The following is a 230,686-nucleotide window of genomic DNA, read 5'->3' on the forward strand; positions in this document are numbered from 1 at the left end:
GCTTGGTGATAATAGCGTTCTGGACCCACCTGACCCCATGCCGAACTCAGAAGTGAAACGGAACTGCGCCGATGATAGTGTGGGTTCGCCCATGTGAAAGTAGGTCATCACCAGGCTCCTAATTAGAAAGACCCGTTGCAGAAGTGCAGCGGGTTTTTTTATGCCTGTAGGCAAGGCTTTAGCCTTGCATCAATCAGCTAGTCAGGATGAATCCCGACCTACAACACAGCTAAACATTCATCACCATATCTGTAGGCAAGGCTTCAGCCTTGCAACATCTAGTTAGGGTAAACCCTGACCTACAACACCGCACATCCCCACTCATCGCATCTGTAGGCAAGGCTTTAGCTTTGCATCACCCTAGTCAGGGTAAGACCCCGACCCACAACACAGGGATACATCAATCATTGTTAACCGCCTATATTCAGGCTCTCTTCATAGCCGTTGTTAATCTTAGCGAACCTTTTGCTTTGTTTTAGTCTTTGCTTTAGGATCAGGGCATTATGATTGAGGTATGAAGCAACGTGATCCGTAATTTATTCCTGCTATGTGCAATGTTTATCGCCTTCTCAACTCAGGCGATAGAAGTAAAGGGGCTGTACCAGTATCAACAGCCAGTAGATGATAAAACTCGTGCCAGCCGGGTCACGGCAAGTCAGAACGCATTATTAAATGTAGTGATCAAGGTCACGGGCGAGCCTGATGCAACGAACAACCAGGTGGTGCGGGGCGCATTATCTGATATCTCCGATTATATGACTAAATTTGAATACGGCGATAACGAAGGGCAATCATACTTAAACGTGCAATTTGACAGCAACAAGGTCAATACCTTAGTCAGAGAAGCCGGTTTGCCACTGTGGGGCAATCGCCGTCCTTTGGTGGTCATTTGGTTGGCGATTGAAGATGGCTGGCGACGGGAGCTGCTCACTGCTGATACCCACCCGCAAGTCGAGGAGTTACTGTCGGATCTTGCCTCTCGTCGCGGCCTCCCCATTGTTACTCCTTTACTCGACCTTGAAGACAGACAACATGTCGAAGTCACCGACGTATGGGGAAATTTCAGTGACTCGCTGGACATCGCTTCGCAGCGCTATATGGCAGAACGCGTTGTGTCAGCGAGACTCTATCAAGATGAACGCTCCGGAGCGTGGGAGCTCGATTGGCGCTTCACCAATGAAGATCAGTTCGAGGCCACCCGACACAAGGGCGACAAGCAACAGGTTATTCTTGATATGGTCGACGCGCTAGCCAGTGCCCTTGCCAGTGAGTATGCAATTGATGCGGCTTCTGGCTATGATGCGCAGCAGCAAATGCTTAAGCTGTATAACACCACCAGTTTTGTTGATATCGAGTATGCCTTGCGGCGCTTACGTAGTCTAAGTGTGGTCACTGATGCCAACGTCAGTCATGTTGCTAAAAAGTTTATTGAAATAAATGTCAGTCATACTGGCAGTGTTGATGACTTGCGCAAAGCACTGACGCTTGATTCCTACTTTAGTGATTATCGCGACCCAGATAAGTTTTATTACTCCACTAGCAATGACGATCTTGAGTATGCGTGGCAATAACTGATGATGCAGCATTCGCAACTGGCATTGCCTGTTACTTTACCTGATGATGAAACCTACGCCAGTTACTTTGGTGGCGAAGACTCGTTAGAGGTTAATCACTTAAAAGCGGCCTTTGAACACCTGACACAGCAATTTCAGTACACCTATTTATGTGGGTTAGGGGACTCGGGCAAGTCGCATTTACTTTATGCTACCTGTATCCATGCCCAAGAGCAGGGCTTGTCCAGTATGCTGCTGTCGTTAAGTGAAGTGCAGCAGTTTGGCGCTCAGGTGTTAGAGGGGCTCGATACCCTCGATGTGGTATGTATCGACGATTTGCACTTAGTCGCCGGTGATGAGGCCTGGGAAAAAGCCTTATTCAACTTTTTTAACCGTTTTAACGAGCCGGGCAAGCTGTTGTTGATTTCCGCCGATTTATTGCCGGATATGCTTAATATTACGCTGCCGGATTTAGAATCGCGTCTGAAATGGGGCACTACCTTACAAATCCGCTCCATGAGTGATGATGATAAGGCTCAAGCATTAACAAATAGAGCGAAAATGCGCGGCTTAGAACTCTCTGATGATTGTGCGCGTTTTTTATTGACGCGCTTAAGCCGTGACATGCGTGCATTACTCGATGTATTGGACACACTCGATCATGCCTCTATGGCAGCGCAGCGAAAGCTTACCATTCCGTTTATAAAAGCCACTTTAAAGCTATAGAAAGCGCCGCTCAGGGCTAGAATCAGAGCGGCCCTTTGGTTATCATAAGTGGTTAAATAAACACTTTAAATTATCACCCTAGTCAGGTATCCGATGAACTTAGAAGCGATTTTGGCTGACGCCTTAAAGGCGGTTGATTCAGCCAGCGAAATCGCGCACCTAGAAGATGTGCGCGTAAACTACCTTGGAAAGAAAGGTGAAATTACCGGGTTACTGAAAACGCTTGGTAAAATGGCGCCAGAAGAGCGTAAGAGCGCCGGCCAAGTGATTAACCAAGCCAAGCAGCAAGTGACTGAAGCGATCAATGAAAAGCGTGAAGCGCTGAACGCAAAAGCATTAGAGCAAAAGCTGGCAGCAGAAACCATTGATGTCACCTTACCTGGGCGCAATATGGCCAGCGGCGGCATTCATCCCGTTACCCGGACCATTGAACGCATCGAGTCTTTCTTCGGTGAGTTGGGTTTTGCGGTGAAGCAAGGGCCAGAGGTGGAAGATGACTTCCACAACTTTGATGCCTTGAACATTCCTGCACATCACCCGGCACGCGCGGATCACGATACCTTCTACTTCAACCCCAAGTTGGTATTACGTACGCAAACCAGTGGTGTACAAATACGTACCATGGAAACTGAGCAACCGCCTTTGCGTATTATCTCGCCAGGTCGTGTGTATCGTAACGATTACGATCAAACGCATACACCGATGTTCCATCAGGTTGAAGGTTTGATGGTGGATACAGACGTTAGCTTCACTGAACTCAAGGGCATTTTGCACGATTTTCTTCGTAACTTTTTTGAAGAAGATATGGAAATTCGTTTCCGCCCCTCTTACTTCCCATTCACTGAGCCATCGGCAGAGGTTGATGTGAAAGGTAAAGACGGCAAATGGTTAGAGGTTCTTGGTTGCGGTATGGTGCACCCGAATGTGTTGCGTTCAGTTAATATCGACCCTGAAAAATACACTGGTTTTGCCTTTGGTATGGGGGTAGAGCGCCTTACCATGTTGCGCTATGGCGTTAATGACTTACGCGCATTTTTCGAAAATGATTTGAAATTCCTAAACCAGTTCCGTTAAGAGGTCGTGATAAATGAAATTCAGTGAAAAGTGGTTACGTGAATGGGTGAATCCGGCCATCGATAGCGACGCACTTGCGGAGCAGCTGTCAATGGCGGGACTGGAAGTGGATGCATTAGAACCAGCTGCAGGTCAGTTTAGTGGTGTGGTTGTCGGCGAAGTTGTCGAGTGTGGTCAGCACCCCGATGCCGATAAACTACGTGTGACGAAAGTAAACGTCGGTGATGATGAGTTACTTGATATTGTGTGCGGCGCACCTAACTGTCGTCAAGGTATCATAGTGGCAGTGGCGAAAGTCGGCGCGGTATTACCCGGCGATTTTAAAATCAAAAAGGCCAAGCTGCGTGGTCAACCGTCGCATGGCATGTTATGCGCATTCGTAGAGCTAGGTATCAGTGAAGAGGGCGATGGCATTATGGAATTGCCAGCCGATGCGCCCATTGGCACCGATTTACGTGAGTACCTAAGCCTTGATGACCATATTATCGATGTTGATTTAACGCCGAACCGCAGCGATTGCCTGGGTATTAAAGGCTTGGCTCGCGAAGTGGGGGTGCTAAACAACCTGGACGTGAATGAACTGACGATTGCGCCAGTAGAGCCCACCATTGATGATAAAGTCAGCATTGAGCTAGTTAACGAGCAAGGTTGCCCTCGTTACCTTGGTCGCGTAATTAAGGGCATCAATCTTGATGCGCAAACGCCGCTGTGGATGGTTGAGAAATTGCGCCGCAGTGGTATTCGCTCTATTGACCCTGTGGTTGATGTCACCAACTATGTGTTGATTGAGCTGGGCCACCCGATGCATGCGTTTGACTTAGCCGCCATTGAAGGTGGTATTAAGGTACGCAGTGCCAATGGCGGTGAAGAACTGGTTTTGCTTGATGGCAACACTGCGAAACTCAATGAATCGACGCTAGTGATCGCCGATCATAATAAAGCCTTAGCCATGGCGGGTATCTTTGGTGGTGAGGGCTCTGGGGTCACCGAGAAAACCAGCGATATTTTACTTGAAAGTGCCTTCTTTAACCCTGTCGCTATTGCCGGTCAGGCACGAAGCTATGGGCTGCACACCGATGCCTCGCACCGTTATGAGCGCGGAGTTGATTTTGCGCTACAACGTGACGCTATGGAACGTGCTACGGCATTGTTACTTGATATAGTCGGAGGTCAAGCTGGCCCTGTTGTTGAGGCTGTTGCTACAGAGCAGTTACCAAAGGTCACAGCGGTTACTTTACGTCGTGAACGTTTAGACCGTGTGATTGGCTATCATATCGATGATGAAACCGTGACCAATATCCTGCGTCGGTTAGGCCTAGACGTCCAATTCACAAACGGTACTTGGCAGGCCGATGTGCCCAGTTATCGCTTTGATATTCGCATCGAGGAAGACTTAATCGAAGAAGTCGCTCGGGTCTATGGCTACAACAATATTCCTAATGTTGCGCCAATGGCGAAACTTAACATGACAGCTCACAACGAAGCGTCAGTGCCGGTTAAGCGTTTGCGCGATACCTTAGTGACGCGCGGTTATCAAGAAGCCATTACTTATAGCTTTGTTGATCCTAAGGTCCAGGCTGCTATCCACGGCGATGAACAAGCATTGCATTTACCGCACCCTATTTCGGCGGACATGTCGGTCATGCGTCTGTCGTTGATGCCGGGGTTACTGAATGCGTTGGTGTACAACCAAAATCGTCAGCAACCACGCGTGCGCTTGTTTGAGCATGGACTAAAGTTCATTGCTGATGAACAAGCTGAAAATGGCGTGCGTCAGCAGGCCGTGTTTGGTGGCATTGTCTCGGGCACAAGTTATGGCGAGCATTGGAATGTACCAAGCCGCGCGGTCGACTTCTATGATGTCAAAGGGGACGTGGAAGCGTTACTGGCGCTATGCAATGACAGTGCGCGCTTTAGTTTCAAAGCACAGCAATGTGATGGTTTGCACCCAGGCCAAAGTGCCGCTATCTTTGTTGATGGGCAGCAGGTCGGTTTTGTTGGTGCTGTGCATCCACAGTTGCAAAAGCAGCTTGGTATTAACGGTGCAGCCTATGTCTTTGAAATTGAAGTAGCCGCAGTGGCTACCCGTGTTCTTCCAGAAGCTGTGGGAATATCCAAGTTTCCATCGAACCGCCGAGACATCGCGATTTTGGTGGAAGATAAGGTTCATGCTGGTGATGTTTTAGCCACTATAGAAAAAGTTGGCGGAAATCAATTGGTTGACCTAAACTTATTCGATGTGTATAAGGGCAAAGGTATCGAGCCAAATTATAAGAGTTTGGCAATTGCTCTGACACTGCAGGCGGTTGATAGAACGCTCGAAGAGAAAGATATCAACTTAGTTGTCGACAACGTCGTGGCCGCATTGGCCAAAGAGTTTAACGCATCGTTGAGGGACTAGATATGGCGCTTACCAAAGCCGACATAGCTGAACACCTATTTGAGAAGTTGGGGATCAATAAAAAGGATGCCAAAGAACTAGTTGAAGCGTTTTTTGAAGAAATCCGCTCAGCTTTAGAAAATGGGGAGCAAATTAAGCTTTCCGGCTTTGGCAACTTCGATCTTCGTGATAAGAAAGAGCGACCAGGTCGTAACCCCAAAACCGGAGAAGATATTCCTATCTCGGCGCGCCGAGTGGTCACTTTTAGACCCGGACAAAAGCTAAAAACCCGTGTTGAAGTGGGCACTAGCAAATTAAAGTAATAAAAAAGCAGCCTGAAGGCTGCTTTTTACTTTTTATGGAATTTACTTATGAGCGGGGCGAGCGGAATTGTCCGCTCATGATTTGCTCGTAAGTAGTTTGTGCTAAGGTATCTAGGCGCTCGAGATCATGCCCGTCATCTAAGGCTCTTGCGCGCAAAGGCGCAAAGTCAATGTTTTCCACGCCGGCCTGCTTGGCCACCACCGCAAAGGTATACGCTAAATTATACTGTTCTTGCTGATAGAAAATATTGACCAGTGAAGTAAGCACTTCAGGGTGAGGCTGTTGTTCAGCACCATTAAGCTCAAGACTACGGTATAAGTGATCCAAGGTCTTTTCGGTGTCTACCTTCATGTAATAGCTAGCGAGGTAAAACTGTGCATCTCGGCTGTTTTTTACTTTTGTGTCTTCTTGCATCGACAGCAGTTTTTGCAGTGCACTATTATCGTTGTTACGCGACCAGTGAAAATACAGCAGCCCTGGGTGATTACTACCACGGGTTTCATAAAGTAAGCGATTAATTTCTTTTTGTGCCGTGTGATAGCCCTTATAGCGTGAGGCGGTCTTTTCTTTAAGCTTTATGTGTTCAATTTTTGAAGCGAGATTGACACATTGGCTGTAACGTTCAAAGTCTTTTAATAATTGGTATTTTCGCTCTAAAGTCGGCTTTTCATACTCATGAAAGCGACTAATGATCACTTCTGCGCGTTCATGTCGGCAGTGACTGTCTGTGTTTAAGTCATTACACATGGCCGGAGTTTGCTCACAGACTTCCCGTACTGTCAGGCTTGAGTCACAGCCGCTCAACGTTGTAACTAAGGCCAAGCCGATAATAAGTCGCATGGTTATTCCTTTTCTTTGTATTAGTGCGCTCACACCATCATGTTATGCGCTGAAATTGACGTTACTTTTCGTCAATGGGTGTAAAGCCGCTTTAGTCATTGATTTTATTGTAGCTCAAAGCGTTATAGGGAGACACCTTGTACCCAAGAGTAATGTAGAGGTGGTTATTGCTCGCGCTTTGCATTAGAATATGCCCGCCTGCTAGGAGGTATATTGTCCTCGATCACGCTCTCACTTTGTGATGACACATTCCCTCCTCGGGCTATATCCGTTCAAAACAAATTTCAAAGGCAGAAACAATGACCTCATCTCACGAGCAAGAGTACTTGAACAGCTGGCAAGAACGCCAAGACTACGCTGAAAGTATGCAACCCATCATTGGTAAACTGTATCGCAACCGTGGTATCGAAATTGCCGTTTATGGCCGCCCTCTGGTCAACGCCAGCACCATCGATATTATCAAAGCGCACAAAACCGTGGCGCAATTTGAAGACTCTAAACTACGTCTGCGCGAAAGCTACCCGGTGTTAGAAGCGATCAGCAACATGGAACTTAGCTCTGGCCGTATCGATATTGGTAAATTGGCTTACAGCTTCCTATATAAAGATGCGGCCAAAGGTCGCTCGTTAGAAGAGTTTTTAAAAGACGAGCTTGCAGAAATCACTAATCCAGGTGAGCCAAAAGCACCGCGTGATGTGGTTTTATATGGTTTTGGCCGTATTGGTCGCTTGTTAGCGCGCTTGTTAATCGAAAAGTCAGGCCCGTATGCCGACTTACGTTTACGCGCCATTGTGGTACGTGGTGGTAAAGATGGGGATCTTGAAAAACGAGCTAGCCTATTGCGTCGTGATTCAATTCATGGTCCATTCAATGGCTCTATCACCGTTGATAATGAGCGTAATGCCATTAAAGCTAACGGCAGTTACATCCAAGTGATTTATGCCAACTCGCCAAGTGAAGTTGATTACACTGCATATGGTATTGAGGATGCGTTAGTTGTTGATAACACTGGTATTTGGAAAGATGAAGCAGGCCTAGGCCAACACCTAGAATCAAAAGGCGCTTCGAAAGTATTATTAACAGCACCAGCAAAAGGCGATATCAAGAACATTGTTTACGGTGTTAACAACCAAGATATTAAACCTGAAGATAAAATTGTGTGTGCTGCAAGCTGTACCACTAACGCCATTACGCCGACGCTAAAAGCCTTAAATGACAAGTTTGGTATTAAAAATGGTCACGTTGAGACCGTACACTCATACACTAACGACCAAAACTTAATTGATAATTACCACAAAGCTGAGCGCCGTGGTCGCGCTGCTGCGCTCAACATGGTTATTACCTCTACTGGTGCGGCGAAAGCTGTATCCAAAGCCTTGCCTGAACTTGAAGGTAAGCTAACCGGTAATGCTATTCGTGTGCCGACACCGAATGTATCAATGGCTATCCTTAACCTTAACTTGGAAAAGGGGACCAGTGTTGAAGAGCTGAATGCCTTCTTACGCGAGACCGCGTTACACTCAGAGCTACGCGATCAAATCGATTACACCGCTTCAACAGAAATCGTCTCTACAGACCTCGTTGGTAGCCGTTACGCCGGTGTGGTGGACTCCCAAGCAACTATTGTTGATGGTGAGCGCGTTGTGCTTTACGTTTGGTATGATAATGAGTTTGGTTACAGCTGTCAGGTTGTGCGTTGTATGCAAGACATGGCTGAAATTGCCCACCCAAGTCTGCCGCGCTAATAAAAACCAAGTTAGTTCACAGCCGGTCGCTTTTTAGCGCACCGGCTTTTTTGTTGTTAATTGTTGCTCTGCAGGGGCTGTGCTAGTCTGCGAGCATCACTACTTCTCATGTCTGAAAGGATAAAGTATGAACATCACCAGTAATTTCGATAGTGGTAATATCAAGGTTATCGCCTGTGAATCGCCACTGGATATCCAACTTGAGATTAATAAAGACAATCAGTCCGCGTTTTTTCAATGGTTTCACTTTCGTCTAGAAACCACACCTTTCGTTGAACACTGCTTGCATATTAATAATTTAAAAGAGTCGGCATACCCAGAGGGCTGGGATGGCTACCAAGCCGTTGCGTCCTATGATCGACAAACATGGTTCCGTGTGCCTACGCGTTATGACAACGGCACTTTGATTATCGACTTTGAACCAGAGTGTTCTCAGGTGTTCTTTGCTTATTTTGCCCCTTACAGTTATGAGCGTCATCTTGATTTAATTTATTGGGCGCAAAGTCATGCTATCTGTGATGCTGAAAACCTCGGTACCACCTTGGATGGTCGCGATATGACGGTGCTGCGTATTGGCGAGCCAAGCGATGATAAGAAGGCGATTTGGATCACCGCTCGTCAACACCCGGGTGAAACCATGGCCGAGTGGTTTGTTGAGGGGTTATTGCATAAATTACTCGACGACGAGGACCCTCATGCGGCGAAGCTGCTATCTAAAGCGGTATTCTACATCGTTCCTAATATGAACCCTGATGGCAGTGTGCGTGGTCATCTGCGCACCAATGCTGCTGGTGTTAACTTGAATCGTGAATGGGCTACCCCGAGCATGGACCAGAGCCCAGAAGTTTACCTAGTACTAAACAAAATGCGCGAAGTTGGATTGGATATGTATCTCGATATCCACGGTGACGAAGCACTGCCTTATAACTTTGTTGCTGGCGGCGAGGGGATCCCAAGCTATGACGCTCGCCTCGAGGATTTAGAAAACACCTTTAAAGATGCACTTTTGACTATTACACCAGAATTCCAAGATGAATTCGGCTATGACAAGGATGCTCCTGGCGAGGCCAACCTAACAGTGGCTTCTTGCGCCGTTGGTGAGGAGTTTAAAGCCTTGGCTTACACCGTAGAGATGCCATTTAAAGACAACGCTAACTTGCCAGATATAGACTACGGCTGGTCAGACAGACGGTCCTATCAGTTTGGGCAAGACACGTTAGCCGCCATTATCGCGGTGGTTGATAAGCTAAGATAACAAAAAGGCGCGTTTAAGCGCCTTTTTTATGCTTCATTTTAATAACAAATGCTTTAACATATTCGCAACCTTGTGAGATGCTGTCATAGTTCGCAGTTAGACATAATAATAAAAGAGGAAATATACCCGTGGATGCCCTAGGAAACTTCTTTGATACCCTCGACTCCATGCTTGGTGGTTCCGTTTGGTTCCCCTATGTATTGCTTGGTGTGGGTTTATTTTTTACGATTTATCTAAAATTCCCTCAGGTTCGCTACTTCAAACATGCCGTGCGCATCGTTTCTGGTAAATATGATAAAAAATCGCACCAGGGTGATACCACGCACTTCCAAGCTCTTTCTACTGCGCTGTCCGGAACAGTGGGCACTGGTAACATCGGTGGTGTTGCTTTGGCCATCTCCATCGGTGGCCCCGCAGCACTGTTTTGGATGTGGATGACGGCATTTTTCGGCATGACCACAAAGTTTGTGGAAGTAACGCTATCGCACAAATATCGCGAGAAAACCGAAGATGGCACCATGGCAGGGGGTCCCATGTATTACATGGACAAACGCCTAAACATGAAGTGGTTAGCTATTTTATTTGCCATTGCCACAGTTATTAGCTCCTTTGGTACCGGTAGTCTGCCGCAAATTAATAATATTGCCCAGGGTATGGAAGCCACTTTTGGTTTTGAACCTATGGCCACAGGGGCCGTTCTATCTATCTTATTAGCCTTAGTGATCCTTGGCGGCATTAAACGCATCGCCGCGATTACCTCGAAAATCGTACCGCTAATGGCCGCTGTCTATGTAATTGGTGCGCTCCTGGTCATTTTCTATAACATTGAGAATATAGGCCCTTCGTTTGCTTCGGTATTTACCGAGGCCTTCACAGGCTCAGCCGCCGCCGGTGGTTTCTTGGGTGCCAGCTTTGCTTATGCCTTTAACCGAGGTGTTAACCGAGGTCTGTTTTCAAATGAAGCCGGTCAGGGCTCGGCACCTATCGCTCACGCGTCAGCCAAAGCCGATGAGCCTGTATCCGAAGGCATGGTGTCAATTTTAGAGCCGTTTATCGACACTATTATCATTTGTACGTTAACCGGTTTAGTGATCTTGTCATCAGGGGTATGGAACGAAAAATTTGATACCCACTTTGAGCGCAGTTCAATGACCGTGCTGCAAGGAAACTACTCAGACCAAAGTGATGAAGACCGCACCGATCTCTACAATTACCTTAACGGTAACGGCAGTGACGTTGCGCCTTACAACGGCACTATCAACGTAATTAACGGCAAAGCTATAAATAAAGATTTCACCATTTTACATTCACGTTCAGTGGCTGAAGACCTGCGCTTTGGCATTACTGAGCGTCACGTCTACACCGGTGAAGTGGAAGTGAAAAATGGCCAGATAGTCGACGACAGTATCAGTGTGATGGGTAAATCTCTGGTGCACTCCGCCGAGCTGACCACGAAAGCCTTTACGCGCGGCTTCTTGGGTGACAATGGTAAATATATCGTGTCTATAGGCTTATTGCTGTTTGCCTTCTCCACGGCGATAGCGTGGTCTTACTACGGGGATAGGGCGATGACCTATTTATTGGGTTCGCGCTCGGTGATGCCGTATCGCGTATTTTATGTGGCCGGTTTCTTTTGGGCGTCATTTGCCGACACCACGTTGGTATGGAAGCTCGCCGCCGTAGCCATCGTGGTGATGACCTTGCCGAACTTGTTTGGCATCATGTTACTGCGTAAAGAAATGAAAGACTCAGTAAAAGACTACTGGCAGAAATTGGAAAAAGACAAGAGCAATTAAAACCAGTACAATGAGGCGCCAGAAGGCGCCTTTTTTTATGGGCGCGTAGTTGCAAATAGGAGTAAGCATGGCCATCATTTCATGTCCGCAGTGCCAAAAGTCGATTTCCGACAAACACCAGTCCTGTCCCCATTGCAATATCGCTCTAGAACAAATGAACGAGCAAGACCAGCGCCGTTTAGCCGCGCGAACTAAACTGCAAAAGCAACAGGGGTTGATGAATCAATCTTTCATTGCTTTGATCTTTTTCCTTGGTGGCTTCTTAGTGTTGTATTGGCAGCAGCCTGAGCCTGGCTCATGGCAGCAAAATGCCTGTTACGGCGCCATCGTTCTCGGGTTTATCTGGTATCTAATTAATCGCGTTCGTTTGGTATTTTTGAAAAGAAAGAAGTTATGAATATTGAGCAGTTAGTCCAAGCAATTACTCCGCAAACCTTTGAGCGCCTGCAGTATGGTGCCGCCACTGGTAAATGGCCGGATGGGACACCCCTAAGTGACGAACAAAAACAACAAACAGTGCAGTTGGTCATGTTGTATCAAGCCAAAGTACTTAAAAGCGACGAGCAGTTCACCGTTGGTGAAAATGGTGAGCTAGTACAAAAATCCAAACAAGAACTTAAGAAGCAGTTCAAAGCAGACAATGAGATAGCCAGGTTTAGTGAAAATGATCTTTAAGCAGTTATTCAAACCAAAGTGGAAGCACCCTAATGAGAGCACGCGCCTAGGGGCATTGTCTCAGCTCGATAACCAACAACACCATGCTATATTGCAGCAATTAGCCAGCCAAGACCCGAGCAGTAAAGTGCGCTCGGCAGCACTAAAAAAACTCAATGACATCGATTTGTGGTGGCAGGCTTGCCAAAGTGACGCCGAGCCGGGTATCAAGCGCTTGGCCAATCAAAAAGTGGCAGAAGTGCTAATGCATTCACCTCAGGCTTTGTCGAGTGCAGATAAAGAGCGATATTTAGAGCGTTTCGCCAATGAGAAAACGTTAGAGCAACTAGCATTAGCAGAGAAAACCACAGCAACGAAAGTTAAATTAATTCATCGCCTTAATAAACCGCAGCTTACCGAACAGGTGTTCAGAGGTGCAGACGAAGCCTTGCAGCTGCAGTTGTGTCAGTTAGTGATTAATGCCCAGTTAGCAGATAAGCTAGTCAAGCATGCTCAAGGCGAAGCGAAAACACGGTTGGCACAGGCCATTGAAGAGCAGCAATTAGCAGCACACATGCCCCAACAGGTAGCGCAGCAGAGTAAACTCTTGTTGGCGCAGCTGAACGCTTTGCGCGATAAAAACGACTACCAACTGGTCACGACTCAATACACTCAGTTCAGCCATCAGTTCGCTCAACTAGAGACGCATTGGCTTGATGAAGAATTGCGAACGCAAAACGATGACAAATTTGCCGTTTTGAAAAACAAGCTTGAGCGTCATATCGCTATTCTTGGCGAACAATATGAGCGTCAACAGGCGCAACAACAAGCGCAGCAACGCAGTGTGTTGGCATTGGCCAATTTAAGCGCGCTAGCGGAAGAGATCAGCAATGCTATGGCGCTACGTTTCGATGGAAATGAGCAAATTCAAACCGATTGGCTACATGCCAAAGTAGCGCAAGCTGAAGATATGCTGCAAAGCCCCGATTTGCAGCCTGGAGCTGAGCTGACTAGTCAGCGCCAAGAGCTCAAGCGTTTATTTAAGCAAGTTGAACAACTTAGTGCCTATGAGCAAGATGTGGAGCAGTTGCGGGAGCGACTAAAGGAATATCAAGCTATGGCTGTTGCTGAAACCTCAGCTCAGCTTGATGCAGCGCTTACGCGTGAGACTGAGCTTGCGAAAGAGATTCAACAGAGTTTGTCGGCCTTACCTAAAGAGCTTGCTGGCGTATGGCGCCAATCATACCAGCAAGCCAAAAAGGCATGGTTTGCGCAGATGCAGCCACTATTAGATGCGCAGCAGCAAACCCTTAACCAAGCGCGCAAAAAGACAAAAGACTTGCGTCGTTTAATTAATCAAGGGCGCTACCGCGTTGCTTTCGGCGTGTTTAATGGGTTAGATACGCTGTATCAAGAGCTCATCGAGCACTACCGCCAACAAGTCAGCCGAGAATATGAAAGCTTGGAGACAACCTTGAGCGAGGCTGAAGATTGGCATCAGTATGCTGGGCAATCACAGCAAACGCAGTTGCTCGAGGCCGCGCTCGAGCTCGCGCAAACACCTTGTGAAGATGCCAATGAGCGTTTAGCCGCAGTGAAAAAGTTACGTAAAAGCTGGCAACTATTGGGCCCGCGCGTAGAGGCGCAAGCCAAGCAAGAGTTTGAACAACAAATCGAAACCGCGTTTGCGCCCTGTCGCGACTATTTTGCTGAGCAGCAGGCACAAAAGGAACAGGCGGTGGCTGAGCGCGAGGCGTTGATTGCACAGATGCAAACCCTCGATGCTCAAGCACAGCAAGCGGATCATGATATTGTGTCTTTAGAAGCCCAATTTAATCAGCTACTAAAGCAGTGGCGCGGCGCTAAACGGTTAGAAAGCAAGCTTTATCATAAGCTCAACAAAGCTTTCAACGAAGCACAAACGGCGATTGCTGAGCGCGTACAAGATTATTACCAGCATAATGCCAGTGCCAAAGAGGCTCTGCTAGAGCAGGCTCATCAGGCGCAGCAGCAAGATGTGTTTGCCGCCACCCATACATTGAAAGACTTGCAACAACAATGGCAGCAAGTGGGCTTCGCGGGTAAGAGTAAAGAACGTAAATTATGGTTAGCGTTTAGACGTATAAACGATGCCGTTTTTGCCCAGCGTGATGAGGCCAAAGAACAGCGCCAGCAGGTACATAATGATTTGCTCAATGAGCAACAAACACAGTTAGCGCAACTGCAACAACAACTGAGTGCATGTAAGGAAGCTGGGGATTACCAAGAAGTGGTGCATACTGTATCGGCGCTCAACGTAGAGCGGCCGTTGCAGGATATGAAAAAGCAACTACTGGCACAGGCCCAACAGTCGCTAAATACACTTCAGGCGGCACAGCGCCATGCGCACTATCGACAGCTACGCAGTGCACTGTCGCAAGGACAGGCGCTTGATAAGCGTTGGTTAAGCGACAGCAAGCTAGCATTAGCCGCTGAACAATTACTTGTTCGCCTAGAAGTGACAGCTAATATTGACAGTCCATCCAGTGACGCCAGTTTGCGTATGCAAGAGCAAGTGACCATGCTTGATGAAAAGCACCAAGGTGTGGCTTATAGCCTGGATGATTTGCTTATTGCCTGGCTTAACGCCGTTGGGGTTAATGAGCAACACCAATGTCTAGGGGAACAACAACAGCTTAATCGTATTGTTAGCGTGCTCGAAGCCGTGGAGAGTCAATGAAAAAATTTTTAATCGTCGCCGTTTGGTTACTTAGCTTGGCGGGGTGTGCGTCGCACGCCCCTGTGTCGGTTTATTCGCTCAGTGCAACGCAATTGGAGCAGAACTTGCTATCTAATAGTGAGCGTTTACAAGGTGAGGTCGAGCTTATGGGCATGCCTATGCGCATGCAAGTGAACGATGTTGGCGTTGATATTGGCCCTAAGCAACACCCCGACAGTGTGCAACTCAGTGTTGATAACACTGTATTTGTCCAAGCTTTGGCATTAAAAGTTCCTGTGCGTGTACGCTTGAGTATTGCCGCAAAGCCAGTGTTCAACAATGATGACGACGCGGTTTATCTGCAAGACTTCACTATTATTAATGCCGATGTTGATGCCATGGGATACCGAGGCAAGCTAGCACCGCTGTCGCAACAGGTGCAAGACATCGTCACGCAAGCACTACGTCAATACCCGGTCTATACCCTCAATAGCCAAGATCCGAAGCAAGCTTTGTTATCGCGCTTTGACCTTGCTCTGGCTGTCAAACCCGGTGAAATTACCCTAACCAGCGGATTATAGTCAGCCGCCTCTGTTTATCTCCTTGCCAAGCGAGTATAGTAACGATATGTCGTTACCTCGCTTGGAATGAGTAATGGACCAATCACTCAAACACTTTCTTCATGACCCTAGGCTACTGCTTGATGCTGCAGGAGAGGGGATTTATGGCTTTGATCGCGATGGTAATGCGGTCTTTATCAATCCCGCAGCAGAGCGTATGACCGGCTGGCAAGCCAGTGAGCTCCTTGGTCAGCAGATCCACCGTTTTCACCACCATAGCCATGCTGATGGCAGTGACTACCCAGCCTGTGAGTGTCCAATCTATCGCACTGTGGTCGACGGCCAACCACGGACGATCAGCAACGAGGTGTTTTGGCGTAAAGATGGCAGTCAATTCCCAGTGGAATATACCTCCACACCTATTTATAAAGATCAACAGCTTATTGGTGCTGTGGCGATATTTCGTGACGTATCACAGCAGCGCAGTACTGAGCAGGCGTTACGCGAAGCACTCTCACGAGTGAATGAGCTTAGCGAACAGTTGCAGGCAGAAAATCGCTACTTGCTAGAAGAGATCAATGCGCAGTGGCAAGACAGTGATTTAGTGGGTCAATCGGTCATTTTTCAACAAATGATGCAACAGATTGAGCTGGTGGCTAAAACTGACAGTACGGTACTGATCCTCGGTGAAAATGGCACTGGTAAAGAGTTGATTGCGCGACAGCTACACAATCGCTCCCAGCGTTGCAATGCACCCTTGGTTAAGGTGAACTGTGCGGCTTTTAGTGCGAGCTTGATTGAGTCCGAGTTATTTGGTCATGAGAAAGGCGCGTTTACCGGCGCTCAGCAGCGGCGCAAAGGGCGCTTTGAATTGGCGCACAAAGGCACGTTATTTTTAGATGAGGTCGCAGAGCTGCCGTTAGAGGCGCAAAGCAAGCTGCTGCGAGTATTACAAGAACAAGAGTTTGAACGGGTCGGGGGACAGCAAACCCTGAAAGTAGATATTCGCCTTATCGCCGCCACCAACCGTGATTTATGGGCCATGGTTGAACAAGGCAGCTTCCGCATGGACTTGTATTACCGCCTCAATGTCTTTCCGCTACGGGTGCCAGCGCTGCGCGAGCGCATTGAAGATTTAGAGTTATTGGTGGCGCAGTTACTCAGTAAGCTATCACAGAAGCTGGCCAAGCAATTCACTGGTATCAGTGCGCGCAGTCTTAATCGTCTTAAGTCCTACCACTGGCCGGGCAATGTGCGTGAGCTGCAAAACATTCTCGAACGAGCCGCTATTCTCACGCAAGGCCCAGTTGTGCATATCGATGACATGCAATTATCGGAGGCGGCGCGCCTAGAAGGCACAGAGATAAGAACTCTTGATAGTGAGCAAAAGCGCTATATCGAATATGTGTTATCTATGTGCGGCGGGCGCATCAATGGTGAAGGTGGAGCCGCGCAACGGCTCGGTTTGGCACCGAGTACACTGCGCTCAAAAATGCAAAAATTGGGCGTCAACCGCGAGTAAAAAATAGGCAGGGTGTCGATATATCGATAAAAGTGTCGATATATCGTTATTTTGCGTCCAAACTATTTTTTAACTCACTGAAATTTATAGCTTTTAATACCTATTGTTATGGCACAAGACTTGCGAATACCCGCTTGTTCTCAAGCAATGACAAGCAAGTATTATGAAGTTCGATATTAAAGAAGAAGATCTCATCATTAAGCCCTATAAGCAGTCTGGGCCTATTTATGTTCGTGAACAAAAAGGCCGTTACCAACGCATTCGTAGGGTTATGAGTTGGGCATTGATGATTGCCTTTATTGCCCTTCCTTGGATTTCTTACCAAGGCCAGCAGGCGGTGTTGCTGGATGTGGCGCAACAACAATTCCGGATATTCTCTATTACGTTCTTTCCCCAAGATTTTATGATCCTAGCTTGGGTATTTATGGCTGGCGCCTTCGCCTTATTTTTTGTGACTAATTGGCTGGGGCGCGTATGGTGCGGCTATATGTGTCCACAAACGGTGTGGATGTTACTGTTTACCTGGGTCGAGCATCGCATCGAGGGGACCCGTAATCAACGTATAAAGCTCGATAAACAGCCTTGGGGCTTTAACAAAGTGATGAAAAAAGCAGCCAAACATGCAGCTTGGCTTGGCATTGCATTTTTCACCGCAACCACCTTTATGAGCTACTTTATTCCCGCCAAGGAGCTTTATTCACAGATGCTAGCCTTTACTTGGGGTGGGTTAACCAGCTTTTGGGTGTTTTTATTTGCTTTGTGCACCTATGGTAATGCCGGTTGGCTGCGCGAGAAAATGTGTATTTATATGTGCCCTTATTCGCGGTTCCAATCGGTAATGTTCGATAAAGACACCCTGATCGTCAGTTACGACAGTGAACGCGGTGAAACCCGAGGACCACGCAAGCGTAAAGTTGCACGTGAAGAGCTCGCACTGGGGGATTGTGTTGATTGTAAGCTGTGTGTCGAGGTGTGTCCGGCTGGCATCGATATTCGCAATGGTCTTCAATATGAGTGTATTAACTGTGGTTTATGTATTGATGCCTGCGATCAAACCATGGATAAATTTAACTATCCTCGGGGTCTTATCAGTTACACCAGTGAGCGCCAACAGGAGGGAGGTAAAACCTCTATACTGCGGCTGAAGCTATTGGGCTATGCAGCGATGACGGTGCTGGTATTTGTGGTTATGGCGTGGTGGTTGAGCAGTCGCACACCATTGGAGGTGTACGTTAGTCGTGATAGGGGCGAGTTGTCGCGTACAGATTATCGAGGCTGGGTTGAGAATCCCTACCGTATCTCGGTGGTCAATAAAACCCAACAGCAGCAAGCGTATCAAATCAGTATTGCTGGCTTAGAAGGGGCGAAGCTGGCGGTGCATGGCGGCCTTTCTTTAGCTCCGGGAGAGCAAAAAGAGATCCCCGTGACAGTCAGTATTGATGGCTACGAACTGGCCAAAAAAGTGAGCACTTTGACGTTTGTTGTTGAGCAAGCGAGCGATCCGAGTACGCAGCAGCGCAAAGAAACACGCTTTTACAAATAAGCAGTGTGAGCTACCACGCTACAAAGGTAAAGAGACAAAAAAGGGTCACTGGATGTGACCCTTTTTTACGCCAAGTGCCTAATTATAATGCGGCAACAAAGGCAATGGCGCTATTGGCCGCCGCCACTTGGGCATCGATGCAGTTTTGCTCAGTTGCCTGCGGGCTATCTGGGTACACCTCCGTAGTCGTGACGTAAGGCGCTGGCGTTAAGCCCATGCACAAACCTAATTTACGTCCAGCGTATTCAATGACACCAGGTTGCACCAAATCAGCGCCGATAAGCTGATTATTCTCATCGGCAGGGGCGATATGCGTGACCTTGCCCACGGCATCGATAATAGCGCGCTGAAATGACGCTTGCGGACGCTCGCTGTCGGCGACAAGGTAAAAGCCATCGGGGATATTCCAATTATGGTTTACGATTCCTTCGCGTGCTGCAAGTGCTGGACGGAACTCGGAATTATCGCTATCAGTGGTTTCGTGCAAATCAATATGCAGCAGAATATCGCTACTAAAAGGAGCGATAAAGTCTAACAACAACTGCGCTTCAGGCACAGGAGAGCCTTCAAAGAATGAGCGGTTCGGATCATTGGCATCGGGGTTCCAGCGGTTGATCGTCTCGTAACCCCAAGGGCTGATGCAGGGCACAACGAGAATATTGAAGTTAGCGCTTTGCGCATGCTCAACCTGCTTGGCAAAGGCGAGAGCGCCGTGAATACCACTACTTTCATAGCCGTGCACGCCACCGGTCACTAAGGCGATAGGGCGGCCTTTTTGCCACTGCTTATGCTTCAGTGCGTACAAGGGGTAACTTTGCTCATAGGGCAGTTGCCCATACTCAATGATATCCCAGTTGTCGGCTAGTGCCTTAACTTTCGTTACCACTTCATCGGCGTAGCTGCGCTGCACAGTTTGCTGTGCTTGCCATTGTTGACGGTGTTCGCTCGACCATGGTTGCCCAGCGATACCAATTGGATATGTGTGTTGCTCGCTCATAACCCTTCCTTAAACTCTATGGTGATGAGCGCAGCTTAGAGAGGTGTACGTGAAAGTCAACTCTGGCGAGCTGACTTTCACATTCATGTTAACTGCCCAGCACCAAGGGATTAAGCTGCTGTTTTACATATCGCAGAGCTTCATCATAACAGCTAAAGATGATATCGCGGGTGTTGCCTTCTAAATGCAACGATTGACGTACCTTGTCTAGTTGGCTAATGGCAATCGCCGAGTCAATCACAAAGGCCGAAGCTTGACACCCATGAGCACGCATGTGCTTAGCCAGTGCAATCATCTTTTGCTGTGCATCTGGGGTCGCGGCGCTTAAACGCTGCGAGTTGCTAATGTAACCCCAATGGGTCAACGCGCTGTCGTTGATGATTGATTGCAATTGCGATGCGAATGATTCGAGCATGCGGCCATTAATCGCGCCGACAAAAGACGCCGTGACGATTTGTTCTTGCAAGCTAAGCTGATACGAACCATTTGTACCGTTGTAGTTAAACATTCACACTCCTTTTTGAAGAGGCGAGATTTTAATCAATTTACTAGTGATGTAAAGAGGAAAAACGACTATTTTGTCTAAAATTAATACGATTTCTTTGTGGTTTACTCAGGGTTAACATTCACACTTGCGCTACACCCCATAAATGCTGATAATTTCAGAAAATACAGAAAGTAAGGCAGCGCGCATGGAATTGACTGAAAAGATGCAAGCATTCGTCATGCATTGCGGAGAGATGGGAAGCCGCTGGGGGTTTAATCGCACAATAGGGCAAATGTACGCGCTATTGTTACTCAGCGAACAGCCACTCAGTGCGAATGAACTTTCGCAGACGCTTCATATTTCCCGTGGTAACGTTAGTATGGGCATTAAAGAGCTCAATTCGTGGCAGTTGATCGCCACCAAACATAAGCCAGGGGATCGTAAAGAGTACTATCAACCAGCAGGGACGATTTGGCAAATGGCTAATCGCGTATTTGAGCAGCGCCAAAAACGCGAAATTGACCCAACCTTAAGCCTGTTGCGCGATAACCTTCTTGATGAACCTAATAACCAGGCAGAGCAATACGCCCAGCAGCGTATGCTGGAAATTCATGATTTGTTGGAAATGATCACCCAGTGGGCCGGTGAACTGCAACGGTTAAGCCCTGAAAAACTCTCAACGTTGATGAAACTGGGAGCGGGGGTTACCAAAATGCTTGATATGCGTGACAAGTTCACTGGTAAATCAACTCCTGAAAGTTAGCTTGATCGAGTCAGCAGAGGGCAAGGCCGACGTACAGGATGATTATTCAAAATTACTCAACGATATAATTAAATGTCGCTATATAACGAAAAAGTTGAGCAAAAAAGCCAGTTTTGAGTTAATAATAAGTTAACAGGCATGCAACCAGCCAGATAGCCAACCTGAATACTCAGGTTGGTTTTCTTTTTTATAGGGCTTTTAAACGCGAAACTGTCTCGCTTCGCTGGACAATAGACAGCTAGAGCGCTAATTTAACTTCGATTCTAACAACAAAATACGAAAAAATTATGCTTAAAAAATCTCTCGCAGTTGCGGTATGCATTGCCCTAACAGGATGCAGCGAAAAGCCTGCTTCACAACAGCAAAATGAACAACTAGAACAGCCTGAAAAACAGGTCGCCCAGATAAACTACCCGGATACTCGCAAAGGCGACGTAGTCGATAGTTATTTTGGCGAGCAAGTTGCTGATCCCTATCGTTGGTTAGAAGACGATATGAGCGAAGAGACCGCTAAATGGGTTGAGGCACAGAACCAAGTCACTTTTGACTACCTCGAGCAAATTCCTTACCGAGACGAGCTAAAAGAGCGCCTTAAGACGCTAATGGATTACGAAAAAGTCAGCGCACCCTTTAAAGAAGGTGACTACACCTACTTTTACAAAAATGACGGCTTGCAAAACCAATATGTACTTTATCGTCAAAAAGGAGAGGGTGAGGCAGAAATTTTCCTAGACCCTAACACCTTTAGTGAAGATGGCACGACGTCGCTCGCTGGCATTAGCTTTAGTGAGGATGGCTCTTTAGCAGCGTATCAAATCTCAGAGGGCGGCAGTGATTGGCGTAAAGTGATTGTGCTTGATACCGAGAGCAAAAAGCAGCTGGGTGAAACCTTAGTGGATGTTAAGTTCAGCGGTATTTCTTGGTTAGGCAACGACGGCTTTTATTATTCAAGCTATGACAAGCCAGAGGGCAGTGAACTGTCAGCAAAAACAGACCAGCATAAACTGTATTACCACAAGCTAGGTACGGCGCAAAAAGACGATCAACTTATCTTTGGTGGCACTGAGGCGCAAAAGCATCGCTATGTTGGCGCAGCGGTGACTTCGGACGAGCGTTTCTTGGTTATTTCCGCAGCTGTATCTACATCAGGTAATAAGCTCTTTATTAAAGATTTGACAGATGAAAACAGTGAACTGGTCACGGTGATTGATGATATTACCTATGACACCAGTGTCATTGACAACGAAGGTGACACACTGTTTTTAGTGACCAACAAAGATGCGCCAAACAAGCGTGTGGTTACGGTGGATGCGAAGGACCCAGCTCCTGAAAATTGGCAAGACTTGATCCCTGAAACAGACAATGTACTCAACCTATCAAAGGGCGGCGGTTATTTCTTTGCCCGCTATATGGTCGATGCCATTTCACAAGTTAAACAGTTTGATAAAAGCGGTAAGCTAGTGCGAGAAATCGCGTTACCGGGTGTCGGCACGGCCTCTGGCTTTGGCGGTAAACAAGAGCAACAGACCTTGTATTACACCTTCACTAACTATAAGACTCCGGGCACTATTTTTAGCTTTGATGTACAAAGCGGAGAATCTCAGGTTTATAGAGAGTCAGGTGCTAAATTTGACCCCTCACAGTACGAGTCTAAACAGGTATTCTACACCTCTAAAGACGGCACTAAAGTACCCATGATCATCACCTATAAAAAAGGCACTAAGCTCAACGGTGAGGCGCCTACTATTTTATACGGGTATGGTGGCTTTAATATTAGCTTGACGCCGCGCTTTAGCGCCACAACGGCTGCATGGCTTGAGCAGGGCGGAGTATACGCGGTAGCTAATTTACGCGGTGGCGGCGAATACGGTAAAAAATGGCATAAAGCGGGCACCCAGTTAGAAAAACAAAATGTGTTTGATGACTTTATTGCTGCCGCAGAATTCCTTATCGATAACGACTACACCTCCAGTGAGCGCCTTGCTGTACGTGGCGGTTCAAATGGTGGCTTGTTAGTGGGGGCGGTAATGACCCAGCGCCCTGATTTATTCAAAGTAGCACTCCCAGCGGTCGGTGTTCTTGATATGCTGCGCTACCATACTTTCACCGCAGGTGCGGGATGGGCGTACGACTATGGTACGGCGCAAGATAGCAAAGAAATGTTTAATTACCTAAAAGGGTACTCACCGGTTCATAATGTAAAACCAGGTGTGCACTATCCTGCAACTTTAATTACCACAGGCGATCACGATGATCGTGTGGTTCCAGCGCACTCATACAAGTTCGCAGCAGAGCTTCAAGATAAGCACCAAGGTGAGAATCCAGTGATGATCCGCATTGAAACCAATGCCGGGCATGGTGCTGGCACACCAACCAGTAAAACCATTGAGCAATACGCTGATATTTATGGCTTTACTCTCTACAACATGGGTATTAAAAAGCTTTAATAATTTATCGCGTTATACACGTATCGAAGCCGAGCCTAGCGCTCGGCTTTTTTGGAGCACTAGAGCATGTCATTAATGGATTTTCACTCGCCTCGATTACAACATCAGCCATTGCGAGCAGCACATTGGCCAGTGTTTTATGCCTTACATCAACACCCCGAGGTGATGCGCTATGTGGCGGATATAGGGGATATTGATGAGGTGCAAGAACGCTTTCAACAACGTTTAAACCCTACGAGTATGCAGCCTTGTTGGTATACGTGGGCCATTGCAAAGCGAAGCGGTGAGCTTATCGGGGTCACGGGGTTTTATCGTCACAGTGAGCACCTAGCAGAGTTGGGATTTATGCTCCTACCACAATACCAAGGGCAAGGGTTGGGGAGTGAGTCTCTGCATGCGTTGCTTGAGCATGGGCACAGTCAGTTTAGTCTGCGCGAATATACAGCCACAGTTACAGCCGGCAATGAGGCGTCACGAGCGCTTTTATTAAAGCAGGGTTTCACTGAGCACTGCCAAGGCTATAACGGCTATTATATCAATGGCGAAGAAGTGGAGGATTGGCTATTTAAGCGCACTTTCAGCGATGGTGAATAAAGTTTTGTGCATATATGCACACTTAGCATTGCGCCAGCGCCATGTTTTTTTCTCAACGGCTGATTTAAGCTATTAGCAGTTCTTAAGGAGAATGAGCGATGTTAAAAAATACTCAATATGGCTATGGATGGATAGCTATATTTCTGCACTGGTTAGTGGCTATAGCTGTGTTTGGGCTGTTTGGATTGGGCTTGTACATGGTTGATTTGAGTTACTACGACAGCTGGTACAAAGGCTCATTGGATTTGCATAAAAGTATCGGTATTACGCTAGCACTGGTGTTTGCGCTGCGCTTAGTGTGGCGCATTACCCAGGTGACTCCGCGCGCCGCTGATCCGACCTTGGTATGGCAAAACCGCCTAGCACACATCGCCCATGGGCTACTCTATGTGTTGTTAGCTGTATTACTGATGACCGGGTATTTAATCTCAACTGCAGATGGGCGCGGTATCGAGGTGTTCTCATTATTCACTGTCCCTTCAATGGGCGAATTCATTGATAACCAAGAGGATATCGCTGGATTGATCCATGAGTATGTGGCTTGGAGCTTAATTATTTTTGCTGCGTTACACGCCCTAGCGGCATTAAAACATCACTTTATTAATCGAGATCGTACTTTGACGCGTATGCTCAAAGCGACAAAAGGAGATAATCATGAATAAATCACTTACTAAACTTGCACTTGGTGCCGCTTTACTCACATCTAGTTCAGCCGCACTTGCTGCTGATTATGTGATCGATACCAAAGGGGCGCATGCCTTTGTTAATTTTAAAATTCAGCACTTAGGTTATAGTTGGTTATATGGCCGCTTTAATACTTTCTCTGGCGACTTCAGCTATGACGCTGATAAACCTAACGAGTCAAAGATCAATGTCGTGATAGACACCAGCAGTATTGACTCTAACCATGCTGAGCGTGATAAGCACTTGCGTGGTGACGATTTCTTAAATGTTGGTGAGCACCCTAAAGCGACCTTCAAAAGCACCGATATCAGCTTTAGCGATGATACTAATGGTAAAGTAACGGGCGAATTTACCCTCAATGGTGTAACCAAAACCATTAGCTTCGATATAGAAAAAATTGGTGAAGGTGATGATCCATGGGGTGGCTACCGTGTCGGATTTTTAGGGCATACCCAGCTAGCGCTTAAAGACTACGATATTGATTATAACCTCGGACCAGCATCGACTCATGTTGACATCGAGCTATCGATAGAAGGTGTACGTAAGTAATATTTTCGACTTACTGTGCTTTTAGCCGCGTTTGCAACTGTTGTTGTAAGCGTGGCTTCAATCGTGGTGGCAGCCAGCGCATCATTACTTGCTGGTAGCTATCGGTTGTTGCTATTTTCTCTAACGCGCTGTCGATAATATCAATATGTTCGGATCCCAAGGCGGTATTGCTGCACCCCACGTAGCCGTGACTAATGGGCGCGACCTCGGCGATAGGAAAAATAGCCATTTGCTCTTTCACTCCCATTTTTGATGCCAAGTAGTAATGCTCGCTCGGGTAACCAACGAGCATATCGAGCCGTTCTTTGATCAACATATAAGTCAGGCTGGCGAGTACGTCTTTGCCCGGACGAGTGACTAGGCTGCCGCGTGGACTGTGGTTGATGATGTGGTCAAGCTCTTTGCCATAAGAGCGGTTCATCGGTAACCCTAACCGCAGGCCTTGCTCAGCGAGCAATTGGCTCAGCGATACCGGCTCACCTTCTACCAACCCTAACGTATTAGCAAGCTCCTTACGCATCACCAATGCAGGAGAAAGTCCCACAGTTGAAGCGTTATTAGTAAACAGCAGCTTGTCTAGGCGACGCTGGGTTTTGTACAAGGATAAGATGCAGTAGGTATTTTGTGGGTTGCTGAGCTCATGGATAGCACGACTGCCTGGGATATGCACATAGTCGAACCGGTAATTAGGCAGTTGCTGCTGCAACAGGGCGATGGTCTGCTCATCCCGCCCTTCACCTTGATGTGTGTCACTCATAATGTAATAGGGGGCAAAGTCAAACACCAGCCAGCGTATCGTTTGGCGCTCATTTGCATATGCTGCGAGCGAGTGCACGAAGCCTAAGAGCAATATAAGAGGATACCGACGCAACATAAAGCTTACTGCATTTATTAATACCTTGTTCATTGAGTGTAGCAGCTTTGTTTATGTTTCAGAATCAAGAACATAAATAAATATAAACTTTATCAAGCTTGCTTTATAATCGTTGTTTGCCTAGCAGGGGGGCGATGATGGCTAAATTACTGTTACTCTCCGATATTTTTTCTAAAACGCAGGCGACGCAAGCGCTCGCCAAGAGCCTCGATGCGACATTACTATGTGCCAATGACACAGCGTTGCCAACTACACAGCAACATCAAGCCTATCAGCAGTTCATTGCAAAAGGTGGCCACGATGAGTATTTGCGGCGTGTTATGCAGACCCTTGAGCGTTTTAGGCAGGTTGATGTCATTGGTTTTAGTGCTGGGGCAAGTGCCGCATGGCGCGCGATAAGTCAAAGTCGAAATGTCTCTCGTGCCCTGTTATTTTACCCAACGCAAATAAGGCACCATGTCGATTTAGTGCCAAGCTGTAACACGGACATTATTTTTGCTCGTCATGAAAGCGCATTTGACGTAAAACAGCTGATGTCGAAACTGTCACACCCGCGTATCCATTGCCATCGCAGTGCCTATGAGCATGGCTTTATGAATCCACTTGCATCGAGCTCCAGCGCTCAGGCACGTGATTACGGCAACGCCCTTATTGCCCAGTGGCGGCGTCCAGGTTGACCGCGCTGATGGTTAAGCGCGCTATTTGTGCCTGTTTGATAGTAGGAAAGTCACGGCGCAGTCGATAGCGGCTATACAAATTTGAGAACACAGGTGTCTTTGCGATGCCATCAAGGGCACTGATAAATTCTTTGGCACTGCTGCGTGGGCGAAAGCAGCAGTGATTATAACGTGCAATGACATCGCTTAGCCTCAGCTTTTGGCGTGCGAGTTCACTCTCTACTTCAATAAAATAAGCCACGCCAGACCAATAAACACGTTGATAGGCTTGGCGTTGCCACATGGTGGCACTGACTTCACTAAGCGGCCCTTGCTGGATACGTGTGTCAGCTTTACCGCGTGCTAATCCGGCTTGTAGGCGGTGTTCGAATTGCCCGCGATTGTATATTCCTGCATGGAGCATGGTGTAGTTTTGCATCAAAGTGGCAAACCCTTCGCTTAACCACCTGTCTTCGGCGGGGAGATAGGGCATGTATAAATGCGCCAATTCATGATAAATAGTCCAGTCTTTGCGTATACGCTTTATATCGGCAAAACGTCCAATTTCGAGCACCACTTGTACCGGTGGCCCGCGTTTTATCTCCCCCCAAGGCACAGCTTCAGTGGTAAACACAGGTTGACTAATGCTCACGTCAACATGCTTATAATTAAGGGCTCCAAGCTGTTTGTGGGTATTGTCTACTGCGGTATTTACCCACGCTTGTAGCTGTTGTTGGCGCTCATCACTTGCATAGCTTTCGAAGTTCAATTGCCAGTGCGTGTCTGCACTAGTGCAGGGAGTTAGAAAAGCCAAGACTATGATGGCAACATAAATGCGCATATTGATCCTATGAATGCTAAACAAAGTCACGGTTGATTAGCGAATTGTACTGCTGATTGTTATAACAAGATCTCTGTAAGCTGAACTTTATTACGATCATTATGATGCATAATTTCGAGGTGGGTTATATTGATGGCGATGGTATCGGACCGGAGATAATGCCGTATGTACGCGCCGTGATTGATCAGGTGGTTGCGCTTACCTACCATGGTCAGTACGGCATTGACTGGCATGCTTTATTGCTCGGTGAGCAAGCGGCTAGAGAAGGCGATGGCGAGTGGTTTCCTGAGGCCACAATCACGCAGCTAAGAGCGCTCAAAGTAGCCTTAAAAGGGCCGATGAGCAGTGCCATTGGCGGTGGGTTTCGCTCCTTGAACATTGCTTTACGTGAAGAGCTTGATTTATTTTGCAATATGCGTGTGATTAAAGCACTCGATGGTTTGCCAAGCCCTCTGAAAAACAGTGGCGCTATTGATATGGTAGTCTTTCGTGAGTGCAGTGAGGATAGCTTTGCAAGTATTGAACTGGCTGCCCAAAGCAGTGACGCGTCGCGTTTAATCGAGGTGTTGGAGCAGGAGCTAGGGTATTACAAGCTCCGCTTTGCTGATAACTGCGCCTTAGCGATCAAAAACTGCTCGCAAGCCGCGACCGAGCGACTGGTCGCGCAAGCACTCAGCTATGCCTTGGCGCATCATCGCACAAAGCTCACTATTGTACATAAAAGTAATGCTTGGCAGCTTACTGAAGGGCAATTCCAACGTTGGGCGCTGGCCTACCTGCAGCAGCACCATGAGGTTACGTTGAGTACCTGCAAGCAGTATTACCAGCTACGCAGCAACACAGGCCAAAGTATTGAAGTCGAGTTCATGATGCTCGATCGGGTAATGCAACGTTTACCGCAGTACGCATCAGAGTTTGACGTGTTGGTGTGTAATAATCTCGCAGGGGATTTGATTGCTGATTTAGGAGCGGCGCTGGTCGGGGGCGTAGGCATTATTCCCAGCATTAATTGTAATAACGAGATGGCTATCTTTGAGCCCAGTCATGGTCCATTTCGACGAATCGCAGGCCAGGGTGTTGCCAACCCTTGTGCAACGCTATGGGCGGGTGTGTTATTGCTACAACACTTAGGCCTGGAGCAAGCAAGTACGCGGTTATTTCACGCGCTTAAGCATGTTATCAGCCACTACCCGCAGTTGTTTCAACTCGACACCCGTACTCATGAACTGCCACAGGTGTCCACAGACGCGGTGATCACGGCGATTGAGCAATATCTAAGCTGCAATCGCGCCGCGCAGTAACTGTCGTGCCCGTAAACGCACCGCATCGGTATTGCCTAATTTCGGTGCCAGCCCTAACTCATCAAGCATGACAAATAAAATGCTTACGGGGACCGGACAATTGTCTTCATCGAGAATATCTGCAGCACGTGAGTCGACTTGAGCAGCGTTAGGATAGTGCTCGCGCAGAGCATCTAATGTTAAAGTATTATCGCCACAGGCACGACAATGGCCGCCAAACTCGTCGTTTAGTTGTGCCAGTGCTTGGTAAAACTCTTCAATATGGATGGCATTGCCGCAAGCATTTAACTGAGCACGAATAAAGGTATCAAGATCAGCATTAATGTGGATGCAGTCATAGTGGGTGTAGTGTCGTTGTTGCATAGTTGCCTCCGTTATGGCTCATTTTGTCAGCGTCACTATAACTGTATGGGTGAAAGTGCTATTTATGAAATGGGTGGTATCCATTATTAGTATTGATGAAATCAATGTGCAAACTGCAGCAGTTGTTGGCGGAGCCAAATATGGGCATTGTTATGATGGACAAGCGGGCTCCAAAGCATGGATACACTGATGGGTACGATGGGAAAGGGCACCGGGCAAATAGCGAGTTTTTGGCTGCTCGTCGCGACCAGATGTTCAGCTAAGCGTTTCGGTAGCGTAGCAATAAGCTGAGAATGTTCGCACAGGCTCGGTATTAAACTATGTTGACGTGCGTACACACGGATATTCCGGCGCTCACCCAGTTGCATGAGCGCCTGATCAACCCAGCCAAGCTTTTGTGGCTCACGATTTTTGACCAAGGGTTCAGGCCCAAAGCCACTGCGGTTAAGCCAAATATGTGGTGCTGATAAGTAGTTCTCCAAACAGGTATCCTGTTGTATTGGGTGTGACTGATCGCTCAGGCAACAGTAATTGTCGCGCCACAAGGTTTTTTGATGGAATGAAGACGGTAGGCGCATGAAACGGTCTATGGCGATGTCTACCTGACCTTGCTCTAGTTCACTGAGAGTGACATCACTGGGATTAACTAAGTCTATGTGGATGTCTTTATAATGACAACAGAGCTCTTTGATCAGGGGAACCAACATCGAACTGACAAGAAATTCATTGGCCATTACTCGAAATGTGTGGCTACTTGTCTTGGCATCAAAAGGCTGCTGTTGTGACGTGATCCCTTGTGCGAGAGCGATGAATTGTTCGAGCTCGGGTTTGAGTGCCAATGCTTTTTGCGTGCAAAGCATGGTGCTGCCGCTGCGCACAAGAAGTGGATCAGCAAATAAGTCACGCAGCCGCTTGAGCGCGTTACTCATCGCACTTTGGGTAAGAGCGAGGCGGTTTGCAGCCGCAGACACACTACATTCCTCTATCAACACATTCAAATAGACCAACAAGTTTAAATCAATTTGTCTTAGGTTCATGCCCAGGTCGCATCCCTTATTACTGCTGTTATTTACTCTAGCTTAGCCAACTGTATATAGCTAACTCACTAGAAAATAACGGCTATTTCCAGCAGTGATAGTGAGCAATTTTCACTTTTACCGACCCTTAAAGCGCCGTATCCTGTAAGAAAAAGGAAGGTTTATGTTGAAATATATTGTTGGAATTACGTGTGTATTTGTGGCTCATGTCACCGAGGCCCACCCGCTAGAGGGGAGCTGGCAATTTGTAAAAGGGGAGTATTACAGTGAGGGACAGGTGTTCTATGCTGAGGCTCCTGATGTGACTTCAGTAAAAGTCCTAAGTGGCGGCCACTTTAATTACATCACGCAAAAAAATGGCGAATTTCATTATGCCGCTGGTGGGCGGTATGAGATTACAGAAGATGCATTCATAGAGCATGTTGATTATGGCAACATTCCCTCTTTGTTAGGCAAAGAATTGGTTTTTGACTATGAGATAAAAGAGCAGTTATGGCATCACACGCTTTATCAAGAAGGTGAACTGGTAGAGTATGAAGTATGGCAACGAGTTGCTCAGTGAGCACTATAAAGGCGCTGTAATAGCGCCTTTTATCCTATGCTGACTGGATGGAGTCCATATCATCATCCGAGTTCTTTTTTGCGCTTTCACCGTCTTCCTCAGAACGCAAGCGTTCAAGTTCAGCGTGAGTTTCGGCTAAGCTCAGCTCTAACTCGCCTAGGCGGCTTTGTGCCAAGGTTGCACTTTTAGATAGGCGCTCGAGCGTAGAGCTTGAGTTTTGCTTAAGAAAGGTGATTTGTTCTTTCAAGCGTTTATTCTCAGCTACGGTGTCTGCAGACTCGCTGTCCTTAGCCACCAGTTGCTCTTCAAGCTCTTTGATCTTGTGCTGATACTGCTCGTTACTTGCAGTAAGGCGCTCGATGGTAGAAGCGGAGTTGGTTTTTAAGAACCGTACTTGCTCGTGTAACTTTTCATTATCTTGCTTGGCCTGCTCAGCTTCGCTTTGAATGGTGCCGAGTTGTTCGCCTTGCTCTTTGTTTTGCTCACGCAACTGACGAATATCTTCGCGTTGGCTAGCTTGGTGCTTGGCGGCTACTGCACTTTGTTCTTTCAGCAGGTTGTTTTCATTTTTCAGCTTATCAACAAGTGGCTGTTGCTCTTCAAGTTGCGCCTGTAATTGGGCAACGCTGGCGTCAAGTTGAGCTTTAAGCTCCTCGAGCTGTTGGTGCTGATGGTTTAACTCATCATGTTGGCGTTGAATTTCATCACGCTCTTGCGCCAAAGCCGCATAGTCGTTGTCAAAATTCTCAATACGCTGTTGCAAGCCTGCAAGTTTCTGCTGATGCTCTTGCTCAGTGTCTTGCGCCTGTTGGTGTAGCTGTTCAATATTCTGTGTTTGTTCAGCCAACTGCGCAGCTTGCTCGTCGAGCTGGCTCTGGCGAGCATCGACCTGCTGTTGGAGTTGTTCATTTTGCTCAGCAAGTTGATCGTAATTCTGTTGTAGATCTTCAAGGCTTTGAATGGCTAATTGCTCAGCCTCACGCATCTCGTCAAGCTGTGCTTGCACGGGCTCGACTTGCGCATCGGCAAAGGACTGCGTTTGCGCTTTGAAGGCATGGATAAACTGTTCAGAAAACTCGATATCTAAGTCGGTCACTTTGGTAGGCTGTTGACTATCTTGTGGCCGGGCCGAGCGATCCTCGCTACGCCACTGACGGTAATGTTCGAGTACGGTAGCGCGATCACCATCCACACGCTCAAGCAATGTTGCTAACGTGATTGGTGTACCGGCTTGGTGCAATTCATCGCACACTGCTTTTATTTCACTATATTGTGTCATCAACCTATCCTCCCAACAGACATTTAGGATAGCATTAAAACGGCCAAGAAAAAGTGCTTCTAATAAAAATATCGGAGCTAAAAGATCCTTGGCTGCTCGTAATTACTATTTTAGTTGTAGGTTTGTCCCTTTAAAATTACGTTTACATCATACTACGATCAAACGGTATTACACAATGCTAACAATTGACTTAAACGAAAATAAACAGCTAGTTATAGCGCAAACGCCCACTGTAGCAGCGGCGCGCGGACAAGTGTTAATAAAAGTAAACGCAGCGGGAGTGAATCGCGCCGATCTTTTACAGCGTCAAGGAAAATATCCGCCATCGCCAGGTGATAGTGAGATCCTCGGACTCGAGGTGTGCGGAGAAGTGGTTGCATTGGGTGAGGGCGTAGCGTCGCAATGGTTAGGGCAGCATGTGATGGCGCTTTGCGCGGGTGGAGGATACGGTGAATTCGTAGCAGTCGATGTACGTCATTGTATGGTCAAACCGGCGACATTCTCCAATGCTCAAGGCGCGGCATTTTGTGAGGTGTTTTTAACCGCTTTTGATGCCATTGCACAGTACCCAGAGTTTGGCGCAGAGCACACGGTTTTAGTGCATGCTGGTGCGAGCGGTGTGGGCACTGCGGCTATTAGCCTTGCAAAATATTTGCAAGCGCAGGTGGTGGTGACCGTCGGCAGTGATGAAAAGAAACAATTTTGTTTAGCTCATGGCGCAGATAAAGCGATTAATTATCGTCAACACAATTGGCGTGAGGTGATGAAGGCCGAAGGGCTCAGCGCCGATCTCATTATTGATCCTGTTGCCGGTGGGTATTTGAATGACGACTTGTCGGTGCTTAATATGGATGGTCGTATTGTCGTTTTAGCGCTGCTAGGGGGGCGCTATAGTGAGCAATTTGATGGTGCCAAGCTATTGCAAAAGCGAGCTCAGCTGATAGGGTCGACGCTGCGTAATCGTACACCCGATTATAAGGCGAAACTGGTTGATAACCTAAAGCGTACGTTTGGTGATGCATTAAACAGTGGCCACATCGCGCCAGTCATTGATTCTATCTTCCCTTGGGAAGAGGCCATGTCAGCGCATCAAGTTCTACAAGATAATGCTAATTTAGGCAAAGTGGTGCTTACTCATGAATCGTTAGGCGAGCGCTAAAACAGACCTAAATTGAAAAGGCCAGCATATGCTGGCCTTTTGGCGGTATTACATAACCCGCATACCGGGTTTGGCGCCATCATGGGGCTCAAGAATATATATGTCCTCTTTGCCTGGTCCAGCAGCCAACACCATGCCCTCTGATAGGCCAAAGCGCATTTTTCTTGGCTTAAGGTTTGCGACCATGACCGTGTGCTTGCCAATAAGTTGCTCAGGTGCGTACGCTGATTTTATACCAGCAAAAACCTGACGCTGTGGGCCCCCTAAATCAAGGGTTAGCTTGAGCAATTTGTCAGCACCTTCCACATGCTCGGCATTGGCAATTTTCGCGATGCGTAAGTCCACTTTAGCAAAATCATCAAATTCGATTTCATCGGCAATAGGGTCTTTATCAATCTCACCATTATTGGCATCTGGCGCTGGTGTGGCAGCAGCTGGTGCGAGGCTTTCTTTTGACTGCTCAAGCATGGTATTCACTTTGTCCATATCGACACGCTGCATTAAGGGTTTGAACTTATTGATCTTATGATCAACTAAAACGGTGTCTACCTTATCCCATGCTAATTCATCGTTGAGGAAGCTGCTCACTTTTGCGGCCATCCCAGGTAGGATGGGGCTTAAGTACGTCATCAGTATACGGAATAAGTTGATCCCTACACTGCACACATCATGAGCTTGCTTCGCGGTATTTTCGTCTTTGATTAAGACCCACGGAGCTTGCGCGTCGATGTACTGGTTGGCTTTATCCGCCAGCGCCATGATCAAGCGCACAGCGCGGCCATATTCTCTGGCTTCGTAGTGATCAGCGATGCTTTGGCGTGCAGCGGCAAACTCGGCGATAAGCTCAGCTTCAACGTTATCACTAGAGAGTGTACCGTCGAACTTTTTGGTGATAAACCCGGCGCAGCGGCTCGCTATGTTAACCACCTTACCTACCAAATCAGAATTAACTCGCTGGGCAAAATCTTCGAGATTTAAATCTAAGTCAGTGATGCCACTGCCGAGTTTAGCGGCGAAGTAGTAACGTAGATACTCTGGGTCCAAGTGCTCTAAATAAGTACGCGCTTTAATAAAAGTACCTTTTGACTTAGACATTTTTGCGCCATTGACGGTGACAAAGCCATGAGCAAAGATATTGCTTGGTTTTCTGAACCCTGCGCCCTCAAGCATAGCTGGCCAAAATAGGCTGTGGAAATAAATGATGTCCTTACCGATGAAGTGATAGAGTTCGGCGTCGGCGCCTTCTTTCCAGAAAGCATCGAAATCTAAGTCGCTTTTATCACAAAGATTTTTAAAGCTGGCCATGTAACCTATGGGCGCATCCAACCAAACATAGAAATACTTGCCAGGTGCACCGGGGATTTCAAAACCAAAGTAAGGCGCATCACGACTAATATCCCACTGCTGTAGACCATCAGCAAACCATTCATCCAGCTTATTGGCCATCTCTTGTTGAATTGAGCCGGAGTGCAGCCATTGTTTGAGCATGCCCTCAAATTCGGGTAAATCAAAAAAGTAGTGTTCAGAGTCTTTGAGCACTGGAGTGGCGCCGGACATCACCGAGCGTGGTGATTTCAGTTCGGTGGGTGCGTAGGTCGCCCCACAGACATCACAGCTATCACCGTTTTGATCTTCGGCATCACAGCTAGGGCAAGTACCGGTAACAAAACGATCTGGAAGAAAAATACCTTTTTCGGGATCGAACAGTTGTGAGATGGTCCGCTTTTTAATATAGCCCGCATTATCAAGACGGGTATAAATCAATTCACTCAGCGCTTTATTTTCATCTGAGTGCGTGCTGTGGTAATTGTCAAACTCGATATTAAAGTCAGCAAAGTCACGCTGGCGCTCAACACTGACTTGGGCGACCATTTCCTCAGGGGTAATGCCTTGCTTTTGGGCATTGAGCATAATGGGCGTGCCGTGCGCGTCATCAGCACACACATAGTAGGCGTCATGGCCTTGGGATTTTTGAAAACGGGCCCAGATATCAGTTTGAATATACTCTAACAAATGGCCTAAATGTGTTGGGCCATTGGCGTAAGGCAGGGCGCTTGTTATGAGAATTTTTCTCTTTGCCATAAAGTGCTCATTCCATCTCAGATAGGGTTACTCCCGCTAATATCGGGGCTTATAATGATCATAAGCGCCTCCCGAGCATCAGTGGGGTGAATAGACTGGTGTTAATGCCCCGAATGTTACATAATTTGGCGGCACTTTTCATTACGCTTCGTTAATTATTTATGCAGTTATCATGTTAGGATTTGGTTCAAAAGTGAAATCCGCACTTTTCGGTAGTCACAAGCCAGCAAAATGGCCGTCTCAATATCAACAGTGTTTAGCGTCGTATCGTAGCGCCGCATTTCCAGTTGGGGTTCCCCCAGACGCTATTAGTGGTGACAGTAGCGAGACGCATTGCCACATCAACGCTCCTTTTGCATGTGCTCAAGAGGCAGCGGCGTTGCGTGAGTATATCGCTGAGCATCTTCAACGTGATGTGCGTGTTGACATCGACGTAACACTGCAAGAATCGCCGCGCCTTAAAGCCATTAAGCACATTATTCTCGTGGCCTCTGGCAAAGGTGGGGTTGGCAAGTCGACCTGTGCTGTCAATATGGCGTTGGCGCTTCGCCGAGAGGGAGCGAAAGTGGGTATTCTCGATGCCGATATATACGGCCCTTCTATCCCGCTGTTATTGGGCTTGCAAGGTGAAAAACCTCAGGCTAAGGATGAAAATACTTTGCTGCCATTTGAAGTTCATGGCATCAAAGCGCAGTCTATCGGCTTTTTGGTAGACCCCGATGATGCCACCGTCTGGCGCGGACCGATGGCCTCGCAAGCTCTGTCGCAACTGCTCATGGAAACAGACTGGGGCGAGCTTGACTACTTGTTGGTTGACATGCCTCCAGGTACTGGCGACATTCAATTGACTATGTCACAAAAAGTACCGGCCAGCGCAGCCATTATCGTCACAACACCACAAGACCTAGCCCTTGCCGATGCCCACAAGGGCGTGAAGATGTTTGAAAAAGTGAACGTCCCCATTCTCGGTTTGATCGAAAACATGAGTCAGTTCCAATGCCCGCACTGTGGCGAAACCAGCCACATTTTTGGTGCCGATGGAGCGCAACAGCTGGCACAGCGTTATGGCGTGCCTATATTAGCGCAGCTGCCGCTCGAGATGGGCATTCGTCAATGTTCGGAACAAGGCGCGGACTTGGGTGATGAATATCCTGAGTTAGGCCACTACTTTGCTCATGCGGCGCGTATCAGTGCCAGTGAGCTTTATTACCAACAGGGCGCTAAGCAGCGCGTTGAGATTATTTTTACGGACGACTAACCATGCGTTTATCAGATACCCATATAAAACAGTACTTGGCCGAGCAGCGAATTCAAATTACCCCGACGCCAGGTGAGCAAGCCATCTCTGGCGTCAGCGTTGATTTGCGATTGGGTAATAAATTTAGAGTATTTCAAGATCATGCCGCCCCGTATGTTGATCTCAGTGGCCCCAAAGCGCAGCTAAACGCGGCTATGGAATCTATTATGAGTGATGAAATCGTGCTTGGTGAAGGAGAAGCCTTCTTCCTTCACCCAGGGGAACTCGCCTTGGCAATCACTTACGAATCAGTGACCTTACCGGCTGATATTGTTGGCTGGCTCGATGGACGGTCATCGCTCGCCCGCTTGGGCTTAATGGTTCATGTGACTGCTCACCGTATTGATCCGGGATGGTCGGGTAATATTGTTCTTGAGTTTTATAATTCAGGCAAGCTGCCGCTGGCGCTGCGCCCGAATATGAAAATTGGTGCCATGAGCTTTGAAACACTCACCAGCCCCGCTGAGAAGCCATATAATGCCCGTGAAGATGCAAAATACAAAGGACAAGACGGTGCCATCGCCAGTCGTATTGGTGATGATGGTCAGCAGTAACCCTATGCTGTAATACAAAGTATTTAAATTTCATGGAAAAATCGTGCACCTCTTCCATACTGTACAGGGAAGAAGTTGCACGGGGGCTTAATGGTAAAGCAGCATAAACTGAGCGCACATTTGTGGGTCATGGTTATCGTTATGCTGGGATTTTTGGCGCCAGAGCATAGTGGTGCGCTGGCTGATGACCAACAGCATGTCAGCGTCGAGATGATGCAAAGCGAGCAGCCCCTGTCATTAGCTCAGGTAACTCAACAGCCCTTTGTAGGAAGTCGCATGGTAGCGATGGGCGAAGCAATGCTGCTTAATGCGGGAGGGGATTATTGGTTTAAGATTGCTCTGCCTGCTGATAGCTGTCCCAGTGCAAGCTGTTACTTGCGCGCGCAAAACCCCGCCATTTTTAATATCGACTTTTATCTTTTTGATAATGGCCGGTTGCTGAGCCACAGTGCCACAGGGTCATTGGCTTGGCCACCGGGGCGTGATGTTGGCGCCTCAATGGCCATTAGTGGTGCACAAGACCGTATTGTGTATGTGCACGTGCGGGCGCAGCGTCATGCGCTTTTTGCCCTCGAGCATCAAACAGAACTCGCATTTAATAAAGAGCAACAGCAGCATTGGCTTGGGTGGTCGTCCTTTTCAGGGTTGATGCTTGGCTTCGTGATCTACTGCGTCGCTGTGTGGCTTGCCTATCGCGCTGGTTACTATGGATTTTTTGCCTTGTACATCGCCAGTAGCAGCATATTTCTACTGGCCCAAGTTGGCATTACTAGATTTTTAACTCCCCAGAGTGTGCACAGCTTTTTGGTTCACTACACGGCGCTTAACGGTGTGATTATATGCATCTCTTTATTACTTTTCTTATCGCGATTACTCAGGCTAGATGAGCGTGCGAAAACCCTGCATAAAGTGTTTATAGCCGCGTTGTGGGTTGGCTGTATTGCCGCGAGTGTGAGTCCCTTTATGACGTTGGCTCACCAAGGAGTAATCATGGAGGTGTTGTTTGCCGCAATCCTAGTGTTAGCCATCATTGCTAGTGTCAAATACAGTCCGATGCAGCGCTGGGGCAGGTTATTGGCGTTTAGTTGGCTACCTTTGGCCACCGTGGTCCTGGCGTTAGCGTTATTTTATCTGCGACCTTATGAAGTGGGTATTTATTTGTACGCTGCGTTTGCCTTTGCCTTAGTATTGAACTGTTTGCTGATAGGCTTTGCGATGACGCTGCGAGAGCGTGGGCAAATGATGGCCCATCGCCAGATAGTGTATACAGATTCTGGAACCGGTCTGGCAAATAAGCAATTACTCAATAAAACCTTGAAGAGCGCTCGTCACGAGGCCATCACGCTGGTTATGTTTAAGCCTCGGGGTTTGGTGCAGTCGCGCGCTAATTTCGGTATTAGCCATGCGGATCGTTACATTAAATCGGTGATCCACCATGTTGAACACCAACTTGATGGATTACCGCTATTGGCGCTGGGGCATCAGAATTCTGCTGTGGTGTGTCGCTTTAGTGACGATATTTTTGCTTTGGGGATTTGTGGCACACTGGAGCTCAGCACTATTGAGCAAGCGGTATGCGTGATCAATTCGGTATTTAATGAGGGCGTCGAGATTGATGATACCCACTTGATAGACCAGGTTGATTTTGGTGTTGCGAATTATCCACTTCATGCCCAATCTCATGAGCAGTTGGTGCGTTACGCAATGCAAGCTTTATATCGTGACCGGTTACCCGGGCAGTTGTGGCACCTGTACTCTTTGGAAGACAGTATTCGCTCGCAGCGGCGCTTAAGCTTAGCCTCAGATTTAAAGACCGCCATCAGCGATAACCAATTTCGTATTTATTTGCAGCCGCAAATATGTCTGCAAGATCAGAGTGTCTATGGTGCCGAGGTGTTACTGCGTTGGCAACACCCTAGCAATGGCTTAATCACCCCCGACCAGTTTATACCCATTGCAGAGTCGGCAGGGCAAATTATGGAAATAACCGAATGGGTGCTAAGCGAATGTATTGCATTGCAGGCTAAACTCCATGAGTTCGCCCCCAAGCATGTTATGTCGATTAATATCTCTGGTCGAGACTTAAGCAATAAGAGTTTGCCGACGCATATTCTCACCTCACTACAAGAGCAACGGGTCGCACCATCGAGCATTATGTTGGAGCTGACAGAGTCGGCGACAATAGGCGGTCAACGTAACGCTAAAACGGTGTTTGATGAATTCCGACGCATTGGTGTGAAATTAGCCATTGATGACTTTGGCACCGGCTACTCATCATTGTCATATTTAAGTTACTTAGGCTTTAACGAACTCAAAATCGATAAGCAGTTTGTGCACAATATTGCTGACTCTCCAAAAGATCAGTCAATATGCCAAGCCACCTGCGACCTTGCGCAAAGTCTTCAAGCGATGGTGGTCGCAGAAGGGATTGAGTCACTGAGCGATGCGCAGTACATGCGTAGCTATGGTTGTGACATCGGTCAAGGGTATTATTTTGCTAAACCTATGCCGGTTGCTCAGTACATGCAATGGCTTAGTCAGCATCATGACTTCGGCTTAGGGCTTGACCCAAAATCGCAAAGTAACGGCTGAAATAGGGCGCTAGCAGGCGCGCTTCATCGTCAGTAGGGTAGCCGCCAAGCTTTGCCAACTCACCTTGTTTAGTACCATTGACCAAATACTGGTTTTGCAGCGTATGGCTTTGAATATAATGCTCAAAAGCGCGTGCGCTAAGCTCTTCAGGCATCGCAAAGTAAAGGCGTCCAGCAGAATTATCAAGGTCAATGGCGCGCTTCATGTAATCGGAGCTATGATGCGCGCTGGCATCAAGAAATAAATGCCGGAACAAAGAGTTTAACGCTTGGTTCATGGGGTGTGTATGGATATCTTCGCGCGTCAGCCATAGTTTGCTGGCAAAGGCGAGCCGGCTGACCTGCGAAGTGAACAAGAAGCGGCTAATGTAATGATCAAATGCATGCCACCATTCATGAGCCAATGCACCACAGCCTGCGTTTTTCGCCAATGCCAAGGTCCGGGTGGTACTTTGATAATGGGCTTGGACACCGAGCTGGCCGCCTTGACCGAATGCCAGCGTTAAGGTTTGCCGCAGGCCAATCGCTTCGGGAGGGATGGCTAAAATCTGGGTTAGGTCCGCAAGCGCATCGTACACTAGATTAGCGGCGCGCTGACATTCCTCAGCGCTCACCCAGCGGCCAAGAGATATGGCTCGAAAGCCAAACGTGGCACGCACTTCAGCAAAATCGACATCAACGCCAAAGCGATAATCAGGCCCTCGGCGGTACTTTTTTGCCATTAACTGACTCATGATGAGTACCGCTGACGAACATGCGCGGGCATGTTTTTGAGCTGCTCCTGAACGAACCCAGCCAATAGTTGCTTTAGGGGCTGTGTTGATAGGCCCTCAAGCTGAGCCAAACAATAATTCGTCGCTTCCAACGTCGACAGGCTATCGTCACGGTTTGCTTTACGGATCCGGTACTCGCTTGCCGGTGGCTGCGCGAAGGTCAGGCTGGGCAGGGCATGGAGCCAGGGGTTCAGCTGCCACAACCGATGTACTTTACTCCAGGTGCCATCGAGTAGAATAATATGCTTGATGGCACCGCGCTGCTCGCTAAGTTGCTCAATGGCGTTTGCTTGCTCACTGGGGTAGACAACCGCAACGCCCTGATCAAGGATACTTTGCACAGCCAAAAAATCTTCAGGGTTTTCACCGGTACAGACATTCATTCGCTTTAAAGCGAGCTGAAGAAGCGGCGTGGTGCTCTTAGCTTGGCTAAGCTCGTGGGGATGGCGTAAAATCCACACAGTGATGGTATTTTCAACCGCAATAACATATTTACACACGCAGTGAGAGCTTGGGTAGTGACACTGAGCGCACAGATTTCGAGCCATAGATGCCCCATTAAATTGCAAACACCGCTATTGTAATTGCTTTAAGTGCTTGCTCCAAGTTGTCCATTTGCTAATCTCAGCTTATGCTTTAAGAAATAACCTTAGGAATTAGTATCATGGAAATAAAAATAGATGAGAATGCGCTGGTTGCCATGAAAAGTTTATTGGCCGATCAATTTGATGCGACGTTGACCTTTTGCTTTAGTGAATTTACCCGCTTACATGGTGCTTTTTTGCAAAGCTTAGATAGCCAATATAGTGAAGCGATACGTAACATTCACAGCTTAAAGTCGAATGCGGCGCAATTCGGTGCTATCACCTTAGCAGATACTGCGCGACGTATTGAGCAGGGGTTATCTCAAGGTGAGCGCCAGTCACTACAGCAGGATATTGATAGTTTGGATGAGGTCATCGCCAGTAGCGTCGTGCAAATGAAGCAGTGGCAGCAACAGAGTTGAAATTAATTCATTAATAACCCCCTGTCGCTACTGGTAATTTCCCCTTGGGCCCGATAATCTAACTGAGCATTTCGATTAAGGGGGAAGTATGTCCGAGATACTCAAAAGCCAGAAGTTACAGGGTGTGTGTTACGATATTCGTGGTCCGGTTTTACAAGCCGCAAAGGCCATGGAAGATGAAGGGCAAAAAGTCCTTAAGCTCAATATCGGAAACCCTGCCGCGTTTGGCTTTGACATGCCAGAGGACATGCTCCGGGACATCATCCGTAACCTGAGCTCAGCACAAGGTTATTGCGATTCAAAGGGTTTATACTCGGCGCGTGTAGCCGTTTATCAGCATTATCAACAACGCGGCCTACACAACCTTAGCGTTGATAATATCTTTATTGGTAACGGGGTCAGCGAGCTCATCCAAATGGTGACGCAGGCGCTGGTTAACAATGACGATGAAATCCTTATTCCTGCCCCTGATTACCCCTTGTGGAGTGCCTGTGTGACGCTCTCAGGAGGCAAAGCTGTCCATTATCGCTGTGATGAACAGGCCGATTGGTTTCCTGATATCGACGATATTCGCAGTAAAATCACCCATAAGACCAAGGCACTGGTATTAATTAACCCCAATAATCCCACCGGGGCTGTGTATAGCAATGCGCTCTTGCATGAACTTATCGCACTCGCTCGCGAGCACAACTTATTACTATTAAGTGATGAGATTTACGAGAAAATCCTATTTGATAATACGCCACATAGCTCTATTGCAGCGTTGTGCGACGATGTCCCGGTGATCACCTTTAATGGCTTGGCGAAAACTTATCGCGCAGCGGGTTTACGTATGGGGTGGATGGTACTAAGCGGGCCCACCAAAAGGATGGCAGACTTAATTAAAGGCCTAGAGATGCTTGCCTCGATGCGCTTATGTGCCAATGTGCCAGCACAAAACGCAATTCAACAAGCGTTAGGGGGCGTGCAATCCATTGATGCGTTAATCGAGCCGGGTGGTCGTTTGTACGAGCAGCGTACTATTGCTTGGCAAGGGTTGAACGATATTGACGGCATTAGTTGTGTCAAACCCAAAGGCGCGTTGTATGGCTTTGCTAAGGTCGATACAAAGCGCTTTAATATCACTAATGATGAGACCATGGTGTTAGATTTGCTTACGCAAGAGAAAATTCTGTTGGTGCATGGGCGCGGTTTTAACTGGCCTGAGCCGGATCATTTCCGCATTGTGTTCCTGCCGCACAAAGATGAGTTACGACCAGCGATGGAGCGCATCGGGCGCTTTTTCCGTCGGTATCGGCAAAGCTAGTGGGGGTTATCACGCCAGCCTATCGTTGGTGTGAAGCACCATTGGGTTTTTAATGCCCTTAGCCGTGAAAAATTTTACCGTTTTTGCCTGTCTGCTACTAAATAATTAAGCACACATGGAAACCACTATGCCCTCACTCTCTCGGTATGCTCCTTGGTTGTATGCGCTGCTGAGCATGCTCGCATTTGCTGCTAATTCCTTACTCAATCGTGAGGCTTTGGCCATGGTGCATATTGATCCGTTGAGCTTTGCCGCCGTTCGCACCGTTAGCGGCGCCTTAATGTTAACACTCCTGGTGATGTGCTCTACGGGTCGGCAAGGCCAAAAGAAATCGGTGCGGGCAGCAGGGGGCAGTTGGCTCGGGGCAATAAGCTTAGCCGTTTACATGTTTGCTTTTTCGATTGCATACATTAGCTTAGATGCTGGCCTAGGCGCCTTGCTACTGTTCAGTGCAGTGCAGTTTTGCATGATCTCATGGGCCCTGTTACACAAAGAGCGCTTCAGCGTTTTGCAATGGGTGATGCTACTGCTGGCGATGACAGCCTTTTTCATTTTGCTGAGCCCACAGGGCACGGATGTGCATTTAGGGTATAGCGGTATTATGATAGTCGCCGGTATCGCGTGGGGTAGCTACAGCATACTCGGGCAAGGCCGCAAAAACGCGACCTTGGCAAGTGCAGATAATTTTCAACGTGCGGCAATGCTTTCAGTGCTAGTTATGGTTGGAGTGTTGGTATCACAACAAACATTATTTGCTCACCCCAAAGGGCTTGTGCTTGCTTTCGTCTCGGGTGCTATAACGTCAGCACTTGGGTATGCCTTGTGGTATCGGGTTATCCAGCGCATTAAAGCCAGTCAAGCGGCGGTGATGCAACTCAGCGTACCGCCGCTGGCTATGTTAGGTGGGGCTGTCTTGCTCGGTGAGCGCATTGACGGCACTGCCATGATCAGTGCCGCCGTATTAGTGGCTGCAATCGGCGTGTTTATTATCGCGCGGCAAAAACAGGGCCAACATTAGTAACAAACTGCGTACACAGGGTATCGAGGTGCGCCATGATTGTCTCATTGCCAGCCACGTCACTGTCGCGCAGGGCATCGGCGATGGTGCTCGGATTTTGCCATGGCAGCAAGATACTGGCGCTGGTTATATGGCTAATGTGCCACGGCTCCGGCGCCACGCCTCCGCGATAACAATCGTAAGGTCGGTAAAAGCCGTACTCGACCATGTGCTCATCCAACCATTGAGATAACTTTGCAAAAGGCCCTGTGGGTGCATATTCTTGCTGCGTTAATGCCAGCGCATAGTCGTCGCTGACAGCGCCATTGTCCCAGACATCAAAGTCAGTACCAAAATGATGCCGACTGGCACCGGGGAGAGCTGAAAATAACATAATAGCTTGGCATCGTTGCAAAGTATTGAGGTGCGACAACTCGACTACCTGCTCATTGATATCTAATACACTACGGTGGCCATTAAATTTGGCATTCCAAATCGCAGCTTGGCGTGAGAACGAACGAAACGCCGAGGCTACGCGTAAATCAATACCGTCCTTTGCAGCCCCGCGCTGCAACCGCTTCAAATCGTGTAGCGCCTCATGGTGGACAGATTGATGTTGATAACTGACTAAGTGCTCGTCACTTCGCCCTGTGGCACACATCGCTAGATTCATGTGAGTAAACGTTCCAAAATTCCCTCATAAATGAGCGCAAGGTTGTCTAAATCAGCACAACTGACGCATTCGTTCACTTGGTGAATAGTTGCATTACGCGGCCCAAGCTCGACGACTTTTGCCCCTGTGGGGGCGATAAAGCGGCCATCTGAGGTACCGCCGCTGGTTTGCAACTCGGCTTGATAACCCAATTGGCTATGAACTGCTTGTTGGACAGCGTCAATCAGCTCACCCGGCTCAGTGATAAAGGGTTCACCATTGTGCACCCAACTGAGCTCATAGGGGAGCTGGTGTTGTTGTAACAATTGCACAACGCGTTGCTGCAGTTGTGGTGCCGTTACTTCGGTGCTGTAGCGAAAGTTAAATTGCACCTCTAAATCCCCTGGAATTACATTTCCGGCTCCGGTTCCTGCATTTATATTGGAGATTTGCATGCTGGTGGCAGGGAAGTATGCGTTTCCCTCATCCCACTTTTCAGCGCACAAAGCGTCTAGAAAACCAGTGGCGCGATGGACGGGGTTATCGGCTAAATGGGGGTAAGCTACGTGCCCTTGTTTACCTTTCACGGTTAAAAACGCAGTTAATGAGCCACGGCGGCCATTTTTAACGACATCAGCTAACTTATCTGTGGATGAAGGCTCGCCGACAATACACATGTCTATGTGCTCATTACGTGCTTGCAGTGTGTCGATAACCCGAGTGGTGCCATTAATAAAGGGTCCTTCCTCATCAGAGGTGATAAGAAATGAGATTGAACCTTTATGATTAGGGTGTTTTTTTACGAAACGCTCGGTTGCTACCACCATCGCCGCCAATGACCCTTTCATATCAGCGGCACCGCGCCCATGTAAATAACCATCGTGCTCTGTGGCGGCAAAGGGTGGGAATTGCCATTGGCTCTCATCGCCGGTAGGTACCACATCGGTGTGCCCGGCAAAGCAGACATTGGGCGGCTGATTATTACGTCGTGACCAGGTGTTTAGGGTATCAACAAAAAACATCGGCTCATTGTTAAAGCCCACCTTGGCTAAACGTTCACTGATCACATGCTGGCAACCGGCGTCATCAGGGGTCACCGAGCGCCGGCGCATCAGCTCTTTAGCTAGGTTTATGACATCACTCATAATTAGCTCTTAGCGAACATGTTGTCGTAATCGGCCGCTTTATAGCCAATTAATGCCTGATCGTCAGTGCGTAGAATAGGGCGCTTGATTAACGCCGGGTGTTCAACCATTAATGCCATGGCGCTGTCTTTATCAAGCTGCTGTTTTTGCTCATCACTGAGTTGGCGATAGGTGGTGCCTCGTTTATTGACCATGGTTTGCCAACCAAACAGGGCTTCGAGTTGTGCCAGCAGGTCACTGTCGAGACCGTGTTTGCGATAATCGTGAAATGAATAATCGACGCCCAAATTATCTAAGTGCTTTTTCGCTTTTTTAATGGTGTCGCAATTACTAATGCCGTAAAGAATGATGCTCATGAAATCTACTTCTTGTGATAAATGAATAACAAAGGCTCAGCGCAATGTGCCTGCTTGTGGCTAAATAATATCTCTGCGCTAAAACGTGTGTGGGTCACTATCATAGCGACCCGAGGTGCCGATTTAAACTGGCGTAGGTCAAAGTAAGCGAGTTGCATCCCTTTGCGTACAGGGGTGCAGTTAAGCGCCGATAGTTTTGCCTTGTTCGTTAGCGTGGGCTCATCGCTGTGTAAATGCACTAATATATACACGCCGTTATTGCTTTTAAAGCGCCATTGTTTGGCACCCATATCAACGCTGAGTAGCTGACCGTCGCAAGGGGCTACCAACTTATGTGAATGCATCTCGATACACACCCCAGCGCCAAGTAACCCATGTGCCATAAGTGCACTGGGCAGGCAACTTAAAGGGTGCACTTGGCCGCTCACAGGAGCACACAGTGTTAGGGTGGGTGAAGGGGGTAACTCAGCTGGCAAGCAAAATTGACTAACTTGGCTCATGAGCGAACGGTGTAACCTTCTTTTTTAAGTGTCGACATGGCATTTTTTGCCTGTACGCGTTTAACCAAAATATAGTCTGTATCAAAGGTAGATACAGCAAAAATGGAAATGTTCGCTTGTGCCAACACGCCGGAAATATTAGACAATATACCCGTAAGCGAAAAGCCAAGGGGACCGAGTACTTCAAAGGCCACCCAGCCTGGTTCTTGCTCTAAACTATCAAGCTCAATATCACTGTTGCATACAACGGAAAGCTCTTCAGCTGTTTTGGCAACGAAATAAAACTCGCTTTGGGTAATGGCTTTGGGGATCTCGCTGGTGCTCTCAAAGCTATGAATCGTAAAGTCGTTCGCAAGCAATTGTAGCGTTTGTTTAGCCATAACGATCCCCTTTGAGGTTAAAGTTAACTTATACCGAAAATAACTCGACGGGTCTAGGGACTTTGCTTTTGCTTAGTTAGATTATAAGCAAATCCAACATAAATGGGTATTAAGAGTGGGGTCGAGGTAAGGGCCATGGTGACAAAATAAGTTGCTAACAAAAGCTGTGGATAAGTTTGGGGGTAGCGTGGTTAATAGTCTATAACTTTATGAAAAGGCAGCACTTATTTGTGCTGCCTGATTATTGTTCAGGCGTCGCTCAGTTGCTCAGCCGCTTGTTGTGCTTGAATTGCTGTCAGTGCAATGGTGTAGACGATGTCATCTACTAAGGCACCACGGCTTAAGTCATTCACCGGTTTACGCATGCCTTGAAGCATCGGGCCAATACTCACTAACTCGGCGCTTCGTTGTACAGCTTTATAGGTGGTATTGCCGGTATTCAAGTCAGGAAATATAAACACTGTTGCCTGTCCGGCGACCGGGCTATTTGGGGCCTTTTTGCGCGCTACATTTTCCATGATCGCGGCATCATATTGCAGGGGCCCATCAATGATCAGGTCGGGACGTTTTTGTTGCGCTAATTCAGTGGCGGTCCGTACTTTTTCGACGTCGGCGCCCGCGCCCGAGCTACCGGTGCTATAGCTGATCATCGCCACCCTAGGTTCAATGCCAAAAGCGGCCGCTGAATCTGCCGACTGGATAGCAATATCTGCCAATTGCTCCGCCGTTGGGTCTGGGTTAATAGCACAATCGCCATAAACCAGTACTTGATCTGGCAGCAACATGAAAAAGACCGATGATACCAGAGATGAGCCTGGCGCCGTTTTAATCAACTGCAGCGGTGGGCGAATGGTGTTGGCTGTGGTATTGACAGCCCCAGACACTAGCCCATCGACTTCGCCTTCGGCTAACATCATGGTGCCTAGCACAACGTTATCTTGCAGCAATTCCTCGGCGACAACATGGGTAAGACCCTTGTTCTTACGAAGCTCAACCATAGGTGCAACGTAGTTAGCGCGGATGCTGTCAGGGTCAACAAGTTGAACATAGTCATTGAGTTCCACGCCCTGTTGCTCAGCGATACGCGCGATCTCTTGAGGGTCGCCCAATAGCACAGTCCGGGCAATGCCGCGCTCACCACAAATAGCCGCAGCCTTGATGGTGCGTGGCTCTTCGCCCTCCGGCAGGACTACGGTTTTGTTGGCTCTACGAGCCTTATCGGTAAGCAAGTAACGAAATGCTGGCGGCGAGAGTTTACGTGTTTTCTGCGAACTTTGCGCCAAGCTATCGAGCCACTGACTATCGATATAGGTGGCTTGGTGCGCCTTAACTTTATCAACGCGCTGTTCATCATCGCAGGGCACTTCAAGGTTAAAGTTATGCAGCAATAATGACGTGCGCCACGTATCGTGCTCGGTAGCCAAAATAGGCAGGCCGGTTTGTTCCATAGCCTGTTGGCACAGCGCCATAATACGGGGCTCAGGTTCAATATCACCGGTGAGCAAAATGGCTCCTATCTTGGTGCCGTTCATCGCCGATAAGCAACCTGCAACTAACACATCTGAACGGTCCCCCGGTGTAACCAGTAACACCCCGGGGGAGATATGGTTAAGTAAGTTAGACACGGTGCGCGCACAAAAGGTTACGCGACGTAAACGCCGATGCAATAAATCGCCTTGATGAATCACTTTAGCATCAAGATACTGTGCTAAATCGATGGCTCTTGGAGCGACCAGCTCGAAATCCCACGGGATGCTACCGAGCAAGCGAAAGGGTTGCCTGCGAAATAGCGGCATCGAGGCTAAACGGTGCAGCTCATTTTCTAGTTGCTCCGGGTTGAATTGCTCAACCAAGTCGGCCCGTGCTCGGCCTTGCTCATCAAGCGGCGCATTCACTTTGTTAAAGATACAACCGAGCACACGCGGGTGACTGATGCCACCGTAATTGCCAGCGGCTATCTCAATTTTGTCCTCTAACTCCTCTAAAGAGTCATTACTGGGAGTCACTACAAACACAATATCAGCGCCAAGAGTCTGGGCTATTTCTCGGTTCACACGCCCCGCATAAGGTTGGTTTCTGGTTGGTACCATGCCCTCAATGATGGCAATTTCATCATCATGAATTGCACTTTCAAAACGCTCAACGATCTCTTCAAGCAAGGTATTTCCTTTGCCATCGCCAATCATATTTTCAGCGTAGGTCAAAGAAAATGGCTCCGGTGGATTGATGCTAGAGCCGATTTTCACGATCGCAGTCGATTTCTCAGGTCCACACTCGCCACGACGGGGTTGGGCAATGGGCTTAAAGAAGTTTACTTTGATGGCTTTTTGTTCCAAGGCCCTAACTAAGCCTACGGATACAGAGGTAAGGCCGACACCCGTGGAGACGGGAATTAGCATAATACGACGTGACATTATGACACTCCTTTTGCTAGGCGAGCGGCATCTAGGCAAATCATCCACTCCTCATTGGTGGGGATCACCACCGCCTGAGCACGGCTGGTTGCCTTGGTAATAACGCCTAGGTTGCCAAAGCGGGCCGCAAGGTTACTCTCTGGATCAACATGGATATCTAAAAAGGCTAAATGGGCGAGCACTTTAGCGCGAATAATGTCTGAGTTTTCGCCAATGCCTCCGGTAAAGATAAGTGCATCGAGACCAGCAAGCGGTACTAAATAAGCAGCAATCTGCTTAGCCAGTCGGTAACAGAAAATATCCAGGGCCAGGGTAGCCTTGGCATTGCCAGCGACATGCGCCTCTTCTATGGTGCGACAGTCATTGGATAATTCGCTGATCCCCAACAAGCCACTTTGCTTGTTGAGTATGTCGCTGACTTCTGCACTGGCATAACCTAGTTGGTTAGTCAGAAAGTCAAACAGTCCCGGGTCAATATCACCACTGCGAGTGCCCATCACCACGCCCTCTAAAGGGGTGAGCCCCATGCTGGTGTCAACACTGCGGCCATTTTTTATCGCACACACCGAGCAGCCATTGCCGAGGTGGGCACTAATGATGCGGCTGTTATCTGCATCTAATCCAAGCTCTTTAATAGCCATTAAACTCACATACGCATGACTGGTACCATGAAAGCCATAACGTCGCACACCATGGCGCTCATATAATGAGTAAGGCAAGGCATACAAATAAGCATGCTTAGGCATCGTTTGATGGAAGGCGGTATCAAATACGGCAACCTGAACGAGCTCAGGAAATGCCGCCTGTGCAGCCCGAATGCCCGTTAGGTTTGCCGGGTTATGCAATGGCGCCAATTGTGCCGTTTGAGTAATGGCATCAATAATATGGGGAGTGATAATCTGCGAGCCAGTGAATTGTTCGCCGCCATGCACCACACGATGACCTACGGCGATTAAATGTTGGCTCAAAGAAAAATTACCAATAAGCGTGACCAGGGTATCGATCGCTGTTTGGTGATCGGCGCCCTTAGGTAAGGCGTTAGTATGCTTGTCGCCAGCAAATTTATACTTTAAGGTGGCGTCGTCACTGTGCAGACGTTCTGCTAATCCAGTGAGTAGTTCATCGCCAGAGTTGGCATCCATAACAGCGAACTTCAAACTTGAGCTGCCACAATTGAGTACGAGGACGTGTTGTACAGACATTAAATAGACCTGTGGTTGAATGTAGGAACGTGAACCCATCAATGAACTTAGTCGGGCGCCAAAAGATTAGCTATAATCCTTAGGTGAACCTAGTGCAAAACTAGACTAAGGTATAATTGATAGGTGATATATATTTTACCTTAATTTCAGACATAGCGTTAGTTGTTAGAGGCGCAAATGCAAAAAAGTCTTATTTCGCAAATACAGCAAGGTCACCAATACACAAAAGTGTGGCCGCTACGGCGTGAGCTAGCGCCGCTGTTTATAGAAAACAGGGTGGTGAATGCCACGGCCTTCGCTATCAAAATCATGCCTGCGGTGGCACTGACAAGTTTAGTGATTCAGCTTCAGGTGTTGGGGCAACAGTTTTTGGGGCCCGCTCTTGCATGCGCCTTACTGATCTTGTCTTTACCGGTGCAAGGTTTATTATGGCTCGGAAAACGTGCTGAGACACCGCTGCCACCAAGTATGGCACTGTGGTATCGTGAACTTCACGAAAAGATGGCTGCACAAGGATATCAAGGAGCACCAGCAAAAACTAAACCTTGCTATATGGAGTTGGCTAAGTTGCTCCGTGATATGTTTGAAAAAATGGATAAAGCCTTTCGTCAGGATATTTTCTGATACACCGTAATGAAAAACTCGGCGTCGATAGTCACCTCATCGGCGCTTGCCAAATCTGCCATTTGAATTTCACTGAACTTCCATGCAAAGGGTGTCATCAGGGCTAAATCTCTGGCATCTTCTCCAGGCAATGAAATTTGCTGTTGTAACAACTGTTGCCGTTGCCGATTAAATCCGGGCGGTGTGTCAGGAGCAGTGTGCTCGCGCACCTGTTGATATATGAGCGCTTTTAACTGCGCTAAGTGTCTTGGCCCTGGCGAAACAACAATAAGGTGGCCGTTGTCCTGTAACAAGCGTGCACTTTCATCGGCGAAAATAGGAGCAAATACGCTGCTCACCACACTGGCGCAGCCACTGGCCATAGGCATTTGTTTGGTTGACGCCACGGCAAACTGACAACCAGGGTAGCGCTTGGCTCCATAACGCACGGCAGGTTTTGCAATGTCAATACCATGAACAAGCTCTGGGTCTTGGAATTGCGCTGCCATTGCTGCGCTATAGTAGCCTTCACCGCAGCCCATATCGACAACATAACCTGTTCCCGAATAACACGCCGAGACTTCTCGTGCCAGCGCATCGCGCATAAATTGGTAGTGGCCCGCATTTAAAAATCGTCTTCGCGCCTGCACCATGTCCTGGTTATCTCCAGGTTGTTTGGATTTTTTAAACTGTACCGGGAGCAAGTTGACGTATCCCTCTTTGGCATAATCAAATTGATGGCCCTTGGCGCACACCAACGCTTGGTTTTGACGTTGCAGCGGTTGCTGGCAAAGAGGACAACAGTAAGCACTCATTGAGAGAGGTATTCCTTATCATAAAAGGTGCGCACCCAGTGTGGCCGATAGATCACCATCAACGTCATGGCCATGCCATTTAGCATCGCTTCGGGAAACCAGATCAGGGCGCTTAAAAATAGGTAGTTTTCAGTGAGCGTTACCCAATCATAATTACCGATAAACCAAAAATAGCCGGCACCGACAAAAATTTTCAGGCAATTAGCCAGTGCTGCACACAAAAAGCTACAAACAAAAATATAGATGAACAGATGCCGGGGAAGGGCGTGATACACCACAATAAATAATAAATAGCTAAAATAAATAGGGATCAGCGCCGTCAGTATGATGAAGGTTGCTGCACTTTCAATACTGACCACGGAAAACGCCAGCAACAAGGCCGTTGCTAATACACTGGCCAGTGTCGCTAGGCGCCAGCCTAAGATCAGAGTGACCGCAGTGACGCCAAGAATATGGATATCTAGGCCCGGGAATATACCTGCCTTGATACGCCAAAGTAGTGCCAGTACTAAGGCGCAGGCAAATAAGCCTTTTTGCCGAGCAGGATGCGCTATCAACCCGGTTAAACTGGCTTTATCGATGCTCAGGGCAAGGATAATTGCAAGTATGATATAGCTCATGGCTGCGTTTAAAAAGTGCTCCAAATTGGGGCGTGATCAGAAGGCTTTTCAATGCCTCTTAACTCATAATCAATGCCGCTGTCACTCAGGGTGCTCGCCAATGCCTTGGTCGCCAAAATTACATCAATTCGCAGTCCTCGGTTATCATCGAAGCCTTTCGAACGATAGTCAAACCAAGAAAATTGGTCGTCCGTATCTGGGTGGCATTGGCGATAGGTATCGACCAAGCCCCAGGCCAGCAGTGTATCCAGCCACTCGCGTTCTTGTGGTTGAAATGAGCATTTTCCGGTTTTTAGCCAACGCTTTTTATTCGCTTCACCAATACCGATGTCTAGGTCGGTTGGGGAAATGTTGATATCCCCCATAACGGCTAATTTACTGTCAGCGTGGTAATGGCTATCCAATTCAGTCATCAAATCAGCATAAAACTGTCGTTTATAAGGGAACTTGGTTTCATGATTGATGTTATCGCCTTGCGGGAAATAGCCATTTAGCACCGTAACATCATCACCATGGCTATCTTCCACAGTAACGGCAATCATCCGTTTTTGATGATCATCGGTATCGGTAGAGAAGCCTTTTTTCACCTGCTTAGCGGGGTTTTTGGTTAGCATTGCCACGCCGTAATGACCTTTCTGCCCGTGAAAATACACGTGGTAGCCCATGGCTTCAACATCGGCGACAGGAAATAAGTCGTCATGTACTTTAATCTCCTGAAGGCCAACGACATCAGGGTTGTGTTTTTCCAATAGCGCCTGCAGTTGGTGTAACCTTGCGCGAATGCCATTGATATTAAATGAGATAAGTTTCATGTCCGGAGATCCTTTTGCACTAAATAACGGCGTTGTTGGCAGTATACCAAGCCCGTCGACAAGTAAAAATGGCTAGGCTTTTGTTTCGATTAGAAATGCAGTCTTACTGAACGAGTCGACATTTTTAAGATGATTGAATTGTGAGCAAAAAGTACAGCTATTAAGCATTTGTTACATGATAAATGTGATTACGTATATGAATTGTTAATTCTTTAAAATATTTTTAATTGCATAGCTAATGCAGTTGACATCGTATTTTGTGGATATAAAATTCAGTTCAAATTTTGATCACCCGTTCATTTTTGTGGAGTCTTACATGACCAAACTTACTGCCCTTGTTATCCCTTGTTTATTCGCTACTTCAGCTTTTGCCAGCACAGAGCGTGTTTATTTTGCTAAAAACGACAGTATTGAGTCTCAGGTCTGCGTAGCAGCTGCGAACCAAGGTTTAGCGGCAGCAAAAGAGCTAGGTGCAAAACATGGCATTCGTGTAAGCCGAGTGTCTTCTAGCTTGTACTGCAACGGTCAAGATATTCGTGATATCGCTAAAAATGTGACGGTTGAAAACGCAAATAGCGACACCGCAGTGAGCCTTTACGCTAAAAATAATCAGCGAGAGACACAACTATGTTTGGAAGCTGCGCAAAAAGGTTTAAGCACATTAAGCCTACAGAACAAGCGTCTATCTAACCTTCGTTGTAACGGCCAGCCGGTTAAAGAATTTGTTAAGCGTTACCGTAATGCTGCAATCTAATGAGTGATTGAGCTCGCTCAGTCATTTTCCACAAGTTGGATATCAAAACGCACCTTGAAAAAGGTGCGTTTTTCGTTGCATCGTTGATAACGAAGTCAATGCGGATAGGGACAATTAATCAAGATGACTAAATATATTGGCGTTGGCCTTATCGGCGATATAATCTATCGCCCGCTGAGCGCGAACACTGTTGCCAGCCTCATCAAGTTTTGGTGAAAAAGCAGCAATAGCAAACTTGCCTGGCATCACCGCGATAATGCCACCACCGACACCACTTTTGGCCGGTAAGCCTACTTGAAACGCCCAGTCGCCACTGGTTTCATAAAGCCCTGCGGTAGCCATCACCGCCAGCACACGTTGAACATTTTCTGCTGTCATTAGCGCTTCGCCAGTGACTGGGTGCGTGCCACCATTCGCGAGTACGGAAGCCATCATCGCGAGATCTTTGGTCGTCACTCCCACTGAACATTGACGTGTATAGATATCTAAATTCATATCCACATCACCGTAGAAGCGGTCATAAGACTTAAGCAGTTCAGCGATAGCGAGATTGTGGCCATTGGTTGCCGACTCTGATTGATATACTTCGTTCATCACCGCCAGCTCTCGGCCAGCAAATTGATCATACCAAGTAGCAATCGACTGCCATTTTTGCTGTGTCTTATCACCCTCTAGCAGACTCACTGTGGCCATGGCCCCGGCATTGACCAGTGGATTGACTGAGCGGTCTTGGTTCAACTCGATGGCAGCAACAGAATTAAATGGCAACCCTGTGGCGTTGACGCCGATTTTATCGACTATTGCTGCGCTGCCTTGCTGCTCCATGGCTAAGGCGAGCGTAAATACCATTCGAAATGGACTGAATTGAAAATGTGGCGTCAATATCCCCTTGAGTGAATACTTGACCATCAGCGGTGACGATAGCAATGGCAAATAAACTGGAGTCCACTTTGGCCAGAGCCGGGATATAATCGGCATTGGCTCCTGCATTGGTATCTTTGTATAAAGCATGAGCAGTATTGAGCACTTGCTCGACCTTCTGTGGGTCATAAGGGCGAGCCAAACAGGCGGTACTGCACAAAATAATGAATGATAAAAAGGCTGAACTTATCCACGTTTTCATTGTTTCACTGTCCTATTAAGGGTGTTGAGCACACACCCGGGCCGATAAAAAGGCCATAACATCAGGGCGGCGATTTAAGCACGCGCCTTATGAACCAAAGATTAAATGCTTGCTAAGCGATAACGCTAGTAAATCATCGCTTCAATACTTAAAGCCAAATGAGGTTTGCAGGCGCAGGTTATCAGCCTGCTCACCAGCAAAATTCTCTACTTCCCCGTATTGTAGCTCCACGCCTAAACGGGACATCATAGTTGGGTTCCAAATAAGGTTAATAGTGCTGTAGAGACTGTTATTAAATGCTCTAGCGTGTTGCGTAGCAAGGTTATCAACGTCGACGTAGCTTACCCCTAGGCTAGATGTAAAGCGCTCACTCCATTGCTTATCGAGATACACAAACCCACCACTGATACCGATTGCTTGTAAATCACCGTTGCTGTTTAAGACTGCATCGCTGCCCCCGGTGATAGCGCTGTATATACTGCAACACGGGTCATTGATATAGCGGGCGATGCCTTCGCCAGTTGCAAATTGGAACTTCAATAAATGTGCCTTATCAAGGGCATAATTGCCGGTGACATTGATACCCCATCCTGTTACCGAGTCTTCTTGGGTCGATGTTTCAAAGCCTAAGCTACGTAGTAATAGGGCGGCTTTTATGTAGCCATCTGTGAAACGCTGCTGATAACTGAGCGTAGCGTCTGGCCAATCGTTCTGCTCATTGAAAGAAAGGGTCGCGGGGTCGATATCTCGAGGAAATGCCAAGTCGGCGTCAGAGCGCTCCATGGTCACCATCCATGTTGCCCCCGATGCGCTTTGTTCAGTGCGATAGCGGATTTGAGGTTGACGGGTAAACACCATGGCAGTGGGACCCCAATAATCAATGATGTTGGGGAAGGAATTAATGTCCATAAACCCGGAAAAGGTTTGTCCTGCCCCCCAATTCCCAAGCTCACCCCATAGGTGAGTCAGGTGAAAATCGGCATTACCTTGGTCATCAAACATATCGAATTCAAAACGCGTGGTCATATCACCATAGTGGGTGGGCGTATGGCTGCGAAACGACAGCTTAGATTGGCCAGCGCTCAACAGCGTGTTGTCGTTGGTGGTGTTGTCATCATAAGCAATAGAAGAGGTTTGAAAGCCGGCACGATTCGTCATTTCGCCGTCATTATAGATAGCATCAAGCCAAATTTGTCCACCTAGTTGCAACGTCGTCGTTGAGTCGCTTAAGCGAATACTTTTGGCGGGGGCGGCAAACCGGTGACTCGGCCGGGTGGTGTCATTAAAGAGCACTTGCTGCGCCTCTATCGCTGAGACCTTGGCATTATTGGCCACTACTTGGGTGCGTTTTTGTTCGCGCTCCAATGCAGCGATTTTTTTATCTTTAGCAGCCAACTGCTTTTCTAGCTCGCTGAGGCGCTGCTCAAGCGCACTGAGACGCTGCTCTATACTTTGTGCATGACTATTGGCGCTGTATAACAGCGCAGACAAGAGCGCTGCGGTGACAACATTTAATGGCAGAAATTTCATTGGCTCTCCTAAAGTTCAACACCCAAAGAAACAATCATCTTATAGTCATCCTGCTTGGGAATACTGCCATCGGCATTAGCCACAGGGGAGGCAAGATGATCCCACACCAATGATAAGTCCAAATCTATGTCGTTAGTTATATCAATAGAAGCGCCAGCAAGAGCATGTTGAGCATTACCACCTGAGGCGTTCTCGGCAAAGGTGAAGCGATAGTCAAACTTTAAATCTACATTGGTGCGCCATTCGTAATCCAAATTTGACTCAAAATAAAAAGAGGTGGAGGAATTACTGCTATCTTGCCCCGCAGCAACATCACTAAACTCGGTTCGTTGATAGGCTGGCCCCGCACCGATATCCCACTCCAGTTTATCTGTGTCTATCAAGTAGTAGCCAAAACCAGCACCCAGGGTGTATTTGTTATCGATATTTTGGAAAGGGTCGCGGTAATACTCAAAAAATACCGGGCGAAAGTACAGTGAGCTGGTATAAAACCAATCAAAGGTGCCATTCGCTCGGACATTGTTTTCAGTCACCTTATCGTCGTTTGCTGTGCGATCTGCCAGCGCGGTAATGAGTAACCGGTTACTGGCCGTCCGACGTTTTATATCAACACTGGCCGAGAGCTCGGTTTGTTCGGTATTCCCTCTGCTTAAATTCGCGCCTACGCCGACTTTGATAGACCAAGCGCTCAGCTCGTCTTCGGCACTAGGCGCAATAGAAACTAAGTCTTGATAGCGATATTGCGAAGGACTGTTTCCCACAACCACATAGCCACCGGATATATTCAGCGACCCTTGTTGCACTGTGCCGTCATTAAAGCGCACACTGTGAGAGCGCCCAGATATGACCATATAAATATCTTCTTGATCAATGATCAGGGTATCGAGAATATCGCTTTCAAATTCCACCTTTTTGTCATAGAGCGATTTCAGCTCTCCTTTAAGCCACTCTCCGGAATTTAGGCGTAACCAGTCGTATTTATCGGCTTGTTTGATAACGACCTGACGCTCCTCAAGTAAGGTATCAGGCAACGAACCGGTTGTGTTGGCGTTATTGCTAGTACTTATGAGCAACGCCAGTACGCATAAAGGGTAATGCATTGGTGTCGGTCCTTGAATACTCAGACGTTTCGTAATTGCCTCATTAGTTTAGACGAACATAAAGCAATTGCTGTGTTCCTATTATGTAGTTAAACACCGATGGTCGGCGCAAACAACCGTTGATAAGTTTTGTATGCATACTCATCGGTCATGCCACTGAGGTAATCGCATAGCACGCGTAAAGGATTATCGCCCTGTTGCTCGGCTTTACGATAACTCAATGCGGTTGTTTCCGGCAGCAAGCGTAGGGGATCACTGGCAAATGCGGCAAATAATTCCATGATTAGTTTTTGTCCTTTAAATTCAATTTGCTGCATATGGGGGGCGCGAATAAGGCGTTTATAAATAAAATGTTTGAGCGCGTTTAATAAACTCATGTAAGCGCTGGGCAGGATCACTTGATAGCGCAAAATATCGCACCCAAAGCGGCTGTCTGTTTGCTCAAGTCGGGATTGGGTAATGAACAAGTTAACTAACTCACCAATGATGTCTTTGCGCTGCGCTTCACAGCCAAAGAAAAGCCGTTCAGTGATGCGGCTGTCATTTAGCCAAGGACAATCGATTTGAGCAAGTGCTGGCTCGCCATGAGCCTGCCAATCGTGGACAGTGATTTGCTCAGTGGCAATCGCATCTTCAAGATCATGCACCGCATAAGCAATGTCATCTGCCAACTCCATAATGGCGGCATCGAGTGATTTATAACGGGTTTTGTGGCGATATGCATCATACTGCTCATGGCTGGTAAAGCGTTGGCGTTGTGAGTCATCGAGCGGCGCTAAAATCCAATCGAGCAAATCTTGATCATCATTGTATAAGCCTTTCGCCGGACGCCAATCGTGCGCTTTTATAAATTGTTGTTTGGCGTTTTGCTCTGGGTGAGTGTGCCAAAGTGTATCAATAAGCGCTGGATACTTTATAAACCCCAGTAAAGTGCGTCGGGTTAGGTTCATACCATAGCCCTGAGTGTAGGGCTCTAACTTCGCGACGATTCGCAAGGTTTGCGCATTGCCCTCGAAGCCTCCGTGTTCGCGCATCATATAATTCAGGGCAATTTCACCGCCATGGCCAAATGGAGGATGACCAATATCATGGGCTAAACACAAGGTTTCAAGTAATGACTCATCAGGAAGGCAAGTAATATCTGGATGTTGTCGACTAAGATGACGTAATAGACCGCTGCCAATTTGCGAAACTTCCAAAGAGTGGGTTAAGCGAGTGCGATAAAAGTCATTCAGGCCAATACCCATAATTTGGGTTTTGGCTTGCAGGCGGCGAAACGCTGCGGCATGAATAATACGTGAGCGATCCACTTGCCAAGGTGAGCGATTGTCATTAGGCCGGTGTTTGTGTTCATCGGCGCGCCGTTGTTGCCAGATATGCTGCATGGCTTCCTCAATCTGATCCTTTGCACTGTGCAAAGTGTAAACTATAAATAAAACAAAGTCTTTTCAATCACCCGAGTGTTCAGATTGCGTTTTTAAAACAACCATGTTCGCGATATAATGCCGCGTTTTTTGATCTGGCCTTGGGGGCTCGTGGAGGATTCATGATAAAAAAGCTTGGACTGCTAATAACCGTAATAATCTGTGTGACTGCATTGTTATACCCGTTCATATGGGGAACCCGTGTCGCAGACACTCAGCCACGTGAGGAGCAGCCCACTGTAGAAAAGCCAACAGTGCCGGAAAAACCTCTGCACAACGTTAAGCTACCTAATTTTGCTGCGATAAAGGATGTAAAACAGAAAAAGGCGGCGTTCTTCGACTTTATTCGCGAGCCTATTGAAAAAGCGAATGCCAAGTTACGCTCACAGCGTGCAGTGTTAGAAATTGCCCTGATGATGACCCAATTTGATGAGCCACTTACTGATGTGCAGATTGATAAGGTCACCGATATTTTCGCTGAATATGGGCTGGGAGATGAACAAATTAGTGAATTATCACTGCGCCAGGCATTGCGCAGAGTAGATGTGATCCCCAAAGAATTAGTCATGATGCAGGCGGCCAATGAGTCGGCATGGGGCACCTCACGTTTTGCCCGCATCGGACTTAACTTTTTTGGGCAATGGTGCTTTAGTAAGGGCTGCGGTATGGTGCCAAAGCGCCGCAACCAAGGGGCAAAACATGAGGTTGCTGTGTATCAGTCAGTGCAAGAGGCGGTGAATGCCTATTTTTACAATATCAACACCAACAGCGCGTATCGTGAATTACGCGATATTCGCGCCGACTTACGTCAAGCACAACAGCCAATTGATGCCAAGGCGCTGACGTATGGGTTGATGTCTTACTCTGAGCGCGGTGAAGCCTATATTGAAGAGCTGCAAGCGATGATTGACCATAATAGGACTTACTTCGATGAATAAATGCCTTTTTATTGCCACACTAATGTGTTCAATGGCTGTGAATGCGCAGCCAACAGATGAGCCTGTGGTGATGTCTTACGATGGCTTTTACGACCGTATGGAGGTTGTCAACGAGGGCAATTTCCAACACGCTAAAGTCGGCTTTTACTTAAAAACCTATGAAAATGCAGAAATTTGCGTACTAAAGGAAGGCAAAATCGTGACCGAGCGCGAACGCTTTCCTTTAACTTATGATGATAACGGGCAACTGTTCTTGCCCTTTGACAAGCAACTCGATACCCACAAAGCTATGGTCATCGCCACGCCACAATCAGGGCAGTGCCAGTTGAGTATGCAAATTGAAGCACCAGGACCGTTTACACGATTAACCCATGCCCAAACTTATACCATCGAGCAAGAGTTTGATGATTTAATTGGCGACTTATCTGGCTTTTTCGTGGGTACGCTGATGCCGTTTTTGCTACCTGAACATAAAGGGGTGCAACTACACTTTGCTGATACGTTGCCGGCGAAGGTGCCGGACAGCTGGCAGTGCCAAGGCTTGCAATGCAAGGTGCCGATTGAGCAGCAGTGGCAAGACAATAATAACATCTTAGTAGAAGGCACGCAGATTCACCGCATTACGCCATGGATAGCGCAGTAGAGAAAGGAATAAGGCCGCTTTAAAAGCGGCCTTATTATACTCTTACAGCTCAATGGCTTGAATTTTTACACCACTGTCAGAGTGTTCTTCTTTGGGCACAGTTGGTGTGTCGAACTGGGCTTTATCCAACGCAATATCGCCGCCATCTATTACTTCACCGGTTTGCAGCTGTGCAAAGTTAAACAGCGAAGTATCAGCCATATGTGAGGGCACCACGTTTTGCATGGCGGTAAAGATGCTTTCAATACGCCCAGGTGATTCTTTATGCCACTGCTGCAGCATCGCCTTGATGTTCTGTCTTTGTAAGTTTTCTTGCGAGCCACACAAGTTGCAAGGAATGATTGGAAACTCTTTTTGTTGTGCGTATGCACTGATATCAGCTTCTTTACAATAGGCCAGTGGGCGGATCACCATGTGCTGGCCGTCATCGCTCATTAGCTTGGCTGGCATGCCTTTCATTTTTCCGCCATAGAACATATTTAAAAACAAGGTTTCAATCATGTCATCACGGTGGTGGCCGAGAGCAATTTTAGTTGCTCCGAGCTCTTTAGCGGTGCGATATAAGATACCACGGCGTAAGCGCGAGCACAGCGAGCAGGTGGTTTTACCCTCAGGCACTTTATCTTTAACAATTGAGTACGTGTCTTCTTCAACAATTTTGTACTCGATACCTAAACCGTCCAAGTATTCGGGCAGCACATGCTCAGGAAAGCCGGGTTGTTTTTGGTCTAAATTCACCGCAAACAGCTCAAAGCGCACCGGCGCTGAGCGTTGTAGATTTTGTAAAATATCGAGCAGGGTGTAGCTGTCTTTACCGCCGGATAAGCACACCATGATGCGGTCGCCTTCTTCAATCATATTGAAGTCAGCAATGGCTTGACCTGTATGGCGGCGTAGCCGCTTTTGCAGTTTATTGAAGTTATATTGCGCTTTGGCTTGTGCTGAATGCGACACCTAGACACCCTTGTTACGGCTCATTTTAAAGGCGCGTATTATAGGCATACAGTTCAGCGGCATCAAGAAAAAGGCGGCATTAGCGCCGCCCAAATGACAGATAGTGTGTAATGGTTGCAGATTAGTCCTCAAGCGGGGAGTGATAGCCATCGGGTTTCAGCGCCAGGACATCACAATCGAGACTATCAATAACATGCTCAGCAGTGTTGCCGACAAGAGCTGCACTGAGACCGGTGCGGCCCACGGTGCCCATCACCACAAGTTCACTGTCGAGCTTTTTCGCAATCCGAGGGATCACATCCTCCGGTAAACCTTCCTCCACATGTTGATGATGCGTAGCGATACCATGTTGAGCGCCTAATTCTCGTGTTGAATTGAGATGATGCTCTTTCACCGTTTCATTGTACTGTGAGGGATTAAACTCCGGGATCTCAATGGCAATATTCACCGGTGTTGCCGGGTAAGCATTAACTAAATGCAGGTCGCCCTGAGCAAGTTGGGCAATAAATTTAGCGTCTTGAACAATGCGTTGATTAAGCGCTTGGTGTTGCTCATCATCACTGGAAGCATTAACCGCAGCCACCACTGCACCGCCAACTGGCCAGTTATGGTCTTTCACTAGCAATAAAGGAGCCGGGCATTTACGGATCAAGTGCCAATCGGTAGGCGTAAAGATCACCGATTTTAGCGTGTCATGTTGGTGTGTGCCTTTGACGACTAGATCATAATCATGGCCGAGCACTTCGCGAATAATGGCTTCGAAAGGGCGGTTATGCCACACCACTTTGGTGTCAAATTGCACATCTTGGTATTGGTGAGTGAGGGTTTTCAACCACTGCTCTTTTTCACTGAGCACCGCTTTGCGCATGGCTTCGCGCTCTTCGGCACTAAGCATTGTGGTCATTTCATAAGAAAAATCATAGATGGACAGGAAGGCGGTGATTTGCGCACCGCTTTTTCGCGCCAGTTCGATAGACCGAGACAAACTCTGTTGCTGCTCCACGGTGGGATCAACCACAGCTAAAATACGTTTAATTTTATCCATTGTGCGCCTCCTGCATTACCAAGCGAATTGTAATATACACCATTTCAGTGTAACGCAATTAACGCAATTGAAAAGGGGGCGCGGTCTGTGAGTTTGAGTTAGATCAATCGCTTGGCAAACTTATCGCAGCCGTGTGGGCCAGGGTTTCATGATCTTCAATGGTGATGAACTTACCGTCCACACGAATGAATCCCCCTTTTTGGAAGCGGCTTAATAAGCGGCTGATGGTCTCAACTGTTAAGCCTAAGTAATTACCGATTTCACCGCGCGTCATAGTGAGACGAAACTCTCTAGCTGAGAACCCACGCTCGCTAAAGCGGCGTGATAAGGTGAACAAGAAAGAGGCCAGGCGCTGCTCAGCCGTTTTTTTGTTTAGCAGCAATAACATTTCTTGGTCGTAGTTAATTTCGTTGCTCATTAAGCGCATGATCTGCTGGCGCAGCTTCGGTAACTTCCCTGCTAATTCGTCGAGCGTAGCGAAGGGGATCTCGCACACCATAGATGTTTCTAAGGCTTGGGCGAAGCTTTGATGTTTCATGGTTTGAATACCATCAAAACCAACTAAGTCGCCCGCCAAATGGAATCCGGTGATTTGTTCCTCGCCTTGCTCTGATAGAGTAAAGGACTTAAACGAGCCACTGCGCACGGCAAAAATGGACTTCAGTTCGTCCCCAGATTCAAACAGGAAATCCCCCTTGTGCAGCGGTTTTTTGCGCTCAATGATATCGTCGAGACGATCCATTTCATCGCCATTTAGGCTATACGGCAGACACAGTTGTGAAATAGAGCAGTTTGTGCAACTAATGGCACAGTTTGACTTACCTGCGTATTTACCTGAAAGGGTTGGTTTTACGTCCATTTTACTATCCAAGGTGAACTGAATGTTTGTGTTAAATCTACGTCAGTAGAGGTTGGCTTGCAACAATAAGGCTATACAACCCATACCAAAGTAATAGATTACCAAGTGCTAGGCGCACCCATGGGTGATTGAGGCCACGCTTTATAAATTGGGCGCCTAATCCTAATGCCAACATGGCAGGGAGTGTCCCAAGCGCAAAGCATAACATAAATAGTGCGCCATTAATCGCGCTTTGGCTGGTTATAGCCCAAGTTAGCGCGCTGTAAACTAAACCACATGGCAGCCACCCCCAAAGTGCACCATAACCCAGGGCCTTGGGATAGGTATTAATTGGCATTAGGTAGCGGTTTAATTTGACGATATGGCGCCACAAAGCCCATTGTCCGGCTTTTTCAACTGGGCCAAGGGCATTAAATAGCCGCATCACGTACAGGCCAACCAAAACCATAAAGACTGCGCTGAATAAGCTTAATACTTGGCTGAGGGTGTTACTCTGCTTGGCAAAGGCAGCACTTAGCCCTCCTACAAGGGCACCCGCTAGGGTATAGCTAAATAACCGACCTATGTTGTAAGCACTGGCTGCACCGACGGCATTAAGGTCCTTACTGGCCAATTGAAAACTACCGGCGATACCGCCACACATAGCAACGCAGTGGCCGCTGCCGGCAAGACCCATAAGCAAAGCAGCAATAAAGTTAATCTCGCTCATTGCTCTTGTCGTGCTCTTCTTTGTCGTCTTCAAAGAGAATGCTGTGGCCTTGTTTATCTAAGTCGGAAAATTGCTCGCTTTTGACTGCCCAAAAGAAAATGCCGATGGCAATAATCACGAACAAAATAGCGATAGGGATTAACACATAAATAATGCTCATAGGCGTAATAGTCGCAACGAGTTGGTAATAACAATAATGGAGCTGGCAGACATACCTATGACCGCCATCCACGGCGCTACGAGGCCCATCGCTGCCAAAGGCAAGATAGCGCCGTTATAACACAGCGACAGTGCCAAGTTTTGACGAACAATTCGGCGTGTTTTTTTGGCAATGGTGATAAGCTTAGACACCGAACGTAAATCGCTGTTTAACAATACCACATCGGCGGTGTTCTTCGAAATATCGGCGCCGCTATCCATCGCAATCGATAAATGCGCAGCGTTAAATACCGGACTGTCATTGACGCCGTCGCCGACCATTGCACAGATATCTCCTTGATTATGCCACGATTGCATCAGTGCTAATTTGTCTTGTGGCAGCAGCGCACTGTGACATGCATCTAATTGCAGTTGCTGGCTTAATTGGGCACCTTTATCGGAGGGGTCGCCAGTGAGCATCAAGCGCTCAATGCCTTGTTGTTTTAATTCCTGTTGCAGCTCTTGTGCATATTCTCTTACTTTATCTTGTAAAAAGAATGCGGCCACGGCGGATTCATTTACATATAACACCGCCTGCGCGTTTTTAGGTTGCGGGCCTGCAAACCAGCTCGCTTTACCAATGTGCACACGCTGACCTTGCCACATACCAGCCACCCCATAACCTGTGTGTACTTGGGCATCGGTGATGACTTGTTGGGCAGCAGCACTCGCACTCTCGGTAAACGCTTTGGCTATGGGATGCTCGGAATACGCTTCTAAAGCGCTAGCCAATGCATGTATTTGCTGCTCGTCGTAGGCGTTATCTAGTATTTCCGTGTGGTCAATAACAAAGCGCCCTAACGTCAGGGTGCCAGTTTTATCAAAGCCCACCTTGGTGAGCTTGGTGGCTGTCTCTAACACATGAGACTGTTTGATTAACACCCCGCGCTTGGTGAGGTTGGCCACTGCACATGTTAGTGCGGTGGGGATGGCCAAACTCAGTGCACATGGGCAAGTTGCAACCAACACCGCAATGGTGATCCAAAAGGCGTGCTCGGGAGCAATACTGTACCAAGCTGCTGCGGTAATCGAGGCAAAAACGAGTAAGCAGGCAACAAACCACTGGGCAACCTTGTCGGTTACTTGGGCAATGCGTGGGCGTTGGCTTAATGCTGAGTGTTGCAGTCTGATGATTTGGTTGACCAAGGTGTTTTGGCCCACTTTGTTGATCTCTATCGTCAATACGCCGTCATGGTTGAGAGTGCCAGCATGGACTTGGTCGCCTACGCGCTTAGTCACAGGGTGGTGCTCACCGGTCATCATTGACTCATCAACGCTGGAATGCCCTGCAATCACCACGCCGTCAGCGGCAATGGTTTCGCCGGCTTTGACGCGTACGATATCACCTAGAGAGAGGAGTTTGGCACTGGTTATATGTTCTTCATTATTCTCTACTTTACGCGCTGTTAGGGGCAGTAATTTTTGCAAGTTAGCGGTAAATTCACTGGCTTTAAGGCGGGCGCGAAACTCTAAATATTTACCCAGTAACAGCAAGAAGGTAAACATACAAATGGATTCGAAATACACTTCGCCTTGCTCAGTCAGTGTGGCATAGCAGCTGGCAAAATAGGCACCAAATATCGCCAAGGATACAGGGACATCCATATTCAATTGTTTAGCGCGAAGACCACTGATGGCATTGGTTAAAAAGGGCAGTGCAGAGTAAAAAATAACGGGCGTGGCAAGGGTTAAACTGATCCAACGGAAGTATTGCTCGAAGTTATCTTCCATCCCTGAGAACATGCCAAAGTACATAGCAAAGGCGAACATCATCACCTGCATGGTCATCAGGCCCGCGACGCCAAGGCGACGGATAAAGCTCTTGGCCGTTGCCTGTTTTTGTGCCGCTTCACTATCAGCTTGAAAAGGGTAACTCTTATAACCGATCTCAGCGAGACTGGTGATCAAGGTGCTGAGCTTGACCTGTTCGTCGTTCCACACCACCATGGCGCGATGAGTGGAGGTATTAACATCAACACGTTTTACGCCCTGATGGGCGAGCAACTGCCTTTCAATAAGCCAAGCGCAGGCAGCACAACTGATCCCTTCGACACTGAGCAGCACCTCTTTATCGTCGCCTTGATGAGCCACAAACTCTTGCTGAATACTTTCTTGGTCGTAGCTTTTTATAAGTGCAAGTTGCTCTGGCACGAGCTGTTCGACTTTACCGGCAGACTCAGTGCGATACTTATAATAATCGGTCATGCCTTGGTCAACGATGGTCTGGGCGACAGCTTTACAGCCAATACAACACATGGGCTGCGCATGACCTTGAATGGTGACCGATTCATTAAAGCCAGCCGGAACTGGCTCAAGACAGTGAAAACACGCCTTTGCGCTCATTTACTTATACTCAGGGTCAACTTTTACGGTGCCGTTCAAGGGCAGCTGAATATTTTCTTTTAGCTTCCAGCTGTCATCAAAAGGAGTAATAAACACAGTGTAAGCGCCCTGTGGGATCGGGGAGTCTAATAGCGCTGTGAATTCACCACGGGCATTTTGCGTGAGTCTAAAACGAATATCTTTTTCTTCAATGGTGCGGTGATACAGGCCGATATTGAGCGCTGCAACTTTTGATGCGTCGCCTTTGGTAAAGCGGAACACCACACGCTCTTGGTCAATATCAAGGTCGCCGTGTAAGTAGAGCGCTTTGGCTTTATTAAACTTGCTCAGCTCGAGGTTGATGGCCTTGCCTTTTTTGTAATAATCATCCACTACCATATCAGGGCCGTTGCCAACAGCGAAGGTGATAAGACCGATGCAGGCTATTATTGTTACTAATGGGAAAAACAACAGAAACCAAGGCCAAAACTGCTTATACCAAGGGGGAGACACTGCTTTCATAACGCACTTCATATTGCCGAATAGTGGCTGCTATTTTACGGTATTAGAACAAAAATTCCCAAAAAAAAGCCTCCAAATTAGGAGGCTTTTTTGATTTCAATTAATCTAAGCGATTATTTTTCCTGAGACAGGCTGTATACGTATGCCGTTAACAGGTGAACTTTGTCCTCGCCAAGAATTTCTTTCCAAGCGGGCATGACACCAGCGCGACCGTTACGTAGCGTTTCTTCAACTGAGCGCTTAGAGCCACTACCATATAACCAAATGTTATCGGTAAGGTTAGGTGCCCCAAACGGCAGGTTATGAGCAACAGAGCCTTTACCATCAGCACCGTGACAGGCAGCACACATAGCGAACTTAGCGGCACCGGCTTCAGCGTCTTTTTGGTTAACTGTACGTCCGGAAAGGCTAAGTACATAGGCGGTCATCTCTTTGATACCTTGATCACCCAATGCAGCTTCCCAGCTTGGCATGGCTGCTACACGACCGTGCAGTAACGTTTCTTTAATTTTATCTGGCGAGCCACCATATAACCAATCATTATCGGTCAGATTAGGGAAGCCGTCACCGCCACGAGCATCAGAGCCGTGACATTGCGCGCAGTTTTGTAAGAACAAACGTTGACCAATTTCTAACGCCTTTTCATCTGCTGCTAAGTCAAGTACATCACGCTTGGCAAAAGACTCAAAGATAGGGCCATAGCGTTTTTCAGCGGCACGAATTTCATCGTCAAGCTGAATACGGTAGCCATTTTCTTCGGCTTCACTGACGGCTTGCTTTGACTCTTCTAAAGACGTAATGCCTTGGTTAGAGCTTTTCCACTTAAATAGGCCTTCAAAGTTACCTAAACCAGGGTAAGCAGCAAGGTAAAACACTGCCCAAATAAAGGTGGCGAAGAACATGTATGTCCACCATTTTGGTAGTGGGTTATTCACCTCTTCAATGCCATCAAATTCGTGGCCACAACTTTCACCCTCTTTTACACCCACGTAGTTTTTCAAGTTCCAAACTAGTAGAGCAAAAATGAGAGCTAGACAGGCCACTGTTAACACGATGACCCAAATACTCCAAAAGCTAGTCATTTCTCAGACTCCTTTTCCTCATGTGTGATTGTGTTTTGGTGTTTCTTTTCGTCTTCAAACACCGAGTTGGCTGCGTCGTCGAAGCGCTTCTTACTGCGCTTACTGAATGCCCACAACACAATCACGATAAAAAGTACCATTATTACCAGAGTTAAAATGCCTCTGAACGTGCCGTAATCCATAATAATTACTTCAAGTGTGTGCCAAGTTGCTGCAAGTAGGCGATTAAGGCTTCCATTTCGGTTTTGCCTTGCACCGCTTCTTTGGCGCCTTGAATGTCTTCATCCGTATAAGGCACGCCAAAATCCTGGAATACTTCCATTTTCTTAGCCGTTAACTCGCCATCAAGTACGTTTTCATCCAACCAAGGAAAAGCTGGCATGTTTGACTCTGGAACCACTGCGCGTGGGTCCATAAGGTGGGCGTAGTGCCAATCGTCAGAGTAGCGCTCGCCTACACGTGCAAGGTCAGGACCGGTACGTTTTGAGCCCCATTGGAAAGGGTGATCCCATACCGACTCACCAGCCACCGAGTAGTGACCATAGCGCTCTACCTCGTCACGGAAAGGACGGATCATCTGTGAGTGACAGTTGTAACAACCTTCACGAACATAGATATCACGGCCTTCAAGCTCAAGCGCTGTGAGTGGGCGTAGCCCATCTACAGGCTCAGTGGTGTCTTTTTGGAACATCAGCGGGGTGATTTCCACAAGTGCACCAAAGCTAATCGCGAACACCGTTAGGATGGCCATCAGGCCGACGTTCTTTTCAACAATTTCGTGTTTGTTGCTAGAGTTTTTATTGCTCATCATCTACCCCTTAAGCTGGCTGTGCCTGTGTATCGTCAGCGATTGCGCCTTTTTTGGCAGCAATGGTGCGATAACAGTTATAAGCCATAACCAACATACCCGTTACGATGAATACACCGCCTAGGAAACGCATGATGTAGAAGGGATAAGACGCTTCTAGTGATTGTACGAAGCTGTACATTAAGGTGCCGTCTTCGTTCACTGCACGCCACATTAGACCCTGCATTACACCTGAAATCCACATTGCCACGATGTAAAGTACAACGCCCACAGTGTGTAGCCAGAAATGCGTGTTAACCAGCTTGATGCTGTACATGCGACCATGGCCGAACAATGCCGGGATTAGGTGATAGATTGCACCAATAGAAATCATCGCTACCCAACCAAGCGCACCAGAGTGTACGTGACCTACGGTCCAGTCAGTGTAGTGAGATAGGGCGTTTACTGATTTGATAGCCATCATCGGGCCTTCGAAAGTCGACATGCCGTAGAATGACAGTGATACCACCAAGAAACGAAGTACTGGGTCAGTGCGCAATTTGTGCCACGCGCCCGATAGGGTCATGATACCGTTGATCATGCCGCCCCATGAAGGTACGAATAAGATCACCGACATCACCATACCTAGCGACTGTGTCCAATCTGGCAGAGCCGTGTAGTGTAGGTGGTGAGGACCAGCCCAAATGTAAAGAGAGACAAGTGCCCAGAAGTGTACAACCGATAAACGGTAAGAGTACACAGGACGCCCCGCTTGTTTAGGAACGAAGTAGTACATCATCCCAAGGAAGCCCGCTGTCAGTAGGAAACCTACTGCGTTGTGGCCGTACCACCATTGCACCATGGCATCCACTGCACCGGCATAAATGGAGTATGACTTGGTCAGCGAGACCGGAACAGCCATGCTGTTTACAATGTGTAAAACGGCGACCGTGATAATGAAACCAGCATAGAACCAGTTTGCCACGTAAATGTGTGACACCTTACGCTTGATTAGCGTGCCGAAGAACACCACGGCATACGAGACCCACACGACGGCAATCAGAATATCAATTGGCCACTCAAGCTCAGCGTACTCTTTTGAGCTAGTAATACCCATAGGTAAGGTAATTGCTGCAAGTACGATGACAAGTTGCCAGCCCCAGAATGTGAAGGCCGCGAGTTTGTCGGAGAAAAGACGGGTTTGGCAGGTGCGTTGTACAACGTAGTAAGACGTTGCAAAAAGGGCACTGGTGCCGAAAGCGAAGATAACTGCGTTCGTATGTAACGGACGAAGTCGAGAGTAAGTTAGCCATGGGGTATCGAAGTTCAACGCTGGCCAGGCAAGCTGGGCGGCAATCAGAACACCGACACTCATGCCAACGATGCCCCAAATCACTGTCATAATAGCGAATTGGCGAACAACTTTATAGTTGTACTCAGTTTGTGATGCTACTGTTTGGCTCATTGTCAGGTTTCCGCTGCATTATTATGCGATTAGAAATGAATTACCTATTCTATGCGAATAGGCCCTACTGATTGTGCTCCAAGCCCGCTATCTAAAACCCTCAACACTTTGAGCATTTCAGAAAACACACTCGAAACACGCTTATTATTTTCGGCCGAAATGATAAAATTTTTGACCTTAAAAAGATAGCGCAAATGGCTAAAATAATGACTTCAATCAAATTATCCCAAGAAGTTGGGGAAAATTTAACTGACTTCTGGTGTAATAAAGCATCAGCCGAATAATGTGTTAGCTACAAGTACGTAATACAGTGACAGAATCGATTACTTCACCACGCTTTGAGCGTGAAAAAAAATACCGCCCAAGCGGTCACCCCTTTCGCTCTGGTGTTGGCGTGCTGATCTGCACATTACTGCTTATCGCTGGTTGTGACAGCGACTCGACGACAAGTATAGAAAATCTCAGTGCGAATACCAGTTGTTGCGAGCATCAGCAGCAAACACATCAAGACATTACCTTTGCCTTGAGCACTGAACAGGTTCACCCTGAGAACCCGTTCGCGATAAAACTAACACTGCCTGAGCACACTCAAGTAATTAAAGCGCACCTAGAGGGTGTTGGCATGTACATGGGACGTATCCCGGTTTTGTTCAATAAAGTGGACGCGGGCACTTGGGTTGCAAGCACTCAAGTAGGGAGTTGCAGTGAACCAACAATGCGCTGGCAACTTGTTGTTAAAACTGCACAAAACACTCAACCGCAAACTCATCACTTCCAATTTATCTCGACCCCAGCATATTAACTCGACCCCAGCATATTAAAAGGCGAAGGCACTGGCTCACTCGGTGTCGGTAATTTGGTGCGACAAGTCTTTATTGCGCAGCGAATATCTGCGTGTCTGTGAAGTGACATGCATAAAAAATCATCCAAACCTGTATTAAATTCGTTCAAGTTAAGTGTTTGCATTATTCTCATGTTGATTGCGATCGCTGTGCGCTTATAAAAAATAGTGGAGGTTTTTGAATGGGGTAATAAGTTTGTGTGTATAGGTTGTAAATAATCATTTAAGTTAAAACAATTACTGCTGGTTACATTGAATTACAAAATGCGTACACATAGTTTCATTAGTCAAATAAGTGTATGAAAGTGGGGTGGGTGGCCTGCTTTTGCTGGTTTGTGGGTTGATACATTTATAACATTTCTTTACATGGGTAATGTATCTATATACCTATAGCCTAGTCGGGTTAAAATTAAATCTCCCATTCAGTTATCGTTCATTTAAATAGTCCTAAGTTGCGTCTCGTTATGCAGTACCTTCATATAAAAATGAACTGCTATCGGCCCGATATGGGTAAAAATTCAACAAGTAGGGTTTAATATGAAAAAGACACAACTAGGGCTAGCCGTTGCTGCGGCACTGCCTATGTTCTCAAGTGTTCAAGCAATTGCGGCAGATTCTTCAGCTGAAGCAATTGAAAAAATTCAGGTGACCGGCTCACGCATCAAGCGTGCCGACATGGAAACTGCTAGCCCAGTTACATTGATTGGTGCCGATGACATCAAAGCGATGGGCGCAACCAGCATCGACAGCGTTTTGCAAAAAATGACTGCGACCGGCGGTGCCATGACCAACCCAGGTATCAACAACGGTTCAGGCGGTAACGCGCGCATTGACCTACGTGGTCTTGGTGCTCAGCGTACGCTAGTACTTGTAAATGGTCGCCGTATGATTAACTCTGGCACTGGTGCAGCGTCAACTGTTGACCTTAACACTATCCCAGTATCAATGATTAAATCAGTTGAAGTACTGAAAGATGGCGCATCTGCAGTATATGGTACTGACGCGGTAGCGGGTGTTGTTAACATCATCCTTAAAGACAACTTCGAAGGTCTGGACATGAACCTTAACACTGCGATGAGCGGTGAAGGTGATGCCGAGGAAAGCTCTTTCGACATCACTGTAGGTGGTTCTTTTGACCGTGGTAACGTTGTAATTGGTCTTCAGTACACAGACCGTGGCGAAGCTTCTCAAGCAGACCGTGAATTCTCTAAGTGCCCAATTGCCGAAGCTGGCGGTGAGTTAAACTGTAACGGCGGTTCTGTATACGCTCAAGGCGGCCACATTTGGCAAGACGGCGTTATCGGTGATGTGAACAAAAAAGGTGAATCTGTAGACGAAGACGGTAACCCAATCACTTCAGGTCTTGCGCTAAATGACTCAGGCCTTAGCGGCATGGGTGGTCTGCACCCGTTCACCGATGCAGATCGTTACAATTTCGCACCTGATAGCTACCTATACACGCCAATGGAGCGTTTAAACCTAACAGGTATCGCTAACTATGAGCTAACCGACGACACACGTCTTTTCACTGAGTTCACTTACAGTAAGCGTTGGTCTCAGCAGCAAATGGCACCGCAACCAATCTGGTTTGGCTTCAAGTACGATGAAGCGATGGGCGATTCACTACTAGGTCAAACATACAACTCAAAAGTTGACCGTGATGGTGACGGCATTGCTGACCGTGATGCTGATGGTGAGTACATCACTGAAACAGCTAACTACGCATATGGAGACCAAATCTTCTATGGTCGCCGTATGAGCGACACAGGCCCTCGTTTCTTCGAGCAGTCTGTAGATACTGTTCGTGCAGTAATTGGTGCAGAAGGTTTTGTAGGCGACTACGCTTGGGACGTATCAGCTAACTTCGGTCGTAACGACTCTGTTGATAAGCTAAGCAACCTACACAACGTAGGTTCACTTACTGACAGCATCATGTTTACAAATGACGAAGGTCAAGTTGAAGGTACATTTAACCCGCTTGATCAGGCTGCATGGACTTCTGAAGATTTCCGCAAAAATATTTACACCGAAGTAAACAACGGTGGTAGCCAACTATTCATCTTGTCTGCGTCTGTATCTGGCGAAATGTTCGAAATGCCAGCGGGTTACTCAGCATTTGCTGCAGGTGTAGAGCGTCGTCAAGAAAAAGCATGGTACACGCCTGATTCACTAACAGCTCAGGGTCTGGCTAACGATCCAGCAGTTGAACCTACCTCAGGTGGCTTCGATGTAAACGAAGCGTATGTAGAATTCGCTTTACCACTTCTAGCAGATGTGCCTTTTGCTGAAATGGTTGACCTAAGCGCAGCAATCCGTGCGTTCGACTACAGCACGTTCGGTAGCGATGAAACATGGAAACTAGGTCTTACTTGGAAAGTTAACGAAGAGCTAATGCTACGTAGTGTTGTTTCAACAGCATTCCGTGCGCCAACGGTTGACGAGCTATACTCTGGTAACTCTCCGTCATTCGAGCAAGTAGAGTTCCCTGGTGCGCAAGACCAAGCAGAAGTCACTGTAGGTGGTAACCAAGAGCTAATGCCTGAAGAAGCTGACACGCTAACTGCAGGCCTAGTTTATGAGCCAAGCTGGTTCGAAGGCTTCTCAATGACACTTGATTACTATGACATTGAGATTGAGAACGCAATCACTGAAGTAGACAACCAGTACATCGTTGATACTTGCCTTGAAGACGCAGATAAGAACTCTGGTCTAGCACTTTGTCAGTCTGCTAATGTAACTATCGACTCAACTGGTCGTATTATTTTCAACAACCAGTTGCAAAACATTGGTTCAGAGCAAACTTCAGGTTACGACTTGAACCTTAAGTATACTTTCGAAGCGGCAGGTCTAAACTGGCGTACAAGCTTAGATACAACTTTCCTTGACGAGTACATTGTTCAAGCAACTGAAGAGCCAGTTGATTATGCAGGTCTAATCACATCAGGTACTGGTGGTTATGCTGAAATCAAGTCAAACTTCACTTTGAACGTCTCGGGCGATAACTGGGATATGCAGTATCAAGCACGTTACATTGCTGGTATGGATAGCTTCAGCTGTCTTGAAAAAGATGACTGTTACGCACCTACAACTCCTAGTGTTACATACCACGACCTAAGTGGTTCATACATCGTAAATGATGCAGTAACGCTAACTGGTGGTGTGAACAACTTGTTTGATAAGCAGCCTCCGTACTACACAGGTAACAATGACTCAAACACTGACCCGTACACTTATGATGTACTAGGTCGTCGCTTCTTCGCAGGTGTGAACGTTAAGTTCTAAACTGCGCCAAGCTACGAGTGATAAAATGCCCATCAGCGTGCTGATGGGCATTTTTTATGTGTCTAAACAATGGTATAACTAAGTTGAATTCAGCAACCTAGGTACGGCTACTTTGCATCATCATATTAGCTTCAAACAAGATGAAGGCCTCAGGCTGCAAATCAGTCAATCGCTGTTGCCAAAGTCTCATTCGCTTGTGGAGTTGTATCTTTGCATTCCCAATGAAATGGGGATCAATCCTAATACTTTAAGTGAAGAAAGCTTTTATCATAACCATGTGAAAACGCGCATGGCTTATAACGCCAGTGGCATCCACCTGCCTTTGGTGCGCAGTCGTTTTATAAGTAAAAACCGAGGTGATGAGCAAGACTATCGGCAGAACCTCAACTTGTATTGTTATCAGGTAAGGTTGGCGTTAGATACCGATGTTAATGAAGCGTTGGCCATAAAGGAGCCGGATGCATTTTTTATTCGTGTTCAAGCCATGCAACAAGAAACTGAGCGGCTGTTAAAGCGTTTACGGCGGTATAAGCCCAAAGAAGAAAAGCTGTTGTCGTTTTTTTACAATGCCGACAACTTTCTTAGCTGGCACGCTGAGCAAGTGATTTTAAAGCTTCTTGATAAGGGACCAAAAAGCAGTGAGCATGCTGTTGAGCGCAAGCAATTACTTCAGTTTTGTGAGGCAGAAAACGGCTACCGCGAACACAAACGTTATAACTCTGTATCCACTGTGGATGACCCCAATCGACTAGCGAATAAAATGCATTTGTTGCAACGTTTAATCGAGCATGGGGTGGTACTCAGACGAGAAACTCGAAACTTAAACACCTTGTTAAGACGTGTTGTTAAAGGCTCGGTCACCGCGATTATGATGGCCTTTGTCATGTTATTGGTGCTAACTGCACGGACCAACTTCACTCAGGTGACTATCGGTTTAGTCGCCTTATTAGGCACCATTTACGGGCTCAGGGAGATCTTTAAAGAAGACATCACGCGTATTATTTGGCGACGTATTATTATGGGCCGTGCTAAATGGTTACAGTCTTTTTATAACTCCACTACGAAAGTGAAAGTGGCGAAACAAAAGGTCTGGTTGGAATATATAAAACCAACGCGGATCCCCAAAGAGATAGCGGCTATCTTCTCTAAGCGTCGACAGCAAAATAAGCAGGCAGCGCAATGGATGTATATGCGCTTTGAATGTGATGTGCCCGTGAACACCTTTATGCCAGGCTACGATGCCTTGCACCAGAGCATCAACATTAGCATGGCGCCGATGGTGCGCTACTTACGTAAAGGGGAAGGGCGAGTATACGAGTACAGTGGTAAAAAAATCCGCAAGCATGCCGTTGAAAGGCGTTATCAAATTAACGTGGTACTCGTGACGCGTGATGATAATCACGAGGCTCAGGCCCAGCGCTATAAGATTACCCTCAATCGCTCACAAATAGTTGCCCTAGAAAAAATCGGCTCACCCAGTGCGTGAGCCGTGGCCTCGTTACAGCCCCTTTTCTGAATAGAGTGTTACTTTGTCGGAAACTAAGGTTATTTGGATATTCTTGCTTTCAGAGCCCCAAATACAGTTAGTGTGAAGCGCTTTCTTTTCACACGCATCAGCTTCTCCAAGCAGGGCTTCGACTTCGGTTTTATCCATGCCCACAGACAGTTGCTCGTAATTCTCCAGCGTTACTTTCGAGCAGGCACTCAAGGTGAGCACGGTGGCTAAAGAGAGAAAGAGAGATTTTTTCATTGTTTTTCCTCACATTGAATTAATGGTTAAAGCGCCTTATTTGCACCAGCATGCCTAGTTGTGGGTGGTCAAAATAATGGATTTCGCCGGAAATAACACGACGAAATTGCGAAAACTCGCCACTCAAGTGTGTTTCTGTATCCCCAGTCTGACGCAATGTTAACGCCGAGGTAATATAGAGGTAATGGTTTAGATGCACCTTTAAAAAGCCATCTAACTGCCAAATTAAGTTATATTCCGGACGTATTGGGCTCAAAAAATCTGCGCTATTAGGCACATTTTTTGGCACTCGAGCAATTAGCTCCCCCCCGTACAAGCGGAACTTAGGGGCCGTTCGTTTCGATTGCCCAGGAAAGCGCCAACCTGTGTGCAAAAGCACTTGCCTACCAATGCGCGCCAGTTGATCACGCTTATCGCTAAATTGCAATTGCGATTGGGCTAGCACATAAGGCGTGTCGGTATGTTCATACACCTCACCATCGACGACCTGAGGTAAACGGGTCAGTGCGCTAAAATCCTCTTTGCTGTATTCACACGCTGCCGATACTTGGTTGTCACTTGCAAGTAGAGGTTTGGCAGGCGTAGTGGGTGGGTCAATCTGCCCCGCTAAGCACTGCTTGGTGAGCGTCGTGATATAGCCCTCAGTGATAATATCGTCATTACTGTGATAATCATCGAGCTTGGCATTGTCATTCGCTAAGGTCTCACTGATTAACGCATCAGGTTGGCTAAACACCAACACCTCAATTTCGAACCAGCGCCCATCGGCGGCGTAACTCAGGCTACTAAAACAGGCTGCCATCAGCGTGGCCATTATTCTTATCATTTACTTCCTACCTTGGCTTCGAAATCCGCAATCATCGCGGTGATCAGTTTTAAGCGCTCTTGAGCATTGGCTTCATCAATCATAAAGCGTAACCGATTGGCGCCTTCCATTCTATAGTGCTGTGGATCAGCTTGAATTAAACCAATAATAAACTCGGGGCTAACCTTGGTCTGTTCACTAAATTCAAAGTACCCGCCTTTAGGGTTGGCCTCAACCTTAGTGATACCCAAGGCCCCGGCGCGAATCTTCAGTTGTTGCACGGCAAATAAATTCTTGGTGGCATCAGGGAGTAGGCCGAAACGGTCAATAAGTTCGACCTTCAGCTCATCAAGGGCATCAAAATCACTGGCACTGGCGATACGCTTATAAAGCCCCAAGCGTAGATTAACATCACTGATATAATCATTGGGCAATAGCGCAGCCAGTTTAATATCGACTTCGGTGTGTGATTTAATCAGCTTATCTAGGGTGGGTTCTTGGCCATTTTTTAGCGCTTCCACCGCTTGCTCTAACATCTCCATGTACATGCTAAACCCGATGGTCTGGATTTGCCCGCTTTGCTCATCGCCAAGTAGTTCACCGGCGCCGCGAATCTCTAAGTCATGGGTGGCCAAGGTGAAGCCCGCACCGAGGTCTTCAAGGGACTCGATGGCCTCTAAGCGTTTTTGTGCGTCTTTCGACATCGCTTTAGGGCCCGGGGTGAGCAAATAGGCATAGGCCTGATGGTGGCTGCGGCCGACGCGCCCACGCAACTGGTGCAATTGCGCTAAGCCGAGACGATCCGCGCGGTCCATAATAATAGTATTAGCACTGGGGATATCAATGCCGGTCTCTATGATGGTGGTACACACCAACACATTAAAGCGTTGATGGTAAAACTCGCTCATTAGGCTTTCTAGTTCACGCTCGCGCATTTGACCGTGGGCGACCGCGACACTGGCTTCAGGCACGACTTTGCGAATATCCTCGGCAGTGCGCTCGATGGTTTCAACGTTATTATGGAGGAAATACACCTGACCACCGCGTTTAATTTCCCGCAAAATAGCTTCACGGATCATGTCATCGTCTCGTTGGCGCACAAAGGTCTTCACCGCTAAACGTTTGGCTGGCGGCGTGGCAATAATGGATAAGTCACGCATGCCACTCATGGCCATGTTTAGGGTTCGCGGAATTGGCGTGGCCGTTAGGGTGAGAATATCGACATCTGCACGCAGGGCCTTAATTTTTTCTTTCTGACGCACCCCAAAACGGTGCTCTTCATCGACAATAAGTAAACCAAGGTCGGCGAACTTAATGTTTTCTTGCAACAACTTATGGGTGCCGATAACAATATCGACTTGGCCATCTTTTATTTTGGCTAAGGTGGCATTTTGCTCTTTCGTGGATTTGAACCGTGACAAAATATCGACTTCCACAGGGAAGTCGGCAAAGCGGTCACGGAAGTTCTCAAAGTGCTGCTGCGCCAACAGTGTGGTGGGCACCAATACCGCCACTTGCTTAGAATCGGCAACGGCAGTATAGGCTGCGCGCATCGCCACTTCGGTTTTACCAAAACCGACATCACCACAGACCAAGCGATCCATGGCATTTTTGCTTTGCATATCGCTGAGCACGGCATCAATAGCATTTTGCTGATCGTCGGTGGCCTCAAACACAAAATTATCGCTGAATTGTCGATAACCGGCATCATCGAGAGCAAACTTATAGCCTGGCTTAGCTTGGCGTTTGGCATAAATATCGAGCAGCTCAGCGGCCACATCACGGACTTTCTCGGCAGCGCGGCGTTTGGCTTTCTCCCAAGCATCAGAGCCAAGTTTATGTAATGGCGCGCTGGCTTCTTCTCCCCCGGAATAACGACTGAGCATATGCAATGCCGATACCGGTACATAAAGTTTGGCGTCATTGGCATACATGATGGTGACGAATTCCGTGGCAACACCTGCTGCGTCCAACGTCTCTAGGCCCACATAGCGGCCCACACCGTGGTCTAAATGAACGATTGGCTGACCTTCTTTGAGTTCCGCTAAGTTGCGGATCAGCGCATCACTGCTGGCCTGGTGTTTATGTTTACGGCGGCGGCGTTGTGACACGCGGATCCCGAGCAGTTCTTGTTCGGTGATTAAACTGACACGGGCATTGTGAGTTAGCACTACGCTTTGCTCAAAAGGTGCCACTAGTAAAGAAATATCCGCGTCGCTGTCTAGGCATTGTGCCAAGGTATCAAAGGCGCGGATTTTCAAGCCGCTGGGTTTGAGCAACGTTAGTAACGCTTCACGGCGGCCATCGGATTCTACGCACAGCACGATACGCGCGCCTTGGCGTTTTTGCTCTACGGCATAATCTAAAAAGGCGCCATAGGGAGGCTGCTTACTATGATCTATGCGTACCTCGGGCAACGGCTCGCAGGGAAGATTAAAGTAGCCGGCTTTGGTTGGCAGCTTCGCTTGCGATAAATCGATGCGCGGGTAGGCTTTGCACTGCTGATTCAACTCTTCAATGGGCAAGTAGAGCTGGTTAGGTGGTAACAGCGGTCGCAGAGGGTCCACCTTGCGGCTTTCATAGCGGCTGTGCACATCATCTAAAAACTGCTGGGCACCATGTTGGGTATCGCCCATATGCATAAATACCGCTTGCTCGGGTAGATAATCAAATAAGGTGCCCAAGTGCTCAAAAAATAGCGGCAGGTAGTACTCAATACCCGCGGGCAGGGCGCCTTTGCTGACTTGCATATATACCGAGTCTTGCTCGGCACTGGCACCAAAAGCCTCGCGGTATTGGATACGAAAACGTTCAATGTCGCTATCCGTGGTGCCAAATTCATGCGCCGGTAATAAATTGATGTGGCTTATATTATCGCTAGAGCGCTGGCTGTCGACATCAAAGTGACTCATGCTGTCTATTTCATCGTCGAACAAATCAAAACGTACAGGCGCGTTTTGACCCATTGCGAATAAGTCGACCACCGAGCCGCGCACCGCATACTCACCATGGGCCATCACCTGCTGAGTATGGATGTAACCGGCATCATCAAGCTGTTTGCGTAGCTTGTCGATGTTAAGCGTGTCGCCAACCTGATAAACAATGGCATTGCCGTAAATAAATTCTTTCGGCGCTGCACGCAGCATGAGTGTGGCAACGGGCACAATCAGCACGCCGTGGCTGATATTGTTCAAACGACTGAGGGTATGCAGCCGGGTAGAGACAATGTCTTGATGAGGTGAGAAATGGTCATAAGGCAATGTTTCCCAATCAGGAAACACCATCACTTCATCACGGCTCAAGGTAGCATGTAATTCATGCTCGAGCTTCAACGCACTGGGGGTGTCCGGTGTCACTAACACCACTAACTGCTGATGTTGCTTAACGGCTTCGCCAATGCTCAGAGCGAGGGCACTGCCATGTAGCTGGCCCCACTTTATTTTGTCTTGTTGTGTCTTTACCCAAGGCAATTCAATGAACTGCGCTAACTGCATGGAATACTCCGTTTTAATCGCGATAAAGTTTGGTTAAATCACCATAATGATCGATGCGACGATCGCGTAGGTAGGGCCAAATGCGACGGACTTTTTCGCCGCGCTGTAAATCGAGCTCTGCCACTAATACTTCGGGTTTATCATCACAGGCTTTAGCCAGTAACTCACCCTGCGGCCCAGCGATAAATGAGTGACCCCAGAAATCGATCCCGGCGCTGTGGCCGCTTGGATCGGCCTCAAAGCCGGTGCGGTTGGCACTGATAACATAGACACCATTGGCCACTGCGTGGGCGCGCTGGGAAATAACCCAGGCATCTTGCTGGCGTTGTTGCTCAGCAGCGTCATCATTTTTATCCCAGCCAATGGCGGTCGGGTAAATCAAGATTTCAGCACCTTTAGTGGCCATTAATCGCGCTGCCTCTGGAAACCATTGATCCCAACACACCAACACCCCTAAGGTGCCCAGCGAGGTTTTTATTGGCTCAAACCCTAAATCACCGGGCGTGAAGTAAAACTTCTCATAAAACCCGGGGTCATCAGGAATATGCATTTTGCGATACTTACCAGCAATACTGCCATCCGCTTCCAGCACCACGGCGGTGTTGTGGTATAAGCCGGCGGCGCGACGCTCGAACAGTGAGGCAACGATCACCACCCCGAGCTCTTTTGCAAGCTCGCCAAAGACTTGCGTGCTCTGACCAGGTATGGTCTCAGCCAAATCAAATTGCTCGACATCTTCGCTTTGACAAAAATATAAGCCAGTATGAAGCTCCTGCAGGACCACCAACTGGGCGCCTTGCGCAGCTGCTTCACGAATGCCGTTAATAGACTGTGTTAGGTTGTAATCACGCTCGGCGGTATTTTGCTGTTGCACCAAGGCAACGCGCAATGATTGTTGGGTTGGGGCGCTCATCGTTCCTCCAAAAAGCCATGCGGTAGTTGCATGGTTATACAGTGTAAGCTGCCAAATTGTTCAATCAGCGCGCGACAATCGATACCGATCACCTCACGCTCAGGATACGCCTTGGCGATTTGCTTAAGCGCCACGGCATCATGTGGGTCGTTATAGGTTGGCACCAACACCGCGCCATTGATAATTAAATAATTCGCATAGGTGGCCGGTAAGCGCTGACCCTCGGCGTTGGTGATGGGCCTGGGCCAGGGGAGGGCAATAAGGTGATAAGGCTCATTATCGAGCCCTCTTAGTGCCACGAGTTCCTCACGCATCGCGCCCAAAGCCTGATAGTGCTCATCGTTAGGGTCGTCGCAATGCACGTAAACCAGCACATTATTTGGAGCAAAACGCACTAAAGTATCAATGTGGGAGTCGGTATCATCGCCAGCTAAGTAGCCGTGCTCCAACCACAGGATTTTTTGTGCTCCTAGTAGTTGCGCTAAGGTACTGTCGATTTGTGCGGCCGATAACTGTTGGTTGCGGTTCTCATTGTGAACACATTGCCGGGTACTCAACAGCACCCCGTGCTCGTTGATTTCAACGGCGCCGCCTTCAAGGATAAATTCACTGCGCTCTACGTTTACTTGAGCGCTAAGGGCCTGAGCGAATACTTGCTGGTTAATGGCGTTGTCTTTCTCGGCTGCATATTTACCGCCCCAAGCGGTAAACTGACAGTCGAGGGCTTTTAACTGCTTGCCATCACTTAAGGTCAGCGGTCCATGGTCACGCGCCCAGGTATCGTTGCACTGAGCGCGGACAAAACGCACCTGATTCAAATCGGTGTGTTGTGCTGTCAATCGAGAGCGAATATGGGCTTCAAGGGCTTCATTGTCGACAACGATAAGCAGCTTTTGACGTTGGCTAATATGATCGCACAGCGCTAAATACACGCTCTCAACAGCCGCCAAATTCGCCGCCCAATCAGTATTCGAATGCGGCCAGGTTAACATCACGGCATCCTGCTGATGCCACTCAGGGAGGAGTCTAAACGTCATTTCAATGAATCACAGAAAAACAAGCCGCTAGTTTAGCACTTACAGCTTGAATGTCAGCTAAATAAGGCGCGGAATTATTATCATAGAGCACCGCCAGAAACGGGTAGGTATCTAAGCGTTAATTTTCGCGTTGCTGTTCATGGCGCTTTTTCAGTTGTCGAGTCTGAGCGTGTAAACTGGCACGTACGAGAAGCTCTTGGTCTTGCTCGCGAATGGTAGCAAAAAGAATCTTGTGCAAACAGCCATCGTCCTGGGTATCAATCTCAATGACTTCGCCATAGCAATAGATGGCGGCGGCCTCTTGCTCTAAAAACAATTTACACCGCACATACTGGCCAACCTCCATTGGCTGTTCACGTCGTAAGGTAAACCCTGAGCCACCATAGCTTTGGCAGCGTTCATTGGGTTGGTCGGTACTTTCCTGCATCAAAATATGGCTAAGAATGAGATCGATTTTACGGGACTGCAGTGATAAGTAGTGGGCGAGTTCATTGGCGGTTTCACCGAGCAGTCGCAGCGGTCGAAGCGCTGATTGTTCGAGCGTATTGACTTCATTGGCGAGCCGAAAAAGTGGCGGGATATCGCGCTCTAAAGCGTCGGCATCGGTGGGAACGAGAGCGGGTTCTATGCTCTCTACGACGACATTCACGCTTTCTTGAATTTGAAAAAACTCGGCGAATAACTCGCTTTTTTCATTGCTCATGTTGCTCACTTATCTCAACCACATTACTTAAAAGACCTTGTCGGCACAGTCATTATTGCACAGCACTATGAGCAGCGCTGCTATTAAGCCTTACCCTACTGCCGAAAGTAAGTTTTAACTTGCTGATTTTTCTATAGTAGCTGTCATTGCAACGTTTGAAAAGAAAAGGCGCTATAACAGCGCCTTTGAGAGACTTTTTGGCAGGGGCTAAAGTAGGCCCTCGTCAGTTTCTACCTGCTCCTTTTTATGTTGCGCTGCGATTTCCTCGCTCAGCGCTTGGCGTGAGCGCTTTTCACCAATACGGCGCTCAGTGAGCCAATAGAAGAACAGTGGAACAAAGAACACGGCTAGGAAGGTCGCGGCCATCATCCCGCCCATCACTCCGGTTCCCACACTGTGGCGGGCTCCGGCGCCAGCACCAGAGCTCAACACTAAGGGCACAACGCCAAGAATGAAGGCCAATGAGGTCATAATTATGGGGCGAAAACGCAGCCGGGCTGCTTCTAATGCGGCGGCGGCAGCGCTCCAACCTTGTTGATGTTTGAGCAAGGCATACTCAACAATCAAAATGGCGTTTTTGCCCGCTAAGCCCAGTAGGGTGACCAGACCAATTTGGAAGTAGACATCATTTGTGAGCCCTGCCACCCAAATTGAAATCAGTGCGCCAAAGGTACCAAAAGGCAAAGCCAGCATCACCGATAAGGGCAGTGACCAACGCTCGTATAAGGCTGCAAGAATCAAAAACACCATGATCACCGCTAATCCTAATGCTAATCCGGTGGTGCCAGAACTGCGTTTTTCTTGAAACGCGGTGCCGGTCCAGTCATAGGTCATACCCGCTGGCAGCACTTGCTCGGCAATACGTTCGATTTCGGCAATCGCTTGCCCGGAGCTGTAACCTGGCGCAGCTTCACCGAGTAACTTTACGGCGGGTAAATTATTATACCGACTCAAGCTGTCCGGCCCCCGGGTAAATTCCACCGTAGTGAAAGCCGACATCGGCACCATGTCACCAGAGTGACTCTTGACGTAGATTCGGCCTATGTCTTGCGGCTGCATACGATATTCAGCATCAGCAGACATCAATACTTGCCATGCACGTCCAAACTTATTGAAATCATTAACATAGTAAGTGCCCAGCGTACCGGCCAGCGTATTGAAAGCATCATTAATATTGACTCCCATAGCTCGCGCTTGCTCCCGGTCTATATCCACTTTAAGCTGTGGAGCGTCGGGGCGCCATAAGGTTTGCACGCTGCCGACAATCGGGCTTTTTTGTGCTTCATTCATAACCAGCTGCATGGCTTGTTGAAGCTTTTCTGGGCCACCGGCGCCTTTATTTTGAATGTAAAACTCAAAACCACCGGTGGTGCCTAAACCGAAGATAGCGGGGGGGTTAAAAGCCAGCACTAAGGCTTCATTAATGTGTGCGGTTTTGCCAAACAACTCTGCCACTAAGGCCTTGGTATCGACCTCGCGGTCATCCCAATGGGTTTGCGTAACAAATAAGGTTGCGGCGGAGTTTTTATAGCCGCCCCCGATAAAGTCAAAGCCAGTAAAAGCGGCGACATTTTCGTTGGCGGGGTTGGACTTAACCGCCGCGACCACTTCGTCAACCACCGCTGCGGTGCGCTCTAGTGATGAACCATCCGGTAGAAAAACAGCGGCAATGTAGAAGCCTTGATCTTCATCGGGCACCAAGGAGCTCGGCGTTTTTTGCCAAATGCCAACGGTTGCGCTGACCATGGCTATCATTAACACCAGCCCAAGCACGCCACGACGCACCATAAACCCTACCGCGCCCACATACTTATGGGTCACAGCGCTGAAGAACTTATTAAACCAAATGAAGAAACCGGCTGTTTGTTTATGCTCATGCTTTAAAATCATCACACACAGCGCCGGAGTCATGGTTAACGCCACCACACCAGAGAGACTCACAGAGATAGAGATGGTAATCGCAAATTGGCGGAAAAGTTCACCGGTTAGTCCGCCCAGAAAAGCAATCGGCACGAACACTGAACACAGCACCAAAACAATGGCTACCACTGGCCCAGAAACCTCTCGCATCGCCTTGATAGCTGCTTCGTGAGCACTGACATGCTCTTCGTGCATAATGCGCTCAACATTTTCAAGCACCACGATGGCGTCATCAACCACAATACCTATAGATAACACCATGCCAAATAGCGTCAGCGTATTGATGGAATAACCCAACATATACATGCCAGCAAAGGTGCCTAATAACGAGACCGGGACCGCTAACGTAGGGATAAGTGTGGCACGCCAGTTCTGTAAAAATAAGAACACCACCAGAAATACCAATAGCATGGCCTCGGCCAGGGTTTTTACCACCTCACGAATGGACACCTCGACAAAGCGGGTGGTGTCGTAGGAGACCACATGCTCAAGACCCATAGGGAACTGCGGTTTGAACTCAGCCATCACGCCGTTGACTTCTTTGGCTACGTCCAGCGCGTTTGCGCCGGGCTGCAGAAATATCCCCAACAGCACCGCTTCTTTGCCATTGACGGTGCCGTTAAAGTTGTAATCCTTGGAGCCGAGCTCAACTCGCGCAACGTCTTTAAGGCGTAGGCTGCTGCCGTCGGGATTCGAGCGGACAATGATATTCTCGAATTCTTGTGGCTCAGACATGCGCCCGCGAGCGGTGACACTATAAACCAAAGATTGTGGTGACTTGGAAGTCGGGGTCGCACCAATTTTACCCGCCGCATATTGCGAGTTTTGCACCCGAATCGCATTGGCCACCTCATCCACGGTGACGCCCAACTGGCTCATTAAGTCAGGGCGTAACCAGATTCGCATGGCGTAATCTTTAGCGCCAAATATTTGTACATTGGTAGTGCCAGGGATGCGTTTAATACGATCGAGAATGTTAAGGGTGACATAGTTCGACGTCCACAATGATGAGCGAGACCCATCAGGGGAGTAAAACGCGTGCACTTGCAAAAAGCTCGACGAGCCCTTTTGTACCACCACGCCTTGCCGTCGAGTCTCCTCTGGTAAGCGAGCCTCAACCTGTTTCACGCGGTTGTTCACATCCACAGCGGCTTGGTCGACATCAGTGCCGATTTCAAAGGTCACCTCGATGGTGGTTGCGCCGGCGCTGCTGGAGGTTGAAGACATATACATCATGCCCTCAACACCGGTAATAGCATTTTCGATCGGCGCCGCCACGGTTTGCTCCAAAACTTCGGCGGAAGCGCCAGGGTAACTGGCTGTGACTTGCACTACAGGAGGGGCAATTTCCGGATACTGAGCTATGGGTAGGGCACGCATGGCAGCTAAACCAGCAAGGACAATGACAATGCTGATCACAAAAGCAAAAATCGGCCTATCAATAAAATAACGAGAGAACATAATGCTGCTTATCCCTGCTGTTGCTGATTAGACACGGTAATGGGCATACCCGGGAAGAAAATGCGCGCCATTCCTTCGACAACAATTTCATCTCCGGCATTAATGCCGCTGCGAATAATCCATAGGTTCTCAGTCTTGTCACCGTTTTGTTTACGATACCATTCGCCCACTTGCACTGGAGCGGGACGAGCGATGGTGGCACCTTGTTCATTTTTGCCGACAACATACACAAACTTGCCGGTGCCATTATCCAACACCGCACGTTGGGGCACCACGAAGGTGTTGTTACGCACCGCGCCGATAAGCTCTACTTGCACGAATTGACCAGGGCGCAAGCTAAACTCAGGATTGGGCACAATAGCCTGAAACTCTGAGGTGCCGGTATTAGGATTGATGCGCACATCAGTAAAGTTAACCTCGCCACCGTGATGGTATTCACTGCCGTCTTGCAAACGTAGGCGTGTTTGCCATTGGCCGTCTTCAGGTAAACTCAATTCGCCCTTTTTCTGCGCCTGGCGCATCATAAGCTGCTCTCGTTCTGAGAGGCCAAAACGCACTCTGACAGGGTCTAATTCGGTAATATAGGTCAGCAGTAACTCGGGCCCTGGCACGAAGGTACCCTCAGAGACTAACTCTCGGCCCATTACCCCAGCAACGGGAGCTTTGACTTGGGCATAGTCCAAGTTTAATTTTGCCTCACGCAGCTGCACTTTGCTGGCCTGTAAATCAGCGGTGGCGATTTGAACACTGGAAATGGCGTTATCATAATCGCGCTGTGATACTGATTTGTCTTCGCGTAATTTTTTCAGCCGCTTGGTTTCTCGCTGCGCTTGCTCTAACCGCGCTTGTGCGGCATTGACAGCCGCTTGGGCTTGCTCATAAGCGAGCTGGTAGGGGGCAAGGTCAATAGTGAACAGGGATTGGCCGGCATCGACCGTTTGACCTTCAGAGAAGTTTCGAGATTCCAACACGCCACTGACCCGAGCACGTATCTCGACCTCTTTCGAGCCTGATACCGTGGCTGGTACAGAGATAATAAAAGGCGCATCCACCGCTTTGGCGGTAATGGTTTCGACTTGGGCATTAGGCATGCCCCCTTGTGATTGTTGTGCTGGCTGCTCACAGGCACTTAACAATAATAAAGAGCTGAACACCAGTGTAACTGGACGTAATACAGTAGTAATAGAATAACGACGCATGAGTGAAGCGTTTCCCTTTGCAAATTGAATGATATGGGTCAGACGTTGTTATAGCGTGCTCTCGCAGGCGAGTTGCCAAGCCACACCGAGGTGACAATTCGCGGTTATTCTATGCGGGCGCAGGCTTTTTTTGGTGCATGTCATGCGCTCAAGTGTATCGGCATTGCTGTGCATGAGTACAACATTGAAGACACAAATCGTGGCACGACCGCCAACGCTCAGTGTAGATGACAGCCGAAAATTTTTACATATTTAATTACGGGTGTTAGCACTGAGTAAACGAAAGTGTATACTTATTTTCATCTCAGGTATACATCTTCGTTTACTATTGCTGCGAATAATCATTGGTTCCGTTATACTGCGCAGCAAATCGTTGAGGGGCGGAATATGAGTAGTAATAAGCAGCAGGCGGTGATCACCGCTGCTATCGCATTATTTGCACAACACGGCCTTGCAGGTACCACTATGGAAGCGGTGGCGGGCAAGGCAAAGGTATCAAAGCGCACGTTGTATAAATATTACTCCAGTAAAGAGCATTTATTTGATGGTGTGGTGGACCTACTCATAGAGCGTATTCGTCCACTGCAAGAAAACCATTTTTGCGCGCAAACCCCGATAAAAGAGCAATTGCAAGCACAAGCCCATGTCGGCTTACGATTGACACAAGACAAAGACTACCTGACCCTGTCGCGCATTGTTATGATTGAATCGTTGCGTTCGAAAAAGCGCGCGGCCAAGCTGCAAGAGCGGTTTCAAAGTTTTGAGCAAGGTTTGCACTCATGGTTTTATGAGGCGCAGCAGCAAGGTGCTTTGGGTGAAACGCCCGCCGAAATTGCTGCTGCCGTGTTCTACGGGGGCATGAAAAAGTTGGCATATTGGGAGCAGCTCATCAAGTGGAAACCGCCGGTGGAAAAAGAAAAGCTCGACCAGTTAGTCGAGCTTACCTGTCGGATGTTCACTCGCCATTAAAATAATCGGGCGTGCCATGTGCTTCAATACCGTCACTGAGGCGCTTGAGTGCGACGGCATAGACCGCATCGCGAAAATCGAGTTCTTGGCGCTGTACTTGCTCGTTAGCGCGCGCAAATGCACGGCGCATCACTTGCTCTAGCTCTTGCTCAACCCGCTCGCGCGACCATTGGTAACCGCAGCGGTTTTGTACCCACTCGAAGTAGCTGACAGTCACACCACCGGCGTTGGCCAAAATATCAGGGATCACAATGACACCCTGTTGTTTTAGTATACTGTCGGCATCACTGGTCACTGGGCCATTAGCTATCTCAACGATATATCGTGCTTTAACTTGCTCAGCATTATCAGCGGTGATCACGCCGCCTAGTGCAGCGGGAATTAAAATATCGACATCGCAGTGCAGCAGCTCCTCATTGGAGAGGGTATCGTAGTCCTGACTTTCACACACTGAGCCTTCACAATAGACCGCTTTAAGCTCTTTATGTTCTTGCTTTTGCTGATAGACGCTATCAACGTTGAGACCTTCTTGGCGATAAATAGCTCCTTTAGAGTCACTAACGGCTACCACTTTATAGCCATCGTTGGCGAGTAAACGGGCAACATGATAACCGCCGTTACCAAAGCCTTGCACTGCCACTGTGGTTTGCTGAGGGTCGAGATTGTCACGTTTTTCTAATTCTTTAATACATAGGTAAGCGCCGCGCCCAGTGGCATCGTCGCGGCCAATACTGCCGCCGAGAGCCAATGGTTTACCGGTGATCACGCCGGGATTTTTAACTCGGGTAATTTTTTCATACTCATCCATCATCCAGCCCATAATAAGGGCATTGGTATACACATCCGGTGCTGGAATATCACGCTCAGGGCCAATAAAATCGGCCATAGAGCGCACATAGGCGCGTGATAAGCGTTCAAGTTCAAAAGGAGACAAGGTTTTCGGGTCGACACTCACACCGCCTTTAGCGCCTCCAAATGGAATATCGACGACAGCGCATTTGAGCGTCATCCACAGCGCTAAGGCTTGTACTTCTTCGCTGTCAACTTCGGGGTGGAAGCGAATACCGCCTTTGGTCGGGCCGAGCACATTGTTGTGCTGGCAACGGTAGCCAGGGAAATACTGAACATGGCCATCATCCATACGCACTTCAACGTTCACGTGCATCATTGCCTGCGCGTGACTGAGCGTGTTGAGAACTTGTTGTGAGCACTGGATGGCATCCCCGATGCGTTTTAATCGTGTCACTGCGTCGTCAAAAGTTGTGCTACTCATTGGGCCTCCATTGGCATCATTCGATTTTGCTTAAGAGCAAGGTCGAACTATTTAGAGCAATTATTTTTAGTACCTAAATCAAACGTCTATATAGCGTTTGTGGTTCACTTTTTAAGGTTATTTAATCTCTGGGATTGAAATAGATAAAATCAACCCTATCTCTAAGAGGCATTCAATATCGGCAACTGGCCGAGCATAAATATAAGTACAAGGCACCCATGCGTAACGGTATAATTATGGTCATCGTGTTAATGACGCTGCTTTTGAGCAGTGCATCCGCGCTTGCCCATACCCATACCACAGCAGCCGAATCACCGCTCTGCTCGTTGATGGTGCAAGAACCCATGCAGTGCAGTTTTGATGATGTCAGCGCCGATGGCGCCTCAGAGCACCAGCGCCCAGCACCGCACCCCGCGCAATTGCCAGAGCGCGCTATGCGTACTCACCCCAGCTATTTTTTACACCCGGAGCAACAACCACTTTACTTGTTGGCGTACACATTGGCGCAGCACACTGCGCCGTATAAACAGCGCTTTAAGGCGCCACCCGCCAGCCATTTTGAACCTTGGTATATCGCCAGGGAGCAGAAAAAATGTGGCCTTATTAATCACTGTCAGGCCGCGAACTTAACTTATCGTAGCAGGCTTCACTACGAGTCCTGAGTTAAATCAACCTTCGTTCTATTAATACCGAAATTAAGATTTAACACGCTTGCTGAGCAAGCGAAAAGGACTCACAATGAGACAACAACCTCACTCGCAAGAGCGAGTCAAAGGCGCGTCGGCGCTGAGCAGACAGCTGCGCTTATTTACCGTTATTAGTGTTATTTTAGTACTTTTTCTTAGTGCGCTTCCCAATATCTACCCTGATCATGCTGTAGTGAATGTGGCGTCTGTGCCCACCCACAGCGATACCGTTAATATTAAAGCAGAGTTGACAGAGGCTGGTTTTACCCTCGCAAAGGCGCACTATGATGCTGGCGAGCAACGCTTTGATATCCGTTTAACGGATCCCGCACGCAGTGCCGAAGCCGCACGTATATTGCGTGAGCATGGGCATGGGCATGAGCAGGTCAAAGTTGTCAGCCAAAGCAGCACACCACAGTGGCTTCAAAGTTTGGGATTAGCACCGATGAAGCTCGGTCTGGACTTAGGGGGAGGGGTGCTATTCGTATTGCAAGTGGATACTGACCAAGCACTCGCCACACGGTTAAAAAGCATTGCCGAAGAGGCCAATACGCTGAGAGTTAAAGCGCGTTTACGGGGCATAAAAATACACTCGCCGCAAAATAACGAAGTACGCTTAGTGGCAGCGCCAGCTAACCAAGCACACTTACAGCAATTGGCTGATAAGTTGCAGGCGGCCTATCCAAAACTGGATATCGGTAGCGCCCATCAAGGCAGCTTAGAAATAGTATCCTTACGTTACCTGGATGCGCAGCAACAGCAATTTGCTCAGGCAGATATGACACAAGCGTTGGCTACTTTGCGCTCGCGCATCGAGGAGCTAGGCATAACCGAAGCCGTGGTGCAACGCCAAGGCAAGCGGGCTATTCGTATTGAGCTACCCGGTGTGCAAGACCCCAGTGAAGCAAAGCGTATTATTGGCGCCACTGCACAGCTTTCTTTTCACGGCCTGCAAGAAATTGGCGGTAAGCGGGTGCGTACTGAGCAAGGGCACAGTATTGCCATAGAGAGTAAAGCAATATTCACGGGTGCAGATATCACCGGTGCTCAAGCCGGCCGAGATGAAATGGGGCAGCCGATGGTGCAGTTGCAACTATCCTCAGCGGGGGGAGATAAAATTAATCGGTTCTCGCGTGCGCACATAGGTCAACCCATGGCTACCTTGTACAGTGAATATGTAGCGGATGCGCAAGGTGAGGTGCGAATGCGCGAGCAGGTCATATCTGTGGCGACCATTAACGAAGCATTGGGAACGCGTTTTAGTATTACTGGGCTGGGTACCTGGCAACGAGCTCAAGACTTAGCCTTAGTATTGCGCGCAGGTTCATTAGAAGCACCCATTACCATAGTCAAAGAGCAAACCATGACCCCCAGCCTCGGTAAGCAAAATATAGAGAATGGTTTTAACGCTTTGTTATTGGGCTTAGCGCTAACATTGTCATTTATGCTGCTGTGGTACCGGCGTTTAGGGGTTGTCGCCAACCTTGCATTAGCAATTAACCTAATTGCTTTGGTGGGGCTCATGTCACTGCTCCCCGGCGTGGTATTAACGCTACCTGGGATTGCCGGGTTGGTGCTGACCATTGGCATGGCGGTGGATACCAACGTCATTATATTTGAGCGTATCAAGGAGGAACTGCGCTTAGGCAGAACCCGCTTACAAGCTCTTAAACGTGGCTATCAAGGCGCGATGAGCAGTATTATTGATGCCAACTTAACGACATTTATCAGTGCCTTAGTGCTTATCGGTGTGGGCTATGGCCCAGTTAAAGGCTTTGCCATTACGTTAGCGCTGGGCATTCTCACCAGTGTATTTAGCGGTGTATTGGTGTCTTCTTACTTGTCACACTGGTTGTTCGCAGCTGCAAAGGAGGTGCGTCATGGCTAATTATTTAACACGATTACGCCATCTGGGAATGGCGATCAGTATGCTTATGCTGGTACTCGCCGGCACTGTGATTGCCATCAAAGGAGTACCGCTTGGCCAAGATTTTACTGGCGGTTATGTGCATCAATTTCAGGCGCCTGAGGCGCTCACTCAACAGCAACTACAACACCAATTAAAGGGCTTACTGAGTGGCGATTTTCAATTAAGTGCACACAGTGATAATCAATACCAATTGTTTCAACCACCGAGCGAAGGGCAGAGCAACCCCAAGTGGCTCGATACCTGGGTCAGTGACAACGCATTGGTGCTACTGGATAGCAGCTTTTTAGGTGCACAGGCCGGTGACGAGCTCATCGACCAGGGGCTGATGGCGTTGTTATTCGCAACCCTAGCGGTGATGCTGTATTTAGTCTGTCGCTTTGAATGGCGTTTAGCGCTGGCGGCCACCTTGGCGTTGGTGCATGACGTTGCACTGACACTGGCGGTGCTGGTGCTTTTTGACATTCCTTTCACCTTAACCGTGTTAGCTGCCATCCTTGCCATCATTGGCTATTCGCTCAATGACTCCATTGTCATCGGTGATAAGGTGCGTGAGATTGTCCGCGCGAAGCCTGCACAATCAGTGGCGCTGAGTATCAATACCGCCATTGCCGCATCCATGAGTCGTACACTTATTACCTCAATGACCACACTGGCGACGATTATCAGTATCTGGGCGTTGGCAGGGCCGCCTCTGCAAGGGTTTGCCATCACCTTGTTTGTGGGTGTGCTGGTGGGCACTTGGTCATCGGTGTTCATTAGTGCCACCGTGCCGCATTGGTTAGGGCTTAGCGCCGAAAACTACACCAACCAAGACAGTGATGAGGTAAAACGTCAACTCGCTCAACCTTAGCGTTACTGCCTATCTAGGAGGCTTAGCCTCCTAGATTATATCCCGCCTAAAGTCGCATTTTTATCTTCATAGCCTAGTATAAAGTGACATAAACAAGCAGTTTTACAAGCACTTGGAGTGAACATTGCTAGAGTCATTGATAGCCAGCGTAAATGCGCTGTTGTGGGGAAAAGGGCAGATCCTTATTTATTTACTGCTCTTTGCTGGTGTGTGGTTTTCGATTTCGCTCAGAGGGATTCAGCTCACTCATTTTACCCATATGTTTGCGCTATTAAGAACCAGCACACACGCTCACAAAAACCAGATAAGCTCATTTCAAGCGCTGTGCACCGGCCTAAGCGCTCGTGTCGGCACTGGCAACCTCGCCGGGGTGGCAGTGGCTATTTCTTTAGGTGGCAGTGGTGCGGTGTTCTGGATGTGGGTGATTGCCATACTCGGTATGGCCACCGGCTTTGCCGAAAGCGTACTAGGGCAAGTGTATAAAGTACGTGATAGCCAAGGCGAGTTTCGGGGCGGCCCTGCGTACTACATTCAAATGGGACTGGGGCAAAAATGGTTAGCCATTGCCTTTGCCCTGTGTTTGTTTCTCGGTTATGGCTTTAGCTTTAGTGCCATGCAAACCAACACTATCACCGATGCGTTGCACCATGCCTTTGGCGTGGACCGATTTTATACCGGTTTGGTTATCACCTTAGTCACAGGCAGTATCATCGCCGGCGGCTTTAAGGCCATTGCCCGTTTCGCAGAGCGGGTGGTGCCGCTAATGGGGTTAGTTTTTGTGTTTAGCGCCCTGGTGGTGACGATGGTCAATTATGAACGGGTGCCTGCGATGCTCAGTGATATTTTGCACAGTGCGCTCGGCCTGCAAGAAGCGGGAGCTGGGGCGCTCGGAGCGGCGATTAAAAATGGTATTCAGCGCGGCCTTTATTCCAATGAGGCTGGAGCCGGGAGTGTCCCCCACGCAGCGGGTGCGGCAACACCAACACCGAATCACCCAGCCACACAAGGATATATACAAATGCTGGGGGTGTTTTTCGACACCATAGTGCTATGCAGCTGCACGGCAGTGATTATATTACTGGCGGATATCCCTATCAGCGGCGATATGGAGGGCATTCGCCTCACTCAGAATGCCATGACCGCGCATATGGCCGATGCCGGTGTGTATTTTGTTGCGGCGGCAATCACCTTGTTTGCATTTACCTCAGTGGTGGCAAACTTCGCCTATGCCGAGAGTAACTTGCACCTTTTTGCACTGGATAATCGTATGGGCAGAGGCCTGTACATGCTCAGTTATCTGGCGATGATGTTATGGGGAGCCAGTGCCAAGCTTGAGCAAGTATGGAGTTTAGCCGATATGGCCTTAGGCTTGATGACACTGGTTAATATCATCGCGATTGTGCAGCTTACGCCGACGATTAAACGCGTTACATCAGACTACCACCGCCAGCGTAAGCAGGGTAAAGAACCTGAATTTTGCGTAGCAAAGGTCAAAATACAGGGGCAAACAGAGTCAGGAATTTGGCAAGAGAAAAGTATAGATAACTGAGCTAAAAGCATTTTACGTTATTCATGGCAATTTTTGTTACACTCACGGCTTTGATGACTGTCGCCGTTAAGGTGTTAAGGAAAACCATGAGTAAACTACGAATTAGTCGTGATAGTGGCTATGCAGATAGAGCTAGAAAGTACACGGTTATGTGTGAAGGTAAGGCGTTGGGTAAAATTGGTAATGGCGAAAGTGTTGAGTTTGATGTGCCACCAGGCGAAAAAGAAGTTTATTTAAAAGTGGACTGGTGCCGCTCTAATAAAGTGCGTATTAACGTGCCAACAGAAGGGACGACGCAGCTAAGCGGAGGTTCAAACTTACGTGGTCCGCGAATTATGCTCGCCATTGTTTACGTACTTTTTAAGCCGCATGATTACCTATGGCTAACTGCGCAAGCAGACTAGCCGTTCAACCTTCCTCCGTTTTAGGTGGTGATGGCTAGCGCTATCATTACTTAATAGGGCGATGATTAAAAACGCCGCTCAGACCTGGGTTTTTGTCGATAAATTTCATTCAGATTAATTAAAACTACTGTTAATGAAATTCACTGCTCATCGGATGTTTTTGAGTTTATTCTAAGCTGGCAACATGCAACCCCAACTCATAAAACGAGCGCTGTAGGCTCATTTTACAACATGGAACGGGTCACTTTTTAAGCATAAGAGGCAGCGATGAAGCAAATACTCATTACACTCATGATTTTATTTAGCACCAGTACACTGGCTGAAGGCCAACTGACCAAAAACAAACAACTGGTCATTGATTTTTATACCGATGTGGTACTAGCCGAAGACGCGACACATATCGATAAGTACCTAGGTCCGCGCTATATCCAACATAACCCCATGGTCGCAGATGGTAAAGAAGGGCTGCGGGCGTTATTGCGCAGCTTGCCTAAACGAGATAAAAGCGCCGGACCCAGTGGTGAAATAGTGCGGGTGATAGCTGAGGGCGACTTGGTGGTATTACACGTTAAAAGTTACCACTGGCCGCAGCCAAATGGCGGTGCCATTGTTGATATATTTCGTGTGGAAAATGGCAAAATTGTAGAGCACTGGGATGTCATTCAAGCTGTTCCTGAACAAGCCAAAAATACCAATACCATGTTTTAGCTTTACCATTGAGCAGCGCAACCCGAGGCCTAATTATACTGCCTCAGGTTGTGGCTCGGGCTCTTTCCATCGATTGACTGCTTTTAAGCCAACTTCAAAACCGAGGCGATAGTCCTCTTCTAAAGTCTCGATACTTGAGCCTAACACCATAGATTGTAATGGCCGAGTTGGGGCTATTTGAACCACGTTAACACCTTCAGGTGGTGACCTCATAAACTCAACAGCCTCGGCGTAACGCTGTTGATAGTGATGATAAATTTCAAACATCCGTGGCGATTGGTTGATGCGCCTCATAATAGGTTTAAGCCTCTCCAACACCGGCATCTTGCCATCATCATGAGCTTCAACTGTGCGGATCACCCAAATGGTTTTCGCGCCTTTTTCATGAGCCCACCGCACCGGCAGGGGGTCGGCAACGCCGCCATCCATCATGCCATGACCTTCGACTTTTACGCCGGGGCGATACAGAAATGGAATAGCGCTTGAGGCTTTTAGGTGCGCAAACATATTTTCATGCCAAGTATGTAAGTAATGCGGCTCAAACGAGTCGTAGTGGCTAGCTACCGCATAAAAATTACTCTCTGGGGTGAGGTTATTAGGCTCAGTGGGGAAGCGCACCTTGCCGTTGTGCTCAACTTGATGAAAATACCAGTCTAGGTCAATGACGTTACCACCGGTGAAAAACCGGGCCGGTCGAAAAAACTGTTGCTCTGTGGTGAGGTGCTCAATCGCTGTTTGTGCATATTGGCGTGCCCGAGCACAGTAAGCTGCGAGATTTTGGGCGCCTGCAGAAACGCCGACTTTTAAATCGAAGGGCGCAAATTTCTTTTCTAGGAAAGCATCGAGTACGCCGGCGGTAAAAATGCCTTTTTGTCCACCGCCTTCGGCGATGAGTGCGGAGCGTATATGTGTTGTCATATTGTACTCTTCTATTAATTATTAATGTGTGAAGAGGTACACATTTCACCAAAACCAATTACGTGCAGAGGTTTTCGCCGTCAGCTTTGGTCAATTGTGTTTCATCCCCCACTGAATGTGGAATATTAGCTGTATTATGGGCGATAGCGATGAATTTCAAGTTAATCAACAATAATAGCGGCTAAAAGTTGTTCGCCCATTTGTGTTAACAAGGCTTCATCTGGCTGTGTAAACGCATAGGTGCGCATGCCGTAAATGCCCATGGCCAAAAAGCGCGCTAGCTTCATCGCGTCATCTTGGTTCACGGCTTCACCTTGGTGCTGAGCGCGGCGAATTTGCGCAGCTAGGTTCTGCTCTAATTGCTTGAGGTTTTGTGCAAGAATATTGGCCACTTCCGGGTCTTGGCCTTCAATTTCATTTAAAGAGCGGGTGAGTAAACATACCTTCGCACAGGTCTTTTGCACGCACTCAGTGACCGTGTTGGCGATAAATTCACGCAAACTATCAACAACCGGGCGTTGGGCGATAAAAATGGTGTCGAACGCTTGTTGTTTTTGCTGATGGTAGTGACTCACCGCCTCGATAAACAGACCTTTTTTACTGCCAAATGCGCAATAAATAGAGCCTGGATGCAACCCCGTTGCTTGGGTTAGTTTTTGCATACTGGCTTTGCTGTAACCATGCTCCATAAAGGTTTGCATGGCTTGTTGTAAAACGTGGGCTCGGTCAAATTCGGCGCTGCGCATAAAAACGACATGATGCTGCTAACTAAGATAACGAACATGGTACCATTTATTTTCAATATTTACTTGAATTAGCATTCAACAATCCATACGTTGAATATACATTCAAAAAAATAAATATGCTTTATATGACCGATCTTCTTTTACAACCTTATGCTTTAAATGACGAACTGACTCTTAAAAATCGTATTCTTATGGCGCCGCTTACGCGCTGTATGGCGGATGATAATCTCGTACCAACGAAAAAAATGGCGGCCTATTACGCTCGTCGCGCTGATGCTGGGTTGATCATTAGTGAAGCCACGATTATTCGCCCTGATGCCCAAGGCTATCCGAATGTGCCGGGTATATTCACCAGTGAGCAAATACAAGGTTGGCGCAATGTCACTGAGCAAGTGCATGACCAAGGAGGCAAGATATTTTGCCAACTATGGCATGTTGGCCGTGTCGCTCATCCACACTTTTTTGCAGGAGATGTGCTCGGTGCCAGTGCGATTGGTATCGAAGGCACTGTGCCGCGCATGCGTGAATTAAGTTACCAAACACCAAAAGCCGCGAGTGAAGCGCAAATCGAACAGCTTGTGGCTGATTATGCTAAAGCGGCAGAAAACGCGATAGAGGCTGGTTTTGACGGCGTTGAGATCCATGGCGCCAATGGCTACCTGATTGATCAATTCCTGCACCACAGTAGCAACCAACGCAACGACAACTATGGCGGTAATGCTGCCAATCGCGCACGTTTTGCACTTGAGGTGGTCGACGCTGTCGTCGCGCGTGTGGGGGCTGCGAAAGTGGGTTTACGGTTATCCCCTGGGGCGTACTTCCTGCTCGATGAGGGCGATGAGCAAGATACCGCCGTGTTCGATTATTTACTGGAGCAGCTTAATCATCGAAATCTTGCGTATCTGCACTTGGGTATTTTCGATGACAGCATGCGTTTCCCTTATCTTGGTGGCAACGGCAGTGCCTCGCAATATCTACGTAAACATTATAACGGGAACTTGGTAGGTGTTGGCAGTTATACGCCGGAGCAAGGCGCTGAGGCAATCAGTAATGAAGAGTTCGATTTACTAGCCTTAGGTCGTCCTTTTATTGCTAACCCTGATTTGGTCGCCAAAGTGAAAGCGCAAAAACCACTCACGCCATACACTGATGATATGTTGGCTGAACTTTACTAAAAAGGCTGCGCTAGCTTTGCAGTGCCGCTATATTTTTGGTGGTGAGCGAAGAAAATGCAAAAATATGACCCTTGTCATGAATTTGCAATTTTGGCGCTTTACTATGAGTGGCAAGTAATGACGTATGTGTTGCTTGAACTCTGATTAGACCCCGACTTAGCCGCTGATAACAGCGGCTTTTTTTTGTGCCGATTTTTGCACATGTAAATCACATATCGAGTAGACATTCACAGGCAGGCTAGGGCGGCGCTTATCGCTGATGTTGAATTCATTTTCAGCGGAGAGCAAATTACACTGCAGCTGGGATAGGGTTTCTTGTAGCACGAAGTTGTCTAATTCATGGTCAATGGCGGTGTACCATAACACGTACTGTTGGCCTTGGTAGCGCACACTGATGTCCTGCCATAAGCGCTCAGGAGGCTCGCCAAAAACAGGGTGCTCTGTGGTCATGGGGGCAAAGTAAAAGTGTCCGCTGCTGTCTGTTTTCGCGCGGCTAACGAATTGCTGATCGCCCACCGATAAGGTGCGGGTAATTTCGACATTGGCCAGCTCAGAGCCGCCCAAAGCAAGCTTCCCCTTCACTTGCGGGGATAGGGTTTGAGATTGGGTCACTAAATCAGAGATAAGCGGGCGATGTTGCCCAAAATCACCAAGCAGCGTCACTGAGCAAGCAAGTAAGCCGGCACAAAAAAGGCTGAAAGCAATCAATCGCATTGGCACGCTCCTGTGTGCTAATTCATTCCATTGTGGTTATAACTTAATCTATGTTCCTAAAATATGCAAATTCAAGATGTTACCGAATATTTTGCTATTAACTTAGGTGCAACAATGAAGCCGCTTAACAATAACCAATAAGGTTAAAATACACTGTGATGTCAACCTAGTGCCCGTCATTAAAATTGCGTACACTGGCTATCTAGGCATTCCAATAATACCGATAACGCATGCTGCATATAATACAGTCAAACCGTATGGAGATTCTCAGCGCCCAGCTCTGTGCGTTGCTGGCGAATACCAGCAGTTCTAATATTTTCCATAAAGAGCAAGTATTGGTGCATTCTCCAGGAATGTCACAATGGTTGAAGCTTGAGCTTACAGCGCAGTTAGGCGTATGTGCACAGGTCGACTTTCCATTACCTTCGAGTTTTATCTGGTCTTTGTACCAGCAAGCTTTGCCTGATGTTCCGCCAGAGTCGTCGTTTAACAAAGCCAATATGACATGGAAGCTCTACGAACTGTTGCCGCAAAAATTAACACAGGCTCATTACCAACCCCTGATGCGCTACCTTGATGGTGACGATGATGGTCACAAACGCTATGCCCTGTGTGAGAAAATTGCCGATGTGTTCGATCATTATCTAATGTATCGACCACAGTGGTTGGCTAGTTGGCAAGCGGGTGAAGACCAACTAGATGACGTTGATATTCGCCATGCACCTTGGCAGCCCGATCTTTGGCGTGCTTTAGTCGCGCGTGTTCAAGAGCTGGAGCAAAGCCCGTACCATCGCGCTAATATGCACCAAGGATTACTGGATGCACTGGCGGCGGGGCAGTTGCAACTGCCGCCACGTATTTGCTTGTTTGGTATCTCCGCTTTGGCGCAATCGCAGCTAGCGATCTTTCAGGCGCTCAGTGAGCACACGGATGTGTTGATATTTCTGTTCAACCCCAGTGAACACTATTGGGGCGATATCGTCGATGAGAAAACTCTGGCTAAAATACACACTCAATATCAACGTAAGCCTAATATCGACGCGGCTGAATCTGAGCAACAATATTTTATCGTCGGTAATCCGTTATTGGCATCATGGGGTAAGCTTGGCCGCGATTACCTAGAGCAACTGCTGCAATTAGATGGCAAGTGGCTGGATGGTTTCGATGATGAATTTGCGCCGCATTTATTGGGTCGTCTACAGCAAGAGGTATATGAATTAGCTTTCAAAGGTGAAAGCCTAGCGCAAGACCCACACTGGTTTATCAGTGAGCAGGGCAAGATAGCATTGGCGCAACAAGATCACTCCCTGTTAATCAGTAATTGCCACACGGCTTTGCGCGAAGTAGAGTGCTTACACGACCATCTACTTGCTGAGTTTGCCCGCGATCCAACCCTGACACCTAAAGACATCATTGTGATGATGCCTGATGTCGGCCAGTACAGCGCCTTTATTGAAGCGGTGTTTGGTGGCGCTAAAGGCGAGCGCCATATCCCCTATGCTATTGCCGACTTATCCATTGCCCAAGAGCAGCCTATTGTTAATGCCTTGGTGAGCTTGGTGAATCTACCCTTTAGCCGCTTTGGTGTCAGTGAATTGATGGACTTATTATACATTGAGGCCATTAGCCAGCATTTCGGCTTTGTCGCCAGCGAACTCGAGCAGTGCCAAGTGTGGCTTGAGCAAGTCGGGGTGAAGTGGGGAATTGATGGCGCGCACAAACAAGAATTCAACCTGCCAAGTATTGATCTCAACACCTGGCGTTTAGGAATAAAGCGATTATTGTTAGGCATCGCGGCCACCGATGCGCCTTATCATGGGGTTTATCCGGCTGACGCAGTTGAGGGCATGGCCAGTGATACATTGAGCAAACTCTTGGCCTTTATCAATGTGTTGTTGCAGGCCAAGCAGGCACTTAGTGGTGATGCAAGCTTATTGGATAAGTGTACCAGTTTGCGTGCAATAGCCAGTGAAGTGATGGCAATAGAGCATTTAAGCGCAGCGGACTTAGCCTTGTTAGATGGCCTCTATAGTGACATTGAAAAGCATTATGATAATGGTGACTATCAAGGGCTCATCTCGGCACGTATCTTCGCCACCTTGATTCAACAAGGTGTCGAACAAAAAGGCGTGGGGCAGCGGTTTTTAATCGGTAAAGTTAATTTTTGTACGCTGATGCCGATGCGCGCCGTGCCCTTTAAAAAGGTCTGTATCTTGGGGCTGAACGATGCTGATTACCCGCGCAGTGTACAGCCTATTGGTTTTGACCTGGTGCCTTACAGTCAGCGACGCAAAGGCGACCGCTCACGACGCCTAGACGACCGCTATTTATTTTTAGAGGCCTTGTTGAGCGCCAGAGATAGCTTATATCTCAGTTACATCGGTCGCTCTAGCCGCGATAACAGTCCCCGTATGCCCTCGGTATTAGTCAGTGAGTTGTGCGAATATTTGGACCGCAGTTTTTGCTGGCAAGACAGCGATGATGCGTTCACAAGCCGATTAGTGATAGAGCACCATCTGCAGCCGTTTCATCCGCAGTATTATCAAAAGGACAGCCGTTGGCAAAGCTTTAATCCGGTGTGGGCCTTGCCGTTAACAGCCGCTCAAGAGCAAAAACAACAGCTTCAGCCTTTGGCTGTTACAGCGCCACAACTGTGCGAGCTCGACACCTTAATGCAATGTGCTACTCGCCCACAACGTTATTTCTACCAACAAGTACTTGGGGTGCGCATAGATGGCATTGATGCACACGATGAAGATATCGAGCATTTCGATTTAGATGCCTTATCGCGTTATCAATTGCTCGATGAGCTGCTCGAAGGACAACTGCACGGTAGCGCTCCGAGTGACGAGGAAATTATCCAGCGCGGGGTGCTGCCCCAAGGTGTGTTATCGACATTGACCTTGCAGCAACTGCGCAGCCGCATCAGCCCTCTGGCAGAGCAGGTTCAGTTGCGCACGCAAGGGCAAATGGCGCAGATGCTGGAAGTGGATATCACGGTTTCTGGAGTGCGCCTGCAAGGCTGGTTAGCGCATCTCTATGGCAGTCAACAGGTGTTTTATCGCAGCGCCAGTATTAAAGCGAAGGATAGAATCCAAGGGTTTATTTATCACTTACTCGCGCAGCTGTGTGGAGAGGCGGTCACCACCGTGGTGATGGGCTTAGACGAACAAGTGTCTTTTGCCCCGATGAATGCTGAGCGTGCCGAACAATTATTAGCGCCTTGGCTAGAACTCTTTACTAGCAGCCATCAAAGCAGTGTGGCATTTTTCCCTGCCAGTGGCTGGGAGTGGATACAAAGCCAAGATATGAATAAAGCCAATATTAAGTTCGTCGGCAGCCCGTATGTGGGGGTCGCCGAGCGCAGTGACCCTTACATCGCCACCGACTTTGCCGACCTTTTCCAGTGCGAGCAGGAATTCTGTGACTGGAGTACGCGATTGTTGCAACCCATAGCGCAATTAGGTGAGGAGCAACGCTATGCAGACGCTTAATCCTGTCACCCTTGCCTTTGATGGACAACAGCTTATTGAGGCCAGTGCCGGAACCGGTAAAACCTATACCATCACTGGGTTGTATTTACGCTACTTATTGGGCCTGTATGAAGATGCTAAGGGCAACCAAGGCGAGCCGCTGACGGTCGAGCAAATATTGGTCGTGACCTTTACCGAGGCCGCCACCAGTGAAATCAAAGACCGGGTGCGCTCGCGCATCAGTATGGCAAAGAACATGCTGCTAGGGGAGCACAGCAGCGATGCGCTGTTGCGCGACTTGATAGCGCAGCTTGACGACCGTCAACAGGCATTTAATCGCCTGGATATGGCGGCGAAATCCTTGGATGAAAGTGCCATTTACACCATTCATGGGTTTTGTCAGCGCATGCTTAAACAACATGCGTTTGAATCGAACATGGCCTTTAATTTGCGCTTCACCCTGGATGAGAGTGAGCTGCATGAGCAGGCGGTGTTCGATTTTTGGCGACAGTTTGTGTATCCGCTGCGTGCAGAGCAAGCGCAGGCGGTCCTCGCTCATTACAGCTCGCCACATAGCCTGCTAAAAGAGCTGCGTGCGCTCATTAATCGCAAGCAGCTGCAGTTACAACCGCACATTGATGATCCTGAGGCTGAGCTGACCCAATTGTGGCATTGCCAAAGCGAATACCTCAAGGCTTTGCCCCAATTCAAACAGGCACTGCGCGAGGGCGATTTCTTCAATGCCATTGCCGCCAGCGATATCAAAGGCAATGCCAAACCTAAGCATAAAAGTAATTTGGCGGGCTTGGCAGCGTTTAGCGACAATGATGACACCCAGTTGAGTTTAGGTGCGGCCAAACACTCCTTTAGCTTATGGAGTGCGCAAAGCCTTGAGGACCCCAGTATTTATAAGAAAAATGGCCAACCTTTTTCTCACCCTTTGGTGGTGGAATTTGAACGTATGGCGCAGCTTAGCCAAGGCCTGGGTGAGCGCCTTGCGCAGGTGATATGTGTCTTGGCGCTCGCCTATGTGCGCCGCCATGTGCAGAGCAACAAAGCGCGCACCGGCATTATCGCCCCCGATGACCTGCTTAGTCAGCTCTATGATGCGTTGCACAACGACAGCGACAACCAGCTGCAACAGCAAATTCGCCGCCAATATCCAGTGGCGATGATCGATGAGTTCCAAGACACCGATCCCATTCAGTATGGTATTTTCAGCACTATTTATCGTCCCAGCGATGAACAGTTCACTAACCTCACCATGATAGGGGATCCCAAGCAGGCCATTTATGGCTTTCGTGGCGCCGATATTTTTACCTACATCGATGCCAAGCAACAGCTGAGCGCGCAGCAGCAGTATACTTTGGCAAAAAACTTCCGCTCGGCAACGCCATTAGTTGAAAGCGTCAATAACTTATTCAGCAGCCACCCGCAGAGCTTTATCTTTAACGACGCCATTCCCTATCAAGAAGTGCAAGCGAATGGCAAAGATAAAGCGCTGTTATATAAAGGCGAGGCGCTCGGTGCCATGGATTTTGTCTTTTATGGCAGCGGTGCTGAGGTGTTATCGAAAGAACAAGGGCAAAGCGCCTTGGCCGAGGCATTTGCAAAGCGGGTTCACTTTTTGTTGGCTGCGGCGCAACAAGGAGACTTGCTGCTAGGTGAGACGCCACCGTGCGCCGGCGATTTTTGCATCTTGGTACGCGATAGGGGCGAAGCGGCACTGATGAAACAGGCGCTTACTCGCCAAGGTGTTGCCAGTGTTTATCTAGCCCGCGAAAGTGTGTTTAAGCAACCGCTGGCGCAACATCTTTACCGCTTATTGGCGATTATACACGGCCCTTATGATGAGCGCGCACTGCGCGGCTTGCTGGCGGGGCCATTTTATAACTTCAATAGTGCACAACTGCTGGCACTGAGCGATGATGCCGAACAGTGGCAGCAACAATTGCAGCACTTCGCCGAGCTCAAGCGGCGTTGGTACCGCGACGGCGCGTTGGCAATGCTCGAGCAGCTGTTATGGCAAAATCAATTACCGCAAGTATGGGCCGAGCAAGGGTGGGATGTTGAGCGCCTATTAACGGATTTTCGTCATCTCGGTGAAATTCTCCAACATAAGCAACTTGAACTGGATGGCACGGCGCGGTTGCTGAAGTATTTTCACCAGCAATTGACCCGTGATAGCAGTGAGGGTGACAGCGCCCAACTGCGTTTGGAGTCCGATGCCCAGCTGGTGCAAATCGTGACTATGCATGCTTCTAAAGGGTTAGAATACCCCATTGTGTTAATGCCGTTTGCGGTCAATTTCCGCAGCGCCAGCGCCGCTTATTATCACCACCAAGGGCAGCTGTACTTAGATTTATCTAAACAACAAGAGAACCTTGCGCGCGCCGAGCGCGAGCGCTTAGCCGAGGACTTAAGGTTATTGTATGTGGCCTTGACCCGGCCCATCTATCATTGTGCTTTAGGGCTTTATAATTTGGGCAAACATAAACGCTCGCAACTGCTGCAAAGCGCGCTAGGGTACTTGTTGTTTCCGGGCGCTGAGGGCACGGAGAATGTTCGTGAGCTGCTGCAGGCTCGGCTCGCGCCTTACCCGGACATGAGTTTAACCGATGCTGATCATTATCAATCGGGTGAGAATCTGGTGCAGGAAAACGCGGTCGTTGAGCGCCAGGTACGCGCCCAGCAGGCGGATATTGAGCGCAACTGGCGGGCCACCAGCTTTAGCGCCTTGAGCTTCAAGCACAGTGATTATCATGGTACCAGCCACAGTGGCGGTGATGATGAGGATCACCGTTTGCAGCAAAGTTTAGTGCTTAAGCAGGCCCTCCCGGTGGCGCAGCTAACGGCTTATGATTTTCCCAAAGGCCCGGGGCCTGGTAGTGCACTGCACGATATTCTCGAGCAAATCTCTTTTCGCGGCGTGCTTGCCGGCGAGGCGCAGGCCATGGAAGAGCTTGAGCAAGTGATCACCCATACCCTGCATAAATACGCACTGGATGAGAGCTGGCACGCGCTGCTATGCAGCTGGATGGCGGCGATTATGCGCTGCCCCATACTCGAGTCAGGGCTTTATTTGGGGCAGTTACAAAGCGATGATTGTTTAGTGGAGATGGAGTTTCATCTCGCGCTCAATGAGCTTGATGCCCAACATTTTAATGCCACCATGATAAGCCTGTTTGGCTATGACTTTGGTCTTGATTTTGAACGTGTTAAAGGCGTGCTAAAAGGCTTTATTGATTTAATCTTTTGCTATCAGGGGCGCTATTACGTGCTTGATTACAAATCGAATTACCTCGGTGAGAGCGCCGATGATTATAACGATGAAGCCTTAACGCACGCCATGAATGCCCATAGCTATCATGTCCAAGGGGCTATTTATATGGTGGCATTGCACCGCTTGCTGGCGGCGCGATTGCCTGATTATGACCCCGCTAAGCACCTAGGTGGCATGGTGTATACTTTTTTACGAGCGATGCCCGAGGGACACGGAGTGTACTATCGGCCATTCAGTGTTGCTGAAATCGACACCTTAGACGGGCTTTTCGCCAAAGGAGCGCACTATGCTTGAGGTACTGTTAGAACAGCGTAAAGTGCGTACCGTGGATGTCGAGTTGGCGGCGTTACTCGTCGATGAGCAGCAACCGCCTTACAGCGAGGGGTTTTATATTATCCTGCTGTTGCTCAAAGCTATGCATGAGCAGCATACCTGCTTAGATTTGCACAGTGTGAACTGGGACAACCCCTTTGAGCTCGATACCCGCGCGCCAGTGCCCGCGTTTTTTGCGCCTGACTTCGATGCCCTCGGCTGCCTTAATGCCTTGCCTTGCACTGGGGCTGAAAAACCGCTGCGCATACATGGGCAGCGCGTCTATCTGGCGCGCTATGATGGCTACGAAGCGCAGTTAACCGCGCGCTTTTTGCAGTTAGCTAAGCAGCCTTTGGAGCTTGACTTGCCGGCGCTCAAAGCGCTGTTGGCGCATTACTTTAACAATCAAAATAGCGAACCTGATTGGCAAAAAGTGGCCTGTGCTCTGGCGGCCACCAGTAAGTTTTGTGTGATCACCGGCGGTCCGGGGACAGGTAAAACTACTACGGTGATGCGTTTGTTAGCGATTTTACAATCGCTCTATGCCCAAGCCCCTTTGCACATTGAACTGGTTGCTCCAACCGGCAAAGCAGCAGCACGCCTAAGCGAGTCTATTCAAGGAGCAAAAGGCGACTTAGCCGAGACCGACCAAGCGGTATTAGAGAGTATTCCCGAGCAAGCGCAAACCCTGCATCGGTTGTTAGGCACGGTGCCCATGTCCAATCATTTTCGCCATCATCGGGGTAATCCGGTGCATGCCGATTTAGTGATTGTCGACGAAGCGTCCATGGTCGATATTAGCCTGATGAGCAAATTGGTAGACGCCTTAGCACCGCACACTCGATTGATTTTATTGGGTGATAAAGACCAGCTAAGTTCAGTGGACACGGGCAATATCATGGCTGATATTTGCAGTGAATGTATCCTTGGCCAACTGCCGCACTACAGTGACCAGCGCGCCGAGCAACTCGGCTATTTATGCGGTGAGCATTCTTATCACAGTGGCCAGCAATCACCTTATGCGTTAACCGATCATGTTGCCTTTTTGCAGCACAGCTATCGCTTTGATGGCGACAGCGGCATAGGCCAACTGGCGTATGCAATTAACACAGCCGATAGCAAAAAAGCACGGTACCTGCTGCAAAGCCGCGCCAGCGATATTAGTTATTACCCTTTGGATGAGGGGTTTTACAGCGCACTCATCGCCCGCTGCGCCGAGCAGTACAGCCACTACTTAGCATTGATTGCAGCCGGGGCAACGCCCGCGCAGGTGCATGACGCATTTGCCCGCTTCCAGTTACTTGCCGCACTGCGAGAGGGGCCCTTTGGTGTGCATGCGCTTAACCAACGCATTGAACATCACCTCGCTCAGCAAGGGAAAATCAATGTGCAGCAGCGCTTTTATATCGGTATGCCGTTGATGATCACTCAGAACGACTATCAGCTTAACCTGTTTAACGGTGATATTGGCATTATTATGGCGGATGACAACGGCGAGCCTCAGGCCGTTTTTATGGGCGCGCAGGGCGAGGCCAGGGCATTCTATCCGGGGCGTTTACCGCAATTTGATAAAGTCTTTGCTATGACCATTCACAAATCACAAGGCTCTGAGTTTGCCCATACCGCCATGGTGCTGCCGCCGCTGCATCGGGGCGGCCAAGGACTTAATCGCCAATTGGTGTATACCGGCGTGACCCGTGCCAAGGCGCATATTGAATTGATCTGCGATGCGCGCACCTTGGCCTATGCCATCGCCACGCCAGTGCGCCGGGCATCGGGGTTGTATCAGCGTTTATGTGAGTGTTAGCGATGTGGTTTTATGTCATTTTAGCGGTGGTGCTTATTAAAACCTCTTTATTGGGGTTAGGTGTGGTTTCCATGGCCATTGCGCTGTGCGCATGGCTACTGCTGCGCTTGGGAGTGGTGGCTATTCATCCGAGTATGAAGCAAGGGTTTAGGCGGTTATTTAAAGTCGCGCTTCTTTTGCATCTTAGCGTTTATGTGGCGCTCATACTCAAGCTGCTGCTGATCGACTCCTTCGACGATATCCCGGCCTTTATTGTCGGCCACTTACTGATACACCACCTGATGTCAGCCGTCATCGGCGCCACGGTGATCTTTATGCTTATCCGGCGCTACTTTTATTACAAGGGCTTACATAAGAGCACGAGTTAAGCCAGCGACTCCTAGTTTTTAATGGCAATAGCGCAAATAGGAACAAAAGGAGAGAACTATGGCTATCGATACAGGACTCGTTGGCTCGGTAATTAATGCCCTGCCATTGGATCGCATGATAGGGGGGCCATTGCATGCAATGATCACCGCCCAAGTACAGGCAAGTCGGGCTTACGCCGAATTTTTGATGACCGTGTGCATTAAAGATGGCAAGGCGGTGAACGTTGAGTTCGAATACGATGAAACCCAAGTGGACACCGAAGGTAACTTCAAGGGCACCATACGTAAAACTATGCGGGTGCCGCTACTTGCAGCAATCACCCACCCCAATATTTGTGTCGAAGAAGGGTCAATTGACTTTGAACTGGAAGTGACACAATCAGAAGAAAGCCACAGCGAAACCAGTGGTGAGGGTGGCTTTGAGGCAAAAATGGGCTGGGGTCCATTCTCGGTTAAAGTGCATGGCAAGGTGTCTCATAAGTCCGAGCAAACCCGTAAAACCGATACCCGAGCTAAATATTCAATTCATACCGCAGTAAAACGCCAAGGACCGCCTGAAGCATTAATGCGGGTTATTGATTTTCTCACCGATGCGGCTACCAAGCCCGTGGTTATTGGTGAGGGTAAACCCTCTGCTACTGATGCCTTACCTGCGGACACGAAAGCTGAAATCGCACCGCCTTCCGATAAAGATGGTAAAAAGGGTGGCGGCTAAAGTGCAACTAAAAAATGCTTGGCGGCGGTGCTGGCAGGCCATCAGTGCATTGTGGCCAATACCAAGCCGGTATTGGTCTACGCACTGTCACACCAAACAGACCAATGTGGTGCTGTTACATTCCGAGCACTCTGGGCGCGCAGGTGATACGCGTGCCTATGTTAACGTGCAGCTGCATGCTCAAAGTCATTTTCTTAACACTGAGTTATTACAGCGGCTGCGCACTCCCAATGTCATTGATAGTAAGGACTTATGATGTTTGGCAAAGAAAAGATGAATGCGCAAATGCTCACCGACATCACTCGGGGGATCCACCATGCGGTGAACACCACCGGGACCATGATATCGCAACAATATGTGATGCAATTGCAGCAGTTCTTTGATACTCAAGAGGATGGCTCGCTAGCGGCGAAAATGGTGAAAGTGCAAGTCGACGAGCAACACGATATGTATGTGCCGCTTATTGCTTTAGTACAGCCGCAAGGCATAGCCTTAGACAAAATGCGTTTTGATATGTCGATTCAAATCAGTGAAAGCGAGTTGAAACGGGCGACGCACCAAGTGGACGGTTTCAATGCCGAGCGAGTGGCATTCAAGGTGAACCTTTCGCCGAAAACCAGCGACAGCAACCGCCGGCGAACCGATATTGTTGATGTGGAGATGCAGTTTACGCGTTGTGAAGCACCAGAGGGAATGCATCGGCTCATTGAACAGTATGCCAATATGATCCAGCCCTTTAAAAACGGTGAGCCAGTGTCCGATGAGCCTAATTCTCCACCGGGGCAGGGACCATTAAAGAGCGCCGCTGCGAGTGAGCGCAAGCCCAATTTAGTACGCATGAATACCCATGCCACGGGCAATCTTGATGAGGGCGAGCGAGACGAGCCAAAAATATAGGCAAGTTAGGGGTTTTACTCTAAACTGAGCACAAGGTTAATAATAAAAAAGGTGCTAACACCATGAAAACCTTGGTTACCCAATTAAGTAATTACGCTCGTTATCATCGTGATAAACGTAATATATACACCCATTTTATCGGCATACCCTTAATCGTGTATGCCTTGCTGGTGCTACTCTCTCGCCCGAGTTTTACCGTTTTAGCGCTCAGCCTCACCCCAGCTGTGTTGGTCGTGAGTATTACCTGCCTTTACTATTTAAAGCTATCCCTCAGGCTGGGCCTGCTAATGAGCGCACTGTTGGTGCTGGGTTTGCTCGGGGCTGCGCCCGTGGCGATGCTTAGCACGTGGCTGTGGCTGTCCATTGGTATCGGATTATTCGTCGTGGGCTGGGTATTTCAATTTGTCGGTCACTATTACGAGGGCAAAAAACCTGCCTTTGTGGATGATTTAATCGGCTTGGTTATTGGGCCCTTATTTGTTGTCGTTGAAGCCTTATTTTTAATGGGGCTTTGCAAAGAGCTGCAAGCGCAAATTGAACACCAAGCAGGAGCGATAAAATGAACTTAGATGGCAAACGGGTGTGGTTAAGCGGCGCATCATCGGGCATTGGTGAGGAGCTGGCTAAACAACTTGCAGCCAAAGGCGCTAAGCTGGTGTTATCGGCGCGCAACGAGCAAGCCCTTGAGCAGGTGAAAAATAGCTTGGTGGGGCAGGGACATGTTGTCTTACCTTTGGATTTGAGCGCCGCTGAGAGCCTACTCAAAGAGCTCCCCGAGCAGCTTGCAGCCATCGGTGATATTGATATTTTGATTAATAATGGCGGGGTGTCGCAACGTAGCTTGTTTGCCGACACCGACTTTGCTACTTACCAGCAATTAATGGCGGTCAACTACTTTGGCACTGTGGCCCTGACTAAACTGGTGGTTGCGCAAATGCAGGCCCGAAAGCAGGGGATGATCGTGGCAATCAGCAGCGTCGCGGGCAAAGTGGGCTCTAAGTTTCGCTCCGGTTATTCCGGCTCCAAATATGCGGTGGTCGGCTTTATGGATTGCATTCGCGCTGAGCTTGCCGCTGACGGCATTCATTGCCTCACCGTGTGTCCTGGCTCGGTGCAAACCCGCATTGCTCATAACTCCTTAAACGAGAAAGGGGTGGCGCAAAATCACAGTGAACAGTCGATTGAAAACGGTATGCCGGTAAGCGCCTGTGTGCAAGAAATCATCACCGCGATTGAAAAGCAAAAGCAAGAAGTGGTGATTGGCCAAGGCTTAAGTTATTGGGCACCCACCATCAAGCGTTTTTTTCCCAGGTTATTTAATCGCCTAACCGCCCGGCTGGAGTATCGATAACACCGCGATGGCTGTTGGTTCAGGTAGCAACTATGTTAATATTGCGATCATTATTTCTTAATCGAGCAAGGCCATGGTCAGGCGTTCGAAGGCTGATGCCGAACAAACCCGCAGTGCTATCTTAGATGCCGCTGAGCATCAGTTTTACCAGCATGGTGTGTCACGTACCACCTTGGCACACATCGCCAGCGCCGCAGGCGTCACGCGCGGCGCAATCTATTGGCATTTTGACAACAAAGCCGATCTGTTCAACGCCATGTTAGACCGTATTCGTCTGCCGTTTCGACAAATGCTCAGTGAACTGCAAAGTGCCAATGATCTGAGCGCTTTGGCGCAAATAAAAGACGTGATGCATCGCGCCTTGGTGATAGTGCAACAAGACCCCCAGTATCATCGCGTGCTAACGGTGGTGTTCCATCGCTGTGAATATGTTGATGAGCTTAACCCCGCAGTACAGCAACAAGAGCAACTCAATCAAGAAGTGCAGGACACGCTCACGCAGGCGTTCGCCAGAGCATTGGAAAATGGTGAGCTTAACCCCGCAATTGAGCCGCGAGTCGCGGCAGCGGCGATGAACTCTCTCGTCGGTGGCCTTATCAGTAAATTCCTGCAACACCCAGGTTATATTGACCTTATTGAGCAAGCGCAAGCCCTCCTTGATACTTTGTTTTTAGGCATAAAAAAGCCGGACTAAAAAGTCCGGCTTTGGGGTTGGGTGCAGTTACTTTCGAACAAAGAGCTTTTGCACCACGAGATAAAACACGGGAACTAAAAAGATAGCCAAGAAGGTAGCACTGAGCATGCCGCCAAGGACGCCAATACCAATGGCATTGCGACTGGCTGAGCCGGATCCAGAGCTTATCGCCAATGGCAAAACCCCGAGCGAGAACGCCAGTGAGGTCATGATGATGGGTCGTAAACGCAAGCGCACGGCTTCGAGCGTGGCGTTGATCACCGAGCGACCCTGTTGCTGTAAATCTTTGGCAAATTCGACGATGAGAATCGCGTTTTTCGATGCCAAGCCCATGGTGGTTAGCAAGCCCACTTGGAAATACACGTCGTTCTGAAGACCGAACAAAAAGGCGGCACTGAGCGCACCGATGATCCCCAGCGGCACCACCATAATCACCGAAAATGGAATTGCCCAGCTCTCGTAAAGGGCGGCTAAACATAAGAACACCACCAAAATCGACAACGCATAGAGCATCGGCGCCTGGGAGCCAGACATTTTCTCTTGGTAAGAGGTGCCGGTCCATTCAAAGTCAATGCCCGGTGGCAATTGAGCAACCAACTCGGCCATGGTTTGCATCGCCACGCCGGAGCTGTATCCCGGTGCTGGCTGACCTTGAATTTCCATGGCTGAGATGCCGTTGTAACGCTCTAAGCGTTGCGGGCCATATACCCAGCGGCTGGTGGCAAAGGTATCAAAGGACACCATTTCACCTTCGTTATTGCGCACATACCAATGGCTTAAATCTTCCGGGGTCATGCGGTACTCGGCATCGGCTTGCACATAAACCTTTTTAACACGGCCTCGGTCGGTGAAGTCATTGACGTAACGCGAGCCCCAGCCGATAGACAATGCTTGGTTTATCTCGCTAATTGAGACTCCTAACGCTTGCGCTTTAAGCTGGTCGATATCCACTTGTAACTGCGCCGCATCTTCCATGCCGTTAGGGCGCACAGCCATCAGCTCAGGGCGCTGCGCCGCCATTCCCAGCAGTTGATTGCGGGCCTGCAGTAGCGCGTCATGGCCTAAGGCGCCCCTATCTTGCAAGAACAGGTTGAAGCCAGTGGCTTGTCCTAGCTCTTGAATAGGAGGCAAGTTAAAGGCAAAAATTTGCGCCTCTTTAATGGTAGAAAAATACCCCATCGCCCGGCCGATAGTGGCCTGTACGCTTTGGCTGTCGTCGCGCTCACTCCAATCTTTTAGGCGCACAAAGGCAAGGCCGACGTTTTGTCCACGTCCGGCAAAGCTAAAGCCGCTGACGGTGAACACCGAGCGCACTGAGTCTTCGCCGTGATAATAATCGGCGACCTTAGTCATTATTTCTTCGGTACGCTCTTGGCTGGCACCACTTGGCAGCTGCACCATGGTTAAAAAGATACCTTGGTCCTCATCGGGCAAGAATGACGAGGGCAGGCGGGCAAACATCAATGCCATCACTGCGATAATCGCGCCATATAACGCCATTGAGCGCACCGGACGCTTAAGCAGGCCACCTACTGCCCCTTGGTAACCATCGTTAGAGCGATCAAAGGTACGGTTAAACCAGCCGAAGAAGCCACCTTTTTCCAAATGGTCGCCTTTGATGGGTTTCAAAATGGTGGCACACAGGGCCGGCGTGAAAATAATCGCCACCAACACCGATAACGCCATGGCCGAAACGATGGTAATAGAGAACTGCTTATAGATAGCCCCGGTTGCGCCGCCAAAAAAGGCCATCGGCACAAATACGGCAGAGAGCACCAAGCCTATGCCCACCAAGGCACCGGTGATTTGTCCCATGGATTTGCGCGTTGCTTCCACAGGGCCTAATCCTTCCTCGCTCATGACCCGTTCAACGTTCTCGACCACAACAATGGCATCATCCACTAATAAGCCGATGGCCAGCACCATACCAAACATGGTGAGGGTGTTTATCGAAAAGCCCATCGCCGACATAATGCCAAAGGTACCAAGCAAGACCACAGGAATCGCTAGGGTCGGAATTAAGGTGGCGCGGAAGTTCTGCAAGAACAAATACATCACCACAAACACTAATAGCACGGCTTCAAACAGTGTTTGCACCACCGAGCTGATAGAAAGCTCAACGAACGGCGTGGTGTCGTAGGGCACTTCAATCTTTAGCCCTTCCGGGAAATAAGGCTTTAGTTCGTCAAGGCGAGCGCGCACCGCTTCGGCGGTATCGAGGGCATTGGCTCCGGTGGCCAACTCGATGGCGATCCCCGTTGCTTGCATGCCGTTATAGCGCGCCATAACGGAATAGTCTTCACCGCCGAGCTCAACGCGAGCCACATCTTTAAGCTGCACTCGTGAACCATCTTCGTTAACCCGCAATAGAATTTGGCCAAATTCTTCTGGGTTACTGAGGCGGCTTTGTGCGGTGATGGCGGCATTGTATTGCTGCCCGGGTAACGCCGGGGCGCCGCCAAGCTGTCCGGCTGTCACCTGATTATTCTGCACTTTAATGGCAGCGGTGACATCGGTGGGGGTCAGTTGATACTGGTTGAGCTTTTGCGCATCAAGCCAGATACGCATGGCATACTGGCTGCCGAATACAGTGACATTGCCCACCCCTGGGGTGCGGCTAATTGGGTCTTTAACATTAGAAACCACATAGTCGGCGATGTCTTCGCGGTTCATCGAGCCATCTTCGGAGATAAAGCCAATAACCATTAAGAAACTGCCATTAGACTTGGCCACCGAAACCCCTTGCTGTTGCACTTCTTGCGGTAACAGAGGAATTGCCCGTTGCAGTTTGTTTTGCACCTGAACCTGAGCAATATCGGGGTCAGTGCCGGTTTCAAAGGTGAGTGTCAGGCTGACATTGCCCACTGAATCACTTTGTGACGACATATACATGAGGTTGTCCAAGCCGTTCATGGCTTGCTCTATCACCTGAGTGATGGCGTTTTCAGCTGTTTGTGCGGTGGCACCAGGGTAGCTGGCATTAATGCTGACCGCTGGTGGCGCAACCTTAGGGTATTGCTCAACGGGCAGCTGTTTTACCGATAGCAGGCCCGCAAGCATGATCACGATGGCGATCACCCAAGCGAAAATAGGCCGGCCAATGAAAAAATTAGCCATAAATTATGCCCCCGTGCCCTGTTTTGCCACTGTCACTTTGCTACCGGGGCGAACCTTTTGCAGCCCGGCGACAATTACTTGGTCACCGGCTTGTAGACCGGAGTGGACTTGCCAGCTTTGGTTTATCTCTTGACCGAGCTCCACTACGCGAGTTTGCGCCGTGCCTTCTTTGCTGACCACCATTACCGTGGCCTCACCTTTGGGCGTGCGCACAATGGCTTTTTGCGGTACCAATAAGGCGTCATCATCTTGGCCGGTAGCTAACTGCGCTCGTACGAACATGCCTGGCAGTAATTCACCATTGGGGTTGGGGAACACTGCGCGCATGGTGACCATAGACGTTGATGGGTCAACGCTTACCTCGGAGAACTTCAGCTCACCCGAGAGCGCATACCAGTCGTTATTCTCTAATCTCAGTTTAACCTCGGGGTTTTGGCTGAGGTTGCCTTGGTGCATGGCACTGCGCAAAGAAGATAACTTGGAGGCGGCGCGCGTCATATCCACGTAAATAGGGTCAAGCTGGCGAATTATCGACAGCGCAGCGCTTTGATTGGCCGTCAGCAACGCCCCTTCGGTAACACTAGAGCGACCAATCTGACCGTCAATGGGAGCACGGATTTGGGTGTAATCAAGATTAATTTCGGCGCTCAGTACAGCGGCTTTGGCGGCTGCTAAATCGGCCTTTGCTTGTAGCAAGGTGGCTTCGGCATCATCATAGTCTTGCTGGCTGACCGATTTATTACCTAATAAGCCTTTGATACGTTCAGCCTTCATGCCACTGTTGCGAACACTGGCTTGGGCTTTGGCGAGCGCCGCTTTGGCACTGGCAAGTTCAGCTTGGTAGGGCGCGGGGTCAATCCGATATAACACATCTCCTTTGCTCACCATTTGTCCTTCTTCGAACAGTCGCGCCTGCAAAATACCGCTTACTTGAGGGCGGATCTCAGCTTGACGAAAATCGACCGTGCGGCCAACCAGCTCGGTGCTGAGGTCAATACTTTGTGGCGACAACGTTATGGCCTCGACTTCAACGGCAGCGGGGGCCGTTTGGGCTTGTTGTTGTGGTTGCTCCTGGCAACCACTTAAGCTAAGCGCCGCAAGTACTGTGACTGCGACCAGCGTTTTTACATTCATAACCTACCTTTAGCTGAACAATTTATTAAACCGACTAGAGCAGGAATATACATACATGAATGTATGTAAGCAAGGTAAACTATCTCGTTTACTTTTAAGGTGTTGATATGAAGAGTAAAAAAGTCTTTTTTGCGGAGCGGGATAACACGCTAAATTAGGCTGGTAAGGGGCTGAGCCAAGCAACAAAAAAGGCCGCTCAACAGCGGCCTTGTTAATGTTTTTATCGTGCAGTTATAGGCTGTAGCTCAGGTGCTGATAAAAGCGGGTGTTGATATCTTGGCGCTCTGGGTTCACCTGTAAGCTATTACACAGCGCCTTGATCACGCTCTCGACTTGATTCATAAAGCGGCCATAGCCCATATCATGATGATCCTCGACGCCCGCAACAATCACAAAGTCAATGCTCTGTACCAAGTTGGCGGCATCAAAGAGCACGTGACTTTGGGTTTCGCCTTTGCCGGGTTCAAAGCTGAGCTTTTCCAGTTCCTCATTGTGAGCGCTGGTGTCGATATCACGGTGGCGAATAAGCGGTGTGCGGCCATTGGCCACCATTGCGCGGCGCGGTAGGCGCTTGGCTTCACAGGCGCTGATAAACGCATCTTCAATATGGCTATAAAAGTTTCCGTAATCCGTGGCGCTGGCATCCAATAGCTGCGTTTTTAACTGCCGTGTGAGTGGCAAAGTAAAACGCGCATAAGTCAGGTCGCGATGGCTGGGTAAGGGGCAGCCACGGGCTTCATAGCGTGGTGCCAGTGCTCTAAGTTTATATCCGTAGCTCTCTTTATGCCCTTTGGCGCGGGCGAACAAATCATAGGTTAGGTGCTGATGGTCACGCACTTTCAACTTATTGGCATCGCCGGGAAGTTGCTCTTGCAGTGCGCTTAGCACTTTGGCAACGCGGCGGTGAAAATCGGCAGAATGAGCACGAATGTCTTCACCTGTAGCGAGGAATAGCAACCGTACTTTGCGTGCTCGGCTTTCGCAGCAGCCATGTAGCTGATGAGCCTCGTGATATCGCGGATTATAAAAAAACAGCTGCTGACGTTGAGTTTCTAGGCAATATGCCTCCTCATGAAAGCGCACAATGGGCAGCTTGTCGTTGACCAGCATGTGCACATTGTAGAGCTCGGCATCGTCACATAACGCGAACAGTTGTCGGGCAACGCGCTGATATGCGCTGCGATAATCGCTAAAGCAGGCGTAAAAATCATCATCCGGTTTAAACTCGGCGAGAATATACTGGTTGGCGCGAGCATTGGTCGGTATATAAACGCGATGTTGATTCTGTGAAGCCATGGTTATTCCTTGTTCCTAGGTTTGTTAAATTCGCCTCAAGTGTAGGGCAGATAAATGTCAGCGATGTTGCGCTAGATTAAACTTTTATGACTTTTTCAACAGCTCAACGCTTAGGCGCACAAAGTCTGAAGAGGTGAGTATGCCGAGCAGTTTTTGCTCCTCAACCACCGGCATACAGCCATGGCGATTATTGAGAAAAAATTCGGCGATATCACTTAAGGCATCACCGGGAGCCACGGTATCAAAATCTTGAAGCATGATATCGCCCACTTGCGTTTGCTTCTCTTTGCGCTCAAGTGCCGGTGCACCAAACACTGAAATAATGCGCATCACCTGGGCAATCATCAGTTTTTGCGTCAGCATGCCAATAAGTGTGCCGTGTTCATCGGTGACGGGAATATGGCGAATATTGTGCTCACGCATTAATGCATGGGCATCATGCAACGAGGCATCAGCGGTTATGGTCAGCGGCGCTGGGGTCATTAAATCTGCAGCAGTATGCAATTGCATCACGGCTCCTTTAGCGTTGTAATGAGTGTCTCTGTAGCATAGCTTAGCGTGACGCACAGTGATTAGATCCTAATCAATAAAAGGAGCATTCAATGCAATTACACGGGTTAGACCATGTTGTGCTGCGCACCGATGATGTACCTCGCGTGTGCGCATTTTACGAGGAAGTACTTGGCGCTCAGTTAGAGCGCGTAATGGAGCAAGAAGGGTTGTATCAGTTGCGTGCCGGCCAGGCCCTGATTGATATTCTTAGCACCCAGGGCAGCTTAGATAGCAAGCAACCGGTGCAGGTGCGCACCTCGCCACTGGCGCATTTTTGCTTGCAAATCACCGCCGCAAGCGAACAGGCGGTGATCCGCACCTTAAAAGCCAAAGGCGTAAACCAGTCTTTGCAGTTCGCTGAGCGCTACGGGGCCACTGGTTTTGGTCGTTCTTTATACATTCTTGACCCAGACGGCAACACCGTTGAATTAAAGCTGGTGTGACCTTACTAAAAGCTGTAAGTTAAGCGCAGTATTTGTCATAATGCGTGGGTTATAAGTCACGCAGAATTCAGAGGAAAGTATCCCAATGGCGGAGATTGAGAATCGCCCAACGAACTTTATTCGTAACATCATTGACGCAGATTTAGCCTCAGGCAAACATCAGCAAACGCACACGCGTTTTCCACCCGAGCCAAATGGCTTTTTGCACATTGGCCACGCTAAGTCTATTTGCCTGAATTTTGGCATTGCACAAGACTACAACGGGCTGTGTAATTTGCGTTTTGATGATACCAACCCAGAAAAAGAAGACATCAACTATGTGAACTCAATAAAAGAAGACGTGAACTGGTTGGGTTTTCAGTGGAGCGGTGAGATTCAATACTCTTCTAACTACTTTGACAAGTTGTATCAGTACGCTGTTGAGCTTATTGAAAAAGGCCTCGCTTATGTGTGTTTCTTAACACCAGAGCAAGCTCGCGAGTACCGTGGCACGTTAAAAGAGCCGGGTAAAAATAGCCCTTATCGCGATACACCTGTGGCGGAGAACTTGGCGTTATTCGAAAAAATGAAAAACGGCGAGTTCAAAGAGGGCGAGTGTGTACTGCGAGCCAAAATCGATATGGCCAGTTCCTTTATGGTGCTGCGCGACCCGATTATTTATCGCATTCGTTTTGCCCACCACCACCAAACAGGTGACAAGTGGTGCATTTACCCAATGTATGACTTTACCCATTGTATTAGTGATGCGCTTGAAGGCATTACCCACTCATTGTGTACCTTGGAGTTCCAAGACAACCGCCGTTTATACGACTGGGTGTTAGATAATATCAGCCTAGAGTGCCACCCACAGCAAATCGAGTTTTCACGACTGAACCTTGAGTACACCATTATGAGTAAGCGTAAGCTTAATCAGTTGGTGGTCGATGGTCATGTTGATGGTTGGGACGACCCGCGTATGCCAACGATTGCCGGGCTACGCCGACGCGGTTATACCCCAGGCTCTATCCGTGAATTCTGTAAGCGCATTGGTGTAACCAAGCAAGATAACCTAGTAGAAATGGGTATGCTTGAAGCCTGTATTCGCGACGATTTAAATGAAAACGCGCCACGTGCCATGGCGGTATTAGACCCGGTGCGCGTCGTGATCGAAAACTACCCACAAGAGCAAGTGGAAATGCTCGATGCGCCAAATCATCCGAACAAAGAAGAAATGGGTTCGCGTCAGTTGCCATTTACCCGCGAGGTATTCATTGAGCGCGAAGACTTCCGTGTTGAAGCGAATAAGAAGTTTAAGCGCTTAGTGCTAGGCAAAGAAGTGCGTTTACGTAATGCTTATGTGATTAAAGCAGAGCGCATTGACGAAGACGAGCAAGGCAATATCACCACTATTTATTGCTCTTATGACCCGGAAACATTAGGCAAAAACCCAGCCGATGGCCGCAAGGTTAAAGGGGTTATTCACTGGGTGAGTGCCAGCCATTGTATTGAAGCCGAAGTGCGCCAGTACGACCGCCTATTCAATGTGCCTAACCCAGGTGCGGCAGAGGACATTACCGATGCCCTTAACCCAGAGTCATTAAAAGTGGTTAAAAACGCCAAATTAGAGCCTAGCCTAAGCGAAGCCGCTGCCCTGAAAGGGTATCAGTTTGAGCGCACGGGGTATTTCTGCCGTGACGATCACTTTGAACACTTGGTGTTTAACCAAACCGTAGGGCTACGTGATTCTTGGGCTAAGATTGAGCAACAAGATAAAGGCCAATAGGGCCTTAATGCGGTAATACGCAACCCAGTAGAACCAATAAAAAAGGTGCGCTATGCTTAGCGCACCTTTTTTTTGTTTTATAGCAGGCGACAAGGATGAAAAATAATCACGAAATGCTGAACTATGTGGAATACCCTGCGCGTGACCTCGAGGCCACAAAAGCATTCTTTACCCAAGTTTTTGCATGGCAATTTACTGACTACGGCCCAGATTACACAGCCTTTAGCGGAGCAGGGCTCGATGGCGGCTTTTATCGTAGCGACTTAAATGCTCAGACTAGTAAAGGCAGTGCATTATTGGTTTTTTATTCCAGCGATATTGCGCAAACCCAAGCTAAGATAGAGCAAGCGGGAGGCGAGATCTCCACGGCGTTATTCGACTTTCCAGGCGGGCGACGGTTTCACTTTGTGGAGCCCAGTGGTAATGAGTTTGCGGTGTGGTCGGAGCCTGCTTAGCGTAAAGTGCACTGTTGCATGGGCGTGTTGTACTGCCATTGCACAAAGGCACTATCGCCTTTTTGCCAAAAAACCTGATTGCGGCCTTGGTATTTAGCGCCACTGGCGGCAATCACACGCTGCATCAGCCATTGTTGCTCACCTTCGCTCAGGGCAATAAATTGTGGCGTGGTATCATAAAAATCAACACTCACCTGTTTGCCCTCGCAATCATACTGAAGGCGATCCACAGCCGTGGTGAGTTGATACTGCACTTGCAGTGAGGCATTGCGATGCTGATAGGCATCAATAATGCATTGTTTTACGTTATCTGCTTGCCAACATGCATCGCGGCCTTTTATCCAACCACGTTGCATGGCCCGTAACGTGCTTTTATGTTTATCACTATCGGATTGTGCCAGTGCTTTTTCGAAGGTGTCGGCCAATTGCGCATCTAACTCACTCAGCCTTGGCGACTGGCATACTTGGCGGGCGATATCACTTTGTGCTTGCTCACAGTTAAAGCTGGCTGAGGTGTTCGCTTGGCTTGCCACCCACTGGCACCACTTCGGCGTTAACAGTGTTGGCTTATCTGCATGGTTATTGATATCTAAACGATACTCTACACTGTTTGCCCATTCCGTACTGCCAATATCCGGGCCGTGTCCGCTGCCATCGCTAGTACTGGCTAGCTGCTCAATTGCATTGAGATTAGCTTGGGTACATTGGGTCGATGTGGGAATGTCTGCTGGTGGAGATTCACCGCTTGGTGCGGTAGCAACATGACAGGCGGCAAGAGTCAGAACGGCAGTAACAATGGCTAAACGCTTCATAATTAACAATAGCGAGAGTAAAAACGTGATTATAGAAAAAGGGTATTAATAGAGGGTGAATAGCGCCTATGCTGTTGTTAATTAAGCCTAGTCATATGCAGTTAAAAAACGCATGTGTATGAGTTTGTAAACTCGCACCTTATAGATCGATAGGACTTATCGTGTGGTTGAACCGAGTGCCTAAAACATGAGTGTATATTTCAGTGGTTCTTAAGTCGCTATGACCAAGCAGCTCTTGGACAGTCCTGGTATCGGATCCATTTTGCAATAATTGCGTTGCAAATGAGTGACGAAATGTATGGGCTTTTACTCTTTTGGTTATATTGGCAGCCAACACCGCTTTTCTCAATTGCTTTCTAAATGCCGACTCATGAAGATGATGTCGGCATATGTAACCATCGTATGGATGCTCGCACTTCGTTGTAGAGGGAAACAGGTATTGCCAAGAAAAATCTTTGACCGCGTTAGCATATTTTCGAATTAAAGATGGGGGGAGGTTAGACCATAACCTTGCGCTAGATCCCTTTCATGCATAATTTTGACAGTGTCAATTTGCTTCCTTAGCGAAGGGGTTAGAGATTTCGGTAATAGTGAGTAGCGGTCCTTTCTACCCTTGCCTCTAAAAATGTACACCGTATGATTTTCTAAATTAAGATCTTTAACTCGTAAACTGAGTGCCTCATTAATTCTCAAACCACACCCATACAATAAAGAAGCAATAAGCCTATGAATGCCTGTCATATGCGAAATAATAGCTTTCGCCTCCTGGTGTGTTAACACGGTTGGGACGGACTTTTCCCGCTTGGTAAATGAATAATTTAAACCGTTAATGTCTTTCTTTATGATGTATTTATAAAGAAAAATAATAGCGCATAGTGCCTGATTTTGGGTTGCTGCACTTACTTGGCGATTGATAGCGAGGTGACTAAGGAACCTTTCTATCTCTAAGCGACCCATCTCAGCGGGATGCTGTTTATCATTAAAAAGTATAAAACCCTTTATCCACATTAAGTAGACTTTTTCGGTTCGTAAGCTGTAGCGTCTTGTTCTTAACTCAGCCCTTACAGATTCTAAAAATGGAGACGAAGACATGACAATATCACAATAAGCTGTATATATGTACAGTTATAGATGGTATACATCAAAGAAGCAAAAACAAGGCACGTTATGTAAAGTAATATCAGGCACGAATAAGTCAATGCTCCCTGTAACTTATTGAAATTATGCCATTTTTTGTTTGCATAACGAGCCAAATCCGGCACGATTATCTCATTGCGCGTTTTCAACCATACAACTGCGTATCGACATGGCGACACTCAGCTGCTAACTTGATGACTTTATTAACAATAAATGAACGTTAGCGTGGTTCAGTAGCCAAAGGTTATTTGGTTTAACCCGAAATGCACGCTAATAAGCTGTTAGGCATCAGAAAAAGAGAGTGCATCATATGTGGCAACAAATACTTGATTTACCAGTGATAGTTCAAGGCGCGCTTGGCTCAGGTCTGTTTTGGCTTGCTTTTGAGATCGGTAGGAGAGTTATTAATATTACGGTTGATCTCATTGGAAAGATAAATAAGAACACCCATAGAGAGTTGCTAACATATGAAGCTCTCTATCACTCTCGCTGCATGCATGAGCGAGGCACCTCTGAAGATATTGCTGAGCATGTTATGTCCATTTTCGCCGCGTTAAGACGTTTCTTAGTAGCAATGATTTATGTTTGCTTAGGTTTGGCCTCTGCGGCATGGATAGGGGAGCTAGCAATAATTGCGTATCTAATTTCCGTATTTAACTTGTTCCTAGCGTTGCGAGCATTGAAAATTGTGTGGGGCTCTGGAATGACTAGGGAAGAACACATGAAGAACTATGTAGCATTAATGGAGTCTGTTAGACAAAATGCCTAACAAGCACATTAAATACGCCCCCTATCGGTCGCCGGACACGCAAAAACCGCGCGCCGTTTATGTGAGCGTTAGGCTTTTGAGAGCGAGATAATATGGACGTGTATACATTTATTAGCAAAGTGTTTGAAGCAATCGCTTGGCCATTAGTAATTTTGGTTTTGGGGTTAGTATTCAGGAAATCGCTGATTGAACTACTGCCTAGTATGCGAAAGTTGAAAGCTGGGCCTGTAGAAGCGGAATTTGATCTAGAAGCAAGTCGTTTATTAGATGCTTCCAAGGATGTTGTTGCTCATGAGACTTCTTCTTCTCAATCAGACTTAGAAGCTACTGAAACTGCGTTAGCGCAGATATACAGTGCTAGAAAAGATCCTGTAAAAATGGTTATCGAAGGCTGGGCTAACGTTGACGGCGCTCTATTCAGGTTTGGTAAAGATGCGGGGATTTTGATCGATCCTATGGATAGTTCAAATAATGTCTATACAAGGGTTATTTCTACCGATCTACTGCATAGAGATACAAAAGAATTAGTAATTGAAATATACGAAATGCGTAACAGGGTTGTGCAAGCTAATATTAAGCCTTCAGTGAATGCCGCTAAAGACTACCTACTTGCAGTAGAACAAGTTGTAAAACTTATTGAAAAGCAAAGAGAAAGTGTGGAGAAGGTAGCAAATGTAAGCTGGTAACAAGCCTAACAAGAGACTATGGCGTCAATAGCTCTTTTTAAGCTTTTGGCGCTTCCCACATTACCCCATCTCTGAGCATCGAATTTAAGATCACCACCATTTTTCTGACACACGCAATAATGGCCACTTATTTCGGTTTCCCGGCTGCAATCAGGCGCTGATATGTGGTTTTAAACACCGGATTACACTGCATCGCAGACATCATTGCCATGTACAGCACAGTCCTCACCTGGGGTCTGCCGCCCAGGATGGTTCTGAGGCCCTTATAGCGACCGCTTTCCCGATTCATGGGCAAGAGAGCTCGGTATATCAATAAGCCCGACATTTTCGACGCTGGCATAACACCTCATTGATTAGTGGTTGGCACTCTGAGTCATTGTAGGTCCAGATAAAGTTTGGTGTTTACAGCGCAATGTTTTAATATAGGAACAGAACTGTCCATCTCTAGCCCGGCGCTACAGGGCCTGTTGGCTAGGGTAATCATTATAAATATAAGGGAATTATATGAGCATCGGTGGTGATGTATTGGTTTATGTTCTTCTGTTAACAGCGATTGCACCTGCCATTTTGGCCATTAGGTTAGCAGCAAAGCAAAATCGTTCGCGGTTAACCAGTGCCGTGGTTACTTTTGTTTTAGGGTTTACTTGGGTTGGCGGCTGGATATACCTTGCCATTATGAATTTAATGCAACCAAAAGCACCTACGCAGTAGTATTCATATCCCAAGTGCGACGGCTAATCCTAGATGCGCTCCACTTAGCTAACCCGTTTAATCAGGGAATGATAAAGCCCAAATTAGGGCGGTTGGTTTTTCTCACCTACTTGCGCAGTAAACGAAAATAAAGTGCTTGGCTTAATCAGCCCTGTTGTGTTCGTCAGCGGGTTGGCCGTTACGCAACAAGGCTTAGGCTTGCAAATAAGGTGCCCAGTATCATCGGATAGAACGGAGGCAGAGATGAAATCCATTTTAACTTCACTGATGTTCGTTGGCGATCAGGCGGGCAAGTGCGAGGAGGCGATTAAGTTCTATACCTCGTTGTTCCCCGATGCTGAGATCATCGATATTCAGTATTACACAGCCGACGAGCATGAACCCGAGGGGAGTGTGAAAAGGGCAAAGTTTCATATCAATGGCAGAGAGTTTATGGCCCTCGACAGCCACCTTAACCACTCATTTAGTTTTACCCCAGCCATCTCATTGTACATAGAGTGCCAATCATTGAGCGAAATAGAGAGCCTCTTTCGCACCTTAGCCGAGGGCGGCACAGAGCTAATGCCTTTGGATAACTACGCCTTTAGCCATAGGTTTGGTTGGCTCAATGACAGGTATGGTGTGTCGTGGCAGCTTAATTTATCACAGTAGGTGTACAATCCTAGCCTTGGCAAAGGCAGGGGGCTAAACGGTGCGGTGGTAGCACTATTAGGGTTGGTCAAATATTGTGCGGTTATTCACTTTTTGGTCATGATAACGTAGTCAAGGGCGTAAGGATGTGTTTTTATAGAAGCTTAGCTTAACAAAATAATAATTATTCTTATGTTAAACAACCTCTCCTTACGACAGAAGATTTTATTGCTGATCGGTGGCACCTTGAGCGTTTTAATGGTTGCCGTGGCCGTGTTCTTCATTAACCATATCGCGTCTTTATCTCGAAATAGTGTTGAGCGCGAAGTACAAAATTACTTAGATGCTGAGCGTTTGTCGATGCAGTCGTTTTTTGCGCAATACGGCAAAGTAGTTGAAACCTATGTGACCAGCCCGCATATGGTCGACTTTTTCGATAACTACCGTGAGCGCGGTGTGGCGTTATCCTCTTTACCTGATTATCCACTACTGAACGATAATTTTATCCGTATTAGCGGCCGCGACAGTAATATTTTGTCTGCGTTTTTTGCCTCGGCTCACACCGGTGAATACTTCAAAGAAAATGAGCGTACCTCAGCGTATGGCGATGGTCGCCCTTACTATGCGTATAAGCGACCCTGGTGGCAAGATGCGCTGAATAAAGGCCAGCTTTATGTTGGCGCTATCTCTGTCGACATCAACACGGGAGACGCATCCGCTGTAGTGCAGCAGCCGGTTTACAATGACGCCAAAGAGCTGGTCGGTGTCGGTGGGGTTGACCTACAAATTAATGCTATCCGCGATATTGTTGAAGACATTACCTTTCAAGGTGAGGGCTTTGGCTTTTTGCTCGACAGTGATTTAAATGTGGTGCATTTATCGCAGCGTACCGGGCATTCATTGTCGATAACAGATACCGGTGAAGGTAAAGATAATTTGAGTGCTCTTGAGCAACAATTCAAGCAAACTCAAGGGTTTGATACGCTTAATAGCGCGATAGCCAACAACGACAGTGGCATTGTTAAAGTCACCCTTAAAGGCCAAGAATTTTATGCTTTATTCAATAGCCTAAAGCTCGATAAGCCGGTGATCGATTGGCACTTAGGAGTGCTTATTCCAGTGAGCTTAATTGAAGAGCCCGTTAATGATGCGGTGATGTCGGCGTCCATCGCCGTGGTGGTGATTCTTGCCATTATTGTAGCGATGATTTTCTGGGTGACTCATTTAGTTGCCAAGCCTATCACCACCTTAACCCATATTATGCGTGATATTGCCTCCGGTGAGGGCGACTTAACGCGGCGTATTGATATCTCGAGTAAAGATGAGGTGGGCCAGCTTGCCCATCACATGAACACCTTTATCGATAAGCTGCGGGCGATGATGCTGAACACTGCTGCGCAGGCAGAGCAGTTAAGTGCCGCCGCTAGCCAGTTGCAACAAGTCTCTGGACAAACCAACAGTGAAATCCAAAAAGAGAAGCAACAAGTCGACAGTGTCAGCGCGGCGGTGACCGAGATGGCCACCACGGTCAATGAAATTTCTCGTAACGCCAATCAAACTAATGATGCCGCTGCATCGGTGCAACAGGTTAGTGAGCAAGGACGTTCGCAATCAAATCAGTCGCAGCAGGTGATGCATGAGCTAGCCGAACACATTGGCGAGGCCGCACAAGTGGTTACTGGCTTGGCGCAAGAAACCAATAATATTGGCGCGGTGATCGATGTGATTAACGGCATTGCCGAGCAGACGAACTTACTGGCACTGAATGCTGCAATTGAAGCCGCACGAGCTGGCGAGCAAGGGCGCGGTTTCGCCGTGGTTGCCGATGAGGTGCGATCGCTTGCGAGTCGCACACAAGAGTCGACCGACGATATTCGCACTATGATTGATAAACTGCAAAGCATTGCTGATAAGGCCTCAAATATGATGGCGCAGGGCCAAGAGCGGGCTCAGGGCTCGGTCACACAAACCCAAGCCGTGTTGCAGTCATTAGAGCAAATAGGGGAGTCGGTGGCGCATGTGCTTGATCAGAGTCACCAAATAGCCACCAGCACTGAAGAGCAAAGTATTGTTGCTGAGGATATCAACACCAGTTTGAGTGCTATTAACGACCTGGTTAATAATACCGCACACCATGCCGACACCTTAGCGAATGAGGCGAGAGACTTAAACGCCTTAGCGAGCTCTTTAAATGCCACAGTGAATCAGTTTAAGCTGTAAGCCTACTTTTATGGGAGCCTTCGGGCTCCTTTACTTCTTTCGAGGTACTTTTGTTACGACACGCCACGCCTGAAGATGCTAAGGCCATCGCCGAGCTATATAACTATTATATTCGCCACACCACCTTTACTTTTGAAGAGTCGCTTGTCGATACCCAGCTTATGAGTCAGCGGATCGCAAGCATTAAAGCGGTGAACTTACCCTGGCTGGTATATGTACAAGACGGTGAACTCAAAGGGTACGCCTATGCGAGTAAATGGAAAGAGCGCAGCGCCTATCGTTTTGCTGTCGAGACGAGCGTGTATGTGGCGCATCAACATCAGGGCCAAGGAATAGGGCGCCAGCTCTATAGCGCATTACTCGAGACACTCACCGCGCAGGGTGTGCATATCGCTATCGGTGGCATTACGTTACCTAACCCCCCGAGTATTGCTTTGCATCAGGCGTTAGGCATGCACAAGGTCGCGCATTTTGAAAAAGTGGGGTACAAATTTGAGCAATGGCTGGACGTTGGCTATTGGCAAATTCACCTAAAGGAATAAGCTCTATTCGAGTTACTCTGTATAGGCATTGGAATGTACAAGATCAGAAATAAATTTTTCTGAATTTATTAACAAAGGCTGGAAAATAAATTGGTACGACCGAGTGGATTCGAACCACCGACCCCTACCATGTCAAGGTAGTGCTCTAACCAACTGAGCTACGGTCGTACAGAATACGAGATGTCTTTTTTGAGAATTGGTACGACCGAGTGGATTCGAACCACCGACCCCTACCATGTCAAGGTAGTGCTCTAACCAACTGAGCTACGGTCGTACGATTTTTGTTATCAAGGCAAAACGTTACGGCGTTGACAACGCGGTGTAATATATAGCGAGAAACGAAGCTAATCAAGCAACTTTCAAGGAATTATTGTTTGTTTGCTGTTATTTTACTCACCTGGTGTTAAATCGCAGTGTTTGTAAAACGCTTGCCACCAGGTTACATGGCGGCGGCTCGATGTTTTAAGCTCTGCAAGCAAGCTCGGCTCGCCATGAGTGCCTAGCAACTGTGCCTTGATATGGCTATCGTCTGGCTGAAATTGCAGTATGCGGGTAAAAATGGGCTGTAATTGCTGTAACCTGCCGGCGAGGTGGCTTTGAAAGCCTTGCAGTTGGCCAATGTAGAACTTGTTAAAGATATTATGCACTATCATGCTATTACGGTTGTTTTTATGGGCAGCGCAAATATCCCCAGGTAACTTGATGCGCTCAAGCTCGGCGTTCAGGGCATTGTTTAGGGCAATTTGCTCGCGCGTTGCGCGCAGTAACTTGGCTATATAATCACTGCGGTTTAGCTGCTCAAGCGCTTGCGTCAGTTGCGCGGTATCAATATCTTCAACATTGTGCTGGGCAAGGTTATCGGCAATATTGGCAAGTTGGGTCAGCGCACTTTGGCTATTTACGCGACCCGCTTGTTCGTCAAAATCGAGCGCGTTGCGCGAAAAGGTAAAGAGGTATTTAAGCTCTTTTTCTTGGGCCAGCAAGTTATTAAAAGCTTGACTCAGAGTGCGTGTTTTAAATTGTTTTTCCTGCTCAAGAGCAGCGATAAGCGATGGACTTAATGTCTCGCTATCGGGGTGATTTAGGCAGGCGTCCACTTGTTGTAAAAAACGCAGGTGATACTTAAAGCGTTCACTGGCCGTAGCAACTTTACCTAGTTGATTGTTACGCCCGGCAATGTCAGTGGCAAGCTGACAATGGCCCAGTTGACCAAGCTCCAAAATGCCCATGCGCACGCCGCTGTCCAGAGGCTCTGCGCTAAACTCGGGCCAGCGTTCAACGGCTAGGGTATGTGCTTCATTAATAGGTAAAAATTTAGCGAGCCGCGCACGATATTCTTCGTGGATCTGCTCGGGCCCCTCGGCGCAGCCAGCGAGCACAACCAAACTAAAAATTAAAAGGAGCCTGAGCAAGTCGCCTCCTGAGAGTCCAAATAAGCAGTACCGCAGCGCAAGATAAGCCGACAATGATCCCTAACCAGAACCCTTGCGGTCCCATCGCTGGCACGATGTAATCAGTACGACCTAGTACGTAGCCTAGAGCAAAGCCGATCAGCCAGTAAGAGATGAAGGTAATGTATGAAATTGGGCTGGTATGCTTGATCCCTCTGAGCATACCGCTGCTAACCACTTGCAGTGCATCCGGTAGTTGATAAAAACAAGCGAGCACCATAATGCTTGCGGCAAGTGCTATTACCTCGGGGTTATCACTGTATATGGCGCTGATATCAAAACGCAGCAGATAAGTGACTAAGGCAACCAATGCCGCGATGGCGATGGACAACACAAAACTTGTACTCATGCAGCGTTTAAGTGCAACAAAGTCCTGCTGTCCGTATAGGTTGCCAAAGCGAATGGCCACTGCCATCGATAGGCTCATTGGCAGCATAAACAACAAGGTAGTGACCGAAGCGGCGACCTGGTGACCGGCGACGGCGATAGCCCCCAGCGAGGCAATAAATAAAGGAATACAAGCAAATAACGTCACCTCGAAAAAGGTCGCTAATGACAGCGGCACGCCGAGTTTAAACATCGCCCAAATAGCTCTGCCGTCAGGCTTGGCAAAATGACGAAACAAACCCGGTCCATCGATGCGTTTACTTATTAAACTATAAATAAACTGAGCACTGCCCATGGCCGCAAAGACGAGGGCCGTTGCGACACCACAGCCAGCACCTCCGAGCGCAGGTGCGCCGAAGTGGCCGTGTATAAATATATAATTGGCGGGAATATTCACCAGCAAACCGATAATTGAAATATAAAATGCAGGCGCGGTGTAGGCCTTCCCCTCAGCCACGTTGCGAAACAGCGAGTAAACAAAGAACCCAGGCAGGCCCCATTGGATATAGTCGATATAATCTTGAGCCAGTACTTTTACGCTGGCTTGAGTATCGAGTTGTGCAATGAGCACGGGCGCCAATTGCGCAATCGCGACGCCGGCTAAACAGAGCAGCACGGCTAAGTAACAGCCTTGCTGAAAATGGTTACGAATTGCCGGCTCGTCATTTGCCCCAAAGCTATGAGCAACTAACGAAGTGAGTGCCAATAAGACGCCTAACAGTGCCAGTACCATGGGGTTCCACAATCCGGTCGCAATTGAAAGAGCGGCTAGGTCAACGGCACTTACTTGGCCAGCCATAATGGTGTCGACGACCGACATTAATACCAACGTAACTTGTGCAAAAAACACCGGTGCGGCCAAACGCAACAAACGCCCAGCCTCCCAAGTACAAAACTTCATAAGAGAGAAAACATCAGATAAGATAAAAGGTAAGTGTATCCTGTGTGTGATATGAAAAAAAGGAATAGCGATGTTTACCGGAATAGTGCAGTGCCAAGCTCATGTCGTTGCTGCAAAGCTCGAAGACGCGGTTCTGCGGTTAGTACTTTCTGTGAATAAAAATTACTTACAACACCTAGACTTAGGGGCCAGCATTGCCATCAATGGTTGTTGTCTTACCGTTGTTAAAGTAGAAAGCCCCGCCGGTGATGTTGTCGGCCAAGTGCATTTCGATGTAATTGATGAAACTTTGGCTCTCACCAACTTAGGCCAGTTGCGACCAGGCCACGCAGTTAATTTTGAGCGGTCAGTCACCTTTGGCACTGAGTTAGGCGGGCATATTGTCTCTGGGCACATTCACACCACCAGTGAAGTACTTGAGCGTATAGACAGTGAAGATAACTGCCGCTTGCATTTATCCTTGGATGAGAAGTGGCGCGACTATGTCTTATATAAAGGGTTTGTGTGCGTTAATGGCGCAAGCCTTACCGTGGGCGAGCTCAGTGAACAGGGCTTTTGGCTGCATCTTATTCCTGAAACCCTAAGCATTACCAATATTGGCGAGGCAGTCACTGGCAGTGTCTTCAATATTGAGGTAGACCAGCAGACCTACACCATAGTCAATACGGTGCAGCGTTACCTACAACAACACAAACCCTAACAATGCGCAGGTTAAAAAATTTGCTCATCGTCTGCGTCGACCCTTAACTGTACTTTGTTTAAGGCGTAGTCGATGTGCATATTAAGGTGAATAGGGTTACAGCACGCTGAGCAATCCTCGTAGTAGTCTTGATCCCCTGAAGATGTATCGACATCAACAAAAATATGATTGCCGCAATGGGGACAGCGAATGCGCTGTAGGCTGTAGTCTTTCATAGCCGCCTCGTATGACAGTCTGATGACATACTTTGAGTATAGTGCGTTTTTGCTACGAATTCCGACTAATTTGACGCAGTGAAAAGGCGCAATTGTGCTATTAATCGCCATTGTTTTGTTGATGAATTATGGTTTCGATACTGTCACGCGCCTGCGTCAAATAATGACCGGCAAAGATATTGGCATGATTGAGCAGGTGATAGAGGTTGTATATTCCCTCGCGGGAGCGATGATCGTGCGCCAGCGGGTAGTGTGCGTTATACGCGGTATAAAAGGCGTCTGGGAAAGGGCCAAATAACCGTGTCATGGCAATATCCGCTTCTCTATCACCGTAATAACAGGCTGGGTCGTATAGACATGGGACGGAGTTAACAAAGCCGACATTACCGCGCCAGAGATCCCCATGTAATAATGACGGTTGCACGTTGTGGCTGTGCAAGCGCGCTTTAACACAATCCACTAACGTATCGATATCACAAAAGTGAAACCCCTTTTCCGCCAGTAACTGCATTTGCCAGCCGATACGTTCTTCACTAAAGAATACATCCCATTTTTTGTGCCATCGATTGGGTTGCGCAGTAACGCCAATGAAATTGTCTTGTTCATTGCCAAACATGGCCTGTTCGTGCTTTTGATGCATCATCGCCAGATATTCACCCATTTTTGCCCAGTTGGGAGGGGTAGGGTCACTAAAATCGAGCCACTCTATAATATTAAAAGCAAACTCCAGTGTGGTGTCTGTGGCTAAGCAGTCCGGCACCAAAAACAACGACTCTTGTGTTAATAGCGACAAGCTTTGCGCTTCGCACTCAAGACGCTCCAGCGCACTGAGCGGGGCAACTTTAACAAAAAATGTATGTTGCCCATCGCTGATACGAAATAGCATATCGGCCGAGGAATTACTTAATTGCTGTTTTTGCGTGATTTCGAAAGGAGTAGCTAAGGTATCACTAATTACTTGGGCGACGGCGTTCCACATGGCAAGTTAGCAAATTTAGAGTGCGGTGATATGAGTATGGCAAAGTTGTTGATTGATGCAAAAATTTTCCGCAAAGTCTAATCCCACGTTAAAATAGTGTGCAGCGATTTTAGAAGGAGTGAACGCGTGAATAAAAGCAGTGTAACGTCATTGATTGCCCTCATTGTTACATTAGTCGGGTGGCACCTAGAGCAGCCACTGTTGTTGAGCATGGGGTTATTTGCGTTATCAGGCGCACTAACCAATTGGCTTGCCGTGCATATGCTGTTCGAAAAAGTGCCGTTATTGTACGGCTCAGGTGTGGTGCAGATTAAATTTAATGCGTTTAAACAAGGGATACATGAGCTCATTGAAGAGCAGTTTCTATCTCCTGAGAACCTTAAAAAGGCCTCAGCGCAGATGCCAGCGCCGCAAATGGACGCATTAATTAACCATCTGGATATGTCGCTGGCTTTTGATAAGTTGGTACAGGTGATAGAGCAGTCACAGTTTGGGTCCATGCTCGGTATGTTTGGTGGTCGAGCAGCGCTCGAGCCGATGCGTGAGCCGTTTGCTGATAAAATGCGTGAGGCCATCGCAGAAATGCTACAAGATGAACAAACACGCGAGCAGATTATTGCGCAACTAGGCGGTGGTAGCGATTTGCAGGCGCAGGTTAAGCAACTGGTAAGCCAGCGCTTAGATGAGTTAACCCCAGCCATGGTCAAAGAGATTATTCAAACGATGATCCGCGCTCACTTAGGCTGGTTAGTGGTATGGGGAGGGGTCTTTGGCGGTGCGTTCGGTGCGCTTGCTTATTGGCTGTAAAAAAAGCCCGCATTGGCGGGCTTTACTTCCAGGGATGGAATCAAAGGTGATATTACTTTGAGCCGTACACCATAAAAGAATCGGTGTCGTTTTTGGCTGCTAAATCGCGAATAGAGGTTTCAGTTAGGCGCTCTATATTGAGTACTTTGAGGCTGCGATCGAAGCCATAGAGGCTGGCAAATTGGCGAACAGTTAAATCATTACACGCTAATTTGTTTTCCATGGTGTAGGTATTAACGTAATGTTCTTTCATGGAGCGGCGCAGTTTCAGAGGGCTGTTTTTAGTAATTGCCATACACAACTCGGTACCAGCGCTGTTATCGGCAGCTACAAATTTTGAGCTATCTGCAGAGGCTGTAGTTGAAAGTAGGCCAAGGGCCAAAGCGCTGGTTAATAATGCGGTGCGTTTCATTGTATTCTCCTTAGTACATTCGTCGGGTGCAATGTAAGTATGCGCCACATAATTGTTCATAGCATGAATAAGGTGTCTCCGAATGTAAGCATCTGTGTCAAGTGTGTCGAAGGGCGCAAAGCGCACCATTTTTCAAGGTATTGGCGACCCTATTTGGACACACTTTTTTTTGCTTTTTTTGTTGAAAAGGGTGACGCTTTTTCGAGTTTGACGGCTCATCCCCATCAGTCGCTGGGATTGTGTCACGGCAGATGTAACTGCGGGTGTCAGGATAACCCACTTCAAGGTGTTGGCACTGTTGTTTTTTATTTAATCATTTTTGCTAGGTATGTACCCATAACCCTCTCTTTTTTATCTCAGTTTACTGTTCATTAACCTTAAATTTTCGCATTTTGCGCAATGATTGGTTAAAGTTACGCAAAAAACGGAGTGATGAAAACAATGCGTAAATACACAGCAAGCCTAAGCGCTGTTGCAGTGGCGTTGGCAGTAGCCGGTTGCCAGCAAGACGGTCCGCAAGGCGAAAAAATATCTATCGAAAAGAACCCCTATCCAAGTACTTATCAGCCTATGCCACGTCAATCGACGTTGATCACCAATGCGACAGTATTAACGGGTGATGGTCAGCGCATCGATGCCGGTGATGTGTACATGGTTGATGGGCAAATTAAGCAGGTAGGCAAAGACCTGGACGTGCAAGCCGATGTCACCATCAACGCAGAAGGCAAATGGGTGACACCTGGTATCATTGATGTCCACTCCCACCTGGGTGCTTATCCAAGTCCAGCGGTAGAATCACACCAAGATGGTAATGAAATGACCAGCCCTAACACCGCAGCCGTGTGGGTAGAGCATTCAGTGTGGCCGCAAGACCCTGGATTTAATCGTGCCCGTGAAGGCGGGATCACCACTTTGCAGATTTTGCCCGGCTCAGCGAACTTATTCGGTGGGCGCAGCGTGACGCTAAAAAATGTACCGTCACACACTATGCAGGGAATGAAGTTTCCTGAGGCACCCTATGGCTTAAAAATGGCTTGTGGTGAGAACCCTAAGCGCGTTTATGGCAGTAAAGGTGTGTTGCCATCAACGCGAATGGGCAACATGGCGGGTTACCGAAAGGCGTGGATTGACGCAACTGAGTACAAGCGTGCTTGGGAGAAGTATGAAGCGGACTACGATGCGGGTAAGAACGTAGAAGCGCCTGAGCGTGATATTACGTTAGATACGCTCAGTGCGGTATTGGACGGTGACATCCTCATTCACAATCATTGCTATAAAGCTGAAGAAATGGCGATGATGATTGATTTAGGTAAAGAGTTTGGCTACCACTCAGGCACGTTCCACCATGGTATCGAGGCTTACAAAATCGCGGATTTACTCGCTGAGAATGGCAACTGTGCCGCACTGTGGCCAGATTGGTGGGGATTCAAAATGGAAGCCTATGACATGGTACAAGAGAATGTTGCCATCGTAGATGCGGTTAAAAATTCCTGCGCTATTGTGCATTCAGACTCTGACACCACAATTCAGCGCCTAAACCAAGAAGCGGCGAAAGTAATGTATCGCGCCAATGATAATGGCTTCGACATTGATGAAGCGCATGCTATTAAATGGATCACCTCAAATGCTGCAAAATCACTGGGCGTAGCAGATAAAACGGGTACCTTAAGCGCAGGCAAGCAAGCCGATGTGGTACTTTGGAATCAAAACCCATTCAGTGTGTATGCCAAAGCAGAGCAGGTGTTTATCGACGGTGCCAAAGTGTATGACCGTAACGATGAAAAATACCAAGCACAAAGTGACTTTATGTTAGGCCAACGCTAAGGAGTTGTATGATGAACTTATTTAAATTGACAGCAATTAGCGCCGCCTTCGTAATGAGCACGCAAACTTACGCTGAAAGCCTGGCGATTACCAATGCCACGGTCTATACCGCAGCACAGCAGGGCGTATTAAAAGACGCAACAGTGGTAATAGAAAACGGTAACATTGTTGCTGTGAACCCCAGTGAAGTGAGCGCCGATACCATTATTGATGCTGAGGATAAAATTCTCACACCGGGCTTTATTGGCTCGCTGAACGGCTTAGGCCTTGTGGAGGTCAGTGCCGTTGCAGACTCGCGTGATGGCGGTGATAAAAAAGCGACAATGACTTTCGACCCAAGCTTAGCGTTCAATCCGCGCTCAAGCTTAATCCCTTATGCACGCAAAGGCGGTATTACCAGCAATGTGATTGCACCCTACGGTGGCGATGATATTTTTGCCGGCCTGGCGTCATTGGTGTCGTTATCAGGCGAATTTGACAGTGTAACCCGCCAAGGCGTGGCCTTATATGTAAAGCTTGGAGCTAAACATGAAGGCTCACGTGCGCTGTCGTTGCAAACACTGATTGATACGCTAGAAAAGCACAGTGAACGTGATGAGGACGACGATAAGTCCAAAGGCAAAGAGGTAGAAATCCTCGATGCAGTCTTTGCCAAAGAGATCCCGCTAGTGATCGATGTGTCGCGGGCATCGGATATGTTAGAGCTGCTCAAAGTAAAAGCACGCTTTGATGTCGACATGGTTTTTGCCGGGGCGCAAGATGCCGTATTAATTACCGAGCAGCTTGCTGACAGTGATACACCTGTGGTGATCAGTGCCATGGATAACCTGCCAGGTAGTTTTGACTCGATGCACGCTCATTTAGAGAACGCTGCTAAATTGGAGCAAGCAGGCGTCACCGTGATCCTGACCATTGCTGGAGATAGCGCTCACAATTTGTATCAATTGCGCTTTGATGCGGGCAATGCCGTGTCATATGGCATGACAGCGCAAGGGGCACTGGCAGCGATCACCAGTAATGTTGCCTCGGCATTTAATTTAGATGTAGGGCAAATTGCGCCGGGTAAACCCGCTGATTTGGTACTTTGGAGTGCTGATCCGTTCGAGTTCAGTACTCGCATTGAAAAAGTGTGGATAAACGGTACTGAGGTCTCAACTCAGTCGCGCCATGATAAATTACGTGAGCGTTATACCACGGATAGTGAGATGCCAAGGGCTTACAGCAAATAAGTCATTAGTATGAAAAAGTATTAAAAGGCGCTATAAGAGCGCCTTTTTTTATGCCAAATAGTGATTGAGTTTTGCTCACAGTGTTGTTTACAATATGTGAACATACTCAAACAGGTTATCTGCGTAGTTTGCATTTAGCCAAGGAATGAATCGCGCTCAGGGAAGAATCGCCATACTGTGTAGGTATGTCCCCCTTCCTCGTTGCGCTTCACTATGTGGAGCTTCGCTTTGATAGACAATTCCAATGTTGAATCTGGGTCGTGGTACCGACAGCTTAAGCTCTCGGTCACTGTACTCGTTGGTATATCACTGTTAGTACTTTCTATAAAGGTATTCGCTATGTTCGGAATTTTTAAAAAACACACCGTACAGTTATCACCCGAAGTGTATGGCCAAGTGCAACACAACGGCGACGCGCTGGCGCACATGACCATTCACCGCGATATTAGTTATGGCGACGTTTACAGTGACAGTGTGACCACTGACGAGAAGGGCCGTTTTCACTTTGAAGAAAAGAATATTGAATCGTCAAAGCCGGGCAATATGTTCGATAACGAAGGCATCGCGCAAGCAATTTATGTCATTGTTGACGATAAGAAATACACGCTCTGGGGCACGTTGATTGGTCAAGTTGAAGGAAATGACATTGTTGCCGCCAAACTTAAAGATTTGCACTGTGATATAGGGCGTGAAGAAAAAATATACGACTTTGAATTTAAAGATGTACCGGGCAGATATCAAACTATTTATGGTGTTTGCAACTTAGACTGATCGCTGCGGTTTAGCGACGCAAAAAAATACTCATACAAGGAATTAAGTAATTATGAACACTCTTTCCCCGCGTCAGGCCTCTGAACTCGCCGCCATGGCGTACCGTGCTAAAGGTGCAAGTAAGGTGCTAGATGTGCGCTCTATCGTTGGCCCTAATCTACGTAACTCGTTTGAGTTTGTCACCGGTGACAGTGTTGTTGACGGTGTCTCAGGTGGTTTTTTCTCTCATCTGTTCGGCTTAAGCACGGGCTTTGCTTTTGTTGGTAAAGGCATCAACGAGTTTGCCGGCGATAGCGTTATTGCGATTCGTGGTACTGCCTCATTACGTGATGGACTGACAGACTTAAACTGTGGTCTTAGCGCCAGCAGCAGTAATAAAATGGTACACGCCGGATTTAATAAAACCTTCAACTCCATGAAGCAGGCGTTTGCTCAGTTTGTTGATAGTAACCGCAAAGCCGGCAACACAGGTGTTGTGCATTGTGTTGGCCACAGCTTAGGCGGGGCGTTGGCACAATTGACCGCTGATTGGGTGAATACCGAGTATTCTTTGCCAACTAAACTATATACCTTTGGCGCACCGCGTGTAGGTAAGACCGATTTTGCCCGCTCAACCACTACGAAGCTAGAGAATATATACCGCTCTACTCATGGTGCCGATCCGGTTCCTAAAGTGCCGCTTTGGCCTTTTATTCACGCGCCGTTTAATGGCAGTGAATTCCGCCTCGACGATGGCCAAGGCCTTAACGTGTCGGCCCATAAGCTCGATGGCACTCCGGGTTACTTAAATACCGCTAGCGCCAGTGACTGGTCCACCTTAAAGCAGCGCTCAGATAATTTCTTGAGCCAGCCTGTGCGTCTTCGTTTTGAAGACAGAGCTCAGGCTTCATTCTCAAGCCATTGGGCGGATAAAATAAGCTCAGCATTGATCACCTTGTTGAAAGACTCCGGCTATTACACGGCAGTGGTAACGCAAGCAGCGATCAGCAGCTCGTTGACGTTTTACGATATGGTCGCGCGTACCTTAGAACAGGTAGCGAAGGCATCTGCGCGTTTTGCCGAGCAAACCTTGGGTTTATTAGGGCATATGCTGGTTTTCGCGGGCAAGGTTGTGGGCAAAGCGTTTGAGCTAACTTATAACATGATTAAGTGGGTCTTTGACTCGACCATGGGAGCCCTGTATCGCAGTGTGCGTGGCGCCCTTAATGGCTTAGATTAAGCTAGAGGAGGACTCTATGAGGTTCAAATTTTTAGCGAAGCTATTTTTTTGGTTACTCATAATTGGAAATTCATTGGCTACCGCAATACCGTTTTCAGCTTACCAAGGAATGGAGCAGTCTTACTTTTCTATGGCTGTTAATATTGCATCTACAGTAGCGACATTTTTTGCGGTCATTGCTTTATACGGTATAGGCTATGAACGCAAAATCTTCACTGGGAGCAAGCTGAAGTTAATAGGTTGTAGTTATCTTGCCTCTAGTATTTGTTTGATTTTTGCGCCCGTTATTATTTACTGGGAGCAGGAGGCAAACATAACGATAGATATCATCGTTTTCACCTTGACTGACCTAATAATTTTTTATGTGATAATGGAGAACTCAAAATGGAACTTAAAAGTACCGAAAAGGGACGCTTCGCTGCCTTCCTGAAGGACTTGAGAACTGCATCGCCCTTAACCACCTTAATAACAATGGGTGTGGAGCAGATATTTGCTAAAGAAGAAGCAGAGAAAACCTATCGTGTGGTGGTTCCCCGAATTAAGAAGGAGCTTAAGGGTGGGGCCGATTACGGAAACGAAGATATTCAGGAAGGTATAAGTTTGGTGCTTGGACTATCCCCTTTCGGCGCAAAGCGAAGAAACTTTAAAAGGTGGTATGTTGGCTCAAAAGAAAAGTTTATGAGCCTGCCAGATGACCCTGACAAGCTCAGCATAGCTTGTTGGTGGTAAGGTTAAATACACCGAGCCGGTTTGGGTAAACCGGCTATTTTAGTCGCTTGTTTTGCCGCCCCCTTGGGAAAGAGCTTATACAAGTATTTGCTATTACCCTTGTCCTCTCCCAATTTCTTTGCCATGGCCTTTACCAGCATACGAATCGCTGGGCTGGTATCAAATTCCTGATAAAAGTCACGGACAAACATCACCACTTCCCAATGCGCCTCTGTGAGTTCAATGTTCTCTTGCGCGGCGATAACTGGAGCTAACTCTTTCTGCCACTGGCTACTATCGAGCAGATAGCCTTGTTTGTCTGTTGCTATTTCTTGGCCGTTGAATTCAATCATGTTGCTCACTGATTTACTCACTGATTGTTCGTTGGTATTGTAAGGTCAATTCGACCCACTGCGCATCGTTAATCACGGTGACACCTGTTGTGCGATGGTGCCCGCCACAGGCATTCACATCTTGCTCAAGGGCATAAGTGGCCACACCCAGCCCTACAAAAGCCGATGCATTGTAACAGGCCTCAGCGCGTAGTAACACGCCGTCTTCCTTGCTAATGATGCTGCTCAGAGTAGGGTGCTCGCTAAGTGCACTACGCACGATGAATAATGTACCCTTGCTCATAAAGTCACTACCTTATCCACGTGCTTGATTAATGCACGCTTGTCATTGTCATAGGCGATTTGCACCTCTATCGCCAAGTCATCTGTGCTCAAGCTATGCTCGTTCAGCGCATCGGCGCACACATAGACAGATTCAATATCATAGATTTCCAACATGCCGATGGCTTTAGTGAAGTCTTTTTGTTGCTGCGCACTGGGGCGTTGATTTTTCACTAGTGAGAGTACCGCTGCACCTTCTAGTAACCAGGTAACCTGCTGATCAATAGCGGCGAAAATAAGGACCATATCTAAGGACTCGCGCAGACTTTGCTGATGATAGGGCCCGTGTTTAGAGATGACTAAGATGTTATTCATTTGAATTGTACCCACCTGTCGGCGTCAGTGGCGAGCATGGCAAACTCTGCAAGTCCCGAGACGGTAAATAGTTTAACCTGCTCGGTGTCAATGCCACGCTTGTTAGCTGCGGTGATACACAGGCTCAATTCAATTCCGCTATCAAAGAGCTGCTGCCACAGCGCTGCGACATCGAATTCATCGCTACTGACATCGAACTGATCCAGCGCATGATAAACCCCATCTTGATAGAGAAAAATCGTTTTTATTTGGTGCCCAAGCGAGAGGGCATTGTCAACAAAGCGTTTGAGCGCCACCAAAGTGATGGCATCACTCGGTGCGCTATGCAGTGATAATACGAAGCTGGCCAAATTACATCCACAAAAAAGCCCCAATGAATGGGGCTCATTTTAGCAAATATTGCTAATTAGTCATCAGCTGCGCCAAGTAGGTGCAGTAACGAAGTGAATAAGTTATATACGTTTAGGTACAACGCCACAGTTGCACGCACGTAGTTAGTTTCACCACCGTTAATGATGCGGCTGGTATCAAACAGGATGAGGCCTGACATGATAAGCACAACGGCTGCATTAGTGACCATGAACACCATCGAGCTACCGATAAAGATATTAACGATGCTGGTGATAATCACAACAACCAAGCCAACCATCAAAAAACCGCCCATAAAGGAGAAGTCTTTCTTAGTCGTGAGTGCATAAGCAGAAAGACCAAAGAAGATCAGCGCCGTTGAGCCAAGTGCTTGCATGATCAACATTGGGCCGTTTGCCATCGCAGCATAGTGGTTCAACATCGGACCGAGGCCGAAACCAAGAATACCGGTAAAGGCAAAGGTCAGTAGCACACCCGCTGAAGAGTCTGCTTTTTTGTTGATAATGAACAACATGCCGAGGGCAATCAGTGAACAAACGATACCGGTAAAGAACGGTGGGTTAAGCGCCATTGAAATACCCGCTGTCACAGCACTAAATGCCAACGTCATCGCGAGTAAAAAGTAAGTGTTTTTTAAAACCTTATTTGTCTCAATGGTCGACATCACCGGCTTAGCCGAGCTGTACGAGTTATTAAACGCCATTGTGAAACTCCTTAAATTGAAATCGATCCTCGAAGTACCCGAGGGCACCTGAGTTAAAGATTACCAAGTCTTCTATATATGGGCAAACCTTTACCTTTCAATAGACTGCAAAATTCGCAAATTGTTCGATTGCTGTGCGATTGTGATAAAAAATAGCCATTTAGAACATTATTTTAAAATAACACTTCACAAACGTCAGGCATTTCACTAATATGCACGCCGCTGCGGAGAGATGGCAGAGCGGTTGAATGCACCGGTCTTGAAAACCGGCATGGGTTAATAGCCCATCTAGGGTTCGAATCCCTATCTCTCCGCCACTTAATTTTTATTTAGGTGACGCAGTTATCTAAGTACCGCTTCAGGAGAGATGGCAGAGCGGTTGAATGCACCGGTCTTGAAAACCGGCATGGGTTAATAGCCCATCTAGGGTTCGAATCCCTATCTCTCCGCCACTATTAAAGGCCTCAGCATATGCTGAGGCCTTTTTGCTTTCTACGACTAACGTCGCTATTGGCAGGATTTTGCAGATCTGCAATGCTTTCATAAATCATGTTCAGCAGTCAGCATTATGAAACACACCCTCGCAAAAGCAGTTTTATATTCCTTATTAGCACCGGTATTGATTGGTGTGGTGTTAGGCATTTATTACGCCTTAGGGGCACAGCAAAACGGTGCGCAGCTATTTTTTGCCGTATTACTATCTGCTATTGCTAACGCCCATATCTTGGGACTGGCGATGGCTGTGTTTGTCGTCCCCGGCTATTTGCTGATGTATAAGTACAATAAAGTGCATTACGGCGGCGTACTCACATTAGGTCTACTAGGAGGGGCGTTGTTCAGTTATGCTTTTGGCGCGCAGGCGGGGTTTTTACTCATTGTCAACGCACTGATGGCGGCACTTGGAAGTGGACTGTTCTTGTTTGCCCTGCGCCGGGGCAGCGCCCGCGAAGCTTAATCTTACCTATCTTCATGGCGTAAAAATAATCAATCAGCGTTTTTTCAAGCGACTGCATCACTTTTTTCATGATAAAAGGTTTCATTTGCGCGCCACAAAGAGTACCTTAAACACTGCGTATTCTATGTGAAGTAGTAGTGTGAATGAGTAAAGAAGCCTTTTATGAATCCCTGACACAGCAAGCACTCGCGCTGGTCAGTGATGAAACCAATCAAATTGCTAATATGGCGAACATTAGTGCGCTGTTATTTATGTCTTTAGAGGATATAAACTGGGCAGGGTTTTACATTTTGGAGTCGCCACAACAAATGGTGTTAGGGCCGTTCCAAGGAAAACCAGCGTGTGTACGCATTGAAGTTGGAAAAGGTGTGTGTGGTACTGCTGTTGCTGAAGACACCACTCAACTGGTAACTGACGTTCATCAATTCCCCGGGCATATCGCCTGCGATGCGGCGTCAAACTCTGAAGTTGTGGTGGTGGTGAAAAAGCAAGGAAATGCCATTGCCGTTCTTGACATCGACAGCCCGACAGTGGGACGGTTCGATGAGCAAGATAAGCAGGGCCTTGAGAAGCTAGTTCACAGCATCGAAAAATACCTGTAATGAAAGACTTACTTAGTGTACATGACTACCTTTTCGCACAGTCCGATATTGGCGACTGGGAAGGGGAAGAGGAGTTCGTTACTGAGCGTTACAACGAACTAATCCACCATGCATGGGAACGCTTGGATGATGATCTAAGCTGCGAACGCATAGATGAAATAATTAATGGTATTTGGGAGCAATTACGCGGAGACACCGCGCTTCTCGATGCTGAACACGAAGAATTAATGGACTGGGTTGAACACTATGTCGACTCGGCGCAAGACGAGCAGATGTAAATTTAAGGTTTAGAAATGGAAACCACAAACAAGCTAAAAGACATAAACGAAGTATTGGAATTCCTGTACCAGGAATTTCCCAATTGTTTTAAACAAAAAGAAGGCATTAAGCCACTTAAAGTCGGTATTTTTAAAGACATTGCTGAGCGTATTGAAGGCAGTGAAAAGGTCAGCAAAACGCAAGTTCGTCAAGCGTTGAGAAAGTACACTTCACACTGGCGCTACCTTGAAGCGGTTGTTAACAACGAATACCGCGTTGATTTAGATGGCAACCAAGCAGAAAAAGTAGAGCAAGAGCACGTTGAGCATGCAAAAACTGCGCTTGAGCAAAGCCGCGCAAAAATGGCTAAACGTAAAAAGCCTGCTCGTGGTGCTAAAGACGGTGATACAAAGGGTTACAAAAAACGTCCAAGTGGACCTGGTAAGCCTCACCCTAAAGGCGCTAAAGTCAAAAAGAATGCAGAACCTGCACCGCGTCGTAGTAACAAAGTTGAACCTTTGCCAAGCGACAAGGTCAAGGCTAATACCAAAGTTAAAGTTAAACTAGGTCAGGCGCTAGTCAACGGTACTATCACTGAAGTCAACAAAGATGATATCCACGTTGAATTAGTCACCGGCATGCAGGTAAAAACTAAAGCAGATAGCTTATACCTAGTATAAAAAGAAGGAGTTGTGCATGAGTAAGTCGTTTTCACTCATCCCACTGGTCGCTGCCCTTGTAGCAGCACCGGCCTTAGCCTCACTGGACAAGGTCACCATGGCTGATTTGCCGACCCTACAGCAGGAGTCGCAACACAGTACAGCAAGTAAACGAGTGACGAATCTCTTCACACGTGCACACTACAAGCCAATACGATTCAATGATGAACTGTCGGAGCAAATGTACGACCGTTACATTGAATCGTTGGATTTCAATCGCACTATCTTCCTAGAGCAGGACATTGCTAAGTACGAGCAATATCGTGATAAGTTTGATAATGCGTTGAAATCCGGCAAACTCGATTTTGCCTATGACTTATTTAACCTTAGTATGAAGCGTCGTTTCGAGCGCTACGACTATTCATTGTCTTTACTTGAGAATGAATTTGACTTCACTAAGGACGACAAATATTACTTTGACCGTGAACAGGCGCCCTATGCGAAAACGCAGGAAGAACTCAATGAGTTATGGCGACAAAAGGTCAAATACGATGCGCTGCGTTTGAAGCTGACCGGCAAAGACTGGGAAGGCATCAAAGAGGTATTGGAAAAACGCTATACCTACACCTTAAAACGCTTAGTGCAAACAAAAAGCGAAGACGCTTTCCAAATTATTATGAACGCGTTCGCGCGTTCTATTGAAGCTCATACTTCCTATTTATCACCACGACGTGCTGAGCAGTTCAAGATGGACATGGATCTTGAACTCGAAGGCATTGGCGCGGTCCTCAGTTACGATGAAGACTACACCGTTATTCGCTCCCTAGTGCCCGGCGGCCCAGCGGATAAAACCGGTGAAATCAGCCCCGAAGACCGCATCGTCGGTGTTGCTCAAGGGGAAGACGATTTTGTTGATGTGATCGGTTGGCGTTTAGATGATGTCGTTGATCTAATTAAAGGCCCTAAAGGCACTGTGGTTCGGTTGCAGTACCTAGAGGGTAAAGACGACCACGGCATGCCCAAAGTCGTAGAGATCACGCGTGATAAAGTGCGTCTTGAAGATCGTGCAGCGAAATCGAGTGTGTTCGAAGCCAGCTATTCTGAGCTGACCAGCAAAATTGGCGTGATTGAAATCCCAGGCTTCTATAACAACCTCTCTGAGGATGTTAAAGGCGAGCTGGTCAAGTTAAAAGAGCAAAAAGTAGATGGCGTAGTTATTGATTTACGCCAAAATGGTGGCGGCTCCTTGTACGAAGCCACCAAGCTGACAGGCTTGTTTATCGATCAAGGGCCGGTGGTGCAAATTCATACTCTTAACGGGCGAATTGAGCAGCAAAAAGACCGAGATGGTGTGACCTATTATGATGGTCCATTGACTGTATTAGTGGACCGTTACAGCGCATCGGCATCGGAAATTTTCGCGGCGGCTATGCAAGATTACGGTCGTGCGGTGATCATTGGCGAGCAAACCTTTGGTAAGGGCACGGTGCAGCAACACCGAGGCTTGGGACGCAACTACGACTTGTACGACAACCCACTAGGTAGCGTGCAGTACACCATCGCTAAGTTCTACCGTATTGATGGTGGCAGTACCCAGCACAAAGGCGTGGTCCCTGATATTGAGTTGCCTTCTCCGATAGACCCCGCAGAGTGGGGAGAGAGCCAAGAAGACAACGCGTTGCCATGGGATAGCATTGTCCGTGCTAATTACGCGATGGTCGATACCCTTGATGGCACCATCAATTATTTGGCGAAGGAGCACGATAAGCGTGTTGCCAGTGAGCCTGAGTTCAATTATGTGATGCAAGACATCAAAAAGTACAAAGAAGAGAAAGATCGTAAATTCATCTCTTTGAATGAGAAAGAGCGTCTTGACCAACGTGATGAGCGCAAAGAGCTTGCTTTGAAGCGCACCAACGAGCGGCTTGCGCGTCTAGGTTTGGAAAAAGTGGAAGACGTTGATGATGCCCCTGAGGTATTAGATGAATTCGACCCATTCTTGGAAGAGGCGGCGTTGATCACCCAAGATTATATTAAACAAGGGCGCTTGGCGAAGAACAATAAGTAACCAAAAACCACGAAAAAGGGCGCTTTGAGCGCCCTTTTTGTCGTTTAGACGGTGTTAAAAATGTTTTCCTCTGGTACTCTTTGCGCTGATAATAACAATAACCCTCGTGTGTCGTGCTTAAGGCGAGGGCAGGAGAATCATTGTGACAACCACCAAAGAAGCCAAGTTTCTTGATGCATTGATCCCCATCGTCGTGCTTATTTGTTTGCTCGGCGCAGCGGTGTATCTCTATGGTGACAGCTCGTCGTCAGGCCCCAATCAAATAGCCTTACTGTTTGCGACGTTCACCGCAGCATTGATCGGTTTAAAAAACGGCTATACCTGGAAAACCCTAGAAGAAGCGATGATTAAAGGCATCACCATCTCCTTGGGCGCTATATTAATACTGTTGATGGTCGGTGCCTTGATTGGCACTTGGCTGCTATCGGGCACCGTGCCGACGCTCATTTATTACGGTCTACAAATTATTAACCCGCATTGGTTTTATGCCGCAAGCTGCGTTATATGCGGAATTGTGGCGATGAGTATCGGCAGTTCTTGGACTACCGCAGCCACCATAGGTGTGGCCTTACTCGGGGTAGCCAATGGGTTAGACTTAGATCCTGTGGTCACCGCCGGTGCGGTTATATCCGGTGCTTACTTTGGTGACAAGCTCAGCCCACTATCGGAGACCACTAACCTTGCGCCAGCAGTGGCAGGGGCCGACTTATTCACTCATATCCATCACATGCTCTGGACCACGGTCCCGAGTTTTGTGATAGCCGTGATCATTTTCATCTTTATGGGCTTTAATGCCGATGTGAGCAGTGATACCGCAGGCATAGATAACATGGTTGGGCTGTTGCAGGACAACTTTAACATTAGCATCGTCAACTTGGTGCCTTTAGTGGTGTTGTTGGCACTGGCTATTCGCAAAATGCCGGCATTCCCGGCAATTTCTATTGGGGCAGTATTAGGCGCGGTGTGGGCGCTGCTGTTCCAAGGCGAATTATTAGCCAGCCAAGTGGATGTCTCCCAAGGCCAATTAGTTGGCTATTTTAAGCTAGTTTGGGCAACCTTTTTTGATGGTTTTGCTATTCAAACTGGCAATGCAAAAATGGATAGCTTGCTCTCCGGCGGCGGCATGTCGGGGATGTTGACTACCACTTGGCTCATTATGATGGCGTTGATGTTCGGCGCTATCATGGAAAAGACCGGCCTGCTAGATGTGTTTGTGCGCAGCATCTTAAAAATAGCTAAATCCACAGGTTCGCTTATCGCATCCACTATCGCCACATGTATCGGTACCAATTTAGTTGCTGCTGATCAGTACATTGCTATTGTCGTGCCGGGTCGAATGTTTAAAGAAGAATACAAAAAACGGGGTTTACGCCCAGTGAATTTGTCACGTACGTTAGAAGATGGCGGCACTATAACCAGCCCACTTATCCCTTGGAATACCTGTGGTGCCTACATGCAAAGTGTACTGCTAATTAACCCATTTGATTACGCTCTATACGCCTTCTTTAATTTGATTAATCCAGTGTTAGCAGTGATCTATGCTTATTTCGGTATTAAGATTTTAAAGCTAGAGCCAAAACACTTACAGCCTGAAACACAAGCGCAACGTAGCGAATAACCTATAATGTGGGCATCACCTGATGCCCACTATGAGCAACAGAGGACTGTCCTATATGACCTCCCAGCATGGCAATGCGAAGTATTTAAAAGACTACCAACCCCCTCACTTTTTTATTGATAACCTCACCTTGGACGTTGATTTACAACCGACGCAAACCACAGTGTATGCCCGCTCCGAGGTGCGTCGCAATGAGGCAAACCCGGCAAATGACTTAGTGTTAGATGGTATAGATTTATCTCTTAAAGAGGTTAAAGTTGATGGTCATATATTCACCAATTACGACATTAACGATGAGCAATTACTGCTGCGCGATGTGCCACAACACTTTGTACTAGAGATAACAACGGCCTGTTCGCCACAAACTAATAGCTCATTAGAAGGTCTGTATTTATCAGACGGTGCTTATTGCACCCAGTGTGAAGCTGAGGGATTTCGTAAAATCACCTACTTCCTTGATAGACCCGATGTTATGGCCGAGTATGAGGTCACCATCAAAGCGGATAAAGCCCAGTTCCCCTACCTACTGTCAAATGGCAACAAGATTGCCAGCGGTGACTTAGCCGATGGTCGCCACTTTGCAACTTGGCACGACCCCTTTAAAAAGCCAAGCTACTTATTTGCCTTGGTAGCCGGGGACTTCGACGTATTACGCGATAGCTACACAACCGTCTCTGGTCGTGAAGTGGCATTAGAGCTCTATGTAGATAAGGGGAATATAAGTAAAGCCCCGCATGCGATGGCGTCGCTCAAGCGGGCAATGCAATGGGATGAACAGCGCTTTAATCTTGAATACGACCTCGATGTGTACATGATAGTGGCGGTCGACTTTTTCAATATGGGAGCGATGGAAAACAAAGGCTTAAATGTCTTTAACTCGAAATGTGTGCTCGCCAATGCAGAAACCTCAACGGATCGCGATTTCCATTTGATTGAGTCTATTGTCGGTCACGAATACTTCCATAATTGGACGGGTAACCGTGTGACTTGTCGGGATTGGTTTCAGCTCTCATTGAAAGAGGGGTTGACGGTGTTTCGAGATCAGGAGTTCAGCAGCGATCTAGGCTCACGGGCCCTCAACCGAATTGATGCGGTGAAGGTGATGCGCACACATCAGTTCGCTGAAGATGCGGGGCCAATGGCTCATCCTATTCGCCCTGAGAAGGTATTAGAAATGAATAATTTTTATACCGTGACGGTGTATGATAAGGGCGCCGAAGTGATCCGTATGCTGCATACATTGCTGGGTGAGCAAGGCTTCCAAAAAGGCATGCAGTGCTACATTGAGCGTCATGACGGCCAAGCGGTGACTTGTGATGATTTCATTAGCGCTATGAGTGATGCGAATGGCTTTGATGCCTCTCAGTTTAAACGCTGGTACAGCCAATCGGGTACCCCACAAGTGCATGTTCAGGAACAGTTCGACGCGCAACAGCAGCAATATGTACTCACCCTGAGTCAGCATCATAGCCCGACAGCAGATCAATCAAGCAAAGATAATTTGCTCATCCCTGTGGCGATTGAACTGCTTGATAGCCAAGGTAAGGCATTGAGCTTAAGTGCACATGGCGTCGCTGATAACGTATTGCAGTTACACCAAAGTGAACAGCAGTTCGTGTTTGATAACATCACCGAGCGACCTGTCGCGGTGCTGTTTGAGGATTTCTCCGCGCCGGTTAAAGTTCAGTTTGAGCAGAGCCTTAACGATCAATTGCATATAGTGCGCCATGCTAGCAGCGACTTCTCCCGCTGGGATGCGCAGCAAAGTGCATTAAGCGGGTGTATTCTAGACGAGCTTGGACGGGGCGAAAAAGCCCAGCTTGATGAAGCAGTGTTAGCCACATTGAGTGACTTACTTAATGCTGCATTAGCCGGTCAAGAACATGATCTGGTCTTAGTCGCAGAGCTATTACAGCTACCTAGCTTTGATACCTTGAGTGCTCATTTTGAGCAAGTCCCTGTTGATGCCATCACAGCGGTGACTGAGGCATTTGCGCAACAAATTGCCGAGCACTTGCAAGTGCCGCTGAGCGAAGTAGTGACCCAACTCAGCGACGATAAGCAGCAATCGCAGCAAAGCGTTGCCAAGCGAGCGTTACTCGCAACCTGTATGGGGTATTTAGCGCGCGTAGATACGCAGCTTGAATTTATTGAGACCCAGGCACATCAGGGCTCAATGACTTTATCTTTGGCGGCGATAAAAGCGTTGATCCTTGCTCAACACCCCCGCAGTAGTGCTATGTTAGACGAGTTCGCGGCGCGTTGGCAGCATGATACTCTTGTGATGGATAAATGGTTTAACCTTCAGGCCCTGCGCAAAGGCTCGGACAGCTTCGCCAATCTGACTCGTTTATACCAACACCCTCACTTTAGTTGGCGTAACCCCAATCGAGTACGTGCTCTTATTGGTGCCTTTGCGATGAGTAACCCAACGCAATTTCATGCCAAAGATGGGCAGGGCTACGCGCTATTGGGTGATGCCTTAGTGAAGCTCAATGATATCAATCCACAGAATGCTTCGCGCCTGATCACGCCGTTGTTGGCATGGCGACGTTTTGATAGTACGCGTCAGCAGTTGATGAAAGAGCAACTAGAGCGTTTAAAGGTATTACCAAAACTCAGCAAAGATTTATTTGAAAAGGTAGATAAAGCCCTCAGTGAATGAGATTAAAGAATTTTATTTCACGCTATCTATGAGTTACAGCCAGTGTCTGGCCTATTACAAAGGCCGGATTTCTGCTGTACAAGTCATTGATGACGCCGGGCGAAAAATTCGTTTCCCGGCTAACAAACTGCTTCCCTATATGTCACAAATCGGCATCCGTGGGCGTTTTCGCTTGTTATTGGATGCGAATAATAAGTTTATTCGCTTAGAGCGCGTTCACTAATTCAACCTGCTTATTTGCGCTATTTTTAAACAGTTGTAAATTGCATTTGTCGTTAACGTTATTGTCATGTATAAAAATAGTGGTAGGATGTCATACCATTAGCGCAGATAAAGGAAAATTAACGCTTATTACGGGCCATTAATCTAGATTGTTTGTAAATTTCGCGTATCCTTTCTAATGTATAAGACTACACTAAAAACAATAACTTGATCTTAATTACCCGCGCAAAGGGGGGAAGCAACAATGATAAGACAGCCACTATTTGCTAAGCATCGTTTAGCGCTCTGTGTAGGGGGAGCGATGCTCGGCATGAGTAGCGCCGCACACAGTGCCAGTTTTACAGTCGGGGACTTCGATGTTAACTTCGACTCGACATTTTCATACGGACAAAGCATTCGTACGGAAGATAGAAACTTCGACGCCAACATAGGTAAAAGTAACCATCCACGCTTTGACTGGACCGGTTATAACGCCGCTTTGAATCCAATCTATTCATCTGCAGATGTGTGGGCCCAACCTGGCGCTTACTCTAATAATGGTGATGCGGGTAACTTAAACTTTGATAGTGGCGATACCTTTTCACAGCAGCTAAAGGGCACACATGAGTTAGCCATCAATGGCGACATGTACGGTTTCTTCTCGCGCTTCATGTATTTTTATGATTTCGCTTTGATGGATGGTGACTTTGCTTACACCAACCCTACCTCAGGGGAGCAGGTTGATCCCTGTGACTATGACGAAACCAAAGAGCAAGTCTGTGCTGATTTTCGTTTGCTTGATGCCTTCATTTGGGCCGATTTTGATTTCAATGAAGGTCGCAACCCGCTCTCTGTGCGTTTAGGTCAACAAGTTGTAAACTGGGGTGAAAGTACCCTGATATCACATGGTATCAATGTTAACCCTGTAGATATCGACCGTCTGAAGGCACCGGGTGCTGAAGTAAAAGAAGCCTTTATTCCCGTCGGCATGTTATGGGCCTCACTAGGTATTACCGATAACATCTATCTGGAAGGTTTCTATCAGTACGAGTGGCATGAAACTCGTCTACCAGCATCGGGAAGTTATTTCTCGACCAACGACTTTGCCTCGGAAAACGGTTTTAACCAAAACGTACAGTTAGGTTTCACCTCCAACCCAGATATTGACCTTGCCTTTTTAACCGAGAGCCTCAACAACCTTGGCAGTGATTGGCAGATGGCCGCAGCGGCGCAGGGTATTGACCCTAATTCAGCAGCGGGGCAACAGTTACTGGCTAATATGTACTTGGCATACCCCACTAAGGTGGCACTTAAAGGCAAAGGTCACAAAGGTAAGACTGAGCCCGATGATGGCGGCCAGTATGGTTTGCGCCTAGGTATGTTTATGCCTGACTTTAATGATACTGAAGTAGCGCTTTACTACATTAATTATCATAGCCGCCGCCCAGTTATCTCTGGACAAGTATCGGACTTTACTGCCATTGGCGATGATCTAGCGATGTTGGCGACGACGGAAATCACAGAAGACAACGTCACCGATCTGCAAGCGTTTACCAAAGCGGTATTAGCCTATCCAGAGGACATTAAACTGTATGGCTTGAGCTTTAACACGGCGTTAGGCGAGACCGCATTCTCAGGCGAATTTGCGTTTCGTCAGGATGAACCACTGCAAGTGGATGACGTCGAGCTTCTTTATGCCGGTATGCCAGAGCAACTAGCTGTTGCCGGGTTACGTCCAGAATTTGCGGGTATTTCACAGTTGAGCCCAGGCGATGCGACGTCGGTTGTAGGCCCAGGTGAAACGGCACAGGGTTATATCTTGCGCAACACGGCACAGCTACAATTCACCGCCACACACCTGTTTGGCCCTTATCTCGGTGCTGACAGCTGGGCCGTTGTTGGTGAAGTCGGCGGGGTGCGTGTTAATAACATGCCAGAGTACGATGAGCTGCGTTTGAATGTGGCGGGGACTGGACGCAGTGGCGTCATTCAAGGACCTGCGGCTGACTACACTGCGTTGCAAATGGCGTTATCCAATGGCCCAGAAACAAATCCATTCCCAACGGCTTCGGCGTGGGGATATCGTCTTATTGCCAAGGGGGATTACTTCAATCTCTTCTCAGGCGTAAACTTTTCACCTAAGTTCGTATTCTCCCACGACGTCAATGGCATTACACCTGACCCAATGTACTTGTTTATTGAAGATAGAAAATCGTTGGGGATTAACCTGAACTTTAATTATCAAAATACTTGGTCTTTCGACGTAGGCTATAGCTCTTTCTGGGGCGGTGGTGCGACGAATAACTTCTCAGACCGAGACTTTGTGTCGTTTAATATTAAATATTCAATTTAAAAGGGTACACGCATGTTAACTAAACCTACCCTCATTGCAGCAGCCTTTTGTGGCATCTTTGCCACTTCTGCAGTACAGGCAAAAATAACACCCGAGCAGGCTGAACGCCTGGGCGCGGATTTGACACCTATTGGTGCACTTAAAGCAGGTAATGAAGATGGCTCTATCCCTGCTTGGGATGGTGGTATTACTAAAGCTCCAGAGAATTATGAGCAAGGGATGCATCACCCTGACCCTTATGCAGATGATCAGGTCCTTGTCACCATTGATAAGTCGAACTTGGAACAGCACAAGGAATTCTTGAGTCCGGGTCAGATAGCCTTATTTGAGGCGTACCCTGACACCTTCAAAATGCATATCTATCCGACTCGCCGTAGTGCATCTTTCCCGCAGTTTTATTACGATGCAACGAAGAAGTACGCCACTGAAGCGGAGTTGATTGAAGGCGGTAACGGCATCAAAAACACCGCTATCGGTGTGCCATTTCCAATTCCGGAAAACGGCTTAGAGGCGGTGTGGAACCACTTGTTGCGCTACCGTGGTTTATCGATTGCTCGTTATGGTGGTCAAGCCATGCCAACAGCCTCGGGTTCGTACAACCTGATTGGTTTTGATGAGCAGTTGTTAGTGAAGTACTCGGATCCAGAGGCCACACCGGAGCAGCTGCAAGAGTCGAATATTCTGTTTAAATTTAAACAGCGTGTCACCGAGCCAGCGCGCCTTGCAGGCACCGCGTTGTTAGTGCACGAAACCATGGACCAAATCCTCACGCCACGCCAAGCATGGACGTATAACACCGGTCAACGCCGTGTTCGCCGTGCCCCTAATGTTGCATACGATGCACCGGGAACAGCGTCTGATAACTTGCGTACTACCGATGACTTCGACATGTTCAACGGCTCACCGAACCGTTATAACTGGGAACTCAAAGGTAAAAAAGAAATGTACATTCCGTATAACAGCTATAAATTGCATAGCGATGAGCTAGAGTACGATGACATTCTTAAGCCTGGTCACGTTAATCCAGAACATGTGCGTTACGAAAAACACCGCGTCTGGGTGGTTGAAGCGACGCTTAAAGAAGGCACTCGCCACATTTACAAGAAACGCGTGTTTTACATCGATGAGGACAGCTGGCAGATTTCGGTCGCCGATTTATACGATAACCGCGACCAAATGTATCGTGTAGCCATGGCCCACGGTGTGAACTATTACGAAGTACCAACGCACTGGAGTACGTTGGATGTTTATCACGACCTAAACTCACGTCGTTACTTGGCTATTGGCTTAGATAACCAAGAGAAAATGTACGACTTCTCTGAGTCGTTCCAAGACAACGAGTTTACATCTAATGCACTTCGTCGCGAAGGGCGCCGTTAATCTCCTCGGAACTCCTCAGGTCTGCTGCTGCAGGCCTGAGGCTCTCACGTTAACCCTCTATAGGCTCAATTAGATATGAAGTACTTGCTTTGGGCGGTGTTGCTTTTGCCCCTTGGCGTCAGCGCGCAACAAGAGACACCACAACCGGCTTATCAGGCTGACAGTGCCACGCGCACGTTATTTACCGATATCACCACCACAGAATCACGCGTTATCGCCGTTGGCCAACATGGCACCATTGTATACAGCGATGATGGCGAGCAATGGCAGCAGGCCACCACTCCTATTGATACCCTGCTGACAGCGGTGTTCTTTATTGATAATCAACAAGGCTGGGCATGTGGTCACGATGCCAGCATCTTAGGCACCACCGATGGCGGCGCCAGCTGGCAGTTACTGCAGTATCGTCCTGATCTTGATAAACCGTGCTTGGATATTCACTTTTTCGATAAGCAAAACGGCGTTGCTGTCGGTGCCTATGGAATGTACTTCGAGACCAAAGATGGTGGCCAAAACTGGACTAAACGCTTTTTAGATAGCCTTCTTTACCCCGAAGATAGGGACTACCTCAATGATTTGAAGGTCAACGACCCAGAAGGTTATGAGATAGAAACTAGCTCCATCTTGCCGCACTTTAACCGCATTGCTGAGACTTCCAAAGGGCTTTACATTGCAGGTGAAATGGGACTGATAGCGCACAGCACCAGCCAGGGTCAAAGCTGGCAACGGGAACAGGAGATATATCATGGCTCCTTTTTCGATATTGCTGAGGTCGAAGGCGAAATACTGGTTGCCGGTTTACGCGGTAATGCATTTAAACAAGGCGATAGCGGCCAGTGGCAAGCACTGCGTACGCAAGAGCAAGCAACCATGAACAGCATCGTCGAGAGCAACAAGGGTGGGGTGTATATTTTTGGTAACTCCGCTGTGATTTACCGCTTAGAAAACATGCAACAGAACCAGCTCAAGGCGCGTCAACGCGCTGATGGTAAAGCCGTGATGGATGGTGCGGAGTTTGCTGGTAAGTTGATTCTAGCAACGGAAGCGGGCATTCAAACCAAGGAGTTAAACTAATCATGCAAACTTTAGTGGAATTATTAGAGCGCAGTTTATTCCGCCATCGCATGTGGGTGATCTTGGCCTTTATTATCGCCACCGTGGCCTTGGCGTGGCAGGCGACTAAACTGCAATTAGATGCGTCGTTCAATAAGAATATCCCGCTTAATCACCAATACATGAAGGTGTATACCAAACACGAGAAGCAGTTTGGTGGCGCCAACGGCATTCTCATTTCCGTGTGTGATGCGCGTGGCGATATTTTTAACCCGGAATTTTTTACCCAATTAAAAGCAGTACACGACCAACTGTATTTCATCCCTGGGGTTAACCGCCCCCTGGTTAATTCAATTTACTCTCCAAGCGCGCGCTTTGTTGAGGTGGTTGAAGATGGATTCAGCGGTGGCCCTATTATTCCTGCTAACTTCAGTGCCGACAAAGCAGGCCTTGCACGAGTAAAAGAAAATATTGAAAAGGCCAAAGTTGTAGGGCGCATGGTGGCCTCGGACTATTCCTGTGCCATGGTCAGCGCTCAGCTTATGGAGTTTGACCCTCAAACCGGTGAAAAGCTCGACACTCTTGATATTGCAGAGCAATTAGAGAGTAAAATTCGCACTCCTTTAAGCACTGATAACGTCAGCATCCATATTATCGGCTTTGCAAAAATGGCCGGTGATATTGCTGAGGGTGCCAAAGACGTGGTTCTTTTCTTCGCTATTGCCATCGCAATTACCTTGGTGATGGTCTGGCTGTTTTGTAAAAGCTTTAAGCTCACACTGCTGCCAATAGGCTGCTCTATTATTGCTGTGGTTTGGCAAATGGGGCTGCTATCAACACTTGGCTTTGGCCTTGATCCAATGTCGATTTTAGTGCCGTTCTTGGTATTTGCTATTGGCGTGAGCCACGGTGTGCAGATGATCAACGGCATTGCCAAGAAAGTGCAGTTAGGCAGCGATGCTAAAACCGCTGCGCAATCAAGCTTTAAAGCCTTACTGATCCCCGGCGGCATTGCTTTGCTATCGGATACGGTGGGCTTCTTAACCTTGCTGGCGATAGACATCGGTATTATTCGCGAGTTGGCGATTACAGCCAGTTTAGGTGTGGCGGTGATCATCTTCACTAACCTGCTTCTGTTGCCTGTGATAGCGTCTTATCTGACCTTTTCGAAGCTCGCGGTACTAGAAGCCGACAATGCCAATAAGAACGCGCTATTTAAGCTCCGTGAATTGTTGGTTGCCACTACTAACAAAAAAAATGCGACGGCTATTTTAATTTGCACCGCTGTGTTGTTTGCATTTGGCTACTGGCAGTCACAAAACATGCGCATAGGCGATTTACACGCTGGGGCACCGGCGCTGCACGAGGAGGCGCGTTACAACCAAGACACCTTCCTCATCTCTGATCGCTACAGTATATCTGTCGATATCTTAAAAGTGATTGTCGAAGCCTACCCAGCAGCTTGTACCGAGCACGAAGTGATGGACCGTATCAGCCAATTCCAATGGCGTATGGATAATATCCCTGGGGTGCAAAGCAGTGTTTCTCTAGCCAGTGTCGCTAAAGCCGTGAATGCTGGTTACAACGAAGGCAATTTGAAGTGGCAAACGCTACCACGCAATAGCGCTTCTCTCGTGCAAGCAACTTCACGGGTGGAAACCAGTTCAGGTCTTCTTAATGGCGATTGCTCGGTGATGCCAGTGATCATCTTTATGGAAGATCACAAGGCCGAGAGCATAGAGCGAGTAGTGGCCGCAGTGAAAGAATACGTTGCTGAATTTGGCACAGACAAAGTGTCATTCCGACTGGCATCCGGACCAATTGGGGTGATGGCGGCAACGAATGAATCGGTATCGAAAGCGCAAACGCCGATGATGCTGTACGTCTACGGTGCGGTGATCGTATTGTGTTTATTGAGCTTCCGCTCGCTGCGCGCCACTATCGCCGTGGTGTTGCCGCTATATATTGTCTCAACGTTGGCGCAGGCGCTGATGGTGGGGCTGGAAATAGGCCTAACGGTGTCGACCTTACCTGTCATAGCACTGGGGGTGGGTATCGGTGTCGACTATGGTATTTACATTCTCTCGTCGATGATGACTCAGCTCAAACAAGGCGTGCACTTAAGTGAAGCGTATCGAAATGCACTAGCAGAGCGGGGCAGTGCCGTGCTCTTTACTGGTATCACCTTGGCAGTGGGAGTGAGCACATGGATCTTCTCTGCATTGAAGTTCCAGGTTGATATGGGCATCTTGCTGACCTTCATGTTCTTGGTGAATATGCTCGGTGCAGTGCTCATTTTGCCAGCAATTGGTGCCTTCCTCTGGTCTGACCAGAAAAAATAATGTGAATACTTGTGTACAGAAATGGCCTTAACCGGCCATTTCTATCTATATTTTGTGAATAGAATGCCAACATGCTGAAATCATTGGTCTGATTTCATCGAAAAGGCTTTTTATTAGCTGCAAAAGCGTTAGAATTTAACTGACTCCACGCTATTCAGTCACCCGTTCACAAGGCGGTATAGATTAAGGAACACACAATGACACAAAATGATGGTCACGCTTCCGTTATTCTTAATAACGTCAGCAAGCTTATTCAAAGCAAAGTTCACGCAGACAAAGTGTCACTGGTCGACAAATTCGCCAAGGCGCTTTATCGCAACATGTCGAATGAAGATCTGACACACCGAAACGACAGTGACCTCTACGGCGCAGCGTTGAGCCTTTGGAACTCGTTAGAGAGTAAAAAAGGCGATGATGCTGTTATCCGCGTATTCAATCCCGAAGTTGCTAAGCACGGCTGGCAGTCCTCGCATACCATTGTCGAGATCATTGCTAAAGATATGCCGTTTCTCGTTGACTCCGTTCGCATGGCACTTAACCGCGCGAACATCGCTTCTCACTTATTACTGCATACGCCATTAAAAATTCAGCGCGATAAAGATGGCACTATTACTAATCTCTCAAACTTAAAAGCGGAACAAGAGTCGAGCTCGACTAAAACCGTGTTCTTTATTGAAATCGATCGCCAGACCGATGACGCGGAAATTAAAGCGTTTAAAGAAGAGCTTGATTCTGTGCTTAATGATGTGTCGGTGGCTGTTGAAGATTGGCAACCCATTCGTCAACAGTTGCTGGATGTAATTAACGATCTCCCTAAGCGTCCACACAATGTCGATAAAACCGAATTAAACGAAACGGTTGAATTTCTAGAGTGGCTGGCCAGCGATAACTTTACCTTGATGGGCTATCGTCAATACGAACTTAAGCCGGTAAAAGGTGATCATCAGCTCAGTGGTGTGAAAGGCACAAGTCTAGGGTTAATGAAGAACTCTGACGAAGAGCAAGTGCGGTTACTTTCTAATATGCCAGAAATCGCACGCAAAGAAGCACGCAGCAATAATTTGTTGGTATTAACGAAAACCAATTCGGTATCGCGAGTGCATCGCCCTGCACACATCGATTACATCGGTGTGAAGCGCTTTGATAAAGACGGCAACGTCATTGGCGAGGACCGCTTTATTGGCTTGTTCTCATCCAGTTTCTACAACAACAGTGCGGCCGATGTGCCCGTGTTGAAGTCGAAAATTCGTCGTGTTTTAGAGATGAGCGACTTTGCCGAGGGCACCCACGCCTACAAAGCGGTCCTTAATATTCTCGAAACCTATCCTCGTGATGAGCTAGTACAAGCCCGCGAACAAGAGCTACTGGATGTAGCCATGGGGGTTTTACATATTCAAGAGCGCGACATGTGCCGCCTGTTTGTGCGCAAAGACACTTACGGACGCTTTTTCTCGTGCATGGTGTATGTGCCACGTGAGCGTTATAACACTGCACTGCGCCGTGAAACGCAGCAAATTCTTGCTGATGCCTTTGGCTCCGATGAGAAAGTCAGCTTTACCACCTATTTCTCCGAGTCCAGCCTTGCTCGTACCCACTATATTGTGCGAGTTAACAACAGTGACGTAGATTACGACGTGAAAGAAATCGAAAATAATTTAGTAGAAGCAGCCCGTACTTGGGAAGATAAACTACAATCAGCGCTATTAGGCAGCAATGGCGAAGCGCGCGGTAATGAATTAAACCGTAAATATGCCAACGCCTTCGCCAGCTCATATAAAGACCAAGTGTTGCCAAGTGCCGCAGTGGTTGATATTGAAAAGCTTGAGCTGCTCAATGACGACAACAAACTAGAGATGTTGTTCTACCGCCCACAAGAGGAAGTGAGCTCGAATATTGTTCGTTTGTCGTTGTTCCACAAAGACGAGCCTATTCATTTGTCTGACGTGATGCCGATGTTAGAAAACTTTGGCTTACGCGTTATCGGTGAAACGCCGTATGCAGTGAAAACCTCAGACGGCCAAGTGAACTGGATTATGGACTTCTCAATGTTGCTCGACAACAAAGAGATCGCTGACTTTGACAAAGTATCTGCGCGTTTCCAAAAAGCGCTCACCGATGTATGGAATAACCGCCTGGAAAACGACGGCTTTAACCGTTTAGTGCTCAATGGTGGCTTAACGGGCCGCGAAGCGTCGATTTTGCGTGCTTATGCCAAGTACATGCGCCAAATCGGAGTGACGTTCTCGCAGACTTACATTGAGAGCACCTTCGCTAACTATCCAGATATTGCGACACAAATCGTGAAGCTGTTTGCGAAAAAGTTCTCAGTGAAAGCACCAGGCAGCGAAAAAGCCTTGGAGAAGCTCGTTGCTCAGGTGTATGAATCGCTCGAGAACGTTGCCAACCTTGATGATGACCGCATCATTCGCTTGTACGTTGATATGATCAACGCCACGCTGCGCACTAACTATTATCAGAAAGACGACACCGGCGTATTCAAGTCGTATATCTCTTTCAAGGTCAAGCCAAGCTTGATTCCAGAGATGCCATTGCCACTGCCGGCGTTTGAAATTTTCGTCTACTCACCACGCGTTGAAGGCGTTCACCTTCGCGGCGGTAAAGTAGCGCGGGGCGGATTGCGTTGGTCAGACCGTCGTGAAGATTTCCGTACCGAGGTTTTGGGCCTTGTAAAAGCGCAGCAGGTTAAGAACACCGTGATTGTGCCTGTTGGCTCAAAAGGTGGTTTTGTTTGTAAGCAACTGCCAAGTGAGCGTGAAGCCTTCTTTAAAGAAGGGCAAGAGTGCTACAAAATCTTTATCCGTGGTTTGCTTGATATCACCGATAACATCGTACATGGCGACATTGTTCCGCCGGAGAATGTCACACGTCATGACGAAGATGATCCGTACTTAGTAGTCGCCGCCGATAAAGGCACCGCCACCTTCTCTGATATTGCCAACGGGATCGCTGGCGAATATGACTTCTGGCTAGGTGATGCCTTTGCTTCCGGTGGCTCGATTGGTTATGACCACAAGAAGATGGGGATTACCGCAAAAGGCGCGTGGGAGTCTGTTAAACGTCATTTCCGCGAAATTGGTATTGATTGCCAGAACAACGATTTCACAGCGGTTGCCATTGGTGATATGGCCGGTGACGTATTCGGCAACGGCATGTTGCTCTCGAAGCATACCCGTCTGCAGGCGGCTTTTAACCACATGCATATTTTCATCGACCCGAACCCTGATGCTGCAACATCTTGGGACGAGCGTAAGCGCTTGTTTGAATTACCGCGCTCGAGCTGGGAAGACTATAACAGTGAACTCATCTCCAAAGGCGGTGGTATCTTTGCCCGCAGTGCTAAGTCGATTACCTTAACGCCTGAAATCAAGAAGATGGTGGGTACTAAGAAAGCGGCGATGACGCCTAATGAGCTAATCAAAGCGCTCCTGAAGATGCCAGTCGACTTGTTGTGGAATGGCGGTATTGGCACCTATGTGAAGGCTAAGTCTGAGACAGACTCAGATGTTGGCGACCGTGCAAATGATGCATTGCGTATCAACGGCGGTGAACTGGGCGCTAAAATCTTCGGTGAGGGCGGTAACTTAGGTGCTACTCAACTTGGTCGTATTGAATTTGCGGCCAAAGGTGGGCGTATTAATACTGACTTTATCGATAACGTGGGCGGTGTGGCGTGTTCTGATAACGAAGTGAACATCAAGATCCTACTGAACTCCTTAGTGGGTGAAGGAGAGCTCACTAAAAAGCAACGTGACGAGCTGTTGTACGCGATGACCGATGAGGTGTCAGAGCTAGTACTACAGGATTGCTACCGCCAGACTCACACTATCTCCGTGACACAATCTAAGGGCGCATCGACATTAAAAGAGAAGATCCGCTTTATCCACGCGCTTGAAAAAGACGGTAAGCTCGATCGTGCTATTGAGTTCTTACCTACTGACGAAGAGCTTGCTGAGCGCGCTGCTGCGGGTAAAGATTTGACTCGTCCAGAGCTGTCAGTGTTGGTGTCTTATGCGAAAATGGTGCTCAAAGAGACCTTAGTCACCGATGAGATCACTGAGAACCCGTACTACCGTCAGCTGCTGGTCCAGTCGTTCCCTGTACCACTGCGTGAGCGGTTCAATTCAGCCATGGATAACCACCCGTTGCGTGGCGAAATTATTGCTACTAAGTTGGCCAATAACATCGTCAACGACATGGGCTTAAACTTCATGGTGCGTATGCACGAAGAAACGGGCGCATCAGACGCTGAAATCGCCTTATGTTACTCCATTGCTCGCGAGATTTTCGATATGCCGCAGACCTGGTCGGAAATCGAAGCGCTCGATAATAAGATAGATGCTGAAGTGCAAACAGAAATGCTGTATCAGCTACGTCGTACTGTACGCCGAGTAACACGTTGGTTCTTACGTCACCGTAATAAAGCATGGACTATTGAGCAAACCATTGCTCATTTTGCGCCTTGTTTTAAAGACTTGACGGATAACTTGCACAGCTACATGGTAAGTGATGAGAGCGAGCAAATCCGCGAAAACGCCAAGAGCCTGGCCGATCAAGGCGTTCCCGCTCAATTGGCGATGCGTATTGTGTCACTATCGAGCTTGTTCTCCACCATGGACTTGGCCGAAGTGGCCGCGCAAACCGAGCGCAACACAGCCTTGGTGTCAAACACCTACTTCAAGCTGGGTGCGCGCATGGGCTTGCACTGGTTCTTAACGCAAATCACTCATCAGCCAGTGCAAAATCATTGGCAAGCCTTGGCGCGTGCTTCTTATCGCGAGGAGCTCGATTGGCAGCAACGCACATTAACCGATGTGGTACTGCGTAGCTTCGATGACAAAGAGCAAGATGTGGATGCGCAAATTGACGCGTGGATGGAAGCAAACAATGCTGTATTGCATCGCTGGCAACAAATGCTTAGCGAATTTAAGACTTCGCAAAGCCATGACTTTGCCAAGTTCTCAGTAGCACTGCGGGAATTGATGTTGCTTGCACACAACTGTGATCAACGGGCGTAAGCGCCGCTGTTAAAAAGCAGTAAAACTCTGTAGAATACCCCAGCTTTTGTCTGGGGTATTTTTTTGGGGGTTCCATGTTTTATGATTTAGCGCGTCGGTTTATGTTCACTAAAGACGCTGAGTGGGCGCATGACTTCGCATTGTCTAATTTAAGTCGCTATGCCAACACGCCCTTATCCATGGCGTGGTCCCAGTCAGTTCCAGACAAACCAGTTAATTTCCTCGGCCTTGAATTTAAAAACCCCGTGGGGTTGGCGGCTGGATTAGATAAAAACGCCGAATGCATTGAAGCCTTCGCCCAGATGGGATTTGGTTTTATTGAGGTAGGTACGGTAACTCCGCGACCTCAGCAAGGAAATGACAAGCCGCGCATTTTCCGTTTGCCAGAGCAACATGCGGTGATCAACCGTATGGGGTTCAACAATAAAGGCGTTGATAACTTAGTGGCGAATGTTAAATCCGCCAATTATGATGGCATCTTAGGGATCAACATAGGTAAAAACAAAGACACGCCTAATGAGCAGGGCAAGGACGACTATATCCATTGCATGCGCAAAGTCTTTGAACATGCCTCGTATATAACCGTTAACATCTCTTCGCCAAATACCCCAGGGCTGCGTGACTTGCAATACGGCGAAGCGCTCGATGACTTGTTGTCGAGTTTGAAAAATGAACAGCTCGACTTGGCAGCCAAACACCATAAACAAGTCCCGATGCTGGTCAAAGTTGCACCGGATTTAGGCAGTGTTCAAGTCGAGCAGGTCACCCAATCGTTATTGAACAACCACATTGACGGGGTCATTGCGACTAATACCACCTTAGAGCGCAGCGCTGTCGCGGGTTTGCAATATGCCGATGAGGCTGGCGGACTATCAGGACGTCCGGTGCGGGCTAAGTCTCTAGAGGTTATTAAAGAGATCAAACGGTTATCGCAAGGGCGTTTACCTATTATCGGTGTCGGTGGCATTGACAGTGCCGAAGCCGCCAAGGAAAAGCTTGATGGCGGTGCTGATCTACTGCAAGTGTATACCGGCTTTATCTATGAAGGTCCGGCTTTAGTGAAACGGATCGTTCGCGCCTTATAAGGATCAGTTATGTTAGTGTTTGATCCCTCATAAAATATTCTTAGAATCTATTTTACATGGGATCAACTAACGCTATAATCCAAAGTTATAAGGTAGGTGTACAAAGGCTTTTACGGATTTAGAGGGCAACATGTTACAGGCACAACGACATTGGCAATGGCAAATTTCGAGTGAGCAAAATCGCTTAGTGCTCGATATGGGAGAGATGCAGTTTTGCACGCCCTATAAGCTGCGCCAGCTGACAGATGAAGCCTTGAGTGAGCCCCAATTTAACCTCCTTGACGCAGACTTTTATAAGCAAGTGGGCGAGTATTTAAGTACCTTTAATCTGTGGAGTGATGCGCAGATTTGTCAAATAGCACTTAACGCCACAGCGGTAAAACACTACCTTAAGCCTGTGCTCGCTAAAAGTTGGTTTTTTGCGCCATACACCGGCCGAGATATCAATCAAGAAGCCATTGTTAGCCTTACTTCACAGTGCCAAAGCGGCCAGTTTCTCATTGTTGATTGTGCCGATGGCGCCAGTGTTTGTTTGTGCTTGGAACCACACTTCGCACTTGATGAAAATCTTAGCCTAAAACAATTTGAGGTTATCAAGGTACTGAACAACCGAATTCATCCTATTTTATCCGCTCAGAACCAACAAAAGCGCGCTTAACCTTCCTCGGCTATGATACAATCTCGGCGAATTTACGAGATAGGATAGTCACTTTGCAATTTGTTGCCCTTACTTCCATAGGCATTGAACAGTTACTCGAGCAAGAGCTCAGCGCGCTTGGCGCCGAAGTACAAAAACAGCGTGTTGGCGCGGTGGAGTTCAGTGCTGATAGCCTTACTGCTCAACGCATTTGTTTAACGACGCGCCTTGCTACTCGGGTCATGCTGCAATTGCAACAGGGCAGTGGTGTTGAAGACAAAACCGCGTTATATAATTTTGCCCGCTTTCAGCCTTGGCAAGAGTATTTTGGGCCGGATCAGTCTTTTGCCGTGGAGTTTAATGGCACTAACCGCCAGCTGAAAAACAGTCAGTTTGGTGGCCTTGTTATCAAAGACGCAATTTGTGATTACTTCCACGACTTATATGAGCGCCGCCCAAATGTTAGCAAAGAGCACCCTGACGTACGGGTGGTGGCAAAGCTGAATCGTGATAAGCTGACGCTGTACATTGATTATTCAGGTCCTCGTCTTTCACAGCGTGGATACCGTAGCGCTCAGGGTAAAGCTCCTTTAAAGGAAAACCTAGCGGCCGCGTTGATTATGCGCAGTGGCTGGCTAGATGACACCACGCAACCGCTGTTTGATCCCACCTGTGGCTCTGGCACCTTACTCATTGAAGCGGCGCTAATGGCAAAAAACATTGCTCCGGGTTTGCAACGTGAGCAGTTTGCCTTTGAACGTTTACCCAGTCACCGAGCGGTCAAATTTAAAGAATTAAAGCAGTCCCTGCGCAATGAGATTAACGACAGCGCTAAACCTTGGCTCATTGGTCATGATATTAACCCCAACGTCATTGCTAAGGCTAAAGACAATGCTGCGCGCGCAGAAGTTGCTGAGTATATCGATTTTGACACCGGTGATTTGGCCAATATGAAGGCGCCGTGTAAACGCCCCGGTGTGGTCATTGCGAACTTACCTTACGGTGAGCGTTTGGGATCGATGGCCGAAATTTTGGCCCTGTATCGCCAGCTAGGGCATCAACTCAAACAGGGCTTTTGTCACTGGCGCAGCGCTTTGCTAGTGAGTGATGCAGAGCTATTAAAGCTGTTTAAATTAGTTAAGCACAAGCAATACAAGTTTAAAAATGGCCCCATCGATACGGTATTGGCACTGTACGACATTACCGAAGAGCAGACCCAAGGGCATAAAGGGGATAAAACCCCACTGCATTTTGAGCAGTCGGTAGCCTTTGCCAATCGCCTGAAAAAGAACCGCCAAGGTTTGAAAAAGTGGCTCAAGCAAGAGCAAATCACCGCTTATCGTATTTATGATGCCGATATTCCTGAATACAATGTCGCCGTGGATGTCTATCCAGATAGTGCGGTGATCTACGAGTATGCTGCGCCAAAGAACATCGATGAGAGCGTCGCCCAGAAACGTCTGCAGGATGTATTAATGTTAACCTGTGAGACGCTGTCGCTGGCGCCAGCGAATGTTGCCTTGAAAGTGCGACAGCGGCAAAAAGGTGACAGTCAATACCAAGCGCAAGCGAATCAAGGACGCACTCAAGTGATTAGCGAATATGGCGCGCTATTTGAGGTGAATTTATATGACTATCTTGATACCGGTATTTTCCTCGATCACCGTTTGGCGCGTAAGTACATTCGTGATATCGCCAAAGATCAACGGGTGCTGAACCTATTTGCTTATACTGGCACGGCCTCGGTGCAAGCGGCGCTGGGTGGGGCGAAATCCGTCACTACCGTGGATATGTCGAAAACCTATCTGCAATGGGCGCAGCGTAACTTCGCATTGAATAAATTAAAGAGCCCGCGCTATCGTTTTGAGCACGGCAATTGTTTAGAGTGGGTAAAACGCACGCGCGGTGAGTACGATGTTATTTTTCTCGACCCGCCAACCTTTTCAAACTCAAAACGCATGAAGGAAAGTTTTGATGTACAGCGTGACCATGTCAGCCTACTGGTAGACACAGCTAAGTTATTGGCAAAAAATGGCACCTTAGTGTTTTCGAACAATAAACGCGGCTTTAAGATGGACGAAGACGCACTGGCTTTACAAGGCTTGGTTGTTGAAAATATCACTGAGCAGACGCAGTCTGCAGATTTTGCCCGTAACAAACATATTCACAATGCCTGGGTCATTCGCCGTGGCTAAGGTGGTGTTATATCACACCGAAGGGTGTCACCTGTGCGAGCAAGCGCAAGCAATGTTGGCGCAGCATCCACAAGTGAGTGCTATTGAATTGCGTGACATCATCGATGATCCCGAGTGGCTTAGCGCCTACCAAGTGCGTATTCCCGTTATGGCGTTGGCACATCGACCCGAGGCCGAGCTGGGATGGCCTTTTGACCAGCAGGCAATCAATCAATTGATAGAGCAGTATGGACCTTATTAGAATAACAAACGGCCAGTTGGCCTATGGAACTCATCCGTTACTTGACGGTGCCAATGCCGTTATTGAGCAGGGCGAGCGTGTGTGTGTCGTTGGCCGTAACGGCGCCGGAAAATCGACTTTTTTAAAAGTCCTTAGCGGTGATGTAATCCTTGATGATGGTGACATTAATCAAGTAGGTGAGCTTAAAATCGCGCGCCTAGAGCAAGATCCGCCCCGTGATAGTGAGGGCAGCGTATTCGACTATGTGGCCGATGGCCTGCCCACCGTTGCTAAATTACTTAAAGAGTTTCATGCCTTAAACGCACAGCTTGCTGAGCATGCCGATGATGAAAAAGCATTGTCGCGTCTGGCAAGTATTTCTGCCGAGATCGAAGCCCAAGATGGCTGGCGATTTGATTCCAAAATTAAGCTCGTACTGGGGCAATTAGAATTAGATGCAGACGCGCAATTAGCCACTCTTTCAGGAGGGTGGTTGCGTAAAGTGGCACTGGCGAAAGCCCTGGTTGGTGAACCCGATTTACTGCTATTGGATGAGCCCACCAACCACCTGGATGTCGCATCGGTTAAGTGGTTAGAGCAATTTTTGAAAGAGTTTAAAGGCGCGATTATCTTTATCTCGCATGACCGTGCCTTTATCCGCGCCTTAGCAACCCGCATTCTCGATTTGGATCGTGGCCAGTTGGTTTCTTACCCAGGGGATTATGCAACTTACCTAGAGCGCAAAGCCCACGATTTAAAAGTGCAAGAACAACAAAACGCCGAGTTTGATAAAAAGCTGGCAGAAGAAGAGGCGTGGATCCGCCAAGGCATTAAGGCGCGACGCACCCGTAACGAAGGCCGCGTACGCGCACTGAAAGCACTGCGACAAGAGCGTAAACAACGGGTAGAGCAAGTCGGCAAAGTTGATTTAAATATCGAAACCGCAGCACGTTCAGGCAAGTTAGTTGCCGAGGCCAAGCATTTATGCCATGCCTTTGGTGATAAAGTGATAGTTGATGACTTTTCCACGTTATTGATGCGGGGTGACCGTGTTGGCCTCGTCGGCCCTAATGGGGTCGGCAAAACGACCTTGTTGAAGCTACTGTTTGGGCAGTTGCAAAGCACCAAAGGACAACTTAAACAAGGCGTTAATTTAGAAATAGCTTATTTTGACCAATACCGTGCCAAGCTTGATGAAGAGGCAAGTGTGCAAGACAACGTCGCGGACGGTAAGCAGGAAGTCAATGTAGGCGGGCGCTCACGCCATGTCCTGGGTTACTTGCAAGACTTTCTATTCCCCCCTAAGCGCGCTCGCACGCCAGTGAAGGCCCTCTCTGGGGGAGAAAAAAACCGCCTGTTACTAGCGAAAATTTTCTTGCAGCCATCGAATGTATTGGTACTCGATGAGCCGACTAACGACCTTGATATTGAAACACTCGAGCTATTAGAAGATATTGTTAACCAATATCAAGGCACGGTGTTGATTGTTAGTCACGACCGGGAGTTTATCGATAACACCTGTTCCAGCGTATGGGGATTTGACGGCAATGGTAAAATCACCGAAGTGGTGGGCGGTTACAGCGATTACGAAGCTTATCGCGCCCAGCAGTTGGCGGCACTAGAGGTGCAGCGTAAAGCCAGTGCCGAGGCCGAGCAGCAACAAGCGCAGAGCAAAACGAGCAAGCCTAAATCCAGTAATAAGCTGTCTTATAAGCATAAGCGCGAACTCGAAACCTTACCCGAGCAGGTGGAACAGTTTGAGCAAGCTATTGACACATTGCAACAAGAGGTCAATAGTAGTGACTTTTTTAAGCAAGATAACGAAACTACCAGCGCTAAATTGAACCAATTGGCCGAGCTTGAGTCGAAGCTTGAAGCTGCGTTCGCCCGTTGGGAAGAACTCGAAGAATTACAAAATCAGTAGTAGGGAAGAACATGAAAAAATCCTTAGTCGCATTGAGCATTCTTACCGGCTTGAGCGCCCATGTCCATGGTGCCGTTTATCAGGTGGAGGAGCTGAGTACCTTAGATATTGCGAAACACCATTACGTTACTGATGCTAATAATAATGGCGAGGTTATTGGCCAAGCTCGTGGCGTATACAATCTTCCAATCGATGTTAGTTACATAGACTTTAGCGATAGCCAGATCACCAACGCATACGATGATTGGGAGCGTAGTCAGTTCGAAGCCATTGATAAAGAAATTACCTTTACCTTGGACGATATCGAAGCAGGTAATCTCAATGCTGATGCGCATCGTTTTATGCTCAGCTTCCTATCAACATCTAGTGTTAACAGCGATGCCAACTGGCAGAAAATTGCTGACAGCGTGGCTGTAAACTTTACACCGAGCCCAGCAACAGAGCAGGTGTTATTAGATGAGCAAAGCGATCATTACGACGGTTTGACGCGCAGCGTCGCCAACTTATATAACGCTATCAGTGAAGATGGGGTGCGCGCAGGGTGGTCATCAGCACCTTATGAACAAATAGAATTCACGCCGAGTGGCGATGATGAGGCGCAAACCTATTTTGTGCGCGATTTTCGCTCTCGCGGGGTGGTTGTAGGTGTCGATGGCACGGTAGTCACCTTGCCAGTGATCAGCGATTTATACGGCGGTCAAGGGACAGCGAATGATATCGTTATGCGCCCTGATGGCGGTTACTATGTGGTTGGTGACAGCTCAACTGGCGTGCCTGAAGATCGCCAAGATAACTATGACGATCGCTGCGACGGTGAAGATGAACCGGTTGCGGTGTGCGTTTGGGAAATCGAAAATCGCAGCGCCAGCAATACCCGCAATGGTTTGTATGACCGCCGAGCCACGTTGTGGACCTTGGATGCAGATTTAAATGTGGTTGATACAAAGAACCTTGGTTTAGGATTGAGCATTGAAGAAGACGAAAACAGTGCATTCGTCTCTACGGCGTTGGCCGTTAATGCACAAGGAATTGCCGTTGGTTATTCACATATCCGTGATAATAACAACGATAATCGCATTAATACCCTGCCAGCCCTGTTTAAAGATGGTGAAGTACTAGAAATCATCGACCAAGAAGATGATTGGTACTCTGGTAAGGCAACGGCGATTACTGATAATGGCATCGTCACCGGCTATGCCACCAAAAACATCGAAGGGCGACGCACGACCAAGTTCTTCTACCATAACATTGAAACGGGCACCACAGTGTTCCCGACAGACTACTTTACCAGTTCAAGCTCAGTGGGCCGTGACATAAACGAGCAGGGCGTCATTGTCGGAGAAGGTGAAGTCGATGTTGTTAACTCAGGCAGTCGTCGTCGTGAAGGCTTCATCTACACCTTAGGTGATGACAAAATCGCTAATATAAACGATTTATTGCCATGCTACGACGTTGATGGTGAAAGCAATTATCCGTATACCTTCGCTGAAGCAACGGCCATTGATGATGACAACATCATTTATGGTGTTGCTACTAAAACCGAACCTAAGTTGAATTCTTTCGGTGAAGTGGAGGTCGATAGTGATGGTGAGACGCTATATGAGAGTGTAGCCAAACCAGTGAAACTCACTCCTATCGCCGGCGGTGAGGTTGAAGAGTGCCCACCTGAGGCTGCAGAAACCTACGAGCGTCAAAGCGGAAGCCTAGGTTGGCTCGCTTTATTGGCGTTACCACTGCTAGGCTGGCGCCGTAAACACGGTTAAGGTTACAAACATAAAAAAGCCCGCAAATGCGGGCTTTTTTATGTCTAACCGAATTAGAAGTAAGCGCGAATACCGAGACGCAGATTACGTCCAGGTAATGGAGCCTGCTCTTTTATAAAGGAGCTATGAACAAAGCCAAGCTCATCAGTCAGGTTATTTAATTGCATGTAAGCCACGCCATCAAACGACCCCACGGCGAAGTTATAGTCAACGGTGAAATCAACTAAGGTATAAGCGTCGGTGACCGTTTCAGAGGCAGCAATATCATCTTGTTCAAGATAGTGCGTGGCCTTAAGTGCTAAGTCCCAATTTTGTAGCGTGTAATCAAGCTGGGTGCCAAGCTTGGCGGCAGGAATACGAGGAATATACTCACCGTTATCGAGTTTTGCGCTGACCGAGTCGGCAAAGCCCTTAATACGCCATTGCTGGCTAATTTGGTAGTGCATATCTAACTCGAAGCCATAAAGTTCGGCGTCTTGAGACTGATATTGATACACTGTCATGGCGTCTTCATCGCCAAGCTGTGCAGCAATGAAGCCTTCATCATGCTCATATACCAAGCCAGTATCTTGTTGGTAATAGAAGTTTTCAACGTCGTTATAGAACACACTTAGGTTAACGCCAAAATCACCGATGTATTTACGCCAGCTGACATCGATGTTATTTGCCACTTCTTGTTGCACATTTTGGCCGTTAAAGTGCGCCTCACCGTCTTCTATATCATAAGCAAGACCTAGCTCGTACGTTGATGTTGCGATATGCTCACCATTAGATAGCAGCTCAGCCGTCAGTGGAGCACGCTCAGAATGAGATAAACTGACAGCTAAACTGTAACCTTCTTGGTACTGCCAAATCCCACCTAATGAAAAGCTCATGTTTGTCTCATCATACTCGTAAGCGATAAGCTCTGGGTCTTCGAGGTGCTCATCATGGTGCTCTTGTTCATGGTCATGACTGTCATGTTCATCTTCATGCTCTGATGTACCAGCTATATCGCTAGACAAACTGTAATCTTCGACGCGAGCACCAAGCTCTAATGTCCAGTCACCAAATACACGCTCTTCTAGCAAGTACAGGGCGTGTACTTGCGTTTCTGTCGCAGGTGTAAAGGCTTCGGCACCCGAAGCTGCATAGTCAGAGTCAGTGTAGTGATAGCCCAATGTGCCGTGCCATTGACCAACGCGATGCTTGGCATTGATGCGTGCTTCATGGGTGGTATTTTCGAATAAGGTACCGATTGTCTGCTCTTCCACTTCAGCGTGTCGGTAGTCTGTGTAACCTGCGCGAACGCTCAGTGTTTCTATGATACTGTCGTGGAATGAATAACTTACTAACGCTTGCCAGCGGTCTTGCTCAACGCGCGCAAATACATTATGGGCTTGCTCTTCGCCGGCATGTTCATCGTGACCGTCATGCTCATCTTCGTGTCCATGCTCTTCATGGCCATGTTCATCGTGTCCGTGCTCTTCATGATCGTGATGGTCATGAGAGTGGGCTGGAATTCCGTAGTCGCTCTCAATACGGCCATAAGACAAACCAAGGGTCCAATGATCGGCAACGTAACTGGTACCTAAATTAACCGTGGCACTATCGATAAAGGTATTATCCACTTTATCGTGAGCCTCTAATTCGCCCTCATGCTCTTGGGTATAAAAACGTGGAGTCTCATAATCATGACCAACACGGTCAGTGCCATCGACATGGACATTAAAGCCATCGTGACCCGCTGCGAACTTACCCGCATAGGTGTTGGTAGTCGATACGGTATCATGGCTGTATTCAGCCGCTCCTTCGTAACCCTCAATACGATCGGTGGGGATACGGTTATCAACGACGTTCACTACACCACCGATAGCACCAGAGCCATACAACAACGTAGCTGGGCCACGAAGTACTTCTATTTGCTCAGCAGCAATAGACTCGGTGGTCACAGCATGATCCGGACCGACGCGAGAGGCATCACTGCTGTCTAAACCATTTTGAGTGATCTTTACACGTGGGCCATCTAAACCACGAATGATAGGGCTCGATGAAACAGGGCCGAAATAACTGGCGTTAATGCCTGGGATCCCTTTGAGGGTCTCCCCCAATGTTGGTTGCGCGCTATCACGCAGTGCATCGCCGCTCAGTACAGATACTGGCGATACCATGTCGAGGTTATTTTTATCCAGTCCCGAAGCGTAAACAACAACGGTTTCAATTGCGGAGGGGGTGAGGTTGACTTGAACCGTTTGGTCTTGCTCATTAACCGCCACGCGCTTATCAATATAGTCGTCTTTACTGAAATGTAGCTCGCCCGCTGCATCCAGAGTGATTGAAAACTCACCATTGGCATTGGTACGAACGCTTTGCTGTTTACCATGGTAGTGGACAATAACGTTTTCGATGGGTTGCTGTTGAGGGTCGATAACGGTTCCGGTCACAGTGCCCGCGAGCGCATTGGGCGCACTCAGTAGCGCGGCAATAGTGAGAGAAAGAGGCGCAGGTTTGAACATAAGAATACTTCCAGTTACTGACATTGGCTATAATATAACATTAGCAAATCAATAAACTCAACAATGTTATACTATAACCTCGAGTTTATTCATTGTTACTCAGCGCCTTGCTCTATACTTACTAAGTATCAAGGATCAGGAAGCGGGACTTATGAGCGATAAAGGAAGGGTGTTTAAAGCACACTTTACAATTAATGATAACGTTCATCACTGCCAATTGAATGAGCATTTTACAACCGCGCGGCGAGATAACGAATCCCTGCATCACTTTATCCTACGACTGCTTGGATTTTGCTTATTTGCTTATCGCCATGACCTTACGTTATGTGACGCCCGTGAAAAACCACAGCGTGATGTTTATGCCAAAAATGATTTCGATGATTATGAGCTGGTTATCGAAGTGTTCACAGGTGATATTAAGGTCTTAAATAAGCTATATCGCGAGGCTCAACAATTGTATGTGATCACCGTACTGCCTGTTGATAGTGAGCTACAGCACTGGTTACTAGCACATCAGCGAGTTGAGCTAATTGCTATCGAAAACGCTTTTATTGCGCGCCTAGAGGCCATGTTGGCGCGCTCTTTGGCATGGCATGTGAGTGTTGACAGTGATGAAATCAGTATTACTGCCAATGATGTATTTGTTCGTTCAGCACTGCAGGTGAGTTGGTTCTAGTCGTCAAAACTTATTGTAATGTCGCCTTCAGGGGTGGAGCAACACAGTAATATTTCACCATCACGAATAAAAGCAAGCGGCTCGTGGCGATACACCACGCTGCCTTGACATAGCTTAGCTCGACAAGCACCGCAAAACCCTTCACGGCATTGATATGGCGCATCGACACCTTGGCTTTCTAAGCTATGTAACAAGCTGGGGCTCTGCTCTGGGTGAAGCAGGGCTTGGCCATTAAGTGTGATTATAGCGGGTTTGTTAGACACGATTAGGAAGAGTAGGGGCCCAAAGGGGCCCCGCTTATATTAAAGGTCAAAGTCACCAAAGTCGTTTGCATCCACTTGCGAATCGATTTGGCCAACTAAGTAAGAGCTGATTTCCGCTTCCTGCGGAGCAACTTGCACGTTATCAGATACCAACCAAGCGTTGATCCATGGGATCGGATTGCTTTGAGTTTCAAATTGAGTTGGCAAGCCTACTGCGCTCATACGTACATTGGTAATGTACTCAACGTACTGACAGAGAATGTCTTTGTTGAGCCCTATCATAGAGCCATCTTTGAAGAGATATTCAGCCCACTCTTTTTCTTGTTGCGCTGCATCGACAAACATCGCAATGGCTTGTTCGCGGCACTCGGCTGCTACCTCTGCCATTTGCGGGTCGTCCTTACCTTCTTGCATAATATTGAGCATGTGCTGCGTACCAGAGAGGTGTAAGGCTTCATCACGAGCGATAAGCTTAATGATTTTCGCATTGCCTTCCATCAGTTCACGCTCTGCAAACGCAAACGAGCATGCAAACGACACATAGAAGCGAATGGCTTCGAGAATATTTACCGACATCATCGCTAAATACAAACGTTTCTTAAGCTCGTACAGGCTCACATCAATAACATCGCCGTTAACGGTGTGCTGACCTTCGCCGTACAGGTTATAAATTGATGTTAAATGGATTAAGTCATCATAGTAACGAGTTACCGCGTCGGCACGTTCATTGATTTTGTCATTGGTGACAATGTCATCAAAAATAAGCTCAGGGGATTGCGTTACATTGCGAATGATATGAGTGTATGAGCGACTGTGGATGGTCTCACTGAACGCCCATGTTTCAATCCAGGTTTCCAGTTCTGGCAACGACACAATAGGTAGCAGGGCAACGTTGGGTGAGCGGCCTTGAACACTGTCTAGCAGGGTTTGATATTTCAAGTTACTCAAAAAGATGTGGCGTTCATGCTCGGGCAGTGATTGAAAATCAACACGGTCTTTGCTGACATCCACTTCTTCCGGGCGCCAAAAGAAAGACAGTTGCTTTTCAATTAACTTCTCAAAAATAGGGTACTTCTGCTGGTCGTAACGTGACACATTCACCGTTTGCCCAAAAAACATCGGTTCTTTTAATTGGTCGTTATGATTACGGCTAAAAGTGGTGTATGACATAGTCGTGGGGTCTCAATCTACTTGGTAGAACAACAAAGGAATGCGGCTGTACACAGCCGCATGCTGTAATTATATTTTACACGCGCCGCCTTCACAGCCGTCATCGGCTTGTTCTGGCTTAAGCTCGTCTTGCGAGTCAGCTGCACCATCACGAGTGTTATGGTAGTACAACGTTTTGACACCAAGCTTGTACGCGGTCAATAAGTCTTTAAGCAGTAACTTCATAGGTACTTTACCGCCTTCGAACTTGTTTGGATCATAGTTGGTATTGGCTGAAATCGTTTGATCAACGAACTTCTGCATAATGCCAACAAGTTGCAGGTAACCATCGTTAGAAGGGATATCCCAAAGTAACTCGTACTGCTCTTTCAAACGCTCATATTCAGGCACTACCTGCTTCAAAATACCGTCTTTGGATGCTTTAACGCTGATATGCCCACGCGGTGGCTCAATGCCGTTCGTGGCATTAGAAATCTGCGATGATGTCTCAGAAGGCATTAAAGCTGATAGCGTCGAGTTACGCATACCATGGGTTTTAATGCTTTCGCGTAGTCCATCCCAGTCAAGGTGTAACGGCTCGTCACATACACTATCGAGATCCTTCTTATAAGTATCGATAGGCATAACGCCTTGAGCATAGGTTGTTTCGTTAAACTTAGGACAAGCGCCTTTTTCTTTCGCTAACTCATTTGACGCTTTCATTAAGTAATATTGAATCGCCTCAAAAGTTTTGTGTGTTAGCGCGTTGGCACTGCCATCGGAATAACGTTTGCCATTTTTAGCTAAGTAATAGGCAAAGTTAATGACGCCAATACCCAAAGTACGGCGGCCCATGGTGGCGTTATACGCAGCAGGAACTGGGTACTCTTGGTAATCCAACAGGCTATCAAGGGCGCGGACACCTAGTTCGGCCAGCTCTTCGAGCTCGTCGAGTGAATTGATAGCACCGAGGTTAAATGCCGATAGCGTACACAAGGCAATTTCGCCTTCTTCGTCCATAACATTATTCATCGGTTTAGTCGGCAGCGCGATTTCTAAACATAAATTAGATTGACGAATAGGCGCGACTTTAGCATCAAACGGGCTGTGAGTATTACAGTGATCCACGTTTTGCAGATAGATGCGCCCAGTGCTGGCACGCTCTTGCAAAAACATCGAAAACAGCTCAATGGCCTTGATACGTTTTTTGCGAATACTGTCGTCTTGTTCGTACTGCACATAAAGCTGTTCGAACTTTTCTTGGTCTTCGAAAAAGGCATCGTACAAGCCTGGCACATCCGATGGACTGAATAAGGTAATGTGGCCGTCTTTAATGAGTCGGGTATACATCAGCTTATTAAACTGCACACCATAATCTAGATGGCGTACCCGGTTGTCATCGACACCTCGGTTATTCTTCAAGACCAGCAGATTTTCCACTTCCAAGTGCCACAGTGGGTAGAAGAGTGTGGCTGCGCCGCCGCGCACCCCACCTTGAGAGCAGCTTTTTACTGCCGTTTGGAAGTGCTTATAAAATGGGATACAACCTGTATGGTAGGCTTCACCGTTACGGATTGGGCTGCCTAGGGCACGAATGCGTCCGGCGTTAATACCAATACCGGCACGCTGTGATACGTATTTAACGATTGCAGAAGAAGTCGCGTTAATGGAATCTAGGCTATCGTCACACTCAATCAGTACGCATGAGCTAAATTGACGAGTCGGTGTGCGCACACCCGACATAATCGGTGTTGGCAACGAAATTTTGAATGTAGAAACGGCATCGTAAAAGCGCTTAACATAGTCAAGACGCGTTTCTTTTGGGTATTCAGAGAATAAGCTGGCAGCCACTAATACATATAAAAATTGCGCGCTCTCGTAAATGTCGCCAGTAACACGGTTTTGGACTAGGTATTTACCTTCCAACTGCTTTACTGCGGCGTAGCTGAAGTTTAAGTCTCGGCTATGATCAATAAAGGCATCCATTTGCTCGAACTCAGACTGAGTGTAATCAGTGAGTAAATGTTGATCGTAGCGTTTATCTTCAACGAGCTTAACTACGTGGTCATACAGCTTCGGTGGCTCAAATTGGCCATAAGCTTTCTTTCTTAGATGAAAGATGGCAAGGCGAGCTGCCAAAAACTGATAGTCAGGAGTGTCTTTTGAGATCAGATCTGCTGCTGACTTAATGATTGTCTCATGAATGTCTTCGGTGCGGATACCGTCATAGAACTGAATATGGGACTTAAGTTCAACTTGTGAGACAGATACATTATTCAGACCTTCTGCCGCCCAAGTAATAACGCGATGGATTTTATCTAAATCCAGCGCTTCCTTACGTCCGTCGCGTTTACTAACAGATAGCTGTTGGTTCATAGTTATTGCCCGTATTTATAATTAGTTGTCTTAGCGCACGGCTGAGAAATACGTGTTGCCGCCCGTATTTACACCAGCGGATGTTACTTTACTGCCAGGATAGTGCTTCGCTATCACCTATTTATGAGTACAGCAGATTAAAGCACGGCCTAATTGGCCAAGATTTAAACACTATATATGGTGTTTTCATCACAGCGACTCACAAGATAGTGGGGTAGCGATGCTTTTGCAAGAGGCGCATACCTTGACAATCTGTGGATAACTACAAGGGGTTAGTGATCGTTAACCTTATAGCATTTTTAAAGCTGTATTTAGATGAAAATCAACGCCAAAAAAAACAATTTAAACGAAATTTTTGTACCGATAGCGACTGATTTTTTTATCATCAATACGCTTAAATTGTATTCGTGACGATCATTTTAAATCACTATATCTGGTGTTCAAAAATTAACAAGCCACCAGATATAGTGTATTCGTCATCCGCGAATTTGCCAATACAATGCGCGGATCATTTTCGATCACAGTAATTTTTCGAAGTGCAATATATAGTTAACGCTAACGTCGTTGTTAAGGGTAAATTGTTTTGTCAGCGGGTTATAACTTAAGCCGGCGCTGTGACGCACTTTGAGCCCTTGTTGCTCAGCCCATGCTATAAGTTGCGAGGGGCGAATAAACTTACTGTGGTCGTGCGTGCCTTCAGGAACCATTTTTAGCACCTTCTCCGCTCCCAGTATTGCCAGCAAATAGGCTTTAGTGGTTTTATTGAGCGTAGAGAAATACACGTTTGCTCCTGGTTTAGCGAGGCGGGCGGCGGCGGCAATAACCGACTCGGGTTCAGGCACATGCTCAAGCATTTCCATACAAGTGACCACATCAAACTGTTCACTGTGGTGTTCGCTAAATGCTTCGGCAGTGCTTAATTGATAATCCACTTTTACCCCAGACTCCAGCGCGTGCAGCTTCGCTACATTGAGTGGCTCTTGGCCCATATCAATGCCCGTGACTTGGGCGCCGAGCTTGGCCATGCTTTCGGCTAAAATTCCACCTCCGCAGCCTATATCCACGGCCTGCTTTTGCGCCAGCCCTTGTGCGTGCTGGGCGATGAAATCCAGTCGCAGAGGGTTGATATCGTGTAGTGGTTTGAATTCGCCGTCGAAATCCCACCAACGTTCGGCAATGGCCTCAAATTTGGCTATCTCGCTGTGGTCTATATTTTGATGTTCGGTCATATAAAACTTCCTCGTGTTTATGAGGCCATTATACGGGGGGATTTTCGCAAATCGCAAAGATTTAGCGCCTGTAAAATCAAAAATAATGTGATAGCATGAACGCAGATAATAACGACAAATGACAGTCGCTGATTCTCCTTCACTTTGTTGGGGACGGAGGCTGTCAATGAAGAAGGAAAGTGGAATCAATGACTGATCTCGCCAACGAAGTCCTTCCGGTTAATATTGAAGATGAGTTAAAAAATTCCTACCTCGATTACGCTATGAGTGTAATTGTAGGGCGTGCGCTTCCCGATGTGCGTGACGGGCTTAAGCCTGTTCACCGTCGTGTGTTGTTTGCCATGAATGAACTCCGCAATGACTGGAATAAACCCTATAAGAAATCGGCTCGTGTAGTCGGTGATGTAATCGGTAAATACCACCCCCATGGCGACAGTGCAGTGTACGACACCATCGTTCGTATGGCACAGCCATTCTCCTTGCGTTACATGCTTGTTGATGGTCAAGGTAACTTTGGCTCGGTAGATGGTGACTCAGCGGCAGCGATGCGTTACACCGAAGTACGTATGGCGAAGCTATCACAAGAGCTACTGGCTGATTTAGAAAAAGAAACTGTAGACTTTGTGCCGAACTACGACGGCACCGAGCAAATCCCAGATGTGTTGCCGACCAAAGTGCCTAACTTACTCGTCAATGGTTCTTCGGGTATTGCCGTCGGTATGGCGACTAACATACCGCCGCATAACCTCACCGAAGTGATCAATGGTTGTTTGGCGCTTATTAAAGAGCCGGAAACCACGATTGAAGAGTTGATGGACTACATTCCTGGTCCTGATTTCCCTACTGCAGCTATTATCAATGGCAAAAAGGGCATTGAGCAGGCCTATAAAACCGGTCGTGGTAAGATTTATATCCGCGCTCGTGCCGATGTCGAAGTGGATGAAAAAACCGGGCGCGAAACCATTGTTGTCCATGAAATCCCGTACCAGGTTAACAAAGCGCGCTTGATTGAAAAAATCGCCGAACTGGTTAAAGACAAGAAGATTGAGGGGATCAGTGCGCTGCGTGATGAGTCTGATAAAGACGGTATGCGCATTGTTATCGAGGTAAAACGCGGCGAAGTCGGCGAAGTCATCCTCAATAACCTGTACGCACAAACGCAAATGCAAACGGTGTTTGGCATGAACATGGTTGCCTTAGATGGCAATCAGCCACGTTGTTTCAACCTCAAAGAGATGCTTGAAGCCTTTATTCTGCATCGTCGTGAAGTGGTCACTCGCCGGACTGTATACGATTTACGTAAAGCCCGTGACCGTGCACACACCCTTGAAGGCCTTGCGATTGCTTTGGCGAATATCGACCCGGTCATTGAGCTGATCCGTAAGTCGCCAACACCGGCCGAGGCGAAAGAAGCGTTAGTATCTCGCCCGTGGGAGCTCGGCAACGTAAAAGCCATGCTAGAAAAAGCCGGTGATGATGCTGCGCGCCCAGACTGGCTTGCTGATGGCTTAGGTATTCGCGATGGTCAATACTATCTATCAGAGCCCCAAGCTCAGGCTATTTTGGAGCTGCGCTTACATAAGCTGACAGGCCTAGAGCACGGTAAGATCCTTGATGAATACCAAGAGCTACTTGAGCTTATCGCTGAGTTGTTACATATCCTCGGTTCACCTGAGCGTTTGATGGAAGTGATCCGTGACGAGTTAGTATTGATTAAAGACACCTATGGCGATGAGCGTCGTACTGAAATCAGTGCTGCGGCGCACGACATCAGCTTGGAAGATTTAATCAACGAAGAAGATGTGGTGGTGACCTTGTCCCATGAAGGCTATGTTAAGTACCAGCCTTTGAGTGATTATGAGGCCCAGCGTCGAGGCGGTAAGGGTAAGTCGGCAACGAAGATGAAAGATGAAGATTTCATCGAGCGCTTACTGGTCGCCAATACCCACGACACCATTTTATGCTTCTCCAGCGCAGGGCGTTTGTATTGGCTGAAAGTCTATCAGTTGCCACTTGCCAGCCGCGCAGCGCGTGGTAAGCCGATTGTTAACTTACTACCGCTCGAAGCTGATGAACGTATCACCACGATATTGCCTGTGCGTGAATACGAAGAAGACAAGTTTATTGTCATGGCGACCGCCAGCGGTGTTGTTAAGAAAACGCCACTGACGGCCTACAGCCGTCAACGCGCCAGCGGCATCATCGCGATTAACCTGAACGAAGGGGATAGCTTAATCGGTGCACGTATCACCACTGGTGAAGACGACATTATGCTATTTACCGAGCACGGCAAAGTAGTGCGTTTCAATGAGAAACAACGCGATGCTGAAACGGGTGAAGTTAAACGCGACCCTGAAACGGGCGAAGAACTGCTTGCTCTGCGTCCTATGGGCCGTACTGCGACAGGTGTTCGTGGCATCAAGATGCCAGACGACGTCAAAGTGGTATCGTTAATTGTACCGCAAGGGGATGGCGCTATCCTAACCGTGACCGAGAATGGCTATGGTAAACGCACACCATTAGAAGAGTATCCAGCTAAGAGTCGAGCGACACAAGGCGTGGTCTCAATTAAAGTGAGCGAGCGCAATGGCCCTGTAGTTGGTGCGGTGCAAGTCGATGACAATGATGAAATCATGATCATTTCTAATCGCGGGACCTTAGTACGTACTCGTGTTAATGAAGTGTCTCGCGTTGGTCGTAACACGCAGGGGGTCATTTTGATCCGCACCATTGACGGTGAGGCTGTGGTTGGGTTACAACGTATCGAAGAAATCGATGATGAAGACCTAGTCGACATAGAGCAAAATGAGGTGCCAGAAAATTCACAGGCACCCACTGCAGGCGATGACACGCCTGAGTAAATCTCTTAGTATATGAAAGCGGCTTCGGCCGCTTTTTTTATTTGTTGATAATACCTTTCGAGCACTTAATCGTGGTGCATAGCGTCCTAGGTGTTATCCATACGCATATGGAATGAGGAAATAGAAGTAATGAGCGTATACAACTTTTGTGCAGGCCCTGCCATGTTGCCACCCGAGGTTATGAAAAAGGCACAGAGTGAATTTTTAGATTGGCAAAATCTTGGAGTCTCGGTGATGGAAGTGAGTCACCGAGCCGAGCCGTTTTTAACCATGGCGCAACAGTGCGAGGCGCGTTTGCGCCGGTTAATGAACATTAGCGATGACTTTGCCGTGCTCTTTATGCATGGTGGCGGTCGTGGTCAATTTGCCGCTGTGCCAATGAATTTGCATTTGGACGATGCACCAGCGGTGTATGTTAATACCGGTATTTGGTCTGACGGCGCGGCGACAGAAGCGCGTAAGTACACCGATGTGGTGGAACTGAACGTACGTGATGACCGTGATGGTCAGTTTGGCGTAACACCGGTGGCGCAATGGCCATTGCCTGAAAAAGCCAGCTACATTCATTATTGCCCTAATGAAACCATTGATGGTGTTGAATTATTTGACGTGCCTCGCCACCCTAGTGCGCCCATCGTGGCCGATATGTCGTCGATGATTTTATCGCGAGAAATCAATGTTGATGACTTTGATGTTATTTACGCCGGTGCGCAAAAAAATATTGGTCCTTCAGGGCTTGCTATTGTGATTGTCCGTAAGACGCTGCTTGAGCGCCAAGGTTTGCCGCGCCCAGGAATACTGGATTACGCGGTGGAGGCCAAGCAAGGCAGTATGTATAACACGCCGCCGACCTTCGCTTGGTACCTGGCTGATGAGGTGTTTAAGTACCTTGAAGAGCATGGTGGTGTACCAGCTATGCAGCGCCATAATAAAAATAAAGCGGCCATCTTGTACGATTACATCGATAGCTCCTCGTTTTACAATAATAAAGTGGACAAAGCCTGCCGCTCATTAATGAATGTACCGTTTTGGTTGAACGACGAGCGCCATAATGAACGCTTCTTAGCGTTGTCTAAACAAGCGGGCTTGCTGGCGTTAGAAGGGCATCGTTTTGTTGGCGGCATGCGTGCGAGTATCTATAACGCCATGCCGGTCGCCGGTATTGAGGCGCTAGTGACCTTTATGGATGAGTTTGCCAAGGAGCATGGGTGATGGAGTCATTACGATTAGCGCCAATCAAAGGCGTCAATGGTGAGGTCACCCTCCCAGGTTCAAAAAGCCTTTCTAACCGCATCTTATTGCTGGCAGCGCTTGCACAGGGCGACACCACAGTGACCAACCTGCTCGACAGCGATGATATTCGTCATATGCTTGCAGCGCTCTCGGCCTTAGGGATTAAGGTTGAATTGAGCGATGATAAAACGCAGGCTGTGGTGCATGGGCGGGGCGGTGAACTGGATACTCCAGATGATGCTTTGTTTCTCGGTAACGCGGGCACCGCATTTCGACCTCTGACTGCGGTGTTAGCAGCAACTTCGGGCTCTTTCACACTGACAGGCGAGCCGCGCATGGAAGAACGTCCGATTGGCCACTTGGTGGATGCGCTACAGTCACTGGGAGCCGATATTCACTTCAGCAAACAGCGCCACTATCCGCCGTTGGTGATTCACGGTCAAGGGCTCAGCGGGGGTGAAGTAAGCCTTGATGGCAGTATTTCCAGTCAGTTTCTGACCGCTTTATTGATGGCCGCTCCGCTGTTTCAGGGGGATACCAACATCAGCATTAAAGGTGAGTTGGTCTCTAAGCCCTATATAGATATCACCCTTGGGGTGATGGCGAAATTTGGTGTCCATGTTGAACATGACAATTATCAACGCTTCCATGTCAAAGGCGGACAAACATACCAAAGCCCTGGACGCATAATGGTTGAAGGCGACGCTTCCTCAGCATCTTACTTTGTTGCGGCGGCAGCCATTGCTGGCGGTGAAATCACCATTCATGGTGTTGGCTCGCAAAGTGTACAAGGAGATATCGGCTTTGCGAAGGTTATGCAGCAGGTGGGGGCTGACATTGATTGGCATGATACCAAGTTGGTTGTGCGCAAAGGTAAACTCAAAGGCGTGGACATTGACGCCAATGCAATCCCTGATGCAGCAATGACACTGGCAACAGTCGCACTGTTTGCAAAGGGCAAAACGGCAATTCGTAATATCTATAATTGGCGAGTCAAAGAAACCGACCGGTTACATGCAATGGCAACCGAGTTGAAAAAGTTGGGCGCTGAGGTCATAGAGGGCGAAGACTATATCGAAATCACCCCGGTAGCAGCGCTTAATGATGTTGCCATCGATACTTATAACGACCATCGTATCGCGATGTGCTTTTCATTGGTTGCAGTGGGCGGGTGGCCTGTCACTATTAACGACCCGAATTGCACCGCGAAAACCTTCCCTACCTATTTTGATACACTGTCACACGTCAGTCAACACTAGCCTTTGCAGCCTGTTTACGCTTTTTCGCAAGCAGGCTGATACTTGATCTGTTACAAAACAATATTAAAAAACTACTGTAATGACGCGAATTTGCAGAAAAGTTCGCGTATAATACCGCCGATTTTAATGTTTGCTGTGCATGCAGGAGGTTTGAATGCAGGCATCAATGCCGGTGATCACCATTGATGGGCCAAGTGGCTCAGGCAAGGGTACGGTGTGTCGCTTACTTGCACAAAAATTAGGCTGGGACGTGCTTGATAGTGGTGCAATTTACCGGGTGTTAGCGCTCGCGGCGTTACACCACCAAATAGCCCTAGATAGCGAAGAGGCCCTTGTTCCTCTGGCGGCGAATTTAGATGTGCAATTCGAGTTTGATAACGAGACCGACTCGAGCAAGATTATCCTTGAGGGTGAAGAAGTCACCCATGGCATTCGCAACGAAGAAGTCGGCGCTGCGGCATCTAAAGTTGCCGCGCTGCCGCGTGTACGCGAAGCATTACTGCGCCGTCAGCGCGCATTTCGCAGCGAGAACGGCTTAATCGCCGATGGCAGAGATATGGGCACGGTGGTGTTCCCCGACGCTGAGGTGAAGATTTACCTCACTGCCAGTGCCGAAGAGCGCGCCGAGCGCCGTTTTAAAGAGTTGAAGGAGCGTGGCCTGGATGTTACACTAGGTGGTCTACTCGAGGACATTAAAGCACGTGACGAACGTGATATGAATCGCAGCGTGGCACCCCTTGTGCCAGCAGATGATGCTATCACTGTTGATACAACGCAGCTCAATGCCGAACAGGTGTTCGCTCAGGTTAATAAGATCCTAGAAGATGCGGTCTTAGCCGGCAAACTCCCGCATACGAGTATAAAAGACTAATTTATTTCACATTGGCAGGATGCTGATGTTTTACTAATAACCCCGCTGAGCAGTGACGCGATGTGGAGAATTTAACTTATAGAGACGTATTAAGTATGTCAGAAAATTTTGCGCAGTTATTTGAAGAAAGCCTACAGGATTTTGAAGCTCAACAGGGCTCAATCGTAAAAGGTACCGTAATCTCTATCGAGAACAACATCGTTCTTGTAGACGCTGGCCTAAAGTCAGAAAGTGCCATTCCTGCAGAGCAGTTCAAAAATACTGCTGGTGAACTAGAAGTTGCCGTTGGTGACGAAGTAGATGTAGCACTAGACGCTATCGAAGACGGCTTCGGTGAAACTATTCTTTCTCGTGAAAAAGCGAAGCGCCACGAAGCGTGGATTCGCCTTGAAAAAGCGTGTGAAGAAAACGAAACAGTTACTGGTGTTATCAATGGCAAGGTTAAAGGCGGCTTCACTGTTGAAGTAGATTCAATCCGTGCCTTCCTACCTGGTTCACTTGTTGATGTTCGTCCAGTACGTGACACCACTCACCTTGAAGGTAAAGAGCTAGAGTTCAAAGTAATCAAGCTTGACCAGAAGCGCAACAACGTTGTTGTTTCACGTCGTGCTGTTATTGAGTCTGAAAACTCAGCTGAACGTGAAGAGCTACTTGCTAACCTTGTTGAAGGTCAAGAAGTTAAAGGTATCGTTAAGAACCTTACCGATTACGGTGCGTTCGTAGATCTAGGTGGTGTAGACGGTCTACTACACATCACTGACATGGCGTGGAAGCGTGTTAAGCACCCTTCAGAAATCGTAAATGTTGGCGACGAAATCAACGTTAAAGTACTTAAGTTCGACAAAGAGAAAACACGTGTTTCTCTAGGTCTTAAGCAGCTTGGCGAAGATCCATGGCAAGAAATTGCTAACCGTTACCCAGAAGGCGCTAAGCTAACTGGTCGTGTAACTAACCTAACTGACTACGGTTGCTTCGTTGAAATCGAAGAAGGCGTAGAAGGTCTAGTACACGTTTCTGAGATGGATTGGACTAACAAGAACATCCACCCATCTAAAGTAGTATCACTAGGTGATACTGTTGAAGTAATGGTACTAGAGATCGACGAAGAGCGTCGTCGTATTTCTCTAGGTCTTAAGCAGTGTAAAGCGAACCCTTGGCAGGAATTTGCGCGTCTTAACAACAAAGGCGACCAAGTTACTGGTAAGATCAAGTCAATCACTGACTTCGGTATCTTCATCGGTCTTGAAGGCGGCATCGACGGTCTTGTACACCTATCTGATATTTCTTGGAACACGCCTGGCGAAGAAGCTGTACGTGAATACAAGAAAGGTGACGAGATCACAGCTATCGTTCTTCAAGTTGACCCAGAGCGTGAGCGTATCTCTCTAGGCGTTAAGCAAATCGAAGCGGATCCTTTCAATAACTACCTAGACGCAAACAAAAAAGGTGCTATTGTTAAAGGTAAAGTGACAGCTGTTGATGCTAAAGGTGCAACAGTTGAGCTTGCTGAAGGCGTTGAAGGTTACATCCGTGTAGCAGACATCGCTCAAGAGCGTGTAGAAGATGCAACTGCAGTTGCTTCTGAAGGCGACGAAATCGAAGCGAAGTTTGTTGGCGTAGATCGTAAGAACCGCGCTATCAGCCTTTCTGTAAAAGCGATTTACGAAGCTGAAGAGAAAGAAGCGCTTGAGAAATTGAAGGCAGATGAGCCTCAGTTCGAAAACGCTATGGCTGCTGCATTTAAAAATGCACAAAAAGACTAAGCTTTAGTCGAGTCTAGGAAGGGCGCAAGCCCTTCCTTTTGTAAGCACTTGAGGAAACATTATGACCAAGTCAGAGTTAATAGAACAGCTTGCAGAACAACACTCACACATCCAAGCACGTGATGTTGAAAATGCCGTAAAAGAAATTCTAGAACAGATGGCCGGCTCGCTCTCTAGCGCCGAGCGCATCGAAATTCGCGGCTTTGGTAGCTTTTCCCTTCATTACCGTGCACCACGTACAGGCCGAAATCCAAAAACCGGCGAAACCGTTGAACTAGACGGTAAATATGTCCCTCATTTTAAACCAGGCAAAGAATTGCGCGATCGCGTTAACGAGAGCATACAATAATAACAACGGAGTCGTTACCGAGTGAAGGTTGTAAAAATCGTTCTTTTTGTACTGTGTGTTTTTATTGCCTTCGTATTGGGTTCGCAAAATCCACAGTCTGTTCAAGTAAATTATCTTATTGCTAGCGCTCAACTACCACTTGCTGCCCTTATCAGCGTGTGTTTTGTTATTGGCCTATTAGTCGGTTGCTTTGTAAGTTTCCGTGTGTTTTCCAAGTTAAAGTGGCAAAACTACCGCTTGCAGCGACGCAATACCAAGCTAGCCCGTGATTCCAACAACGACATAGGCCCTGAGCCTGCCACTGAAAAAGACGGTTAGCCATGCTTGAACTGTTGTTTTTACTCTTGCCTGTAGCTGCGGGCTACGGTTGGATAATGGGTAAAAACAGTGCCAAAAACCAAGCCCATCAACATAATCGCAAAATCACCGCCGAATACAGTAAAGGCCTTAAGTACCTGCTTGATAGGGAAGAAGATCAAGGCCTTGAACACCTCATTCAGTTACTCGAGGTCTCTGCAGACTCGGTCGAGCACTACTTGACCTTAGCGGCATTATTTCGCAAGCGCGGCGAGCTTGACCGCGCCATCAAGATTCATGAGTTATTACTTGAGCACCCTAACTTAAATCAAGATCAGCTCACTGAAAGTCGCTTAGAGTTAGCACAGGACTATATCTTGGCTGGATTGCTTGATAGCGCAGAAGAGCACCTACTTATCCTTGTTAAAGGGAAGCGTCAGCAGGCCATTGAGCCGCTTATCACCTTATACTCACAAACGCGAGAGTGGCAAAAAGGCGTTGAGTTATACCAGCGTCATGCCCATTTATTCATTCACAGCCAACAACGTATTGCGATTGCGAATTTTTACTGTGAGGCAGCCCTTAATAGTCAGCAAACAGAGTTGATGTCACAAGCCTTAGGAGTAGGCGAGCCGAGTATTCGCCCCTTATATGAACTGGGCCTACAGGCTTATCAACGGGAAGACTATGTGCAAGCAATTCACTATTGGCGTGACTTGGTCACTCAATTTACCCGCTGCTCACCGTTAGTGATTGATAAGCTAGCCAACGCCTATCGTCATTTGAACTTACAGCAACAGTTCGAGCAATTGTTGAGTGAGCTGGTAGAGCAAGGCGGTGTCCTTCTTAAAATTCATTATTGCCAGCATTTATTAACACGAGGCGAAAACCAAGCGGCTATGGAGTTTCTCACCAAAAGCTTGAAGAAACAGCCGAATATCCGTGGCTTTCGTTTTCTGTTACAATTATTGGCTGGTCAAAATGCCCAACTCGATGAGGCATTAAACCCCATAGATAAACTGATCCAATCATATATAGACACCAAGGCTGACTATCAATGTCAGCATTGTGGCTTCGAAAGCCATAGCCATTACTGGTTATGTCCTTCATGTCGACATTGGGAGTCTATACAGCCAAGCCGTGGGCTTGATGGTTTTTAAACAGGAAAAAAATGAGCTCTGTTGATTCTAAAAAAGTATTGATCGCCTTAGATTATGACGACCAAGGCAAAGCCTTAGCTTTTGTAAAGCAATTATCACCTAGAACTTGCCGCTTAAAGGTAGGCAAAGAAATGTTTACGTTGTTTGGTCCCGATTTTGTCAAACAATTAGTGGATTTGGGCTTCGATGTATTTCTCGATTTGAAATTCCATGATATTCCTAACACTGTTGCTAAAGCGGTGACTGCGGCTGCAAAATTAGGGGTATGGATGGTTAATGTTCATGCCAGTGGTGGTGTGGCAATGATGGAAAAGGCGAAAGCAGCATTGACTCCTTTCGGTGACAAAGCGCCGTTACTGATTGCGGTGACCGTCCTTACCAGTATGGATGAAATACAATTAAAACAATTAGGTATTGATAAATCCCCACAAGAACAAGTATTGTATCTAGCCAAGCTTGCACAGCAGGCTGGTCTTGATGGTGTAGTTTGTTCAGCGCAAGAAGCGCAGTTGTTAAAATCACAGTTGGGGTCAGAGTTTACACTCGTGACACCGGGGATCCGCCCAGCAGGAAGCGATGCCGGGGACCAAAAACGTATAATGACACCAGAGCGAGCCGTCGCGAGCGGCAGCGACTACCTGGTTATTGGTCGTCCAATCACGCAAGCTGCTGATCCAGTTGCGGTATTAACTGAGATTAATGAGAGTCTAGGAGACTAAGGTGAAATACATTCTGCTGATAGCCCTCATCGTGGCCGCAGGTTATTATTATCATCGCCAGAGCACCGCAGAAAGTAATGCGCGCGCACTGGCGCTGCTGATTGAGCAGGTAGAATACCAAGATGTGGATCTATTTGCTCTGAAAGAGGCACTGGCAAAACGTGTCTATGCGATTTGCGCCAATAATGAAGCAATGCTGTTGGAGTCTGGGCGTTCAGTGGGTAACTGTATGGAAGGCCATGATATTAAACGTGTCGAGTGTGAAGGGCGTATCTTTCGGCTTGCTCCGTTGAGTATTAGTAATCGCTCAGAGTTGCTTGATTATTCTAAGCGTTATGTACGCTGCGCTCTGCCTTACGATGACCTTCGTTACCAATCCTACTAATCTACGTAAAAACGCGACTTAAGGTCGCGTTTTTAATGTGATTCGTGTGGCCTCTATATCAATAAGTTGATCTTTAAATAGACCGCCAATAGCCTTTTTAAAGTTCGCTTTTGAGGTGCCAAACTGGCGCTTTATGACTTCCGGCGCAGACTTATCTCCAAGCGGCAATACGCCACCACCGTCTTTTAACGCTTGCAGTATTTGCTCTTTAAGCGGGTCTAGCTTTGCTATCCCTTGCTTTTCTAAGACAATATCAAGCTTGTCATCTTCGCGGCACTGCAAGACGAACGCGTTAAGCTGTTGACCAACGTACAGCGGACGATGTACGCGATTATGAAAAATAAGCCCCCAATGACTGTCATCGACAATCACTTTGTAGCCTAAGTCGGTTTTAGCAGCCACCATGATGTCAACGGCATCGTTGAGCTGGTAACGAGGCTTTGCGTGACCGACGAATTTATTGAGGTTACTGGATGCACAAATTCGTTTGGAGGCATTGTCCAGGTAGAGCTTTACTAAATAACTATTTCCCTCTCGCATTCGGGGTTTTTGTTCGTTAAAGGGTACCAACAAGTCTTTATCCAAGCCCCAATCTAAAAAGGCGCCGGTTTTGTTGACTTGTTTAACTTGTAAAAAAGCAAAATCGCCCACTTGCGCTAATGGTTTTTTTCGAGTTGCGGTGGCGTGGCCCATACTATCTAAGTAGACAAATACGCCTAAGCTATCACCTTGCTGTAAATCATCGGGCAGCTCAGAGGCAGGTAAAAATACTTCACCGAGTTCGGTGCTTCGCAAATACGCGCCTTCGCCTGCGACTTCCTCAACAAACAGCGTTTGCCATTGACCTAATTCACTCATTATTCGCTCTCTGTGTCGTTATTTTTTTTAGGCTTGCGTTTTACGCCCATGCTGTTCGGGTCAAACGGTGCGGGTTGCGCCACTTTTACCTGCACAGGTTTACTTTTCTTGCGCTTAGCAAGAGGTTTTTTAGATGTTACTGGCTTAGTTTTATCCTGGGGCTTTTTCTTTGCATTCGCTGGCGGCTTTGGACGAGTAAAGCCTTTAAACTTGCCGACTAGCCCCTCAACTTCACTGAACGGCAAAGGACGGCGCATAAATTGGTTTATCGCCAAGTAACTTTGCCAATCTTTCGGCCCCACTAATGAAATGGCATGACCTTTAAAGCCCGCGCGGCCAGTACGACCAATACGGTGAATGTATTCTTCCGCATGTTTTGGCAAGTCAAAATTGATTACATGGGTGACGTTAAGCAAATCGAGACCCCGTGACGCCACGTCGGTGGTAACCAACACTTGGTATAGCCCACGGCTAAAGGCATCCATAATATCCAGCCGTTTGCTTTGCGCCAGCGTGCCCGCGAGAGCGACGGCCTTAAAACCTTGCGCCGTGAGCTTGTTACACAAGCGCTCGGTATCATCTCGTGTGGCGGTAAAAATAATACACTGACCAACATTCTCTTGGGCAATAAAGTGATCGAGCAGGGCCTCTTTATGGTCGAGGTGATCCGCCAAATACAGATGCTGTGAGATATCGCTATGCTCATCTGTGGCGGCACTAATGGTTACGCCCTTAGGGTTGCGTAATAGGTTACGCGAGAGCGCACCGACCTGAGCGTGCTCCAAAGTAGCTGAAAACAAAAGGCTTTGGCGCAGACGATGATCTGCGGCCGCATTAATACGCTCAACTTGCTCGGTAAAACCGAGGTCAAGGATGCGGTCGGCCTCATCAAAAATGAGCAATTCTAGGCCGCCTAATTGTAATGAGCGGCCATCAAGGTGGTCGGCAATTCGCCCTGGCGTGCCAATCACAAAATGTGGATTCTTGCGCAGCGCCTTAACTTGGTCGTTAAAGTTCTCACCGCCAATCACTTTTGTTCCCGACAGTGCCGTTCCGGCTATCAGTAAACGTAGCTGTGAGTATACTTGTGACGCTAACTCGCGAGTCGGGGTGACAATTACTACACGGGGGTCGCGCTTTGATAGGGCCCGCTGCTTCATAACCCGTTGTACTGCAGGCAACAAGAAGGCAAGTGTCTTACCTGACCCGGTTTTTGATTGCGCAAATAAGTCATGGCCAGCGAGTGCCAAGGGTATGGCCTGCGCTTGGATATCGGTGGGCGTGGTAATACCTTGATGCGTTAGTTGCCCACACAGTCGAGAATCGATACCCAAATCACTAAATTGCAAATTAACTCTCCAAAATTACAGTTTATCCACCGCTATTATAACGTAATGAGACAGTTCACTGGCAGTGAATTTTGCGTTTTTCACCACAATCAGTAAAATACGCCGACCATTGCGCCGGATTTACGATTCGGTTTCGTTTTAAAAGCACTGAAGGTAACAGTTACTATGTCTGATCAATACGTCGTGTGCGCGCTGTATAAGTTTGTTGCGCTGCCTGATTTCGAACAACTTCGCCAACCTCTTTTAGATGTCATGCTTGCTAATGACGTACGTGGTACGTTACTGCTTGCCAAAGAGGGTATCAACGGTACGGTCGCGGGTAAACGCGAAGGGATTGATGCTTTACTAGGGTGGCTTGATAAGCAACCTAATCTCGCTAATATCGTTACCAAAGAGTCCTTTGACGATGAATGTCCATTCTACCGCACCAAAGTGAAGCTGAAAAAAGAAATAGTCACCATGGGTGTTGAAGGTATCGACCCACGAGAAGTGGTGGGCACCTATGTGAAACCCAAGGATTGGAACGCGCTGATAAGCGACCCTGAGGTGGTGTTGGTGGATACCCGTAACGATTACGAGATAGAAATTGGTACCTTTAAAAATGCCGTTGATCCGCAAACAAAAACGTTCCGCGAATTTCCAAATTGGGCGGAGCAAAACCTTGACCCTAAAAAGCACAAAAAAGTAGCCATGTTCTGTACTGGCGGTATTCGCTGCGAAAAATCCACAGCTTATATGAAAGAGCAGGGGTTTGAAGAGGTCTACCACCTTGAGGGCGGTATTCTTAAGTACTTAGAAGAAGTGCCTAAGGAAGAGACCATGTGGGAAGGTGAGTGCTTTGTATTCGACAACCGTGTTGCTGTGGATCATGACCTAAACAAGGGTCAATACGACCAATGTCATGCCTGTCGTATGCCTATTACCGAAGACGATAAGCAAAAGCCGCAGTACATGCAGGGTGTGTCTTGTCATCACTGTCATGACAGTTTGAGCGAGGAGCAGCGCCAACGTTTTGCAGAGCGCCAAAAGCAAATCGATTTGGCGAAGCAGCGTGGTGAGGGTCATATTGGCCATGAGGCCCAAGAAATGTTACAAAAGCGCAAAGAGCAAAAGCAAAAGCTCAAAGAGCAGCAACGCGCTGCTAGCAAATAATTAGCCACCGAAAAGGAAGTGTTGAACACTTCCTTTTTCGTTTTAAAGAGCAAGGATGATGAGAGCGACACTACGCAGCACAATGATAGCTAAATGCGAGCAACAAATAGCGCGCAAAGGGGAGCAGGTAGGGTTATCTTTCTACGCTTTTTTCAAAAATAAAAATGATGACCCAGAGCTGCTGATGGAGGCGGCTACTTGGTGGATTCACACCCATCGGCTCGATCATTTTGAAAAAGCACATAAAGTAAAGAGCCTATTAATTAATGAGCAGTCTTTATCGTCGTGACGACCACAACGACCTACCTATCACCATCAACTATATACAACACACTTTTTTTTCATAAGCTTATGTGCTTTTATAAAAAGCTGTGCAGGGCGCAAAGCCGAATTAAAACAATTAGAAGGAAAGGCCATGTTTGAGGCGCTTGGGGCAGTCACTTTGTTTCTCGTTTTAGCGACCTGTTTACCCCTATTACCTATCGGTCATTGGAGTGTTCGGGGTTTTGATTTCCCGCGTTTACAGTTTGCGGCCATCGCGACTCTTTTACTAATACTGCAAGCATACTTTCTTTCTTTTGCAAGCATTGCATCCTGGCTCATGGTCACTGCGACGCTCGGTTGCTTGCTATGGCAATTATGGTGGGTGTTACCGTATACGCCAGTGTGGCGTAAAGAAGTGCATAGTTGTCAGAGCCAAGATAGTGACAACAGCCTAAGTATTTTGGTTTCTAACGTGCTCATGACCAACCGCAATAGCAAAGCTCTGCTTGCGCTTATTCATGAACATAACCCCGACGTGGTGATCACTTTGGAGTCTGACCAATGGTGGCAGGACCAACTGGATGTGTTGTTAGCGCAAAGACCGCACAGTATAAAGTGTCCGTTGGATAACCTCTATGGTATGCATGTTTATTCGCGCTTAGCCATAGAAAACAGTGAAATACGTTATTTAGTCGAGGATGATGTGCCATCTATTCATGGCGACTTGGTACTGCGCTCAGGGAACAAAGTGCGGGTGCATTTCCTTCATCCAGCGCCACCGAGTCCCACTGAAAATAGCCATTCTACTCCCCGTGATGCTGAATTATTGGTGGTGGCTCGACGTGTGGCTGAGCAATCGATACCGACGCTTATAACCGGCGACCTAAACGATGTCGCTTGGTCGCGTACTACACGGTTATTTAGAAAGGTCAGTGGCCTTTTAGACCCGCGTATAGGTCGAGGGTTATTTAATACCTTTCATGCTGATTACCCCTTGGTACGCTGGCCGTTGGATCACTTATTTCACTCTCGCCATTTCACCTTAAATGAGATTCGGCCACTGCCTAATATTGGCTCAGATCATTTCCCATTGTACGCTTCACTTACTTTCTCCCCGCAGCAGGGTCGCCAGCAACAGGGAATAAACGCAGATGCACAAGATAAGCAACAAGCGCAGGAGATAGCGGCGCAAAAGCCAGTGACAAAAGAGGACGTGCTTTGAGCTAAGTTATTGGCTCAAAGTAGCGCCTATTTCAGCATCCACTTGGCGTTGAGCCTAACAACCATCCCTTGATTATCCACAAAGTAAAGATATGCAAAGTCAGCATGAGTGCGCAGCTATGTGTGATTAAATAACGCTATGTATTGTATTTCCCAAAAAAGGGAAGCGATTAGTCGCATTACAGTGGTCACTGATCGAGCTTAGCGTCAAGGCTGATCACAGAGCTGTTACACTACGTACACAGAGTATTAATTTATAGCGGCCAATGGTTGTGGCCAACAACAATAATGAAGGTGGAGTTCCTTGAAGCAGGTATTTTGTGCATTAATTTGTAGTTTCATAGTATCTAGCAATGCGCTGGCCGCTGAGGGCAAGCGTGTGGTCGTCAATGCCGTGAGCCAAGAGCGAGCACAGCAGCAAGTTCAGGCGGTCGGCAGTACGGAGGCGATTCGCTCGGTCGTGCTTTACCCAGCAGTAGGGGATCGCGTCACCGGTGTGTATTTTCAGCCTGGGGATGAAGTGCAGGCTGGCGACTTGCTATTGGAGCTTGATTCACGCTTGCAAAGCGCGGCGCTTCAAGAAGCGCAAATCCAATTAGCCGATGCAGAGCGAACATTAAAGCGCTTAGAAGACAGCTTCGCTAAAGGCGCTATCCCTAAAAGCGAACGTGACGATGCGCTGACGCAGCGAGACTTAGCCAAAGTGGCGCTGCAAGTGGCAAAAGCAGAGTTGCAAGACCGTCAAGTGCGCGCTCCTTTCAGTGGTGTAATGGGGCTGACCGACGTGGAAGTTGGCGATCGCATCACCGAGCAAACTGCGATTGCGAGTATTGATGATATCAGTGCGTTGTACATTAACTTTAAAGCCCCAGAAGCGGCTGTGCCTATGCTGCGCGGTGGTGCCAGTGTCACCGTGGTGCCTTGGCACACGCAAAAACAGCTCAGTGCCGATATCGCTTATATGGACTCGCGAATCGATGCGCAAAACCGCACTATTCGTGTCAAAGCAAAAATAGCCAATGATAATGAACAGTTTATCCCGGGCATGGGTTTTCGTGTCAATCTAAACATGCAAGGGCAGGCTTATTCGGTTGTCCCAGAAGCCGCTCTCTTATGGGGCGCAACGGGCCCGTATGTGTGGAAAAGCGTCGATAACAAAGCCACTCGCGTTGATGTAAAAATAGCACAACGGTTATCCGGGCGTTTGCTTGTAAGCGGTGATTTAAATGCCGGTGATTACCTCATAGTCGAAGGGGTACAAAGCTTACGACCTCAGCAAAGTGTGCGCTTTGAGCAACCCGCATTGGCGCGCAAGGAGTAAGTGATGAGCGAGCAAACATCTGCCCATATCCAAGACTTGCCGTCGATGGCGATTCGCCGCCCGGTCCTCATTGTGGTACTCAACCTACTCATTATTATTGCCGGCATTGCCGCTATTGCAGGCGTCGAAGTGCGTGAGCTACCCGATGTCGACCGCCCCCGTATTACTGTGTCAGCGTCTTTCCCTGGTGGCTCTCCGGAAACGGTCGATACGGAAGTGACGAGCAAGCTCGAGGGCGCGGTAGCCCGCGTAAGCGGCGTAAAGTCGATTCGCGCGCAAAGTGAGGAAGGCAGTTCTCGAATCGTGGTCGAGTTTCGCCCAGGTGTGAACCTCGATGATGCCGCCAACGAAACGCGAGAATCGGTGGCACGGGTTCAACGCGAACTCCCAGAAGAGGTCGAGCGTGTCTCAATAATCAAAGCCGATAACGACGCCGAGGCGGTGGTGTCATTGACGGTCAGCAGTGAGGCGTTATCACTGGAAGCACTAACAGAGCGAGTTGAGACTGACTTAGCACCGCAATTTCTGACCATTCCCGGCGTCGCTGATGTACGCCTCAATGGCGATCGAGAGCGGGTGCTGCGAGTGCGTATCGACCCACTTAAACTGAGCAGCTTTAACCTGACTGTCCCCGATGTTGCTGATGCCCTGCGCCAAGCGCCCTTTGATGTGCCGGCGGGGAGTTTAAAATCGAATGATCAGCAATTAATCGTGCGCGCCGATGCCACCTCGGTCACGGCCGAGCAAGTGGGGGATATTATCGTCGGCGATGATACCCGCATTGCCGATATCGCAGCGGTCTATTTTGGCCCGGCCGACCCACGCTCCATGGTGCGCTTGGATGGCCAGCCTGTAATAGGCATGGAAGTGATCCGCCAAGCCCAGTCTAATACCATCGAAATTTCTGATGAAGTGCTATCGCTATTAACTCAAATGCGTGAGCGTTTCCCTGAGATGACTTTCACACTGACCTCAGATGATGCACAGTTTATCCGCAGCTCAGTGGATGAGGTGTTAAACTCTTTGGTGCTCACCGTCATTTTGGTGGTCATTACCTTATGGGTGTTTATTGGCTCATGGCGTGCCACCTTAGTTCCGGCCTTCGCCATCCCTGTGGCGCTGGTGGGGTCGTTAGCGCTGATTTGGGCATTGGGCTTTTCTATAAATATTTTGACCTTGCTGGCCTTGGTATTAGCAACCGGGTTGATAGTCGATGATGCCATTGTTGTTAGTGAAAATATTCAGCGCCAACGAAGCTTAGGCCTTGGGCGTCGTGCGGCTGCTGTAGTGGGAACGCGCGAGGTGTTCTTTGCGGTGGTGGCAACAACCGCCGTGTTAGCCGCTGTTTTCGTACCCATCGCGTTTTTGCCCTCTACCGCAGGAAAATTATTTCGTGAATTTGGGGGTGTATTAGCTGGGGCAGTGATTATATCCAGCTTTGTGGCGTTGTCTTTAGTGCCCGCTTTGACATCGAAACTAAAACTGAAAAGCGACGGCAAACATGTGTTTGGTAAAGTAGGGCATGCGCTGGCGAATGTTTATAAGTGGTGTATTCACAAAGTACTGAACCATGCTTGGCTTACGTTAATTGCCTGTGCTTTGGTGGCAGTGGCGTCGGGGGCACTTTATTCGCAATTAGAAAATGAGCTTTTACCGAGTGAAGACAGGGGTAAAATCCGTATTTTTGCTCGTGGACCTGATGGCGTCGGTCTCAACTTTATGGACCGCCAAGCCAAGGAAATGGAAGACATTCTGTTGCCCTACGTCGAAAGTGGCGAAATAGAATCTATCTATACCGTGGTTGGGCAGTGGGATCCGAATATTACCTTTATCACTGTGCCATTAAAGCATTGGGATGAGCGTCATTTTAGCCAACAGGAAATTATTAACAAAATTCGTGGGCCATTAGGCGATATACCCGGCGCACCTGCGCGCGCATTTGGTTCTAATAGTTTGAATCTGCGCGGTCAAGGGGGTGGGGTCGAGCTGGCATTATTGGGCCAAGATTATGAGCAAATTTTTATTGCTGCCCAACAATTCGCCGCTGAAGTGGAAAAGGCTATCCCACAAGTGGCGCCAGTACGCATTTCTTATCAGCCGTCGCAGCCGCAGCTGCGAGTTAATATCGATCGCCGTCGTGCACAAGAGCTGGGTGTTGATCTAAGTGACATTGCCATCACCTTACGCGCAGCCATCAATGGCGACGACGTGGCGGATTTAAATGTCGGTGACCAATCTATCCCGATTATGCTGCAAGCACAAAATCGTACTATCAATTCCCCTAGCGACCTAGCAAACCTGTATGTTGGCGCCAGCAATGGTGAATTGGTGCCTTTAAGCTCTGTTGCTAATATCAGCGAAGAAGGGGTGGCTGCAGAGTTGGAGCGCCATGCGCAGCGCCGCGCCATAGAAATGGATATGGAGTTGCCACCGGAAATGCCAATGGCGCAGCTCGTTGATCAGCTGCGAGACTTATCGCAGCAGCACTTGCCCAGTGGCATTACTTTGGCATTCAAAGGCGAGGCATTGACCTTTGAAGAAACGGCCAATGAAGTACTGATGACCTATGTATTGGCCTTTGTCATTGTATTACTGGTTCTTGCGGCGCAATTCGAAAGTGTTAACAGTGCTGTGGTGGTGATGATCACAGTGCCTTTCGGTATCACGTCGGCGATTTTAGCACTGTATCTAACCGATACATCGCTGAATATCTATTCGCAGATTGGTTTAGTGATGCTGATTGGCTTGATTGCTAAGAACGCAATCTTGTTGGTGGAATTTGCCGACCAACTGCGTGACCGAGGACACCCTGTGCGAGAGGCGGTTGAGCGTGCTGCGCTAGTGCGTTTACGTCCCATTGCGATGACCTTAGTGTCCACCTTATTGGGGGCCTTACCGCTGATTTTATCCACCGGTGCAGGGGCGGAAGCGCGCAATGCCATCGGTTGGGTGGTCTTCGGCGGTTTGGCATTAGCGGTGCTGTTTACCTTATTCCTCACTCCGGTGATTTACTTAGGACTGGCGCGTTTCACCTCGCCACGAGGTGATGAAAGCAAACAACTGGCGCAGGAATTAGAACAAGCACATTAATAAATAAATGTCCGCACCCGGTGCGGACATTTTTTTTTCAGCAATTTTGTATTAAGCTCAGTATATTAGCACCTTTAAAGGCAGCACTATGCAAGCTGAGCAAATCGAAATTGCACAATTTTTGAGTGCCTATCCACCCTTTGACGATCTCCCCGAAGATGCCCTTAATAACCTCGCTCAACAGGTCGAGGTAGCGTATTTCCGCGCCGGCTCTGACATTCTCAATTATGGCGATGACATTTCCGATTTGTACGTGATCCGCAGTGGCTCAGTGGAGTCGTATCGGCGCAACGGGGACTTGTACAACCGTATGGACGAAGGGGGGATCTTTGGCCAAATGGGCTTACTGATGAACCGCAAAGTGCGCTTTCCCGTCAAAGCAATGGAAGACACCCTGGTGTATTGCATTAGTGTTGAGCTATTTAGTGACTATTGCGATAAATTTGAGCCATTTGCGGATTATTTTGAAGCAGATGGCAATGTTCGTTTGCACCAAGCCGTTGTTGAGCAAGCTGATAGTAATGATTTGACTACCGCTAAACTCAAGGTTTTATTACATCGTGATGTGGTTACTGTCAGCACCACTGCCAGTGTGCAGGAGGTTGCGGCTTTGATGACCCAAGAGAGCGTATCCAGTGTGTTGGTCACTGATGCCAACAAGCCTCTTAGCGATGACCCAGAAGAAGATGATGGGCAAGTCGTGGGTATTATTACAGACCGCGATATACGCACTAAGGTTGTGGCGCAGGGGCAGTCTTTAGCTATTGCTGCTGAGCAAGTTATGTCGACTAACCTTACGCTGCTAGATGCCAATGACTATGTCTTTGAAGCCGTTTTGGCGATGCTGCGTGATAACTTGCACCATTTGCCGGTATTGCATAAACGTCGGCCCATCGGTGTCATTTCACTTTCTGATATTTTGCGCTATGAGTCGCAAAGTAGCCTATTGTTAGTGCGCGGTATTCTTGCGCAGCAAAGCGTTGAAGACCTCACTCATTATGCTCGGCAATTACCCTCTGTATTTGTGCGTATGGTTAATGAAGATGCCAATTCACACATGATAGGCACTGCTATGGCGGTGATTGGTCGTACGTTTAAACAGCGGCTGTTAGCATTAGCAGAAGAAAAGCTAGGACCTCCTCCTATCCCTTATTGTTTTATCGCGTTAGGTTCAATGGCGCGAGATGAACAATTGATAGTGACGGACCAAGACAATGCCATTATTCTTGATGACAGCTTTGATGAAGCGCAGCATGACGAGTACTTTCAAGCGCTGGCGGACTTTGTCTGTGATGGGCTCGCTGCGTGCGGGTACAGCTATTGCGACGGTGAAATTATGGCATCATTTAAAAAATGGCGCCTTACACGCTCGCAGTGGCGAGACACATTTGCATCGTGGATAGCTGAGCCTAAACCTCAGGCGCTATTGCATTGCTCTATCTTTTTCGACCTCGATGGCGTGTGGGGCAAAACTAAATGGGCTGACGCACTAAAATCCTTTATTGCTAAAGAAGCCAAAGCAAACCGTCGCTTCCTTGCCAATATCGCCTCCAATGCGCGAAATAGAACTCCGCCACTGGGGTTTTTTAAAGGGTTCGTACTCGAACATGATGGTGAACACAAGCGCTCAATTAACCTCAAACGCCGTGGTACAGCGCCGTTGACTGACGTGGTGCGGGTCCATGCCTTAGCGGTCAGCTCGCGTAAGCAAAACTCTTTTGAACGCCTAGAAGATATTATTGAAGCCAAGTTATTGCCTGAAGGCAAGGCACAGGATCTGCGCGATGCACTTGAATACATTGCCATGACCCGTATTCGTCACCAAGCATGGCAAATAGAGCAAGGCGAAGCACCGGATAACCACCTAGACCCGCATTTGCTGTCGCCTTTCGAGCAACGAAACCTCAAAGAGGCTTTTGCGATTTTAGAAAAAGCACAAAGCTTCTTAAAATTCCGTTATCAAAACGGCGCAGGGTTGAAGTAATGGCTAACAAAGCGTCTTTGCTTGATTGGCCATCACGCTATCAAGCACTAGCGAAGCAATGCCAGTCGCCGCAACTGAGGCAGTTTTATCAAGCTGGTATCCCCGCTGGAGATACCCCTTTAGAACATGTGCCCTTTGCGGCTTTAGATTTTGAAACCACAGGTTTAGATGCTCGCAACGATGATATTGTCAGCATTGGTGTGGTGCCGTTTAGTTGGCATCGCATTTATTGCCAACGATCGGGGCATTGGTTGGTCAAGCCAAGCCAGCAGCTAGCAGAATCGTCCATTGTTATTCATGGTATAACTCATTCTGAAATTGCCAATGCTCCGGATTTAACCGCCGTATTAGAGCCTGTACTTGAGGCTCTCGCCGGGCATGTAGCCGTGGTTCATTACCATGCGATTGAGCGGCCGTTTTTCTTTAATGCATTAGAGCGGCGCATAGGTGAGGGGATCGAGTTTGCGTTGATTGATACCATGGATGTTGAGCACCAAGCGCTACTAGCACGTCGTGGCTTATTAGGTCGGCTATTTAAAGATAAGATTGGCTCTTTGCGCTTGGGGGACACTCGGCTGCGCTATAACCTGCCGGCCTATCAGGGTCATAATGCATTGACAGATGCTCTTGCGACCGCCGAATTACTGCAAGCGCAGTTGCGTTATCATTATCGCCCTGACACACCGCTGTCGCAGTTATGGAAGTGACACCCTAGATACAAAAAACGCCGCAAAATTGCGGCGTTTTACTTAGGTTAAGGTGAACTATTTACCAGGGCGGGGCTCGGTGCGCAGGCCTAAAATTAAGCTTACACACATTAGCAATAGCACAATAGTAAAAGGGAGGCCTGTGGATATAGCGCCGGCTTGCAGCGCCTCTATGGCCTCAGTACCACCAATCCATAGCAATGCAGCGGCAATGGCACCTTCCACGGTTGCCCAGAATATACGCTGAGGAACAGGTGCATCTACTTTACCGCCGGCGGTAATCGAGTCGATAACCAAAGAGCCAGAGTCAGATGAGGTGATGAAAAATACCAATACTAAAACAATGGCGATAAAAGAAAGGACACTTGCCATCGGCAGTTGTTCAAACATCTGGAACATCGCCAGAGGAACTTCCGTCAAGCCTTTCTCACCTAAGGTACCAACACCATCAATAACTTGTTCAATAGCAATACCACCGTAGATAGACATCCACAATACGGTTACGAGCGTCGGGATCAGCAGTACCGCTGTTAAAAATTCACGAATTGTACGGCCTTCGGATACACGCGCGATGAACATGCCAACGAACGGTGACCAAGAAATCCACCATGCCCAGTAGAACACAGTCCAACCATGGAGCCAGGCTTCGTCTTCGCGACCGTGCGGATTACTAAGTGGAATAATGTTTTCAACATACCCCATAATGGTATTAGGCACATTGCCCATTGCTGCGGCAAAGCCCACCAAACCAACGAACACCAATAATGCAAAGGCGATGGCCATATTGACGTTACTGAGCAGTTTTACGCCGCCATCGATACCGCGCACTACTGAGACAATGGCTAACAAGGTAACGCCCGCGATAACGGCCACTTGCATGCCAATATCGCCGTCGCTGCCAAACACATGGTTAATCCCTGCGGAGGCTTGTTGAGCGCCTAAACCCAGTGAGGTAGCAAGACCGAATAAAGTTGCAAGAACAGCTAAAATATCAATGATGTGACCAGGCCAGCCCCAAGCGCGATCGCCCAGTAACGGGTAGAAAATAGAGCGAATAGAGAGAGGTAAGCCCTTGTTGTAGGCGAAGAAAGCTAAAGATAACGCGACAACTGCATAGATAGCCCAAGGGTGTAAACCCCAATGGAACATGGTTGCCCCCATCGCGACCTTCGCTGCTTCGGGTGTGTTTGCTTCAACACCAAGGGGAGTTTCATACCAGCCTGTGAAATAGGCGACTGGCTCAGCAACGCCCCAAAACATCAAGCCAATCCCCATACCGGCTGCAAATAACATCGCTAACCAAGAAATACGTGAGTGAGTTGGTCTGGCGCTTTCACCACCTAAGCGGATATTTCCGTAAGGAGAGACGATTAATGCTAAACAGAAGATGACAAAAATGTTTGCCGCCCACATAAACAAGGCGTCAAAGTTGCCGATAATATCCCATTTGATACCATCTAGCGCCCCTTTGGCGGTGGCCGGGTCGGTCACTAAAATGGCGATTAAAAACACCAAAATAAGGCCAGCACTCACGCCAAAAACAGGGTTATGGACATCAAATCCCCATTTTTGCACGTTGTCCTGGCCGACGGTGTAGTCGGTATTTTCTATACTATACTTATCATGATGTTCACTCATGCATACCTCTAGTTATTGTCATAATGCCCTTAGAGCTTAGACCTATGTGAGTTACCCTGCGTGCCAGCGCACAGAAAGGTGGTTTGTAGACTAACTAAAATAGGCCCCATATCACTTACACTAGTTTAGAAGCAAAAATGTAAATGTAAATCACCAATTGTCTAACAGCTTGAATCTTATACATTACGGGGATGTTTCAAGGGGCGATCAAAAAAGCGCCCGAAGGCGCTTATGAGTAAAAATAATTTCACTGCAAATTATCGAACGATATCCATTTCAGCAAGTAGGTTATCGGCGTTATCCACATGCTCCATGACCCACAGCATATAGCGAGTGTCTACATGAATGGAGCGGTTGAGGTTAGGATCATAGTCCCAATCACCGATAATACTTTCACTTACACCGTCAAACAGCAGGCCGACTAATTCAGCTTTACCATTTAACGTCGGTGAGCCTGAGTTACCACCTGTGGTATCAACGGTGCTTAAAAAGTTGACCGGCACTGAGCCAAGCGACGACATTTGGTATTCACCATATTGTTTGTCGGCAATTAGCTGCATTTGCTTTTTCGGTGCATCAAAAGGCGCTTCGCCCGTGTACTTCTGCGCGATGCCCTCTAAGGTTGTAAACGGCGTATAGGTCAGTGCGTCTTTAGGCGAGTAGCCTTCCACTGTGCCATAAGTCACACGTAAAGTGCTATTAGCATCAGCATAGACGGGTAACCCTTGCTCTTGGTAAAAGGCAATAATGGCCGCCATGTATTGCGGACGTACTTTAGCCAGTTCACCGCTGAGCGCCTTTTTCGCCTTTTCTCGGCTGCGCATATCATCATAAGTGGCTACAGCGATTGCCAAAAACGGGTCGTCGCTTTGTTTGAACTCTGATACTGATTTGTTCATCCAATCGATACGAGCTTGCTGTTCGTTAAGCTCGGTCTTGGCATACCAAGAGTCGATGCGCTGGCGCATGGCCTCGCTATCATAACCCTTATCAATCCCTAAGGCTTTATCTAAAGATGCAATACGCTGCGCTTGCGGCAGTTGTGCATAAAGGTCGATAAAGTGTGCGAGGATGGCGCTATCGACGGTGTCGTCGTAGCGACGAGATAGGCTGGTCATGCGCGCTTCAAAACGAGCTTGATCGCGCTGTTGGTAGCCAGGCTCACGCTCAGCATCAGGCAATTGCTTCTCATTGGCTAGGCGATATAAACGCTGCGCACTAGAGAGCATGGCACTGCGGCCCATGTAGCCTAAAATCAAGTCCAGCTCACTGGTTGCTTGCGATTGCTTTACCAGCTCATTGAGCTGGGTAAGGGTATCGCCGTAGCGCGACTGACGCGCGCTGTCCGCCTTGATCCAAGTCGCAAGTTTTTGCGCCAAAGCATCTTTGCGTGTTTGCATATCAGTGTTTTGATAGGAGTCAATCATGCCACCATAGTTTTTCGCATAATTAGCCAGTCCAGCCAAAGTACTCTCGTAGGCTATACGTGCTTGTGAGCCTTCCGGAGCCTGCGCCTTTATGATGTCAATGCTTTGTTCACGATAGGCTTTAGCAGTAGGGTACACATGGGTAAATTGGTGTGCCACTTCGGAGGCCGTGCGGTAACGATTGGTGCGTCCCGGGTAGCCGGTAACCATCACAAAATCACCCTCTTTAACGCCTTTGGCACTGACTTTTAGGTAAGAATCTGGAGTGAACGGCACATTATCTTCACTGTACTCAGCAGGTTGACCATCTTTACTGACGTAGGCACGGTAAAATGAATAGTCGCCGGTGTGACGTGGCCACATCCAGTTATCAATATCACCGCCATATTTACCGATGCCCATGGCTGGGTTATAAACCAAACGCACATCTTTAATTTCCAGTGCTTTAATCAGGTAATATTCCAATCCACCATGGAAGGTATAGACGTTACAGCGGTAACCCACGTCTTTTTCACATTCAGCCACCAGCGATTTTTCTGCTTTTTCGATGGCTTTGTAGCGTGTATTACCATCCATATCATCGTTTAACTGGGCATTCACCTTGTCAGTGACATTAGTGACTTGCTCGGTTACATACACTCGAGAGCCAGGGGCGGCAGGTAATTCCTGTTCAGGCTTTTTCGCTAAAAAGCCGTTTTCCAGAATATTGTTATCGGCACTGGAATTATATTGAATGGAGCCGTACGCGCAGTGATGGTTGGTGACGACTAAACCTTTAGGCGACACAAATGAGGCTGTACAACCCCCTAAGCTGATAACTGCATTCATTGGGAATTCGGTGAGCTTAGAGATGTTCTTAGGGTCTATTTCTAACCCTTTCTGCTTTAACACAGATTCCAATTCCGGAAGCTGGTGAGGTTGCCACATACCTTCGTCTGCCAGTGCAGGTGAGGCAGCAACAGCGAGCGCAAGGGCGCTTAGAGAGCGAAAACGCATAATCAAGAGTTCCTAGTTGTTATTTTAGTGCCACAAAAGTGTCTCTTAGCTGCCACCTCGGTGCAACTTTTTGCTGCTAAGTTCACAACTGGTGTGTAAATAATCGATTACAAACAAGGGAATGGAAAATTACTGAGGCTCGTCTAGGCTTTAGGAACCAAGCTCAAACACAACAACAATAATTTAAGGTGTCCGTGTCGTGACCAGAACAACCCATGCGTTGATAGAGCAGTACCGCCAATGTCGTGAAAACAGCGAAGCCTTGGTGGCAAACCTCAGTGCTGAAGATTGTCAAATTCAAGCAATGGCTGATGTGAGCCCAATGAAATGGCACTTGGCGCACACCAGCTGGTTCTTTGAAACATTTTTACTTGCGCCAAAAAAGATTATTTCTGCGCCTTTCCATCCTGATTTCAAGGTGCTGTTTAATTCCTATTATCAAGGTATCGGTGAGCAGTTCTCACGCCCTCAACGGGGCGTGTTATCTCGTCCTTCATTGCGCCAAGTGATGGATTATCGCCACTGGGTTGATAACCACGTTGTTGCTGCCCTTGAGCATGATAGCGATGGGTGCGCAGAGTGGGTCAACTTAGGGATTGCGCATGAACAGCAGCACCAAGAGTTAATGCGCATGGATATGCTTTATAACTTCAGTGTTAATCCGCTGTACCCAAATTTTAACGAGCACTTAGTGTGTCCCTCGAACGAGCAACCCAGGCAGTGGCTGGATTTTGCTAACACAGATGCGCAAATAGGGGCGCAAACGGGCTTTAGTTTTGACAATGAGCGTCCCCGTCACCGCGTCTATATTAATGAGTTTTCCATTGCATCACATCTTGTCACCAACGCAGACTATCTGGCCTTTATCGACGCAGATGGCTATCAGCGCAGCGAGTTTTGGCACAGTGATGGCTTTAGTTGGTTACAGCGCCAGAAGATAAAAGCGCCGCTGTATTGGCGCTACCAGAATAACAATTGGTATGAATTCACCCCCCAAGGGTTAATCCCGCTTGTGATGAATGCACCAGTGCGTCATCTCAGCTTTTATGAAGCCAGTGCCTTCGCCCAATTTAAAGGCGCGCGGTTGCCGAGTGAGTTTGAGTGGGAGTGGGCCATGGAGCAAGCTCAAGCAGGTCATTGTGATATCGCACAAATTGATGACTGCGCTTGGCAGTGGACTTTAAGTAGCTATCAGCCATACCCTGGGTTTCGGCCATTTGCGGGCGACGCCGGGGAATATAACGGAAAGTTTATGGTGAATCAGCAGGTGCTCAGAGGTGGGTCGTATTTCACCCCCAAGCAGCATACGCGATTAACGTATCGCAACTTTTTTTACCCCCATCAACGGTGGATGTGTAGTGGCATTCGCCTCGCCAAGGACAGAATCTATGAGTAACCATGCATTGCCATTCACCTGCCGTCAGAGCTTTTTGGATGACGTTATTGATGGCCTATCGCGAAGTCAAAAAACGCTGCCATGCAAATACCTGTACGACGACTTTGGTGCGCAATTGTTTGAGCAGATCACGGCGCTGCAAGAGTACTATCTTACGCGCACAGAATTGGCCTTGCTGGCACAGTATGCGCAGGACATCGTCGCGCACTTGCCGACACAGGCAACCGTGATCGAACCCGGCTGCGGCTCGGGCCAGAAAGTCGCGTATTTACTGGATAACATGCCTGACGTAAATGGCTTTATACCCCTGGAAATTTCCACAGAAATGTTGCTGTATACTCAGCAGCGTTTGCGCCAGCGCTTTGCCCACGTCAACATCCACCCACTGCATGGTGACTTTACCCATGGCCCGACCATCAAGGCGTTAGTGCAACAGCATGGCCTGAATGGCAGCAATAATGTGGTGTTTTTCCCAGGCTCAACCTTAGGCAACTTTTCCCCCATCCATGCAATTGAAGTGCTGCATAATTTACGTACGCTGTGTGGTCACAACGGCCGTGTGCTCGTTGGTATTGATTTAATTAAAGCGACACCACGATTATTGGCCGCCTATGATGATAAAGAAGGGGTTACCGCTGCGTTTAATCGTAATCTACTGACGCGTATTGCGCGCGAGTTAGGCGCACATCTGTGCTTAGAGCACTTTCGCCATGAGGCCCGCTTCAACAGTGAACAACACCGCGTTGAAATGCACTTGGTGGCGAATCAAGACACCTGCATCAGTGTGCGGGATCAGCGTTTTACGCTTCGTGCAGGAGAGTCCATTCATACCGAAAATTCGCATAAGTACACGTTAGCGAGCTTTAGTTCCTTGATTGGCAATGCCGGATTGACATTGGTAGATAGTTGGTGCGATTCGCAAGGGGATTTTGCGCTGTGTTTAGTGAAGCCGCAGCGCTAACACCTTGGCAAAAATACGCACATATTGACCCGATAACTTATAGTTTAGGCGACTCGAACCCTGGTGGATGACTGCGCTATTAACACCATAATGACGGTGCAGCCAGGGCGCTATCACAGCGAGGGCAGATGCGGTTGCCAAGTCCTCCGGGTTACCGAATTGCGGCGCAAAGTAGCGACATTGCCAATGTCGTTGAAGGTGACTCGGCTTATTGATGACGATCAGCGCGTTGCGGCGCGTAGCAAGGTGGTCTAAATCCACTTCAAGAAAGCGAAGATCGTCGCTGTCACATTGTATGAAATCATAGCCAAAAGGTTCGCTGCCAGTGAAGGTCAAAGGCAGGTTTACGATTTTTGATAAGCTGTTGTCATTGCAAGGGCTTGCTTCAAGCGCGTCAAAGGTTAACATTGCTTGAGCGTTGACAGCCAGTCCGCCGCTAAGAGGCTCTGTTTTGGAGCACATTGATTTGCCATTGGCGCTGCACGCAATGTGAGCGAGAGTGCCGTGACCGCAGCGGCGCACAGCATGGCCGTTTTGCCACCATTGGATCACTTGTGAACGAGCGTGGTTAGTCACAAAGGTGCATATCACAGGCGCTAAGCGCATTGAAATATGACGGCAGTGATGGGCCTGTAATCGTGGCCCATCAAACACCCAACTGGGGTTGGCCCCTCGGCCCGATAGCTGACTGAATACCTTGGCAAAGTAAAGCGCGCTGCAGCCAAAGCGTTTACTCAAGCGCAGCGCAAGCTTTGATTTTGCCGGATACAGCCTATGCTTTGGGCGTTGCATAGGCCGCTTGGTGAGTGTTGGCTGCTCGACCTGACGGGTCAGCGTTATCGGCAAAAGATGCATCCCAAGCTAAAGCCTCAGGGGTTGAACAGGCCACGGATTTGCCATGAGGCACACACCGGGTTGGCGCTTCTCCTGGGAAGTGTTGACTGAAAATACTGCGATAGAAATACGCCTCTTTGGTTTGTGGCGTGTTTAGTGGGAAACGATAGTGGGCATTGGCCATATCAATATCACTGACTTGGGTATCGACATAGTCCTTCAGTGAGTCTATCCAGCTATAGCCAACGCCGTCGGAGAACTGCTCTTTTTGTCGCCACAGCACATCGTCGGGTAAATAGCCTTCGAAGGCTTGGCGAATAATGTGTTTTTCTATTTTCCCGTCTTTACACATTTTCGCCTCAGGGTTAATGCGCATGGCAGTATCGACAAATTCTTTATCCAAAAACGGCACTCTGGCTTCCACCCCCCATGCTGCCATTGATTTATTCGCTCGCAGGCAGTCGAACATATGCAATTTAGAGACTTTACGATTAAGCTCTTCATGGAACTCTTGCGCGTTGGGGGCTTTATGAAAATACAAATAGCCACCAAATAGCTCATCGGCGCCTTCTCCGGAAAGCACCATTTTTATGCCCATGGCTTTAATTTGCCGGGCCATTAGATACATGGGCGTGGACGCGCGTACTGTGGTGACATCATAGGTTTCTAAGTGATAGATCACTTCTTTTAAGGCATCAATGCCTTGTTGCACGGTAAAGTGAATGGGGTGATGAATAGTGCCTATTTGTTTGGCGACTTGCTCTGCGGCAGCTAAGTCGGGCGACCCTTCTAGACCAATAGAGAATGAATGCAGGCGAGGCCACCATGCATCACTGGCGTCATTGTCTTCTATGCGTTTACTGGCAAATTTTTGTGTGATTGCCGAGATCACCGACGAATCGAGCCCGCCAGATAGCAATACGCCATAGGGAACATCACACATTAACTGGCGCTTTACCGCTGCTTCCAAACCTTCACGCACGGCTTTGGCTTCTGCAGGGTTATCCTTGACGTTGTCAAAGTGCTGCCAATCGCGTTGATAGTAAGGGCGATACTCTCCGATATCACTGTCAAGGTAGTGGCCCGGAGGGAATTCTTCAATATGATTGCAAATAGGGGACAGTGCTTTAAGCTCACTGGCAACATAAAAATTGCCTTGCTCGTCGCGGCCTGTGTAAAGGGGCACGATACCGATATGATCGCGGCCAATCAGGTATTTATTTTTGCGCTCATCATACAAACAAAAGGCAAAGATACCGTTTAAGTCATCTAAAAAGTCACTGCCTTGTTGTTCGTACAAGGCTAAGATCACCTCGCAATCGCTTTGCGTTTGAAAGTCAAAATCGATTGTTAGCGTCTCAGCGAGCTGTTGGTGATTATAAATTTCGCCGTTGACTGCCAAAACATGACTTCGATCGGCGTTATACAAAGGTTGAGCACCGCTTTGAACACCAACGATAGCCAGTCGTTCATGCACCAAAATGGCATTATCGCTACTGTAAACACCAGACCAATCGGGGCCCCGATGACGTAATAGCTTGGACATATCTATGGCTTGCTCGCGCAGCTTTTGTGCGCCAGATTTTATATCCAGCACGGCAAAGATTGAACACATGGTTTTTCCTCATTCCTGTTACTTCACCTTTGTTGTATCAGAAAAAATTTGCCAAGTCACACCGCAATTTACCTCTTTAATGCAAATTTAATGCACTGAAATAAGTCATAAAAAAGCTGTTATGCACCATAATAGGTCGGAGTAAGTTTGTTGCGGGGAAAAAGCAACAGCTTTAGCACATTTTCGGTCGATAGGCGTAATTGCGACGCACCAAGGTGGTGCGCCTTAGCTAGGATGAGGGGTGCACTTTGTCGAAAACCAAAGCGCGATACCTTAGCGAGCGTGTTGGCGCCCCCGCATGGCAATCTCAAGGCGGTTAAGTTCATGCTGGTGGGCTGCATTTATCGCTTCTGCTTGTGCTAGGCTCACGGCCTCGAACTGCAACTCGCCGCCGGCGCGAGCCTGCCCTAAGCGGGGCAAGTCTGCACTGATCACGTGACCGAGAATAGGGTAGCCGCCCGTTGTCTGACAATCATTAAGCAACACAATGGGCTCGCCATTGCCAGGTAATTGGATGGTGCCGGGGCTCACCGCTGTGCTGGCGATCCCGAGGTAGTGGCTCAGGCGCTCATGCTGTGGCCAATGCAGTCGCAATCCCATGCGGTTACTTTGCGGTGCAACTTGCCATTGGCCTTCAATAAAAGCGCTTTTGATTGATGCGGTTAAACCATGATCGCGTTGTTCCGGGATAAAATGAATAGGCCCTTGGCGGGTCGGTAAGCGGGCCCCAAAACCCTGCGGGTGAAAGTTGCTAGGGTGGATGGCTATTCGCTCACCCGCACTGAGTGCACGACCGTGATTGGCGCCCAAACCGGCCATGATATCGGTGCTGTAGCTACCCAGTTCTGCCGTGGCGGCAATGCCTCCGGCAAAGGCAAGGTAACAGCGCAGGTTCAGTGCGCTGGAAGCGAAAGTCAGTATGTCACCAGGCTGCGCTTGATAACTCCAGCCTGGGTCAACTCGAGCACCATTGAGATTAGCACTCATGTCGGCGCCACTGAGTGAAAAGCACTGGCTACTGCAAAATTTTAGCTGCGCCATGCCCAAGGTCACTTCAAGCGCTGGCGTATTATCTGGGTTCCCCACTAATCGGTTGGCAATACGCAGGGCATCACTGTCGGCAGCGCCTGCTTGCGATACACCCAAATGGCGATAATTGAATCGCCCCAAATCCTGAATACTTAACTGTGGGCCGCTTTTTATCACTTCAATCATGGTTTACCTCCACAAAGCGAATAGTATCACCGGGTGCAAATAAAGCAGGGGGGGTATTATGTTTGTCGAATAAACACAGATCAGTGTAGCCAATCAGGTTCCATCCCCCTGGGGATTGAGCAGGATAAATGGCGGTTTTATCGTGAGCGATGGCGACGGTGCCTTTTTTCACTTCGGTACGGGGCGTGTCTAGGCGCGGTAAATGCAGCGCTTTGGGGAGCCCACTGATATAAGCGAAGCCAGGTTGAAAGCCAAGAAAATCGACCTCGTACAAGGCGCTACTGTGTAGCTCTATGACTTCCTTAACACTCATCTTGCTGGCCTCAGCTACGGCTTCTAAATCAATACCGTATTCGCCCCCATAGTGCACAGGAATGTCGTGGTGTGCGTGACTGAGCGTTGTTTCGTCAAGCTGATGCCACGCTGTTAGTAATTGCTGCTGCAACTGCACAACATCAGTGCCGTGAGCGCAATACAGAGTCAAACATTGATGGGCGCTGACCACATCAATACAACCACCTTGATTTATATATGTGTTGGCCAAGTGATTGACCATGCGCTGCTTGTGTTGATGCTCAATGCTGTCTATGGCACTGCAATCGAGTACCAAGGTATGGGTATCAATATGATAAAAGCGCGGATCAGGTCTCGCTGTGGCCATAAACTCCTCACTGAGTTGTTGTTATTGTGCTAGCAAATTAGCATAAATGCGGATAATTAAGTACCGCGTGCGATAAAGTTAAACCCGTGGCAACATCAAAGCGCTAATAGCCCCTGCAATGCCGAGAATGCTGTAAATTAAAATGAGTTCAGCATTGTTGAGCCAGTGGCTTAACAAGCCCAAACTGCCAAACGCCAATAAACAGACCCCTATAACCGTATTGCTTACCGCCACATAATCTGTCCGTTTATTGCCCTCTGCCATATCAACCACGTAGGTTTTGCGTCCTAAACGCACGCCTTGGTGGGCAATAGTTAATACCAGATACATTGCTGGCAAAAAGGCAATATGACTCAACAAACTAGGGTAATAGGTCGCGACCAGATAAACGGTAAAACCATTGATGCTAACTAAAGTGGCGCCTAAGACGAGCACATGCTTACTGGATAAATCACTGAGACGCCCCCAAATCGGTGCAGAGATTAAGCTGGAGACGCCGGAAATTCCCATAAATAAAGCGAGTAATGAAAAGTCGAACTGTTGTTCACTGGCCAACACAATATAAAAAGGGGCGCTTAATGCTGAACACAATAGCAATGCTCGGGTTAGCACAAAGTGCGCAAATTGTTTGTCAGTCTTAAGTAAAGTGAGCTTGCCCAGCGCATGGCGAAGGCCATTTCGACCTCCTTCTGTAGCGCCGCTGTATTCACGAATACGACCATAGGTGAGGGCGGCCATTAGCCATACAAGGGCACCGCAGGTTAAGGCAATAAGTACCGCTGATTTATCCCCTTGTTGTTGATAAAACCATAAACCAAGGCCAAAGGTAATGGTCGCAAGCCCAGCTGCACTTGCCGCAAAACCCGATAAACTGCCCCGTTGCTGCTTGGGGATGACCTTGCCCAGTACATCTTTCGCAGCGACGGAGTTAAACCCGCGCGCTAAGGAAAACACCACCAGCAAAGCGATGATAGCAAGCCCCGCTGTGGTGCCTTGCAAGGTTAACCCCACTACGACCATGGCAAATATACAAAGACTTTGCACTATGGCACCTAGCACCCACACCCACTTGCGCACCGCTAAAGTACGAATAAAGTCGGCAATTGCTAATTGCGGTAATAATGAGCCAGACTCGCGAATAGGCACCAGCCACGCGATCAGTGCACTGGGAACCTGTAAACTTTGCATCAACCAAGGCAGGGTGACTTTAGGGTTGAGCAGCGCATCAGCAAACTTGCTGAGAATTTGTGCCAGTAGCAAGGTTAAGTAATTGCCGGGCACCACTTTGCAGGCATTTTCGTCGATGGCTTTACAAGCGCGTGCATCTTCGACGTTGGCGAGGCGTTCATATATGGCTTCTTTGGTCAGTTTGTTTTTCATGCGTGTACTCAATGAATAAATTTATTGGTGTGAACGGTCAACTAAAAGACACGCTACTGCGTAAAGCAATAGCATAGGTCTGGCGGTACCGTTGTATTCACTCTACGTACTTACAGGGCTTCTATGATCATTTAGTTTAATGAGGCTAGCATGTTTAACAAGTTGTTTTTTCTTCTTATTTTTCTCGTTACCAGCACAGCAGCCATGGGCGCAGACAACAATGACGCACAAATGAGTGTCGCGAAAGAACGCGTCGTGCTCGGAGCTGGGTGCTTCTGGGGGGTTGAAAAACGCTTTGAAGCTCTCCCTGGAGTGCTCGATGCTCAGTCAGGCTATGCCGATGGGCGTGGTTTCAAACCGACATACAAAAATATCATTGCTGCTAAGCGGCGCTATGATGAGAATAACTACGCTGAGGTGGTGAGGGTGACCTTCAATGCCAATGCCATCTCATTAGAGCGTATTTTACGGTTTTATTTTGAGCAACATGACCCCACCCAAGTCAATCGCCAAGGGAATGACCGAGGTACGCAATATCGCTCGACCATACTCACTTACAGCAACGAACAAACTGAACTTGCGCAGCGAGTAAAAGCACAATACCAAGCATTATTGAGCGACGCGGGTTACGGTAAGATAGCTACGCTCATCAAACCGCTCGATAAATTCCATATGGCTGAGCGCTATCATCAAGACTACTTGCGTAAGAATCCCAATGGATACTGTCCGGATCACTCTACCGGCGTGGTGTTTAACGCCAAGGAGACAGACCACCAAGACAACACTCCGCTGCTTGAGGGCAAACACATTGTCGTTTTAGACTCACCAAACTATTGCCCTTATTGTGAAAAGTTTAAACAAGAGGTGTTGGCAAGTTATCAGGGCACGATTGACGTACATTTACGTTACGCTTCGCAGCTTCAAGACCTTACAATTACTTCTGAGACTTACGCCACCCCCACCATTTTATTTATAGAAAATGGCCAAGAAGTAGCTGCGCACCAAGGTTATATGCCACCTGAGCTATTCTACAAAGCTCTCGGCGCCTTTAAACTGGGTGATTCAGAAGCATACCGGGTAGCATTCGCCAAAGGGACGGACAGCCGATTTTGTAAGCAATATGAGGTGTTCAAAAACACGCCGGACGGAGTGTTTGTTGATAAACTATCAGGGGCACCACTGTTCGATACTCGCGACCGCTTCAATTCCGGCACCGGTTGGTTGTCTTTCACTCAGCCGGTGGCAGGGCAAGTGACTCGTCATCAAGACAACAGCTTCGGTATGCAGCGCATTGAGATCCGCTCCAAGTCGTCGGGCATTCATCTGGGTCATGTGTTTCCCAATGAGGGGCCTGGTGGCAAGGCGCGCTATTGTATCAATGCGACGGTGTTAGAGTTTTTGCCTCGGGATGAATTTAACGGGCGTTCGTAACAATATCTCAGCCACTGCTGTCGAACAGCTTTTTGCGCACCAAGGCTCGATACTCACTGGGGCTTTGCCCCAGCTCTTGACGAAATAGGCGATTAAGAAGGGCTTGATTACTAAAGCCTAACTCCATTGCGATGTCGTTAATCGTTAAGTTCGAGCTGGCGAGCAGCTCTTGAGCGCTTTGAATTTTCAGTTTACGCCAATATTGGTTGGGGCTGAGGCCTGCGGCCTGTTTAAAACGCCGGGTGAGGCTACGCTGAGAAATATCAAAGGAGCTTGCAAGTCCAGTAATACTCAGCTCAGCGCTTAAGTTATTTTTCATCCAAAACTGGATTTGCGCTATCAGCTCATCAGGATGGCGTTCATTCATCCCCTCTAGATAACGCTGCTGTTCATAGGGCTTACGGACCTCATGTGAGAAGTTACGCTGCACATGTAAAGCACATGCGCGACCGTAGAGGCTTTCTAATAGATGAACAATCACATCTGCGAGCGCGTTAAGGCTGGCAACACTGTATAGCCCTTCGGCTTGGGTGATGAAGTATTCCGGTTTTAGATCAACCTTGGGGTAGTCACGTTTGAACTGCGCAGCATAATGCCAGTGCGTGGTGGCAGGGTGACCATCCAGCAACCCAGCCTCTGCTAAAAAGCAATTGCCAGTACCCACCCCTATCATGGCTGTGTGCTTGCAGTTCATCGCCCGTAATGCCGTTACCAATGCATTTTGTTGGCGCAATACTGGTCTGGGGTTGCGCCACAGGCTCGGTAAAATCAATAAATCACAATGCGAAATATCATCATAGTTACGGCCTGGAAAAAACGGCAATCCGCTGTGTGCGGTAACCGGCTCTTGGTTATGGCTAAGCAGCTCAATACTCAGTGCCCGACAATTTGGCACATGGCGCTTAGCATAGGCGTAGCCAGCCTGAAGCATCTCAAACGGCAAAGTTAAGCTGGTGGCCAGCATATGCGGATACAGGGCAATCATGACGTTGTAAGGGGACATACAAAGCTCCGACCACTTTAATTTGGCTATTTTTAATAAATATATGGCCATTAAAGCACAAAGGCTTGGTGTAGTTCCACTTACACTAGAGGCATATAAAGTCTTAACGTCTTAGAGTTATTATGAAAGCATTACCTGTCATTGTCGCTATGGGTGGCATCAATGCCGCTGGCCGTACTTCGTTTAACCAAGGGTTTCGTCGTGTTGTACTCGATGCTTTAGGGCAGCAACAGCGCCAAGAAACCTTACTTGGTCTTGCTGCGCTTATGAATTTGGTGAGTAAGCAAGAAGAGCAATTAGTTGATGGCGATGGAAATACCATTACTCTTGACAATGTTGAGAGCCAGCTTGGCGAACAAATTTTATCGGGTACGCTAATTCGCCGCATTGAGGCGACGCACTTTGATGTGGGTGCGACTCACTGGCAGCAAAAGTTAACTGGCCACAGCGAACAAGCGATCACCTTTACCACGCGAGCACGACAATTACCTTCGCCAGTGCCTAGTAACTGGCAAATAACTGAGCTAGATAAAGGCCAAGTTGAAGTACGTATCAACGGCGAATTTACCTTTAAACATGATAGTTTCCGAGATAACCCGATTAAAGCGGCGGGGCAATTGCCAACGGGCTTTGACCCGTCGGTGTTATATAATAGCCGTTATCAGCCTCGGGGGCTGCAAGCGACAATTTTTGCAGCCAGTGATGCTATCCATTCCAGTGGCCTTGATTGGCAAAAAGTAATGAGTGCTGTAGCGCCCGATCAAATTGGTACTTACAGCGCCTCGGTAGCGGGGCAGGTCAATAGCGAAGGCTTAGGCGGTCTATTTCGTTCCCGTTTACAAGGTGATCGCGTCAGTACTAAGCAGTTAGCGCTTGGTTTAAACACCATGTCGACGGATTTTATCAATGCCTACGTAACCGGCAGTGTCGGCACGACGTTTACCACATCGGGTGCCTGTGCCACGTTTTTATATAATCTGCGCGCTGCGGTGAATGATATTACCGCTGGGCGTACGCGCGTGGCCATTGTTGCTTCAAGTGAGTGTGCCATCGAGCCGGAGATTATTGAAGGCTTCGGGAATATGGGTGCGTTGGCCAACGATGATAATTTGAAAAAGCTTGATAACACCGATGAAGTCGATTATCGCCGTACTTCCCGCCCGTTTGGTGACAACTGCGGTTTCACCATAGGTGAGGGGGCACAAGTCACCATTCTTATGGATGACGCCCTAGCCTTAGAGCTGGGTGCGCAAATACGTGGCAGTGTGCCAGAGGTATTTGTAAATGCCGATGGGTATAAAAAGTCAATAACTGCGCCAGGGCCGGGTAATTACATCACCATGGCCAAATCTGTGGCCTTAGCCCAAGCCATGGTCGGCGATGAATCTTTAACACAGCGCAGCTTTGTATTGGCGCATGGCTCAAGTACGCCGCAAAATCGCGTCACTGAGTCTGCTATTTACGACCGTATTGCCAGCGCCTATGGTATTGAGCAATGGCCTATCGTAGCCCCGAAAGCCTATGTGGGCCATACCATCGCGCCAGCCAGTGGCGATCAGCTCGCCTTTGCATTGGGGGTGTTTGATACCAACATCATGCCGGGGATCACGACCATCGATAAAGTGGCTGATGATGTGCACGATGACCGCTTACATATCAGTTTGACCCATCGTCACTGTGAGGCGCAGGACGTTGCCTTTATTAACTCGAAGGGCTTTGGTGGTAACAACGCTACTGCGCCCGTGCTAAGCCCCGAATTGACCAAAAAGATGTTGGCTAAACGTCATGGAGAGCAGGCGATGAGCGAACACCACAAGCGCTTGCAAAGTACCCTTGATCAGCAGCAAATTTACTGGCAACAAGCACAGCAAGGTGAATTCAACATCATCTATCGCTTTGGTGAAGGCCTAATCGATGAGGCTGATATTCACTTTGATCAGCAGCAAATGCGCATTCCCGGGTTTACAAACTCGGTGAAACTTAACATTGAGAACCCTTTTGCAGATATGAAATAGCGCAACCATTGTTCATTGATTATGGGCTGCTGCCATAATCCTTGGAGATTTGCGCAATAAACCAGCAGGTCACTCAGGTGGCCTGCTTTATCACGGTAAAGCAATTGCCTCGGGCGCAGCCTGTAGCTAAAATACGCGTTTGTCTTTATTGCTCGGTGCGTAGTGAAAAACTCCCTAGAACGTAAAGCGCTGGTGGTGTGTGTCGCTATTGCGGCGATCACCGCGTTATGGCCCCAGGGCCTAAAAACGTTAATTCAACCTGCCATTCAAACAGCTATTGCCTACTTGGGCAGCGGCTTTTTCCTGTTTGTAAACGCGCTCCTGCTCGCTTTGTTGATGTTGTGCTTTAGTCCCTTGGCGGGAAGAAAAATGGGTGGGGCTGATGCCCAAAAAGAGTTTTCCACTTTCGGCTGGTTGGCCATGCTGTTTGCCGCAGGTATGGGCTCGGGGTTGGTGTTTTGGGGCGTCGCTGAGCCGGTATTGCACAGCCATCAAATGCCTCTTAAGCACAGCATGTATCCCGAGCCAGTCGCCGCCAGTATGGCCTTAACTATGCTGAATTGGGGCTTTCATGCATGGGCACTTTACGCGGTATTTGGTTTGATGCTCGGCGGTGTTACGCGGGCGATAAAAAACGCGGATGATCTCAGTGCTCCGGTATTACACGCGTTGCCGGGCTCCTTAGGAGTAAAGCATAAAGTTCGCATCAAACGAGTTATTTACTTTGTTGCCATTATCGCCATCTTTTTTGGCGTGGTGGGCACCATTGCCAATGCCAGTATGTTATTGAAAAATGGCGTCACCATTAAACTTGAGCATTACGGCTTGAGTTTAAACGCACATTGGGTCGGTGCCTTAATGCTGCTCGCGATCACCGCGTTGTATGTTACTTCAGCTCGCTTTGGGCTGCGCCGTGGTATTCAGGTGCTCAGTAAGTTCAATGTCTATCTAGCGTTTATTATGATGGCGTTGGTGATATTGACGGTGCCGCTAACGCCTATTTTGAGCACTTTGTGGAATGGTCTAAAAGAGTACCTGCTGCTGGTGGTTTCAGGTGCATGGCAGTTTGACTCGCAATTAAAAGATGCTGATTGGGCCTCAACCTGGACCTATAATTACTATTTTTGGTGGTTGGCGTGGGGGCCCTTTGTAGGGCTGTTTTTAGCGCGTATATCTCGAGGTCGACCGCTATGGCAATACATTCTCGGTGTGACTATTATCCCAACTATGGTCAGCTTAGTGTGGTTCAGCGTATTAGGGGGCTCAGCACTGGCATTGGATAGCCAGACCCAAGCGGATTTAGCTGCCGTGATCAGCGCCGATTACACTCAAGGTGTGTTTATTTTCTTCTCGCAACTCGGTGGTGTTGGCGAACTATTGGCGTGGCTCAGTTTGTTATTACTCATGGTGTTTGTGGCCACCAGTGCCGATTCTGCGCTGCTGGTGATCCGCCAGCTCTGTGAAAGCGTGCACTCGCGCGCCTCACTCATTTTATGGTCATCAGCGATGGCGGTGATAAGCCTCGCATTGCTGCTTATTGCCGATGAACCGCTTAACCGCAATATTGCGGTGATTGGTGGTATTCCTTTTTTACTGATCTTTATTGTGCAACTTGTGGGGTTTATTCGCGCATTTACCCAAGAGCTGCTTGACGACTCGCAGCAACACCCTCCCGAGTAATGACACTCAGGAGGGGGTTGGGATTAAGCTAAGTGCTTGGCGTGAAAACGCAAATGTTGATCAATAAAGCTGCTAATAAAGAAGTAGCTATGATCGTAACCGGGATGTTGCTCGAGAATAAGCGCAATGCCCGCTTCATCAGCGCTTGCTTGTAGCAGCTCAGGTTTAAGCTGCTGTTGCAGGAAATCGTCAGCCAACCCCTGACTGATCAGGAGCGGGGGACACTGCTCGGCGTTAGTCTCTGCCAGTAGTAAGCTACTGTCATATTCGCGCCATGTCTGCTTATCATTGCCCAAATAGCCGGCTAAGGCTTTTTCACCCCAAGGACACCGAGTGGGGCTCGCTATCGGTGCAAAGGCACTGATACTGGCAAACTTATCGCTATTACGCAGCCCTAATACCAACGCGCCGTGACCGCCCATGGAGTGGCCGCTGATGCTTTGCTTACCACTGACCGGGAAATGCTCGTTAATAAGCGCCGGTAGTTCCTCATTGATATAATCATACATCTGGTAGTGCTGATCATAGGGTGCTTGCGTGGCATTAACGTAAAACCCAGCACCCAGGCCGAAATCATAGGCACCTTCTTTATCGTCCGCAACTTGTTCGCCACGAGGGCTGGTATCAGCGGCAACGATAATAAGACCAAGCTCAGCAGCACTTTTGAATGCTGCTGCTTTTTGCATAAAATTCTCATCGTTGCAGGTTAAGCCGGAAAGCCAATACAGCACCGGCGCGCGCTGACTTTCATCCACCCCGGGTGGTAAATAGATAGCGAACGTCATCGTGCAGTTGTTGACGGCAGATTCATGGCGGTAGCGTTTATGCCAACCGCCGTGAACCTTGTTCTTTGAGATCAGTTCAAGGCTCATAGTACCCTCTACTTATCAAAATGGATGACGCTGCGAATGCTCTTGCCTTGATGCATCAGATCAAACGCCTCGTTGATATCCTCAAGGCCCATGGTGTGAGTTATGAAATCATTAAGAGCAAATTCGTTGTTTAGGTAACGCTCTACAATTTCTGGTAACTCTGAGCGTCCCTTAACGCCACCAAAGGCACTACCGCGCCATACACGACCGGTAACCAATTGGAAAGGACGGGTAGAAATCTCTTGTCCAGCACCGGCAACACCAATGACTACGGACTCACCCCAGCCTTTATGACAGCACTCTAGAGCACTGCGCATAACATTGACGTTACCAATACACTCAAACGAGAAATCAACGCCGCCGTCGGTCATCTCGACAATGACCTCTTGGATAGGCTTGTCGTAATCATTGGAATTAACCAAGTCAGTGGCCCCCAGTTTTTCTGCCAGGGCGAACTTGCTCTCGTTGATATCAATGCCGATAATACGGCTTGCACCGGCCATTTTCGCGCCAATGATGGCTGACAAGCCAATGCCACCGAGACCAAAAATAGCGACGGTATCACCCGGCTGTACTTTTGCAGTATTGAGCACCGCACCCATCCCGGTGGTGACGCCGCAACCAAGTAAACACACTTCTTCCAAAGGCGCTTCTTTATTCACTTTTGCTAATGAGATTTCCGGTAGGACCGTGTACTCCGAAAAGGTAGAGGTGCCCATGTAGTGATAAATTGGCTCACCGTCTTTATAAAAGCGTGTGGTGCCATCTGGCATCAGGCCTTTACCTTGGGTTTCGCGAATTTTCTGACATAGGTTGGTTTTGCCAGAAGTACAGAATTTACACTCACCACACTCTGGCGTATAAAGTGGAATAACATGATCGCCTACCGCCACACTAGTGACTCCTTCGCCGACGGCTTCAACAACACCGCCTCCTTCATGGCCCAAAATGGCAGGGAATATGCCTTCTGGATCTTCACCAGAAAGAGTGAATGCGTCAGTGTGGCATACGCCAGATGCATGGACTTTAACCAGCACCTCACCGGCCTTAGGCATCATGACATCCACTTCTTCAATTTTAAGTGGTTGCTTTGGACCCCAGGCTACAGCAGCTTTTGATTTAATAAATTCGGCCATTTTTGTGTTCCCGTTTATGTAAAAGTGGTGAAATTATTACACAATATGATACTTTTTGGCCCAGATTAATATACTTTTACACAGAGGTAATAATGCGCTGGCAAGGTATGGTCGAGTTTGTCGCTGCTGCGCAAGCGGCTTCTTTCACTCAAGCAGCCAAACAACTAGGCACATCCGTGGCGCATATAAGCCGCTCGGTAAGCGCTTTGGAGGAGTACTACAATACTCAGCTGTTTATCCGCAGCACACGTAAAGTGGTGCTAACGCAGCAAGGTGAGCTGTTGTTGCATCATGCTAAAAAGGCGCAAGCGGTACTGGAGCAAGGGGAGTGGGCTCTCAAAGAGCAACAAGCGCAGCCCAGTGGGCAACTTAAAATTACCGCACCGGTGATGTTTGGTGAGCAATTTATTATGCCCTTGGTGCATCGCTTTATGGCTAAATACCCTAAAGTGAGCGTCAATATGATGCTCAGTAACCAATCTCTAGATTTGATATCAGAACATATCGACTTGGCCATTCGTATCGGTGAACTGGCTGACTCCAACCTCACCGCACGGCGCATTGGTGCCCGCGCTGTGGTGGTTTGTGGCGCACCTTCATACCTTGAGCAGCAGGGAGAGCCTTATGCTTTAAGCGAACTCAACTATCATCATTGCCTAGTTGGTCATTCGGATTATTGGCGTTTTGCTGAGCAACAACGGGTGCGCCATGTGAAAATCAGTAAAACCCGGCTGCGCTGTAATAGCGGTTGGGCACTAGCGGATGCCGCCAAGCAAGGACTAGGATTGGTGCAACTGCCTGATTACTACGTGCGTAGCGATTTACAACAGGGGCGTTTGCATGAGGTATTGCAACCATTTGCGATACGCAAAGAGCCCATTTGGGCCGTCACCCCGGCTAACCTTTACTTGGCGAATGCCACCAAAACCTTGCTAGATTACTTTGCCGATCACCTCAGTGAAACGCTCAAGCCTAATTGTTAAGCCTAGCTCTGTGTAAACACAGGTGATGGGCGCGTTGGGATACCTATTCGCTGGCCCCTGTGTTAGCATCATCGCTTTGCAATTGGACTGTTAACCTGTTGATGTATAAGCCTGTCAGTTTATTTATTGGCCTGCGATATTCGCGACTCTCCAAAGGCAGTGCCTTTGTGTCTTTTGTGTCGTTTTTCTCCATCGCTGGCATCGCCTTAGGGATCACCGCCTTGTTTACGGTTATGTCGGTGATGGATGGCTTTGAAAACAACCTCAAACGCTCAATGTTATCGATGATCCCTCATCTGCAAATCGATATGCAGCAACGCAGTGAAGCGCAGCAACAAGCACTGCAGACAAGGTTGCAGCAAATGCCTGAGGTCAAAGCTATCAACCGTTACCATCAAGCGCAGGCGATTGTGCAAAGCGGCGCCGATATCCAAGGTGTATTGCTGCAAGCCCCCTATGAAGCGCTTCCTGAGCATGTCACTGAACATGTTGAAGTAGGCGATAGTAGGCAGGTTTTTGCCCAGCGCTACACCATCGCCATTAGCCGTTACCTTGCTCGTTCTTTGCAGGTCGGCTTGGGAGACACGTTGCGTGTGACCATTCCCAGTGTCTCGACCTATACCCCTATGGGGCGTATTCCCGCACAGCGATTGTTTACCATTAACGCTATCTATCGCACTGGATCGGAGCTTGATATGCATACCTTGTTCACCTCCGGCGAATCATTACAACGCGTGATGCGCATCCGAGAGCAAGCGCACGCGCCATTAGAAGTGATGCTCAAGGACCCTTTCTTAGTAGATGAGGTGCTACGTAAACTTCCCATCGGCCAGCGTGAAGGCATAACCGATTGGCGGCAAAGTCAGGGAAGCCTGTTTTCAGCGGTGGCAATGGAAAAGCGTATCATGAGCCTACTGCTAGGACTGATTATATTGGTGGCGGTATTTAACATTGTTTCGTCGTTGACCATGATGGTGCGAGAAAAACAAGGTGAAGTCGCTATTTTGCAAACATTAGGGCTTAACTACCGCCAAGTGGCTCGCGTGTTTATGGTTCAGGGTATGTACAATGGTGTAGTGGGTAGCATTATCGGCGCTGTATTGGCACTGTTGGTGGTGAGCAATTTGAATACCCTTTTAGCGAGTATAGGAATCCAGCTTCTAGGGCAGCAGGAGCTGCCCGTGGTGGTATCCTCTATTAATTTATTAGCGATTGTTGCCGGAGCAATTTTTATGAGCTTTTTAGCAACGCTATACCCAGCAAAAAAAGCGGCGCAGGTCCGCCCGGCAGAGGTTCTACGATATGAGTAATGCAGTATTACGCTGTGAAAGCCTAATCAAAACATATGCCGATGCAGCAGAAGAGATTACTGTTTTAAAAGGCATCGATTTATCTTTAGAGCGCGGCGAAAGTGTTGCCATTGTTGGCGCCTCTGGGTCTGGAAAAAGCACTTTGCTGCATATTCTTGGCACCTTAGATGTACCAAGTAGCGGCCAATTACGTATTTGTGATACCGATGTTGCGGCGCTTAGCCGTAAGCAACAGGCCCAATTTCGTAACAAGCACCTCGGTTTTATTTATCAGTTTCATCACCTATTAATGGAGTTTACCGCACTAGAAAATGTCGCTATGCCACTGCTTATCGCTGGGGTCAACGCTAAACAAGCCCAGCAAAAGGCAGCAGCCATGCTTGAGCGCGTAGGGCTCTCACACCGCTTGAGCCATAAGCCTGCCAAGCTATCCGGCGGAGAGCGCCAACGAGTTGCTATTGCTCGGGCCATCGTTAACGAGCCTGCTTTAGTCTTGGCCGATGAGCCCACAGGTAATTTAGACAAACATAATGCCCAGCGTATTTATGAACTTATTGCTCAGTTACAACAAGATTTAGGAACCAGCTTTGTGGTGGTAACCCATGATTTGGAGTTAGCAGGGAAGTTGAGTCGCCAGGTGGAACTTGATGAAGGGGTGCTTCATGAACCTGTGGTGGGCACAGCACAATGAATGCCCTACAGCTAAGCTACCAACTTGCGCGGCGGTTTCGTAAATCTCAGCATCACTCAGGATTTATGGGCTTTATGGCGAAAAGCTCCAGTCTTGGCATTATCCTCGGTGTGGCGGTACTGATATTAGCGCTCTCGGTGGTTAATGGGTTTCAGCAGCAGTTGGTAGAGCGGCTGCTAGCCTTGGTGCCCCATGTAGAGTATGTCGCCGCTGATACCCCTATTGATAACTGGCAAGCGAAACGCCAGCAACTGGCAGAGCAGGATGCGGTAGCCAGCGCGGCGCCTTTTGTTGCTGCCAATGCTATGGCGCAATATCGAGGTGAACTTGCCGCCGCTCAGCTTCGGGGGATTGTGCCGGAGTTTGAAAGCCAAGTATCAATCGCCGATGAGTTTATTGATGGTAAACCTTTAGCACAGCTCACAGGCAATGAGCTTATTATCGGCCAGCAGCTAGCAAAACAACTGGCGGTTAATATTGGTGATGATATCACTTTGCTAATGAGTGATGTGACGAATAAAAGCAAAGGACTGTCTGCACCGATCCGCATACAAGGTCGGGTGGTGGCCATGCTAAACAGCCATGGACCGCTTGATAAGCAGTTGATTTACCTGCCTATGTCTAGGTTGCAATCGGCTTTTTCAATGGCTGACCATCAGGTCACAGGGCTAAGAGTAACACTGCATGATGTCTTTGCCGCGCAAACTCAGGCAATGGCCATAGGCCGTACACTCAGTGATTATGTGTACGTCAATAGCTGGATAAGAACCCAAGGCAGCCTCTATGCGGACATTCAAATGGTTCGCACTATTGTGTATTTAAGTGTCTTTCTGATCATCGCGGTGGCGAGCTTTAATATCGTTTCGTCGCTATTTATGGAAGTAAAAGAAAAACAAAGCGCCATCGCTATATTGCGCACCATGGGGGCCAGTGACTTTGTGATTATGCATGCATTTTTACTGCAAGGTGTGGTGTCAGCGCTGTTCGCGATTATAGTAGGTATTGTTATCGGCGTACTGTTAGCCATGAACATCACCGAACTTTTTGCTTGGTGGAGTGCCTTTATCGGTGAGAACAAGCTGGCTGGGGTCTACTTTATCGACTTTTTACCTTCGCAAATCCATTGGCAAGATATTGTTGCTATTGCTGTGATTGCCCTAGTCATCACTGTTTTAGCCTCTATATACCCAGCTTGGCAGGCCAGTAAAGTGGACCCGGCAAAAGTACTTGGCAATTAACGGCAAAATCCGTCGTAGCTCTTGCAACACGCTGTGGTAATTCGTAAAGTGAAGCCAGCGTTAACAGATAAAAAAGTAGTAACATGTCAGAACAACAAGAACAGCAAAAAGAACAAGAGATTCGCGAATTCCAACGCCACTGTTTCCAAAGTGCGCAAAAGCACTTAGCAGAGAAGGGCATTATGCCTAAATCGGTTGTCGACAAAGACAGTCGATTCCTCGCCCCTTTGTGTGCAGTGTGGAAATTTAGAGCGCAAAACGGCAAAACTTATTGGGTGATCACAGGGCGTTTGCCTGCTGATCATGTTGAGGTTACAGCAGCGACCAACGCACGTGAGGCAATGCGCTATTTCTCGTTGCAGTGGCAAATGCAAGCTGAGCAGCTACTCAATAGCCAAAACTTAGATAAAACCCAACACGACTTTGCACAACTGCTAATCAAGCGCGCTCACGGCTTGTATGAGCTGTGTGACAAAGACGCGTTATGGGTTAATGAACCATCGTAAAGGGGCTTGAGTCACATTGTGCAATAGGGCATTGCAGGCGTTGCCTTGGAATGCCCGCCTCCATAAACACGCACCCACACGGCGAGAAACCCTTGTTCTTAAAGCGCTCGACTTCATCGAGTAAGCAGTTAATGCATATCGATTCTAAGCCATTACTGGCCGCGTTGCTCAGTATGAAAGTGAGCATTTGCGAGTAAATGCCTCGGTTTCGATGGGGCGGGAGCACAGCTATTCGGCCAAGTAAGCCATCTTTACATAGCCGCGCAGTGGCAACGGGTTCGCCGTTATCTGCATAGGCAATAAAGTGCAGGGCGGTTGTATCGCGGCCATCAAACTCGATGGCCTTTGGTATATTCAGCTCACACACAAAAACCCTTTCGCGAATTTGCCTTATTGGGTTGTCTTGTGATCCCCAGTCGACTTGGTGGATCTGATAGGACATATACCCTCCTATTCACTGTACCAGTATCCCTCATTGATCAGTGTAGACAAGGTTTGTCGAAAAAGTAAACAATTTAACGCAGGCTCAAGTTCGGATGTGCAAATGCTTTGCTGATCACACAAGGCTTGTATAACGCCAAGATGCTCAATTGGTAGGGAAAAGCTGTGTCCCTCGACAAATAATATCACCGCGTTATCGCGAGTAATGTATAGGGCTCGTAAGCCTCCTGCCTTGTACAAATGCGGATAATCGCTCACATAGTCACAAATAGTATCTGCACACATGGCGGGTTCAACAGGGAGTAAGTCTTTGTCATGTTTAGGTTGGCTCAACGTTTCGCCAATAAAGCGCAAAAACACCTTATCGTCATCGATTACCTGATGCATTAGCGCGCGTAGGGTGTCGAGCTCGTGTGTTTGAAGTTGGCCTTGGCTGCTACGAATTGCCAGTTCTGGGTCGCCATAGCGATGTTGACCGAGGTCGTGATCGATAAGGTGATCGGCAAAGGCACTCATTAAATCAACTTGGTTGGGAGCGCGAAAGCCCACCGAGTAGTTCAGTGAGGGGGCCACGGCATAGCCTTCGTGCGGTGCATTCGGGGGAATATAGAGAATATCGCCAGGCTCTAGTTGCACATCAATAACGGCCTCAAAGGGGTCGACTTGTAATAATCCCTTATTAGCACTGAATTGACGTAGGTTCTTATTTACTTCGCCAACGCGCCAATGGCGCTGCCCTTGCCCTTGAATAATGAACACATCATACTGATCTAAATGCGGACCAACGCCGCCGCCTGGGGTGGAGTAACTAACCATTAAATCATCAATACGCCAGTTCGGGATAAATCGAAATGGTTCCAGTAATTGACTTGCCTCAGGATGCCAATGGTCCACCGCCTGCACTAGCAAGGTTGAGTCAGACTCGCCAAGGGCGCTAAAGTCTTCAAAAGGACCATTTAGACATTGCCAACTGCCATCATTGGTGACAATCCGTGATTCAATCCCTTCTTCCATAGCAAGCCCGGCAAGCTCTTCGGGCGAGAGTGGGTCATTGAAATCAGTAAAGCCCGCTTTTATCAGCAGGGGCTTCTTTTGCCAATAGTGCTGCAAAAACTGTTCTTGAGTCAGCTCATTGATTGTTAAGCTATACATAGTTTCTCCCAATAAAAAAGCGAAAGGGCAGCCCTTTCGCTTTTATGTTATCACTGTCGATGAACTTATAGGTTATCTACAAATTCAACGGCACGGCCAATATAATTTGCCGGTGTTAATTCTTTTAGCTGCGCTTTGATTTGCTCAGGTAACGCTAGGGTATCGATAAACTCGGCCATAGCGGCTTGGTCTACACGTTTACCTCGAGTCAGCTCTTTAAGCTTTTCATACGGTTTTTCAATACCGTATTTACGCATTACGGTTTGAATCGGCTCAGCAAGCAGCTCCCAGTTTTGGTCAAGCTCGGCCAATAGGCGCTCTTCGTTCACTTCTAGCTTGCTTACACCTTTTAACGTTGCTTGGTAGGCAATCAAGGTATAACCCATGCCCACACCCAAGTTACGTAATACGGTTGAGTCGGTGAGGTCACGCTGCCAACGAGAAATTGGTAGTTTTTGCGCTAGGTGGGCGAAAATCGCGTTGGCGATGCCAAGGTTACCTTCGGAGTTTTCAAAATCAATCGGGTTCACTTTATGCGGCATGGTTGATGAGCCAATCTCGCCGGCAATGGTCTTTTGCTTAAAGTGGTTTAGAGCAATATAACCCCACACATCACGGTCAAAGTCGATGATAATGGTGTTGAAGCGGGCAACGGCATCAAACAGCTCGGCAATATAGTCATGCGGTTCGATTTGTGTTGTAAAGGCATTCCAGCTTAGGCCTAGGCTTGTAACAAAACGCTCGGCGTGGCTGTGCCAATCGTAATCAGGGTAAGCACTTAAGTGAGCGTTATAGTTACCGACTGCGCCATTGATCTTGCCAAGCAATTCAATGCTCGCAACCTGATCACGTTGGCGTTTTAAGCGCATATAAACATTGGCAAACTCTTTACCCATGGTCGAAGGCGAAGCAGGCTGACCGTGAGTACGGGTCATCATCGCCACCGATTTGTACTCAACCGCTTTGGCTTTAATAGCCTCAAGCAGTTGATCCATGTAAGGGAGTAACACGGTATCGCGGGCTTCACGCAGCATTAAACCATGAGATAGGTTGTTAATGTCTTCCGAGGTGCAGGCGAAG

At 48.0% G+C, this 230,686-nt stretch carries 203 protein-coding genes, 4 tRNA genes, 1 rRNA gene and 1 pseudogene (1 of these 209 cut by a window edge); 120 read left to right on the forward strand and 89 right to left on the reverse strand.

Translation table 11 applies throughout. The features are described from left to right. Position 1: 1 nt before the first annotated feature. The 6 genes from rrf to ihfA all read left to right on the forward strand — a co-directional run bounded on the left by rrf (position 2) and on the right by ihfA (position 6,056). Positions 2-116: ribosomal RNA gene (rrf, locus tag MHM95_RS00005) — 5S ribosomal RNA — on the forward strand. Between the two features lie 408 nt (positions 117-524). Then, positions 525-1,571, forward strand: coding sequence for a DUF2066 domain-containing protein (locus MHM95_RS00010; protein WP_343224289.1), 1,047 nt, complete (start codon positions 525-527; stop codon positions 1,569-1,571). 6 nt (positions 1,572-1,577) lie between these two features. Then, positions 1,578-2,279: a DnaA regulatory inactivator Hda gene (gene hda, locus MHM95_RS00015; protein ID WP_026110924.1), complete on the forward strand. Its 702-nt coding sequence runs from the start codon at positions 1,578-1,580 to the stop codon at positions 2,277-2,279. 93 nt (positions 2,280-2,372) lie between these two features. Next, positions 2,373-3,353, forward strand: a complete 981-nt coding sequence (gene pheS, locus MHM95_RS00020) for a phenylalanine--tRNA ligase subunit alpha (protein WP_022943600.1) — start codon at positions 2,373-2,375, stop codon at positions 3,351-3,353. Between the two features lie 13 nt (positions 3,354-3,366). Continuing rightward, a complete protein-coding gene (gene pheT, locus MHM95_RS00025) occupies positions 3,367-5,754 on the forward strand; it encodes a phenylalanine--tRNA ligase subunit beta (protein WP_239383863.1) in 2,388 nt (795 codons plus the stop codon). Positions 5,755-5,756: 2 nt separating this feature from the next. Continuing rightward, entirely contained in the window at positions 5,757-6,056 is a 300-nt protein-coding gene (gene ihfA, locus MHM95_RS00030; RefSeq protein ID WP_022943602.1) for an integration host factor subunit alpha, read from the forward strand. A gap of 46 nt (positions 6,057-6,102) precedes the next feature. Here the strand turns inward: ihfA and MHM95_RS00035 are convergent, their stop codons facing one another. Continuing rightward, positions 6,103-6,897 (reverse strand): DUF2989 domain-containing protein, encoded by a 795-nt coding sequence (locus MHM95_RS00035; protein WP_151172912.1) that lies wholly within the window; start codon positions 6,895-6,897, stop codon positions 6,103-6,105. A 299-nt stretch (positions 6,898-7,196) separates the two neighbouring features. On the opposite strand from MHM95_RS00035, the gene MHM95_RS00040 reads away from it, so the two are divergent. The 9 genes from MHM95_RS00040 to ccoG all read left to right on the forward strand — a co-directional run bounded on the left by MHM95_RS00040 (position 7,197) and on the right by ccoG (position 18,670). Beyond that, positions 7,197-8,642: a glyceraldehyde-3-phosphate dehydrogenase gene (locus MHM95_RS00040; RefSeq protein ID WP_022943604.1), complete on the forward strand. Its 1,446-nt coding sequence runs from the start codon at positions 7,197-7,199 to the stop codon at positions 8,640-8,642. Positions 8,643-8,769: 127 nt separating this feature from the next. Next, entirely contained in the window at positions 8,770-9,897 is a 1,128-nt protein-coding gene (locus MHM95_RS00045; RefSeq protein WP_130144824.1) for a M14-type cytosolic carboxypeptidase, read from the forward strand. A gap of 128 nt (positions 9,898-10,025) precedes the next feature. After that, entirely contained in the window at positions 10,026-11,693 is a 1,668-nt protein-coding gene (locus MHM95_RS00050; protein WP_239383864.1) for an AGCS family amino acid carrier protein, read from the forward strand. 67 nt (positions 11,694-11,760) lie between these two features. Then, positions 11,761-12,090, forward strand: coding sequence for a hypothetical protein (locus MHM95_RS00055; protein ID WP_022943607.1), 330 nt, complete (start codon positions 11,761-11,763; stop codon positions 12,088-12,090). Beyond that, positions 12,087-12,368: a DUF1315 family protein gene (locus MHM95_RS00060; protein WP_022943608.1), complete on the forward strand. Its 282-nt coding sequence runs from the start codon at positions 12,087-12,089 to the stop codon at positions 12,366-12,368. The genes MHM95_RS00055 and MHM95_RS00060 overlap by 4 nt, the downstream gene beginning before the upstream one ends. Continuing rightward, positions 12,358-15,066 carry a DUF349 domain-containing protein gene (locus MHM95_RS00065; protein ID WP_239383865.1) on the forward strand — a complete coding sequence of 903 codons (2,709 nt, stop codon included), beginning with the start codon at positions 12,358-12,360 and terminating at the stop codon, positions 15,064-15,066. The genes MHM95_RS00060 and MHM95_RS00065 overlap by 11 nt, the downstream gene beginning before the upstream one ends. Further along, complete coding sequence (locus MHM95_RS00070) at positions 15,063-15,626, forward strand: DUF1439 domain-containing protein (RefSeq protein ID WP_022943610.1); 564 nt, start codon at positions 15,063-15,065, stop codon at positions 15,624-15,626. The genes MHM95_RS00065 and MHM95_RS00070 overlap by 4 nt, the downstream gene beginning before the upstream one ends. A 73-nt stretch (positions 15,627-15,699) precedes the next feature. Next, entirely contained in the window at positions 15,700-17,127 is a 1,428-nt protein-coding gene (locus MHM95_RS00075) for a sigma 54-interacting transcriptional regulator (RefSeq protein WP_239383866.1), read from the forward strand. 163 nt (positions 17,128-17,290) lie between these two features. Next, positions 17,291-18,670, forward strand: coding sequence for a cytochrome c oxidase accessory protein CcoG (ccoG, locus tag MHM95_RS00080; RefSeq protein ID WP_138547143.1), 1,380 nt, complete (start codon positions 17,291-17,293; stop codon positions 18,668-18,670). A gap of 82 nt (positions 18,671-18,752) precedes the next feature. Here ccoG and MHM95_RS00085 read toward each other — a convergent pair whose 3' ends face one another. Both MHM95_RS00085 and MHM95_RS00090 read right to left on the reverse strand, forming a co-directional pair. Beyond that, the gene (locus MHM95_RS00085) at positions 18,753-19,667 is read right to left on the reverse strand and encodes a M14 family metallocarboxypeptidase (protein WP_239383867.1); all 915 of its coding nucleotides are present in this window, start codon (positions 19,665-19,667) and stop codon (positions 18,753-18,755) included. A gap of 88 nt (positions 19,668-19,755) precedes the next feature. Continuing rightward, positions 19,756-20,175: a hypothetical protein gene (locus MHM95_RS00090; protein ID WP_045978637.1), complete on the reverse strand. Its 420-nt coding sequence runs from the start codon at positions 20,173-20,175 to the stop codon at positions 19,756-19,758. Between the two features lie 184 nt (positions 20,176-20,359). Here MHM95_RS00090 and MHM95_RS00095 point away from each other — a divergent pair, with 184 nt between their 5' ends. The 5 genes from MHM95_RS00095 to MHM95_RS00115 all read left to right on the forward strand — a co-directional run bounded on the left by MHM95_RS00095 (position 20,360) and on the right by MHM95_RS00115 (position 25,191). Beyond that, positions 20,360-20,917 carry a MarR family transcriptional regulator gene (locus MHM95_RS00095; protein WP_022943615.1) on the forward strand — a complete coding sequence of 186 codons (558 nt, stop codon included), beginning with the start codon at positions 20,360-20,362 and terminating at the stop codon, positions 20,915-20,917. A gap of 287 nt (positions 20,918-21,204) precedes the next feature. After that, complete coding sequence (locus MHM95_RS00100; protein WP_239383868.1) at positions 21,205-23,364, forward strand: prolyl oligopeptidase family serine peptidase; 2,160 nt, start codon at positions 21,205-21,207, stop codon at positions 23,362-23,364. Between the two features lie 66 nt (positions 23,365-23,430). Continuing rightward, positions 23,431-23,958: a GNAT family N-acetyltransferase gene (locus tag MHM95_RS00105; protein ID WP_239383869.1), complete on the forward strand. Its 528-nt coding sequence runs from the start codon at positions 23,431-23,433 to the stop codon at positions 23,956-23,958. Between the two features lie 98 nt (positions 23,959-24,056). Beyond that, on the forward strand, positions 24,057-24,620 hold the full coding sequence (locus MHM95_RS00110; RefSeq protein ID WP_152440616.1) for a cytochrome b: 564 nt from the start codon (positions 24,057-24,059) through the stop codon (positions 24,618-24,620). Beyond that, a complete protein-coding gene (locus tag MHM95_RS00115) occupies positions 24,613-25,191 on the forward strand; it encodes a YceI family protein (RefSeq protein ID WP_138547148.1) in 579 nt (192 codons plus the stop codon). The genes MHM95_RS00110 and MHM95_RS00115 overlap by 8 nt, the downstream gene beginning before the upstream one ends. 10 nt (positions 25,192-25,201) lie before the next feature. Here the strand turns inward: MHM95_RS00115 and MHM95_RS00120 are convergent, their stop codons facing one another. Beyond that, the gene (locus tag MHM95_RS00120; RefSeq protein WP_239383870.1) at positions 25,202-26,098 is read right to left on the reverse strand and encodes a TIGR02285 family protein; all 897 of its coding nucleotides are present in this window, start codon (positions 26,096-26,098) and stop codon (positions 25,202-25,204) included. A 104-nt stretch (positions 26,099-26,202) separates the two neighbouring features. On the opposite strand from MHM95_RS00120, the gene MHM95_RS00125 reads away from it, so the two are divergent. Continuing rightward, positions 26,203-26,742, forward strand: coding sequence for a dienelactone hydrolase family protein (locus tag MHM95_RS00125; protein ID WP_239383871.1), 540 nt, complete (start codon positions 26,203-26,205; stop codon positions 26,740-26,742). Here the strand turns inward: MHM95_RS00125 and MHM95_RS00130 are convergent. After that, positions 26,714-27,562, reverse strand: a complete 849-nt coding sequence (locus MHM95_RS00130) for a hypothetical protein (protein WP_239383872.1) — start codon at positions 27,560-27,562, stop codon at positions 26,714-26,716. The genes MHM95_RS00125 and MHM95_RS00130 overlap by 29 nt on opposite strands. Before the next feature lie 101 nt (positions 27,563-27,663). Between MHM95_RS00130 and MHM95_RS00135 the strand changes: the two genes are divergently transcribed. Further along, entirely contained in the window at positions 27,664-28,863 is a 1,200-nt protein-coding gene (locus MHM95_RS00135; RefSeq protein ID WP_239383873.1) for an isocitrate/isopropylmalate family dehydrogenase, read from the forward strand. Here the strand turns inward: MHM95_RS00135 and MHM95_RS00140 are convergent. Together MHM95_RS00140 and MHM95_RS00145 are read right to left on the reverse strand one after the other, a co-directional pair. Continuing rightward, on the reverse strand, positions 28,837-29,226 hold the full coding sequence (locus MHM95_RS00140; protein ID WP_022943624.1) for a hypothetical protein: 390 nt from the start codon (positions 29,224-29,226) through the stop codon (positions 28,837-28,839). The genes MHM95_RS00135 and MHM95_RS00140 overlap by 27 nt on opposite strands. A gap of 101 nt (positions 29,227-29,327) precedes the next feature. Beyond that, positions 29,328-30,263 carry a LysR family transcriptional regulator gene (locus MHM95_RS00145; protein WP_239383874.1) on the reverse strand — a complete coding sequence of 312 codons (936 nt, stop codon included), beginning with the start codon at positions 30,261-30,263 and terminating at the stop codon, positions 29,328-29,330. Between the two features lie 163 nt (positions 30,264-30,426). Here MHM95_RS00145 and MHM95_RS00150 point away from each other — a divergent pair, with 163 nt between their 5' ends. After that, positions 30,427-30,825 (forward strand): hypothetical protein, encoded by a 399-nt coding sequence (locus MHM95_RS00150; protein ID WP_171041771.1) that lies wholly within the window; start codon positions 30,427-30,429, stop codon positions 30,823-30,825. Between the two features lie 34 nt (positions 30,826-30,859). Here MHM95_RS00150 and MHM95_RS00155 read toward each other — a convergent pair whose 3' ends face one another. Continuing rightward, positions 30,860-32,104, reverse strand: coding sequence for a DNA-binding protein (locus MHM95_RS00155; RefSeq protein ID WP_239383875.1), 1,245 nt, complete (start codon positions 32,102-32,104; stop codon positions 30,860-30,862). Between the two features lie 175 nt (positions 32,105-32,279). Here MHM95_RS00155 and MHM95_RS00160 point away from each other — a divergent pair, with 175 nt between their 5' ends. Further along, positions 32,280-33,263 (forward strand): NAD(P)H-quinone oxidoreductase, encoded by a 984-nt coding sequence (locus MHM95_RS00160; RefSeq protein WP_239383876.1) that lies wholly within the window; start codon positions 32,280-32,282, stop codon positions 33,261-33,263. A 48-nt stretch (positions 33,264-33,311) separates the two neighbouring features. On the opposite strand, the gene metG is transcribed toward MHM95_RS00160, so the two are convergent. Further along, positions 33,312-35,345 carry a methionine--tRNA ligase gene (gene metG / locus MHM95_RS00165; protein WP_239383877.1) on the reverse strand — a complete coding sequence of 678 codons (2,034 nt, stop codon included), beginning with the start codon at positions 35,343-35,345 and terminating at the stop codon, positions 33,312-33,314. A gap of 172 nt (positions 35,346-35,517) precedes the next feature. On the opposite strand from metG, the gene apbC reads away from it, so the two are divergent. The 3 genes from apbC (at position 35,518) to MHM95_RS00180 (ending at position 39,788) form a co-directional block, all read left to right on the forward strand. Beyond that, the gene (gene apbC / locus MHM95_RS00170; protein WP_239383878.1) at positions 35,518-36,603 is read left to right on the forward strand and encodes an iron-sulfur cluster carrier protein ApbC; all 1,086 of its coding nucleotides are present in this window, start codon (positions 35,518-35,520) and stop codon (positions 36,601-36,603) included. Between the two features lie 2 nt (positions 36,604-36,605). Continuing rightward, positions 36,606-37,196, forward strand: a complete 591-nt coding sequence (dcd, locus tag MHM95_RS00175; RefSeq protein WP_022943631.1) for a dCTP deaminase — start codon at positions 36,606-36,608, stop codon at positions 37,194-37,196. Positions 37,197-37,286: 90 nt separating this feature from the next. After that, the gene (locus tag MHM95_RS00180; protein WP_239383879.1) at positions 37,287-39,788 is read left to right on the forward strand and encodes an EAL domain-containing protein; all 2,502 of its coding nucleotides are present in this window, start codon (positions 37,287-37,289) and stop codon (positions 39,786-39,788) included. On the opposite strand, the gene MHM95_RS00185 is transcribed toward MHM95_RS00180, so the two are convergent. Beyond that, positions 39,730-40,521 carry a CLCA_X family protein gene (locus tag MHM95_RS00185; RefSeq protein WP_151172893.1) on the reverse strand — a complete coding sequence of 264 codons (792 nt, stop codon included), beginning with the start codon at positions 40,519-40,521 and terminating at the stop codon, positions 39,730-39,732. The genes MHM95_RS00180 and MHM95_RS00185 overlap by 59 nt on opposite strands. Next, on the reverse strand, positions 40,518-41,108 hold the full coding sequence (locus MHM95_RS00190; RefSeq protein ID WP_235419124.1) for a tRNA-uridine aminocarboxypropyltransferase: 591 nt from the start codon (positions 41,106-41,108) through the stop codon (positions 40,518-40,520). Before MHM95_RS00190 ends, MHM95_RS00185 begins: the two co-directional genes overlap by 4 nt. 116 nt (positions 41,109-41,224) lie before the next feature. Here MHM95_RS00190 and MHM95_RS00195 point away from each other — a divergent pair, with 116 nt between their 5' ends. The 3 genes from MHM95_RS00195 (at position 41,225) to MHM95_RS00205 (ending at position 43,890) form a co-directional block, all read left to right on the forward strand. Next, a complete protein-coding gene (locus tag MHM95_RS00195) occupies positions 41,225-41,566 on the forward strand; it encodes an Hpt domain-containing protein (RefSeq protein ID WP_239383880.1) in 342 nt (113 codons plus the stop codon). A gap of 88 nt (positions 41,567-41,654) precedes the next feature. After that, entirely contained in the window at positions 41,655-42,872 is a 1,218-nt protein-coding gene (locus MHM95_RS00200) for a pyridoxal phosphate-dependent aminotransferase (RefSeq protein WP_239383881.1), read from the forward strand. Positions 42,873-42,999: 127 nt separating this feature from the next. Then, positions 43,000-43,890: a DMT family transporter gene (locus MHM95_RS00205; protein ID WP_239383882.1), complete on the forward strand. Its 891-nt coding sequence runs from the start codon at positions 43,000-43,002 to the stop codon at positions 43,888-43,890. Here the strand turns inward: MHM95_RS00205 and MHM95_RS00210 are convergent. The 7 genes from MHM95_RS00210 to MHM95_RS00240 form a co-directional block, all read right to left on the reverse strand. Continuing rightward, on the reverse strand, positions 43,859-44,542 hold the full coding sequence (locus MHM95_RS00210) for a M15 family metallopeptidase (protein ID WP_239383883.1): 684 nt from the start codon (positions 44,540-44,542) through the stop codon (positions 43,859-43,861). The genes MHM95_RS00205 and MHM95_RS00210 overlap by 32 nt on opposite strands. After that, a complete protein-coding gene (gene dapE / locus MHM95_RS00215; RefSeq protein WP_239384267.1) occupies positions 44,539-45,669 on the reverse strand; it encodes a succinyl-diaminopimelate desuccinylase in 1,131 nt (376 codons plus the stop codon). The genes MHM95_RS00210 and dapE overlap by 4 nt, the downstream gene beginning before the upstream one ends. Continuing rightward, positions 45,669-46,022, reverse strand: a complete 354-nt coding sequence (locus tag MHM95_RS00220; RefSeq protein ID WP_045978657.1) for an ArsC family reductase — start codon at positions 46,020-46,022, stop codon at positions 45,669-45,671. Before MHM95_RS00220 ends, dapE begins: the two co-directional genes overlap by 1 nt. Positions 46,023-46,027: 5 nt before the next feature. After that, positions 46,028-46,522 (reverse strand): PTS glucose transporter subunit IIA, encoded by a 495-nt coding sequence (locus MHM95_RS00225; protein WP_239383884.1) that lies wholly within the window; start codon positions 46,520-46,522, stop codon positions 46,028-46,030. Further along, entirely contained in the window at positions 46,519-46,902 is a 384-nt protein-coding gene (locus tag MHM95_RS00230) for an ACT domain-containing protein (protein WP_022943642.1), read from the reverse strand. The genes MHM95_RS00225 and MHM95_RS00230 overlap by 4 nt, the downstream gene beginning before the upstream one ends. A gap of 248 nt (positions 46,903-47,150) precedes the next feature. Further along, positions 47,151-49,316, reverse strand: coding sequence for a phosphate acetyltransferase (gene pta, locus MHM95_RS00235; RefSeq protein WP_138510216.1), 2,166 nt, complete (start codon positions 49,314-49,316; stop codon positions 47,151-47,153). Then, on the reverse strand, positions 49,316-50,518 hold the full coding sequence (locus tag MHM95_RS00240) for an acetate kinase (RefSeq protein ID WP_239383885.1): 1,203 nt from the start codon (positions 50,516-50,518) through the stop codon (positions 49,316-49,318). Before MHM95_RS00240 ends, pta begins: the two co-directional genes overlap by 1 nt. Positions 50,519-50,695: 177 nt before the next feature. On the opposite strand from MHM95_RS00240, the gene yfbV reads away from it, so the two are divergent. Continuing rightward, on the forward strand, positions 50,696-51,142 hold the full coding sequence (gene yfbV / locus MHM95_RS00245; protein WP_022943645.1) for a terminus macrodomain insulation protein YfbV: 447 nt from the start codon (positions 50,696-50,698) through the stop codon (positions 51,140-51,142). On the opposite strand, the gene rlmA is transcribed toward yfbV, so the two are convergent. From rlmA to xthA, 3 genes are read right to left on the reverse strand one after another with little or no spacing between them, the layout of a single operon-like run. Continuing rightward, the gene (rlmA, locus tag MHM95_RS00250; RefSeq protein ID WP_239383886.1) at positions 51,127-51,936 is read right to left on the reverse strand and encodes a 23S rRNA (guanine(745)-N(1))-methyltransferase; all 810 of its coding nucleotides are present in this window, start codon (positions 51,934-51,936) and stop codon (positions 51,127-51,129) included. The two genes, yfbV and rlmA, sit on opposite strands and share 16 nt — an antisense overlap. Continuing rightward, complete coding sequence (locus MHM95_RS00255; RefSeq protein ID WP_239383887.1) at positions 51,933-52,556, reverse strand: energy-coupling factor ABC transporter permease; 624 nt, start codon at positions 52,554-52,556, stop codon at positions 51,933-51,935. The genes rlmA and MHM95_RS00255 overlap by 4 nt, the downstream gene beginning before the upstream one ends. Positions 52,557-52,564: 8 nt before the next feature. After that, positions 52,565-53,368, reverse strand: a complete 804-nt coding sequence (xthA, locus tag MHM95_RS00260; RefSeq protein WP_045978660.1) for an exodeoxyribonuclease III — start codon at positions 53,366-53,368, stop codon at positions 52,565-52,567. Positions 53,369-53,684: 316 nt separating this feature from the next. Here xthA and MHM95_RS00265 point away from each other — a divergent pair, with 316 nt between their 5' ends. Beyond that, positions 53,685-54,122, forward strand: a complete 438-nt coding sequence (locus MHM95_RS00265; protein ID WP_026110933.1) for a hypothetical protein — start codon at positions 53,685-53,687, stop codon at positions 54,120-54,122. A 114-nt stretch (positions 54,123-54,236) separates the two neighbouring features. On the opposite strand, the gene glsA is transcribed toward MHM95_RS00265, so the two are convergent. From glsA to MHM95_RS00290, 5 genes are all read right to left on the reverse strand, one after another. After that, positions 54,237-54,971 carry a glutaminase A gene (gene glsA, locus MHM95_RS00270; RefSeq protein WP_239383888.1) on the reverse strand — a complete coding sequence of 245 codons (735 nt, stop codon included), beginning with the start codon at positions 54,969-54,971 and terminating at the stop codon, positions 54,237-54,239. Next, positions 54,913-55,245 (reverse strand): glutaminase, encoded by a 333-nt coding sequence (locus MHM95_RS00275; protein WP_239383889.1) that lies wholly within the window; start codon positions 55,243-55,245, stop codon positions 54,913-54,915. The genes glsA and MHM95_RS00275 overlap by 59 nt, the downstream gene beginning before the upstream one ends. 141 nt (positions 55,246-55,386) lie before the next feature. Beyond that, complete coding sequence (locus MHM95_RS00280; RefSeq protein ID WP_239383890.1) at positions 55,387-56,775, reverse strand: DcaP family trimeric outer membrane transporter; 1,389 nt, start codon at positions 56,773-56,775, stop codon at positions 55,387-55,389. A gap of 8 nt (positions 56,776-56,783) precedes the next feature. Next, complete coding sequence (locus MHM95_RS00285) at positions 56,784-57,875, reverse strand: DUF481 domain-containing protein (protein WP_239383891.1); 1,092 nt, start codon at positions 57,873-57,875, stop codon at positions 56,784-56,786. A gap of 89 nt (positions 57,876-57,964) precedes the next feature. After that, on the reverse strand, positions 57,965-59,260 hold the full coding sequence (locus tag MHM95_RS00290) for an anti-phage deoxyguanosine triphosphatase (protein WP_239383892.1): 1,296 nt from the start codon (positions 59,258-59,260) through the stop codon (positions 57,965-57,967). Between the two features lie 161 nt (positions 59,261-59,421). On the opposite strand from MHM95_RS00290, the gene MHM95_RS00295 reads away from it, so the two are divergent. Continuing rightward, a complete protein-coding gene (locus MHM95_RS00295; RefSeq protein ID WP_239383893.1) occupies positions 59,422-60,237 on the forward strand; it encodes a glucosaminidase domain-containing protein in 816 nt (271 codons plus the stop codon). Further along, the gene (locus MHM95_RS00300; protein WP_239383894.1) at positions 60,230-60,880 is read left to right on the forward strand and encodes a DUF2987 domain-containing protein; all 651 of its coding nucleotides are present in this window, start codon (positions 60,230-60,232) and stop codon (positions 60,878-60,880) included. Before MHM95_RS00295 ends, MHM95_RS00300 begins: the two co-directional genes overlap by 8 nt. A 42-nt stretch (positions 60,881-60,922) precedes the next feature. Here the strand turns inward: MHM95_RS00300 and ttcA are convergent, their stop codons facing one another. The 11 genes from ttcA to ccoN form a co-directional block, all read right to left on the reverse strand. Next, positions 60,923-61,834 (reverse strand): tRNA 2-thiocytidine(32) synthetase TtcA, encoded by a 912-nt coding sequence (gene ttcA, locus MHM95_RS00305; RefSeq protein WP_239383895.1) that lies wholly within the window; start codon positions 61,832-61,834, stop codon positions 60,923-60,925. 121 nt (positions 61,835-61,955) lie between these two features. After that, complete coding sequence (uspE, locus tag MHM95_RS00310) at positions 61,956-62,879, reverse strand: universal stress protein UspE (RefSeq protein WP_045978667.1); 924 nt, start codon at positions 62,877-62,879, stop codon at positions 61,956-61,958. Positions 62,880-62,982: 103 nt separating this feature from the next. Further along, a complete protein-coding gene (locus MHM95_RS00315; RefSeq protein WP_022943658.1) occupies positions 62,983-63,738 on the reverse strand; it encodes an FNR family transcription factor in 756 nt (251 codons plus the stop codon). Between the two features lie 37 nt (positions 63,739-63,775). Further along, positions 63,776-64,447: a sulfite exporter TauE/SafE family protein gene (locus tag MHM95_RS00320; protein WP_022943659.1), complete on the reverse strand. Its 672-nt coding sequence runs from the start codon at positions 64,445-64,447 to the stop codon at positions 63,776-63,778. After that, positions 64,434-64,607, reverse strand: a complete 174-nt coding sequence (ccoS, locus tag MHM95_RS00325) for a cbb3-type cytochrome oxidase assembly protein CcoS (protein ID WP_022943660.1) — start codon at positions 64,605-64,607, stop codon at positions 64,434-64,436. The genes MHM95_RS00320 and ccoS overlap by 14 nt, the downstream gene beginning before the upstream one ends. Beyond that, the gene (locus MHM95_RS00330; protein ID WP_239383896.1) at positions 64,604-66,988 is read right to left on the reverse strand and encodes a heavy metal translocating P-type ATPase; all 2,385 of its coding nucleotides are present in this window, start codon (positions 66,986-66,988) and stop codon (positions 64,604-64,606) included. The genes ccoS and MHM95_RS00330 overlap by 4 nt, the downstream gene beginning before the upstream one ends. Further along, positions 66,989-67,480: a FixH family protein gene (locus MHM95_RS00335; RefSeq protein ID WP_026110935.1), complete on the reverse strand. Its 492-nt coding sequence runs from the start codon at positions 67,478-67,480 to the stop codon at positions 66,989-66,991. It lies immediately after the preceding gene. 122 nt (positions 67,481-67,602) lie between these two features. Next, the gene (ccoP, locus tag MHM95_RS00340; protein WP_022943663.1) at positions 67,603-68,571 is read right to left on the reverse strand and encodes a cytochrome-c oxidase, cbb3-type subunit III; all 969 of its coding nucleotides are present in this window, start codon (positions 68,569-68,571) and stop codon (positions 67,603-67,605) included. Further along, on the reverse strand, positions 68,568-68,753 hold the full coding sequence (locus MHM95_RS00345) for a CcoQ/FixQ family Cbb3-type cytochrome c oxidase assembly chaperone (protein WP_045978669.1): 186 nt from the start codon (positions 68,751-68,753) through the stop codon (positions 68,568-68,570). The genes ccoP and MHM95_RS00345 overlap by 4 nt, the downstream gene beginning before the upstream one ends. A 5-nt stretch (positions 68,754-68,758) precedes the next feature. Next, the gene (ccoO, locus tag MHM95_RS00350; RefSeq protein ID WP_022943665.1) at positions 68,759-69,379 is read right to left on the reverse strand and encodes a cytochrome-c oxidase, cbb3-type subunit II; all 621 of its coding nucleotides are present in this window, start codon (positions 69,377-69,379) and stop codon (positions 68,759-68,761) included. A 10-nt stretch (positions 69,380-69,389) separates the two neighbouring features. Continuing rightward, positions 69,390-70,823, reverse strand: coding sequence for a cytochrome-c oxidase, cbb3-type subunit I (ccoN, locus tag MHM95_RS00355; protein ID WP_022943666.1), 1,434 nt, complete (start codon positions 70,821-70,823; stop codon positions 69,390-69,392). Between the two features lie 310 nt (positions 70,824-71,133). On the opposite strand from ccoN, the gene MHM95_RS00360 reads away from it, so the two are divergent. The 3 genes from MHM95_RS00360 (at position 71,134) to MHM95_RS00370 (ending at position 76,432) form a co-directional block, all read left to right on the forward strand. Further along, positions 71,134-71,625, forward strand: a complete 492-nt coding sequence (locus MHM95_RS00360; RefSeq protein WP_239383897.1) for a hypothetical protein — start codon at positions 71,134-71,136, stop codon at positions 71,623-71,625. Between the two features lie 576 nt (positions 71,626-72,201). Then, the gene (locus MHM95_RS00365) at positions 72,202-74,946 is read left to right on the forward strand and encodes a TonB-dependent receptor (protein ID WP_239383898.1); all 2,745 of its coding nucleotides are present in this window, start codon (positions 72,202-72,204) and stop codon (positions 74,944-74,946) included. A 112-nt stretch (positions 74,947-75,058) separates the two neighbouring features. Next, on the forward strand, positions 75,059-76,432 hold the full coding sequence (locus MHM95_RS00370) for a hypothetical protein (protein ID WP_239383899.1): 1,374 nt from the start codon (positions 75,059-75,061) through the stop codon (positions 76,430-76,432). Positions 76,433-76,444: 12 nt separating this feature from the next. Here MHM95_RS00370 and MHM95_RS00375 read toward each other — a convergent pair whose 3' ends face one another. The 8 genes from MHM95_RS00375 to MHM95_RS00410 form a co-directional block, all read right to left on the reverse strand. Continuing rightward, a complete protein-coding gene (locus MHM95_RS00375; RefSeq protein WP_022943670.1) occupies positions 76,445-76,696 on the reverse strand; it encodes a hypothetical protein in 252 nt (83 codons plus the stop codon). Between the two features lie 19 nt (positions 76,697-76,715). After that, positions 76,716-77,522 carry a CsiV family protein gene (locus MHM95_RS00380; RefSeq protein WP_082079271.1) on the reverse strand — a complete coding sequence of 269 codons (807 nt, stop codon included), beginning with the start codon at positions 77,520-77,522 and terminating at the stop codon, positions 76,716-76,718. Then, positions 77,519-80,995, reverse strand: a complete 3,477-nt coding sequence (mfd, locus tag MHM95_RS00385) for a transcription-repair coupling factor (RefSeq protein ID WP_045978672.1) — start codon at positions 80,993-80,995, stop codon at positions 77,519-77,521. Before mfd ends, MHM95_RS00380 begins: the two co-directional genes overlap by 4 nt. A 13-nt stretch (positions 80,996-81,008) precedes the next feature. Continuing rightward, positions 81,009-81,908 carry a carbon-nitrogen hydrolase gene (locus MHM95_RS00390; RefSeq protein ID WP_239383900.1) on the reverse strand — a complete coding sequence of 300 codons (900 nt, stop codon included), beginning with the start codon at positions 81,906-81,908 and terminating at the stop codon, positions 81,009-81,011. Further along, entirely contained in the window at positions 81,905-82,945 is a 1,041-nt protein-coding gene (locus tag MHM95_RS00395) for an agmatine deiminase family protein (protein WP_239383901.1), read from the reverse strand. The genes MHM95_RS00390 and MHM95_RS00395 overlap by 4 nt, the downstream gene beginning before the upstream one ends. A 118-nt stretch (positions 82,946-83,063) precedes the next feature. Next, entirely contained in the window at positions 83,064-83,648 is a 585-nt protein-coding gene (locus MHM95_RS00400) for a PilZ domain-containing protein (protein WP_239383902.1), read from the reverse strand. A gap of 207 nt (positions 83,649-83,855) precedes the next feature. Next, positions 83,856-87,029: a multidrug efflux RND transporter permease subunit gene (locus tag MHM95_RS00405; RefSeq protein WP_022943756.1), complete on the reverse strand. Its 3,174-nt coding sequence runs from the start codon at positions 87,027-87,029 to the stop codon at positions 83,856-83,858. A gap of 8 nt (positions 87,030-87,037) precedes the next feature. Then, a complete protein-coding gene (locus MHM95_RS00410; protein ID WP_045978677.1) occupies positions 87,038-88,228 on the reverse strand; it encodes an efflux RND transporter periplasmic adaptor subunit in 1,191 nt (396 codons plus the stop codon). Positions 88,229-88,615: 387 nt separating this feature from the next. On the opposite strand from MHM95_RS00410, the gene MHM95_RS00415 reads away from it, so the two are divergent. After that, positions 88,616-89,197, forward strand: coding sequence for a TetR/AcrR family transcriptional regulator (locus MHM95_RS00415; RefSeq protein ID WP_022943758.1), 582 nt, complete (start codon positions 88,616-88,618; stop codon positions 89,195-89,197). Here the strand turns inward: MHM95_RS00415 and MHM95_RS00420 are convergent. Further along, entirely contained in the window at positions 89,184-90,470 is a 1,287-nt protein-coding gene (locus MHM95_RS00420; protein ID WP_138547178.1) for a Glu/Leu/Phe/Val dehydrogenase, read from the reverse strand. The two genes, MHM95_RS00415 and MHM95_RS00420, sit on opposite strands and share 14 nt — an antisense overlap. Before the next feature lie 218 nt (positions 90,471-90,688). Here MHM95_RS00420 and MHM95_RS00425 point away from each other — a divergent pair, with 218 nt between their 5' ends. The 6 genes from MHM95_RS00425 to MHM95_RS00450 all read left to right on the forward strand — a co-directional run bounded on the left by MHM95_RS00425 (position 90,689) and on the right by MHM95_RS00450 (position 96,597). Beyond that, positions 90,689-91,132: a hypothetical protein gene (locus MHM95_RS00425; protein WP_239383903.1), complete on the forward strand. Its 444-nt coding sequence runs from the start codon at positions 90,689-90,691 to the stop codon at positions 91,130-91,132. 76 nt (positions 91,133-91,208) lie between these two features. Beyond that, on the forward strand, positions 91,209-93,044 hold the full coding sequence (gene secD / locus MHM95_RS00430; RefSeq protein WP_239383904.1) for a protein translocase subunit SecD: 1,836 nt from the start codon (positions 91,209-91,211) through the stop codon (positions 93,042-93,044). Continuing rightward, positions 93,037-93,936 (forward strand): protein translocase subunit SecF, encoded by a 900-nt coding sequence (secF, locus tag MHM95_RS00435; protein ID WP_239383905.1) that lies wholly within the window; start codon positions 93,037-93,039, stop codon positions 93,934-93,936. Before secD ends, secF begins: the two co-directional genes overlap by 8 nt. A gap of 124 nt (positions 93,937-94,060) precedes the next feature. Next, a complete protein-coding gene (locus MHM95_RS00440) occupies positions 94,061-95,485 on the forward strand; it encodes an alanine/glycine:cation symporter family protein (RefSeq protein WP_239383906.1) in 1,425 nt (474 codons plus the stop codon). Positions 95,486-95,571: 86 nt separating this feature from the next. After that, positions 95,572-95,889 (forward strand): hypothetical protein, encoded by a 318-nt coding sequence (locus tag MHM95_RS00445; RefSeq protein ID WP_239383907.1) that lies wholly within the window; start codon positions 95,572-95,574, stop codon positions 95,887-95,889. Positions 95,890-96,156: 267 nt separating this feature from the next. Further along, positions 96,157-96,597: a nuclear transport factor 2 family protein gene (locus tag MHM95_RS00450; protein ID WP_239383908.1), complete on the forward strand. Its 441-nt coding sequence runs from the start codon at positions 96,157-96,159 to the stop codon at positions 96,595-96,597. 33 nt (positions 96,598-96,630) lie between these two features. Here the strand turns inward: MHM95_RS00450 and MHM95_RS00455 are convergent, their stop codons facing one another. Further along, entirely contained in the window at positions 96,631-97,515 is an 885-nt protein-coding gene (locus tag MHM95_RS00455; protein ID WP_022943766.1) for a patatin family protein, read from the reverse strand. A 161-nt stretch (positions 97,516-97,676) separates the two neighbouring features. Next, positions 97,677-98,261: a TetR/AcrR family transcriptional regulator gene (locus MHM95_RS00460; protein WP_239383909.1), complete on the reverse strand. Its 585-nt coding sequence runs from the start codon at positions 98,259-98,261 to the stop codon at positions 97,677-97,679. 125 nt (positions 98,262-98,386) lie between these two features. Here MHM95_RS00460 and MHM95_RS00465 point away from each other — a divergent pair, with 125 nt between their 5' ends. Next, positions 98,387-99,436 carry an alkene reductase gene (locus tag MHM95_RS00465; RefSeq protein ID WP_138590218.1) on the forward strand — a complete coding sequence of 350 codons (1,050 nt, stop codon included), beginning with the start codon at positions 98,387-98,389 and terminating at the stop codon, positions 99,434-99,436. 156 nt (positions 99,437-99,592) lie between these two features. Here MHM95_RS00465 and MHM95_RS00470 read toward each other — a convergent pair whose 3' ends face one another. Beyond that, complete coding sequence (locus MHM95_RS00470) at positions 99,593-100,150, reverse strand: DUF6795 domain-containing protein (protein ID WP_022943770.1); 558 nt, start codon at positions 100,148-100,150, stop codon at positions 99,593-99,595. Between the two features lie 230 nt (positions 100,151-100,380). On the opposite strand from MHM95_RS00470, the gene recC reads away from it, so the two are divergent. From recC to MHM95_RS00520, 10 genes are all read left to right on the forward strand, one after another. After that, positions 100,381-103,644 (forward strand): exodeoxyribonuclease V subunit gamma, encoded by a 3,264-nt coding sequence (gene recC, locus MHM95_RS00475; RefSeq protein ID WP_138590216.1) that lies wholly within the window; start codon positions 100,381-100,383, stop codon positions 103,642-103,644. Continuing rightward, complete coding sequence (gene recB / locus MHM95_RS00480) at positions 103,631-107,200, forward strand: exodeoxyribonuclease V subunit beta (RefSeq protein WP_239383910.1); 3,570 nt, start codon at positions 103,631-103,633, stop codon at positions 107,198-107,200. Before recC ends, recB begins: the two co-directional genes overlap by 14 nt. Beyond that, on the forward strand, positions 107,193-109,025 hold the full coding sequence (gene recD, locus MHM95_RS00485; RefSeq protein ID WP_239383911.1) for an exodeoxyribonuclease V subunit alpha: 1,833 nt from the start codon (positions 107,193-107,195) through the stop codon (positions 109,023-109,025). The genes recB and recD overlap by 8 nt, the downstream gene beginning before the upstream one ends. Positions 109,026-109,027: 2 nt before the next feature. Next, positions 109,028-109,393 (forward strand): hypothetical protein, encoded by a 366-nt coding sequence (locus tag MHM95_RS00490; protein WP_239383912.1) that lies wholly within the window; start codon positions 109,028-109,030, stop codon positions 109,391-109,393. A 58-nt stretch (positions 109,394-109,451) separates the two neighbouring features. Further along, positions 109,452-110,108, forward strand: a complete 657-nt coding sequence (locus MHM95_RS00495; protein WP_212747941.1) for a DUF2589 domain-containing protein — start codon at positions 109,452-109,454, stop codon at positions 110,106-110,108. Between the two features lies 1 nt (position 110,109). Further along, positions 110,110-110,364 carry a hypothetical protein gene (locus tag MHM95_RS00500; RefSeq protein WP_157795519.1) on the forward strand — a complete coding sequence of 85 codons (255 nt, stop codon included), beginning with the start codon at positions 110,110-110,112 and terminating at the stop codon, positions 110,362-110,364. Continuing rightward, a complete protein-coding gene (locus tag MHM95_RS00505; protein ID WP_081604450.1) occupies positions 110,361-111,005 on the forward strand; it encodes a DUF2589 domain-containing protein in 645 nt (214 codons plus the stop codon). Before MHM95_RS00500 ends, MHM95_RS00505 begins: the two co-directional genes overlap by 4 nt. Before the next feature lie 62 nt (positions 111,006-111,067). Further along, positions 111,068-111,568, forward strand: coding sequence for an Mpo1-like protein (locus MHM95_RS00510; protein ID WP_235419089.1), 501 nt, complete (start codon positions 111,068-111,070; stop codon positions 111,566-111,568). After that, entirely contained in the window at positions 111,565-112,356 is a 792-nt protein-coding gene (locus MHM95_RS00515; RefSeq protein ID WP_022946210.1) for an SDR family oxidoreductase, read from the forward strand. Before MHM95_RS00510 ends, MHM95_RS00515 begins: the two co-directional genes overlap by 4 nt. 73 nt (positions 112,357-112,429) lie before the next feature. Continuing rightward, on the forward strand, positions 112,430-113,050 hold the full coding sequence (locus MHM95_RS00520) for a TetR family transcriptional regulator (protein WP_239383913.1): 621 nt from the start codon (positions 112,430-112,432) through the stop codon (positions 113,048-113,050). Positions 113,051-113,077: 27 nt separating this feature from the next. Here MHM95_RS00520 and MHM95_RS00525 read toward each other — a convergent pair whose 3' ends face one another. The 4 genes from MHM95_RS00525 to MHM95_RS00540 form a co-directional block, all read right to left on the reverse strand. Continuing rightward, on the reverse strand, positions 113,078-116,167 hold the full coding sequence (locus MHM95_RS00525; protein ID WP_239383914.1) for an efflux RND transporter permease subunit: 3,090 nt from the start codon (positions 116,165-116,167) through the stop codon (positions 113,078-113,080). A 3-nt stretch (positions 116,168-116,170) separates the two neighbouring features. Continuing rightward, complete coding sequence (locus MHM95_RS00530) at positions 116,171-117,301, reverse strand: efflux RND transporter periplasmic adaptor subunit (protein ID WP_239383915.1); 1,131 nt, start codon at positions 117,299-117,301, stop codon at positions 116,171-116,173. A gap of 231 nt (positions 117,302-117,532) precedes the next feature. After that, entirely contained in the window at positions 117,533-118,597 is a 1,065-nt protein-coding gene (locus MHM95_RS00535; RefSeq protein ID WP_022944015.1) for a DUF3083 family protein, read from the reverse strand. Positions 118,598-118,681: 84 nt separating this feature from the next. Further along, positions 118,682-119,107, reverse strand: a complete 426-nt coding sequence (locus MHM95_RS00540; protein ID WP_239383916.1) for a CBS domain-containing protein — start codon at positions 119,105-119,107, stop codon at positions 118,682-118,684. 92 nt (positions 119,108-119,199) lie between these two features. Here MHM95_RS00540 and MHM95_RS00545 point away from each other — a divergent pair, with 92 nt between their 5' ends. The 3 genes from MHM95_RS00545 to MHM95_RS00555 all read left to right on the forward strand — a co-directional run bounded on the left by MHM95_RS00545 (position 119,200) and on the right by MHM95_RS00555 (position 121,809). Then, entirely contained in the window at positions 119,200-119,592 is a 393-nt protein-coding gene (locus MHM95_RS00545; protein WP_239383917.1) for a VOC family protein, read from the forward strand. Between the two features lie 85 nt (positions 119,593-119,677). Further along, positions 119,678-121,354: a glutamine--tRNA ligase gene (gene glnS, locus MHM95_RS00550; RefSeq protein ID WP_022944012.1), complete on the forward strand. Its 1,677-nt coding sequence runs from the start codon at positions 119,678-119,680 to the stop codon at positions 121,352-121,354. A 95-nt stretch (positions 121,355-121,449) separates the two neighbouring features. Then, positions 121,450-121,809, forward strand: coding sequence for a VOC family protein (locus MHM95_RS00555; RefSeq protein ID WP_022944011.1), 360 nt, complete (start codon positions 121,450-121,452; stop codon positions 121,807-121,809). On the opposite strand, the gene MHM95_RS00560 is transcribed toward MHM95_RS00555, so the two are convergent. The 3 genes from MHM95_RS00560 to MHM95_RS18760 all read right to left on the reverse strand — a co-directional run bounded on the left by MHM95_RS00560 (position 121,806) and on the right by MHM95_RS18760 (position 123,713). Next, on the reverse strand, positions 121,806-122,621 hold the full coding sequence (locus MHM95_RS00560; protein ID WP_239383918.1) for an MliC family protein: 816 nt from the start codon (positions 122,619-122,621) through the stop codon (positions 121,806-121,808). The genes MHM95_RS00555 and MHM95_RS00560 overlap by 4 nt on opposite strands. 139 nt (positions 122,622-122,760) lie before the next feature. Then, positions 122,761-123,102: a tyrosine-type recombinase/integrase gene (locus MHM95_RS18755; RefSeq protein ID WP_343224292.1), complete on the reverse strand. Its 342-nt coding sequence runs from the start codon at positions 123,100-123,102 to the stop codon at positions 122,761-122,763. Next, positions 123,102-123,713, reverse strand: a complete 612-nt coding sequence (locus MHM95_RS18760) for a phage integrase N-terminal SAM-like domain-containing protein (RefSeq protein WP_275441873.1) — start codon at positions 123,711-123,713, stop codon at positions 123,102-123,104. Before MHM95_RS18760 ends, MHM95_RS18755 begins: the two co-directional genes overlap by 1 nt. 355 nt (positions 123,714-124,068) lie before the next feature. On the opposite strand from MHM95_RS18760, the gene MHM95_RS00570 reads away from it, so the two are divergent. Then, positions 124,069-124,527 carry a hypothetical protein gene (locus tag MHM95_RS00570; RefSeq protein WP_239383919.1) on the forward strand — a complete coding sequence of 153 codons (459 nt, stop codon included), beginning with the start codon at positions 124,069-124,071 and terminating at the stop codon, positions 124,525-124,527. 92 nt (positions 124,528-124,619) lie between these two features. Further along, positions 124,620-125,213, forward strand: coding sequence for a hypothetical protein (locus MHM95_RS00575; protein ID WP_239383920.1), 594 nt, complete (start codon positions 124,620-124,622; stop codon positions 125,211-125,213). A 37-nt stretch (positions 125,214-125,250) separates the two neighbouring features. Here the strand turns inward: MHM95_RS00575 and MHM95_RS00580 are convergent. Continuing rightward, positions 125,251-125,511: pseudogene (locus MHM95_RS00580) on the reverse strand (transposase); the annotation flags it as partial. Positions 125,512-125,717: 206 nt separating this feature from the next. Here MHM95_RS00580 and MHM95_RS00585 point away from each other — a divergent pair. From MHM95_RS00585 to MHM95_RS00600, 4 genes are all read left to right on the forward strand, one after another. Further along, positions 125,718-125,924, forward strand: a complete 207-nt coding sequence (locus MHM95_RS00585) for a hypothetical protein (RefSeq protein ID WP_239383921.1) — start codon at positions 125,718-125,720, stop codon at positions 125,922-125,924. A gap of 243 nt (positions 125,925-126,167) precedes the next feature. Beyond that, complete coding sequence (locus MHM95_RS00590; protein WP_239383922.1) at positions 126,168-126,575, forward strand: VOC family protein; 408 nt, start codon at positions 126,168-126,170, stop codon at positions 126,573-126,575. A gap of 171 nt (positions 126,576-126,746) precedes the next feature. After that, the gene (locus tag MHM95_RS00595) at positions 126,747-128,774 is read left to right on the forward strand and encodes a methyl-accepting chemotaxis protein (RefSeq protein WP_239383923.1); all 2,028 of its coding nucleotides are present in this window, start codon (positions 126,747-126,749) and stop codon (positions 128,772-128,774) included. Positions 128,775-128,824: 50 nt separating this feature from the next. Further along, positions 128,825-129,316, forward strand: a complete 492-nt coding sequence (locus MHM95_RS00600) for an arsinothricin resistance N-acetyltransferase ArsN1 family B (protein ID WP_239383924.1) — start codon at positions 128,825-128,827, stop codon at positions 129,314-129,316. Positions 129,317-129,407: 91 nt separating this feature from the next. On the opposite strand, the gene MHM95_RS00605 is transcribed toward MHM95_RS00600, so the two are convergent. The 4 genes from MHM95_RS00605 to MHM95_RS00620 all read right to left on the reverse strand — a co-directional run bounded on the left by MHM95_RS00605 (position 129,408) and on the right by MHM95_RS00620 (position 132,055). Further along, positions 129,408-129,484, reverse strand: a tRNA-Val gene (locus MHM95_RS00605). A gap of 29 nt (positions 129,485-129,513) precedes the next feature. Then, positions 129,514-129,590 (reverse strand) — tRNA-Val (locus tag MHM95_RS00610). 115 nt (positions 129,591-129,705) lie between these two features. Beyond that, the gene (locus MHM95_RS00615) at positions 129,706-130,728 is read right to left on the reverse strand and encodes a DUF3080 family protein (protein WP_239383925.1); all 1,023 of its coding nucleotides are present in this window, start codon (positions 130,726-130,728) and stop codon (positions 129,706-129,708) included. Continuing rightward, positions 130,703-132,055 (reverse strand): MATE family efflux transporter, encoded by a 1,353-nt coding sequence (locus MHM95_RS00620; RefSeq protein ID WP_235419075.1) that lies wholly within the window; start codon positions 132,053-132,055, stop codon positions 130,703-130,705. Before MHM95_RS00620 ends, MHM95_RS00615 begins: the two co-directional genes overlap by 26 nt. 70 nt (positions 132,056-132,125) lie before the next feature. Here MHM95_RS00620 and MHM95_RS00625 point away from each other — a divergent pair, with 70 nt between their 5' ends. Then, positions 132,126-132,755, forward strand: coding sequence for a riboflavin synthase (locus tag MHM95_RS00625; RefSeq protein WP_022943992.1), 630 nt, complete (start codon positions 132,126-132,128; stop codon positions 132,753-132,755). Positions 132,756-132,766: 11 nt separating this feature from the next. Here the strand turns inward: MHM95_RS00625 and MHM95_RS00630 are convergent, their stop codons facing one another. Together MHM95_RS00630 and MHM95_RS00635 are read right to left on the reverse strand one after the other, a co-directional pair. Continuing rightward, a complete protein-coding gene (locus MHM95_RS00630; protein ID WP_022943991.1) occupies positions 132,767-132,970 on the reverse strand; it encodes a CPXCG motif-containing cysteine-rich protein in 204 nt (67 codons plus the stop codon). A gap of 100 nt (positions 132,971-133,070) precedes the next feature. After that, the gene (locus MHM95_RS00635) at positions 133,071-133,949 is read right to left on the reverse strand and encodes a fructosamine kinase family protein (RefSeq protein ID WP_239383926.1); all 879 of its coding nucleotides are present in this window, start codon (positions 133,947-133,949) and stop codon (positions 133,071-133,073) included. A 126-nt stretch (positions 133,950-134,075) separates the two neighbouring features. Between MHM95_RS00635 and MHM95_RS00640 the strand changes: the two genes are divergently transcribed. Continuing rightward, complete coding sequence (locus MHM95_RS00640; RefSeq protein WP_045978707.1) at positions 134,076-134,756, forward strand: hypothetical protein; 681 nt, start codon at positions 134,076-134,078, stop codon at positions 134,754-134,756. Positions 134,757-134,808: 52 nt separating this feature from the next. Here MHM95_RS00640 and MHM95_RS00645 read toward each other — a convergent pair whose 3' ends face one another. Beyond that, complete coding sequence (locus MHM95_RS00645) at positions 134,809-135,168, reverse strand: DUF3718 domain-containing protein (protein WP_022943988.1); 360 nt, start codon at positions 135,166-135,168, stop codon at positions 134,809-134,811. A 441-nt stretch (positions 135,169-135,609) separates the two neighbouring features. Between MHM95_RS00645 and MHM95_RS00650 the strand changes: the two genes are divergently transcribed. From MHM95_RS00650 to MHM95_RS00670, 5 genes are all read left to right on the forward strand, one after another. Continuing rightward, entirely contained in the window at positions 135,610-136,992 is a 1,383-nt protein-coding gene (locus MHM95_RS00650) for an amidohydrolase (RefSeq protein WP_239383927.1), read from the forward strand. Positions 136,993-137,000: 8 nt separating this feature from the next. After that, positions 137,001-138,221, forward strand: a complete 1,221-nt coding sequence (locus tag MHM95_RS00655) for an amidohydrolase family protein (protein WP_026110976.1) — start codon at positions 137,001-137,003, stop codon at positions 138,219-138,221. A 339-nt stretch (positions 138,222-138,560) separates the two neighbouring features. Continuing rightward, positions 138,561-138,992: a DUF6795 domain-containing protein gene (locus MHM95_RS00660; RefSeq protein ID WP_022943985.1), complete on the forward strand. Its 432-nt coding sequence runs from the start codon at positions 138,561-138,563 to the stop codon at positions 138,990-138,992. A 52-nt stretch (positions 138,993-139,044) separates the two neighbouring features. Next, the gene (locus MHM95_RS00665; RefSeq protein WP_045978711.1) at positions 139,045-140,211 is read left to right on the forward strand and encodes a lipase family protein; all 1,167 of its coding nucleotides are present in this window, start codon (positions 139,045-139,047) and stop codon (positions 140,209-140,211) included. 384 nt (positions 140,212-140,595) lie between these two features. Then, positions 140,596-140,940 (forward strand): hypothetical protein, encoded by a 345-nt coding sequence (locus MHM95_RS00670; RefSeq protein ID WP_239383928.1) that lies wholly within the window; start codon positions 140,596-140,598, stop codon positions 140,938-140,940. A 2-nt stretch (positions 140,941-140,942) separates the two neighbouring features. On the opposite strand, the gene MHM95_RS00675 is transcribed toward MHM95_RS00670, so the two are convergent. The 5 genes from MHM95_RS00675 to MHM95_RS00695 are packed head-to-tail and all read right to left on the reverse strand — an operon-like array spanning position 140,943 to position 142,980. Further along, on the reverse strand, positions 140,943-141,272 hold the full coding sequence (locus MHM95_RS00675; RefSeq protein WP_239384269.1) for a TusE/DsrC/DsvC family sulfur relay protein: 330 nt from the start codon (positions 141,270-141,272) through the stop codon (positions 140,943-140,945). 13 nt (positions 141,273-141,285) lie between these two features. Continuing rightward, positions 141,286-141,555, reverse strand: coding sequence for a DsrH/TusB family sulfur metabolism protein (locus MHM95_RS00680; protein ID WP_022943982.1), 270 nt, complete (start codon positions 141,553-141,555; stop codon positions 141,286-141,288). After that, positions 141,552-141,908 (reverse strand): sulfurtransferase complex subunit TusC, encoded by a 357-nt coding sequence (gene tusC, locus MHM95_RS00685; protein ID WP_239383929.1) that lies wholly within the window; start codon positions 141,906-141,908, stop codon positions 141,552-141,554. The genes MHM95_RS00680 and tusC overlap by 4 nt, the downstream gene beginning before the upstream one ends. Beyond that, positions 141,905-142,258: a sulfurtransferase complex subunit TusD gene (tusD, locus tag MHM95_RS00690; RefSeq protein ID WP_130145235.1), complete on the reverse strand. Its 354-nt coding sequence runs from the start codon at positions 142,256-142,258 to the stop codon at positions 141,905-141,907. Before tusD ends, tusC begins: the two co-directional genes overlap by 4 nt. A 56-nt stretch (positions 142,259-142,314) precedes the next feature. Next, positions 142,315-142,980: a Bax inhibitor-1/YccA family protein gene (locus MHM95_RS00695; RefSeq protein WP_022943979.1), complete on the reverse strand. Its 666-nt coding sequence runs from the start codon at positions 142,978-142,980 to the stop codon at positions 142,315-142,317. Positions 142,981-143,206: 226 nt separating this feature from the next. Between MHM95_RS00695 and MHM95_RS00700 the strand changes: the two genes are divergently transcribed. The 21 genes from MHM95_RS00700 to MHM95_RS00800 all read left to right on the forward strand — a co-directional run bounded on the left by MHM95_RS00700 (position 143,207) and on the right by MHM95_RS00800 (position 171,994). After that, positions 143,207-143,297 (forward strand) — tRNA-Ser (locus tag MHM95_RS00700). 44 nt (positions 143,298-143,341) lie between these two features. Next, positions 143,342-143,432, forward strand: a tRNA-Ser gene (locus MHM95_RS00705). Between the two features lie 116 nt (positions 143,433-143,548). After that, complete coding sequence (locus MHM95_RS00710; protein ID WP_239383930.1) at positions 143,549-143,935, forward strand: hypothetical protein; 387 nt, start codon at positions 143,549-143,551, stop codon at positions 143,933-143,935. Between the two features lie 143 nt (positions 143,936-144,078). Next, positions 144,079-144,537: a GAF domain-containing protein gene (locus MHM95_RS00715; RefSeq protein ID WP_022943977.1), complete on the forward strand. Its 459-nt coding sequence runs from the start codon at positions 144,079-144,081 to the stop codon at positions 144,535-144,537. Then, entirely contained in the window at positions 144,537-144,815 is a 279-nt protein-coding gene (locus MHM95_RS00720) for a hypothetical protein (protein ID WP_022943976.1), read from the forward strand. Before MHM95_RS00715 ends, MHM95_RS00720 begins: the two co-directional genes overlap by 1 nt. A 15-nt stretch (positions 144,816-144,830) precedes the next feature. Then, complete coding sequence (gene proQ, locus MHM95_RS00725; RefSeq protein ID WP_022943975.1) at positions 144,831-145,475, forward strand: RNA chaperone ProQ; 645 nt, start codon at positions 144,831-144,833, stop codon at positions 145,473-145,475. Between the two features lie 16 nt (positions 145,476-145,491). Continuing rightward, positions 145,492-147,522: a carboxy terminal-processing peptidase gene (gene prc / locus MHM95_RS00730; protein WP_022943974.1), complete on the forward strand. Its 2,031-nt coding sequence runs from the start codon at positions 145,492-145,494 to the stop codon at positions 147,520-147,522. A gap of 142 nt (positions 147,523-147,664) precedes the next feature. Next, positions 147,665-149,140 carry a Na+/H+ antiporter NhaC gene (gene nhaC / locus MHM95_RS00735; RefSeq protein WP_045978717.1) on the forward strand — a complete coding sequence of 492 codons (1,476 nt, stop codon included), beginning with the start codon at positions 147,665-147,667 and terminating at the stop codon, positions 149,138-149,140. Between the two features lie 55 nt (positions 149,141-149,195). Beyond that, positions 149,196-151,805, forward strand: a complete 2,610-nt coding sequence (pepN, locus tag MHM95_RS00740) for an aminopeptidase N (RefSeq protein WP_239383931.1) — start codon at positions 149,196-149,198, stop codon at positions 151,803-151,805. A gap of 1 nt (position 151,806) precedes the next feature. After that, positions 151,807-152,028 carry a DUF2835 domain-containing protein gene (locus MHM95_RS00745; RefSeq protein ID WP_026110974.1) on the forward strand — a complete coding sequence of 74 codons (222 nt, stop codon included), beginning with the start codon at positions 151,807-151,809 and terminating at the stop codon, positions 152,026-152,028. Positions 152,029-152,271: 243 nt separating this feature from the next. After that, positions 152,272-154,359 carry a DUF1302 domain-containing protein gene (locus MHM95_RS00750; protein WP_022943970.1) on the forward strand — a complete coding sequence of 696 codons (2,088 nt, stop codon included), beginning with the start codon at positions 152,272-152,274 and terminating at the stop codon, positions 154,357-154,359. 12 nt (positions 154,360-154,371) lie between these two features. Beyond that, positions 154,372-155,739 carry a DUF1329 domain-containing protein gene (locus MHM95_RS00755; RefSeq protein ID WP_022943969.1) on the forward strand — a complete coding sequence of 456 codons (1,368 nt, stop codon included), beginning with the start codon at positions 154,372-154,374 and terminating at the stop codon, positions 155,737-155,739. Between the two features lie 75 nt (positions 155,740-155,814). Beyond that, positions 155,815-156,813, forward strand: coding sequence for a YCF48-related protein (locus MHM95_RS00760; protein WP_239383932.1), 999 nt, complete (start codon positions 155,815-155,817; stop codon positions 156,811-156,813). 2 nt (positions 156,814-156,815) lie between these two features. Beyond that, entirely contained in the window at positions 156,816-159,134 is a 2,319-nt protein-coding gene (locus MHM95_RS00765) for an MMPL family transporter (RefSeq protein ID WP_239383933.1), read from the forward strand. A gap of 197 nt (positions 159,135-159,331) precedes the next feature. Beyond that, positions 159,332-164,170: an NAD-glutamate dehydrogenase gene (locus MHM95_RS00770; protein ID WP_022943966.1), complete on the forward strand. Its 4,839-nt coding sequence runs from the start codon at positions 159,332-159,334 to the stop codon at positions 164,168-164,170. Between the two features lie 74 nt (positions 164,171-164,244). Beyond that, positions 164,245-165,255: a quinone-dependent dihydroorotate dehydrogenase gene (gene pyrD, locus MHM95_RS00775; RefSeq protein WP_239383934.1), complete on the forward strand. Its 1,011-nt coding sequence runs from the start codon at positions 164,245-164,247 to the stop codon at positions 165,253-165,255. Positions 165,256-165,385: 130 nt separating this feature from the next. Continuing rightward, positions 165,386-165,913 carry a cell division protein ZapC domain-containing protein gene (locus MHM95_RS00780; protein ID WP_022943964.1) on the forward strand — a complete coding sequence of 176 codons (528 nt, stop codon included), beginning with the start codon at positions 165,386-165,388 and terminating at the stop codon, positions 165,911-165,913. A 53-nt stretch (positions 165,914-165,966) separates the two neighbouring features. Continuing rightward, positions 165,967-168,087 carry a bifunctional 23S rRNA (guanine(2069)-N(7))-methyltransferase RlmK/23S rRNA (guanine(2445)-N(2))-methyltransferase RlmL gene (rlmKL, locus tag MHM95_RS00785; RefSeq protein ID WP_239383935.1) on the forward strand — a complete coding sequence of 707 codons (2,121 nt, stop codon included), beginning with the start codon at positions 165,967-165,969 and terminating at the stop codon, positions 168,085-168,087. Continuing rightward, on the forward strand, positions 168,062-168,328 hold the full coding sequence (locus MHM95_RS00790) for a glutaredoxin family protein (RefSeq protein WP_045978722.1): 267 nt from the start codon (positions 168,062-168,064) through the stop codon (positions 168,326-168,328). The genes rlmKL and MHM95_RS00790 overlap by 26 nt, the downstream gene beginning before the upstream one ends. Continuing rightward, positions 168,315-170,231 carry an ABC transporter ATP-binding protein gene (locus tag MHM95_RS00795; RefSeq protein ID WP_239383936.1) on the forward strand — a complete coding sequence of 639 codons (1,917 nt, stop codon included), beginning with the start codon at positions 168,315-168,317 and terminating at the stop codon, positions 170,229-170,231. Before MHM95_RS00790 ends, MHM95_RS00795 begins: the two co-directional genes overlap by 14 nt. Positions 170,232-170,242: 11 nt before the next feature. Continuing rightward, positions 170,243-171,994 (forward strand): DUF3466 family protein, encoded by a 1,752-nt coding sequence (locus MHM95_RS00800; protein WP_138508391.1) that lies wholly within the window; start codon positions 170,243-170,245, stop codon positions 171,992-171,994. 53 nt (positions 171,995-172,047) lie between these two features. On the opposite strand, the gene MHM95_RS00805 is transcribed toward MHM95_RS00800, so the two are convergent. Continuing rightward, positions 172,048-174,489: a TonB-dependent receptor gene (locus MHM95_RS00805; RefSeq protein ID WP_239383937.1), complete on the reverse strand. Its 2,442-nt coding sequence runs from the start codon at positions 174,487-174,489 to the stop codon at positions 172,048-172,050. A gap of 151 nt (positions 174,490-174,640) precedes the next feature. Between MHM95_RS00805 and MHM95_RS00810 the strand changes: the two genes are divergently transcribed. Beyond that, complete coding sequence (locus MHM95_RS00810) at positions 174,641-175,165, forward strand: YaeQ family protein (protein ID WP_239383938.1); 525 nt, start codon at positions 174,641-174,643, stop codon at positions 175,163-175,165. Here MHM95_RS00810 and yfaE read toward each other — a convergent pair. The 4 genes from yfaE to ubiG all read right to left on the reverse strand — a co-directional run bounded on the left by yfaE (position 175,162) and on the right by ubiG (position 180,182). Further along, the gene (gene yfaE, locus MHM95_RS00815) at positions 175,162-175,410 is read right to left on the reverse strand and encodes a class I ribonucleotide reductase maintenance protein YfaE (protein WP_239384271.1); all 249 of its coding nucleotides are present in this window, start codon (positions 175,408-175,410) and stop codon (positions 175,162-175,164) included. The two genes, MHM95_RS00810 and yfaE, sit on opposite strands and share 4 nt — an antisense overlap. Positions 175,411-175,467: 57 nt before the next feature. After that, positions 175,468-176,598 (reverse strand): class Ia ribonucleoside-diphosphate reductase subunit beta, encoded by a 1,131-nt coding sequence (gene nrdB / locus MHM95_RS00820; RefSeq protein ID WP_239383939.1) that lies wholly within the window; start codon positions 176,596-176,598, stop codon positions 175,468-175,470. A 69-nt stretch (positions 176,599-176,667) separates the two neighbouring features. After that, positions 176,668-178,953, reverse strand: a complete 2,286-nt coding sequence (gene nrdA / locus MHM95_RS00825; RefSeq protein WP_045978728.1) for a class 1a ribonucleoside-diphosphate reductase subunit alpha — start codon at positions 178,951-178,953, stop codon at positions 176,668-176,670. A gap of 518 nt (positions 178,954-179,471) precedes the next feature. Beyond that, entirely contained in the window at positions 179,472-180,182 is a 711-nt protein-coding gene (ubiG, locus tag MHM95_RS00830; protein ID WP_239383940.1) for a bifunctional 2-polyprenyl-6-hydroxyphenol methylase/3-demethylubiquinol 3-O-methyltransferase UbiG, read from the reverse strand. A gap of 188 nt (positions 180,183-180,370) precedes the next feature. Between ubiG and gyrA the strand changes: the two genes are divergently transcribed. From gyrA to MHM95_RS00880, 10 genes are all read left to right on the forward strand, one after another. Continuing rightward, positions 180,371-183,043: a DNA gyrase subunit A gene (gyrA, locus tag MHM95_RS00835; protein WP_022943832.1), complete on the forward strand. Its 2,673-nt coding sequence runs from the start codon at positions 180,371-180,373 to the stop codon at positions 183,041-183,043. Positions 183,044-183,172: 129 nt separating this feature from the next. Beyond that, positions 183,173-184,255, forward strand: coding sequence for a 3-phosphoserine/phosphohydroxythreonine transaminase (serC, locus tag MHM95_RS00840; protein WP_045978730.1), 1,083 nt, complete (start codon positions 183,173-183,175; stop codon positions 184,253-184,255). Next, entirely contained in the window at positions 184,255-185,535 is a 1,281-nt protein-coding gene (gene aroA, locus MHM95_RS00845) for a 3-phosphoshikimate 1-carboxyvinyltransferase (protein WP_239383941.1), read from the forward strand. Before serC ends, aroA begins: the two co-directional genes overlap by 1 nt. A gap of 154 nt (positions 185,536-185,689) precedes the next feature. Next, on the forward strand, positions 185,690-186,406 hold the full coding sequence (cmk, locus tag MHM95_RS00850) for a (d)CMP kinase (RefSeq protein ID WP_045978732.1): 717 nt from the start codon (positions 185,690-185,692) through the stop codon (positions 186,404-186,406). A 95-nt stretch (positions 186,407-186,501) separates the two neighbouring features. Then, positions 186,502-188,169, forward strand: a complete 1,668-nt coding sequence (rpsA, locus tag MHM95_RS00855; protein WP_022943836.1) for a 30S ribosomal protein S1 — start codon at positions 186,502-186,504, stop codon at positions 188,167-188,169. Between the two features lie 61 nt (positions 188,170-188,230). Continuing rightward, positions 188,231-188,518, forward strand: coding sequence for an integration host factor subunit beta (gene ihfB, locus MHM95_RS00860; RefSeq protein WP_022943837.1), 288 nt, complete (start codon positions 188,231-188,233; stop codon positions 188,516-188,518). A 21-nt stretch (positions 188,519-188,539) separates the two neighbouring features. Continuing rightward, positions 188,540-188,836 (forward strand): LapA family protein, encoded by a 297-nt coding sequence (locus MHM95_RS00865; RefSeq protein ID WP_045978733.1) that lies wholly within the window; start codon positions 188,540-188,542, stop codon positions 188,834-188,836. A 2-nt stretch (positions 188,837-188,838) separates the two neighbouring features. Beyond that, positions 188,839-189,975: a lipopolysaccharide assembly protein LapB gene (lapB, locus tag MHM95_RS00870; RefSeq protein WP_022943839.1), complete on the forward strand. Its 1,137-nt coding sequence runs from the start codon at positions 188,839-188,841 to the stop codon at positions 189,973-189,975. An 11-nt stretch (positions 189,976-189,986) separates the two neighbouring features. Beyond that, on the forward strand, positions 189,987-190,694 hold the full coding sequence (pyrF, locus tag MHM95_RS00875; RefSeq protein WP_239383942.1) for an orotidine-5'-phosphate decarboxylase: 708 nt from the start codon (positions 189,987-189,989) through the stop codon (positions 190,692-190,694). Position 190,695: 1 nt separating this feature from the next. Beyond that, the gene (locus MHM95_RS00880) at positions 190,696-191,079 is read left to right on the forward strand and encodes a hypothetical protein (RefSeq protein WP_022943841.1); all 384 of its coding nucleotides are present in this window, start codon (positions 190,696-190,698) and stop codon (positions 191,077-191,079) included. Between the two features lie 18 nt (positions 191,080-191,097). On the opposite strand, the gene MHM95_RS00885 is transcribed toward MHM95_RS00880, so the two are convergent. Then, positions 191,098-191,937, reverse strand: a complete 840-nt coding sequence (locus tag MHM95_RS00885; protein WP_239383943.1) for a S1-like domain-containing RNA-binding protein — start codon at positions 191,935-191,937, stop codon at positions 191,098-191,100. Then, the gene (locus MHM95_RS00890; protein ID WP_239383944.1) at positions 191,937-193,286 is read right to left on the reverse strand and encodes a DEAD/DEAH box helicase; all 1,350 of its coding nucleotides are present in this window, start codon (positions 193,284-193,286) and stop codon (positions 191,937-191,939) included. The genes MHM95_RS00885 and MHM95_RS00890 overlap by 1 nt, the downstream gene beginning before the upstream one ends. 165 nt (positions 193,287-193,451) lie before the next feature. Here MHM95_RS00890 and MHM95_RS00895 point away from each other — a divergent pair, with 165 nt between their 5' ends. The 7 genes from MHM95_RS00895 to MHM95_RS00925 all read left to right on the forward strand — a co-directional run bounded on the left by MHM95_RS00895 (position 193,452) and on the right by MHM95_RS00925 (position 203,025). Further along, positions 193,452-194,438 (forward strand): rhodanese-related sulfurtransferase, encoded by a 987-nt coding sequence (locus MHM95_RS00895; RefSeq protein WP_022943844.1) that lies wholly within the window; start codon positions 193,452-193,454, stop codon positions 194,436-194,438. A 58-nt stretch (positions 194,439-194,496) separates the two neighbouring features. Then, positions 194,497-194,727, forward strand: coding sequence for a DUF6500 family protein (locus MHM95_RS00900; protein ID WP_053911322.1), 231 nt, complete (start codon positions 194,497-194,499; stop codon positions 194,725-194,727). Between the two features lie 126 nt (positions 194,728-194,853). After that, positions 194,854-195,924, forward strand: a complete 1,071-nt coding sequence (locus tag MHM95_RS00905) for an endonuclease/exonuclease/phosphatase family protein (protein WP_239383945.1) — start codon at positions 194,854-194,856, stop codon at positions 195,922-195,924. A gap of 303 nt (positions 195,925-196,227) precedes the next feature. After that, positions 196,228-197,244, forward strand: coding sequence for an efflux RND transporter periplasmic adaptor subunit (locus MHM95_RS00910; RefSeq protein WP_022943847.1), 1,017 nt, complete (start codon positions 196,228-196,230; stop codon positions 197,242-197,244). A gap of 3 nt (positions 197,245-197,247) precedes the next feature. Further along, positions 197,248-200,334, forward strand: coding sequence for an efflux RND transporter permease subunit (locus tag MHM95_RS00915; protein ID WP_239383946.1), 3,087 nt, complete (start codon positions 197,248-197,250; stop codon positions 200,332-200,334). An 88-nt stretch (positions 200,335-200,422) separates the two neighbouring features. Then, a complete protein-coding gene (locus tag MHM95_RS00920; RefSeq protein ID WP_239383947.1) occupies positions 200,423-202,318 on the forward strand; it encodes a DUF294 nucleotidyltransferase-like domain-containing protein in 1,896 nt (631 codons plus the stop codon). After that, positions 202,318-203,025: a 3'-5' exonuclease gene (locus MHM95_RS00925; protein ID WP_045978740.1), complete on the forward strand. Its 708-nt coding sequence runs from the start codon at positions 202,318-202,320 to the stop codon at positions 203,023-203,025. The genes MHM95_RS00920 and MHM95_RS00925 overlap by 1 nt, the downstream gene beginning before the upstream one ends. Positions 203,026-203,082: 57 nt before the next feature. On the opposite strand, the gene MHM95_RS00930 is transcribed toward MHM95_RS00925, so the two are convergent. Further along, positions 203,083-204,663, reverse strand: coding sequence for a BCCT family transporter (locus MHM95_RS00930; RefSeq protein ID WP_022943851.1), 1,581 nt, complete (start codon positions 204,661-204,663; stop codon positions 203,083-203,085). A 257-nt stretch (positions 204,664-204,920) separates the two neighbouring features. Beyond that, positions 204,921-207,086 carry a S46 family peptidase gene (locus MHM95_RS00935; RefSeq protein WP_239383948.1) on the reverse strand — a complete coding sequence of 722 codons (2,166 nt, stop codon included), beginning with the start codon at positions 207,084-207,086 and terminating at the stop codon, positions 204,921-204,923. A 199-nt stretch (positions 207,087-207,285) separates the two neighbouring features. On the opposite strand from MHM95_RS00935, the gene egtB reads away from it, so the two are divergent. After that, positions 207,286-208,482 (forward strand): ergothioneine biosynthesis protein EgtB, encoded by a 1,197-nt coding sequence (gene egtB, locus MHM95_RS00940; RefSeq protein ID WP_239383949.1) that lies wholly within the window; start codon positions 207,286-207,288, stop codon positions 208,480-208,482. Then, on the forward strand, positions 208,475-209,443 hold the full coding sequence (egtD, locus tag MHM95_RS00945; RefSeq protein WP_239383950.1) for an L-histidine N(alpha)-methyltransferase: 969 nt from the start codon (positions 208,475-208,477) through the stop codon (positions 209,441-209,443). The genes egtB and egtD overlap by 8 nt, the downstream gene beginning before the upstream one ends. Here the strand turns inward: egtD and MHM95_RS00950 are convergent. The 5 genes from MHM95_RS00950 to MHM95_RS00970 form a co-directional block, all read right to left on the reverse strand. Beyond that, positions 209,423-210,235, reverse strand: coding sequence for a PhzF family phenazine biosynthesis protein (locus tag MHM95_RS00950; protein ID WP_239383951.1), 813 nt, complete (start codon positions 210,233-210,235; stop codon positions 209,423-209,425). The two genes, egtD and MHM95_RS00950, sit on opposite strands and share 21 nt — an antisense overlap. Beyond that, on the reverse strand, positions 210,216-211,892 hold the full coding sequence (gene asnB, locus MHM95_RS00955; protein WP_151172824.1) for an asparagine synthase B: 1,677 nt from the start codon (positions 211,890-211,892) through the stop codon (positions 210,216-210,218). Before asnB ends, MHM95_RS00950 begins: the two co-directional genes overlap by 20 nt. 273 nt (positions 211,893-212,165) lie before the next feature. Further along, the gene (locus tag MHM95_RS00960) at positions 212,166-213,107 is read right to left on the reverse strand and encodes a biotin-dependent carboxyltransferase family protein (RefSeq protein WP_239383952.1); all 942 of its coding nucleotides are present in this window, start codon (positions 213,105-213,107) and stop codon (positions 212,166-212,168) included. Then, positions 213,100-213,768 carry a 5-oxoprolinase subunit PxpB gene (gene pxpB, locus MHM95_RS00965; protein WP_239383953.1) on the reverse strand — a complete coding sequence of 223 codons (669 nt, stop codon included), beginning with the start codon at positions 213,766-213,768 and terminating at the stop codon, positions 213,100-213,102. The genes MHM95_RS00960 and pxpB overlap by 8 nt, the downstream gene beginning before the upstream one ends. A gap of 78 nt (positions 213,769-213,846) precedes the next feature. Next, positions 213,847-215,148: an MFS transporter gene (locus MHM95_RS00970; protein WP_239383954.1), complete on the reverse strand. Its 1,302-nt coding sequence runs from the start codon at positions 215,146-215,148 to the stop codon at positions 213,847-213,849. Positions 215,149-215,352: 204 nt separating this feature from the next. On the opposite strand from MHM95_RS00970, the gene msrA reads away from it, so the two are divergent. Then, positions 215,353-216,579 carry a peptide-methionine (S)-S-oxide reductase MsrA gene (msrA, locus tag MHM95_RS00975; protein ID WP_239384272.1) on the forward strand — a complete coding sequence of 409 codons (1,227 nt, stop codon included), beginning with the start codon at positions 215,353-215,355 and terminating at the stop codon, positions 216,577-216,579. A 7-nt stretch (positions 216,580-216,586) separates the two neighbouring features. Here msrA and MHM95_RS00980 read toward each other — a convergent pair whose 3' ends face one another. Beyond that, positions 216,587-217,582, reverse strand: coding sequence for a helix-turn-helix domain-containing protein (locus MHM95_RS00980; RefSeq protein WP_239383955.1), 996 nt, complete (start codon positions 217,580-217,582; stop codon positions 216,587-216,589). 122 nt (positions 217,583-217,704) lie between these two features. Between MHM95_RS00980 and MHM95_RS00985 the strand changes: the two genes are divergently transcribed. Together MHM95_RS00985 and MHM95_RS00990 are read left to right on the forward strand one after the other, a co-directional pair. Then, positions 217,705-219,597 carry a beta-ketoacyl synthase gene (locus tag MHM95_RS00985; protein ID WP_239383956.1) on the forward strand — a complete coding sequence of 631 codons (1,893 nt, stop codon included), beginning with the start codon at positions 217,705-217,707 and terminating at the stop codon, positions 219,595-219,597. 162 nt (positions 219,598-219,759) lie between these two features. Then, a complete protein-coding gene (locus MHM95_RS00990) occupies positions 219,760-221,277 on the forward strand; it encodes a BCCT family transporter (protein WP_239383957.1) in 1,518 nt (505 codons plus the stop codon). A gap of 23 nt (positions 221,278-221,300) precedes the next feature. Here MHM95_RS00990 and fghA read toward each other — a convergent pair whose 3' ends face one another. After that, positions 221,301-222,149: an S-formylglutathione hydrolase gene (gene fghA, locus MHM95_RS00995; RefSeq protein ID WP_239383958.1), complete on the reverse strand. Its 849-nt coding sequence runs from the start codon at positions 222,147-222,149 to the stop codon at positions 221,301-221,303. 8 nt (positions 222,150-222,157) lie between these two features. Next, entirely contained in the window at positions 222,158-223,285 is a 1,128-nt protein-coding gene (locus MHM95_RS01000; protein ID WP_053911303.1) for an S-(hydroxymethyl)glutathione dehydrogenase/class III alcohol dehydrogenase, read from the reverse strand. An 89-nt stretch (positions 223,286-223,374) separates the two neighbouring features. On the opposite strand from MHM95_RS01000, the gene MHM95_RS01005 reads away from it, so the two are divergent. The 5 genes from MHM95_RS01005 to MHM95_RS01025 all read left to right on the forward strand — a co-directional run bounded on the left by MHM95_RS01005 (position 223,375) and on the right by MHM95_RS01025 (position 228,013). Continuing rightward, on the forward strand, positions 223,375-224,268 hold the full coding sequence (locus MHM95_RS01005; protein WP_239384273.1) for a LysR substrate-binding domain-containing protein: 894 nt from the start codon (positions 223,375-223,377) through the stop codon (positions 224,266-224,268). A gap of 101 nt (positions 224,269-224,369) precedes the next feature. Next, positions 224,370-225,578 carry a lipoprotein-releasing ABC transporter permease subunit gene (locus MHM95_RS01010; RefSeq protein WP_239383959.1) on the forward strand — a complete coding sequence of 403 codons (1,209 nt, stop codon included), beginning with the start codon at positions 224,370-224,372 and terminating at the stop codon, positions 225,576-225,578. Next, positions 225,571-226,269 carry a lipoprotein-releasing ABC transporter ATP-binding protein LolD gene (gene lolD / locus MHM95_RS01015; protein ID WP_239383960.1) on the forward strand — a complete coding sequence of 233 codons (699 nt, stop codon included), beginning with the start codon at positions 225,571-225,573 and terminating at the stop codon, positions 226,267-226,269. The genes MHM95_RS01010 and lolD overlap by 8 nt, the downstream gene beginning before the upstream one ends. Then, complete coding sequence (locus MHM95_RS01020; RefSeq protein ID WP_239383961.1) at positions 226,266-227,507, forward strand: lipoprotein-releasing ABC transporter permease subunit; 1,242 nt, start codon at positions 226,266-226,268, stop codon at positions 227,505-227,507. Before lolD ends, MHM95_RS01020 begins: the two co-directional genes overlap by 4 nt. Before the next feature lie 83 nt (positions 227,508-227,590). Next, positions 227,591-228,013, forward strand: a complete 423-nt coding sequence (locus tag MHM95_RS01025) for a DUF4826 family protein (RefSeq protein ID WP_022944159.1) — start codon at positions 227,591-227,593, stop codon at positions 228,011-228,013. On the opposite strand, the gene MHM95_RS01030 is transcribed toward MHM95_RS01025, so the two are convergent. The 3 genes from MHM95_RS01030 to purB form a co-directional block, all read right to left on the reverse strand. Continuing rightward, positions 227,997-228,455, reverse strand: coding sequence for a GNAT family N-acetyltransferase (locus MHM95_RS01030; protein ID WP_022944160.1), 459 nt, complete (start codon positions 228,453-228,455; stop codon positions 227,997-227,999). The two genes, MHM95_RS01025 and MHM95_RS01030, sit on opposite strands and share 17 nt — an antisense overlap. A gap of 8 nt (positions 228,456-228,463) precedes the next feature. Next, complete coding sequence (locus MHM95_RS01035; RefSeq protein WP_239383962.1) at positions 228,464-229,606, reverse strand: cupin domain-containing protein; 1,143 nt, start codon at positions 229,604-229,606, stop codon at positions 228,464-228,466. A gap of 65 nt (positions 229,607-229,671) precedes the next feature. Then, a protein-coding gene (gene purB, locus MHM95_RS01040) for an adenylosuccinate lyase (RefSeq protein ID WP_239383963.1) crosses the window boundary here: on the reverse strand, positions 229,672-230,686 show its 3' portion. Its footprint extends 353 nt past the window's final position; the window shows 1,015 of its 1,368 coding nt (coding positions 354-1,368); its start codon lies off the right edge, out of view — the gene reads right to left on this strand; it ends in the stop codon at positions 229,672-229,674.

Origin of the sequence: Pseudoalteromonas sp. CnMc7-15 (assembly GCF_022347925.1) — a bacterium.
Taxonomy (GTDB): domain Bacteria; phylum Pseudomonadota; class Gammaproteobacteria; order Enterobacterales; family Alteromonadaceae; genus Pseudoalteromonas; species Pseudoalteromonas ruthenica.

What these genes read in the sequence shown, in the direction of transcription:
- hda (WP_026110924.1), top strand. Translation starts at nt 1,578, where the DNA reads ATGCAGCATTCGCAACTGGCATTGCCTGTTACTTTACCTGATGATGAA.
- pheS (WP_022943600.1), top strand. Translation starts at nt 2,373, where the DNA reads ATGAACTTAGAAGCGATTTTGGCTGACGCCTTAAAGGCGGTTGATTCA.
- pheT (WP_239383863.1), top strand. Translation starts at nt 3,367, where the DNA reads ATGAAATTCAGTGAAAAGTGGTTACGTGAATGGGTGAATCCGGCCATC.
- ihfA (WP_022943602.1), top strand. Translation starts at nt 5,757, where the DNA reads ATGGCGCTTACCAAAGCCGACATAGCTGAACACCTATTTGAGAAGTTG.
- MHM95_RS00035 (WP_151172912.1), bottom strand. Translation starts at nt 6,897, where the DNA reads ATGCGACTTATTATCGGCTTGGCCTTAGTTACAACGTTGAGCGGCTGT.
- MHM95_RS00040 (WP_022943604.1), top strand. Translation starts at nt 7,197, where the DNA reads ATGACCTCATCTCACGAGCAAGAGTACTTGAACAGCTGGCAAGAACGC.
- MHM95_RS00045 (WP_130144824.1), top strand. Translation starts at nt 8,770, where the DNA reads ATGAACATCACCAGTAATTTCGATAGTGGTAATATCAAGGTTATCGCC.
- MHM95_RS00055 (WP_022943607.1), top strand. Translation starts at nt 11,761, where the DNA reads ATGGCCATCATTTCATGTCCGCAGTGCCAAAAGTCGATTTCCGACAAA.
- MHM95_RS00060 (WP_022943608.1), top strand. Translation starts at nt 12,087, where the DNA reads ATGAATATTGAGCAGTTAGTCCAAGCAATTACTCCGCAAACCTTTGAG.
- MHM95_RS00065 (WP_239383865.1), top strand. Translation starts at nt 12,358, where the DNA reads ATGATCTTTAAGCAGTTATTCAAACCAAAGTGGAAGCACCCTAATGAG.
- MHM95_RS00070 (WP_022943610.1), top strand. Translation starts at nt 15,063, where the DNA reads ATGAAAAAATTTTTAATCGTCGCCGTTTGGTTACTTAGCTTGGCGGGG.
- MHM95_RS00075 (WP_239383866.1), top strand. Translation starts at nt 15,700, where the DNA reads ATGGACCAATCACTCAAACACTTTCTTCATGACCCTAGGCTACTGCTT.
- ccoG (WP_138547143.1), top strand. Translation starts at nt 17,291, where the DNA reads ATGAAGTTCGATATTAAAGAAGAAGATCTCATCATTAAGCCCTATAAG.
- MHM95_RS00085 (WP_239383867.1), bottom strand. Translation starts at nt 19,667, where the DNA reads ATGAGCGAGCAACACACATATCCAATTGGTATCGCTGGGCAACCATGG.
- MHM95_RS00090 (WP_045978637.1), bottom strand. Translation starts at nt 20,175, where the DNA reads ATGTTTAACTACAACGGTACAAATGGTTCGTATCAGCTTAGCTTGCAA.
- MHM95_RS00095 (WP_022943615.1), top strand. Translation starts at nt 20,360, where the DNA reads ATGGAATTGACTGAAAAGATGCAAGCATTCGTCATGCATTGCGGAGAG.
- MHM95_RS00100 (WP_239383868.1), top strand. Translation starts at nt 21,205, where the DNA reads ATGCTTAAAAAATCTCTCGCAGTTGCGGTATGCATTGCCCTAACAGGA.
- MHM95_RS00105 (WP_239383869.1), top strand. Translation starts at nt 23,431, where the DNA reads ATGTCATTAATGGATTTTCACTCGCCTCGATTACAACATCAGCCATTG.
- MHM95_RS00110 (WP_152440616.1), top strand. Translation starts at nt 24,057, where the DNA reads ATGTTAAAAAATACTCAATATGGCTATGGATGGATAGCTATATTTCTG.
- MHM95_RS00115 (WP_138547148.1), top strand. Translation starts at nt 24,613, where the DNA reads ATGAATAAATCACTTACTAAACTTGCACTTGGTGCCGCTTTACTCACA.
- MHM95_RS00120 (WP_239383870.1), bottom strand. Translation starts at nt 26,098, where the DNA reads ATGAACAAGGTATTAATAAATGCAGTAAGCTTTATGTTGCGTCGGTAT.
- MHM95_RS00125 (WP_239383871.1), top strand. Translation starts at nt 26,203, where the DNA reads ATGGCTAAATTACTGTTACTCTCCGATATTTTTTCTAAAACGCAGGCG.
- MHM95_RS00130 (WP_239383872.1), bottom strand. Translation starts at nt 27,562, where the DNA reads ATGCGCATTTATGTTGCCATCATAGTCTTGGCTTTTCTAACTCCCTGC.
- MHM95_RS00135 (WP_239383873.1), top strand. Translation starts at nt 27,664, where the DNA reads ATGATGCATAATTTCGAGGTGGGTTATATTGATGGCGATGGTATCGGA.
- MHM95_RS00140 (WP_022943624.1), bottom strand. Translation starts at nt 29,226, where the DNA reads ATGCAACAACGACACTACACCCACTATGACTGCATCCACATTAATGCT.
- MHM95_RS00145 (WP_239383874.1), bottom strand. Translation starts at nt 30,263, where the DNA reads ATGAACCTAAGACAAATTGATTTAAACTTGTTGGTCTATTTGAATGTG.
- MHM95_RS00150 (WP_171041771.1), top strand. Translation starts at nt 30,427, where the DNA reads ATGTTGAAATATATTGTTGGAATTACGTGTGTATTTGTGGCTCATGTC.
- MHM95_RS00155 (WP_239383875.1), bottom strand. Translation starts at nt 32,104, where the DNA reads ATGACACAATATAGTGAAATAAAAGCAGTGTGCGATGAATTGCACCAA.
- MHM95_RS00160 (WP_239383876.1), top strand. Translation starts at nt 32,280, where the DNA reads ATGCTAACAATTGACTTAAACGAAAATAAACAGCTAGTTATAGCGCAA.
- metG (WP_239383877.1), bottom strand. Translation starts at nt 35,345, where the DNA reads ATGGCAAAGAGAAAAATTCTCATAACAAGCGCCCTGCCTTACGCCAAT.
- apbC (WP_239383878.1), top strand. Translation starts at nt 35,518, where the DNA reads ATGTTAGGATTTGGTTCAAAAGTGAAATCCGCACTTTTCGGTAGTCAC.
- dcd (WP_022943631.1), top strand. Translation starts at nt 36,606, where the DNA reads ATGCGTTTATCAGATACCCATATAAAACAGTACTTGGCCGAGCAGCGA.
- MHM95_RS00180 (WP_239383879.1), top strand. Translation starts at nt 37,287, where the DNA reads ATGGTAAAGCAGCATAAACTGAGCGCACATTTGTGGGTCATGGTTATC.
- MHM95_RS00185 (WP_151172893.1), bottom strand. Translation starts at nt 40,521, where the DNA reads ATGAGTCAGTTAATGGCAAAAAAGTACCGCCGAGGGCCTGATTATCGC.
- MHM95_RS00190 (WP_235419124.1), bottom strand. Translation starts at nt 41,108, where the DNA reads ATGGCTCGAAATCTGTGCGCTCAGTGTCACTACCCAAGCTCTCACTGC.
- MHM95_RS00195 (WP_239383880.1), top strand. Translation starts at nt 41,225, where the DNA reads ATGGAAATAAAAATAGATGAGAATGCGCTGGTTGCCATGAAAAGTTTA.
- MHM95_RS00200 (WP_239383881.1), top strand. Translation starts at nt 41,655, where the DNA reads ATGTCCGAGATACTCAAAAGCCAGAAGTTACAGGGTGTGTGTTACGAT.
- MHM95_RS00205 (WP_239383882.1), top strand. Translation starts at nt 43,000, where the DNA reads ATGCCCTCACTCTCTCGGTATGCTCCTTGGTTGTATGCGCTGCTGAGC.
- MHM95_RS00210 (WP_239383883.1), bottom strand. Translation starts at nt 44,542, where the DNA reads ATGAATCTAGCGATGTGTGCCACAGGGCGAAGTGACGAGCACTTAGTC.
- MHM95_RS00220 (WP_045978657.1), bottom strand. Translation starts at nt 46,022, where the DNA reads ATGAGCATCATTCTTTACGGCATTAGTAATTGCGACACCATTAAAAAA.
- MHM95_RS00225 (WP_239383884.1), bottom strand. Translation starts at nt 46,522, where the DNA reads ATGAGCCAAGTTAGTCAATTTTGCTTGCCAGCTGAGTTACCCCCTTCA.
- MHM95_RS00230 (WP_022943642.1), bottom strand. Translation starts at nt 46,902, where the DNA reads ATGGCTAAACAAACGCTACAATTGCTTGCGAACGACTTTACGATTCAT.
- pta (WP_138510216.1), bottom strand. Translation starts at nt 49,316, where the DNA reads ATGTCACGTCGTATTATGCTAATTCCCGTCTCCACGGGTGTCGGCCTT.
- MHM95_RS00240 (WP_239383885.1), bottom strand. Translation starts at nt 50,518, where the DNA reads ATGTCTGTACAACACGTCCTCGTACTCAATTGTGGCAGCTCAAGTTTG.
- yfbV (WP_022943645.1), top strand. Translation starts at nt 50,696, where the DNA reads ATGCAAAAAAGTCTTATTTCGCAAATACAGCAAGGTCACCAATACACA.
- rlmA (WP_239383886.1), bottom strand. Translation starts at nt 51,936, where the DNA reads ATGAGTGCTTACTGTTGTCCTCTTTGCCAGCAACCGCTGCAACGTCAA.
- MHM95_RS00255 (WP_239383887.1), bottom strand. Translation starts at nt 52,556, where the DNA reads ATGAGCTATATCATACTTGCAATTATCCTTGCCCTGAGCATCGATAAA.
- xthA (WP_045978660.1), bottom strand. Translation starts at nt 53,368, where the DNA reads ATGAAACTTATCTCATTTAATATCAATGGCATTCGCGCAAGGTTACAC.
- MHM95_RS00265 (WP_026110933.1), top strand. Translation starts at nt 53,685, where the DNA reads ATGACCAAACTTACTGCCCTTGTTATCCCTTGTTTATTCGCTACTTCA.
- glsA (WP_239383888.1), bottom strand. Translation starts at nt 54,971, where the DNA reads ATGGTATTTACGCTCGCCTTAGCCATGGAGCAGCAAGGCAGCGCAGCA.
- MHM95_RS00275 (WP_239383889.1), bottom strand. Translation starts at nt 55,245, where the DNA reads ATGAAAACGTGGATAAGTTCAGCCTTTTTATCATTCATTATTTTGTGC.
- MHM95_RS00280 (WP_239383890.1), bottom strand. Translation starts at nt 56,775, where the DNA reads ATGAAATTTCTGCCATTAAATGTTGTCACCGCAGCGCTCTTGTCTGCG.
- MHM95_RS00285 (WP_239383891.1), bottom strand. Translation starts at nt 57,875, where the DNA reads ATGCATTACCCTTTATGCGTACTGGCGTTGCTCATAAGTACTAGCAAT.
- MHM95_RS00290 (WP_239383892.1), bottom strand. Translation starts at nt 59,260, where the DNA reads ATGCAGCATATCTGGCAACAACGGCGCGCCGATGAACACAAACACCGG.
- MHM95_RS00295 (WP_239383893.1), top strand. Translation starts at nt 59,422, where the DNA reads ATGATAAAAAAGCTTGGACTGCTAATAACCGTAATAATCTGTGTGACT.
- MHM95_RS00300 (WP_239383894.1), top strand. Translation starts at nt 60,230, where the DNA reads ATGAATAAATGCCTTTTTATTGCCACACTAATGTGTTCAATGGCTGTG.
- uspE (WP_045978667.1), bottom strand. Translation starts at nt 62,879, where the DNA reads ATGGATAAAATTAAACGTATTTTAGCTGTGGTTGATCCCACCGTGGAG.
- MHM95_RS00315 (WP_022943658.1), bottom strand. Translation starts at nt 63,738, where the DNA reads ATGGACGTAAAACCAACCCTTTCAGGTAAATACGCAGGTAAGTCAAAC.
- MHM95_RS00320 (WP_022943659.1), bottom strand. Translation starts at nt 64,447, where the DNA reads ATGAGCGAGATTAACTTTATTGCTGCTTTGCTTATGGGTCTTGCCGGC.
- ccoS (WP_022943660.1), bottom strand. Translation starts at nt 64,607, where the DNA reads ATGAGCATTATTTATGTGTTAATCCCTATCGCTATTTTGTTCGTGATT.
- MHM95_RS00330 (WP_239383896.1), bottom strand. Translation starts at nt 66,988, where the DNA reads ATGAGCGCAAAGGCGTGTTTTCACTGTCTTGAGCCAGTTCCGGCTGGC.
- ccoP (WP_022943663.1), bottom strand. Translation starts at nt 68,571, where the DNA reads ATGACTAGCTTTTGGAGTATTTGGGTCATCGTGTTAACAGTGGCCTGT.
- MHM95_RS00345 (WP_045978669.1), bottom strand. Translation starts at nt 68,753, where the DNA reads ATGGATTACGGCACGTTCAGAGGCATTTTAACTCTGGTAATAATGGTA.
- ccoO (WP_022943665.1), bottom strand. Translation starts at nt 69,379, where the DNA reads ATGAGCAATAAAAACTCTAGCAACAAACACGAAATTGTTGAAAAGAAC.
- ccoN (WP_022943666.1), bottom strand. Translation starts at nt 70,823, where the DNA reads ATGAGCCAAACAGTAGCATCACAAACTGAGTACAACTATAAAGTTGTT.
- MHM95_RS00365 (WP_239383898.1), top strand. Translation starts at nt 72,202, where the DNA reads ATGAAAAAGACACAACTAGGGCTAGCCGTTGCTGCGGCACTGCCTATG.
- MHM95_RS00375 (WP_022943670.1), bottom strand. Translation starts at nt 76,696, where the DNA reads ATGAAAAAATCTCTCTTTCTCTCTTTAGCCACCGTGCTCACCTTGAGT.
- MHM95_RS00380 (WP_082079271.1), bottom strand. Translation starts at nt 77,522, where the DNA reads ATGATAAGAATAATGGCCACGCTGATGGCAGCCTGTTTTAGTAGCCTG.
- mfd (WP_045978672.1), bottom strand. Translation starts at nt 80,995, where the DNA reads ATGCAGTTAGCGCAGTTCATTGAATTGCCTTGGGTAAAGACACAACAA.
- MHM95_RS00390 (WP_239383900.1), bottom strand. Translation starts at nt 81,908, where the DNA reads ATGAGCGCCCCAACCCAACAATCATTGCGCGTTGCCTTGGTGCAACAG.
- MHM95_RS00395 (WP_239383901.1), bottom strand. Translation starts at nt 82,945, where the DNA reads ATGACGTTTAGACTCCTCCCTGAGTGGCATCAGCAGGATGCCGTGATG.
- MHM95_RS00400 (WP_239383902.1), bottom strand. Translation starts at nt 83,648, where the DNA reads ATGAGCAATGAAAAAAGCGAGTTATTCGCCGAGTTTTTTCAAATTCAA.
- MHM95_RS00405 (WP_022943756.1), bottom strand. Translation starts at nt 87,029, where the DNA reads ATGTTCTCTCGTTATTTTATTGATAGGCCGATTTTTGCTTTTGTGATC.
- MHM95_RS00410 (WP_045978677.1), bottom strand. Translation starts at nt 88,228, where the DNA reads ATGCGTCGTTATTCTATTACTACTGTATTACGTCCAGTTACACTGGTG.
- MHM95_RS00415 (WP_022943758.1), top strand. Translation starts at nt 88,616, where the DNA reads ATGAGTAGTAATAAGCAGCAGGCGGTGATCACCGCTGCTATCGCATTA.
- MHM95_RS00420 (WP_138547178.1), bottom strand. Translation starts at nt 90,470, where the DNA reads ATGAGTAGCACAACTTTTGACGACGCAGTGACACGATTAAAACGCATC.
- MHM95_RS00425 (WP_239383903.1), top strand. Translation starts at nt 90,689, where the DNA reads ATGCGTAACGGTATAATTATGGTCATCGTGTTAATGACGCTGCTTTTG.
- secD (WP_239383904.1), top strand. Translation starts at nt 91,209, where the DNA reads ATGAGACAACAACCTCACTCGCAAGAGCGAGTCAAAGGCGCGTCGGCG.
- secF (WP_239383905.1), top strand. Translation starts at nt 93,037, where the DNA reads ATGGCTAATTATTTAACACGATTACGCCATCTGGGAATGGCGATCAGT.
- MHM95_RS00445 (WP_239383907.1), top strand. Translation starts at nt 95,572, where the DNA reads ATGAGTAAACTACGAATTAGTCGTGATAGTGGCTATGCAGATAGAGCT.
- MHM95_RS00450 (WP_239383908.1), top strand. Translation starts at nt 96,157, where the DNA reads ATGAAGCAAATACTCATTACACTCATGATTTTATTTAGCACCAGTACA.
- MHM95_RS00455 (WP_022943766.1), bottom strand. Translation starts at nt 97,515, where the DNA reads ATGACAACACATATACGCTCCGCACTCATCGCCGAAGGCGGTGGACAA.
- MHM95_RS00460 (WP_239383909.1), bottom strand. Translation starts at nt 98,261, where the DNA reads ATGCGCAGCGCCGAATTTGACCGAGCCCACGTTTTACAACAAGCCATG.
- MHM95_RS00465 (WP_138590218.1), top strand. Translation starts at nt 98,387, where the DNA reads ATGACCGATCTTCTTTTACAACCTTATGCTTTAAATGACGAACTGACT.
- MHM95_RS00470 (WP_022943770.1), bottom strand. Translation starts at nt 100,150, where the DNA reads ATGCGATTGATTGCTTTCAGCCTTTTTTGTGCCGGCTTACTTGCTTGC.
- recC (WP_138590216.1), top strand. Translation starts at nt 100,381, where the DNA reads ATGCTGCATATAATACAGTCAAACCGTATGGAGATTCTCAGCGCCCAG.
- recB (WP_239383910.1), top strand. Translation starts at nt 103,631, where the DNA reads ATGCAGACGCTTAATCCTGTCACCCTTGCCTTTGATGGACAACAGCTT.
- recD (WP_239383911.1), top strand. Translation starts at nt 107,193, where the DNA reads ATGCTTGAGGTACTGTTAGAACAGCGTAAAGTGCGTACCGTGGATGTC.
- MHM95_RS00490 (WP_239383912.1), top strand. Translation starts at nt 109,028, where the DNA reads ATGTGGTTTTATGTCATTTTAGCGGTGGTGCTTATTAAAACCTCTTTA.
- MHM95_RS00495 (WP_212747941.1), top strand. Translation starts at nt 109,452, where the DNA reads ATGGCTATCGATACAGGACTCGTTGGCTCGGTAATTAATGCCCTGCCA.
- MHM95_RS00505 (WP_081604450.1), top strand. Translation starts at nt 110,361, where the DNA reads ATGATGTTTGGCAAAGAAAAGATGAATGCGCAAATGCTCACCGACATC.
- MHM95_RS00510 (WP_235419089.1), top strand. Translation starts at nt 111,068, where the DNA reads ATGAAAACCTTGGTTACCCAATTAAGTAATTACGCTCGTTATCATCGT.
- MHM95_RS00515 (WP_022946210.1), top strand. Translation starts at nt 111,565, where the DNA reads ATGAACTTAGATGGCAAACGGGTGTGGTTAAGCGGCGCATCATCGGGC.
- MHM95_RS00520 (WP_239383913.1), top strand. Translation starts at nt 112,430, where the DNA reads ATGGTCAGGCGTTCGAAGGCTGATGCCGAACAAACCCGCAGTGCTATC.
- MHM95_RS00525 (WP_239383914.1), bottom strand. Translation starts at nt 116,167, where the DNA reads ATGGCTAATTTTTTCATTGGCCGGCCTATTTTCGCTTGGGTGATCGCC.
- MHM95_RS00530 (WP_239383915.1), bottom strand. Translation starts at nt 117,301, where the DNA reads ATGAATGTAAAAACGCTGGTCGCAGTCACAGTACTTGCGGCGCTTAGC.
- MHM95_RS00535 (WP_022944015.1), bottom strand. Translation starts at nt 118,597, where the DNA reads ATGGCTTCACAGAATCAACATCGCGTTTATATACCGACCAATGCTCGC.
- MHM95_RS00540 (WP_239383916.1), bottom strand. Translation starts at nt 119,107, where the DNA reads ATGCAATTGCATACTGCTGCAGATTTAATGACCCCAGCGCCGCTGACC.
- MHM95_RS00545 (WP_239383917.1), top strand. Translation starts at nt 119,200, where the DNA reads ATGCAATTACACGGGTTAGACCATGTTGTGCTGCGCACCGATGATGTA.
- glnS (WP_022944012.1), top strand. Translation starts at nt 119,678, where the DNA reads ATGGCGGAGATTGAGAATCGCCCAACGAACTTTATTCGTAACATCATT.
- MHM95_RS00555 (WP_022944011.1), top strand. Translation starts at nt 121,450, where the DNA reads ATGAAAAATAATCACGAAATGCTGAACTATGTGGAATACCCTGCGCGT.
- MHM95_RS00560 (WP_239383918.1), bottom strand. Translation starts at nt 122,621, where the DNA reads ATGAAGCGTTTAGCCATTGTTACTGCCGTTCTGACTCTTGCCGCCTGT.
- MHM95_RS18760 (WP_275441873.1), bottom strand. Translation starts at nt 123,713, where the DNA reads ATGTCTTCGTCTCCATTTTTAGAATCTGTAAGGGCTGAGTTAAGAACA.
- MHM95_RS00570 (WP_239383919.1), top strand. Translation starts at nt 124,069, where the DNA reads ATGTGGCAACAAATACTTGATTTACCAGTGATAGTTCAAGGCGCGCTT.
- MHM95_RS00575 (WP_239383920.1), top strand. Translation starts at nt 124,620, where the DNA reads ATGGACGTGTATACATTTATTAGCAAAGTGTTTGAAGCAATCGCTTGG.
- MHM95_RS00585 (WP_239383921.1), top strand. Translation starts at nt 125,718, where the DNA reads ATGAGCATCGGTGGTGATGTATTGGTTTATGTTCTTCTGTTAACAGCG.
- MHM95_RS00590 (WP_239383922.1), top strand. Translation starts at nt 126,168, where the DNA reads ATGAAATCCATTTTAACTTCACTGATGTTCGTTGGCGATCAGGCGGGC.
- MHM95_RS00595 (WP_239383923.1), top strand. Translation starts at nt 126,747, where the DNA reads ATGTTAAACAACCTCTCCTTACGACAGAAGATTTTATTGCTGATCGGT.
- MHM95_RS00620 (WP_235419075.1), bottom strand. Translation starts at nt 132,055, where the DNA reads ATGAAGTTTTGTACTTGGGAGGCTGGGCGTTTGTTGCGTTTGGCCGCA.
- MHM95_RS00625 (WP_022943992.1), top strand. Translation starts at nt 132,126, where the DNA reads ATGTTTACCGGAATAGTGCAGTGCCAAGCTCATGTCGTTGCTGCAAAG.
- MHM95_RS00630 (WP_022943991.1), bottom strand. Translation starts at nt 132,970, where the DNA reads ATGAAAGACTACAGCCTACAGCGCATTCGCTGTCCCCATTGCGGCAAT.
- MHM95_RS00635 (WP_239383926.1), bottom strand. Translation starts at nt 133,949, where the DNA reads ATGTGGAACGCCGTCGCCCAAGTAATTAGTGATACCTTAGCTACTCCT.
- MHM95_RS00645 (WP_022943988.1), bottom strand. Translation starts at nt 135,168, where the DNA reads ATGAAACGCACCGCATTATTAACCAGCGCTTTGGCCCTTGGCCTACTT.
- MHM95_RS00650 (WP_239383927.1), top strand. Translation starts at nt 135,610, where the DNA reads ATGCGTAAATACACAGCAAGCCTAAGCGCTGTTGCAGTGGCGTTGGCA.
- MHM95_RS00655 (WP_026110976.1), top strand. Translation starts at nt 137,001, where the DNA reads ATGATGAACTTATTTAAATTGACAGCAATTAGCGCCGCCTTCGTAATG.
- MHM95_RS00660 (WP_022943985.1), top strand. Translation starts at nt 138,561, where the DNA reads ATGTTCGGAATTTTTAAAAAACACACCGTACAGTTATCACCCGAAGTG.
- MHM95_RS00665 (WP_045978711.1), top strand. Translation starts at nt 139,045, where the DNA reads ATGAACACTCTTTCCCCGCGTCAGGCCTCTGAACTCGCCGCCATGGCG.
- MHM95_RS00670 (WP_239383928.1), top strand. Translation starts at nt 140,596, where the DNA reads ATGGAACTTAAAAGTACCGAAAAGGGACGCTTCGCTGCCTTCCTGAAG.
- MHM95_RS00675 (WP_239384269.1), bottom strand. Translation starts at nt 141,272, where the DNA reads ATGATTGAATTCAACGGCCAAGAAATAGCAACAGACAAACAAGGCTAT.
- MHM95_RS00680 (WP_022943982.1), bottom strand. Translation starts at nt 141,555, where the DNA reads ATGAGCAAGGGTACATTATTCATCGTGCGTAGTGCACTTAGCGAGCAC.
- tusC (WP_239383929.1), bottom strand. Translation starts at nt 141,908, where the DNA reads ATGAATAACATCTTAGTCATCTCTAAACACGGGCCCTATCATCAGCAA.
- MHM95_RS00695 (WP_022943979.1), bottom strand. Translation starts at nt 142,980, where the DNA reads ATGGCGTTTAATAACTCGTACAGCTCGGCTAAGCCGGTGATGTCGACC.
- MHM95_RS00710 (WP_239383930.1), top strand. Translation starts at nt 143,549, where the DNA reads ATGAAACACACCCTCGCAAAAGCAGTTTTATATTCCTTATTAGCACCG.
- MHM95_RS00715 (WP_022943977.1), top strand. Translation starts at nt 144,079, where the DNA reads ATGAGTAAAGAAGCCTTTTATGAATCCCTGACACAGCAAGCACTCGCG.
- MHM95_RS00720 (WP_022943976.1), top strand. Translation starts at nt 144,537, where the DNA reads ATGAAAGACTTACTTAGTGTACATGACTACCTTTTCGCACAGTCCGAT.
- proQ (WP_022943975.1), top strand. Translation starts at nt 144,831, where the DNA reads ATGGAAACCACAAACAAGCTAAAAGACATAAACGAAGTATTGGAATTC.
- prc (WP_022943974.1), top strand. Translation starts at nt 145,492, where the DNA reads ATGAGTAAGTCGTTTTCACTCATCCCACTGGTCGCTGCCCTTGTAGCA.
- pepN (WP_239383931.1), top strand. Translation starts at nt 149,196, where the DNA reads ATGACCTCCCAGCATGGCAATGCGAAGTATTTAAAAGACTACCAACCC.
- MHM95_RS00750 (WP_022943970.1), top strand. Translation starts at nt 152,272, where the DNA reads ATGATAAGACAGCCACTATTTGCTAAGCATCGTTTAGCGCTCTGTGTA.
- MHM95_RS00755 (WP_022943969.1), top strand. Translation starts at nt 154,372, where the DNA reads ATGTTAACTAAACCTACCCTCATTGCAGCAGCCTTTTGTGGCATCTTT.
- MHM95_RS00760 (WP_239383932.1), top strand. Translation starts at nt 155,815, where the DNA reads ATGAAGTACTTGCTTTGGGCGGTGTTGCTTTTGCCCCTTGGCGTCAGC.
- MHM95_RS00765 (WP_239383933.1), top strand. Translation starts at nt 156,816, where the DNA reads ATGCAAACTTTAGTGGAATTATTAGAGCGCAGTTTATTCCGCCATCGC.
- MHM95_RS00770 (WP_022943966.1), top strand. Translation starts at nt 159,332, where the DNA reads ATGACACAAAATGATGGTCACGCTTCCGTTATTCTTAATAACGTCAGC.
- pyrD (WP_239383934.1), top strand. Translation starts at nt 164,245, where the DNA reads ATGTTTTATGATTTAGCGCGTCGGTTTATGTTCACTAAAGACGCTGAG.
- MHM95_RS00780 (WP_022943964.1), top strand. Translation starts at nt 165,386, where the DNA reads ATGTTACAGGCACAACGACATTGGCAATGGCAAATTTCGAGTGAGCAA.
- MHM95_RS00790 (WP_045978722.1), top strand. Translation starts at nt 168,062, where the DNA reads ATGCCTGGGTCATTCGCCGTGGCTAAGGTGGTGTTATATCACACCGAA.
- MHM95_RS00795 (WP_239383936.1), top strand. Translation starts at nt 168,315, where the DNA reads ATGGACCTTATTAGAATAACAAACGGCCAGTTGGCCTATGGAACTCAT.
- MHM95_RS00800 (WP_138508391.1), top strand. Translation starts at nt 170,243, where the DNA reads ATGAAAAAATCCTTAGTCGCATTGAGCATTCTTACCGGCTTGAGCGCC.
- MHM95_RS00805 (WP_239383937.1), bottom strand. Translation starts at nt 174,489, where the DNA reads ATGTTCAAACCTGCGCCTCTTTCTCTCACTATTGCCGCGCTACTGAGT.
- MHM95_RS00810 (WP_239383938.1), top strand. Translation starts at nt 174,641, where the DNA reads ATGAGCGATAAAGGAAGGGTGTTTAAAGCACACTTTACAATTAATGAT.
- nrdB (WP_239383939.1), bottom strand. Translation starts at nt 176,598, where the DNA reads ATGTCATACACCACTTTTAGCCGTAATCATAACGACCAATTAAAAGAA.
- nrdA (WP_045978728.1), bottom strand. Translation starts at nt 178,953, where the DNA reads ATGAACCAACAGCTATCTGTTAGTAAACGCGACGGACGTAAGGAAGCG.
- ubiG (WP_239383940.1), bottom strand. Translation starts at nt 180,182, where the DNA reads ATGACCGAACATCAAAATATAGACCACAGCGAGATAGCCAAATTTGAG.
- gyrA (WP_022943832.1), top strand. Translation starts at nt 180,371, where the DNA reads ATGACTGATCTCGCCAACGAAGTCCTTCCGGTTAATATTGAAGATGAG.
- serC (WP_045978730.1), top strand. Translation starts at nt 183,173, where the DNA reads ATGAGCGTATACAACTTTTGTGCAGGCCCTGCCATGTTGCCACCCGAG.
- aroA (WP_239383941.1), top strand. Translation starts at nt 184,255, where the DNA reads ATGGAGTCATTACGATTAGCGCCAATCAAAGGCGTCAATGGTGAGGTC.
- cmk (WP_045978732.1), top strand. Translation starts at nt 185,690, where the DNA reads ATGCAGGCATCAATGCCGGTGATCACCATTGATGGGCCAAGTGGCTCA.
- rpsA (WP_022943836.1), top strand. Translation starts at nt 186,502, where the DNA reads ATGTCAGAAAATTTTGCGCAGTTATTTGAAGAAAGCCTACAGGATTTT.
- ihfB (WP_022943837.1), top strand. Translation starts at nt 188,231, where the DNA reads ATGACCAAGTCAGAGTTAATAGAACAGCTTGCAGAACAACACTCACAC.
- lapB (WP_022943839.1), top strand. Translation starts at nt 188,839, where the DNA reads ATGCTTGAACTGTTGTTTTTACTCTTGCCTGTAGCTGCGGGCTACGGT.
- pyrF (WP_239383942.1), top strand. Translation starts at nt 189,987, where the DNA reads ATGAGCTCTGTTGATTCTAAAAAAGTATTGATCGCCTTAGATTATGAC.
- MHM95_RS00885 (WP_239383943.1), bottom strand. Translation starts at nt 191,937, where the DNA reads ATGAGTGAATTAGGTCAATGGCAAACGCTGTTTGTTGAGGAAGTCGCA.
- MHM95_RS00895 (WP_022943844.1), top strand. Translation starts at nt 193,452, where the DNA reads ATGTCTGATCAATACGTCGTGTGCGCGCTGTATAAGTTTGTTGCGCTG.
- MHM95_RS00900 (WP_053911322.1), top strand. Translation starts at nt 194,497, where the DNA reads ATGAGAGCGACACTACGCAGCACAATGATAGCTAAATGCGAGCAACAA.
- MHM95_RS00905 (WP_239383945.1), top strand. Translation starts at nt 194,854, where the DNA reads ATGTTTGAGGCGCTTGGGGCAGTCACTTTGTTTCTCGTTTTAGCGACC.
- MHM95_RS00915 (WP_239383946.1), top strand. Translation starts at nt 197,248, where the DNA reads ATGAGCGAGCAAACATCTGCCCATATCCAAGACTTGCCGTCGATGGCG.
- MHM95_RS00920 (WP_239383947.1), top strand. Translation starts at nt 200,423, where the DNA reads ATGCAAGCTGAGCAAATCGAAATTGCACAATTTTTGAGTGCCTATCCA.
- MHM95_RS00925 (WP_045978740.1), top strand. Translation starts at nt 202,318, where the DNA reads ATGGCTAACAAAGCGTCTTTGCTTGATTGGCCATCACGCTATCAAGCA.
- MHM95_RS00930 (WP_022943851.1), bottom strand. Translation starts at nt 204,663, where the DNA reads ATGAGTGAACATCATGATAAGTATAGTATAGAAAATACCGACTACACC.
- MHM95_RS00935 (WP_239383948.1), bottom strand. Translation starts at nt 207,086, where the DNA reads ATGCGTTTTCGCTCTCTAAGCGCCCTTGCGCTCGCTGTTGCTGCCTCA.
- egtD (WP_239383950.1), top strand. Translation starts at nt 208,475, where the DNA reads ATGAGTAACCATGCATTGCCATTCACCTGCCGTCAGAGCTTTTTGGAT.
- MHM95_RS00950 (WP_239383951.1), bottom strand. Translation starts at nt 210,235, where the DNA reads ATGCAACGCCCAAAGCATAGGCTGTATCCGGCAAAATCAAAGCTTGCG.
- asnB (WP_151172824.1), bottom strand. Translation starts at nt 211,892, where the DNA reads ATGTGTTCAATCTTTGCCGTGCTGGATATAAAATCTGGCGCACAAAAG.
- MHM95_RS00960 (WP_239383952.1), bottom strand. Translation starts at nt 213,107, where the DNA reads ATGATTGAAGTGATAAAAAGCGGCCCACAGTTAAGTATTCAGGATTTG.
- pxpB (WP_239383953.1), bottom strand. Translation starts at nt 213,768, where the DNA reads ATGGCCACAGCGAGACCTGATCCGCGCTTTTATCATATTGATACCCAT.
- MHM95_RS00970 (WP_239383954.1), bottom strand. Translation starts at nt 215,148, where the DNA reads ATGAAAAACAAACTGACCAAAGAAGCCATATATGAACGCCTCGCCAAC.
- msrA (WP_239384272.1), top strand. Translation starts at nt 215,353, where the DNA reads ATGGGCGCAGACAACAATGACGCACAAATGAGTGTCGCGAAAGAACGC.
- MHM95_RS00980 (WP_239383955.1), bottom strand. Translation starts at nt 217,582, where the DNA reads ATGTCCCCTTACAACGTCATGATTGCCCTGTATCCGCATATGCTGGCC.
- MHM95_RS00985 (WP_239383956.1), top strand. Translation starts at nt 217,705, where the DNA reads ATGAAAGCATTACCTGTCATTGTCGCTATGGGTGGCATCAATGCCGCT.
- fghA (WP_239383958.1), bottom strand. Translation starts at nt 222,149, where the DNA reads ATGAGCCTTGAACTGATCTCAAAGAACAAGGTTCACGGCGGTTGGCAT.
- MHM95_RS01000 (WP_053911303.1), bottom strand. Translation starts at nt 223,285, where the DNA reads ATGGCCGAATTTATTAAATCAAAAGCTGCTGTAGCCTGGGGTCCAAAG.
- MHM95_RS01010 (WP_239383959.1), top strand. Translation starts at nt 224,370, where the DNA reads ATGTATAAGCCTGTCAGTTTATTTATTGGCCTGCGATATTCGCGACTC.
- lolD (WP_239383960.1), top strand. Translation starts at nt 225,571, where the DNA reads ATGAGTAATGCAGTATTACGCTGTGAAAGCCTAATCAAAACATATGCC.
- MHM95_RS01020 (WP_239383961.1), top strand. Translation starts at nt 226,266, where the DNA reads ATGAATGCCCTACAGCTAAGCTACCAACTTGCGCGGCGGTTTCGTAAA.
- MHM95_RS01025 (WP_022944159.1), top strand. Translation starts at nt 227,591, where the DNA reads ATGTCAGAACAACAAGAACAGCAAAAAGAACAAGAGATTCGCGAATTC.
- MHM95_RS01030 (WP_022944160.1), bottom strand. Translation starts at nt 228,455, where the DNA reads ATGTCCTATCAGATCCACCAAGTCGACTGGGGATCACAAGACAACCCA.
- MHM95_RS01035 (WP_239383962.1), bottom strand. Translation starts at nt 229,606, where the DNA reads ATGTATAGCTTAACAATCAATGAGCTGACTCAAGAACAGTTTTTGCAG.